Below are 223,350 nucleotides of genomic sequence, written 5' to 3' on the forward strand. Positions count from 1 at the left end.
CGAACTGTCGATATGCATCTGCGATCGTGCGTACTGTCAAAGCGGTGAACGTAGCTACAATGTCCTCTGCTTCTAGCCCACGCGCTCTCCCTTTTTCCAGCCATTCCAGAGCATAGTCCTCGCCGAACATTTCACGTCCAGTCGTTTTCATAGGAGGTTGATCATAGTAAGGATGAGTAAACAGTTCATCCAGCAGTTCATGGTTCAATTGGCCGCGTGATGCCCATTCTCCATTGCGATCATAGGTCAGAGCACCGCCGGACAATTGATAAATCGCTTGATCTATTAACATATTGCCTGGGCCTGTATCAAAAGCAGACACCGAGTCCCGATCTCCACCAGCCGGAAGAATCGTACAATTGCCTATGCCGCCAATGTTCTGTGCAATTCTGCCCACCTTCGAATCCCGCAGCAATAAATAGTCCGCGTAAGGAGTTAATGGTGCTCCTTGTCCGCCAATCGCCATATCCGCCGGTCGATAATCTCCGATGACGGGAATTCCCGTATGCTTGGCAATGACCGATATATCCCCAATTTGCAAAGTAGAAGGAACTGCACAGCGATCTGCCAAATCCACCACAGGCTGGTGCCATATCGTCTGGCCATGGGAGCTGATAAAATCGATATCCTCCATAGCAACTCCAGCACTGCTTGCCGCCTCCTGTGCCGCCAATGCGAACACTTCTCCCATATATGCATTCATGATGCATATTCCTTCTGTGCTCGTTCCTCCTCTTGTACACAGTTTCTTCAGCCGCTCTCGAAGTTCATCGTCATATTCCTTGCAATGGAAAGCAAGCATATTCGCCTTAGACGATAGGCCAGCTCCCTCAATATGAACGATTGCCGCATCTACTCCATCTAGCGATGTACCTGACATTAGGCCGATGATAATATGCTCCGATTTCACAGCTAATGATCGTGTGCGCAATATGTTTCCTCCTTAGAACCTTTGTGATATCTATCTTTCATGCCTTTCATGTAAACGCATTCAAATACAGCAAGGATGCAGGTATCTTTCTTACGACAGTATGTCCTTCTCACATTCTATTTTTTATTATACCCTTCTGAAATATTATTTCAATTTATGATATAATTAAATAATTATTATTTTCTATTTGATAGCTTAAAAGGAAAATGGAAGCTTATTTTAAAGAATGATGGCAGCACGACTTTTACTTCCTTTCATTTTCAAATTACGCGAACTGGCCCTCGTAACAAAATTGACACATTGTATTTCTTTATCTGACAGATTATAATCTATCCAAATCAATCCAGAGATTTCATTCCACTAAGGAGCTGATTGTATGAACTTCCCTTCTCTTCAGGACATTGAGTCCCTTGAGAGAGACGAACAAATTGAAACCATTAAGAAGCTTCGTCTTACAAATCGTATTCATGAGATGGCAGAGGGCTTCGGGTTCAAAAGCTCTTCGATGTATTACAATTGGTTGAAAAAACTGCAAATCTATGAGGACCTGTGCGGGAAAAAGAGTGTCTTTAATCCAGTTGTGCCGCGTCCATCCAGTGACATGATGCATGCAGGCTCAAGTTATGCACTTCGAGATGAAATGGGCAGCTTTCCACAGTCATCTCAACAAATCGTTCTATCCCAGGACGAGATGAAATTCAAATATGAATTAACTGCTTCAGGATCACAGACTGCTGCCTTGCTTCGTAAAATTGCGGCCTATATTGAAGATGAAGAAAGCGATTTCAAAATCTCGCTATGTATTGAAAAATAATGAGCTGTAATCCAAACCAAAAGGGCTGCACAAATTTGATTTGTGCAGCCCTTTGCCATTCAAGCCAAATATGATGGTTCTACGACAGCCCCAACTGCTCGAAGGAACGATGCATATCCTCAATGAGCAAATTAGGATCCTCAAGCCCAGCATACAGCCGTACAAGCACAAGACTTTCGTTCTTTGAACCCGCTTGGGGACGAACGACCTGTACTAGGCTTTCATAACCACCCCAGCTTACGCCGATACGGAACATTTGCAGTCGATCCGCCCAATCCAGCACCTGCTCAAGCGGCAGATCCGTTTCGAATGAGAACAAGCTGCCATACCCGCTCATTTGCTGCTTTGCCAGTTCATGCTGCGGATAAGAAGCAAGTCCCGGATGATTGACTCGAGTAATATATGGATGCTCGTCCAAATAAGCAGCAATGGCCAGACCATTCTGCTGCAGTCGTTCCATACGCAGCGGAAGTGTCCGCAGCCCGCGCATGGCCATACATGCCGTTTGCGGCGTCATAATTCCCCCATACAATAGGAATTCTTGGCGGCCGATTTCTTTTAGTCGCTCTTGTGAGCCGATAATCGCTCCTGCCATAATGTCGCTGTGTCCACCTACATATTTGGTTAAGGAGTGGACAACCAGGTCGATACCCAAAGCAAGCGGATTTTGAAATATCGGAGTTGCCCATGTATTATCAATAATCGTTGTGGCTCCAATCCGCTTGGCCAGTTCAGCGCAGGCGCGCAGATCCTGCAATCTGATCGTCATGCTTGTCGGGCTTTCCAGGTACAACAGCGATGTATTTGGCCGAACCGCAGCTTCTATACACTCTATTGATTGCCCATCTACGAATGTCGTCTCGATCCCGAAGCGATGCAGGTAATTCCCAAGCATCTCACGAGTTGGCCCGTATACATGCTCCACACATATGACGTGATCGCCGCTCTTAACGGCCGACATGATTGCTGCGGAAATAGCCGCCATTCCAGAAGCAAAGCAGCGAGCGGCCTCTCCGCCTTCCAGCATAGCCAACCGCCGCTCCAATTCATTCACGCTAGGATTGTTGCCTCGCGAATACAGATGGTGCTCAAGTGGGGAATCCAACGCCTCATAGAATTCCTTATGACAAGAAAATGTAAACAAACTATTCTGATACATGGGCATCGTAACTGCGCCAAAATGCCGTTCGTCGTGGCAATCATGCACGACTAATGTTTGCTTGTCCCACTTCTTGTCTGAAGCCGGGCTTTGTTTCTCGGTTGACATAATCCTATCGTTCCTTTCACAGCAGTAATCACTTCATTTATCATACACGAACTGTGGCCTGCAACCTCCATCTATCCTATGCCGGTGTATAATCGTTGAGGTTTATCTCATGCTCTCATTTCCGCCTTTAATCCCTTGGATTTGTAGATACAGCCGCTCGTCTGCGATAGATCTGATAGCCTTTGCGCAGCAGCTCTAGCAGCCACTCTGGAACTGGAACTCCCCACTTCAGACCAAGCGGCTTATACAGTAGCTTGTAGGCACGCTTGAAATCTTTCCACATTCGATCCGGCTGCGGGATAAGAAAGTCAGACACGTCCACAACATAGCCTCTGCTGCCATCGTACATGACATTTTTCCCATGAATGTCCCTTGGTGTCAACCCCCTCATGGATGCATACATCAGCGCCTCATCAATATCGTCTAATACAGACTGCGGTATTGAAATTCCTTGCCGAAAGCAATGATACAGCGTCACCCCAGGAAGACGTTTCATTACCAAATAGCCTCTTCCCACGCAGTAGCATTCAGAATAGGCAGGGTGCTTGCCAAGCCGCCGATATACTTCAGCTTCGTCCTCCAGCCCTTTTCGACCTGTCGCATATACTTTTACGGCTAGATTGGCATATTGCTTGTGGCTAAATACGACAGCATAATTTCCTGCACCAATCACATCCCAGCCGGCCGGGATGTTGGACACTTGAACGGGATTATCTCCATTCAAGCTCCGAATATCTGCTTCAGGCAGCAGGACAAGTTCAATCTGCTCACACAGCGATTGAAGCTGTTCTGGATTCGGCTTCAATAGACATTTCTCCTAACCCTCGTTACAACATGTATAACCGATTCGTAGCGTTCACTACTCCCTTAATATACCATAATCATCCCATATCAGCTGCAATCATCGCCTGCTCATTTATAAAAAAGAACACCTCTCCCTCTCGGAGAAGTGCTCTTATCATTCATCATTTTATTTACTTCGCAATACATTCATAGCGTTTCGAAGTATGGTCTTCATTCAATTCGCGCACGATACCGTTCTTCACAAAATATTTTAAGCTGCAATACACCGTAGAGAGCGAAATACGTCTTGTATTGGCACGCATCCCGATATAAATTTCAATCGCGGTAGCGGGGGATTCCGCTTGGTTCACGAACGATAAGACCGCTTCTCTCTGCTGTGTCAAATGTACGGATTCTCGCTTATTGTCAGGTTGTACGAATGAGTTCATCGAATGGCGATTCATATGGGTCCCTTCCCTTCTTATCGTTGTTTTTGTAATGTGAAATGCTTGTTATTGGTTCATATGCTGCATATGTGCACTTACATCAATTCCTAAACCTGCTGCAACCCGAGCACCATAGCCTGCGTCTGCCCGGAAGAAGTTGCACAATGCGCGCATTTGAACCTCCGGTCTCACCTGCTTTAGATCACTGACCAAATTCGCAATCAATCGTGTTTGCTCCTCTGGCGTCAGGCTGCGGTACTTATCGCCTGCTTGCCCGAAATCATTTGTCTTGCTAATCGTCCGTCTCATCGTCGTACCGTCAAGCAGCATTTCACTTTCTGCGTATTGTGCCCCAGCTTCAACATATGCACCTGGATGGCTGTTCGGTTCATAGTTAATCGGCGACGGATCCTGATTCACATTCATTGCACCGTCGCGCTGGTGATTGCGAACCTGAGCAAATGGACAGTTCACCGGAATTTGCAAGTAGTTCGCGCCCAGACGATAGCGCTGTGTATCCGGATAAGAGAACAAGCGTCCTTGCAGCAGCTTATCTTCGGATGGCTCGATGCCCGGCACCAATACACTAGGAGAAAATGCAGACTGCTCAACGCTGGCGAAGAAGTTCGCCGGATTCTCATTCAAGGTCATTCGACCTATCTTTATCATCGGCACAAGTTCTTCTGGCCATACCTTCGTAGGATCAAGCGGATCGAAATCAAAATCATCGCTTTGTGCTGGATCGATCATTTGTACATGTAAATCCCACTCAGGAAATTCGCCTGCCTCAATCGATTCATACAAATCACGGGTAGCATGGTTGAAGTCCTTCGCTTGAATTTGCTCGGCCTCTTCTGCAGTCAAGCTGCGCACGCCTTGAAGCGACTTCCATGTATATTTTACATAGATAAATTTGCCATCGGCGTTCACCCATTTGAAGGCGTGCACGCTGAATCCGTCCATTTCACGATAATTCGCTGGGATACCCAAATCGGAGAACAGCCATGTCAACATGTTCGTTGATTCAGGTGACAGCGACATGAAATCCCAATAATGATCTGGAGTTTGGATATTGGTGTGCGGCGCTGGCTTCAAAGCGTGCACCATATCCGGGAACTTAAACGCATCGCGGATAAAGAATATAGGGAGGTTGTTGCCTACCAGGTCATAATTGCCTTCTGTCGTATAGAACTTTACGGCAAATCCTCGCGGGTCGCGAAGCGTCTCAGGAGACGTTCCTCCGTGAATAACTGTGGAGAAGCGTACGAATACCTTCGTTTCCACAGAAGGATCCTGCAAAAAGGCTGCCTTCGTATATTTAGCCATACTTTGATAAGGACGAAACATACCAAATGCGCCTGCACCGCGCGCATGTACGACTCGTTCAGGAATACGTTCTCTATCGAAATGCGCCAGCTTTTCAATCAGATGGTAGTCCTCCAGCAGCACTGGACCGTTTTGCCCTGCTGTTTTCGAATTTTGATTATTGGCTACGGGGGCGCCTTGGTTCGTTGTCAGTCTCGTCGGCTTGCTCAATACTATCGCCTCCACAGTATTTATTTTATCTTTTACATGATAATTATTATTATTAAGCGTGTTATTAATTTAGCACACTGCGGAGTTATTATCAATAATAATTATAATTTAATATTTATTTTTAGTTAAAACATCAGACCAATCCTGTATCCATTATGAGTCAACCCATCATAGGGAATTCGAATTATAGGGCTCAGAAATGTAGAGAGGAAAAGCCCCTTATTCCCTGCGCAAATCAACTATCAGATTACAGGAGATAAGGAGCTTCTGGTATTGAGTGATATATGCAGATGGTGTTAGGCTCTTCGTTGATTGGAACGAGAATGATGAATCAGTTCGGCATAGTATCCGTCCTGTGCTAACAGCGATTCATGTGTCCCCTGCTCTGTCACGCGGCCATGCCGCATCACGATAATACGATCCGCATGCTGAATTGTAGATAAGCGATGAGCAATAACGAGCGTTGTCCGTCCCTCGGATACAACTTGCAGTGCTTGTTGAATAAGCTGCTCTGTATGAGAATCCAGGTGCGCCGTCGCCTCATCCAAAATAAGAATGCGAGGCTGAAACACAAGAATGCGCGCGAAGGAGATAAGCTGTCTCTCCCCTGCCGACAAACCACTTCCGCGTTCTGACAGCCTTGTATCATAACCCTTCTTCAAGCGTTTGATAAGACCGTGCGCGCCGACAGCCTTGCATGCCCAGACCACTTCTTCACGAGTTATCGTATTTTGAAATAATCGGACATTATCGAGGATTGAGCCGGAATAGAGAAACGGATCCTGCTGTACAAGTCCTACAATTTGATGCAGCGTATGTTGCGGCAGCTTGCGGATATCGACCCCGTCAATTTCCACGCTTCCCCGCTTGACATCATAAAATCGGGCTAGAAGGTTCACAAGTGAACTCTTGCCTGCCCCTGTAGTACCCACGATGCCTATAAATTCGCCTGGTCTAATATGCAGATCCAGATCGTGCAGCACGTCTCGGTCATCGACATAGGCGAAGCGAATATGGTTGAAGTCAATCTTCCCTTGGACATCAGAGGCTGCCACTTTATGGGTATCTTCCGGTTTTGGATCGGTCACTTCCGGCTGCACGCGGAAAATGCGCCATAAGCGATCCATAGATACGCTCGTCGACTGAAGCGTATTCCACTGCTGAGTAATATGGTTGATCGGCTGGAAAAATTGCCGAATGTAGTTGATAAAAGCATATAAAACACCGAATGCCAAAGAAGTATCCAATACCGCATAACCGCCAAGCCACACGATGAATGCAATGGATACGTTGCCCAATATATCGAAGGAGCGGTTGAACATGATGCTTGTTCGCACCTCGCGCAGGTTTTCACGCAAATACTTTCGATTCTGCTCAGTAAAGCGTTCCGTCTGCTCCTGTTCCTGATGAAATGTCTGAATCAGACTCATGCCTGACAGATTCTCCGCCAAGAAACCTATGAGTCTGGATAGTTCTCCGCGCGCGCGTTGATAGGCAGATCGCAAGGCCTTGCGAAAGGCGACCGCAATCGCAAAAATAATCGGAAATAAAATTAAGCTGTACAACGCAAGCTTCGCGTCAAGCGAGAACATAAAGGCCACAACCAATATAAGCGACAATCCATCCCTTACTGCACTTAGTAACACCTGGGTAAAGAACCGATTAATCGTTTCGGTGTCGCTCGACACGTTCGTCACAAGACTGCCCATCGAATGGCGATCGAAGAACGACATTGATTGCTTCGTAATATGCTCGAACAAGTCTTTCCGAAGCTGTCCGACAATCCCTTGCCCTACCTTCTGCAGCAGATTGGCCTGGATGTACGTAAACAATAAGCTGAGCAGCGCCAGCAGCAAATAACCGCCGCCAAGCATAAACAGCGTCTCCACTCCATGCTTGCCAGCTAGTACATGATCGTCAATTGCTATCTTTACAAGGTAAGGCTGCAGCAGATCCGCACCAATTGCGAAAAAGGTACATAAAAAAATCGCGAGAAACGTAAGGCGGTACGGCTTTGCATACGCAAGCATGGCGCGAAACGATTGCCTGCGATCGTCTGGAGATCTATCTGCAAGGCGTGGGCCGGAATTCTTAGGCTGGATCCGAGGGTTATTCCTACTGTTCTCATTCATTGTCGGCTCAGGCATTTCTCATCCCCTCCTCTTGAATCATATAGAGCGAGGCATAGTAGCCGCCTGTCCGGACAAGCTCTTCGTGCGTTCCGCGTTCCGCAATGCATCCATTTTCAAGCACAACTATTTCATCGGCGTGACGAACAGCACTAATGCGATGCGCAATAATGATATTGGTCTTGCCCTTCCTTACTGCTCGCAAGTTGTTCAATATCGTCGTCTCTGTCACAACATCGACTGCACTTACACTATCGTCCAATATGAGAATGGGGGCATTCTTAATAATCCCCCGCGCTAGGCTTGTGCGCTGGCGCTGGCCCCCGGACAAGGTAAGACCGCGTTCACCAAGCTTCGTACGGAATTGATCCGGGAATCCCATAATATTGTCCCATACATCCGCATGCTTTGCTGCATCCTCAACGGCTTCGTCTGCTGCATTCCGGTCGTAGAAAGCAATATTATCGCGAATCGTGGTACTGAACAGGAATCCATCCTGCGGTACATAGGCAATTTGCGTCCGTAAGCTCTCCAGCGTTCCTTGGCAAATGTCCTTGCCCCCAATCCATATCGTCCCTTCCGGTGGATCGTACACGCGTAGCAGAAGCTTCACCAGTGTCGACTTGCCGCTTCCCGTCTTGCCGACAATCCCCAGCGTCTTCCCGGTCGGAACATGAATACTCACGTCAGATAAGGATGCGCCGGTACCCTCAGGATAAGTAAATGATAAATGTTTGATTTCAATTGCCGCTTTCTCTGCCGAAATAGGCATCGCATCATCCAGTTCGCGGATGTCCGGTTCTTCAGTTAGCAGTCGGTTCAAGCGGTCAAGCGAGGCTCTGGAGCGCAGCATCACATTAATTACGTTGCCGATTTGCTGGAGGGGCGTCATAATCATGCGCAAATATAGGGTCAATGTAACGAAGCCGCCAAGAGACAACTGTCCCTGAATGGACAGAATGCCTCCGTACGTGATCGCAATAACGAGCGAAAGTGCGCCTGCGAACGGAATGAGCGCCTGAAACAAAGAAGTCATACGAACAAGCCCCAATTGATTGTCACGAATTTCATCGACTGTAGCTCCAAAGCGTTCCTCTGCCACATGCTCCACTGCGAACGTCTTCGTCACCTTCATGCCTCCGAATTGCTCTTCTGCAGATTCGGTCATTGCCGCCAGTGATTCCTGCACCGCTCGCGAGCGAGTTCGAATGCGCGGCCCGAAATAGATGACGATCAGCGGTATCGTTAGCAGTGGAAGCACACATACGAATACCAAGTACAACGGAATACCGCTTATGCCCATCATGATGATGACAGACAAGAGCAGGATCGTAGCATTCGTTGTCTGGTTCACACCGTTGGCGATCGTTTCTCGGACTGAGGTCACGTCATTCATGAAGTAGCTTAACAGCTTGCCTACACCATGATTCGAATAATAGTGCTCGCTCAGCTTGGTGAATTGGACGAACAGCTTCTGCCTCGTATTGAATTCGAACTCGCGTCCAAGGCGGTGATTCACGTATTGTCCGATACCGAACAAGAGACCGTAGCCTATTGCCACTCCCAGCAGCCATAAGCTGTAATGAATCACCGCTTCCTTCGTCAGCCCCTTCATCTGCAAATCATCTGTGAACCGCCCTAGCAAGGTCGGGAATAGAGAATAAATGATATTGGATAATGCCATGCAGCCCACAGCTATCACATACAGCGGCAGATGAGCCCGGACATGACTAAGCAGCAGCGTCTTTCCCTTCATGGATAGCACCACATCCTGTCTCTTATTCTTTTGTTATAGCCGCTGCTTCACCATACAGCATCGGCTGACTCGTTATCAGCCGCATGCGGGTGCAGCGTGTTCATTGCATTTTTTGAAAGTTATTTTGTCACTGCATTTTCTTTATCGCACTGTGTATATCTGTACATAAATAGTAATGGAAATGTCCACCACACACAAACCATATTTTTACATACAGACATACAAGCAGCCATACTTTACTTTACAAAATATTCATCCCTTCCTTCTTAAATATAAGGTGTTCACCCCATCCAAATAGGCCGTACGGTTCATGAGTAGGTATAGAAGAAATGAAGTCGGCAAAAGTATTGCGTTAGAGATAATGCGGACAACGTTATTGCACAGGGAAACAGAAAAGCCGCTTGCCTCGATCTGAGGCAGCGGCTTGAAACTGCAAATAACGTCATCTACGTGCGACTTATGAAATTGTTCGGAAACAAGCTACAAGCTAATTATGGGCAGCTAAAATCAATGCCGAGGCATCTGATGCATAAGGCGCCTTTTCAAAATTACTGTAAGCTTCGATATGATCAAATCCGCATTGTTCAAGCATCTGCACTAGCTGATTGTACGTAACCGGGATCAAGGGGATGGAGCTGCTCACCGACTGACCATTAGCCGTCAACGTCGTCGTAAACAGCACCTTATCATCAACAAGCTCGTAGCTTCTTTCAAAAGCAACATGCTCATTGCGAATGACCGGGAACGTAAAATTGCTTCCGGCAAGTACGTTATCATAGTTCACAACTTGAATGAGCAGTGTTCCGTGTGCCCGCAAACTCCCGTACGACTGCTGCAGAAATTGATGAATCTCCTTCCTGTCCTGAAGGTGTGCAAGCGTATTGCCCACACAGTATATGCCATCATAGTGATCGGTGAGCTGCTCCAACTCCAGCATAGAGGTTGAGATGGCCGTAAGCCGCCCGCATTGCTTCGCTTTCGCTCGGATGCGAGCACACATCGCCACCTCAGGTTCGGCCGCAGTAACGTTGTAGCCCGCTTCCGCAAGCGCGTAAGCAATATTGCCTGTGCCCGCTCCCATATCAAGCAGGGAGCTTCCTTCTGCATAATAGGATGAAATATATCGCAGCTGCTTTTCATTTGCCGGAAAGAGAACATCATAATACGGAGTTAAAGCGCGATAGAACGTCATGTGAAAGATCTCCTCTGTTAAGCCTTTATTAGCATATAATCGGATTTAACTATATCGTAAAAACTTGATGCAAAATGTGATCTCAATCAAATCATCCAGAGTCTTTCTTTGCTATCATAACCATGCATTGATAATGAATCTCAATTGCAAAGGAGAGCTTAAAATGAGTGAACTTATTAATAATCGCGAGAACCGTACCTTACATCATACAGAACGTCAACAGCTTCTTAAACAAATCATAAAGGATCTTCATAACGGACAATCAGAAGATGCTGTGCGCGAACGATTCAAGCAAGCGATCGGCAATGTTACCGTACAAGAAATATCGCAGTTGGAAGAAGCCTTGATGAGGGAGGATGGCATTCCTGTTCAAGAGGTGCAGCGTCTTTGCTCTGTGCACGCTTCCGTCTTCGAAGGATCGATTGAGGATATCCATCGTTCGGATCGCGCCGAAGATCAACCAGGACATCCCGTTCATACGTTCAAGCTGGAAAATAAAGCGATCGATCAGCTCGTCAATTTCAAAATGAAACTTCATAGCGAACAATATGCCAAAAATGATACAGAGCAGAATCGATACAAGCTCTTAAATGACCTGAACTTGTTGTTAGACGTCGATAAACATTACAGCCGTAAAGAAAATCTGCTATTCCCTTATCTTGAGAAATATGGAATTTTCGGTCCAACAAAGGTAATGTGGGGCGTTAATGATCAGATTCGGGCTTCCATTAAAGAGGCGAAGCGTCAATTAATGGAGCACACACCTAATCAGCAGAAAATCCTGAATCTGCTTCAGATCGTCATACATGAAGTGACTGCCATGATATCGAAGGAAGAGAATATTTTGTTCCCGATGGCATTGAACGCCTTAACGGAAGACGAATGGTTCAAAATCGCGCATGAGAGCGAAACGATCGGCTATTGCTTGGTAGAGCCTGCTGGAACGTGGAGCCCAGCGCGCCATCACATTAAAGACTTCCCCGAACAGAATGATTCGACTGATGAGGAATCACTTGACGGTTACGTTCGCTTTGAGACTGGAATCTTGTCCGTCAAGCAACTGGAAATGATCATGAACCATCTTCCCGTCGATCTTACCTTCATCGATCAAGATGACGTGGTTCGGTTCTTCTCTCATGGCAAGGATCGAATCTTCGCGCGCACGAAAGCCGTAATCGGACGGACGGTTCAGAACTGCCATCCGCCACAGAGCGTCCATGTCGTGAATGAGCTGTTGGCGGACTTTAAGGCAGGCAAGAAAGATGTCGAAGATTTTTGGATACCATTCAAGGATAAGTTTGTATATATACGCTATTTCGCGGTTCGGGATGAATCGGGGCAATATATGGGGACATTGGAATTTACGCAAAATGTAAGCGAGATACGAGCATTAGAGGGACAAAAGCGCATCATGTCCTAGATAACTCTGTTCTCCAACACTGGCTCACCGGTACCGTCTTTCTTACGCGAAATGTACCGTAGGCCGCACAATCAGCCCAACTGCTGCTTGCAAGCCGCTTTCCTTTTCATTCAAGGGAGCGGCTTGAAGCAATAAGCACTGTCTGCAACTAACGCTTAGCAACTTGCATCCGGCACCTTCATGCGTTCCAGTACCGCCCGCTTGCGATACAGCATCTGCGCCGTCTCCGCCATGTCATGAATCATGGAGCGGTTCATGAACGAACCGAACACCATTCCGATGACCGGCACGGATTGGAACAGCTTCTTCCAGCCAAAATTATCAGTAAAGGACACCATCGTTTCCCGCCAGCCCTGTACTTCAGACAGGGAGTCACGAAGCCTATTCGGGTTGTCATAGTCGCCAATGTCCTGCAGCACTGCCTGCTTGCCTACAATGTCCGACATCGTAAGCTGCATGCACTTTACAATAAAGAGCCTCTCTCTTGGATCATCCGGATCAAAGCCGTAGCATATCGCCGTCTCCTGAAGCACTTTCAAAGCAATCCCTAGAACCGCGGGGATATCAACCGCCAACGTAAATATGCCGCCAAATCCGGTCGTCGCTCCTTGCGCAAATGCTACTGTTTTATTGGATTCCTTTACCGAATCCGCAACAGCATTGCTCAGGGCCAGCGGCATCTGCCTCACACCTGACAAATCCAGAGGACTCCCCTGTGCAGTGAAGGCCGCGAACGAGTCAGGCTCTTCTTCTTTCCACTTGTTGCAGAGCTTCTGCAATATGCTTTTTTTCTGGACTAAATAGCTTCCGCCTGTATGGAGATAGCCCCCCAGCTCATCCAGCAATTCAGCCATTTTGTTTTGTATCCCTTTGGGAGTAAAGCGATCCAGCAGCGTGAACGGCAGCCGTCCTACTTTTTCAAAAATGGATAAATCCTTCTGCTCGCGTTCCCATACTTCAATCGCTTGCAGCATCTGTTCAAGTTCAAGTCTCGATTCTCCCATCGTTCTTTATCTCTCCGTCCCCGCATTAGAATAAACAATTATTTCTATACCATACGGAATGACTTCATGTAGGTTGCGTCTCCTTTTCTCCCAAATGCTCTGCAGTTCGCCAATACAATCGGAAACACAGCAGGGATATAGATGCCAGCGAAAAGTTGGAAGAGATTCATACCGAAGGGTCAGCAATTTTCTTGTCGTTTTGTCCAATCTTCCTCTATACTTGGTGGTAATTAAATAAATTTTTATATTTTCATATATTTATGTTCCTGCAACTTAATCTTTTATCTATCTTCATTGATGTCTTCATGTTCGTTCCATAGAAAGAAGGGATAACTATGCATTGGTATGAACCGTTCCAGTCTGAGATTGAACAAGTCTTTCATGAGGCCGAATGTATCATCGGAGCATTCCCAGCCCCTTTGAATGCGGCAGGATTACGTTATTTGGAGAAGTTCAACCCTGGCAATGATCGAAGCACGGACAATTATATATGTTATTGTCTGCCTTATTGGATGCAGGACATGACTGGACTCACGACAACGCATTGCCGCCGCTTGGCTCTGGCAGGAATATTCGTCATGCTCTATTACTTCATTCAGGATGATGTCATGGACAACGATTGCGGTAATCCAACCGAGCAGCTTGCCTTAGGAAATCTATGCTACATCGAGCTGCTTGACATCTATAGACAGCTATTCCCTCCCCAGTCCCCATTCTGGGACAGCTTCAGGCAGTACACATTAGAATGGGTCCATGGCGTCACAAGCGAGCGTATTCAGGATGTATTCATGACGAATCGCCTTAAGGTCGCTTATAAGGCTGCACCTGTCAAGCTGGCAAGCAGCGGAGCTCTATACTTAACAGACATGGAGGACAGGCTCCCGCAAGTATCCGAGGCCATTAATACTGCGCTTATCTGTTTGCAAATGAATGACGATTGGGCAGATTGGCAGACAGATCTGCAAGATGGAAGCTATAATTGCCTGCTGGCCTGGATTCGTTCTATAAATCAAATTCCGACAAATGAACCACTTACTGAGCAGTTCGTTCGACATGCCATTACCGTATCGGATGTCCTTTATTCCTTTGGTCAAGAAGCGTTGACACTGCAAGCCAAGCTGGATGCCATGCCGGAATCAGCCCCTCATATCATTGAATTCAGCCGCTCATTAGTAGAAAATCTGTTTGAAGAAGCCGACCGGATTCGACAACATCGGGAAGCTCTGATGATGGGCGGATTGTCATATTGGTTGTCGAATTCGGTAACAAAGTAGTAGTTTGCGGAATACGCAGAATGATACATTGGAAGCGCAAGATATCCCATTCTAAAGGAGGGGTACACATGGTTTCTGCGGATCAACTACTTAAAAACCAAATCATTCACAAAGCTTGGGAAGATCCCTCATTTAAGGAACGATTGCTGTCTAATCCGAAAGCAGCTATTAAAGAACTACTGGGCATTTCAATTCCTGACCATGTTGAATTGACGACTCAGGAAGAAACAAAAGATCACTTCATCCTCGTCATTCCTCCAAACCCGGCAGAAATACTTCCTACCGACAATGTTCGGCGTTTTTCTGGTAATCCATTTTTCCTTCCTCGAAAATGGGCTTCCCTATCATTCTCATGACTTGTGGGATGCCCTTTCTCTCTAATTAATCTATTTTATGCCCCACTATGTAACGATAGAGGCGGCTCCTCAAATGCTGCGGGGAAGCGCACAACTGCTTCCGTCCCCTTCCATTTTTCGCTATAAAAATGAATACTTCCTTTCATAACTTCTATAATTCGGAAGGTAACCATTAGACCTAACCCTGTCCCCTTTGTCTTGTTTGAGAAGTAAGGTTCACCTAATCTGGCAATCTCCTGATTATCCATACCAATGCCAGTGTCCTTGACGCAAATGATAATATTCCCCTCTGCTGCATACCCCTCAATTCGAATCGCTCCTCCATCCTGCAGTGCTTCGATGCTATTCTTGATCAGATTGATAAAGACTTGCTTGAACTTAGAAGAGTTTCCGTAAATAAACAGATCTAGTTCTACGTCCAGATCTATGACTCCACCCTGCATATTTGCAAGCGGAGTCAGTATCCCTTCTATTTGCCTGAGCTCATCCCCAACATCCAGAATCACAACATCCTCCAGCTCCGGCTTCGCGAAAGTTAGAAAATCAGTTATTATTCCTGAAGCCCGATCAAGCTCAGTTAAGGCTAGCTTCACATATTCCTTTTCCTTGTCATCGGAATGATTTCGCAGAAGTTGAAGGAATCCTCGGGTCACTTGGAGCGGATTACGTACTTCATGGGCTACAGAAGCCGCAAGTTCACTGATGATGTGCATCTTTTCGGAGTGCTGCAGCTTACCGTTGTACATTTCTAGCTCTTTGGAATACTCAATTACTTGTTCATGGTTGGCAACAATTCGTCTGCCCATAATCATAATAAAGGCAATAACAAAAGCCACAACGCCCCATTTCCAAATGGTAAGTTCATATTGACCAGATCGAACCAAAAACCAAACTAATTCTCCTAATGTCACTACAGCAAAAACAATAAAGCCAATCGCAAACAATATTGCATCCACATTTTTTCGAACAGCATATACAATCGATAGACCAACTAGCAAACACAACTGCAGGACAATAATAATGGCATACACAGTAACTGTAAGAAAATAAAAGACGCCGTAAAATTGATTGTTCATAGGGGATATGAAAATCACGCCCAAAAGCATAAGGATTCCATATCCTATTTGAAACTTTCGGATTTTAGAGGTTAGAGAATACGGTCCAGGACCGGTAATTTGTTCAAAATAATAGGTTAACGCAGGAAAGAGAAATTGCATGGCTATATCGAATAAGCGAACAGTATACCTTCCATATTCTCCGAAAAAAATATAAATAAATTTTGAATGCGTGATCATAATAATACCCGCACACAATATAACAATATTCAGAGACAACCAGCTCGGTAAGTCAATGTTGCGAAGACATAGGACACAGATGAACATCACGAGGGCGACAAATATCAAGGAGCTTCCTAGTAGGATATCAATAAGCCCTTGGCTCGCATAATCTTGTATAATGTCTTGATAATCGCCAATAATAACTGGTTTTTGAATCCCTATTCGTTCAACTGTTGAAAATGCGTGAATGTAGATGTGCTGCCCGCTTGAAGAGGGTTTTATCGGTACTAAGACCTGAAAAACATCAGATCCATAATCGCGTGCAGAATGGTATAGTCTTCTTCCTTCCTCCGAATATACATCTACACTAAATCCGTATAACATACTTATGTATAATCCGGGTTGCTCCCAATGGACAGAGGGAATTGATATTCGATACCAAGCAGATTGGTTTCCTTGGGGCTTCAACGGAATGTTAGTTTGAATATCAACAGGCTTCCATCCCTCTGCTCTGCTTTTAATGTCCTTCCATGCGCTTTGCCGCTGCTCCCATATTACATCCCATTGGGTAAGCGTGATTTTTGAGGGTTCTGGTTGTGTGGATAATAGAGAAGGGAATGTTATTGCTCCAATAACCAATAGAATGAGGCCAATGAAAATACCTCGCGTGATCCAGTTTCTAAATCCCATTTCACACCTCTGCATGTATTCAAGGATCATTCCATATCCGATAAGGGCAATACTTCAACAAAAATATGTAAAATCCTTCTTATAATCTGGAAATCGAACCAATTCTGATACGCGTCTCCAAAAAATATAATAAAGTACAGGGATCTTGTTGAAAATGCCCGCTCATGCCACTTATGTGTCGATCAATGTGAGGGAGAAGACATAGTGATAGTATATACGAAACAATTGCGAGATGACTGTCGAAAAAAGAATGTCGAATGGATTTTTTCATAATCGTATCCTTTGTTGGGTTCGTTCCTAACAGATGCATTGCAAGCAGGCAGATTTCCTTGTTACGATGAATACATAAATAGATGATATACATCGTACGTAATGTAATCTACAAAGGAGTAACCCTATGACAACTTATATAGAAGAACATTATAACGGCAACGATTTCAGCTATGTGAATTGGAGCGAGTCTGAGCTTCGCAACTGCACGTTTACCTCCTGCCGTTTTCGAGGCGCTCAACTGGCCGGAGCATTGACAACAGGCTGCCAATTTATTGACTGTGACTTCACTGGAGCTATACTTAATGGCTCTATCCATACGCGAAGCGCGTTTACGAATTGCCGATTTACAGGAGTTAATTTATTCGCAGCAAAATTTGAAGAATGTAAAATGGTAGGGACTGATTTCACCAATGTATTATGGGACGGCATTACGATCAACGGAGGAGATTGGTCGTATACAAATTTGCGCCATGCGAATTTTACGAGGCAGGATTTGCGCAGTGTTCGTTTCATGGAAGCGGATCTAACAGAAAGCAAGCTGGAGAAAGCTGACCTGCGGGATGCCGACTTAACCCGCACAAATCTTACCAAAACTAAGCTTACAGGTGCAGATCTGCGAGGGGCTGATATGAGCGGAGTGAATTTCAAAGCGCTGGATCTTGCTAAAGTCCGAATTGATATGTTCCAAGCCGTTGCATTTGCTAAGGCATATGGAGCCAAGGTAGATTAGTATATAGTAACAGCCGTAATCTGCTAATATAGCAAATTGCGGCTGTCATTCATCATGCTTTTTATTTGAAAATAAGCAGCGCATTGCTAATGCTGCGCCCAGGGTATGTCATATATCTTCCATTGTAATAAAGGCCACTGGATGCCCCGCCATCCAAATTCATAGCCTGATAAGCGCCAGCCTGCTTCATCACTCTAGCAAGCTCTGGAATCGTAGCACTAGATGTAGTCAAGATAATTAGCTTGTAATCCTTCGTTAGACCAACCGCACTGCGTATACTGCTGTGCTTCAATATTTTAGGGTCTTTAAATCCCTCGCCTTTCAGATTGACGGTGATCTTGCCATCTGTAAGAAGACGCGGCCCTACCTGCAGCGCTCCTTGCACATCTCCTTCATTAAATCGCTCCAAGAACGATTCTCCCGGGATCATCTCTACCTGATTCCCCTTCGTAAACACAAGCACACTCCGTTTATCACCAGAGCCATTATGTATCATTCTTCCATTTCTAACTACATAGCCATACGGGACTCTCACCTTAGTCTTGGAGTAGGCATCAAAATAGCCCCCATTTATCGCAGCTACGGCATAATTACGCTGTGCCATATGCTTGAGGTTATCGACCGAGCCCTCTCCTCCGTAACCAACTCCTACGCCGAGACGAATACGAGGATGCAGCAGATTTATGGTCAGCATCGAGGCATACACCCGCTTGCTTCCAACCTTGAATGCTCGCTTACTCTTCTCAATCGATGATGCTTGGCTGCTCCGCTGCTTCGAAACGACAGGCAGGCGAACATGACTGTCTCCACTCCAAAAATGGACAACCGATCCGTTCTTGTCCCATTCCATGTTCAGACTCATCGCTTCGCTGACGATTCGTACCGGAACATAAGTCGTCCCCCCTGATCGGAAGGGGGCTGCATCCAGCTCCGTATCAACCCCATTGACATATGCCTGCGTCGTACCTAATGTCATCTCCAGATAATTATCGTCGCTTACCACCTCTATGCGCTTGCTCACAGGCTCCCATGTCACTTGATAATGAAGTTTATCGCTCAAATAGCGTATTGGAACGTAAGTGCGGTACGCCTTCGTATCCATAAGCCCATATGAACTCGCATCTGCATTAGCTTGCCCCTGCGGTATAACAACTGTAAAAGTTAAGGCTAGCCCTAGAACTGCTGTGATTATTTTTTCAATTTTGGCACTCTCCCCAAGGTGTAAATCCAAATTCAGGAATATAGTATCATATCATCATTTTGATGACGGTGTCTTTTTTCGACAACAATATCAATTTGCCGACGTGATCTGAGGAATCTGACGATTGATGTCGTGGTCAATGAGAAGAGGAGCGCAACGTCAGCGCTCCCCAATATCCGGCACCATCTTATCCAGTAACTAACCTTCTCGATAAATAACTTCCGCATCGAACAGCGTACTGCCATCTGAAGCTTGTCCACGAATAAAGCAGCGGCTATCTTCTGCATGCAGCGTTTCAGCAGTAGATCGATATATATCTACCTGATCCCCGAGAATGATTTCCTTATGGTACGTAATTCGAAAGCGCGACACACCTCGCTCCAATTCCTCTTGCGTCATCGCATCCAAGCATATATCAGCAAATCTGGCATTGTTCAAATGGCCGTTCATATCAATGCTGCTCTGTCTAACGTATAGCGTGTACGACAATTCAAGATGAGTCTCATCCGGTATCACGACTTTCTCCGGCATGTCTCCTACAGAATCCTTATCATTCACCGGAACGTCATAAGGAAACGCTGAGGCTCGCAAGATGCGCCGCTTGTTCAGGTCGACAAGCGCCCATGTGGTGCGGGACTGTGCCACTAACTGCCGCTCTGCATCATACGCAACATAATCACGCAGCCATTGTACACCCTTGGCCCCCTTATGCCATGTATCCAATTGAAGCACATCACCGTACTTCGGCGTGCGCATCAGTTCAAGGTCAACTGTCAGCAACATCCATGCCATACCGCTGCTCACCAACTCATCCATCGATACTTGATGTGCTGCGAGGTGGGAATCCCCTGCCCGCTGCATCCATTCCATCAAGGTCGATAAGCGGCAATCCCGCTTATAATCACAGTTATCGGATGATACTTCATGCTGCTCACTCCAACGCCGAGTGTCCACTTGTACCCCCCACTCCTTCCGAACCAACGGCCGTCTACATCTGACTCGCCTATCGTTTTATTCCTTGTTTATCATAACCGATAATCACTTCGAATGGCGTTATTCATCTGACCAAACCTGTTATTTTTACCGACATTTCATCTCTTCATCAATCTCCGTATAATATGTTAGTATAAACATAATGTATGAATCAAGCTAAAAATCAAGCTGAGCTTGTACGAATTCAGCAAGTAATTCCGCTCTTTACAGAAATTCATGAACAAGATACTTTGAATGAAGTATATCAATTTTAAATAATCATGGATGCAATAAACGGCGAACGAAGCGTTTGTCTTGCATGGGTAAGGAGTAAACACATGATGAAGGAAATGAAAGCTGCCTCAACATGTACCGATGAGGCGGTTGCACAAGATGCGGGCGGACGCGTACTTATTGTGACCTCAGTAGCGCCCGAACGGGATGCTATATTGCGTGGTCTTCAACAGCATCCGCAATTTGACGTTATCATCGGCGGAGTAGGTGTCGCATCTGCCGCTGCTCGGACGGCACGGGCACTGACGCTCGCGAATTCATCGCATTATCGGCTCGTCATATGCGCAGGTATCGGCGGAGGATTTCCAGAGCAAGCTGAAATTGGCTCATTAGTCGTCGCAAGCGACATCATTGCTGCCGATCTTGGCGCAGAGACGCCGGAGGGCTTCATCAGTCTGGACGAGCTTGGATTCGGCTCCGCACGCATCCCTGTCGATGCTGAGCTTGTTGCTCGCGCAACGGCAGCACTGCAAGCAGCGAATCTGCCAGCACGCTCCGGCCCTGTGCTAACAGTTGCAACCGTCACAGGCTCGGCAGCAACAGCGGCACACATGGCAGTACGTATTCCCGGTGCTGCCGTTGAAGCGATGGAAGGCTATGGCGTAGCTACCGCAGCACATGAATTTGGCTTGCCGGTGCTGGAGCTTCGTTCCATATCGAACGCCGTCGGCCCGCGCGATCGTGCTGCTTGGCGTATTCAAGAAGCGCTGGAATCACTGGAAGCTGCCAGCGCTGTATTAACGGAGGTGCTGTAAACATGAAGATTGCCTATTCCCCTTGTCCAAATGATACATTTGTATTCCATGCCTGGGCGCATGGTCTTATACCGGGTGCCCCGGAATTAGAAGTCACGTATGCAGATATCGACATCACGAACCATCTCGCTGCTAGCGGCAATGGATTGGATGTACTCAAAATATCGTATGCTGCGCTGCCATGGGTGCTGTCCGAATATGCGCTTCTGCCTTGTGGCGGTGCGCTTGGCCGCGGCTGCGGGCCGCTTGTCCTAACGAAGGAAGGGACTTCGTCCCAAGCCAGCCCATCCAGCTTGTCCGGCCGCCGTGTAGCAGTTCCAAGTGAACGCTCCACAGCCTACTTGTTGTTCCGTCTATGGGCAGCGCAGAACGTGCCTGGCGGTGTTGGGGAAATTGTCGTGATGCCGTTCCATCAGATCATGCCTGCCGTTCGCGATGGCCACATTGATGCCGGACTCGTTATTCATGAAGCTCGGTTCACTTATCCATCCTACGGTCTTACCATGCTCGCCGACCTAGGCAACTGGTGGGAGGCTGATACAGGATTGCCGATTCCGCTCGGCGCCATAATCGCCCGCCGCACACTTGATGTGGATGCACTTGCTGGCTGGGCTCGCGCATCCGTCGAATATGCATGGGCACATCCGGAAGCATCGCGTGAATACGTGTTGGCTCATGCACAGGAGATGTCCCCAGAAGTAACAGATGCCCATATTAACCTGTACGTCAATGAATTTACGAGAGATTTAGGAGAAGACGGCTATGCCGCGGTCGAGGCTTTGCTTGGCCGCGCGGCGAAGGAAGGTCTTGTTCCTGCCTTCGATCTTGCAGCACTTCGCTTGTAGTCTGCCGTATGATTCGCGAACGCTAGAGGTGTACCAAAAATAGAGCGCCCGCGAGGAACGAGGGCGCTCTATTTTTTCGCAGTCTAGCTATCGTCATAGTGATGCCAGAGCCGACTCTCGAATTGGGTTGCAGCACACAAAATGAGTGATAACTGCTATAGAGAGTCATATGCACTGTCTCTATTGGGATCGCCCATTCTTACTAAGTTGCAGTCCATTCGACATTTCCCAGCATACGCTACAACGAGAAATAAGATGCAAATGCTGCCGACGTAAGCTTTTCATAGATGGGTCGTGTATAATAGTTTCGTGCTAAAGGAAGTAGGCAAATAGAAACGAGATTCTAGGAAAACACTCCGAAGGATTCGCTCTCTTGCTGAAAACAACTACAGGAGTGAAAGTCCAATGGAAACATGGAAGAAAAATTTATGGATTCTATGGTTTGGTACATTCATTGTTTCATCAAGCTTTTCCATGGTTGTCCCGTTCCTGCCGCTCTTTTTGATTCAGATTGGTGTAAAGGATCATATTGAGCTGTGGTCGGGTATCTTATTCAGCAGCGTATTTCTAGCTGGTGCCATCTCCTCTCCGTTCTGGGGGGCAATTGGTGATAAATACGGTCGCAAGCCGATGATCATCCGAGCCGGAATTGTGCTATTTGTGACGTACATCATGCTGGCCTTTGTTACAAATCAGCACCAGCTGCTGGTGATTCGCATCTTGCAAGGTCTACTGACAGGCTTTATCCCGGGATCAATTGCGCTCGTCGGTACGAGTACGCCGGAAAAGAAGGTCGGTTATGCCTTATCGATGATGGCGACCGCCACCGCGACCGGGACCATTATGGGCCCGCTCCTTGGCGGCATCCTATCGAAGCTATTCGACAGCCGACTGACATTCGCATGTGCAGGTGTCTTGTGCTTGATCGCAACACTGCTCGTAATTTTCTGGGTGAAAGAGGAGAACTTCGTTCCTACCAAGGATAGCGGCTCGATCGTCAATACCATTCGGATCGCATCTGTCAATCGTCCATTTATGATTGTACTTCTGCTGTCTCTGTTGACTCAATTCTCGGTCATGACGATTGAACCCGTTCTGCCTCTCTATATTGTAGAGATCGGACATTCGGCGAAGGACGCCTCCCTAGTTGCAGGATTTGTGTTCTCGCTTGTTGGTATTGCAAGTATTCTATTCGCAGCAAGATGGGGGAAGCTTGCCGACCGTATCGGCTTCCAGAAGGTTCTTCTGATCGGCCTGCTTGCGGGTGGTATCGGTACACTCGCTCAAATTCCGTTCCAAAATATATGGTGGTTCTCGATTATTCGCTTTACATATGGCATCTTCTTCTGTGCTGTGTTCCCAGCATTAAATGGACTCGTAGTGCGGACAACAGATAGTGATTTCCGCGGACGCGCTTTTAGTTTGAACCAGACCGCGAATCAATTTGGCGGAATGCTCGGCCCGCTCGTCGGGGGAGCAATTAGCGGTATCTTCTCGATTCATATGGTATTCTGGGTCACCGGTATACTGCTGCTCGCTACGATGGGTCTGGCCTTCTGGACGCAGCGCACCGCTCCCGTACCCGTAAGTGCTTCTGGTATCAACAAAAAGGGATAATGTTATAAAGCACTAATCACTGCAAAATTTTCATAGTAATCATAAGGGGCTATCGTCACTGCAACATGGGTTGCGAGTGATGAGCCCCTTTTCCATTCCCCAATAGAAGGTTGAGATTCTCCTTACCGAGTTGGTTCTTAATTTCTCCAATAGGTCGATAATATTGTCCGCCTATCGCCTACATACGCTTACTTCATCAGCGTTCACAATGTTCATTTCATATCCGTCCGCAAACATAATTGTGATTTGTCATCTCCATTTCATTAAAAAAGATGCTCCCTCAATGAAGGGAACATCTTTTTGTTCGTCTTAATCTGGTTCGTTTACACAAGACTACTTACCCGGGTCACTTTTATAAATACGATCCCATTCTGCGGTTAAAATGACGTCTTAGGCCCTCTCCCAATAGATTGAAGGTAAGCACCGTCAGCAGGATCGCGAGCGCTGGGTAAAAGACAAAGGTAAATTTGCTTACATAAATATCTCTGCGTGTCTCTGCCAGCAAAGACACCCAGTTCATGCTCGTATTCAGGAACTTCATAGTGAAGTAATTAACCTCCACCCAGTTATGCGTCAAGAAAATACTCAATACGCCTAATTGTCCAATAAGCAGCATAACCTTGCCTACATCAATACAGAAGTTTATGATGATTTCCGGAACGAGCGACGGCATATAATAATTGCGAACCATGCGCCATCTGCTTAATCCCAGCGACTCCCCTGCCTCCACGAACAGTTCATGCGAGATATGGTTCGCTTGCTGCTGCACGATATATGCTACCCGTCCAACTTCAAGCAGAGCCAAGATCGGAATAACCCACATGATGCGATTGCTCGAGTATTGAATGAAAGGCATACTAAGCAATAAAATAGCCGAGAAAATAACAGGCAAAAACGTAAAGATTTGATTGAAACTTGTCAGTATCCAATGGGCAATCCCCTTCTGCTTATAGGCAAACAGACCTAAAGGCACTGCTATCATATAGCGCAGCAGAGCGATGCAAAATACAATATAAATCGTTTCCTTCGTCCCCACGACAAGCTTGCTCAAGTTGTCGACTCCATTCTTATCGGAGCCGAGCCAATTCAAATCCGAAGGTTGGAACGGAGGCAGCATGAGCTTGCCCTGCTCTGACCATCTATGTTTTTCAGGCGACAGCGACTTGTCTATGAACGGCAATTCCGGACCGAGGAACATGACAAAGAGGATGACGGCCAGCATCGCCCCACCGATCCATAGGGTATAGTTTTTCAATGAGGACACTCCTTTATCTCGATCTCGGTGTAACGGAACGCTTCGCAATGAAGGAAATCCACTGGACGAGCACAATCATAATCATGAAGCAGCAGGCGATTCCAATGATAACGCCCGGCTCATAATTCTCACCAGATCCAAAGCTTGTATCATAATCAATCGCTTGGAACAAACGGTAGGCTGCACCCGGATAACTCATTAAATATTCGACCATTAGTAAATTAGACAGCAAGTATCCGAACAAGGAAGGCAAGTGGGACAATATCGTCCCCAAGCTGTTGCGGCCCACATGCTTGTACAAAATCATTCGCTCCGCCACGCCCTTCGCTTTCGCGACCTGAATATACATCTGGCCTTCTTGTCCTGCAATGGCGGCACTCGTAATTCTAGCAATATACATAGCCGGATATATGGAAACAAGTACAGATGGAATAAGAAAAGCATACCACTCTTTTTGCTCAAAAAAATGAATAAACGGCATATACCGAATTACAAACCATTGAATAAGCAGTACAACCATAAAGTCAGGCACGGACTGAAACAGCCACGTCGTTCCGTTCCCAATCGCATTCCATTTTGATTTGGATAGCTTATAGTCTGCAAGCCCCTTCATGACACCAAGTATCGAGCTTAGTAAAAAGCCGATCACGATAATCGTCAAGCTTTTCCCGATCGCTGTCTGTACTACAGCACCTATGGGCTCCTCATAACGCGTTACTCCTAAGGTATGATCTACAAAGACACCGTGCAGGAAGCCTGTAATGTTGTCGGCATACTGCGACCAACTGAAATGATAGCTTGCCGACATCTTATAACCTTGCAGGCCAATATCGAGCTTGCGTGGAAATAACACGATAAGCACAACTACAAGTAATGCAAAAATGCTTAGGCATAGTGATTTCAACATATGCAGTACTAGATTCATAATTTCCTCCTGCGCACCCTCTCCAGATCCTTATGATAGTGATACCATATCATTCCTGCATTGTGAAGACTATGAAATACTGATTTGGATATTTAATCCATAAGGTGGATAGTTATTCGTCCCCCTACGCAAAAAAGCCGTCCATTCCCAATCCAAATTGAAAATGCACAGCCGTCGCGATTTTCTTTTTCTATGCTCCCGGATTACCGAATCTACGAATCTGCATCGCCCTTCTGACATACATATACAAAGGCTGGGGGGACATTCAAGAGTACAAAGTGGATGTTTTGAATATCGAAATAACGGGATAACTGCGGCTTCATCTGCTGGGAATATTGAAAGGCGATGAATAATCCCCCTGGCTTAAGTGAAGCATGAATTTGCCCAATGAGGTGTTCTCTTAGCTGCTGTGGGAAGTTGTAGAAGGGAAGGCCACTCAGCACGCAATCCAGCTGCTTTATGTTTTCTCGATCCAATACTTTGTCAAGCTCGCCAGCATCGGGATAACAAGCGTAGTCTGGAAAACTGTTCGTCAATCGGGCAAGCAGTATTGGATCTTTTTCAAATAAAAGAACTTTTGCCGCATCCGGCTTCACCGCATCAATGAATGTGGTAATTGCTCCTGTGCCCGCACCTAATTCAGCTACATGTTGTATCTCTTGCCATGCTACAGAGCCCAACATGCGCTGTGCAAGGAACTTAGAGCTAGGTATAATGCTCCCAATCTGTCGAGGTGATCGAATGAATGTTTTCAAAAATAAAAACTTTTCCTGAATGGTGTTCGTACTCATATGACTTCTCCCCTTCGTACTTCTTCCTGGATGTTCTTATCATATCCAACATGTCTTGGGATCATAGGGGAATTGTTCTGAAGAAGTAATAAATGAGTTCGTAAAGATTTCTGAATGGAATGGACAACTTCCATATCTATGCTTAATAGTAACACGGTAATTCTAAAAAACGTATAGAGGATATAAAAAATCGGCCCGCATCGAGTTGATCCGGGCAATCAGTAAGTTAGAAATGTATTCTGTTCCTGAAGCTTCCTAGCGTATCATCATATAGATTGCGTATGTCTGCATTTCGGATAGGTTGAGCATCCCCAAAATGCTTGTCCTTGCTTACTTTTTCTTCTCACCATTGGGGAGCCGCAAGTACAAGTCTTTGACGCAGTTGCTGCACTTTCCTTACTACCTTTCTTCCACTCTGCTTTTGCAGTTTCTATTTCCTGACGGCTTTTCTTCGAAGTTCTTTTGCCGGGATTCCACTTCCCCCATGAACGAAGCTTTTGTTCAATTAGTGCACCATGCCAATAATCCACTTTGAATTGCTCAGCTTCTTTCTTAGCTGGCCCAGTCAAATCTGAAGTCGTAACCAATAAGGACAGAATACAATCATGATTTCGCTTAGCTCCAACGAGTTCACGAACTGTCTGCACAGGAACCTTATGGTGACTTGCATAGCATTTCGCTTGAACAGCAGTCTTCTCTCCTCGTCGATCCGTAATCACAAGGTCCACGCCTCCGTCGCTTCCGCCGACCCCGACCTCTGTGACCCCATAGCCTTGATCTCGGAAATAAAGGGCCAACAGACGCTCAAACTCAACCCCAGTCAAATCCTCTAACTTACTTGATAAAATTGCTTCATCTTCTCGACAACGTGTTGAGGCTCTATTTATAGTCCCTCTCTTTGTCCGATTTTGGGACGCTCTCCCGTTCTTCTTCGGTGACTTCTTACCTTGAAGCGCAGCCATGATCGAGATCCCAAGCAAAATTGCGATTACAACAACCGCGATCAACATCCATTCATTGTTTCCCATGATAAATCTCTCTCCTGTTGTTCGTATATCAACATTTTACAACTTGGAAACATTTTGATAAACCCTTGAAATGTCTGCCTCCTACAGTTCCCCTCAATCAAGCAGCGAATAAAAAAATAAGCAATCCTTAAACAAGCAGCCAAAGCCAAAGAAGCCCTTATCCACCTTGTACGGTTGGTAAGGGCTTTACTTCTTGCAATATTTGTAATGCTCGAACCAAAAAGAACTTTCCTCTCCTCGATCCTCTATTCGTTTCGATCGCCAATCCATCGTCCTATGTGCCGAAGCGTTTGCGATATCCGCATTTGCGGCACAGCTCTTCCACAGCTTCTCTGCGAGAGAATCCATAGAACAGGTTGTTGGCTCGCTCACTTTCGACGATCTCTGAGAACGAGTCCTGATTCACGTTACCGAGGTTAATGACACCTTCCCCATCCAGGCAGCAAGGCACGACTGTACCATCGACCAATATCGCAGCTTGTGTGCGAAGCGCATGACAGAAGCCTTTGCCTTCATCTTCAGGAGCATTCAAGCTCGGCCATTCAAATTCATGGTCTTGATTCAAATAGACACGATCCGCAATTTTGACACCGCTGCCCGGAACGATCTTCTCTTCAATTCGGAAGTCCAAATTGAATTCTTTTTCGATAATTTCAAGCGTCTCGCGGTTGCGATTCCGCTCCATGTTTGTTTTATTATCTTGCGTCAAATTCCACAGCCGGAACGAGAAAATGACCTTATGCTCTTCAGCCTCACGCACGAACTCCAAAATATCGGCAAGATATTTGTCACGGTTCTCCGAGCCAATATGGCCATCGAAGCTGTGGAGCGAGAAGTTCATCTGGCGCAGCGCTGGCTTGCCAAGCAGCTTATGCTTGTTCTTGCGTATGAGCGTCCCGTTTGTCGTAATATTGACCTTAAATCCCTTCTCATGGGCTGCGTCCAATATTTCATCAATCTTCGGATGGAGCAGGGGCTCCCCTTTGACATGCAAATAAATGTGCTTCGTATGCGGCTTAATCTCATCTAGAATATGATGGAATGCATCCAGCTTCATGAAGTTCGCCTTGCGCTCCGTCGGCGGGCAGAATGTACAAGCCAGGTTGCATACGCTGGTCAGCTCTATATATACTTTTTTGAACGTTTTCAAGATTGTTCCCCATTCTATTGTAGTAGTTCCGAACTTTCCTCATCCTCTACTATGCACGAAAACGCCCCTGCATTCAACTTATTCCAAGCGGAACATTCAGGCACTAACACGAAAGAGCATAATGCAGTCTACTGGAAATCCACGACTGGAAAATCAGAGGGGATACCGTCATTAGATTCGAACATCACATTCTTTTCCTTTTCCTTTTCCTGTACAGAAAAAAGACCCTTATCAGGAAGGGTCTCTCTGGATACCATTTCGCTTATAAACGTGAAAAACAGTCTCGTGCAAGAACAAGTTACGCATATACTTGCGTGCGATCATCAGAAAGTTCTTCAATCGTTATGTAATCAAAATGCGCCTCATATCCTTCGCCCTGCGGACTGCAGGCATAGATGCCCACTTGAATTGGTTTGGACTCCTGCTCGAACAAATGTGTCATGCGGAGCTGCTTCCAGGCAGAACCGTCAAGCGAGTAATCGACATAAAAATCATTGCTGATTCGTGAAATACGGAAATAAAGCGGAGCCTCGCCGTTATCGACTTCTTGGGTCGACCAATCCGAATAGCCGTGGTTAGTCACAACCGCGCCGAGCTTGTTGCTGGCATCCGGGATATACTCTACAGATGTTTTGAGCCAAGTGTCTGGCGAATAGCGAACCATTAATCCTGCCTGGTCATAACGGTGTACAGGATACGAGCAGACCTTCGTCGTCAATCTGAAGTTCCCTTCCAGCTCCCTATATAGAAAATGTCCATTATCGACCTGAAAGCCATAATGCGTCTTTTGCCAGTAGTCGGTTTCTTTGGCAGTACGAACAATGAGTCTTGCTGTTTCTTTATTGATTTCCCAATCCCGGGGCGGCGAGTACCACTTCAAACTGTTGTTCAATTGCCCATTGCTGAAATCTTCATTCAGCCGAATTGAATTGCTCATCTGAATTGCCTCCATGTCGTAGTCTCTCTTCATCATAGGAGGAATCAGCCGCATTGTACAGAGCAAAGCCCAAGGTTAAGGGAAACCATAATTTATGAAGTGACCTGTGGAGTATCCTGCTCCAAAATAATGTCATTCAATACAAGACGAACAGGCGCGCTGATCGTATCTCCTACCGGACAGGTGCGCTCAATGAACTGCACGAATTGTTCGACTTGCTCATAGGAAGCACTGGTCTTGACATGAATGTTGTAGCGAATTTCGGAGTAGCCTCGGCGGACGTCCGACTTGTTCATAAAGCCGTCCGTATCCAAATCCCCCTCGAGCTCAACAAAAAATTGCTCCAAATCAATATTGAACTTGCGGGCGTATGCTCTCGCCACAATGGACTGGCAAGCGCCTAATGCACACAGCACTACTTCTACCGGGTTCATTGCCGTGTCCGTACCGCCTAAAGATTTGGGCTCATCAATCGTTATCTCGAAATTTCTCGATCTGGCCTTTACAACCATACCCTTTTGCAAATGTGCAGTAGCAGTAAATGTCTCAAGTGGCATTCACACGACCTCGCCTTCCTAATTTTAACCAATATTATATCACGGTTATAAAATATGAATAGTATAATTTTGCATAACGCGATGAAAGGAAGAAAAGGAGACTGCAGCATTCTGCAATCTCCCCCCTGTTGATCGAGCTGTAAACCGGCAGCCCTTATTTCAACGACCACACCTGTGTAACCCAATCTGCATAAAAGTCAGGCTCATGAGATACCAGCAGCACTGAACCGTTGTAGCTGCGAAGCGCCTCAATGAGCGCCTCCTTCGCCCGCACATCCAAGTGATTCGTAGGTTCATCCAACACGAGCACATTGCTGTCCGTGAGCATCAATTCACATAACCGCACCTTAGCCTGTTCCCCGCCGCTTAGCGAGCTGAGCGGCTGCCGAATATGCTCCTCCGTTAGCCCAGTCATCGCAAGCAGCTTGCGAATTTGCTGCTGCGTCAGATCAGTACGGAACGCACATAGTTGATCGAGGGCTGTATCATCGGATACGAACACTTCTTGAGCAAAATAGGCAACCTTTACTCGTTCCCCTTGGTGCACGGTACCGTGTAATGGTGATAATTCTCCAAGCAAGGTTTTGAGCAAAGTCGTCTTGCCGACGCCATTATGACCGATAATCGCGATCTTCTCCCCTCGCTTCATGGACAGATTCAAAGGCCTGCACAACGGCTTGGCATAACCAACCTGCAATCGTTCTGCCTTGATAATTGTCCCCTCTGGCTCCATATTAACTTGGAATTCAAATCGCGGCTTCAAGCCTGATATCGGGCGGTCAATCCGTTCCATACGCTCCAGCATCTTCTCCCGGCTCTTAGCCTGCTTCGCCTTGCGAATCTTATTTTTCTGGACAAAATCTTCGAGTCTGGCGATTTCCTTCTGTTGTCTACTGTACGCTTCGTGCTGCTGGAGTTTATTAAGCTCGTATACGCTGCGGAATGCCTCATAGTTGCCGACATAACGCTTAATGTTCTGGTGTTCGACATGGAAGATCGATGTGGCAATCTCATTCAAGAAGGAATTATCATGAGAGATAACTAAGAAGGCTTGCTTATACCCCTTCAAATAGCCCTTCAGCCAATCAATGTGCACATCATCCAAATAGTTCGTCGGTTCATCCAGCAGGAGAACATGCGGCTCTTCCAGCAGCAATCTCCCTAGAAGCAGCTTTGTGCGCTGACCTCCGCTCAGCTTCTCGACGCCTCGATCCAGACCGATATCAAGCAGCCCTAAGCCTGCTGCGATCTGTTCCAGCTTCACTTCAATCTCATAAAATCCCGAATGCTCCAGTCGATGCTGAAGCTCTCCATACTTGGCAAGCCACACCTCCAGATTGTCAGCATCTTCGGACATCCTGTGTGCCAGCTCCATCAGGTTCTGTTCCATGGCATAGAGGTGCCCAAATGCCCCGCGCAAATAATCTAACACTGTCGTGCCGGGCTGTAGGTCAATATGCTGCTGCAGATAGCCTACCTTTACATGAGGAAGCCATTCGACAGTGCCCTTATCGGGCAATAGCTCCCCAGATAGGATCCGCAGCAAGGTTGATTTTCCAGCTCCATTGCTGCCAACAACTCCAGCATGCTCGCCTGGTAGCAGGCGGAAACTAATATCGAGAAAAATTCGCTTATCCCCATGGTAATGGGTTACTTGTTCTACGGATAACATACTCATTTCATTCTCTCCTTTAACGTGTGCATAATCATGCTCAACGCCAAGCGAGAGAACAGCCTAATAAAGAGTTATTCAAATCGGTATGCAAAATAGGGCAAGGCGAACAAACGCCTTGCCCTATACAAATATCCCTATATAGATTCATCCAAAAAGCTTCAGGTTACGCCGCACTGCAGCTGTTCTGCATAGTGATCGTGCGCCTAAGCTTCATAGAGACATACTTGTATATGAAAAAGGAATCGGTTCTTTATCTACTGTTCTTCGATTTGGCGTTAAGCTAAAAATGGGCAGACTTCTCCCGTCTTAAGCCAATTTCCGTTGAAGAACAGTTGACAATACCGCCATCCCCTTTCTAATCCTTATCCTCATAAAATGGTATTACGAGGAAAATGATACATGATCTATGCTAGTCCTGTCAAGAATATGCAAAAAACCGCTGAATCCGATGGATCCAGCGGTATGTATTCGTACGATGATTAAGCCGCGTTATCTACTACTTCCTTCGGCACCTTAATTTCGGCCACTTCATTGTGCTTAGAAATGGTGCTTGTCATTTTCATACTGATTGAAATCTTCTGTCCGTTCTCTTCCCCTTCGAGCACGAGTGTAAAGTCACTCTTCGTAGGGAAGAAATTATCCTTGTTCACACCATATGCCATCGTAAGCGTCTTGACGTTCATCTTGCCTAGCGCCTCTGCTGCTTCTGCGCCAGATGACTCGGACAACAACGTCTTCGCCAGCTCCTTGCCCTTATCGCCGGACACATCCGTAGTCATCATATACTCATTGCCTTCAAGAGTGATTTTCGCTTCCTTCTCCAGTGACTTGAATTTGTCCAAATTTTGCGTCAAGCTTGTTTGGCTTTTGATGTTCGCTTCCCATTGGCTCTTCAACTCATCTGGAACCTTGGCCCATTCGCCATTAACCTGAGAGTATACCCCTTCTTTGGCGAAATATTGTTTAATCGTTTGGTTTGTTTGGTCAGACACAATAGACGTATCTTGATAGAAGCCAAGCGGCTCCTTTGTGAAGTCGGTTTTGATTTTGATATCCGATTTTTGTTCCTGACTGCTATCGCCTTGAACTGCATTTACTTGCTCGACATGAACATCCAATGAATAGCTTTTCAATGTCTTATCTGCCTCAGTTGCCTTTTGAATCAACTCTTCCGCCGTAGGCGTTGATTTGCCGCAAGCGGTTAATCCTAGAACTACCACGATCCCAACTAGTACTGCCTTCCACTTTTTCAAAATCGTCTGCCTCCCAAAATAGAATCCTTTCTCATCTTAACGAATCTATGACAGCAGACAAAGTGAGCATAGCCCTAATCCGATACAGTAACTAGTAGGATAGGACTATTCATCAAATAAAAAACCGCCGAATCCATAGATTCGACGGTTTTGGATATGCACTTGCAATTATTTTACGCTGTCCAATACTTCTTTCGGCACCTTAATTTCGCCAATCTCATTATGCTTGGAGAACGTGCTGTTCATAACCATATGAATTTCAACTTTTTGGCCTTGCTCCTCTACGTCCATCGTCATATCAACATCAGATTTCGTAGGGAGATGCGTATCCTTGTTCACACCATATGTCATTTTAATGCTTTTAATATTCATTTGATCCAACATCGCTGCCATTTGCGGGTTGCTATTCGAACCAGATTGGCTCATTAACGACTTCGCCAGTTCCTTCATCCCGTCACCGGACAAATCTGCAGTCAAGATATAGTCATTTCCTGCTTCGGATACTTTCGTATCTTTCGCAATCGATTTGAATTGTTCCAAGGACTGCTCCGGGCTTGCCCCTTTTTCGGCACCTTCCAGTACTTGCGCCTTCATATCATCCGGCATCTTCGTCCATTGCCCGTTCATTTGCGAATAAACGCCATCCTTCGAAATATACTGAACAATCTTTTGCTCGCCTTGTCCCGTTACGGTCATTGTCATTTCTTGATACAGGTTGAACGGCTCTTTCGTTATGTCGCTTTTCAGCTTCATTTCTGTATTTTGCTCTTGCTTCTGCTCCCCTTGGCTAATCGTAAGATCCGTCTTAATTTGGGCTTCCATAGCGAAATTCTTGAGCGATTTGCTTGCATCAATTGATTTTTGAATAAGTTCATCGACAGATGGAAGCGAAGCTTCTTTTTTCTCCGTATCAGTTGTCGTCTGTGCTGTAGAAGAGCTGTTTGTTCCGGCAGCGTCTTTTTTATCTCCACAAGCCGTCATGCTTACTACTAATATTGCCCCCAATAATAGTGCAACCCATTTTTTCAAAATTTTTACCCCCTAAATGTTAGTACACTTACTCATATTAACCAATGCATACGTCTCTGCAACAGGGATTTTAGAACTAAAACATGTGTCAAAACCGTAGAGGAAACTAGATATTTAGACCTAGTTAACGTAAAATTTATTCATTTCTGGCTGTACAGTCTATAATCATCCTATACAGACATATACGTTCTTCGGAGGATTCATGCATTGAAAAATCTACTTGTCACCGGCTACCGAGCACATGAGCTTGGTATTTATAGCAACAAGCATCAAGGCATTCCTTATATACGCAAGGCTATTGAATCTCGGCTAATCCCCCTTCTGGAGGAAGGGCTGGAATGGGTCATTACTCCTGGACAATACGGAGTCGACTTATGGGCTTGCGAGACTGCCATTTCGCTGAAGAGTCAGTATCCTCAATTGAAGTGCTCAATCATAACGGCGTATGCCAACCCAGAAGCACAGTGGAGCGAGGAGAAGCAGGCCTATTTTGAAGAAATTATGCGCGGCATTGATTATTATGGAACGGTAAGCAATGCGCCCTATAGCGGCAAGTGGCAGTTCATTGCAAGGGATGACTTGCTCTTTCGCAAATCAGATGGCATTCTGCTCGTCTATGATGAGGATGCTGGGGAGGCAAGTCCGAAGTTCACGAAGGAGCGTGCCTTGAAGAAGCAGGAGGAAGAAGGCTATATCTATATCAGTATCGGAGCAGAAGAGATTCAGGCTATCGCCGATGAGGAAAGAAGCAATATGTTCTTCGAATGAGGAATATACGGAATGAAAGATCCTGAAAAAAGAACCTGCTTATGCGATTGACGGGCGGGTTCTTCTGCTTGCGCAAATTAGTTCAACCGATCCAGCATCTCGTACTTGTTGCCGCAAGGGTCTTTGAAATAAACCGCGTATTAGGTCGGACTGATCGGCATATTAGGATTGGGAAGTTTGCTCCCGAATTGCAGCCAATACGTCTTCCCAGTGCAGCTTCATCTGCTCACGCGTAACCGGGTGATCCAAATTTTCCTGGTGGAAACTGATCGTTGTTTTGTCTGGTTGATTGGACAGCAGCCGAATTTGCAGCGTGGACGGCTCCACCCACTCCTTCTTCGACCATCGTAAACGGAGCTGCTGGTACGGTTTGACGACCCGGAATTGGCCGGAAATGCCTTCTGCGGATCGAAAGGTCTCCCCCACGCTAAAGGACAGGGGCGATACGGTTCCAATCCATAGCTTCAAGCCTTCGGCAGAGGTTAGGTACGCCCATGCTCGTTCTGGCGAGATCAACTGCGTTCTTCGAACCCCTACCTGATAGCCCATCGAAGCCGTTAGACCGACAATCTTGTTCGATGTGGATCTTTTACTTATCATCGTATCCCTTCTCTCATTTTTATTGTCCGTACTTACAACGCACAAAACTATCAGGGACTCACCCCCCTAACGAACAACTCAATGCTCGACTCTATAAATGCCTGATAGGATACTTTCGTAATCGTCGTCGCCCCAAATAGCTGTGTCATAAATGCTCCGTAATTCATCCACATAAACGTGATTGCCTGCGTTTCTGCGTCTATCTGAATCATACGATTTCTACTCTGCATGTCGGTAAAATATTGCGTCAGCAGTTCCAGCAATTTGCGCGGATGCTTCTGAGCCTTCTCACGGATTTCGATCAATTCGTCGTCCCTTAAGACGATGAGGAACAATTTGCGATTACGGTCCATGATCTCATGATACATCTGGCTAATCCCAAGCAGATCCTTCCCCAGATCCCAAGTCACTGTCTCGTTAAAGATCCGGGTCATTTCAACCGAATAATGATAACGGTCAACCGCATTCTCCAGCAAATTGAGTTTGCTCCCGAAATTGCGGAACAAGGTCATCTCACTGACGCCCGCTGCTGATGCGATTTCCTTGGTCGATACACCCTTGTAGCCTTTCTCAGCCATTAAGTCGATGGCAGCGAGCATCAGCCTGCTTTTGCTGTCCAAGGTCTGCTTGTCTTTCACATGATCACCTTCCTGGTACTCTTCGAACGATACAATAGATAGTTAGTGCTCACTAACATTTAATATGTTAATATTATCCTTATCTATCCTGAGTGTCAATGACCTTTTTTGCGGTGTTGCATGCAAACAACCGATTGACGCTGTATAAATAAGAGCTGTGTATTTTCATGGGTTTTGTTCTACATGAGAAGAGTTCAGCTTTTTCAACAGTTTGATCGGTATTTGCGCTCTGCAGTATTTAAAATTTTTCTGCTCGTTAGCGTAACAATTATTCCTCGATAAATAACAACAGCAACAGGATACAAGAATTCTGTTGCTGTTAGCAGTTTTGTTCTGTTTTGTCGCTCCACCACATTATTTCCCGGAAAATGTTGCGCCCCAACATATTATCACTTGTTCCACTTAAACGAAACTAGATTCAAGTCTTATGCTTTTCCTAGTAATCTATCTATTGCCGGCTTCGTGAAGCATGCCAATTGATCGGGCAGCTCGTTCAGGGAGAACCATCGCATATCCCCGATTGCTCCGTCTGCCTCATTATTGCGCGCTTCGCCTCCCTGTACCGTCGTATCGAAGATAAGTGACACCCAGTGCTCTTCATTTTCGGGACGGATCGTTTCCGCTGTGCAAAGCAATTGGGTTACGGTAATGTCGAGGTTAACTTCCTCTTTCACCTCACGGATAACGCATGCCTCTAACGATTCGTACATATCCAACTTGCCTCCAGGAATGCTCCATGTCCCTTTTTCCGGATTCCGATTGCGCTTGACCAGCAGAATTTCGCCTTGGTGATTGCGAATTACCGCTCCTACACCTAATTTCGGAATTGCTGTTATCTGATTTGAAATCGTCATTATCAATCACCTCGTATCGAATATTCACTCATTAGACTGTTCAGATTCTGCTATGGTTTCATAAAAAAAGGAGTTGCACATTGAGCGCACTCCTCTATTGATATAGATATCCGGCTTACTTGAACCAGCCCTTCTCCTTAAAGCGCGTAATCGCCTCAATACGATTACCCACATTCAGCTTGTCGAGAATAACAGAAATATAGTTGCGCACGGTTCCTGTCGTGATATACAGCTCAGAGGCAATTTCCTTCGTGTTCTTGCCGTCTGCAATCAGGCTGAGCACTTCCTTCTCTCGTTCCGTCAGCGGATTTTCCTCTGCATAAGCCTCATCAACCAATTCCGAAGCATAGATGCGTCTGCCCGCCATAATATTGCGGATCGAGTCTGCCAGTTCCTCGCTCGGGCTGTCCTTGAGCAAATATCCATTCGCGCCAGCTTTTACAGCTCTCTCAAAATACCCCGGACGGGCAAAGGTTGTCAGAATGACGACCTTGCAATCGGAGCCCTTCAATTCCTCGGCCGCATCAAGCCCACTTTTTCCCGGCATCTCAATATCCATCAGGCAAATATCCGGATTGTGCTGATGAACGAGCTTCACAGCCTCATCTCCATTACTTGCTCGTCCGACAACACTCATATCCTCTTCCAAATCCAGCAGAGACGCTAGCGCTCCAAGCAGCATCCGCTGATCTTCCGCAATAACAATTCGTATCACGTCCCCACCTCCTTAAGCGGTTGTTTCGTTATGATCGGCACTCGAATAATAATGGTCGTCCCTTGATCACATACAATGTCCATACTTGCGTTAATAAACTCAAGCCTTTCCTTCATTCCCAGCAAGCCATTCCCTGTTGATTGAATGCTGCTGTCTATTCCGATCCCATTATCCTTTACCTTAACAGTATGCTCAGTCGGAGAGGTCTCAAGCTGAATCGAGCAGACCGTTGCATTGCTATGCTTCACGATGTTCGTTACGGCTTCCTTCAAGCACATACTGAGTACATTTTCATGCAAGAGAGAGATATTCGTAAACTTATCGCCTTCCAGCCTGAACTCAATTTGAGCTGCCTTCAAAATTTGCTGGATGCGGAACAGTTCATCCTCCAGACGCGTCCCCCGCATTTGCGTCACCAGTTCCCGCACTTCCTTCAATGCCGTTCTCGCGGTCTGCCGCACATCATTGATTTCCGCTTGTGCTCGCCCGGGATGTTTATGAATAAGCTTGCCTGCAAGGTCGCTCTTCAGCCCGATTAATGACAGCTTCTGACCGAGTGTATCATGCAAATCACGAGCAATGCGATGACGCTCCTGCAGCTTAACGAGCTCGGCAATCCGCTTGTTGGCATCCTCCAGCTCCCCCTGCAGCTTATCCCGCTTATTGCGGTTATAGGTTGTTACAGGCAGGAGGATGACTCCGATCATACTGACTAGGACAAACGGGAGCTGCGTAATGAGCACAGGGTTCTTCGTTACAAACCCATAATTAATTGTCACAATGGTACTTATAAGGTGAATCGTATACAGCGTAATAAACCCGATCTTATGTTGAATGTTCCCAATAAAAAACGCTAAGAACAGTGAAAAATAAACATACCCAAACAGCACGGTCATTGTAATCGAAATGATCACTTGGAAGGCAGTCCAAAAGTAAACCCACCAGCCTTTTGATACAAACGACAACACATAACAGCCGAAGAACGCTAGGATCATAACGATTCCGATAACAACTTCATACGGTGAAGAGGCCCGAAAAATAAAATAAAAAGGAAGGATATAAAAGACCACCCATACATACGGGCTCAATCCCGTACTCCTGTGAAATATATGGTACCATTTCTGCATGGTTGTCCCCTCCTTCCCTTACGCCATATTTAATTGTATCTTACCATAAATGATGCCAGGCAGTGCTTATTATTCCCCTTGCATGCCTGCTCTTGGAGCCGGCTTGATAGAACTTCTAATGCGGCCTGATTTCTGCAGCAGCAACTGCTTGTGTTCCTTGAAGCTAACGAATACCTTTCTCTCTTCATCCCATAGTCGGAATCGGAGCGATTTCAGGCTCGTACGCAAGGTGATCGTCGTTGCCTTCTGCAGCGGGATGGACGCATCATGCGCCTTCTCCAAATTGTAGTTCGGCACCTTCGGGCTCAGATGATGCACATGGTGGAAGCCGATGTTGCCGGTTATCCATTGAAGCAGCTTCGGCAGCTTGTAATAGGAGCTTCCTTCTACGGCCGCCTTCACATAGCTCCATTCATCCTCATGCTCGAAGTACGTCTCCTCGAACTGGTGCTGCACATAGAACAGCCAGATACCGAGCATGCCCGACAAGAAGAAGATTGGCCCTTGGATCATTAGAAATGCCTGCCAACCAATGGCCCAACACAGCAATGTATATAACACTACAATTGCAATATTCGTAATGTACGTATTCACTCGTTCCTTACGCTTCGCACCTTTACTATTGAAGCGATACGCAATAAGAAAGATGGCAATCGGCCCGATGCAGAGCATAACCAGCGGATTGCGGTATACACGATACACAAAACGCGTCCACCAGGAAGCCTCCTCGTACTCCTCAACCGTCAGCACCCACATGTCGCCAATTCCCCGTTTATCTAGGTTGCTACTTGTGGCATGATGGATAGAGTGACTGTGCTTCCATTGCTGGTACGGAACAAGGGTGATCACCCCTGTAATCGTCCCAAGTATATCGTTTGCCTTCCGGCTCTTAAAAAATGATTGATGACAGCAGTCATGAAATATAATGAATGTCCGAATGACAAAGCCGGACGCAATTACGACGAACACGAGCGATAACCAGTAAGATACCGCAAGGCTTGCATAGGCGGCATACCATAGAGCCAAAAGCGGCAAAATCGTATTGCATATTTGTCGAATGCTCGATCGCATATCGATCTGTTCATACGGCGCAACTTCCTTCTTCAAGCTAGTAAGCTTCGAATCGGCCATCGTGTCAGTTCCCCCTAAATTGTTAACGAACATAGGTGATATCGCGTAATTCCTTAACTTAATAACCTTAAGTATAAAGAATCCGACAAGCACGCAGTAGTCACAAACGTCAGTTGGAGGACATGATAAATGTCATATAGGACAGTGTGTCGCAGTTAGTCCAAATACTACTGTTTTCCAAAGCCAATGTTAGAACAAAACAGCCTGCTCTATGAGCAGACTGCTAGATCAATCTTATTTATGAAGCGCAAATCGAACCGCTCTACCAATCAAGCCGGGTAATACCGATAAATGTCCTTCACCGGGAAAAACGTGAAAATCAACGGATAAGCCGTTCTCCTCCAGCTTCTTCAAGCGCTGGTGCATCTCTTCCGCATTATGTAACATCCGGTTCGGATGCGAGGCCTCCTCTTCCCCGACGGTCATGAGCAGCCGCACAGGGGATGGATCAGACTCCACAGCACGGATCGACGTAAAGGTCTTCTCCGCCTCCAACACGCAGCGATTGCTCCACCAGATGGAGGGGCTGCCCGCAATATAAGTCTGGAACAGGTCAGGCTTCGTGAACATCGTATTCAGCGTGAACAAGCCCCCAAGCGAATGACCGAATAGCGCTTGCTTGGATCGATCTATCGGATAAGCCTCTTCTATTTTCGGCTTCAGTTCCTCCTCTATATAGCGAAGGAAGTTGTCGCCGCCGCCTGTAGGCGGCCATTCCTCCCCGCCCGGTCTTGGCGGCAAGGATGCGCGATCCGTTGGAGGCGTTAGTTCATAGAAGCGATCCGCAGGAAAGTCCCCTTCCGTCAAATAACCAATCCCCACAACAAGCAGCGGACCGAAGCCGCGAATGCCTCGTCCCTTCAACACGCGTGCCGACTCCGCGCAAAGAGGAAATAACGCGTTGCCATCGAGCACATACAGAACCGGGTATCCCTCCGAAGGAGCTTCGCCCTCGGGAACACTGACACTAATTCGGTAGTCTCGGTTCGTATGCGTAGACACCATATTATATACCGTAGAACGCGGCAGCGTAATCGGTTGTTCTGCTATTTTCATGCTGGTTCCTCCCCTATTGATGCGGAATGAATTCCGATGACTCTGTCGAGGCCAATATTATGCCTTTCTAGCATTGAGCTATTTCGGAGCTCGATACAGCAAATAAATAAAATACGGAACGCCGAGCAGCGCAACAACGATACCTGCCGGCAGTGAAATCGGCGCAAAAATCGTTCTGCCGATATAGTCCGAAACCACAACGATAACCATCCCGATAATCCCGCAAACGGGCAGCATACGATGATGGCTCACACCGACCAGCTTCCGCGCTATATGCGGTGCAATCAAGCCGACAAAGCCAATGCTGCCGGATACGGATACACAAGCACTGACAAGACCAATGCTGGCTATCAACAGCACATTCGTCTCCCGATTGACCGCCACGCCAAGACTCATCGCACTGTCGCGCTCGAATTGCAGCAAGTCTAACTTCCTTGACTTAAACCAGATGAAAGGGACGCAAATGATAAGCCATGGCAATGCGGCTACAACGTAATGCCAGTTTGCATTCCACACACTTCCTGACATCCACACCGTTGCCATCTCAAAGTCCTGCGGGTTCATCTTCAACGAAATGTACATGGACAAGGCGCCGAGACCTGATGCTACCGCAATACCGACAAGAATCAAGCGCTGCGGATCCAATCTGCCTCGATGCCATGAAAATGCAAAAATAAAGATGGCTGCCAGCAGTCCACCGATAAGTCCGAACAAAGGCATCGCCATCACAGCAAACCAATCTGTGCCGACGATTTTCCCTTGGAAGAAAAACATAAATAGTACGACTGCTGCACCGGCACCGGAGTTTATGCCCAAAATGCCTGGATCAGCAAGGCCGTTTCGCGTAATGCCTTGTATGACAGCGCCTGCTGTGCCCAAGCCGAGGCCCACTATAGCAGACAGCACAATGCGCGGCAATCTGAACTCGAAAATGACAAGATCATGATCCGGCTGCGGGTTAATACGCAGTAGCGTATCGACGACCTCTTTCACAGTCATGTCAAAGACACCGTTCGTCGTGCTAACATAGACAGCGGTTAAGAACATAGCAATTCCTACGCCAAATACAATCCACCAACGAAGCAATGAATCTCTATGCACGTTCTCCCCCTCCTTTTTTGCGAATGAGATAGAGGAAGAATGGAACACCGATTAAGGCTGTCACTACACCAACCGGAGTTTCGAATGGATAGTTGATGAATCTGCTGAGCACATCAGCGAGGCCAAGGAACAATGCCCCCAGCAAGCCTGCACAAGGTACCGTCCATCGGTAATCGAGTCCAACCAGCATGCGTGCAATATGGGGAACAATTAAGCCAACAAAGCCAATTTTACCTGCCAGCGCTACCGAAATACCGGTCAAAATGACGACTGAAGCGGTTGCAAGCAGCTTCACGAAAAATGTCTTCTGCCCTAAGCCAGCCGCAACATCCTCGCCGAGCGAAAGTGTCGTAATTGATCTGGTGACGGACATCGCTAAAATAAATCCAACAATGGCAAATGGAATAACAAGCTTAATTAATTGGGGATCCAATTGATGAAGCCTTGCATTATACCAGAAGCTGATGTTTTGTGAAATTTGAAAATAAACTGCAATCGCAGATGAAATGCTGCTGAGCAGCGTTCCAATAACCGTTCCGACAATCGCCATCTTCACCGGTGACAACCCTCCTGGAATCGTGGAGGCCAACCCCCACACGACGGCGACGCCAAACAATGAACCTAATAACGAAAAGAAAATCATTTCAATGGATGATGCAGAAGGAACCAAAATCGTGCACAACGTAATGACGAAGGCCGAACCATCAGATACCCCCATAATAGAAGGGGATGCAAGATAGTTTCTTGTCATCCCCTGCATCATGGCCCCTGATATGGCTAGAAACGCTCCGATCAAGAGCGCTCCTATTACCCTCGGCATGCGCGAGTGCATAATAATTTGATGATCTACATTGTCCGGATTGAAATGGAATACGGCATTCCATACGGTATTCGCATCAATGTTCTTAGCTCCATATAGCACGGATAATACGATGACCGCCACCATGGCAATTGGTGACAAGATCATAATTGCAATCGCCAATGCCTTCTTATTATGCATATCGTACCAACCTGTTGTTTATTATTTGAACAGCCGAATTATTGGGACAGCTTATCTACTGCTGCTTCAAGGAACAAGAATTTGCTAAGCGCCGTACCGCCTTGCGCAAGCGGATCTACAACATTGACGAACACTTTCCCATTCTTAACCGCATTAATGCTCTTCCAGATCGGATTGTTCTCCAATTCTTCCAGTGCTTTCGGTGTGTCCTTATTCTCATCTGGAGAAAACTGAACGAACAGATAGTCAGGATTGATTTCCGAGAATTTCTCAAGCGAAATCAATTCTTGCGCTTTCGCTGCTTTCACTTCTGCTGGAGCGGTAAAGCCCAAATCTTTATAAAGGGAAGCATTAAAGAATACGCCCTCAGGGTAAATCGCAAGATCTCCCTTACGTACGCGAACGGCCAAAACCTTCTTATCCTTCAGTTTATCGCCGAGCTTCGCCTTAGCCGCATCCAGATCGGCTTTATACTTGTTCAAAGCTTCTTCCGCTTCTTTTCCTTGCCTGTCAATTCCGCCAAAAGCTTTAAATTAGCTTCCCAATTCGTCGAAACGTGGGATACCGGAACTGTAGTCGTAATTTTTTGAACTTCTCGATAGCCTCTGGTTTGAATTTCGTAGAAGCAAGGATAATGTCAGGCTTCAGCTTTAAGATGCCTTCGTAGTCTGGCTCCATCTTCTCTCCAACCGATACCGCTTCCGTTGTCGCTTTCTTGAACAAGTCTGGGAACTGACCGCTCACACTGATTGCGCCAACTGGCTTCGCGTCAAGCACAACTGCATCTTCCATGGATTCCATAGAACCTGAAATCACAATGCGCAAATCCTTTTTAGCAGGAACTGTATATGTCTGATCCAAATATGTAATCGTTCTTGTTTCTCCGGACGGTGCAGCCTCTTTATCTTTATTTTCCGTGTTAGACGCTGGTGCAGTCGTTTCCGCAGCAGAGCCGCTCTTTGTGTCAGCTCCCTCTTGCGTTTTGCCGCCACCAGCACCGCACGCTGTCAAAGCTAGTGAAAGTGAAAGCAATAATAACCCCTTAGCCATCCATTTGTTCATTTATTTCTGAACTCCCTTCGAATTCTATCAATTGATAATGATTATCACTATTAAATGATAGAACGTTTGTCTCAAATCTCCAATGGATAATTTCCTGAATTGTTATGGACATTTTCCGGATAAAAGCTCGAGCATGGTTTCCATCATACGTTCCATTGCAATAGGTGAATACTCTACCCATGGATCCGTATGTATCATGTGCATGCGCTGATGGCGCACAGCCTCCAGCTGCTGCCATCGCCAGCTCTCTTGAAGCTGCTGCCACGAGGCCAATGTTTCACTCTCTTGGCAGACATTGACGAGCAGGCGATCCGGATTGATTTGGGCGAGCTGCTCCAATGACATTTCTACGTTATATATAGGCTCCTTCCATTGGAATGCGGGCTTCAACTGCAAGCTGCCGAACATGATCTCGGCAATTCCGCGATTGCAATATGCGAAAATTTGCTGCCTCAGAATTCTGACGAAGAGAAGCGACTCATTCCTCACACGCAACGGAAGCTGTTCCCTTATCCAATTCACTCTGCGGTCGTACCGTTTCAACCAATTTTCAGCATCACTGTCCTCCCCCAGCAGCTTCGCCGTATGCTTCAATTGATCGCGCCAATTCATTGCGCTAGGAATCGAGCAAATGTTGCCCATCTGCTCGAGCTGCTCCTGCTCTTCCCTAATCAGATCGTCCATTGTCACGATGATATCCGGCGACACTTCTTGAAGCTTTTCAATGTTGGCAGCCCAATGTTCGTTCACACGGTATGCACTGAGATGAACCGGAATGTCATAGCGATATCGATCATAATAGTATTTCGTCCATTTCGGGTGCAGCGGTGCGGCATACGGAATGATATTGAGTGCAAGGAGATAGCCTGCAACGCCCGTTCCGTACGCTGCAATTTTCCTTTTGCGGCTTCTCATATATACCGAAGGCGAGACTCCAACCACTTGCTTGAACTTGCGGCTGAAATAGAATTCATCCTGATAGCCGACCTGATGCGCAATATCGCGCAGCTTCACGCCGGATCGGTTGAGAAATTCCTTCGCCTTGTTCATCCGCAGCTCTGTCAAATAATCATGGGAGCTCATGCCATACGTCTTTTTGAACAGATCGACAAAGTATTTGGGACTTACACCTGCAATAGAACCGAGATGCTCGATCGACAGGCTATCGTTGTAATGAAGATCCATGTAAGCCTTCGCGCGTTCAATTGCTGGGCTGCTTTGCTCGCTCATCGCCAGCGGCGTATGGTTCAATAGCGTATACAGAAGCTCCTGAAAGGCGAATTGGGCGCGGAATCGCTCCTGCGCATGCACACTGCCATGCATGCGAACGACCGCATCACAATGCAGGGCAAGCTCCCCTACGGAGGATACTGCAATACTCTCGTGCTGCTCCAGCTCCTCCTCACGTCGAAGGGGCTGAAGCTGCGCTTCCCCCTCTACTTCTTTATACATATCAAAATAAAAGAGATAGGCCTCTATTCCATCTTCTGCGTCAGACCGCAGGCCAAATGTATGCTCGGGAACGAACCAATACGCACAATCGCGGGACAAGGAATACTCCCGGTTATCGAGCTGCAGGGTTCCATGCCCCTGAGTCGTAATGAAAAGCAGATGCGTGCTTGTCCATTGCTGGGCAGATTGATAGCCCTGGATCTGCTTGTAATATTCAGCCCCGCGAAGCCTGTATGTTGCTTCACTCCAGGTGATACGGCTGCCAGCCTGATTTACTTGCTTAATCGTTTTCATGCTGCCTCCTATTTATATAGAAGAAATCGGTGAGCTTGCACAGCTCTTCTAACCATCATAATGATAATGATTCTCATCGTCAATATTTGCTTTGCATGCCTGCAAATTAAATAGGCCCAACAGTTAAAACCGTTGGGCCTCATGGCAATCTTTATGCTAGTTCGTGTTCTAGCTATCGCTCTTGGTCAACTCCTCTTCTGACTTGTGCAAAAAGATGAGCATCTTTAGGCCATCCTGTACGCCCTTTGCATAAATCCATCCCATTTGCATGGAAGCAATCTCGTTCTGCACCTCTATCCACTCCTTGAGCAATCTTCGGCCATTGCGTTCCAGCTTGCGCTGTATCGCGCTTTCCAATTCATCTAGCTTATTCTGCAGCTGTATAATATCCGGCAGTCTATCGACTTGTGTTCTTAGAAGTTCCAATCGTTGATGTAAGGTATCCGTTACCCAATCCGACATGATTCTTCCTCCACCTCGATTACTAAACTAACTGCAATTATCCACTATCCATCTAAATTTCCATATACTAGTTCCATTATAGTATAACATTTATTTTATTGTTATGTTATAGTGATATCTCATTTTCTTCTGTGATTCACTAACCTCTAACTGAGGTGACCATCATGTCAGATTTGCTTAAGCTTGTTGGCGAACAGCTAAGGATGATTCGAATCGCAAAGGGATTAAGTCAGGAGCAAGTTGCCGAAAGAACCGGGAAAGAAGGCATGGGCAAGTCACGCATATCCGATATTGAATCCGGTAAAGTCAATGTAACTCTGAAGACATTGGAATCCCTTATGCACGCGCTGGATATTGTACCTAGTGAACTGTTTAACTTTCAGAAGCTCAACGTCGCGGACGGCATCGAGGATAAACGAATGCTTCTTGATCTACATAGAATTACGCTCATGGAAAGATCAATTGATGAGGTTAAGTATGTGGTTCGGACTACGAAGGATTTCCTCAACACGATAGATGCACACAGCTCGAAAGGAAATAAGCGTTCCTAAGCACAGCAACCGATAATCACGGCCAAAACATCAAAATACGAAAAGCCCGCCATCTTAATCCAGCGGGTTTTTCGTATTGCAAAATGGCGAACGTCCCTGGAATATGGTGTGGCTGAGACACTTGCTAGATCGTCATTGCTCATTACCTTTCATGCGTTTCATCCGAAATCGAGTGACCCCATTATCCGAAATTTCATAGTAATGGCTTATGAAAACGGTGTCAATATTTTTTCTAAGCCCTTTCACGCATAAAAAAGTGACCCGCAATGCAGCACTTTTCCAAGTGTACACTGCGAGCCACATTATCGATTATAGTTATTTTCCGCCCTTATAACGCTCATAAGCAGCTTCATAAATTTCCAAGTAACGCTTCACGTTCATTTGCTCCAACTGCTTCACGTACGCATCCCACTGATCGAAGCCTGCTGCTCCAGAGGCGAACTTGTCGCGCATCTCGTCGATATATGTCTGAATGTCCGTCTGGATCGTCGTCAATTCTTCCTGCTCCTCTGGCGTGAAGTTGAAGGATGGCCACACATCCTCCATTTTCACCGAGAATGGCTCTGCATCCTGCGCATTTTTTATAGAAGAAGGATAGCCCTCTGCACCCTTGAAGAACTTCCGCTTCACGATGCCCGGATAGTAGCCGCCCGGCCACGTTAGGTATTGGCTGATGGCTTGATCCAGATTCAAACCATCCTTGTTGTTCTTAATCGCATCTAAATATTCATAGTCACCCTTGTCGTTCGCCTGGTAAGTAACGCCTTCAAAGCCCATGAAGAACATCTTCGCGCCTTCATCGCCATAGAAATGATCAATCCAGCGTATTGCGGCTTCTGGATTCTTCGCTTTGTCCGTCAAGACGAACATGCCGAGGTTGCCGAGCGGCGAACCGATATTCGTCAGCAGCTTCTCCCCGTTCACCCCTTGAATGACCGGCATCCCCACATAGCCGTCCTGATTGTACACGGCCTTCGGATCAACACCGTCCAAGAATCCATATAAGCCGGCGCTCGCTTTCGACGTAATGTCCGTATCCTTCATCGTGAAGGTTTCCTTATCCAGCAGTCCATCCTTGTACAGCTTAGCGACATATTGCATCAATTGCTTATATTCATCAGTCGACTGAACAAAGCGAAGCTTGCCCGTCGCCGGATCGAGATCCACATTCGGGTTGGCTATCCCATTCTTGCTCAAGCCGAAGGGACCGCGCAAAACGTTGATCATAATGCTGACGCCCCGAGATCCCCACGGAATCTCATCCTGCTTGCCGTTCTTGTTCGGATCCTTTTCCTTAAACGCTTTCAACACCTGAACCAATTCATCCAGATTCGTTGGCGCCTTCATCCCTACGTTATCGAGCCATTCTTGTTTCACCCACGGGGTGCCATAAAACAGCGATTTGAACTCCGGATCGAATATCGTTGGGAAGCCGTAAATGCTGCCATCCGGCATTGTAATCCCCTTTTTCACAATCGGGTACTGCTCCATTATCCTCTTGAAGTTCGGCGCATATTGATCAATGAGGTCGTTCAGTCTTAGAAATGTTCCTTGGCTACCGTATTTGATTAAATCCGTCTTCGGCAGTGCAGAGGCGAAAAACATCTCCGGATAATCGCCGCCCGCCAGCTTAATGTTACGCTTCTCCTTCAGACTGTCGACCTGCACTGTCTCCCACTCGATATGGATGTTGCTCATTTTCTCGTATTCCTGCCAGAGCATCAGCTTGCTCCAGTCGGCAGAAGCGAAGAACTTTCCGGCAAAGGCCGTCATCGTCATTTTGTCCTTCGCGATCGGCATGCCTTCCTTGTTCATCAGCGCCACACGCTCATCGCGATTGCCTTCGTTCGCTGCACCACCGCCGCCTCCGCCGCACGCCGTTACGAGCAATGAAAAGCTTAGCACCACACTAAGCGTCAATGTGAACCATTTTCTTGAACGCATCACATGTCCCCCTTGATTATTCAATATTAGAATATCGATGGCAGCGCCAGTGCCGAGCTACCCCTTCAATGCGCCAATCATGATGCCCTTTACGAAGTATCGCTGCAAGAACGGATACAACATCAACATTGGCAAATTCGCTACGACGAGCACAGCGTATTTTAACCCTTCCACGCTCATCTTCATCCGTACCGCTGATTCAGAAGTCAGCTTCACGAACTCGCCGGAATCGCTTTGAATCAAAATTTCACGCAGGATAAGCTGCAAGGGGAATTTCTCCTTCGTCGTCAGATAAATCAAGGCATTGAAGTACGAGTTCCAATGACCTACTGCATAGAAAAGCACCATAACAGCAATAATCGGCATGGACAGCGGCAGTACGATACGAAGCAGCGTTTGAATGTGGGTGCATCCATCAATCATCGCGGATTCCTGAAGTTCACCGGGAATCGACTGCTGGAAGAACGTGCGCATAATGATGATATTCCACACGGATACGGCATTCGGGATAATCATGACCCACAGCGTATCGAGCATGTTCAAGTTTTTAATCAATAAATAAGTAGGAATCAATCCGCCCCCAAAGAACATCGTGAATACGATAAGCCCGGTTACCAGTCCCCGCCCCGCCAGATCACGGCGAGATAATGGATATGCGGCACATATGGTCATCACGACATTAAGCGCCGTTCCGATAACCGTATACAGAACGGTGTTGCTGTAGCCGAGCAGAATATCCTTGTTTTGAAAAATTTTCGCATAGGCATCAAGGTTGAAGCCCTTCGGAATGAGCCACATATCTCCGCGCAGCACGTGTTCCGGATTGCTGATAGAAGCACTCAATACGAATACGAGCGGGTATAGAACGATGAGAGTAAGCAAAGTAAGCAGCGTGTAATTGATTAGGTTAAATAGGCGGTCGCCAAACGAACGGTCAATCATCATCTGTCCCCCTTTACCATAGGCTCGTCTCGTTGACACGCCGCGCAATGTAGTTCACAAGAATCAAGAGCGCAAAATTGACAACGGAATTGAACAATCCAACGGCAGCAGAGAAGCTGTACTGCGCGTCCAGAATACCGGTGCGATACACATAGGTGGAGATGATATCTGAGCTGCTCATATTGAGTGAATTTTGCATGAGGAATATTTTCTCGAAGCCGACTGACATGATGCTGCCCAGATTCAAAATGAGCAGAATGATAATTGTCGGCGCTATCGTAGGCAGATTAATATGCCAGATGCGCTGTATACGCGTTGCACCATCAATGGTAGCTGCTTCATGCAGCTGGTGATCGACACCGGAAAGCGCAGCCAAGTAGATAATGGAGCTCCACCCCATCGTCTGCCATACATCGGACAGCACATACAGCGTTTTGAACCAGCCCGGTGAGGTCATAAAGGTGATCGGCTCGCCGCCCATCGCCACAATCAGATGATTGATAATGCCTGTGCTCGGATTCAGAAAAATAAACAGCATACCCACAACGACGACAACCGACAAGAAGTGTGGGGCGTATGTGATGGTCTGTACGATTTTCTTGAACCGCTCGGCCTTCACTTCGTTCAGCATCAGCGCAAGCAGGATCGGAATTGGGAAGCTTAGCGCTAAGGAATACAGACTGATGAGCACCGTGTTCGTCAGCAGACGTTCGAAGTAGAAGCTGTTGAAGAAGCGTTCGAAATGCTTGATGCCTACCCACGGGCTGTCCCATATCCCCTTATTCGCCATGAAGTCCTTGAAGGCAATCTGAATGCCATACATCGGCAAGTAGTGAAAGATGATATAGTACAGCACGACCGGAAGCAGGAGCAGATACAACTGCCAATTTTTCACCATTCCCTTGCGGATTCGCTCCATTCTGCTGTTGCGTCCAGGTGCAAGCTCACCGGAACGCTGCATTGCAAGATTTGTTGCCTTCATCGCCTCTTCCTCCTCGGTGCATCGTCCAAGTTCAAGCTATCCGGCTGCTTCATGGATTAGCCCTCCGATAGTATGGCGGCAGCGTCCAAATTCGGTACTGGCGAGACAGAGACAACACCGCCGCCTTGGCGAATGGATTGGGTTGCCGCACAACCTACAGCCACGCTCATGCGGCCCGAAAGAGGAGTTGCTATCGGCTCCTTGCCATCCAGAATCATATCGACGAAGTCCTTGCAAATATTTGGATCCGCTCCGCCATGCGATCCCTTCGCCTCCTTAATCTGATACACGCGGTCTGCAAGCTCGCGCTCTGTATTGGATTTGCGCGTCCATACGTATACTTTGTCTTCCATCTCGTTATTTTCCATCCGGCCTTCCGTGCCGATAAAGGTATAGTTCCGCTGATAATCAGGTGTGAAGTGGCATTGTAAGTAGGAGGCCTTAATCCCGCCTTCCAGCTCCATAATGACCATGTTATTGTCCTCTACATTCACCTCTTCACGGTATGCGCATTCGATCAGTCTCCCTGGACTCGCTTCCGTACACGTAGTCCGCTCGTCACAGGTTGGACAGGTTAAATCATTCGGCTTATCCCCGCCATAAAAGTCCAAGCTGCCAAATGCGCTCACTTTCGTCGCATAGCTCCCTGTAATCCAATGAATGATATCGATATCATGCGATCCCTTCTGGAGCAGCAATCCAGTACTGTTTTTGGAGTTCGCATGCCAATCGTGGAAATAGAAATACCCGCCCCAGCCTACAAAATGTCTTACCCATACGGCCTTGATCTCGCCAATTACACCAGAATCCACAGTTTCCTTCATCGTGCGGTACATATTCATGTAGCGCATATTGAAGCCGACCATCAGATGCTTGCCGGATTCCTTCCATGCGTTCAAAATGTTGTCGCAGCCTTCCACCGTAATCGCCAGCGGCTTCTCACAAAATACATGCTTGCCAGCCCTCAGCGCAGCTACCGCATGCTCCTCATGACAGAAATCAGGCGAGGTCACCGCGATCGCATCGATATCTTCGCGTGCAAGGAGTTCCCGATAGTCTGTCGTGACGAACGCTTCCGGGTTAACATCATCCTTGAATTCCTGAAGGCGCTCTGGATAAATATCAGCTGCCCCCACTACAATAGATCTCCCGTCCGGCTGATGCCAATATTTTGCGATAGTCCCTCTCCCTCGTGCACCAATCATGCCAATTCGAACTTGCTTCTCTGTCTTCATTTCCTCATTCTCCTCTCGATTACGCTTGCAAGCTTTGTCCATAAGCGGCCGCTTGCAGCAGCACATCGCCTTCTATAATAAAGCGCTTACAATGCGCGATGCCGAAACGAAACTCTTTCTTCACTGCTAACATAGACTCATATAAGGGAAACGAAATACAAGCAAATAAAGCACGAATCGAATCGTTATGCTTTCTGTCGGCTTGATTATGAATGAGGTGAATTTGTAAGACGCTATTCATGTCATACAGCAATAATTGATGGGCGGATGCTCTCTTGCTTATTTTTTAACCTGTTGTGGATTCTTGGGCTTGCGGAAATAGTAATGAGGTTTGCCCAAGGTGTATTGGAATTTGGGTGGTTGATCACTTTGCACAAATAACAAAGATATTTGGGGTGAAATTTGAAGTTTGGATAGGAATCAAAACTATATCCCAATTGGTAATTATTACACTTATAGACTTGTCGTCATTATATTATGCGCAACTTTATACCGTCAACAAGATTTTGGATAAAATTTCGAAAAGCCAAATTTAAATAAATTTGGGGCAAATTCAACGTTGCTCAACCATGCGCGTTAACGCGCGATTGTTTAGGATCTTTCTCGCTGCTGTTTACACTATAAGTAAAATTACCACCTGAAACAGTCATAACTCTCCACTAACACAAAGATGGTAAATACTATAAGATTTGTTTGAGAATACGAAGCACACAATTTCGAGGAGGGAAAACGATTTGAAGAAGACATTACTAGCTTTCTCTGTGATTGCCATGCTAAGCACATCATTCGTACTAACTTTCAACACGCCAACGGTTGGGGCCATCCCGGCAAAAGAATGCAAAGCATCTAACTTCGGCAAGGATACTGAACCTCGCAGACTGAAGGTGGACGACTGGGGTTCAACCATCTTCTATTGCGGCAATAGCCGCCATCCTGACGATCAGATTAATTTGGAGCGGGAGAATGGAGAAATCGATCATGAGTACGACACCTCCGTTGTTGATGATGTAAGTATCGATGGCTCTGTACTGGAATATAGAGCGGTCGGGCCAGGCACAACGAGGATTAGTGTATGGCTGCCTAAGGCGAAAAAATTTGCAAGTGTAAAGGTTACAGTTGAGGACGAATAACTCCTCCAACCATTGTCAGTTTTCTTTCTCAAAGTAAAATAGTAGATCACCTATGTAGTTTTACTAAATTGTACTACCTGTGAAACAAACGTTACCTTCAGTAAAGGTGGAGTTAGGGGGGTTATATTTGAACCCGAACTCGACCTTTTTTCTTCATTGTGCTGCAAATGTCTGCTTCCAAGTCCGTTGGAATATAAAGTAAATACATGTTATATTGAATGTACAAAGAAACTGATCTTTTCGTATTTGGTGGGTCGCACTTCCTTTTACTAAAGAACGGTTTCTTTTCTATATGACAAAAGAGGGAATACTCCAAGTCATTCTAGACTTCGAGCCCCCCTGTCACCTTATGAAACAATAAGGGAGGAGTTTGGCATGAGTAAAGTGTTGATTTTAGGCGGAACTCGCTTCTTCGGAAAAAAGCTTGTTCACTTGCTTATTCAAGAAGGAGCTGATGTGACCGTAGCTACACGAGGACATACGGTCGATTCATTTGGCGACCAAGTGAAGCGGCTTCAGCTTGACCGAACCGATCCGGAGCAATTGCGTGCAGCCGTTGCCGATACCGAGTGGGATGTCGTATACGATAATATCTGCTATCATCCGCAGGAGGCATTCCAAGCTTGCGAGATATTCGTAGGCAAGGTCAAGAGATATATTTTTACGTCTACCTTATCCGTCTATCCCTTCGGCCAAACTGAAAAATATACAGAAGGAGCATTTTCCCCTTATACATACGCAATTCCAGCGAATGTACCTAAAGACATTGCATATGGAGAAGGCAAAAGACTTGCCGAGGCTGTTCTGTTCCAGAACGCCTCCTTCCCCGTATGCGCCGTTCGATTTCCCATTGTGCTCGGTATGGATGACTATACGAAGCGGCTCCATTTCCATATCGAGCATATTCAGCGAGGTCAGCCGATTGGACTTCCGAATCCGCAGGCCAGCATAAGCTTCATCACCTCAGACGAAGCTGCCCGCTTCCTATTCTGGCTAAAGAACCAGCATTTCGAGGGGCCGGTCAATGCCTGCTCGGACGGTGCCTTGTCCATTAGCGAGATCATCAGGCTCATTGAAGAAAAAGTCGCCAAGCAGGCAGTTATCGTGGATACCTCTGATTCCGAGCAGGATGCAGCCCTTGATGATGCCCACCGTTCTCCCTTCGGTATACCAGACGATTGGGGAATGGACACAAGCAAGGCAGCCAAGCACGGATTCAAATTTGACTCGATTCACGATTGGTACCCTAAGCTTCTTGAACAAATCATCCATTCAAATGAGTGAGGTTGAGAAAGCAAGCGAAACCTCTCCACAACGGTAAGGAGCATTTCAAGCTAGGATGCTCCTTGACTATTCGTTGACTCGCGCACAACCAGTTCAAAGGGAAGCAGCATGCGAAACGGTGTTGGATAAGGAGCGGTAAGCCCATCCAACAGCGCCTTCGCTGCTGCGTACCCCATTTCATACTTCGGAATATGAATGGACGACAACGGCGGGGAGCTATATTTTGCAAATTCGATATCATCTACGCCGATAAATGCGATGTCGCTAGGAATAGACATGCCTTCCTCCGCCACTGCGCGCATCGCTGCAATCGCCATCATATCACTCGCACAGAACATTGCTGTGGGGCGATCCTCAAGCTTGACCAGTTGCTTCATTCCATCATAGCTGCGATCCGCATCCCATTCTGCATCGACGACCCAATTTGGATTCAGCTCACAGCCTGCTTCCTCCAGAGCAATTCGATACCCACGATACCTCTTCTCCCGCTCCAGTTGACCGAGAAGTCCCTTTCCGCCAATAAATCCTATTTTACGGTGGCCATTCTGAATAAGGTGACCAACCGCAACTCTCGCCGCATTCATTCGGTCATAGGAAATGACCGGTACGGTAGGATCCGCTACGTCGATACCTACAATATTGGGCACTCTTTCCTTTAGCCACTTATATAGCGCAGGTTTCATTCCTTCCACACAAATGATTCCGCTAAGCTGATAAGACTGGAGTAAAGATTCAAATAGTACGGGGCTTTTTAGTTCGGCCTGGGTATGCAAAAATGCAAGTGAAGCTCCTGCCTCGAGCAGCTTAGCCTCTATTCCTTGTATGATTGGAGAAAAGTAAGGATGATTGTACTTGTTGTCGGGAAGTGAAAGGATGCAGCCAATCGCATGAGTGGACACTGGAGTTGAGTGGTTCCGCGTGCGGGTACGCGCTTTGGAATTGGCTGTGGATGTCGCATGATAATTGAGTGATTTGGCGGCTTGCCATATTTTCTGCTTCGTCTCTTCACTGATTCTCCTGCTGTCATCGTGATTGATGACTCGTGATACGGTCGATATCGATACGCCGACCTTCTCTGCAATATCTTTCAGTCTGACCATGCTTCCTCCCTGGCAGTATGACATTATCTTCTCGACATCATGTAAGCAGCCTTGTTGTAAATCACAGCATACCACAGGGATCATACACTTGAAAGCATGAAGTAAGCATATTATTGTGCTGCTCTCCATCTGAATAATCCGTCTTTGTACTGTATATTTTTTGCAAGTAGGGACATTTTGTCCCTGACCAACGGCAATTGTTCTGCATTATATATACAAACATAAGATCATCCAATCCGCTATGTGTCGGAGCTTTGTGGAGGGACTTTCAGATGAATTATATTCTTGGCATTTTTTATGTCAACCGGCTCGATTTATTAGTTCAGGCACTTGCGAGCATTCAGCCTTGTTGGCCGCATACAGTCGTTATCGACAACTCCAGCAGCCGCGATCTCCGCCGGGAAACCTCCCTTTCTTCCATCGTGTCTATTTATGAGCCTCCTATCCCTTTTTCACATAGCCAATCCCAAAATATGCTGCAGAAATGGGGCGCAGAGAGGAACTGCGATGCCGTGCTGTATATGCATTCTGATGCAGAAGCACTTAAAGGGGTTCCAGAAGCATTATTATCGACAATTGCAGCTTGGCAGCAAGTAGGTTACAAATGGGGAATTGCCTTCACGAATCTGGATACACTCGCTGCTTTTCAGATGGAGGCGATAAAGACTGCCGGCCCGTGGGATACGCTGCTGCCGATGTACTTTTCCGATCAAGATTGGTATCGGAGAGTAGTATTGTCAGGCTACCCAATCATTCATACTGGGCTTCAAGTGACTCATCATAATACCGGGGCGTCAACGGTGAAGTCTGATCCGCTCCTATCCCACCTCCATCAAGTTACCTATCCCTTATATCAGCGATACTACGAAATCAAATGGGGCGGTTCATTGGGGCAAGAGACATACCAACTTCCTTTCAATCATTTTCCTCTTAATCCCGTAGATCACTATCTCCTGTAGCTTGATCCCGAATACGAACCGCAAGCATGGATTGACATTCTGCCTGCATAGGCAAGACAAAGGGGGTTCAGTCGATGAAAAAATGTATTGTATTCGGGAATTGCCACGTGTTTCCGATACGCAGGTATTTGATGTCTTCACACACATTCCGTTATAGTTATAAACTGCTTGAGATACTTCCTATTCAAGGTTGCAATCAAGAAATTGGCGTAGGCGATCATCTTCTGGGCGAATGCGATCTGTTCATTTACATGAGAACGAGCGACGCTTATGGTCCGTATTTGTCCAGCGAGTATTTGTTAAGCAAGCTCCCAGAGCGATGCGTAAAAATCAGCATAGGCAATGCCTACTTTAAGACCTATTACCCGCAATTTACTTTCGATAACAAGGATACCCTTTACGGATACGAGGATCAGAATGTTATCCGATTGTTAAAGAAAGGGGAAAGCAAAGAACGAATCGTCGCGCTGCTGTCTGATGAGCAATTTTATTCAGCCCAGCAATTGCACATAATCCATACTGACTTCATGAACAACCTCCGCCAACGGGAGATCGGCATCGATATTCCGCTTGCGAATTTCATCGAGCAGCATTATCAGAAGGAGCATCTGTTTTGCACGGTCTGCCATCCTCGATACCATATTATCCGTTACTTAGCGATGAACATTTTGCAGAGAATCGGAATTTCCCCGCTCGAAATTGCGAACGCCTTTTATGATGTCGATTTTATTGATTTGATTCATCCTATTTATCCAAGCGTCATCAAGCATTTGAACCTAAAATTTCTGCAGCCGGGTGCCCGTATCTATTCGCTGGGAGACGAGAAATTCTCCTTCCAGGAATATATTGCGCGGTACGTGGATATTCACAGCAAGGAGCTGCAACTGGTGTAGGGTTCGCATAATCTCGTCGGAAGTGACTCTGATCAGATGTAAAAAAATCAGAGAGCAACCAGCTCTCTGATTTATTCTGCTGAAAGAGCGCCTAAGGCCTCTTATTTCGCAACGATTTCTCTGTTTAGTACGAAGACCTTTCCTTTTTCATTTATAGCTGCCAAAATGCTTGGACTGCCCTCTTTCAAAAACGTATAGTTGTTATCCTCTACCTTTACTTGGTATCCTGTCACGTCGATGCCGAATATTTTCTTAATCATCGGATTCATTGTTTTTATGGCTTCCGCAGCAGTATACTTTGGCTTGGCGAACTTCTTCTTCAACTCTTCCCTGGAGCTATAAACTGGTCTTTCTGCCCCCAAAGAAATATTCTGTACCTTACTCGTTGCCGCCTCAACCCTTACGTTTATTGACTGCTCGTTATTTTGAGTGAATAAATAAAGGTCAGCCCCTTCCCCTACAAAGCGTTGGACGGAATCGAACGCTATCTTCTTTCCGCCGGTTAATGCTCCTGCTGCCTGTTGAGCAGCTTGGACAGCCCTCTGATCAACCTTAGACTTCGGCACATTATAAATTGCCATCTGCACTTTGCCGCTTTTCGCGTCGATGGCAAGATGGTAAGGACCTAACGTACTGATTTCGCCGCTTGCTCCATGAATGTTCAATTTTGTAATATCGTCATACGAGAGACTCTTCTCTGTTTCTGTGATGGCTGCCTTGATCTTTGTCCGGATGCCCTCGTCCAAGGAAGAGAGTTGAGGATCGAGTCTGATTTGATAGATTTCGCCGGTTTGTGCTTTGATCGTAACCTCGGCAGCAAATATTTTCTCCTCTCCCTTTACGGGATACGTTACGGTTCGATAGGCTTTCGAATAAAGAGTAGGCTCTTTTTTCCCATCGATTTTATACGAATACCGAACGCCCTCAAAATCGATTTCTCCATTTACGAACGGCTTCAAAGCTTCCTTCGCCTTCTCCACCAACTCCTTGTCCAAATCCTTAACGGTCTGTGTGAATCCCGGCTCGCCTTGTTGTTTGGAGTTGGCCGCTGCTGCCGCAGCGGATGTCGGTGCCGGAATAGAGGCCATAAACAGCGCCGCCGCGGTTACGGATAAAAGAAATACGTTCCATCGTTTCATGAATAAATCCTCCTATATCAACTTCCTAAATTAGTTTCACCCAAAATTTTATTCGGCGCTTTACCTTGAGCCTATATCCGGAGCTTTTCCGGCTTCCATTAGTTCCTCTTGCCATTCTCAGGTAACAGACTGATGCTGAAGCAATTCCCTTTCAAGTCCACTCTTGCTTCTATCGCAGGACTGCCTTTTTTCGTAAAGGAAAATTTATTTCCGTATTTCGACTCCTGCTTCACCCCGTACCCACTCAAGCTTATATTGAATAAAGACTTTGATTTGGCTTCTACCGCAGCTTTCACCTTCTTGATGTCTAAATCCGCATATGCTTTGTCTTTGTCAGGAACATCTATTTTCTTTAAGAGAACATCATAGATTTTGCCCGTAACAGCACCGATCTCCAGACCTACCCACTGCTCTTCATTGCCGCCGTCAATTCGCCATACGTAGGAATTCTCTTTCATTTACGGATCTTTGTTCACGAACTTGTGCAGTTGAGCTTTCGTTAATACTGGATTTCCGCCATTCGAAAACTTCTTCAAGGCTGCTTCTGCATTTTTCCGTATCGAAGCATCTATGTTCTTATAGGCGTAGTCAATATAAGCGGTATGATCCTGATCCGTCATGGACGCGGCAAAATCCTCACCCAGCATCGAAATACGGGTTTGACCCGAGGACTTATGTATATCTACCTGTTTCGGTGCATACTTCCGTTTATGATTCAATTCATTAAGCAAGCCCAACATCTTGTTTTGCTTGGTCTTATCTAATTGAGCGAAGGTGAGGCGCAGGTTCAAAAATATAATTTCCTTCGTGTTCTTGCTCATCATCATATTCCCTAAATTGTCTTTGAAAGTAATCGTCAAGTTCGATCCTTCCATGATCACATCGGCCTCAGCGATAGACAAGCCTAACAAATCACGAACCTCTTTTTTAATTTTCTCTTGGATTTCCTTATCCAAATCTTTTAGCTTTATCGTTTTTTGCTCACTTGCCTGTGTGACCTTCTTCGTCGCATAGGATTCCGTTTCCGGTAAGGCTGTCAGCACAAGCGCTGCTGCCGCCATGCACATCCATACTTTATTCCATGATTTCATTTGAAATTGCTCCCTTCGCATTGTCTGTTTGCGTTCAGCTATTTTGTGTACCTATTCCGTTACAGGGATTGTCATTTCCAAGTCCTTGATATAATCCACGAGTGGAATATCCTCCGTCACGAATGTCAGCTTCTGATCGGGCGATACTTGGTCAAATTCCGCGACAAAGCCATAATTCTCGGGATCGACCACCCGAATTTGCTTTTTGTTGAGCAAATGCCCTTGCTCGTCTTCCACATGTAAATAACGACCGTTACCAAACGGATTGTCGCCAACCTTGTTGTAATAGACAAATAATCTGTCGCCCTTCCATTTCATGCGCGTCACTTCCAAACTTCCGGCCGCTCCTTGGCTGAGAATCAGTGGCTTATCTTCGCTTGGCATCTCGGTAACCGTAGTTTTATTCTGAGACAATGGATTCTTGGAGATTCTTATGAAATATGGCTTTACCGTAATTGATTTCGGTGGATGTTGAAACGGTGCGAAATTGAAATCCAACGTGCTGTGCATAACCTCATTAATCAGCGTCCCCGTCCCTCCGCCTCCATTAACAAGTTCAAGCTCAATTCCACGATCATCTATAATGGCAACGTGAGACTCGATGTACATCAACGACTCCTCCTTCATGAAGTGTTGTGGATATGTATATTTCAATATCACTTGAGTTGAAGCTTCCGACATCACGATTTTGTCTACTTTCATCGTCGTCTCTCCGTACTTTCTAACCATGTCAGATGTGATGGTTCGCGAAGGGACTTTTTTCACAGGAAAGCTGAATTCAAATCGCTCCTGCTCCATTCCCTCCAAGAACACAAACAGCTTCAATTCAAACTCATCGGGCAGGTTCCAGTTAGGCCTAAAATTAATGACACTGTTTACCGTCTTGCCGTCTTCCGACAGGATGCGATCCCGTAAACTGTTCGCAAAATGATCGAGTTCTCCGTCAATCACCAGCTTTACTTGTTCAATTTTTCGCCCTGGCGCCGGCTGAACAAAGCCCACGGATAATCTCGTCCCATCGTAGATGACCTTGGATACTTTCAGCGTTTCTCCGTTAAGCGTCATGCTTTGATTGACATCTTCGACGAGCCCCTTTTCATCCGCTGCCTGCAATCCTAAATCTCCAGCAATCGTGAACACGGTATTCAGAAGTGGAATCTTCTTCAAGGTCTGCGCCATCACCGGCGACACGAACCCAGAGCCGATAATGCCCATGCCGATAAAAGACACCGCTGCCGTAATGATGGCGACTTGGCGCATGCGTCTCTTTTTTCGGCTTGCCGCATTCGATCGCAGTGCTTGAACGGACTGCTCTACACTCTGCTTTACAACATCAGGCACAGCGTCCTTCTTAGCTGCAAGCTCTCGAAGCTTCGCATAGGTAGCGTCGTATTGCTGCCGCACCACACCTGGAACCTCGCGAGGCTTATTGGCAGCCGCCTGCTTGAGCACATGCTCCATATCAACATGTTTCATAGTCGCCCTTCCTTTCAAAAGGATTGTCCATCACCTTCGCCAACGCTGCACGGGCCCGATGCAAGCGCGACTTAATCGTTCCTTCCGACGTATCAAGCAGCTCCGCTATATCTTTCACAGACATGTCCTCAAAATAATGCAGCGAAATAACGATACGATGATTATCCTCCAACCGATCAATCTCCGCGATCAGATCTAAATACTCGATATGCTCATCATCCGCAGCAGTTGCCGACTTCATTGGAAGATCAGCCATAACGACAACCCGCTTCTGCTTGTTGACTAATTGGTGACATTCATTCATCAAAATACGAAACATCCATGTCTGGAAGTAAGCAGGCTCTCGCAAGGTATGTATCGCGCGAAACGCCTTGAATATCGCCTCTTGAATCACGTCGGCGCAATCCTCATCCCGCTTCAAGATGGAACGTGCTACCCGATATAAACTGCGCTCCATCCCAGTAATAAGCCGAATAAATGCTTCGCAATCTCCCTGCTGTGCCAGCCTTACTTCGTCTACCGTTAGCACATTTATAATCCTCCTCTAGATTTGAATAAGCTTATTCTATTTCGTTAGATTGGCTATGAAGGAAGTTGGTTCCATCTACACGATATTTAATTTTGGAATCTCATATTTTTCTGAGTAATGGAAAATTCACCTGCCACATATATACTGAATATATAAATATCAATTGATATGTATCAGACGATATTTCATTGGATACCCACTGGGGAGGAACGAGCTATGCCGCCTAAGACTAAATTTTCGCGGGATACGATCATTGATGCCGCCTTCAACATTGCCATGCGAGAAGGAATTTACAGCATTACAATCCGCAAGGTCGCGGAATATCTGGGAAGCTCAATTGCGCCTATTTATGTCAACTTCACAGATGTCGGAGAGCTCATTCAAGAGGTCGTAAAGCGTATTTTTGCTTTCAGCGACGAATATCTTCTCAGTCAGGATACGGGACAGCCTTTCCACGACATTGGTGTTGCCACTCTCCGCTTCGCTCGCGAATACCCGCTGCTGTTCCGCGATATGGTCATGAGACCGAACCCCTATTTGCAGCATGAGCCTAACGAAATGAATGGATTTATCGACAGAATGAAAACCGATCCGGAGCTTACCGATTTCACAGATGAAGAGCTTATACCTATCCTGCTTAAAATGCGAATATTCACGTTAGGTCTGTCCGTCATGACCGCAAATGGCCTGCTGCCGGAAGGCTTCAACGACATTGAGGTCATGGACAGTACATCCGCCGATATCATCGCTGCCGCCCGCATGCGGCAGAAAGGGGAACGAAAATGAATCGTCAGGAAGCAATGAAACAAATTGAGCGGCAGTTTAGAGGCGTTATACAACGCAATCGCAAGCTTCACAATGCCTATTTCCTCGTGCATTGCGAGCCCTTGGGCATTCATTTGAACATTGCGGAAGGCAAGACACGAGACCAGTCAGCCCTTCCACAGCAACGCTATTATATTGCCAGCATAAGCAAGCTGTTTACCTCAGTACTTATCGCGATGCTCGCAGAAGAAGGCAAGCTCTCCTACGAAGACCCTATCCATCGTTACCTTCCCCCTGATCTGATGCACAAGCTGCATATTTACAAGGGAACTGATTACTCCAATCAAATCCAAATCAAGCATCTGCTCAGTCATACCTCCGGATTACATGATTACTTCGAGGATCGACCTAAGCAAGGCCCACGAATGCTCGATCTGTTCACCTCGGAGCCTTCGCGCCAATGGACGCCGCAAGAGGTCATCCAATGGTCCAAGGAGCATTTAAAGTCGCATTTCCCTCCCGGTCAGGGAATTCATTATTCGGACACCGGATACCACTTATTAGGCCTACTCATTGAAAGCATTACATCCACTCCGCTCCATGAGGCGTTTCGGCATTACCTCTTTGAACCGCTGCAGCTCCATCATACGCATATGGCTTTTTATTCAATGCCGGCTGAAGAAGATCCTTACCCCATAGCCGACTTATACGCCGATCAGACCGTTATCACCGATTACAAAAGCATCAGTATGGAGTACGCAGGCGGTGCCTTGATTTCGACCTCCGATAATTTGCTGACATTTATGAAGGCCCTTACGGGCGGAAAACTGATATCCGCGGACAGCTTCCAGCGGATGCAAGTATGGACGAAGTTCAGACCGGGTGTGGACTATGGCTACGGCATTGTCCGTTTTCGGACTGTCCCACTCTTTCTCCCTGCAAAGTATAATGTGTGGGGCGCATGGGGCTATTCCGGAACCTTTATGTTCTACCACCCTGCTCTTGATGCCTATCTGATTGGCAGCTTAAATCAACTGCGATCCACCGCCAAGGCAGTTCGCATCATGTTCAAAGCCATCGACGTCCTTCTGAGATGCAAATAACAAACGCAAAAACCCGCTGCCAGCGTTAAGGCCGACAGCGGGTTATCATCCATCATGTTTCATTGTTATCGAAGAAGACCTCTTCGTTACACCATAATTTTGCACATATCGTTCGTGAATTCTACCGGATCCTGCAGCGGCAAGCCTTCAATCAAGAGCGCTTGGCTGTACAGCAGGTTCGTATACAGACTCAGCTTCTCTTGATCGGATGCATGAGCGTTCTTCAGGGATTGGAATACCTCATGGTTGACGTTGATTTCGAGCACCTTGTCGGCTTTCACCGCTTGGTTGTTCGGCATTGCGTTCAACACTTTTTCCATCTCGATGGAGACTTCCCCTTCCGCAGACAGGCATACTGGATGGGACTTCAAGCGCTTGGAAGCTTTAACGCTCTTCACCTTGTCCTTCAAGATGTCCTTCATCGCCTCGAACAGTTCCTTGTTCTCGTCTTGTTCGTCAGCAGACTTGTCATCGCCATCGGACTCGATACCGAGATCGCCGCTCGATACGTTCTTGAATTCTTTCTCCTTGTACTTCATGAGCATCTTAATTGCGAACTCATCAATGTCGTCTGTGAAGTACAGAATCTCATAGCCCTTATCCAACACAAGCTCAGTTTGCGGCAGCTTCTCGATGCGTTCGATTGATTCGCCAACTGCGTAGTAAATGTATTTCTGATCTTCTGGCATTCTTGCTACGTACTCATCAAGCGATACCAGCTTCTTCTCCTTGGAGGAGTAGAACATGATCAGGTCTTGCAGCACATCCTTGTTCATGCCATACTCGCTGTACACACCATACTTTAACTGTCTGCCGAACGATTGGAAGAACTGTTCATACTTCTCTCTTTCGTCCTTCATCAAGGATTGCAACTGGCTCTTGATCTTGTTCTTGATGTTCTTCGCGATCAAGCTCAATTGACGATCATGCTGGAGCATTTCGCGCGAGATGTTCAAGGACAAATCTTCGGAGTCGACCATCCCTTTCACGAAGCTGAAATAGTCAGGAAGCAGCTCCGCACATTTGTTCATAATCAAGACACCGTTTGAGTATAGCTCCAGCCCTTTTTCATACTCCTTCGTGTAATAGTCGAATGGTGTATTTTCTGGAATGTACAAGATCGCGTTATATACAACGGCGCCGTCTGCGCTGATATGAATGTGCTTGAGCGGCTTGTCGAAGCCGTAGCGTTTCTCATTATAAAAATTCTCATAGTCCTCTGTCGTCAGTTCGTTCTTGTTTTTGCGCCAGATTGGAACCATGCTGTTGATCGTTTCTTCTTCCTGATACTCCTCAAGCTCCTTGTCATCGTCTTCCTTCGGACGATGCTTCTTCACGTCCATCTTAATCGGATAACGGATGAAGTCCGAATATTTCTTAATGATCGATCTCAGACGATATTCTTCCAAATATTCGTCGTACTGATCTTCCTCCGTGTTAGGCTTGATTTTCAAAATGATGACGGTACCCGGCTCATCCTTTTCGCTCGGCGTAATCGTGTATCCGTCCACGCCCTTCGATTCCCATTTAAACGCCTCATCGCTGCCGAACGCCTTACTAATAACGGTTACGACATCAGCAACCATGAATGCGGAATAGAAGCCTACACCGAATTGACCGATAATGTTATGGCCGTCCTTCGCTTCGTTCTCCGTCTTAAAGGCAAGGGAACCGCTCTTCGCGATGATACCAAGGTTGTTCTCCAGCTCTTCCTTCGTCATCCCGATCCCTGTATCGGCTATTGTCAACGTACGACTCTCTTTATCTACCGATACTTTGATGAAGTAATCTTCTTTATTGAATACCACACTGTCATCGGACAAGGCCTTATAGTACATTTTGTCGATCGCGTCGCTTGCGTTGGAGATAAGCTCTCTAAGGAAGATTTCGCGCTGCGTGTAGATCGAGTTAATCATCATTTCCAACAAACGCTTGGATTCTGCTTTGAATTGCTTCTTAGCCATGAATAAAAATCTCCTCTCGTATTTTCATTTCTTTGCATATTAGGCATTTGTCATAGTAGGTTATGAATTAGCACTCCACCACATAGAGTGCTAACAATATATTTAGTGTACCTAGTCTATTTTTTGCTGTCAACTATATTACGAACATAATTGGGAAATTCTGATTTCAACTTTCAATACCTATCTATTTCATTTACAAACTCTCAACTTTTTTCTTACATGTCCTTAACTCTTCCATTACATATCCTTAACAAGCGGTTGCTATAATCCAGGTGAATATGATAGGAACGCACATATTATAGATTCGCCTTATGGAGGGACATACAAATGAAAAACAAAGCAATAATTGCGCTAGCTGCAGCAGCGCTCATATTGACCACTAGCACAGGAATTTCCTCTGTCCATGCAGCTGACAGTGTAATGCCGGCCAATCATATTACATACACGAACAACGGCAAGATTGTAACTCCTGCCTCGCCTGCCGTCGAAGTCGACTCTCGCTTATATATGCCTCTACGTGCACTTGGTGAAGTCACTGGAAAATATGTAGATTGGGATGAATTCAGAGGCAGTGTTGCCTTGACGGACAAGCCTGAACTGACTGGAAAATATAAGCTCAATGCAGCGAACTTGGCTGAAGGCATTAAGATGGGCATTGGCTCTTCCTTGACGCATGTGCCCGGCGATCCTGACAATGTGTTCTACTCCACTGCCGACCGTGGACCGAACGGTCAAGTCGAAGCAGGCGGCAAAACTCGCCGGACGTTCCCGTTAGCAAGCTATACGCCGAGCTTATACAAGATTCAAATCGATCAAAGTGAAATTAAAATTTTGGGGCAAATCCCGCTCAAGGTGAATGGCAAAAATCCGACGACCGGAAATGCGCATGTTACAGGACTCCCCAATATTAAAGGTCGTGATGAAGCCCCATTCGATGCAAAAGGGGAAAAAGGCCTCGCTTATGATCCTTACGGACTCGATATCGAGGGACTCGCCTATAATGCCAAGGATGACACGTTCTGGATTTCAGATGAATACGGTCCATCGATCGTGCATGTAAAGCGTGACGGTACGATTATTGAGCGCATTGTCCCGAAGGGATGGGCGGCTCAAGTATCTGCGCCGCTCGTTCCAGCTAGAGAAGTGCTGCCTGCTGTGTACAATAAGCTTCGTCAAAATCGCGGTGCTGAAGGTGTTGGCATCACGCCAGACGGCAAATATATGTTCATGTCGATGCAGAGCCCGCTTCGCAATCCAGACAAGTCTGCAGACAACTCGCGTCAACTGCGCATCATCAAGCTAGACCTAGCTACGTTACAGCCTGTTGCTGAGTATGTATACATGACGGAGGATGCCAAGCAGTTCACTGGCCTAGAGCAAGCGGACATTGTAATCTCCGACTTGGTAGCTGTCAACGAGAATACACTGTTGATTGATGAGCGTGACAAAAATGCAGGCGATAAAGCTCAATTGAAGCGCATCTATGCCGTCGATCTCACTACGGCTACAAACATTCTGGGCAAGTATGACGACGAGAAGGCTGGCGAAACGCTGGAGCAAATGTCTCTTGCCGATTTGAAGTTAAGCAATATTTTACCGCTGGCCAAGCGTACCGTGCTGGATGCTGTTGAACATAGGTACCCTTATGAAAAAATAGAAGGCGTGTCCCTTGTCAATGGAAATACGCTGGTCATCGTCAACGACAATGACTTCGGTGTAGACAGCCCAACAGCCGATAATGGTACGGAGCTGTGGACGTTCAAGCTTCCTTATACCATTCGATAATATTTCCACCAATTGCAGCACCTCGGAACCGACACTTTCGTCGATCCGGGGTGTTAATGTATATTTCACACGATTCCAAGTAAGCTACCTCTTATATGCAAATGATCCAATACTAAACAGGTAACTCTAACATATACATATATGGGTCTGTACATATAAGGAGGTTATTCAAGCAATGAGAAAGCAAATCCTATCCGCCACGCTTGCTGCACTGCTCGCTGCATCATTCCCGCTCACCGTTATCGCACAAGAGAAAACCGCTGCTGCAACATGGTACACAGAAGGGATCCAATCCCTCATCTCCAAAGACATCCTTTCCGATCAGGCAAAGCCAACATCCACCGTCCCGGTTAAGGATTTCATACGCTACGCTGCACTATCGTTCACCTACCAGCATGGAATTGATCCGCTGAAGGCAGCTGAGAATGAAGGCTGGATCACAGCTGATGAGTTCACATCCCCCGATGCTCCGATTACACGCGGAGAGCTCGCCCGTATCCTCGTGCGCGCCTATGATTCCGAGGAACGGGAACACAGCGAAAAAACATTGGCCGAGTATACGCAGCGTGCGAAAGCTCTAGGCTTGCTTATCGGGTATCCGGATGGCAGCCTGCACGAAAATAAAAATGCAACGATTGGCGAGGCCGCCTCAGCACTAAGCAATCTGCGTAAGCTCCGGCTAGCTCAAATCGACAACAAGGGTGTGCCGCTCATTTCTGTTGAGGATTTCATGCGCAACCCAGGCAATTTCTCGTATCAGTTGTCCACAGACGGCAACCATATCTCCTACGCAGCGCCATGGGAGAGCCGGATGAATGTATTTGTGAAGAAGATGGATGGCTCCAGCGAGCCTACTCGTGTCACAAGCTCCAAAGACCGCGATATTGCCGGCTTCTTCTGGAAGGGCGATCACATTCTTTATTTGAAGGATAAGGGCGGAGATGAGAACTACCATTTATATTCGGCAGCCTTCAATGGCAATGCGGAAAAGGATCTGACACCATTCAATAAGGTTCGAGTCGGCATAGTCAACATACTTTCCAATGTGAAGGACGAAATTCTGATTACGATGAACAAGGATAATGCGAAAGCATTCGATGTATATAAGCTGAACGTGAAGACAGGGGCAACCAAGCTTGTAGCGAAAAACCCTGGCAACATTCAAGCCTGGATTGCCGATCATAATGGCGCCATCCGTATGGCGGTAGCTTCTGACGGACTTGAAGGAGCCATACTGTATCGCGATTCTGAGGATGCTGAATTTAAACCGTTTATCAAAATCGATTCAGGGGATACGGTCAATCCGCTTGGCTTCACGAAAGACAATAAACACATTTATGCGATTACGAATAAGGGGCGCGATAAAACTGCGCTCGTCCAATACGACCTGCAAGGCAAGGAACAGCTTATCTATTCCCATCCTGAGGTTGATCTGGATCGTGCGGTGTATGACGACAAGCAGGATAAGCTGCTCATGGCTTCTTATGTGACAGACAAGACGCATCTTAACTTCTTCGATGCCGGTTTCGAAGCTCTGCACCACAAGCTCCAAACCAAATTACATGCATCGGAAAGCGAAGTTCATATTACGGATTACAACGAGGACAGAACGAAATTTATCGTCGCTGTATCCACTGACAAGGTTCAAGGCAAATACTATTACTACAATTCGACAACCGATCAACTGACCTTGCTTACGACATTAAGCGACTGGCTGAAGCCTAAAAATCTGGCCGACATGTACCCAATCTCCTATAAGAGCAGAGATGGCTTAACCATTCATGGCTATTTGACATTGCCTAAAAATAAACGCCCTGAGAATCTGCCGCTGATCGTCAATCCACACGGAGGGCCTTGGGCACGTGACAAGTGGGGCTTCAATCCGGAAGTCCAACTGCTCGCGAACCGGGGCTATGCCGTGCTTCAGATGAATTTCCGTTCGTCCACCGGCTACGGGAAAGCATTTATCGACGCAGGTGATAAGCAATGGGGACGCGATATTCAAAATGACATTACAGACGGCGTCAAATGGGCAATCAAGCAAGGCATTGCAGATCCAAACCGCGTCGGCATTTACGGCGCGTCATTCGGCGGATACGCTACACTTGCCGGCATTACCTTCACGCCTAACCTCTATGCAGCAGCCGTCGATTATGTGGGGGTGTCCAACATCTTCACTCTACTGAATACGCTGCCCCCTTATTGGGAAGCGAACCGCAATATGTTCTATGCACGGATCGGGCATCCTGAAAAGGATAAGGAGCTGCTTAAGGCTGCATCTCCTGTATTCCATGCAGATAAGATCATTACACCGCTCTTCGTCGCACAAGGAGCAAATGATCCGCGCGTGAATAAAGCTGAATCCGATCAGATTGTAGACGCACTCAAGAAAAGAGGCATCGATGTGCAGTACATGGTGAAAGACAATGAAGGCCACGGCTTCCAGAATGAAGAGAACCGCATCGACTTTTACAATGCCATGATCAAGTTCTTGGATACCCATTTAAAAAATAGTCCCCATTCATAAAAGGGCTCTTTCCCATAAGAAAGGGCCTTTTTATGAATAAATGACGATGAATAAAAACAATATCTCCTTTCTAACTGTTATATTTTACATGAATCCTGCAATCCCAATATTTACGTATATATTTGGAGTAGTTTAAATTATGAACATATACAAAGGGGTTCAGGTCATTGAAAAAGAAATGGATTGCTGCCTCACTTGCAGCTGTGCTTGCTGCATCACTGCCGGCGTCTGTCATGGCGCAGAAGCCAACCGAAGCTACAATTTGGTACCAAAATGGGATTCATGCGCTTACGTCCAAAGGAATTTTGGATGAACATGCAAAGCTGACGTCTACGGTCTCCGTAGACGAATTTGTCCGCCTTGCCGTCTTGACGCTCACGTACCAACACGGCATCGAGCCGATGAAGGCTGCTAAAAATGCAGGTTTGGTAGCTGACGGGGATTTCACATCTCTTGATGCGCCGATTAAGCGCGGCGAGATTGCCCGCATTCTCGTTCGTGCGCTTGGCAAGGAGCAAGACGAGAAGAGCTTGACCGATTACGCGGAACGCGCCAAGACGCTGGGCTTACTCAAGGGATTCCCTGATGGGAAACTGCATGAGAATAACGCTGCAACGCTGCGCGAGGCTGCATCCGCACTTGAGAACGTTGTAAAGCTGAGCCGATCCGGTATCGACAATAAGGGGGTGCCGCAAATTTCCGTCGAGGATTTCATGCGCAACCCTGGAAGCTTTTCCTATCAGCTTTCTCCGGACGGCAATTATATTTCCTATGCAGCGGCGTGGGAAAATCGCGCGAATGTCTTCGTACAGAAGATGGACGGTTCCAGTGAAACGGTACGCGTAACGAGCTCCAAGGATCGCGATATTTCCGGCTTCTTCTGGAAAGGCGATCATATCCTCTACTTGAAGGATAAGGGCGGAGACGAGAACTTCCACCTGTACTCGGCGGCGTTCAACGGCAATGAAGAAAAGGATTTAACGCCATTCGATAAAGTTCGTGTCGGCGTAGTCAGCACACTGTCCGGCGTTAAGGACGAGATTCTCGTCTCTATGAACAAGGAAAACGCCAAGGCATTTGACGTGTACAACCTGAACATCAAGACAGGCGAAACGAAGCTTGTCGCGAAAAATCCGGGCGACATTCAAGAATGGATTGCCGACCATGACGGCAAAATTCGTCTTGCCGTTGCTTCAGACGGCATCGAAGGTGTCGTATTGTACCGGGCTACAGAGGAAGAAGAATTCAAGCCATTCATTACGACATCAGGCGGCGACACCGTTAGCCCGCTCGGCTTCACCAAGGACGACAAAACGATCTATGCCGTTTCGAATAAAGGACGCGACAAATCCGCGCTCGTCAAGTACGATCTTCAGGGCAACGAGCAGTTGATCTATTCCCATCCGGACGTCGATTTGGCAGGAGCGGTGTATGACCATAAGCAGGATAAACTGCTCATGACTGCCTATATAACGGATAAAGTACATGCGAAATTCTTTGATGAATCATTCGAGGCTTTGCATAAAAAGCTGCAGCACAAGCTGCAAGCAACAGAAAGCGAAATCGGCATCAACGACTACAATGAAGACAAAACAAAGCTCATCGTCAGCCTATCCAATGATAAGGTGCAGGGCAAATACTATTACTATGATTCTACAACGGATCAATTGACGCTGCTCGCCAACCTGAGTGACTGGCTCAATCCAGAACAGATGGCGGACATGCACCCGATCTCCTATAAGAGCAGAGACGGCTTGACGATTCATGGCTACTTAACATTGCCGAAGAATAAGACGCCGGAGAATCTCCCTCTGATCGTGAATCCGCATGGCGGTCCATGGACCCGCGACATGTGGGGCTTCAATACGGAGGCTCAGCTGCTGGCTAATCGCGGATATGCCGTTCTGCAAGTCAATTTCCGCTCCTCTACGGGTTACGGAAAAGCATTCATCGACGCCGGCAACAAGCAGTGGGGCCGCAACATTCAAAATGACATCACGGATGGCGTACAATGGGCAATCAAGCAAGGCATCGCCGATCCGAAGCGCGTCGGCATTTACGGTGCATCATTCGGCGGATATGCGACATTAGCCGGCATCACGTTTACGCCAGACATGTATGCAGCCGCCGTCGATTATGTCGGGGTATCCAACATCTTCACCCTGCTTGATACATTGCCGCCTTATTGGGAAGCGAACCGCAACATGTTCTATGAGCGCATCGGTCATCCGGAGAAGGACAAAGACATGCTGAAGGCCGCATCTCCTGTATTCCATGCGGACAAAATCGTGACACCGCTCTTTGTTGCGCAGGGCGCCAATGATCCGCGCGTGAACAAAGCAGAGTCCGATCAAATCGTCGAGGCCCTCAAGAAGAGAGGCGTAGACGTTGAATATATGGTGAAGGACAACGAAGGCCACGGCTTCAACAATGAGGAAAATCGCATCGAATTCTACAATGCCATGGTGAAGTTTTTGAATACACATCTGAAACCTTGATTCGTATCACCTGGACGTATTTGCCATCAATAATGTAAAAAAGATCGGGTTTCAGCAGTCAGATGTCTCTGATGCGCTGAACCCGATCTTTCTTATTTTCACTATCCATATCTCTCCATACGATGCAGCTATAGCTGCTCACTACTTACTAGGAGCTATCCCTCCCTATTTGCTGCTCATCCCATCTATCTACTGAGGGCAAGGGTTCACAATTTTTTCTATCATTTCACATGGCATCATACACACTCTGGGTCTGAGTTCATCTACGTATGCTGCCACACAGACAAAGCGTTCTTTTTGAAATGACTCGGTGTGACTCCTGTCTTGCGCTTAAAAACTCGGGAAAAATACGGAACGTCATTAAAACCCACTTGGAAACATATATCCGTTACCGACATATCGGTATCGAGCAGCATGGCGGCCGCCTTGTGAATCCGAAAATCGACCAAATAATCATTATATGTTTTGCCAGTGAAGCGCTTAAATAAATCACAGAAGTACGTCTTCGAAATATTAAATCTGCGGCATATCAGTTCCAAGCGAAGCTCCTCATTATAATGCTCATGAATATAATGAATCGCTGCCGTCATTAATTCCTTAAATTTGCCCAACCGGTCATCTGCATCATCGGAATGGCGCTGTCGATCCATCTCTCGTACTAGCAGTGTCATCAGCTTCAGCAAGTCCGCCTTGAGCACCAGTTCATAATAACGGTTGCCCTGTTGATACTCGTCCAGCATATCATGTAAAATCTTCGATACTTCCATATCGGTTGCGCCAGACAGCGCCACCTTCGGGGTCACATGCTCCTCATCCAGCATGAACTGCTCCAGATAGGAGTAGTCGAACTTGCCCCTGCTGCCATTGTGCGGCTGGTACTGCTCATCAATGAAATGCGGGAGGAACTCAAGACCGATAATATCAATTCCCTGACCAGGCACCAATGTCACACGATGAACAGCATAAGGAGGAATAACAAAAATATTGCCCTTCACCATTCGGTACGTACGATTATTAATCGTATGCATGAACTCGCCCTTCACCACATACCAAATTTGAAAATAGTCATGCGTATGATCACGTATGCTGCCGCCAGCTTGGTTCCATCGATAAATTTTAAAAGGCAGCGGTGTTCCGATCTCGCTCTCAGCACGATAAAATTGGACTTTCTGTGGCATGGGCTTCTGCATCAACTCACGACGCTCGAGCATCATCGGTTCCCCCTCCTTCCTCAGCCTCTGCTTCATGTCCTTCCCATCCAAGTCAGACTGGAAAAGAATACTCTCCTATCATATCATGATTGGCTGAACAGGAGATAACGTAAGTGGAATGCGAGGGGAAATAGCAGGAAAATCCCCTTTCTCAGATATGCAAAAAAAGGAGCTGCATCCCCTATGCAGCCCCTCATTTCCAGCCTTATTTCGCTATTCGCTGTGACGGGTGAATCGTATCAACGAATAATATACCGTCATATTGCTCACGAACGATCATCGTTTCTTCAAGCATGCCCCACGCCTTGGCAATACGAGGGGTGAACATCCATGATGTACGCGGGTCAAGCTTAACTTGCATGAGATCAAGGAACTGATAGGCATGACCTCCCGCCTTCAGCAGCTCTTCTATACTTCCTTCATTGTGAGGTTGTGAAATTCGCTCGGTTTCCTTGCTGTTCTTGCTGGAGCTTCCCTGATAAGCATACAGACCGATCACATAATTGTCCTTCCGCAGCGAGAACGGCAGCATCTCTCCCATCGTTGGATAAGGATTATTGTCGAAGCCGAAGCCATTATGCTCAGTCACCATCGTCGAGTTATGCTTCCGTACATGATAATTGTGTCCCCATACGATGATCTTCTTATCTGGATACAGTTGCTCCGCAAGCCATGCCGCATTGCTCGCCATCTGCTGATCCCGTATATAACTTGCTTCTTTCATTTGGCGCTCAGGTTCAATACCGGCGAACAGTTTCACCATTCGTCCACAGTACGTTTCCAGCATATCGATCCGGTTCTGCAACACACGTTCCGTGACTGTCACCAGCTCCGGATGCTCTGGATACACAGCCTGCAGCTTCACTTTGTTTTCCCTTAGAAACATCTGAAACAGGCGATACTTCGCAATCAGTTGAGGTTGTTCTCGATTGAAGCGATCCATGTCGTTATAAGTATGTACTTTCAAATACCAACGTTCCGTTTGCACAAACGATACCGCTTTACTCTTGTCTGCATGCGCGAACCATTTCTCCATGAAGGTAATAAACGGCTCTGTAGTACCTTGCACATCAATCCCCGTCAATATGAGCGGTCGTGTTGTCTTGCTTTGCTCTACGATATATTCAAAGAGCGGCAAGTTCTCCTCGACCTGCCATACGCCAAAAATGGAGTTCTTCATCATTTCAGCAGGTGTATGATTGCGGGCTTGTACAAATGCGGCAGTCGCCTCGCCCAGATTCGATTCAAAAGCGAGGACATCGTACCCAAGCTGCTCATGCAAAAATTGAACCAGCCGAACCTTCACCGAATTATATTCCGCTGCACCATGCGATGCTTCTCCTAAGCTGATCAGGCGTTTATGCTGCAATAGCGGCTTCAGAAATTGTAAATCCTTGAATCGTTCAGCAGCCTTCCGATCTTTATCAAAGTTTACAACGCCCCCTGCAATCGGCTTCACATGTTCCTTCACCCACTGCTTCCATTGTGCGATTACGATTGCACTTGCCTTTCCTGCTTCTTCCGTGTCCGCACTGCTGGCTGCTGCATTGCTGCTTATAGAGGCGCCAGCAATTATGCAAGCTGCTCCGATTGCGAACACTCGCTTCCATCCTATCATTCGCTCCACCTTCCGGTTAGGTCTAGTTGTTCTCACATGGACAGCATATCTCGGGAAGGTTAAATTCATGGATGGATCTCGTTTAATTCTTGTTTAAAGGAAGAAATGTTACGCTTCCTCCGCCATATTTGCTCGTGCTTCCTTCGTTCGCATCCGCAGCAGCCTATGGATTGGATAGCGTTTTTTCCAACTGGACATCACGGTAGCCAGCATATAGGCTCCATAGCCTTCAATCAGAATCATAGACGGCATAATAAAATACCGATATCGCTGCTGAACCTCAATCAGCAAATGAACTCCCATATAACCCAATATCAATATTATAAAGAACAAATATTTCTGATCCATATCCTGACGGGAGATGATAAGAAGATCGACTGAGATGAATAGGATCAACATGATTACAAAATATGCGATGTATGAATACGTATGAATCATACTGAACAGATGGCTAACACTGGCCGTATTTAAGCTCCAATACAGCGCATCGACTTCGCTCCACATGAGCCTGATCTTACTTAGAAATAGACCTGATAATTTTCCAAGATCGGATAGACGCTCCTGCACCATTTCCTTTTCAATTCGGGTTCGTTCTTCCCCAAGCGGATATTGGGTAACCTTCTTAAAGTCTTCCTCCGAGAAGGCTCCCTCTGTATCATGATTGAAGCCCAATACGAATTTCCACATCGGATCATGATTCACTAATGGAGCATGAGAGATGCCCGTGCTAACCGCCAGAAGGCTGACGAAATAGAATACCGCAAAATAGGTGGTGAAGAAAATAACGACGAACCCGATCCCTTTTTTGATGGATTGCTTCTTCAGGACGATCAAATAGATCACGACATACAGTAGGATTCTTAAAAGAAGTACTGCGCCCAGCGGTCTTATCAGATTGCCGAGTGAGACGAGTACCGCCGTACAAATACTCACCTTCCAGCCCGGAGTAAGATTTTTGAGCAAATAGTAAAACGCAAGATAAAACAGAAAAGTGGCCAAATGTTGATTGGTGAGCACCGAGCTCATCACAATGCTTGGCACGAAGAAGCAGTACGTAATACTGGCGAATTTAGCCGCGAATTCATTGAAGATCATTCGCCCGATTTTATATACAAGCACCGTGATGCCCGTGCACCAAAGTACGTTTAGGATTTTCAATGGCAGCAAGCTTGTGCCGAATAATTTAATCATAAGCGCCTGATACATGGTGAAGCCCAATTGATATGTCCATGCCTGAAAATAATCGCTGTCGTTATAAGAGAAATCCCCCACCGACATTTTCACCGCCGCATCATACATAATATGAAAGTCCGACACCGGATTCGTATCAACTAGTAACACCCACATAAACCGTATACCGAATGCTATACATGCGATAAAGAAGACAAATGCCTGTTCCTCTTGCAAATGCCGATAGGCAAAATAGGCGAGCATAAATACAAAACATGTGTAGCCTGCCATGATAAACGGTACCTGAATAAGCATATCGGGACTGTATCCCATGAAGATGCCAATCATAAAAAAGAGAATGATGCACAAAAAAGAAAGCAAAATAAAAAGCAACGGTTTCTTGCAAATCCGCGCTTTACGTAACGACATCTCCAAGGATATCCCACCTGTTTCATTCAAATTGACAAAATCCATTGTACCATCATTTTTTCAAAATGATAGACCATCCATAATGTGACAACCACCACAACCAGTGCCGTGGACAGTCACCCTATACATAACAAAGCTGCACCTTAAGAAACGTATGCTTCCATTGCGCAGCTATGTCCTATTTTATTTATATATATGGAGTCGTAGACCCTCAATATTCGCAGGTTGCCGTTAAATAAGGAGATACTTTACTCTGGGCATCGCAATTCGAGCGAGTCCTACAACAAGTAGTAATACGACACTCTATTTCAAATTTGCCAATTGTTCATTGCGAAGCTTAATTCCATTCGACAACTTGCGAATCATGTCACGCAGCTCATCTGCAGAATATACCGTATTGCGTTCACGTACGACTGACTGTACGCCAGCTTCCAGACGATCCGCCTGTTCCATGAGCTGCCCTTCCTCTAACACCATAGCGGGAACAGACATCGGGTCGCTATACTTTACCTGCTCCTCCAACTTGCGCATCAACTCTACAAGCCCATCGCGCTCAGCATCTTTCCAGCCTTCCAGCTCCAGGCGTGCTCCTTGCACGACAAGAAGTAGCCGCTTCATTGCCTGCACCCGATAGCTTTCCTCCCTCTGCAAGCGTCCGACAGATACTCGGGTAAGGCCAATTAAAAGGGCTAAAATAAACGCCGCTGCAAAGGTAATAATATGGATCCACATATACATCTTCTCCGGCACGTCCATCACAAGCCAAAAGAGTACGATATGAATCAGAACAGCGATATTATACATGAAAGCAATTGCCATTATGGATAAATTCAGCGGAACCTCATCCTTATGCTTCGAGAGATGGAATAATACATTCATGCAAAATAAGTAGCTGATCAAACCCGCCAGCATCAGTGAACCAAGAGATAGCCACCATGAGAAGCCTCGGGAATCCGCCTCGCTAAGTCCAAAAAACAGGCCGGCTGTAACTGCTGCTAGGATGAAAAAGATCGCAGTCGTTATCCACTTCAATTGTAATACCCGCTTCATGATGATCCCTCCTGCACCAGCTTATTGCCGCATTCTACGCAAAATTTTTGGCCAGGCCTAACCTCAGATCCGCACTCCTTGCAAGTAAGTGCTGTCTCCTCGCCACAGTGCGGACAGAACTTGACCTTGCTCGTCACAGGCTTGCCGCAATGGCGACAAGGAACAGGCAGCGCTTGTCCGCATTCGATACAAGCACCTTGATCCGGCGGATTGTCTGCACCGCATTCTGGGCAGGGATGATACGGATCCCCGCAGTTCGGGCAGAACTTGGTCGTACGCGGCATCTGCTCCCCGCACGCCGAGCACTTCACCAGGATTGGCTTCTCTGCTCCGCCTGATGCAGCAAGCGATGTACCGCAGCCTGTGCAGAAGGATGCATCATGCTGATTGCTCCGATGACATTTCGGGCATACCATGTCCTGCCCATCAACTCGAAGCTCGCCTGCCAGTTGAGTCATAACGCCACCCACAGCTCCGCCGACGCCATATCCCATGCCAAGCCCCATTCCAGCCCCCATCAGATCCGACTTGACGCTGCTATCATTCTTCGCCACTTGTCCAAGCGTATCGAAGGTGCGCTCCTGCTGATAGGTGAAGCCGATAATGTTCATTTCAGCGCGCTTCGCAAGTGCTTCGCGCAGCCGCAGCGTTGCTGGATCATCCTCCGGTGTATTGACGGAGTCCACATAGAAATTAAGCAGTCGAATGCCGTATTCCTCGAACACCGGTGCAACCAACTCTTGAATATGCTTGGAAATATCCGATATGTAAGCATTAATTTCTAAAATACTAATCTTGCGATGAACAAAATAGGAAGAGATCAACTGATGGATATTCATCATCAATACGCCGCGGAAATATTCGGATAACGTCTCTTGATTGAACACCGGCAGCGTGCCGACAAGCTTGCCCACAAACTTGCGCGCATCTTCGATTTGAATGCCGAACTGACCGAAGGAGCGCACCTTCACGAACAGCTGGTATTTCGGATCCTGCAGCTGAAGCGGCGTTCTTGTTCCCCATTTCACATTGAGAGAATGCACCTTATTCACATACCAGACTTCTGCCGTGAAGGGAGAATCTCCACCGAACGGTAAGTTTACAATATGATTCAAGATCGGAATATTTGCGGTACTAAGCGTATATCTGCCTGCTGTGAAGCTGTCTAGTACCTGACCGCCTTTAAACAGGATCGCTTCCTGCGATTCATTTACAATTAGCTGCGACCATGTCGCAAGCTCCTGATTTGGAAATTTCCATGCAAATACATCCGGTGAACCGTCATATTTAATAACATCAATAATTGCCATCCCGTTGTAGTACCTCCGTATATCAAGTATGGAATTCTGCCACTGCCTTTAATAATGGAGCTTATACGCCCCTCTATCCATAAACTATGAAATAAGCGCTACATTACGAGTACGAAAAAGCTCGCATAATGTATCGTTAATGAAGTCCCCATTCCTAATCTTTCTTCTATCTGCTCCCGTTTCTATTATATAAGCCAGCCGCGTGGGACACCATCCTAATGATGGAAATCCAAAAGGACCTTCCCCTGATTCATGCTTGTCGAAATTATAAAGTTCATACACCTTTCTCATTGTGCATATATTTATTTTCGTGTTAAAATGTTTAGTGTTAAAACGTTTATCTTGCTGATCGATCATTTCAATTTCCCTCAACTCAACCCAGTATTGATTACCATATTTCAAGCACAGCATTAAACGATAATTGCAAATTTGTTAAAGCGATTCGCTTTTATTCTGCCTCTCTCCTCATCTCATTCATACATGGATTCATAGGATACAACGCCTTCTTCGTTCACATGCTTCACCACACACAAAACTACTATGCCGTACCTAGTGTTTCTTCAATATATAGCCTATTTGAGCTTTACAACCCTGCCTAGCTTGTAATTTCGCATTCTGCGCCACATTGTGTCCATCTATCATTCTCAGAGGTATGAATGCGGTTACATAGATTTGTTAGTGAAAGGAGATGTTTCCCTATTCCTCAGGTTCGATGAACTAATCCAATATGAAGCGGAGTGTGATTGAAATTGAAAAGGGCCAAAAAAGTTTGTACAATCTTGCTTTTTGTCTTTATTATGGTATTCACAGCCGTACCCTTGACTTCTGCCTTCGGCGCTTCACCTTGGGCACCTAATACTGCCTATCAAGCAGGTGATCTCGTCACCTATGGAACCGATACCTACCAATGTGTACAAGGACATACCTCTATTGTTGGATGGGAACCGCCAAACGTTCCGGCACTGTGGATCAAACAAACAGCTTCTCCCGATACGGAGCCGCCATCTGTCCCAACAAATGTTACAGCCAGCAATATAACAACTGAATCCGTAACCCTTGGTTGGACGGCATCTACCGACAATGCCAGTGTTACAGGCTATGACGTCTATAATGGAACGACACTCGCGGGTTCGACTGCGACGACTACGTTCGCCGTTTCAGGCTTAACGCCAAATACAACCTATACCTTCACCGTTAAAGCAAAAGACGCTGCTGGCAACCTTTCCCCAGCCAGCTCGCCTGTAAGCGCAACAACATTGGCCGTTATTCCAGATACCCAACCTCCTACAGCACCTGCTAATGTAACCACTGCCAACGTGACCAGCAGCTCCGTTACATTAACTTGGACCGCTTCAACAGATAATGTGGGTGTTACAGGTTATGATGTATACAATGGTTCCACACTTGCCGGTTCTTCGAATACAACTTCCTACACCGTTACAGGCTTAACTGCGAACACCGCTTACACGTTTACGGCGAAAGCAAAAGATGCAGCGGGCAATGTGTCAGCCGCTAGTAATGCAATCACCGTTACTACAAATCCCCAACCTTCATCACAATACGAAATTATTGGCTACTTCCCAAGCTGGGCTGCATACGATACACCGTCCTTTACCCCTGCCAATATTGACCCGAAAAAAGTAACGGTCATCAACTATGCATTCCTTGATATTTGCTGGAACGGCAAACATGGCAATCCTTCCAAGAGCCCCGATAATCCCAATCCAAACACATGGACCTGTCAAAACGGCGATGGCACTCCAAATCAAGCACCGAACGGCTCTATCGTGATTGGAGATTCATTTACCGACGGTACAGCCGATGGCGGATACAACCAATTGGTTACGATCAGACAGCTTAAGAACACCAATCCGAATCTTAAATTATTCGCCTCTGTCGGAGGATGGACGTGGTCCAACCAGTTCTCCAACACCGCGAATGACCCTGTAACAAGAGGCAACTTCGCCACTTCCGCCGTCAATTTCTTGCGTCAATATCAATTCGATGGTATCGACATCGATTGGGAATATCCGAACAGCATTGGCGTACCTTGCGCATCAGGCCAAACCTGTCAGCGTACAGCCGACAAAGCAAACTACATCCTGCTTCTGCAAACACTTCGCCAAGCCCTTGATAAAGCCGGACAACAAGACGGCAAGCACTACTACATTACGATCGCTTCCAGCGCAAACTCCAGCTTTCTTGCCGATGCAGGCGGCACCAGCAACTGGTTGTCCAACGCAGCTCAGTATTTGGACTGGATCAACATCATGACCTACGACTACTACGCTCCATGGGATGCCACAAGCGGCATCGTATCGCCATTGTATAACGACCCAGCCAACACAAACGGCAGCAGTCAATTCAACATCAACTCCACCGTAACCAACTATTTGAATAAAGGCATTCCTGCCAATAAAATAACCATAGGCGAACCATTCTATGGATATGGTTGGAAAGGATGTAACGCAGGTCCAAATAACAACGGATTGTATCAAAGCTGTACCGGAGAAGCTGCTGGCGGTTCGAGCGGCTCGACGTATGACTTTGCCCACATGCAAAACACAGGCCTGCTGTCTGCTGATTCCACAGGTAAATATACAGTTGCCGGCCAAGGTTATACCCGCTACTGGAACAGTGCGACGCAAACTCCGTTCCTCTACAATCCGTCTACGAAAATCTTTATTTCGTATGATGACGAGCAGTCCATTCATTTGAAAAATGAGTTTATCAAAAACAAAGGATTACGCGGCGCGATGTTCTGGGAATTAAACGCGGACAGAAACCGCACCCTGCAATCCGTTGTATCCAATGACTTGCCGCATTAATCCGATCAAGATGATACTTTAGCGATGAGGATGTAAAAGGTAAGAAGTTTCACGCAATTCAAATTAGAGCTTCCCGAAAGCAGAATCTCTGCTTTTTGAGGAAACAACAATCGTAACCCTTATCCGACGGCATTACCGCTATCACGCGGTACACCCCGTAAAAGGAAAAAAGAAGCAGAGATCCTATGTAATAATCTAGGATCTCTGCTTTTTGTGCCATGATGAATATCTTATTGCTCGTTTATCACGCGGTACAAAACGATTGCCGCCTGCGCTCGAGTGAGTGTTCCCGCCGGATCAAATTTGTTATCGGTGGTTCCTTTGATAAGTCCTTTGCTCACCGCGTACACAACGGCTGTCTTTGCATCCTGTGAGATGAGTGCTTCATCCTTAAATCCAAGCGATGCGCTTGAATGGGACAGATCAGCTTTCAATGCCCGCGTAAGCATCACGACCATTTTTTCGCGAGTAATCGGTTTACGTGCCCCAGGCTCTGCAATCCGCTGTTCCCAAGTCTTGCCGTTATTCGTCAAGCGATCAAGCAAGGTAGCGAACTCCGCTTGGGTAATAGCGTCGTTCGGCTTGAATGTGTGTATGCTGTCTTTGCCGCGCAGCAGTCCGTGAGCTGCAATGACTTCAATTTCATCCTTTGCCCAATGTGCAGTAAGATCATTGAAGGATATTGCATGCTCTGCAATCGTGTAGGTGCCGAACTGCGTGACCTGGAAGGAAATATGCTTCTTATCAGATGCCTTCATTCCGGCCAGTTTATAGCTCCAGGCATTTGTTGTTACGCCTTGAGTTTGTGTGTACACGCCTGCCTTAAGAATATCTTTTGTAGCTCCCATCAGCTTCAAGGAGATTTCCAACAGGATATTCTTTGCTTCTTGCGGCCCACGGATCGTGATCATCGGAGACGTAAAGGTCGTCTCGCCATGATGATTGCTAAATCCTTTGTCCTTATGCTCTGCAAGAGACACCACAAGCTCGAGTGCGCTCGTTCCGATAAGTTCCACAATAGATTTATTCGGAATGGTAATATCGAATTCGGCTGCAGACAGAAGCAAATCTTTGCCTGATTCCTGCAGCAGCTTGGCGACCGATTTGTCCAGCGTAAAGGAGACTTTATTGTAATCCTTCATGCTTACATCGCTAATATCGGATTGAACCTGCTTGGCATTTTTGTCCTGCAACTGTTCTTTCACGGTATTCGCATTTATCTTGAACTCCGCATTCACTGCATGATCCTTCTTCGTCTCTGCCAGTAATCCTGCCTTCATCGTCTTACCGGCTGGAATTGCTTCTACAGAAGTCGAAGATGAAGAACTACTGGATCCTCTGGAGCCTCCAGATGAGGAAGACGAAATTGGCAGCTCTGGCTTCGGATTCGGAACAGACGGCTTGATGACTTCTACGGTAGACGAGTGAATGTAACCGATTCGGATCCGGTCATTATTTGCATTGAATAGATTCGTATTTGTAAGATTGAAGGTATATTTTCCTTCTTGGTCGCTCAAGAAAGTGATGGTTGCTATGTCGCCGTCTCCTTCATAGGCGCCTCCGTTGAGATTTACGGAGTAATTCAATTGCTTCTGGCCATCAGGTAAATCGGTTATGTTCTTTGTCGTGATAAGTGGGACACCCGGATAGTTCAACTCTTGATAGGTTGCCATCGTAACGCTTGGCTTTATATCTAAAAGAGTTAAGCGGCTGTCGTAAGTAAGACTGAATGAAGCTGAATATACTGCCTCCGACACGGAATATTCGACCTTTACATCTAATGGATCTCCTGTCAAAACCTTAGGTTTGCTGAGGCTAGGAGATACAACATCGGACTTTTTATCGTCGACGAAGTTCGGCGTGACGAAGTTCTGTGTGTAATATACATTTGATTTCCCCCCGAAGTACACACCAACCCCTAGATGAGAAAAGTCCCCAAAAATATTCGAACGATGTCCTTTCGAGTTCATCCAGTTCTCGTGAACGAAGATGGCACTCGACTGTCCAGCAGCAATGTTTTCCCCTGCCTTTTGGTATACGATTCCGTCCGCCTTCAGTCGATCGAACGGGGATTTGCCGTCCGGATTGTTATGATCGAAGAAGCTTCTCAGCCCCATATCGTCGCTATGCTTGCGAGCAGTTCCCGCAGCCTTTTCATTCCACTTCAATGGCTTCATGCCCTCGCGGACACGCACAGCATTAGCCAAATCGAGGATTTGTTGCTCAAAGCTTGTCTGCAATCGTTTGCTAGGCGTGCCAAAGTACCCCTTGAACGCCAGTTCAACATCCTGGGCAATAAACTGGACAGCCGTCACCGTATTCCGTTGATGGAGATCATAGAACACGGTTGCATACATGTCGCCGACCTTGTACAGGCTATATTGTCCGCTGTTGTCCATATTGTAAATCGTATTGCCTTTCCTAATTTGACTGAGGGAAGATCCGAAGGCTGCCTCTACCTCCTGCTTGGTTGAACCGAATCCAATGCTGCCATAAGAATCCTTCGCATTCGTATAGAGTGCAACGACCTTGTGGTCCTGAACACCAACTTGTAAGTAATGTTTATAATCCTGATTGTAAATATACCACTCGAAGCCATATTCACTTAGATCCTTGCGAACCGGCTGTCCGATTTTTTGGAATAGTTGAGCCTCGCTCATTCCTATGGTGATGCCTTGCAGTTGGTCTGCCCCTGCCTGCGGAGCATTGTTCGTTTTCGTGACAGCAATCTTGCTACCGACCAGCTTGTCCGCTGCATAAAGGGTCGGCTGATGGATAAGCATCCCGGCCAACAGCGCAGCGCTAGCTGTAATCGTCATGCGCCGCATTCTGCCTGCTTTAATGTGTTTATGCTGTTCTTGGTATATTGCGTTGTTGGTTTCTGTACAACGTGTCCGCATCATTACATCTCCTATTCTTTTACATTCTGTGATCAAATTAGATGGACACCAGGGACGCTTTACAATAGCACAAAAAAAGCGCCGCCCTAATGGCAGCGCAGCACTAAAAAAGACACACGTAATGTCGCAATTAGGGCAACCCGGCTGTCATCGCATCGTGAAATGCATTAGACCCGTGGCTTTGCGTCCCCTGCTTTCGCTAGGGTTTGCCATTATCCAAATGTTACACAGGTTATATGTCATCTATAGTAACATGTAAATGAACAGCTTGTATACAATTGTGCCTATAGGTACGTAAAATTCATCGAGTCCCCGTTCTATCAACCCAGTACGATATTTATGTTCGTCATGCACTTCTTCCATGAAGCTGCCCCATTTAAAAAAAGATCATGAAAGTGATCGATCTACTACTCTCTTATTCAGGCTACCAGCAATATCTATGCACGAAAAGACCTCGCAATGGGATTGTTCTGCTTGCTCGAATTCATATGTGATGTACGAGTTATCGACCACAGTACTACTTCCAAATAGAAGGATTGCATCTTGTCACAGATTCAGATCAGTCCGAAGGTAGAAGGGTTCCTGCAGAGCACAAAGAAGCTGTTCATCAATGGCGAATGGGTGGATTCCGTACATAGAAATGTCTTCTCCTGCAGAACAAGTCGCTGAGATTTATAAAAACCGCTGGCAGATCGAGCTTATCTGGTTAATCAACAGGCGTGCAGTAAAATATCTATTACAATAGTCTGTGATGGACAAGGGGTCGCTCATCCGAGACGATTCGGATTAGCAAGTCATTTGGGAGTATTGTTTAACATTCCAGCAATAGGATGCGGTAAAACAAGTTAATTGGAGATTCCGAAGAACCTAGTCAAAAGAGTGGGGAATATGCAACTCTATTTGATCAATCTGACAAAATTGATGTCGTATTAAGAACCCAGGATCATATAAATCCTATTTATGTCTCCGTAGGACACCGAATCTCATTACCTACGGTATGCCAACCAGCTCTTGTAGACCGCCAGAACTTGCTATATGACGCGCACTTGTATACACCTTACCCAGCAGCCACTTTCTATAAATAGGCATCCTTGGCTTTCTCGTGCTCGTATTGACTGATGAGTCCTTGCATGAACAAACCGGCCAGATATTTTAGCGGATGCAGCCCACCTTTTGCGCCTCCACCTCCAGCATGACTCGTCCCTGTACTGCGACAGCAGCACTTGCCAGTAGACTCGTACTCACAGCCGCTCCGACAAATCCGCCTAATGCTGCTCCCATTGCTACTCCTATTACTGCTCCAGCTACTGCTCCTATCATCGGAATAGCGCCTTGAAACAAGCGCCTCGTCACATCATTTGGCGTGCGTCCGCTCAGGCAAAAATACATCGTAGCTGCAAAGCTGTATATGTCAGACGTGACTCCCTGCCGTGATTTTTCGGAGTAAAATTCAAGCGGCGAATATCCCGTGCTCGTAAAAATTCGATGTCCCGTCTTCTCATAGTATACGGCAGAACCGAAATCGAGCAGCTTCGGCTGGCCATCCTCTCCAATGATAATGTTCGCCGGCTTGATATCACGATGAATGATGCCACGCCCGTGAACATATTCAAGTGCAGATGCGAGCGGCAGTATCGTGTCACGCAGAAAATCGGCCACGGAAACAAGCCTTCCTTCTTCAATGAAGCGTTCAAGCGAAATACCCTTGCAATACTCCATTATCATATAATGCGTTCCGTTTTCCTGGAAATGATCCACAAGGCTAACGATATTCGGATGGCTCAATTTCTGAAGTATCTGTGTTTCCGTCAGGAAAGCTTCCTGCAGCCCATCAGATTGCCGTTGAACGGAGGGCCCGCTGCACAGGAAAGTTCGCTTGTCGAGGTCGCGAAGAGCTACCTGCCTCGGGTAGAACTCTTTCACGATGACCGCTGTTTCATCTTCTAGTTTCTGTCCCGCATATACAATGTCCAGCTCGCTGCAAGCGATTACTTTCTTTACTTTATAGGATTGATGAAGCACAAAATTTCGTTTCAAACAAATATCAGCATAATCCGGTTTCACGGTCTCCTCCAGAGGATCTGGCCTGAACGGGGACGAGGAAAATGCAATGTCCGGCATCAGACGCGTACTATCTATTATTGTAACACGCAACCCAATATTTTCTATTCAGGATTTTTATGATATCAACATGCGATGAGACAACGATCAGAAGAGATCATGCTTTGACCTTCAATCTTTTTCCATGATATAATCTTGCCATTCTTTCCAATGAGGTGAAATGGATGACTTTCCGCAACGTTCGAGGTATGTAGGTTCCGGGCTGGATCAAAACGCGTACCAGCTATCAAGGGGATAGTCTGCCCTTTTGAGTCCAACGGAACCTAGGAGCCACGCAGCGTAATGGAGATAGATGCTCACATTTCATATACTTGGGAAGGTGGATATACAAGATGAAAGCTTTTGATTACAAACAATTTTACGATCGGGTTGGCAAGCAGAACGGTTGGGATTTCAGCCAAGTGAAATCTATTACAGAAGGATTGAATTGGGAGTTATTCACGGAGGTTCGCGGGCTGTGCACTAAATCTGACATGCTGCTCGACATCGGCACTGGCGGCGGTGAATCTGTTCTCCCTATTGCCGATAACGTCTTGCAGCTCATCGGTATCGATGCTTCTGCAAGCATGATCCGTACGGCACGAGCGAATCTGGAAGCAGCTCAGAAGCCCAATGTGCGCTTTATACAAATGAACGCAGAGCTGCTCAAGTTCCCTGATCGTCACTTCGACATCATCACTTGCCGACATTCCGAATTCAGTGCCGCGGAAGTAGCCCGGGTGTTGACGGACGATGGCGTGTTCCTCACCCAACAAATCAGTGAGGGAAACAAGCTTAACCTGAAGCAAGCATTCGGCAGAGGCCAAGCTTATGGCGTTGAATCTGGCACCCTGCTACGTCAATATATAGCTGAACTGCGTGAAGCTGGATTTACCCATATTCAATCTGTGCTGGTTCAACTAACCCAATACTATCAGACTTCAGATGATCTGCTGTTTATTCTTACGCACACGCCGACAATACCGGACTTTGGACAATACGAACATGATATGCGCAGCTTCAATCAATTCGTTGCCGACAATATGACGAACAAAGGCATTCGAACGAATGAAGAACGTTTTGCTATCCTTGCTAGAAAGCATTAGATTGCGCAAAAAATAAAACAGGCTGTACCTGTCAGCAGACGTTCTGACATGGTGCAGCCTGTTGTTCATGACATAGCATCATTTACATATAGGTTACGGTAGAGCCGCAATATTCACATTTGGTTGCAGAATTTGGAGAGACACTATTTTTTGCGCCGCAGCTGGAACAGGTAATCATTTTCGGAAGCTGTGGTGGAATAGAACTGACGGATGTTGCCACTTCGGCTTCAGCTACAGCATATCGAATCGGCTGTTCGGGTACCATTTCCACTCTCTCAACAGTCTCAATATTCAACGGCATATCACGAGGCAATGGTTCCTGTTCAAAATATTCGGGATACTTCATTCGAAAGCGTTCCTGCGACTTTTTTTCCAATGCGGATGCCGCCCACCATAGCAGTACCCCAGGCGTAAAGAAAAGGAGGGCAAAGAGAATTGCTAATATGAGCTTGTCTTTTTGAGTCGTCCAGTTCACGATCATACTAAAGCATACGACTGCGTATAAAAGGATTAAACATCCCCCAATAAACCGCATGAATGAATAGAGAACCATGCTTGGCGGATTAAGCCCTAGCTGCCGAAAATATTCGCGCTCCTTTGCTTTTTTCTTAATCTTACCCCCAAATCTGAACAGGATAAGACCAGGAATAAGAAATACAAAGAAACATACTCCAATAAAATCCACTCTGAACATAGACCTTTCCAACATGATTCCAATCATTCCAATTCCAAAGGCAAACAAGAATAGGCCGCCAAAAAAGCTTAAAATAGAGCCGAACCGTGCCCTCATCTCTCAACTCCCCCAATCTCTATCTATCAATCTCTATCTATCAATCTTTATCTACCAACCTTTAAGTGTCAATCCTTATGTATTCATCTTTACATACCAATCTTTATTCCAATTCTTATGTGCCAATGGGCCCGTATTATTATCGCCAGGAAGGCGACCAATTCATTACCAGAGTTAATCCCAATCCCGATGGATCCACGGCTAAAATCATGCACGATAAGAATGGCCTAGGATAATGAAATAAAAAAGGAAATTTTCGTGCGCTATAATACATATAACGCGAAGTGGAATATAATGCCATGAAAGGATGCGTGACAATTGAGAAAAACATCTTTGCTTCTTTTGACTGCATAAGCGCTTCCTTTATATTTAGTAATGTTGCTCCTGCTGCAGCCGCTAATCTCTCTAGTACAAACTCAACAACATTCTCACCATTGGTTAGGCAATCAAGTAATGTCGATGTAGAAAGCTCACAAATTGCTAGACTGAGTCGAGATGAATTTTATGCTCGTTACGCTGAACTTACTGAAAAAAGTATTAATCAAGTGAGAGCGGAGTTTTCCAAATCTGAGCAAAACACTCCTAAATTATTCGCAGGTGACCCGTACGAGACATTTGATGCAGAATATTCATCAAATGTTGATATTGGTGCAGGGGTTAAGGTTAAAGTTGGAGTACTTGTTCAAGTAGAGCAGTTTAGGTTTGGGAATTCCTATGGTCATCGTTTTAAAAAGGTATATGACGATACAGGGTATATAGCTCCTTATTCTGGAAGTTTTACTGTTGTTGAAAACTTTGCCAAAGGATCAATACAAGCGTCAGGTAGTCTTCAATTATCTTATAGTGGATATGCAGAAGCAAAGGTTGACACAACTACAAGTAAGTCAATGGAACTTGGTTTATCCCTTTATGAAAGGGTACAGGTAGGTTGGTCATCTAGTGAAACAAAAAGTGGTTCAGATTACTATAGAAAGCACTTCAACGGATCTAATACAGTAGCTAAGCCGTAATTAAGTGAGCCCAGAGCCCAGGAATTATTTCTGGGCTTTTTATTTTCCCTTTCAAAGTCATCCGGTTAAAATAAAAATCCCCGTGGTGTGCAGACAACAGAGATATTATATCTTTCAGCGTGTGAATCTTATTATAAATAACAATCAGAGAAGAAACCAACCTTAATAGGGGAAAATGAGTGTTCAACATTCAACACCATGCAAAAATAGACCTGCGCCAACCCTCAACGGCACAGGTCTTTCTAACAATCGTCGTTCAAATGATTCGAGCCAGGAAGCCGCTATGCGGCCCTCTATTCATTGCGATAGTTCCTCTCTTGCATCATTGGTCTGCAGCTTCATTCGATACTCCAGCGGTGTCATCTGATTCTGCTTCTTAAAGAAGCGAATGAAGGCAAGCGCAGAATTATATCCAAGTGCAGATGCGATCTCATTGACCTTCTTCGAGCCATTGAGCAGCCATTCCTTGGCCTGTAAGTTGCGATAATCGTTAATGTAATCTGAGATGCCAATACCGGTCATCTGCTTATATAATCGGGATAAATACGAGGGATTCAATCCCACCTCGTTCGCTATGGCGATCAGCGATATATCCCGCGTAAGATTATTTGCAATATACCGGTGTACTCTCTTGATCAGTTCTCCTGGAACCTGTTCGTCTCGCCCTTCTTGCCGCTCGAACAAATATTCAGCCAGTTCCCAGAAATGCTTCTTCATCTCAAGCCAAGAGAGCGTTTCCCGCTTCTGGTACAAGAAACCGAGGTCGAATTTCGCGCCGGCCTCCTGCTTCAACTTGTGACTATTCCCTAAGTAGGACAAGAACAAGGCCGACAAGGAATGGTACAATGCCATCTTGCGCGCATAGCTATTCTCGTCTTCACTGTTCCAATCCTTCGTAATATGCAGGAACAATTCATAAAATTCTTTCCGATGATTGTTCTCCATACATTTCTGCAGCAGTTGAATACGATTATGCTGGAAGTAGTCCTGTGTATCGGTTCCATCGTCGCACTCTTGCATACGTAAAATATCGGAATCCGTAAGAATGACCTCATTCGGAAGTTGATAACCAGATACGAAGCAATACTTCAGCATTTGGAAGCGTTCCGCCACATTCGGCCAATCCGCCCATGTGCTGCTTAGCGCAAAAGATACCGTTACTTGCAGAAGACGCTGGCAGGTTTGCTGAATCATACCTATGACTCCGCCCAAGCGTGCCTGTGACGACCTCCATACTTCCGATTCCGTAAGCGATTTTTCATAAGAATCGTACTCGGGATAGGGGTGTATATGATGCCCATTTTGCGTCATGCGCGGTTGAAGCAGCCATACTAGCTTGGAATGCTCGAACGTACAGGAGAAGCATTCCATATAGGGAGTGACATACTCCTCGACAATATTCTGAACACCGTATAACAGAAGTGATTTATCAAGTGAACTGAAGGAGTTTTTCCACGAATCCACCTTGCCAACAAGAAGGATTACAGGCTGATCCGCACGCAGAGGAATATCATATTCTTGAAAATTCCGTTCCAGCCCGCCTATCATCTCCTGCTTTCCCTCAAGAAGCTCCCATACGTACTCCTTCTGCAGCAGCGGCAGTGCCTGCCGCATTCGATAATGCGCTTGTTCCAGCCTGCGCATCTGCTCGCTTTCCTTGGCAAGCTGAGCAATAGCCCGTTCCACGGCGGCAATAATTTTATCATCGCTCTCAATTTTCAAAATATAATCGAACCCTCCAAGAACCATAGCACTCTGTACATATTGGAAGTCATTATATCCCGTTAAGAAGATCACTTTACAGTTCGGCCAATGGGACTTAATATTCTGCAACAATTCGATCCCTTCTAAGCCTGGCATCTTGATATCAGAGATTACAATATCGATCGGAAAGGCAGATCCGTGCATCATTTCGAGTGCTTCTTCACCGGAATACGCTTTCAAGATTTCGAGTTCTAGGTGCTCCATGCCCTGGAACAATTCCAGCAATCCATCTACAATAATGGGTAGATCGTCCACGATAAGCATTCGTCGCATGTCGCTCTCCTCCTTTATTCAAGCCCAAGATGTATACGTACCTTCAGTCCTCCAAGTTCAGAACGCGACAATTCCAATCCATATGCCTCTCCATAACGGAGCTGAATACGCCTGTGCACATTTATTAAGCCAGTTGTCTCATCAATATGATTAGCACAATAGACAAGGCGGCTGCAAAGCTCACTCAGCTTCCCATCGTCCAAGCTATCGCCATTGTCTTCTACACTGATGATAACGCCACCATCAACCTGTTCGCTGTGCACCCATAGTTCTCCTTCTCCGCGCATGTTGCCGAAGGCATACTTATATGCATTTTCGATAATCGGCTGCAGTACAAGACGTGGTACTCGAATAGGCAAACTCTCAATGTCAAGGTATACATGAATGCGATCCCCATAGCAAATAGATTGCATGTCTACATAGGTCGAGGAATGCTTCACTTCCATCTCTAGCGGAATTTCATCATCATCGTTCCGGGTAATGAAATGAAAATACTCGCCGATATACAAGCAGAATTGGTATGCCTTCTCTTTGTCTTCCGACTTAATTAGCCGGCACAGCACGAAAAAGCAATTGTATAGGAAATGCGGATTAATTTGCGATTGAAGCCGTTTCAACTCTGAGCGCTGTGTACGAATTTGCTGCTCATAATTTTGCTCAATAAGCGTTTTAAGCGACTGCACGGTATCATTAAAAGCTTGGTATAAATAGCCGAACTCGTCATGACCGCGATCAATTGGGACAGGAGCCAGATTCAGTTGCTTCACTCTTCTGAAGGCTTGAATCAGCTTCATTAGCGGACGATACATCAGCTTCATTAAAGAATAGGAGAAAAATAACGCCGCCGCTACGGCCAACCCGCATGCCCACCAGAACCACTGCCGATACTTCTGGATCGGCCCCAGAACGGTTGATTCCGGTATGCAAGTTACAGAGTATGAGCTCCATACAGGAGAATATTTGTACACCGTCAAATATCGCTCGCCATCATACTGCACAATATCATAGCCTTCATATTGTTCTTTCTTCCACTTCTCCTGAATAAACGCTTTCATTGACTCTTGCAGCGTCGACTGCTCATTGCTTCGAATATCCCATCCATACTCCACATTCAGCAGCATCGTTTCTCCATTCAAGGAGCCTGCGATCTGATCGAGCGATTCCTTAATCTTGCTCGTAGACAGCTCCACACCTACCATATAGACAGGGTCTTTGAATGTATTTGTAGGATATTGCAGCGTTATGAACAAGCGATTGTTCCAGTATATGAACGGCTTGCTGTAAAAAGGACTGCCATGCTGCATCGCAGCAAATTCCTCTCGATTCAGGAATGTATTGAATTGCTGGCTTAACAGCGTACGATCAATTTTCGGTACATATGCCCTTGCTTCACGAATGAAGGAACTTGTATTTTTCATCAGTTCAAGACGCTTTTGAATCATCGTTATGTTGTTAGCCCGTTCATAATCGGTTAAGTCGGTTCCCAGCGCAGCCAATTCTAACAAATCATTGTCTGTTACATAGTTGGGCAAATACCGATTGATTCGTTCCACTTCCTTATCGAGTGAATCTAAATAGAAGCTGGTCGTATTCAAGGTGGAACGCGATATTTCCCGCTGAATGCTATTAGCTCCCCGCTCATTGATGAATAACGTAATCATCATGAGGGGGAGCAGCACGATTAGAAATACAGCCATGATCTTCATGAAGATGGAAGAGTCTTTTAAGCGGAATAATAGTCTCATCGTATGTTCTCCCTACATTTGGAGGATTCGGCTACTATCTATTCTTTGACACTCCCCATCACAATTCCTTTAATGAAGAATCGCTGTAAAAATGGATATATAATTAAGATTGGGAATGCTGCAACAAAGATTTGCGCAGCCTTACTCGTGCGGTCCGACAGCTTCTGCATAAGTTCAATTTCCTCTGGCTTCAGGTAACGCAAATCCATCTTAATGATGATGGACTGCAAGAACGTTTGCAGCGGATATTTCTCGGGATGGCTCATTAGCAGCATGCCGTCGAACCAGCTATTCCAATGCCAGACAACCGTAAAGAGTCCTGTCGTTGCCAGTGCCGGAATAGATAAGGGCGCATATATTTTCCACAAGGTTGTGAAATGTCCCGCTCCGTCAATCTTCGAAGATTCCTCCAATTCCTTCGGCAAGTTGCGATAGAAGTTAAGCAGCAAAATAATATTGAATACTTGAACTGCATTCGGCAGTATCAAGGCCCAAATCGTGTCCACAATCCCGACCGCTTTCACAGTCATGTACCATGGAATCAAGCCGCCATTGAATAGAATCGTGAATACGAATATCCATACATATACGGTTCGCATACGGAACTGCGATGTCTCTTTCGATAACGGGTATGCGGTCATGATCGTCAAAAACATGCTGAAGGCTGTACCCAGTACGGAGCGCTCAATTGTAACCCAGAAGGCGCGCAAGTATTCTGGCTTGCCGAATACGTTCTGATACGCTGCAGTCGTGAATTCCACCGGCCAGAGCATGACCTTGCCTGCAGAAGCCGCTGACCCTGAACTGAAGGACACGGCTAATATATGAACAAGCGGCAGCAGACATAATACCGAAATGAAAGTTAGAAATACATAGTTGCAGCCTAAGAAGATTCGTCGGCCTAACGACTTTTTCATAACAATTCGTCCTCCTTGACTAGAATATGCGGTAATTGGCAAAGCGATAGGCCATCACATACGATACAGATATTAAGATGAAGGATACGGCTGACTTCAGCAGTCCAACGGCTGTAGCGAAGCCATATTGCGACTCTACGACACCCATTCGATATACGAATGTATCAATAATATCTCCGCTCTCGTATACTTGCGGGTTGTACAGGTTGAAGATCTGATCGAATCCGGCATTCAGCACGTTCCCGATGCTGAGCGTAAGCATCAGCAAGATAATCGGCAGCATGCCCGGCAAGGTTACATTCAGAGTTTGCTTCCAGCGTCCGGCCCCGTCAATTTCCGCAGCTTCATACAGCACTGGATTAATGCCTGTAAGCGCCGCCAAATAAATGATTGTGCCGAAGCCGAATTCCTTCCATACGTCCGTAGCGACCATGACATATGGGAACCAACTGTTGTCTCCGAGGAAGAAGATAGGCTTCACCCCGAATAAGCCGAGAAAATGATTCACAATTCCTGTTGAAGGAGAGAGCACATCAATAACGATGCCGCTGAGCAGAACCCAAGATAAAAAGTGCGGCAAGTAAACCAACGTTTGGAATGTACGCTTTACCCACTCTTTTCGCAATTCGTTCAATAGAATCGCAATCGTAATCGGCACGACCAATCCGGCAAGAATCTTCATGACCGCGATGTAAACCGTATTGAAGAAGATACGGCCGATATCCGGGTAATCCAGCAGGAACTTAAAGTTCTTCCAGCCCACGAACGGAGATCCCAGCAGTCCCTTCGTCGGGATATACTTCTGGAACGCCATTAGGATGCCTACCATCGGAATATAGCTGAATACAATAATGAAAATCAGTGCGGGAACGAGCATTACATGCAGCGGCCATTCGCGCTTCCACATCCGAGACAATCGATTCATTTCTGCTCCACCTACTTGTAGTAAATTTAAAAAGAAGGGCATGCCCTATATATGAATAAAGAACTACTTTCATTGTAGATATAGATCTAACACCATTCCATATACTGGTCTTTACTTCTATATACAACTGTTGAGCTTCGAATCTCTTTCCTTTGCGGATTAACGAAAAAAAGGAGACCGGAACAAGTCCCGATCCCCTGATCATCATTTATTCGCTGCGTACCACTCGTTTACTTCCTTCGTCATATCATCTCCGCCAAGCTTCTTCCAATCTTCCACAAATTTGTCGAATTCGTCGATAGGTGCTTGGTTCATAATGATCTTCATAAAGACTTCGTCACGCTTGCGCAGCAAGAGCTCTTGCCTTTCGACCATCGTAGGCGTTGGAGCGCCGTAGAATTTGTTCCGATGGAACAAGTTATGCTCTTTTAAATATGGCACGTTAGATACTGCTCCATTTGGACCGGAAATCAGCATTTCCCACCACATCGAAATATCTTCGCCTTTCACATATTTCATTGCGCGGGCATAGCGCGTTTTTTGATCTTTTGTCTTCAGCAGACTCTCATCCTTCGTCTCAATTGCTTTAGGCAATACAGAGCCGTTGTCGTTCGCTTGATTGAAGGCCATAACCGGGCTGAGCTGCCAATAGTTATTGCCGCTCTCTTTCATGCTCTTGCCGTATTCATATACCTTCTGCTCTTCCGTTGGATGGTTATCAACTGCGATCCATTGGTTCAACAGCTTAATCATTGCCTCCGGATGCTTCGCTTTCTTCGAGACAACGTTATATTTTTCTGTACCCAGCTCAATTTGCGTGGACGCTTCTGTACCGTCAATGGAAGGAAGACGATATACTTTCCAGTCCTGAACAATCTTGCCGTCCTTGATCGCACCTTGAGCCAAATGAGCCGGAGTCCATTCTGCACCATAGAGTACGCCAATTTGGTTATTGAAGATCATTTCAGAAGCCTTCATCATATCCTTAACTGCAAATTCTGGATCGATCAGACCCTTCTTGAACATATCCTGCAGTGAGCGAAGTGCTTCCTTCATTTCCGGCTGGATATCACTGTACATTAAACCGCCTTTGCCGTCATCAATCCATTGCTTCAAGTAGGCATGGTATCCATTCAGGAAGCCGATGAGACCAAGAGCGCCATCATCAAATTTCTTATTTAATGCAAGGCCATAGGATTTGCCGGTACCGCCGGGATCCTTTTCTGCAAACGTTTCCATAATTTTAATCAGGTCTTGCATCGTTTTCGGCTCAGGCAGGTTCAGCTTCTTCAGCCAGTCCGCACGCACCCATACGAATTGCGGAACAAAAGCACTTCCCGACTCTGGAATCCCCATCAGCTTGCCATCGAATGTTCCGGACTTCATCTGAAGACCGCCATCGCGCATCAAAAATTCTTTTGTTTCATCTGTTGCGTATTTATCATACACTTCAGTCAAATCTTGAATCATATCTGCCTCTATGAGTTGCTGCAGTTGGGCTGGTGTAGCTGGGAAGAAGTCAGGCAGATCGTCAGTCGCAATCGCCATCTTGAGCTTCTCTTGGAACTGCGGGCCGCTTACGACTCCGTCAACAACCCATTTATTCGTAATTTTAACGCCAACATCTTTCTCATATGCATCGTATACAGCATTCTTATCGTACGTTTCCCCTGCGTCAAACTTCAAATAGGGATCCTTTGCACGAACAGTGGATGCTTCAATAACTGTATGTTCTGGTGATTCCGCTGATTTCTCTGCTGTTGTGTTCTCTGCTGGCTTATCTGATGTAGGTTGTGGTGTTTCTGCGGGCTTGCTTGTGCAAGCCGTTGCGACGAGACTCAAGATGAGCGTAAGTACCAATAACATATTCCGCACTCTTTTCACGTCTGACCCTCCTAATATGTGTAATAAAGACCCATTTCTAATTGTAGATATCGTTCAAAAGGCATTCTATATACTGGTCTTTACTTCTATATACACCTGTTGTGGTGAATCCCCATGGTCACGTGCTGTTAGTGCTGTGCTTACATTTCCTGCGCAGGGCTCTCCAGTCTGATTTCCAATAAGGGCAGTTGTCGGCCCGGGAATACTGTAGACGCGATTTCGCCAATTCTTCTTGCCCCCATCCGCATATAAAAAAGCTCCGCATTCGGATCGCTATGTACAAGCAGCGTCTGTATCCCAAGCTTCTGTGCCGCAGCGATCATGTGGTGCCACAGTGCTTGTCCATACCCTTGGCCTATTGCATTCGGATGAATGAACAAGTCGGTTACCAAGCCCTTGTCCTGTTGAAGCGCATTCTGTTCCAAGCCAATGAATCCTTGAATATGCCCCGCTTCCTCAATGACGAAAAAATGAGCGGAAGCAAGCTGCTCCTCTGTAATCGTCAAATCTTCTCGACAAGCTTCCATGAACGCTTCGCTATAGCCCCAATATGCCTTTGATTCATAGGCTAGCTCGCTTAGTTGATGTACTTCCTGCACCACGGCTGGACGTATATTCATGATCAATCCTCCCCCTTAGATGGTAAACGCTGCTAATTCCATAATTCACTTATTGTACCTGACAGGATCAATAGGCGGAAGCACGAATCTCCTAGTAACGGTTATTTACTTCTTGACTCTCTGCGACCGTTGCCGCCTAATCAAAATCCCCAGACGGCTGAAGCGCTGGGGACAGGTATACGCATTATTTCTTGTTCACGAGTTGTTCGACAAAGGCGAGCTGCTCATCCACATGTTTTGTTTTGTTGAAGGTTGAAGGTACCACATAATCAGGGATAAGTGCTGCTCCTTTGGAAGAATCCGGTCTCTCGAGTTGTTTACTTGACAAGTACATTGAATATTTACTGTTTGGCAGATCGAATTTTACGGAAGCAACGTATGCATTCGCATTTCCTCCAGGCATTTCTCCAATCACTTGTCCAATCTTATTGTCTTGCAAAATCGCCGTCATCAATGATGCTCCGCCATTTGTATATTTAGAAGTAAGTACATATAGTTTCCCTTCAAATACTAGCTCATTATGAGCATTATTGTTCTTTGTTGTTGAACGTATTCTTTCTGCCATTCCTTCTTTTTCCCCTCTACTGACCGCCTCTTTCGAGTTACGCGTTTCTGCAAAGGATTGATAGTGCCGCACATTCATATATTGGAGCAGTTTCTCGACGATAGCACTCACATTCTCACCACCGAAATTATAACGGAGGTCTAGCACGACATTGTCAATTTGATTGTGCTTAGCCGAAGAGAAGAACTTTTTTAATTCAGCGTCATACACATCATCTGACTTCAACACATTCATTTTAAATAGAGCTATGTTTTTGTCCTTATCTATGTGTTGGGAATAATTTGAGGGATATCCCACTGATATAGGCTTCACCTGTAACTTAACCGTCTGCTGCAGCTTTTCCCCATCTCTCACAATGGTATATACAACATAATCTTTATTTTCAATTAAACCTAACTTCTCCAAATACACTTCTTCAGCCAATATGCTTGACATCTCCAGCTTAGCGAGCAAAAACATCTTATTATCACTAGAGATATATTTGCTAAGGTCTTGAGCCAACTCTTCGATTGTCCTGTTGCCAATAGCAATAATCTCATCTCCAGCCTTCAAATCTCCCTCATTACTATAGTATATATACACCCCATTCTCATACCATTTATATAAAATGGGAATCTTTCGCTTTCGAAAGCTTGAACTGACTGCAAGACCTGAATTTGCATCATGCAGATGAGCAATAACGGATTGCCCCCAGAAGTAAATATCTCTGCGATATATCTGATCTTTCTTTTCTTTAATTTCCTTCAATACTTGTTCGTACTGGGCCTTCAGTTCCTCAGATACTCCATTCACGGCGGCAGGATGGGTGTCCGCAATTTTGTTATACAAAAATTCGATATCTTTTATCGCTGTTTGCTGTTCCTTCGTTAGAACCGCAGATTCGTGAAGTTGCTTCTTACTAATCGCTTTTTCAGTAACTCTATCATTCCACGTTAGTGCCGTAACAATGACAATCCCGATAATGAAAATAAATAACAGAAACCCTACTAATCGAATTTTCATTTGATATCGTTCCCCTTGCATTCGTCTATTAACGAGTTATTCATTATATGCAGTTGCTTGTCCGCACCCACTCTTTATCTGGTTATATAAGGAAAACACAATAACAACAATATAGCATACAAGCGGATTTTTTATTTGTATTATTTGGGATTTATCTGAAATACAAGCCATCGTAACGACAAAAATAGCCCAAGCATACGCTTGAGCCGTGAACTTGATACAGCCATACTGTCATTTCTAATTATTCAATTTCGCATTTTTTATTTCACGTATGCCCTCGAATCCCTCGACAAGAACCGCTCTACACAACTCCAACCTCTTCTGCAGATTCCTTATTATAATGTGGAGACCTGCTAGAAACCTCTTTCGAATCGAACCCGTTGGACAAAATTCTCGTAAGCAAGGCTTTCTATTACGCAAGGTTAAAACGGCTGCATGCCCGCTGTATCCAGCTTCTCGCCATCAATATTCGCTCCCATGCGTGTCGTCAAGTCACGGTAATGCGCTACACGGCGGCGTACCGGGTCGGCCGTTTCCGGCAAATTCGCTTCTTGACCGCCGTTGATCACCATAATGGTCGCACCAAAGCCCGGAACGAGACCCTTCGCCAGCTGTTCTGCCGTAGGCGTCCACTGCCCCGTCATAATGTCATGATTGGAAGGCTTCGGATCCTGTGGTGTCATCCAGAAGAGCAGTGCTGTGATAAAGCCCAGCTTCCCGTCAGCCGTAATTTTGTCCGGATCGTTCAATAGAACACTAGGATCACGGTATACGATGCTACTAATTAATCCATAGTTATAGTTCCAACTGAGCTGAATCGGGCCGCGTCCATGATAGGATTTGCCCGGAACCGGCTTCCAGAACAGATTGTTCTCATCTACATAGCCGATCTTATCCGTATTCACGAAGCCCAGCTCTTCATTGAAAAACAGTGCCCAGCGCAGCTCGCCGCCCGGTGCCGTAGCCCATCCTCCGCCTGTCTCATGAGCAATATTCGCTAAGAACCCGGCAAGCTCACGCTTGCGATTATTGTCGCTTCCTTCATTCAGGAAACTGCCGAAATCAACGATCCGCGTCAGCTTCGGTAAGCTGGCATGGCTTGTATCATTGAAATCAGGAGCTTGAAAGAGCAGCGTTTCCGTCTTGGCCTGCTTGTCCAAGCGATAAATTTGCTTCACATTCGGATAGCCCTCGCGCATGACTTCCTTGTATTTGATATTGGCAATCTCGCGTACAGCGGATAGGAGATTATCATAGGAATAATAGTCGGTTTGATTTGGCTTATAGTAGTGGTTTCCTTTTGCTTTGGCATCCCATTCCGGCGTACCGTAGCGCAGCGGGAACGTGGACTCATACTCCGCCTTAGGAAGTGCTGCTTGAACTGAAGCTGCAGCCGCATCCGGCAGAAAGGACGGAATTATGCCATTCCACAACTGATTGATCTGGGCATCGGTCAGCACTCGACTTTCTCCTACACCAATATCAATGGCTGGGCCGCCCTTCGTTGCTGCGCTTATCGCAGAACTGTCTGTATAGTTGCCCGATGTATCCACGACGCGTATGACGTATTGATAGCCTGTATCCGCTTCCAATTCATAGTCTGAAAATATTTTAGCGATTGTGCTGCCAACTTTAACGCCATTGCGGAGAACATCATAATGGGAAATGCCTGCATTGTCAGTTGAAGCTGTCCAAGTAATTGTAATAAAGGTGGAGGATTGCTCAGTTGATTCGAGATTCGTTGGAGCAGTTGGAGGTGTAGTATCTTCGGTGTTGTCTTTGAATAATTTCCATGGCGTATCCCATTCATTCGTCGCTTTCGCATCAGGTCTGTTATTGTAGGACCACCACTTTGCTTCATAAATCTTGCCCTGATAAGATACAATATCTCTGGCAGAGTAGGCCTTGTTGGTCTGCCATGCTTGTGCCTGAGAGGAATTCGTGTTGTTTGCCGCATGAACTGTAGACAAGGTACCCATTGGCACAGACGCAACAATGGCTGCACCAAGAACAACGCTTAAACTTTTAAGCAAAAGCTTGTGCGAGAACGGAAAGTTGCGATTCATTATACGCCTCCTATTCAGTTACTGGTAACGATTCTAGTATAGGAAATTGCATCTCCCGCGCTCAATAGGTACAGCGAACCAATCCTATGTCGAATCTTGATACTATTGCACGCCTATAGCGCTATCCCCCTAACGAATACTCGATCTGCCATGCTGGAAATGATACGATAAAAGCAATGAAGAACTCTTCATGGAGGAACTAACCATATGGATGAGATTAATATTCAGGAGATCATAGATGCAACGCAGCACACCTTCGGATTAGAGGATTACCAATTACATACTCACGAGTTTTATCGGGAAGTCAATCTATTCTATGAGACGGTTTACAGCCTCAGCATGGAATGGTATCCGCCGCTACAGATGAGGGAGTCCGTAGAAGAAGGATTGAATCCCGAGGGTACGGCCGTCATTCAATACGACCTTGCTTCCCGGCAGTATACGAGCGTCATCTTCGTACAAGGGAAATCCTATGCGAACAGCCCGACTTACCCGAACATCGGCTTGGACGAGGTCATTAAGTGGATCGAACGGGATACCGGACTTGTGTACGACAAGCAGTTCCGGCTCACTCAGGAACAGAATAACCAATATCGATTTCACGAGTGCGTGAACGGGGTTCCGGTATCCCCCTCCGGGCAAATCGAGATTCACTTTGATGAAGACGGAAGGCTCGTGCAGTATTCGAGGTACGGACTATACGCCTCCAAGTCAACCATTCAGAAAGAGGCTTTCACATTATCCCTCGAACAAGTCGATCCCCTAGCCAAACAGCAACTGAAGCTGCTCGAATATCCAGTGTATGAAGAACAGCGGCTTATTCCGCTCTACGGGATCGAAGAGATCTATATGACGAACGACGGAGCCACTATCATTCCGTTTGAATTCATTATCCATCCGGGTTCGAAGCTGAATATGGATAAGGTTATCGAGTGGGAACAAACAAGCACGCATCATTATGAAAAAGCGGACATCGAGTGGCAGGAGACGGTCACTCTTGAACAAGCGATTGCGCGTGAACCGCATCCCGATTCTTTTCCAATTACGGAAGATGAACAAGAGAAATCGATCGCGGCGGTTATTGCAGGAATGAGCCAATTATACCCGAACGACTCCGGCCAATGGGTGCTTAAGACGCTGCATCGCCACAGGGGATATATTCAAGCGGTATTGCGGGTTAAGAAACCGAATAAGTGCGTGTTCCAGCGCAAGCTGGTTCTGTTCATTGATGCGCAGCGTTATGTAGTTGTAAATGCAGTGGACAATCTGCCTTTTCTCCACATGTTCGACGAGTTCCAGGGGGCTGGTAAGGTCATCATCAGTCGAGATGAGGTCTATGAAATGCTGAAGGAAAAGAGCCTCATCGAATTAACGCCGGTATATGTGTATCATCCTGAACAGAAGAAATATATATTATGCGGAAAATTAGACTGTGCTTACGCTGTGAATGCTGCAAATGGTGAGATTATGGAGTTAAACAGCATATAATCAGCGAACACTCCGCCCGAATCGTGCCGTATCCTTTTGATTGAAACCGTTAAATTTTCCCAGTATAATGAAATTGATTTCAAAATATTGGATATATGTGAAGGCTTTCAAGCTGTACCTTTGAATGAAAATTTTTCAATGAATAACGGGGGTGTTGGAATGGCGCGATTCGCAGAGCCTTTTAAAATCAAAATGGTGGAGCCGTTGAGCATGATCTCACGGGAAGAACGGGAAAAGGCGCTTGAACGGGCGGGTTATAATCCATTTCTGCTGCGCGGGGATGAAGTGTACATCGATCTGTTGACCGACAGCGGTACAAGCGCGATGAGCGACAACCAATGGGCGGGCCTGATGCTGGGCGACGAGTCGTACGCGGGCAGCCGCAACTATTATCATCTGTGCGATGCAGTGCAACAGATTACAGGCTATCAGCATGTCATTCCCATGCATCAGGGGCGGGGCGCCGAGAAGGTGCTGTTTCCTCTGCTTATTCAAAAAGGGCAGTATGTCCTGAGCAATTGGCATTTCGATACAACGCGTGCGCATGTCGATCTGGCCGGGGGGATTGCAGTTGATCTTGTTACCGAACAAGCCTATGATACGACAACGCCTTACCCGTTCAAAGGAAACTTCGATGTGGATAAGCTGCGCCATACGCTCGTCGAAAAAGGAACAGAAAATATTGCATTTATTCTTATTACCGTGACGAACAACAGTGCCGGCGGCCAGCCCGTATCCATGGAAAATATCCGTGAGGTATCCGCCATTGCAAAGCAGAACGGGATTCGCGTTTTTTTGATGCCGCGCGCTATGCCGAAAATGCATACTTTATCAAGAAGCGCGAGCAAGGCTATGAAGATAAAGATATTATTGATATCGTCCGTGAAATGTTCTCTTATGGCGAAGGGTTCACGATGAGCGCTAAGAAGGATGGGCTTGTCAATATCGGCGGCTTGCTGGCCTTTAAAGAGGATGAGACGTTATTTACGCAAGCGCGTTCGATGGCGGTGCCGATGGAGGGCTTTCCGACCTACGGCGGCTTGACAGGCCGTGATATGGAAGCTCTTGCCCGCGGGCTGCGCGAAGGCATAGACGAGCAGTATCTTGCTTATCGCATCGGCCAAATCGAATATCTCGGCAGTCGTCTTGAGGAAGGCGGAATCCCGTACCAGACGCCAACGGGTGGCCATGCCGTCTTCGTAGATGCGAAGAAGATGCTGCCGCATATTCCTGCGGCGCAATTCCCGGCCCAGGTGCTGGCGAATGAGCTATACCTTGAAGCAGGAATACGGGGGGTCGAGATCGGTTCTTTTCTGCTGGGACGTGACGCTGCGACCGGTGAGCAGTTGGAGAGCAAGCTTGAATTGCTGCGCTTGACGATTCCGCGCCGTGTCTATACGAATAACCATATGGATGTCATTGCGGATGCCTTGATTGCAATCAAGGATCGGGCAAGAACACTGACAGGGCTAGAATTTACATACGAACCGCCGATATTGCGGCATTTCACTGCGCGCCTTCGACCAGTCAAGATCGGTGCTCCGTCCCGCTGACATATGTTGTCCATCCTGAACCGCGACGGTGACATCGAAATGCCACCATCTGTTAAACGGGTCGCCGTCTGCCTTACGTCAGTACGCTGATGCAGGATGAGGAGCGCGAGCCCTCTCGTCCGGAGGGTTCAGCAGCTATTCTACATGGATATCGGTAATGAAGTAGGGGATGTCCCAAAAGTCTAAAAAGACTTGGGACACCCCCTTGTTTTCAAATATGAAAAAGCTCATTTTATTGATTCAGGTTACTGCGTTTGCGTGAATACATAAAGTATACGATTGTGCCGAAGCCAATCCATATCGCAAAGGAGATCCATGTCATGTACGGCAAGCTGACTGCAAGGTAAAGGCAAAGCATCGCACTAATGACTGGAAGCACGGGCACAAACGGAACGCGGAATGAAGCCTGTAATTCAGGAAACTTCTTGCGCAAGACGATGATTGCGACGGAGATTAACGTAAACGCAGCCAATGTCCCCATATTCACTAAATGTGCGAGCGTGGTTAGATCAATAAAGCCTGCAATGCCTGCGGCAACAAATCCGGTTAACCATGTGTTGCCGATTGGAGTTTTGGTCTTGGCATTCACTTGCGAGAACATTTTCGGCAACAAGCCGTCACGGCTCATGGCGTACGATAAGCGGACTTGTGCATAAATCATGGCGAGGATTACGGTCGTAATGCCAAATACCGCCCCGATTGATATAATCCCCGCTATCGAGTTCTGCCCTACGGATTCCAATGCTAATGCAACCGGCGCACCGACATTAAGCTTGGTAAATGGAATCATCCCGGTCAACACCCCGGATACCGTAATATATAAAATCGTACAAATGAGCAGAGATGCGATGATCCCGATTGGCAACGCTCTTTTGGGTTTTTCACTTCTTCCGATGCCGTAGCAATGATATCGAACCCAATATAGGCGAAAAACACGGTAGCCGCCCCCGTCATCACACCACTAAATCCAAAAGGCATGAACGGCGTCCAGTTATCAGGCTTTACATACCATATCCCGACAAAGATAAACAGCAAAATAATAGCTAATTTCACGAACACCATGACCGTGTTGAACTTAATGCTTTCCTTAACGCCTTTACTGACAAGCGCCGTGATCGCCAAAATGATGAGAACCGCCGGCAAATCAATAAGGCCTCCTTTTCCCATACTCGGAGCAGAGGATATAATGTCTGGAATCGGCAGGTTAAAGCCCGCAAGCAGAGATTGAAAGTATGCAGACCATCCCGTAGCGACTGCGGAAACCGCAATTACATATTCGAGCATGAGATCCCAACCAATAAGGAAAGCTAGCAATTCTCCCAATGTTGCATACGTAAATGTATATACGCTTCCCGAGACTGGCACTGCCGAGGAGAACTCCGCATAGCAAAATGCTGCAAGCGCGCAAGCAATACCTGCGATAACAAATGACAGCATGATCGCCGGTCCCGAAGATTCTGCCGCTACGACGCCCGTAACGACGAAAATCCCCGTCCCAATCACGCAGCCTACGCCAAGAAAAATCAAATCGATCAAAGACATCGCCCGTGCCAACTCTTTTTTCTCGCTCTGCGCAAGCATGAGGCTCAATGACTTCTTTCGGAAAAGCTTATTCAATATTATTCCCCCTATGCTTTGGTACGCAAAAGCAAACGCAATCAGCCCGCAATTGATAACATTTACATCCCATACCAATTTCTATGCTATCTTTGTTTAGGTTAAGAACGATTTTAACACGTCTATCGAACACCAAGGTATAGGTAATTTTTGCTAACTTAGCCAATAAATCTTCCTTGAAAAACAACGATTCGATTTTGTACTGCAGGAGAGGAAACCAAGCCTTCATGTATTCCCTAGCAGAACAAACTTGTTAATCAATATCCAATATTATCAATTTTTATGCATTCATTACCTTTGATACCTATTACATTGTGATATAATTTCATTTAGTTCTTAAGACCTATATAGTATTTTGGAATGGGCGGGGATTTTGTGGAGCCCCCTACACAATGTCTCGCAACAACAAAATATGCCGTAGGCTGAGTGGGTGAATATTTGAAGGAAGAACAGAAGGAAACCCCCTTACATCACACGGCATGTTTCTGGTAACCACAAATATTTTAAGGGTTCGAGTGCTGAGACTCGAACCCTTTTGTTTAGTAACGATATTCAATTGTACGAAGAACATTACCTGAAGCTGTATCCAATATTATCGTGGACATAGCCACTCACAAGCTCTGACCAATGAAATATTTTCCCATCCGTGCTCATGGAGTCGAAGCCTTCAAATTTCACAATCGCAGAACTATTATATTGAGTCATGCTCACCCAGCTTCCGGACGTCGTCACAAGGGAAGCGTCCAAAAATTTTGCGTTATATGCATACGAGCCATTGTTCTTGTATTGATCGGGGTGATGAGCAGTCGTTACCATATTGAATTGCCGATTGAATCTTGCTCCCTTGGTTTCGGCTCCGTCTTTAAATCCCTGCTCGATCGGGATGACGGCCTGGGCCAACAAGCTGTTCGAGGCATTATAGATATCAACCTGCACGCCCGCTCCTGCATTAGCGCCATACAGTGTCACGAAATTGACGTCCAAGCGGATCGTTTGGCCAGGCTGATAGCTTAGCACAGTCGGACTATGACCGTATGTAGTGCTAGCGCAAGGACTGCCGATCGGGCAAGAATTCGAGCCATATGAGCTTGACCAAGTATTGAAGGCTGTGCCAGATCGTGCTACGCCGCCTTGGGAAGCTCCCCCGAAGTATTGAAATCTCCATCCTCCGTTCGCATATTGCAATCCGAAATCCAAGTTATAATAAGTGCCATTCGGTGCGACCGTATCGAATGTCCAAAATACCGACGGGTAGGTATCTGGTGCAACATACATGGAATCTGGCATCTTAAACCACGTTTGTGCGGCTTTATAGCCGGCACTGTTCGTAATTCTCTCCACCATCGCACCTGATGCGAATGCCGTAAACGGAACAGCGGCGAACACCAAAAACGCGAGAAATACCGTGAACATTTTCTTTTTCATACCCAATCCCTCCATTACATGAATGTTTTTCATGAAAACAAAATGGAGTTTATCAAGCTCTCTTATGTTAGTTTTATCCATTTCTAATGAAATCATAGATCAAACCTAAAACTTTGTAAATTACTTATTTTCAATAAAATTGTAAATTATTGGTGTTCACTCTTCTTTTAACAAACCGTATATCTCTAAATCTACTATTCCTTTTCCCGACCAGAGCGATGCTTGCCGCAGCGTCCCTTCCTTGATGAACCCATTTTTAAGCAGCACCCGCTTCGAACGTTCATTTGCAGGCATGACCTCGGCTTGAATTCGGTTTACACCCACTTCTACGAGCAAGAATTTCACAACGATGCGCGTCGCTTCCGCAGCAATGCCTTGTCCCCACTCCGATTCCGCTAAAAAGTACCCGATCGTCACCATATTCACCTTCTGATTGAAATCGAACGCTTCCATGATGCCTACCAATCGTTCGCTGTCCTCATTGGGGAAAATCCCCCATTTGATTCGCGACCTCTTCTTGAAGTCTCTCTCAAAGTGCCCGATCATGCTTTTGACGGTCGCTCGGTTATGCTTCGGGATAATGCCGCAATATGCAAAGACGGTATCATTGCTGTAAATCTCATAGACCCCATCCAGATGATTCTCTTCAATCTTCTTCAAGATAAGCATATCTGACTTCAGCATCGGAAATTGCCCAAACACTGTGTCCAGGTTCATCGTATCACCGCTCCATATTCTCAGCTTAAGCGTATTAGCCGCATGATCGCAACATCGCTGCTTTGACCGCCCTGTTCCAATCTTTTCAGCCTTTTAGATTGTTACCCCATGCAGATGTGGATTGCTTGTCAGCAACCGCCGCACCCTCTCTAGGGTATCAGCCCCCATTGGAACGCCCCCATTGCGATACAGCAGCATCCATCTTAGGCAAGCCAGCGCTTGAAATACCTCAAGTTCTTCTCGTTGAATTTCATTCATTGCTACATAAGTATCACGGAACACTTCTGCAAAATGCTCTGGAATATAGAACTGCTGCAGCGTGAGCGACCATGCGAAATCATATCTCGGATCCCCTAGCTGCACATTGGTCCAGTCAATGACCGTTAATCGACCCTGCTGCTCTACGATATTTCCAAGATGAAAATCACCGTGGATGATCCTTTTATGCGTAGGCGAGGCCAGCTCTACCAATTGCTCTAGTAGAGGATACAGGTCTGGGTACTCATGCATACCTGGGAAAAAATAATCGCGAAAATTGTATCGTGGAAGCCGTGTATGCCTATCTATTTCTTCTGGAGAAATGCGATGTATGTGGTCTAATAAATTCGCAATCTCCCTCATGGTATGAGCGTTGCCATCTCGCAGCGGATCGCCGTCAAAGGTAGTCAAGAGCACACTGTGGCCACTTGCGTTGATCCCCCATCCAATCGGCTTCGATACGGAGATACCTCGTTCATGAAGCATGTTCATCACCTGATACTGCAATCGTATATCCGGTTTGGAATCTCTGCTCCATATTTTCAACACATAGCGGTCTGCATCGGTTGCAACTTTAACAGCCTCTGCTTCCATGCCTTGCATCAAGGGAGTTATCGCAATCGTACCCGCCTGTTGCAAAATGCGTTCAAGAAGCTCATGCTTGTCCTGCCACGCTATTGCTGTAATATCGTGCTCGTATAGCTTGTTTTTCATCATACCGCTCCTTCCGCATATGCCGCCTCTTCCCTTTTTCGAATCGGGATATGCAAATCTACTCTACACTTGCCTTCCTCATCCTGCTTAGGATCGTTCAAGCAAAATTCAAGACAAGGCCGGTCATCGGCCTCATAACCGCTGCTTGGCAGCCAGAGTCGGAACATCGTTTCGTAAGCGAGAACGAAATTAGCAACGGTATCGTAGTACGGATAGACTGCATACATGCCTCCAGGCAGGGCCCCATATAAGATGTCTTTATGTTCCTGCTTGGCGAATCCCAGTGGCAGCGTCACGCATGCATCATAACGGCAGGCGTACTCCTCGACTTCATTTCCATCGTCTAACGATACACCAATGGACGAGAATTCGCTTGCGACAAGCCCCTGTTCTTGTACCCAACTGCCTAGCTTGTCCCATGCACCGCGAGTATCCACATAACTCCCGACATGCCGTACATACGCCACTTCAACGTCTGGGAGCTCCTTGATCGCAATCATGTTATCCCACGCTTTCCGCAGTAATGGATGTCTGCGCTTTCTATTGTAGTCAAAGGTAGTAGATAACTCTTCACGCTTCTTGCTATGTTCTGCCGATAAATTGCGATTTTCCCGGATTGGTTGCTGAAGCGTATCTCGCAGTTGGCTCCTAACCGCGCTCGGCGCGCTTCCATAGTACTTTTTGAAGACAGCATTGAAGGTGGATATCGACTCGAAGCCGCACAGGTTAGATATGTCCAGTACCGTGTGATCTGTTTCAGCCAATAAGTGTGCCGCCTTACGCAAGCGCTCCTGATTCACAAATGCCATAGGCGTTATGCCGACATGTGCCGCAAAGATTCTCGCAAAATGATATTTGGAAAAGCTCGCAACCCCAGCAAGCTGATCGAGACTGAGCTTCTGGTGGCTGTTTTCTTGGATGTAGGAAATGACGTTCTCGATTCTAGTTTGATAGTCATTGTGCATGGGAATGGGTTCCTTTATCTAAAAAGTAGTTTTGCTTACTAATAGGACATCTATTTTCAGTAGATTTTTTACCGGTAAATCATATAGAAGGCTAACTTGATTGTCCCCTGAGAATGAAGAAGAATTTTATCTTAGATTGAATTATAACGCCTAATTTCTATGACTCCAACGACTCCTCTTACATGTCGCAACTTTTTCAAAATTCGACAAAAAAGTATCTTAATTCAACCGGATGTCAATTCGCTATTTTCCTCATCTTCGCCTATACTAAAAACAACAAGAAATGTAAATTTTCTGTCAATTCAGGAAGGATTTCGGATTGTTGTGCTGAATTACTATATAAGGAGGACACGACATGACAAATAATCTTCATGTAGCTCCGATGGAACTCCGCCACAGGTTACAAGATGAATTGAACATAAGGGGGTGGAAACAGAAGGAGTTAGCAGAGGCATCCGGCATAGACAGCTCAACCATCAGTTATATTTTCAACAACAAGCAGTCTCTTATGCTGCCTCAGCTCCATGCCATCAATCAAGCATTTGGTTTACCGGCACATGCCTACTATGAAGAATTCATAGGAGAATGCTGCAACGAACTGGGCCGATTGCGGCCAGATAAGACAAGCGATTTTATCCTCCATTGTATTGAAGTTGAAAAGTATGACCTAGTCAAACAACTGGTACAACTCCTCTATGAAGAAACCAATCGTTCCAAACTGATCGACGTCGCCTTCAAAATCGCCGAACGCATTTTCCAGTCACCCAAACGCAACTACTCACTCCCTTTCTACGACATCATCGTCCGCAATGGATACAGCCGCAGCGAGTAAATAGCCATCTCCTACTACAGAAGATTTCTCATTTTGAGAGACTTGGATCCGAGCGGAGCAGGCAACGAAGCCTTATGCCAACTGATTGAATACTTGCCTATTCTGCCTGATTCCCTGAGGCTCGATGCCTATTATCGCATTCTTACTTACTACAATGTCATGGAAAATTGGGCAAAGCTGCTCCAGTATGCCAAGGAACTGCGTGCGATTGCGTTTGAGGAAGGACAAGATGATTACATTGCCGAGAGCTGGTTGTACGAGTCTGTCGCATTAATGGGAATGAAAAACTTTGAAGGCGCACTGCAAGTCACTCAGCAATATGCCGTTTATGGTGATCATTACGCGTGGCTCTCCAAGCTGAATGAGCGTTATATATACATTGAAATGAAGCAAACCGAGCCAATTGAAGAGCTCATGAGCCTCTTAAAGGATCACCAGTTTCTGATTGTTTTGCCTGTTGCACTAGAAAGCTATGTCAGTAACAGCCTGTTCCAAGACGCAGCCCGATTCCTCGAGAAATACAACAATCACGTCGACGATTTATTATCCAGAAAAGACCCTTTCCACGTGAAGCACAAATTACGCCTTTCACAAGTGCTGGCACAATACTATTTCAAAACATCGCAGCACGAATTCGGGTTTGACTACAATGCCCTAACATTGGAATTAGCCCTTAGACTCAAAAATATGTCGTATGTCGGGATGGCTGTACTCACCTTTCAAGAGCATGAGAAGGATGCATCAATGGAGCAGAGGGATCGATTTACCAACATCCTATTAAATGAGGTGGATTCAAATGAAAAAAGTATTAATCACGATGTCTATGGCTCTTTTCTTGTTCGGTTCTACCGTTCCGTCTTTGGCAACGAGTTCGGATAATGCCGACTCAGGTTGGCAGATCAGCAACATTGGCACGGGGTGGTCCAAAACAAGCAATGATGCGGAAGCCGACTATCTGTTGAGCAATATCGGAACAGGCTGGTCACCGAAGAGCAATATTGGCACAGGGTGGCAAGTGAGCAACATCGGTACGGGATGGAGCCCATCAAGCAGCGATGTAGAAGTATAGTAAAGGTGTATAGATTCAAGGCAATACAGGAAAGCGACTCTTGAGTTCAAGGGTCGCTTTTTTTCATCCTTCTCTTAATAGAGTTCTCTATTTCTATAAAAATCTAATTAGAATCTAAACATTAAGAGGATCTTTTATTTTATTAGGATGCTCATATTTAACTATTTGTGTTGGCTCTACAGTACCGTAAACCCTAGACCCACAATTATTTGCAACCCTCATATTAATACAAGCCAGTATTCCATCAAGATAGGTAGAGGGAGTACTTTCAAGAGGCAAATCGCCAAAATTGAACACTTTTTTCACAAGTACACCTCCACTATAGGAATTTTAAGTATGAATTGCTTTTTTAGATTTTTTAAATGCATGACTTGTTCTACTCTGCCATCCTTACAACCCCAGAAACTCTATCGCAAACATCGTCCAAAATTCACTTGCGAATTTTAGACGATGTTTGCGGATTATGGGATTCTGAAAACGATACCATACTTGCTACAATGGAGACACAACGCAATGAACATTGCTTAAGGGGGAATAAACAAATGAAAAGGCTTTCTTTGATGCTAGCGGCTTGCATGCTGTTTGTCGGAGTGCTTAGCGGTTGTGGAGGTAGCGAATCGGATTCGGGTTCATCCAATAAATTGGTCATTTACAGTCCGAACAGCGAAGAAATCATCAAGACGATCATTCCCATGTTCGAAAAGAAAACAGGCATTACCGTTGAGCTTGTAACGGCTGGCACAGGCGAAATCGTTAAGCGCTTACAGTCTGAAAAGAAAAATCCGTACGCAGACGTTATGTTCGGCGGCTCCATGGCGGGCTACCGCGAGCATGCCGACCTGTATGAGCCTTACGTATCTCCAGAAGATGCGAACCTGATTGAAGGCCATCGCAATAAGACAGGCTTCGCAACTCCGTTTGTTTCTGACGGCAGCGTGCTGCTCGTGAACAAGAACTTGATCGGCGATATCAAAATTGAGGGCTATGAAGATTTGCTCAATCCGAAGCTGAAGGGCAAAATCGCATCCGCTGACCCGGCAAGCTCCAGCTCCGCCTTTGCTCAGCTTACGAACATGCTGAAAGCAATGGGCGGCGACTATGAAAATCAAAAGGGCTGGGATTATGTCGGCAAGCTGATTGAGAACCTCGACGGCAAAATTGCAAGCGGTTCCGGTGCAGTTCATAAGAGTGTCGCGGACGGCGAGTATATTGTTGGCTTAACCTACGAAGATCCTTCTAGCACGTATGTGAGAAACGGTGCACCAGTAGAAGTCGTGTATCCGAAGGAAGGCGCAGTATTCTTGGATGCGGCATCCGCCATTATTAAAGACGCACCGCATATGGAAAATGCGAAGAAATTCATCGACTTCATCCTGTCCAAGGAAGCACAAGACGCATTCGGCACACAATTGACGAACCGTCCGCTTCGCAAGGATACGCAGCTCGGCGATTACATGACGCCACTCGACAAGATCAACATGATCGACGAAGATACAGACTACGTAAGTGCGCATAAATCCGAAATCGTAGAGCGCTACATCTCTGTATTCACAAGCAAATAATCGGTTTTCAAAATCAAAATATGCGTGTCAAAAAGTCCGGTTTTCAGCACCACTTTTGATTAATCGGACTTTTTGACTACCTATAAAAAGGTTAGGTGACAACAACAATGAGCGTGACAATAAAAATCAAAGACCTAGTCAAAAATACGGCGACACAACCGTCATTCCAGAGTTGTCCCTGGAGATCAAGAAAGGTGAATTTTTTACTCTTCTTGGACCTTCCGGGTGCGGCAAAACGACACTTCTGCGCATGATTGCCGGCTTCAACAGCATTGAAGGCGGAACAATCAACTTCAATGAGCGCGTTATTAATCAGGTTGAACCAGGCAAGCGAAACATCGGGATGGTGTTCCAAAGCTATGCGATCTTCCCTCACCTTACTGTTAAAGGAAATATCGCGTTCGGGCTGGAGAACCGGAAGCTGTCCAAAACCGAAATCAACGACAAAGTCGAAGAAATCCTCAAGGTCGTGCAAATTGAGCAATATAAAGATCGCATGCCGAAGAACCTGTCCGGCGGCCAGCAGCAGCGTGTCGCACTTGCCCGGGCAATCGTCATCCGTCCGGATGTTCTGCTCATGGACGAACCACTGTCCAACCTCGATGCGAAGCTGCGCGTCGATATGCGGAACGCAATTAAGGACATTCAACGCGAAGTCGGCATTACAACGGTGTATGTAACACACGATCAGGAAGAGGCCATGGCCGTATCCGATCGCATCGCGGTTATGAAATCAGGCGTCATTCAGCATTTGGGAACGCCGCAGGAAATCTATCAACGCCCAGCCAACGTGTTCGTTGCTACGTTCATCGGACGCACGAACATTATCGAAGGCAGCTTAACGCGTCAAGGCGGCAGCTATAAAGTGAATTTCGGTTCCGGCTATGCAGAGGAGCTTCCTAACATTCAGCTTCCAGCTTCAACACAGCAAAATGAGCTGAACGTCAAAATCTCGGTTCGCCCAGAGGAATTCGTCATGACTGAGGATCAAACTGGCATGAAGGCGACCATCGTGCACAGCGTCTTTTTGGGACAGAACACGCATTACTTCGTCGATTTGGAATCCGGTCAGCGCGTGGAAATTACGCAGGAATCAAAGACAACACAGATTCTCGATCCTGGCCAAGTCATTCATTTGAAGGTGAAAAAGGACAAAATCAACGTGTACGATGCTGCAGGTGAATTGAACTATACAAGGGGCGGTCAGCTATGAGGGGGACGCGCAAACGATTTGACGTCTGGACTAACATTTCGTTCCTGATATTTGCTTTCTACATGCTGTTTCTGGCATTGCCTTTGTTTACGATGCTGTTCAAAAGCTTTTTCAACGGTACAACAGGCGACTTCTCACTCGCCTACTTCGTAAAGTTTTTCAGCAAGCCGTATTACACCAATGCACTATTCAACAGTATTAAAGTTACTGTCTGCGTAACCGCCCTTGCGGCGCTCATCGCAACACCACTAGCTTATATTATGGCTACCGTGAAAATTAAAGGGAACTCGACTATTCGGATTTTGATCCTGCTTTCGTCCATGTCGGCCCCGTTCATCGGTGCTTACTCTTGGATTCTTCTACTCGGAAGAAACGGCGTCATTACCAAATTCGTCAGCAATACATTTGGCTTCCAAATGCCTGACATATATGGATTTACCGGCATTTTAGTTGTTTTGACCCTGCAAATGGTGCCTCTCATCTTCATGTACGTGTCCGGGGCACTCAAAAATGTTGACCAATCGCTTATGGAAGCGGCAGAGAGCATGGGCTATAAGGGCATCAACAAGATGCGCAAGGTACTGCTCCCGCTTATCACACCTACATTGCTCGCAGGCGGGCTGCTCGTATTCATGCGCGCACTGGCCGACTTCGGTACGCCGATGCTGATCGGTGAAGGCTTCAAGACCGTTCCTGTCCTGATCTTTACCGAGTTCATCAGTGAGGTCGGCGGCGACGACGGCTTTGCTGCCGCAATCAGTGTAATCGTTGTATTGTTCGCAACGGCAGTCTTCCTTTTGCAAAAGTTCATCGCCAATCGCAAGTCCTTTACGATGAGTGCTTTGCACCCAATTGAAGCGAAGCAGAAAAAAGGCATTGGCAATATCGCGGCACATGCTGTCATCTATCTGTATACGTTAATCGCGCTGCTGCCGCAATTGTACGTTATCTATACGTCATTCCTGAAATCGAACGGCCGCGTCTTCGTTGACGGCTTCTCGCTGCAAAGCTATCAGAATGCCTTCAACAATATCGGCAGTGTCATTACGAACACGTTCATCCTAGCTATCGTGTCGCTCGTCGTTATTATCCTGCTTGCGATTCTGATTGCTTACGTAACGGTTCGCAGAAAGAATGCATTAACGAACACGCTCGATATTTTCACGATGTTCCCATACATCGTTCCAGGCTCCATCTTAGGTATCGCTTTGCTGATTACGTTCAACGACAAGCCGCTGGCACTAAGCGGAACCGCATTCATTATGATTATCTCGTTCGTCATCCGGCGTTTGCCTTATACGATTCGCTCCAGTGCAGCCATTTTGCATCAAATTAACGGCGGTATTGAAGAAGCCGCAATCAGCTTGGGCGCTTCCCAGATGAAGACATTCTTCAAAATTACGCTGCCGATGATGCTCACGGGCGTCGTCTCCGGTGCAATTCTAAGCTGGATTACAATCATTACTGAATTAAGTACCTCGATCATCTTGTATACAGGCAAAACGAAAACCGTTACGGTTGCCATTTATACCGAGGTTATTCGCGGCAACTATGGCGTGGCGGCAGCACTATCTACGATTCTGACGGTCATTACAGTCATCTCGCTGCTCGTCTTCCTGAAGCTATCTGGACAAAAAGAAGTCTCCCTATAAGAGAGAAAGTTCAAAAAGTCCGTCTTTGATCACGAAGTAACACAGGAAGGAACTCGGCATCGAATCTTGGGTTCACTCTCGAACAGCGTTTGCTTTCGAAGCATGTTTCCTGCGGAAACATTGTAGCTGCTCATGCAGCCTCATCTACATTCCGCTGCTCCTTACAAGTTTTGCGACGCAAAATTCGCTACGAAAGTATAAGCTTCGAGTTCCCGCAACCTTCTCGGTGCTGAAAACCGAAATTTTTGAACAACATATTTGAGTTCATCATCCACACCAAGTCGGTACCTCGCAGAGGGCCGACTTGGTTTTATTTGGATGATCTGCTCTTGGGTTCCGACCAGTATAATAAGGAATGAAAGGCCTATCATTGGTGGAGGGAGACATGGAACAGAAAAAGATTCGCAATTTCAAGGAGTCAACCCGTCACTTATTTCGGCTGTATGCAGTGATTCCGTTTTCGATTATGATCGTGCTGTTTTTCATCTTTACGATCATTAATGGAAGGATGAATTTAACTCAAAAAACGACGGAGGCTGCCGAGTCTATCAGCAAGTCTATGATGGAGGTTTTTCAACAGTACCACGACGAAATCAATCGCATGGCTGTCTCACCTGCCGTATTGAATTATGTGACTACACGCTTAGGCAGCGATAAAGTGTACTCCGAATTTTATGATTTCAACAATCGGCAAAAGGTGAAGAGCATCTTCCATATCGTCGATAAAGACGGCATCTTCCGAGCCAGCTCCGATTCGCCGGATGCACTGTATAACAACTTTGCCTTCGGCAATCTCATCAACCGAATCGAGCACAAATCTGGCGGAATGCTTACCGAAATGAACAGCTTCCGCTATTCCCATGATCGCGACACAAGCTATACGTTCGGCAAAGCAATCGTCAAGGACAAGCAGACGATCGGCTATATCGTCTACCAGCTCTACGAATCCGACATGCAAAAGCTTATTTTTGAACAAAACAATGAAATCGCGATGATCACGGACGAACATAACTCGATCATTGCCACCACCAGCAATGTGACCAAGGGCGTACTGAATAAATTCAGCCCCAAGCTGGATAAGCAAGGACATGTTCAGTTGAACGACGGCACCTACTACATGTATACCAAGCGCATACCAGGCACACCCATTCAAGTAATCACGCTCAATTCCTATATGTCAGAGCAGTACACCTACTATACGGTGTCTATCTTTATTCTCGCTGCCAGCCTGCTGCTGTGGGTCATCATTCATTTCCTATCGAATAAAATGTCTGCCCGCAATTCCGAATCGATTGATAAATTAATTCTGGCCCTAGCCCAACTGCGTGAAGGAAACTTCAATGGCTATGTGGATATTCAGACGAATGACGAGTTCGAAATTCTCGGCGCTGAATACAATGCGATGCTGGATCGGTTAAAGGAATTGATGGCGAAAAATAAAGAGCTGTCCGAGCTCCGCACCATTATCGAGGTCAAGCAGCTGCAATCGCAATTCCATCCGCATTTCATTTTCAACGTATTGGAAACGCTGCGTTACGCCATTAAGATGGACGCCAATCAAGCGCAGCAAATCGTCATACTGCTGTCGCGACTGCTGCGTTACAGCATCGGCAACGATCGGAGCGTCCAACTGAAAGATGACATGAATTACGTGCGGGATTATTTGAAGCTGCAGCAAATCCGATTCAATGAGCGGCTGGAGTACCGCATTACCGTCGTGGAGGAGACCAATCATGTGTATGTTCCAAAGCTGTTGCTGCAGCCGCTAATTGAAAACGCTATCAAGTATGGCTATTTAAATCAATCCAATGTACTCATCGAAATCCGGATCTACCCTTCTGACGGGAAGTTAATGCTGGAGGTTTGTGACAACGGACAAGGCATGAATGCAGAAACGCTGCAGAAGGTAAACCAAATCCTGCAAAGCCAAAATAACACCACGCAGCATATCGGGCTGTACAACGTTCATCGCCGTTTGGTGCTGCTCTACGGCGAGGACTCCGGCATCCATATCGACAGTAATCAAGGAAAAGGCACCTGTGTGACACTAACAATTCCTTACGAATGGAGTGATAACGATGTTCAAGGTTCTGCTGGTTGAGGACGAAGATATGATTCGCAGAGGCATACGCTTCAGCATTGATTGGCTGCAATATGATTGCATCGTCGTGGAAGAAGGGCTGAACGGACAGGACGGCTATGAGAAAATTTGCGAGCTTAAGCCGGATATTGTCATTACGGATATCAATATGCCCATTATGGACGGTATCTCCATGATTCGCGAGGGACTGCAGCAGCATACGTTCAGCAGCATTATCATTTCCGGCTATAATGAGTTCCATCTTGCTAAGCAGGCGCTGCAATTGGGTGTAACCGAGTTCCTCGTGAAGCCGCTGGAGGATGATCAATTGATTGCTGCTCTGGAATCTGCCAAGAAGAATGTCGATTTACAGCGCAAATATGAGGTCATTTCGAATCATCCGCAAGAGACCGAAGAGATTTTGAACAGTAAATTTATGGAGAAAGAAACGAAAACTTCGAAGTATGTATCGCAAATGATCACCTATGTGCAGGAAAATTACGCAAAGAAAATTAGCATCCACGATCTCGTAGATCAGCTCGACTTGAGCGCCTATTACTTGAACCAAAAATTCAAAGCCGAGACGAGCTATACGTTCAACGAGTTCCTGAATCGCTATCGCATCCAAAAGTCGATCGACCTGCTGAAATCAGGCGACAACAAAGTCTACAACATTGCTCACGATATCGGCTTCAGCGACTACAAGTACTTCATCAGCATTTTCAAAAAGTACGCCCATGTCACGCCCAGCCAATATCAAGAATATTTCGCGGACAAGAATGCCTAGCATTACCGTTGCAAAAATGTTCAAAAACACCTCTTCCAGCCAACTCGGATTCCACGAACCGTTATAGGCAAAGGAGGTGTTTTTTCGTTTCTTTATTTTATACTGTGATCCTACTTTGGAAAATGTTACGTATCCTTCTGGCCAACTTATATTTCGGATTTCACGCCTTTATCCTTTATGATTGCTGTTGCTCTTTGCGCCATCCGACTTTACGTTATTCGCTTTTTTAGTACCTTTGCTTGTATAAGGTTTGCTTTTCGCTCTCTTTGCACTAGCTTGCCATCTATTCCAACCTTTTTTGTCCGTTCCTCTGCCTGTTCCGCCTTTGCCTTTAGCTTTGCTCATATAATCACTCCATGATTGTTTGTATATAGAGTTCCCGATCCTTGGTTGGATTCAATCCGCAACATCCTTAATCTGCGGCTAAGAGCTTACTATATCAAAGCTAAGCACTAGAATCAAAGGCCTACCCTCTCCATAATATCTGGAAAGCGTACAAGATCATAACCTGTTTAGCTAGGAAAGGGGAATTTTGAATGAGCTTGGACAGTAACTCCCTTACTTCAATACAATGAAGTCAAGCTAGGGAAACGAGATGTGAAGTTACGGTAAAAATCCAAATGTTATTTCATTTCCTGCCAACTGTCGTAATCGTGAATGGCAAAGCTGGCATAGCTCATATAGCGCGTCAATTTGTTATGAGCGGCTTGAAGTTCCTTTTCCATTGCTTCATTGCCCATGGAATAGAAGGATGTGTGCGGGCCTTCCGAACTTTCTGCCGTCTCTACAGCCACAACGACTTGCTTCTTCAGTGTAGAGGCTTCTCTCATTATGGCCTGTGCGTTTTCTATAATTCCGCTTTTCCCTAACGCATAATTGCGGTAATCCATGATAACGAGGCGATCGAACTTCTCCAGCAGCCATGCGCTCATACTGTAATCCGTTCCCGGTACCTTGATCGTATTCAGCCAATATGGAACGTCCAGCGTAATGTTGATCCCGCTTCCTTTAGTTTCTTTTTCGATCCATCTCAAGTTATCCATCCAGCTTGTCACTATTGCTCTATTGTTCGTCTTCCATCCGCTCAGCCGATAGGGTTCGATATCAAAATGAAGTCCTGCAAAGCTTGCTTCCTCGCCAACAGAGGAATTGTAGGTTGTAACCCATGTAATAAACTTTGCAATTTCATTCCGCTTCTCTTTATACGCCCATTCAGGCCGTCCGCCTAATGCCTCGACTTGAATGCCATGAGCCTTAGCGCTGCGTATAAAGCTTTCATATTTCGCCGGAGCCATATCGGTATCGATTTGCAAGTAAAGCGCCGTCACATTGTGTTCTTTGGCAAAGCTGAAGACCTGATCGGCTTCCTTTACAATCATTTGGCTATCCCATATCCAGGTTCCCTTCGGAACATTGCTGACAGCAGTCATGATGCTGACCTGACTCTGCTTCGGCTGCCATTCCACTTGAGCACGAAAGGCCTCGCTAATGAAGCGCAGGGGAACCATCGTTCGCCCATTTTTAACTAGAGCGCCTCCACCGAATGTTACATTCTTCCCATTTACTATGGCATGATTATCCCCAATCCCCAATGCAATCGTATCCTTCTTATAGGAAAATACGATCTGGTTCAACGCTCTGTTCCACTTTACAGTTGCGCCAAGCTTTTCGGACACAAATTTGGCAGGAACCATCGTAAGGTTGGTAGCAGCGTCCACATATGGCAGCTCGTCCGGGAAGGTCACTCCCCTCCCATCCACCTCGACTTGTACCTGGGAAGCATAGACGTTAGGAATATAGCAGCCAACACTTATACATATAGCTAACATGCACCAAAGCAATCTTTTCATATCGCGCTACCTCGGATTTCCCTTTTTTGTTCATACATACAAAGAGATTATAAAGTGTGAGATATTTGGTAACAAGACCCATTTCTATGGGAGACACATCACCTTAAGTCCTAGGATTGAAGTTGAATTTGTGCTTGAGATACAATGAGGGCAGCATCCATTACCTTGCTAGGGGTCCGTTGAGCAAATCAGACTAGCAGGTGCGCGAATTCTCCGCGAGCCCAGCGATGCCTTCTAAGGCGGAAGAACGAATTACTCTGCTGACCCGGAGAACAACTATTGGGAGGTTGCTTGGAACCCCGATTCCGTGTTTGACGAACGAGGAGCAAGGCTGTCATTTCACAAGAAGCAAGGAGTTCATCATTGGATGAACTCCTTGTTCCTATACCGGAGAGGATCGTGTCCGTTGTCATCAGAATGGAGTACCGTCTTATTCGTAATATCCTTCTGTTGACTTGCGAAACCCCTTAAACTGATTGGCATCATGCCCAAACCATACCTGAGACTTCGTTCGCTCCGCAAGCGTACGGATTCGCTCGACCGTATTCCGGTAGCCAAGCGAGTCATACAGATTGCCTGGCGGTCTCACCGGCGGACCGAAGCTATCAGCCGTATAAATGGTATCAGAAGCGAGAATAATTCCGCCCGTTTCTGGCATAACGACATGCAATCCCAGCATGCCCCAAGCATGCCCGCTTCCGAAGTTCAGCAGCGTAATGCCTTCAGCCAGCTCCAATTGATCCTCTGTCCGCTTTATCGTTTTCCACTGCAAGTTATTTTTGATCCAGGCATCAATGTCTGCCCAAATGTAGCCTCCTTCTTTTTCGTTGCGGGCATAAGATTGCAAAGCGCCGTTCAGTTCGTCCTCGTGAACGATAATGGTTGCGTTCGTGAACAGTTCCAGACATCCCGCATGATCCAAGTGCAAATGAGAGGCCACGACATACTTGATATCCTTCGGAGATACGTTCAACTGCTCCAGTCGATTATGCAGATAGCATTCCTCACCCGCTGCCCATGGAAAAAGAAGCTGTACCGTTTCGGACCATCGTCCCTCCTTTCCCATTCCGTTCGGGTTACAGGCCGTATCGAACAAAATCTTGCCTTCTGGATGATCAATCAACACCGTATAGACGGGAAATTCCACAAATTCGGTCGCTGCATTCGGATTCAGAACCGTTGCCGGATTATGCATGGCAATCAGCCAGTTCTTATCCATGCACATGCGGCCATTGTCCATCACATACAGCTTCGGACGTGCCTTCATCACATTCGTCATCTTCATTTCCTCCCATTGAACAGCATGGTTACTAGATGAAGATATGACAAAAGAGCAAGCATAATGACGCTCCACATCCTCGGAATGTCATTGCACTTGCTCTTTGTTAGCTGCCTTTACACTTTTTCAGCAGACATTTACGGAATCCTTTTAAGCAGTTGCTCTCGTTCCGTTTTTATAACTCTGTGTCCTTAATGAAAATAATCTTAACTCCCATGATCTGATTTTGCCCGTTGACGGCATAGTACGCTGCATAGGCTCCATCTCCAAATCCGGTACGAGAAACGACGCCGCCATCCAGCACACCAGCATCTTCATTGCTTTCTGTAATGTCGCAGCAGGCGAAATACCAGTCACTGTCCGCATTGTCGGACTCATTACCTTCTGCATCGGCATCCGGAATTCGAAACTTGCTCACATCAAAGATTCCAGCCTGTCCGCTATCCACGCCTACAATGAAATTCCCTTTCACCCATTCTATAGCTTCCAACTTATCGGCAACCGAGCTATGGCAGGCAATAAGCTTGGCGCAGGCTTCTCCCCAATCTTGAACCTCCGTCTTGCTTACATAGGCGTCCCATGTCCCATTCAACGCATTGTCCAGCACGCCCATAATGATTGTATTTTCATTTAAGTCGTAGCATGGATCGGATACAACCAGTTTCCCAGTGGTAACTTCAAATTGACCTAATGAAATGAATATAGCAAACACTCCCTTCGTTGTTACTTTCCATACTTATTTCTTCTTTTTCCGCAATCTTGGTCTCCACTTATGACCACATCTCATACATGAATTAATCAGCTCGCCATTTCCTGAAAACCCCAATATCAAACCAAATAGCATAAAAAACATTGTAATTGTAGGGCCGCCAATCGCTTGACCAAGCAATGTACCTAGCAACGTAAAAAAACACCGCCTAAAAAGGCAAGCCCCGCACTAAATCCTCTTTGCCCGCCTACAATTTGTACTGAACCACATTTCTCACACCTGACTGCATCATGATGCTCATTTATCAGGTTATTCGTGTTGCTGCTAGAACCTATTATCTTGCCTGTCTGATTACCCGTTCTCATCTGGCTGCTGGAAGACCTCGATTGTGTCGTAGCGACAGGCTTTCTCGCTCTATTGCTTGTTATCGTTCTAGTAGTTGGCTGCACGCTATTAACTCCTCTCGAACCTATAACGATGTAGGAATAAAGTCGTATACATACTTAGAAGAAATCTAAATCTGTACACTGCTCCTATACTCCTATGTCGTGGATATTTTTAACTTTAAACAAAAGACCGTATTCTTTCCATCAAATATTTTCCATGATAGACATTTAAAGATTATATCCAAGGAGAAAATGCAGCGAACCCGAGTGAGGCACCTTTTAACGTGTCCACCACTCGGGTTCAGAGGCTTGCAGCTATCCTTTTCTGAAATACTATTGGAACGTCGTAATAATGAGCCAGATATTCAGAACAGTTAAGACAATGGAAGTAATCCAGGCTAGAATCACAACCCATAATTTGTTTTTAAATTCACCCATTAATTTCTCATCACTCGTAAAGATCGTCAGAGGAATGATGGAAAATGGCAACGCAACACTTAAAAACACTTGTGAATAAATCAATAATTTCTCGACGACAGATTCCGTACTCCCGAACACCAGGATGCATACAATGACCGGAATAATAGCCACTCCGCGAGTAATCATCCGTCTAGCCCACATCGGCATTTTCATGCGGATAAAGCCTTCCATGATGATTTGCCCGGATAGCGTTCCAGTTATCGTTGAATTTTGGCCCGATGCAAGCAAGGCAACTGCAAATAATACACTCAATACCGGACTGGCAATCGCACCTACAATCGAGCTGTCATTCAGTGCGCGGTATAATTGCCCAAGTGTCTCCAAAGAACCACTGTAGCCAAAGAACAAGGAAGCACCCAAAATAAGCAGTAAGCAATTTACCACAAACGCAACGGTTAACTGAATATTGGAATCGATAGTTGCAAATTTGATCGCTTCTTTAAGCGATTTGCGATTTCCACGATCATATTGGCGCGCCTGCACAATCGATGAATGCAAATATAAGTTGTGCGGCATTACCGTAGCGCCGACAATTCCTAGAGCGATGAACAAAGCTCCTTCATTAAATACAATCTCCGACCTTGGAATAAACCCGCCAAGCATGTGAGCCACATTAGGTTGCGCAATAATCACTTCATATAGGAAAACAACAAGAATCGTTGCAATCAACGTAACGACGATGGCTTCAATTTTCCGAAATCCAAACCGCGCCAAAATCAATAGTAAAAATACATCAAGTACGGTAATGAATACTCCGACGAGTAGAGGAATATTAAACAATAAATTAAGCGCAACCGCACTGCCGATAACCTCAGCTATATCTGTAGCCATTATGGCAAATTCGGTAATAATCCATAGGGCAAAGCCCCATTTTTTCCCCGTTTTCAATCGGGTCACTTGCGCCAGATCCATTCCGGTCACAATCCCTAGTTTCGCAGACATGCTCTGCAGCAGCATCGCAATTAGACTAGAAATAAGAATAACCGACAATAGCAAATAACCAAACTGCGATCCGCCTGCAATGGAGGTAACCCAGTTGCCAGGATCCATGTATCCAACTGCAACAAGCGCCCCTGGCCCTGAATATGCCCACAGCTTTCGCCAGAAACCCGCGTTGCTCGGTATAGGTACTGTGTTATTAATCTCCTCTAAACTTGAACCATTTTGAGTTTTGTGCAAGAATTTTCCTGATCCCATAATCAACCCACCTTTTTTCCATGCACAACAAAGTTTCACTACATCAACTTTCAATTATTTTATACCTTTTTCTGAAAAGATCAAGTGCTAGACAGGCTTTCCCCTACTTTTAAAAGGAAAGAGGCGACCTCCCCCTTTTCGCTCTTGGGAAACGACCGCCTCTTTATTATTCTTATTACCTTGAATATCATTACCTATTTTTCTAACCTATTCTCAATCTATACGAGCATCCCCGCAATCGCGGCACTCATCAGATTCGCCAGTGTTGCAGCAATAATCGCGCGGAAGCCCAGCTCAGCGAGATCCTGTCTGCGGGAAGGGGCAATGCCGCCCAGTCCCCCTATGAGCAGCGCAATAGCTGCCAGATTGGCAAAGCCGCACAGTGCAAAGCTGATGATGACTACGCTCTTCGGAGACAGATTTACAATTTCAGGCGCGAACGAAGTGTACGCGACGAATTCGTTCAAAACGAACTTTTGCCCGATGAAGGAACCCGCTTGCAGCGCCTCGCTCCATGGAACGCCGATCAAGAAGGCAACCGGTGCGAACAGGTAGCCAAGAATTTGCTCCAGCGTCAGCGCTTCAATCCCGAACACGCCGCCAACCCAGCCGATGATCATGTTTACTAAGAAAATAAGCGAGATGAACGCCAGCAGCATGGCTCCTACGCCGGCAGCGATCTTAAGACCGTCCGCGGCCCCGCGAGCCGCTGCGTCGATAACGTTACGGGACTCTGTATCCTTCACGATCTGAACCCGTTCCACTCGAAGATGATGATCGGTTTCCGGCATCATGATTTTGGCCATCAGCAAGCCGCCCGGTGCGCCCATGAATGCTGCTGCAAGCAAGTACTCGATCGGCACGCCAAGCATCGCATATCCGCCCAGTACGGAGCCGGAGACGCACGCCAGTCCGCCGACCATTATTGCGAACAGCTCTGACTTGGTCATTTTCTCGATATAAGGCTTAACAACAAGCGGCGCTTCGGTTGGGCCAAGGAAAATATTCGCTGCCGCCGACATCGATTCTGTTTCGCTCGTTTTGAGCACCTTTGCCAGAAATCCGCCGATAATTTTCGTTGCCCACTGCATAATGCCGAGGTAATACAGAACCGCGATTAACGAACAGAAGAAAATAATGATTGGCAGCACTTGCAGCGCGAACGTAAAGCCAGCTTTCTCTGCACCCAGTATCCCGCCGAACAAGAATTGAATCCCTGCATTCGTAGAATCAATGATGCTCTGAACAACTTTGGACAAGTAGTTCAGCATCGTCTTGCCGAATTCCCACTTCAGAACGATTAAGGCAAAAATGAATTGAATCGCGAATGCGCCAATGACCGTTCTTGGATTAATCGACTTGCGATTTTTAGATAACGCCAGTGCTATAACGAAAATACCTAAAATTCCTAGAAGCCCCCAAATGTATTGCATATACAGATCCTTTCTTCATCGAGTCTGTGACCAAGATTGTCATAGCGAAAGGGTCAGATAGACCACTTCAATTTCATTGGCCGTGAATTAGATTATATTATGTTAGTTAATGGATTTTAATACATCTACTAGCATTCCCTTAAATGCATCACGATTGATCGCTTCACAGACGCGAACATTGCGCGTGCGTTCCAAGCGATTGTTGATATCGACCAAGCTATAGCCTCTTGTCAGCTCGCCAACGGTTTCTACATCAACATGATACAGATGAGACTTCGTCATAATCGACTCATCCGCTGCAACTGCTGCCAGCAGGGTGTCTGGATGCGTGGTGCCATTTAGACGGTGAACCCTTTTGTTGAAGCGCATTACAACCTTGTTGACATCCTTGAAGAACTCTGCGCCCTTCGATCCAAGCTGCTCGATTTCCGCATGGTCGCTGTCGTCCATGATGGAATATTGCGTGCACATTTCCCAGCCAACCATCGTAATTGGAATGCCAGAGTGAAGCACAATCTTAGCGGCTTCCGGGTCAACGTAGAAGTTGTACTCTGCCGTCGGTGTTATGTTGCCGAGTGCATTGTTCGTGCCGCCCATAATGTACAAATGCGGAATTAACGGTACAATCGTCGGATCCTTCTTGATGGCCATCGCAATATTCGTCAGCGGTGCAATCGCCAGCAGATGAATTTCTCCTGGATTTTGGTGTACCGTTTCGATTAGGAAATCAACCGCATGTCCGGTTTCGGGAAATTGGATCGCCTTTTCGAAAAAGGAATCGCCCATTCCATCCTTGCCGTGCACATCCTCTACAGTACGATGCTCCTTGTGGCCAAGTCCCATAATCGGACCTTCATACCCTTTGTATACCGGAACCTTGCCGCTATGTCCTGCGACTTGGATCGTATAAAGTGCGTTTTCCACCTGCTGATCGAACTGAACATTACCGCCTGTAATCATAACGCCTTCCACTTGAAAATAATGAAGGGCTGTCAATATGGCGATTGTATCGTCTCCGGCTGTATCGGTATCAATAATGACGCGCTTTTTCTCTGACATTATGATTCCCTCTTCTCTGTTGCCTTTTTCGCCAGGTCTGTCATGTAATCGAAGAATGCATCGCGGTCTACGTCGTATACGACCTGTACCGGACGACCGTCAGCCGTTTCTACCGTACGTCCTTGGCTGGCGCCTTCGGTAATGACTTTGCTGTTCACCGTTTGCACCTTCACAAGCTCGCTCTTGCCAACGAATGCAGTCGTTAATACATCCCACAGATAGTACGTCGAGTTCGTGGAAAAATGAACGAGCGGCGGCACCATAGCGTAGCATTGGCCGAGGAAATCAACCCCGATATGCTTGCGCTCAGCAGCCCAGCGTTCACGAACGTCCAGCGTAAGCGGCACTTGGTTCGTGCTTTCGAGTGCAACCAAGTCAATCTCGATTCCGCTCTCCCATACGCGAGCAGCAGCATCCGGATCCCAGAATACGTTCCATTCTGCCGTTCCGTCATGCTCAGGCTCATGCACGTTGCCCGCTTCGCGGAATGTACCGCCCATCCATACGAGGCGTTCTACTTTTTCTTCAATTGTTGGATCCATATCTAAAGCGCGAGCAAGGTCAGTAAGCGGACCCGTGAACAACAGGGTCGTCTTGCCTTCCGTTGCACGCAGCGTATCTATAATATGTTCATGTGCCGGCTTGTCCGCAACTGGAGTTACGACCTTGCCAGATTCATTCAAGAGCGGCAGTGCATCCACATAGAATGCATGCATGCGCCAGTCTTTCGGGAAAGGATTTTTCCCGCGCGAATTGGATGCAGCTACATCCAGCCCGCCTGTACCGAAGCGATCAATGATTTTGCGGCTTGCGAACATAGCCGGTTCTAAATAACAATCCGCTGGAATGACCGATACACCTGTCAACTCAACGTTGTCCATTTGCAATAACAAAAACAAAGAAATCAAATCATCAACGCCGCCATCGTGGTTAAAATAAATCTTTTTCTTCATCTTGTCTCCATTCCATACATCAACACTTCTTATGAAGGAAATGTATTCTGTGTTGTGTTTATACAAAGTGCTGTAAAACCGAACAAATAAATACATTTTAAACTCATTATTCGGATTCCGTTATCGATCATACTAAATTTTCGCTAAAAAATATATAGTTTGAATAAAAATTATTTGATTTGAAATGAATTATGAGAGAGAAATACATATTAGAAATGGTTAATCGCGTGGTCTTGCCAAAGTTTCTTCCTTATTATGCCGAATAAGTAGTATATACTTATTTTATATTCATTTCTCTTTGTTAGAAAGGAGAACCTATCGTGCAGCAGCGCACAACCCCAAGAACAAGGGTGCATTCAACGAACAACTCAGCTGTATCCCCTCGCAATCGTCGGGAACAGCCCAAGCCAAACCGCCCTGCTCCTGCTTCAAATCAACGGACAGCAGGTAGTCAAGTGAAAAATACACGACCGAAGGAGACATCGGCTAGCAAGCCTGTCGCTAGTCAAACGCCTCCTGCTCCGAAGACTGCCGTAAATAGACAGGGACAAGCTGTCGCTTCCCTTCTATTTGGCTCACTTGGTATTCTGACTTTTCTATACATATTGAGTAATTTGAGCACAGCACTCAAGTTTAATACGTTGTTCTCTTCCGAACAGAAGCAGGTTATGATAACTTCTTTTATTTTGAACCTAATCGGATTTATATTAGGAATCAGCGGCAAACGATCTTCGCGAGGCAGCGGCATAGCAGTCGTGGGCATGACGCTCTCTTCCATCCCCCTAGGGATCTGCCTGGTGATCTTGATTGTATGGGTGATGATGAAGCTTTCCATACAGATTTGAGTGTCTGGTCTACAAATGTAAAAAGGCAGAGAGATTCATGACTACCTCTCTGCCTGCGTTTTATACGTTATTTTCAAAGTTATTTTCAAATGATATGAGACCATTTGCATGTCTTCCTGTGCGATGCCTCAAGAACCTACAACTGTTAACAGCATAATCGAAGTTTGGAATCGACCGCTTTCGGGAACGATGCACAGCACCTGCTGCCCTTCGGCGAGATGCCCTTCATACATGAGTTCCTCCAGCATAATGAAAATCGAAGCCGAGGCTGTATTTCCCTTTGTGTATAAGTTCGTGAACCACTTTTCCTCTGGAATGATGACCCCGCCCTGCTCCAACAACCGGAATATCTCATCTCTGAAAAAATGCGATGAGTAGTGGCAAACCATCCAATCGATGGTCTCCGGTTCAATCCGGCCTTCCTGCACCAGCTCCAAAAATCGACGAACGCCTACCTTCGTGATTTCGTTAACCAGTCTGACATCCTGCTTTAGATTCAGCGCACCTTGATCCGCCGCTTCATGAATAGATGCATAATCCAGCCACGAAGAAATTCCACTCTCCTTGTCCATGCCCGAATACATGCACACGTCATACTCATTTGCATATGACTTGTTATCGACCCATTCAATGCGCAGCGATAACCCCTTTGCGGAGGGTTTGTCCTGCATTATCGCCGCGCCTGCGCCATCCGACAGCATAAACCGCAAAAAGTCCGTGTCGAACGGCACACGTCCATTGCTATGTACAGACTGCGCCTCAAACTTCGTATGCTTAAACTCACGGCTCAGGAACTCACTAGCACAAGCAATTGCCGCCTCATGCTCCCCCGATTTAATTTGCAAATAGGCGTACTTAAACGCCTGCATTCCGCTTGCACATAAGCCGTTGTGCGAGGATATCTCCATTACTGGCAAGCCCGCCTCAGCATGCACCATGCTCGCAAAGCCAGGAAGAAGCAAATCGGCTCTCGTCGACCCTGTCGCCAGGAAGCCAATATCCTTCTCTTCTATATTTCCATTACGTTCTAATGCATTTCGTATAGCTAGCGCAGCCATTTCTGCGTTCGTATATAAGCTCTTTTGCTCTTTATTCATTGCATAGTAGCGATATTTTATCTGATTCTTTTCAAGGATGATCCGCTTGGTCTTTGAAGTCTTCCCACTAATTTTACCAAGATAATCTTCAATTTCATCATTACTAACCGGAGAGCCAGGAAGAAACTTACCTATACTCGTAATATAGACGTGATTCATAAAGCACCTCCACAAAATATGACATATTTCTTCATTATCATAGAATTTAATTAAATTGTAAAGTATTGGATATAAAAAGAACGCCCAGATACCTATATCCGAGCGCTCTTTTTCCTTTTCTATGTTGATGTCTATTCTATCAATCCTTATACGGATCGAACTCGTCCGCTCCGGCCATACATACTCCGATCGGCTTTAATGTGTGCATCACCTCGATCGTTTCTGCATGTGCATCCAATACCTCCTGCAGCTTCCGATACACAAACGGACTCTCGTCCGTACCCGCTCCGCGCAGCTCAACGCCGAATGTGCGCACGGCCTCCATCATTTGCTCTGTCGTAATCTTGCCGCCGCTTCGAGTACGGGTTTTCCAATTCATTTTGCCTGCCGCTTGCGTTCGGCTCATGATCCGTCCCGCCCCATGAACGGTGCTGTAATAGGCTTCCCGATTCTCTGCACTATCCTTGCCTTTTACAATTACCGATATGTCGCCCATACTGCCGCCGATAAATCCGACCTGCCCCGGTGCGGAAGGAGTCGCCCCTTTGCGGACAACTACGACTTCCTTGCCGTTATGCGTTTCTTTCCAAGCGTAGTTATGGTGATTGTGCACCTCAAGATCAGCGTCAGTACCCAGAATCGCCAGCACTTGCTCAATGACGTAATCACGTCCCGCATAGGCATACCGCCCGGCCAGCTTCATGGCACGATAATACATATCTCCAATCTCGCTGCTCAGATCAAGAAGGATGGGCGGCTGATCCATCTTCTCTCCTGGAGCACTGGCTAGGAACTCCCGCCCGACAGCCAGATTCATGAATCCGCTCGCCGTCTTATGCCCAAATCCCCTGCTCCCAAAATGATTCGCGACCCACAGACGTCCTGTCCCTACCTCCTCGAACAAGTCTACAAAATGGTTGCCGCTTCCGACAGTACCTAGCTGATTGCGAGCCAGTGCTTTCAGCTTGTCATGCTCCTGCTTGCCAATCGCTTGATAGACGCTCCAATCCGGATCATCAAAGAGATCGTGATCCACTTTCTCATTATTGACTCTCCCCATCCCGAAGGAGATTTTGCGAGCAATTTCGTCCATGATTTTCGATAATCTGGGCTTGATATCATCTGCTGACAAATGAGTACGAACTGCTTTATTCCCGCAGGCAATGTCATACCCGACGCCGGAAGGCGAGATTTGCCCGTCATAGACCACAACCCCGCCAATCGGCTGACTGTACCCCTTATGATGATCCGCCATCAACAGGGCCTGAACTACATTGCCAGTCTTAGCGCACATTTTCGCTTGCGCGACAGCACTCTCCTCCGGGCTGCCCCAGACTCGTACGCCGTCTATTTGTTGATAAGCCATGTCCTTCTTCAACTCCAGTAACGTATAATTTCTATTCGAATATTCAAATGCCTTTTGCTTCTCGCAGCGCCAGAATTCGTTCCTTTACCGCTTCTTCAGTCTCTATTTCCGACAAATGAATGACCGCCCCAATGAGCTGCTCGCTCCACAAAGCAGCGTCCCAGCCCTCCAATGCCCACAGCGCCATATTCCGATTGCAAACGACAGGGCTGTTCAAGCCGACAATAACGAGTCTTTCTCCGATTCCATTAAATCGATCTAAACTTTGCAAAATGCTATCCAGACATTGATGTGCAATATACGCTTTCCCAAGCCCCATCTCATCACCAGGGCCCGTCGCGATATGCTGCAGCGGCAGGTGCTCCTCCGCAAACTGAACTAGCTTCTGAATTCTGCTCGAGTCTTCTGATTTCATGAGCTGCAGATAATTGGAATTCTGAAGCGGATCCTCCGCAAGCTGCTGATAAAGAATTTCCCATATATCTATCCCAATCTTCTCTGCACATGCAATGCCATAATAGTGATTCGTTGTATCACCGGATTCAATCACATCCATTACGATACGATTCCATCTCGGCTGAGCGATAACCGCTTGAACTGCTACCAACGTATTGATCCGAAGCTGCTCCGTCCACCCTGCGGCCATCCGCTCACTCCATCTTTCCTCATCCTGGGTCAAAAAATCTTGCAGCTTGAACATGACTGACAGGTGCTTGACCGTGAAGCACATCTCGTGTGCCGCTCTTATGTAATTGGACAGCACTTGCGGCGCATGCTCATAATCATCAATATCTTCTGCCGGGCCTCCATTTAACAAGGCCTCGATTATATCGGTCGCTCCATCAAGCAGTTCGCGATCTACCTGCCCAGCAGAAAGCGCCTCCTGCAAGCCTCCATTTCTCGCACAGATGCAAGCCAAATATTCATTCATAACATGGTTCTGACAACCATGCCGCAGCAGCCAATCTCGAATCTCCTGAGTCCATGGCTCCAATCTCTCCACAAGATGGATCTTCCCCCAACCATGAACCTGCTTGGCTAATGTAAACAGCACCTCATTGCTGTTTTCCATCCCATTCTGAATCGCAACTGCCGTGTACAGTGTGAACTCATCATGTTTGCCAAGGGTTAGAAGCAGTTCCTTAACATGTTCATTATGGAACAGGCCAAGCAGCGCGATACCGAACTTGACGACATTGCGATGTGCCCCATGCTCCGCAAACCATACCGCTTCCTGAAATACAGGTTCCGGTCGTATGCCGGGATAAATGCGTACCTGCTCCAATATATTATCAATCATGCTGCTTATTTCAGCCGTAACGAGCTTCATGTACAACGCCTTCCGCGTGGCATGCTTCGGCTTCCTCGATTGCTGCCCCAAGAGCTGGACGATCTCATCCACCTCTCCCTTTCGATCACTGCCCGCACCATGGTGACTGCATACTCCGTCTAGGCCGCCTGCTACCCACCGGATCTTACTGTCGGCCCAGAATTCTTCATCATCCGGCAAAGAGCCGTCTATTAATTCTCCTTGATCTCGTATGTATGCATAAATGGAAGTTCTCCCCTTCCAAGGCGCCGCTTGGTCAAAAGAAATAATCATCGTGCTGCTCCCCTTCCCCGATACTTTCTTCTGCCTCTATCCTCGCTTATTTTCAATACAATGAACATGGTAAAAGTATTACGAAACATCTATACTCCTGTTTTTTATACGATCCAAACCTGCGACCAACGCAATGTTTACAAAGTTCTCTTTCTCAATTCGTGGTAAAATTTATCTATTATCGCGTAAGTGAGGTGACTAGGCATGAACATTCGTGCTGTGAGAGCGTCCGATTATACCAGCGTGATTTCTGTTCTTAACGATTGGTGGGGCGGCAGAAATATGTCTGATATGCTGCCGAAATTGTTTTTTGTCCATTTTCAACAAACGAGCTTTATTGCAGAACAAGACGGGGAAATGATCGCCTTCTTAATTGGGTTCGTGTCGCAAACCAATCCGAACGAGGCGTATATCCATTTTATCGGTGTTCACCCGAATTATCGAAAGTCCGGGATCGCGAAAAGGCTGTACAAAACGTTCTTCGAAACCGTACGGCAATACGATTGCGACACCGTCCGCTGTGTGACTTCGCCGGTTAATGCGACTTCGATCGCTTTCCATAGCCGAATAGGCTTCCGGATCGAAGAAGGCGACAGCGAGGTAAATGGGATTCCCGTACATACGAACTATGACGGAAGAGGCGGAAGCAGAGTGCTATTTGTTACCTCTATCAAGTAGAAGACTTCGGATAAAAGAAGCAGCCGTTTCCCGGCAAAATAGCGAGAAACGGTCGCCTACTTTTGGCATCTTGTACGCTTACTTCTTACTCCTCCGAAGTCCCATACCTCGGCGGTGCCGGAATCCCCTGTTCAGCCGCTCTGCTCACCGATTCCCACGCCTCCCAAGTCGCAATGCGCTCCTTATAAGTGTTTCTGGCTATATCAAAAATTGCGCTGCCCAAAATAAGCCGCAAAGGCGGGTTCTCGCTATCCACCAGCTTCATAAGCGCTTCGGCGGCCAATGCAGGATCGCTATCTATCGAACCTTCCGCATACTGCTTGGCCAGTTCCTCGCGCAAGGAATCGTAGGCCTCTAATGGCTGGCTATAGCGCATAGTTGCATACAAATCCGTCCAGTACCCGCCCGGCTCTACGAGTGTCAGCTTCACTCCAAAATGGGCTGCTTCTTGTGCTAACGCTTCGCTTAACCCTTCTAACGCGAATTTGCTTGCACTATACATGCCTGTCATCGGCCCTGAGATTACTCCTCCTATGCTGGAGATTTGAATCAAATGTCCTGCCCGCTGCTCACGCAAGTAAGGGAATACCGCCTGAGAAACCCATAGAGCCCCGAAAAAATTCGTTTCCATGAGATCTCTTGCGTCGTCCTCGCTCAGTTCCTCGACCATGCCTAACGTCATTGTGCCTGCGTTATTCACGACAATATCAAGACGCCCGAAATGCTCAATCGCCGCCTTTACGGTTGCAAATACAGATTCCCGCTCCCGGATATCAAGCCGTAAAAATAACAGCGTATCTTGGTATTGTTCTTTCAGTGTTTCTAACTTCCCGACGGTTCTGGCGACGGCTACAACCTGATCCCCTGCCTCTAGCGCGGCATTGGCAAATGCATATCCAAGCCCCTTGCTGGCGCCCGTAATCAACCACACGCGTCTCTTCTTCATATTTCGTTCTCCAGACTTAAACAGCTCTTGCGTTGTCATAGGAAACCCTCCTATCCAAAATAAAAAACACAGACAAATGCTCTGCCTGTGCCAACCATAATCGGATAGGAATATCCCTGTATGAGTCCATGTTCGAACAGAACAGCGCCAAAGAAGCCCTCGATCAAATAACGTAAGCAGATCCTTACGACACTTTCCAAGACATGAACTAGACGGCATATGGACAGACTTATCCCGATTACTCTGCTGACAGGCAGAGAAACAAAGAACCAATGAATGCAAATGGCATAGTTGGCTTATCGGGAACAATCTATCACACATAACCCTCCGTTCCTGTTAGATACCAATACTGTAACAATGCCGCCCTGTAATTTCAACCAAAATTTAATGACATCAAAATTGCCTTTATCTTGATATCGTTTTGAATGTTGAGGTATTCGCGGGCAAATGCGTCCGCTTCATCTGACAACTCTTTCGAGCTCAATACGCCGCCCCAGTTTTGGCGGTAGAATTCAGCGCCTGTCATTTCATCTCGTTTGACAAGCTCAATATCCCGAGCATCCTCTTTGCGACTGTGCCTGCTCACCAGATCATTCTTGATCAGCCACGCAACGAACATGCCCGTCGGGACGTAGGCTTGAGCGGTACTTAGTTTCTGCGGAAACTCGCCTTCATAATGCCATTTGGCTTTATCGAATATGTAGATTTCTTTCTCTGGAATTTGAAACAGGACATCTCTAGGGGCGGCTTCCATGTAACCTTTATTAGTCAGTTCATCGGCCAACTCCTTCATCCGATCGATAGCTTCCTGCTTCGTAGAATATGGCTCGTATGATGGATTCGCCGTCTTCTTATCGGGATATAACCGCCCTTTAATGACATTCAGAATACATACCTCCGCAGCCTCCGTAATCATCAAATGCCGATAATCGGTAAACGTTTTGCGCTGATTGGTTAATACGATCTCTAGTGTAAGAGATGCAAACAACAGCGCAAATGAAAAAACCGGCTCCTTTTATTAAAAAGGAGTCGGTTTCGTCCAGCTCAAACGCAACTGATTTCATTCATATTGTAGTAAGGTCTCTAAGTCTTACCTTTTCCCAGGATCGTATGTTTCCCCAAGTGCGCTTGGCCCGCTTGTACGTCCAACTGCAAAAAGCAGCACCAGCAGGGTTAACAGATATGGAAGCATGTAAAAGACTTCGGTCGGGATACTTTTAGCCCAATCATAAATAACAACCTGATCCTTGAGCGCTTGCGCAAATCCGAAGAAAATCGCCGCGCCAAACGCACCTACCGGGTTCCATTTCCCGAAGATTACCGCAGCAAGGGCAATAAAGCCTTGACCGGAAATCGTGTTTTGCGCGAAGCTGCTGTTCGCTGTTAAAGCCACCGTAGCGCCACCTAAGGAAGCGATCGATCCCCCAACCAGAATGGACAGCGTACGAAGGCGATTAACCTTCACGCCTGCCGTATCAGCAGCCCCTGGGTGTTCTCCAACCGCACGCATCCGCAAACCAAGCGGCGTCTTATACATGACGAACCATACTACAAATACGCAAATATAAGCGATATAGGTCGTAGGATATGCCGTAAAGAATGCATTTCCGAGGAATGGAATGTCACTCAAAAATGGAATCGACCATTTAAAAAACACGTGATCGATAATCGGCGTCTCCGCAGATCCTTCGAACAAGAGCTTTACCATGAAGAATGTGGAGCTTGCCGCCAGCAAGTTGACGACAATACCGCTGATTACTTGATTTGCTTTAAATTTAATCGAAGCGATTGCATGAATGCCAGAGAAAATCAAAGTGAAAATCATTGCACCGAGGAGGCCTAACCAAGGCGATGCACCGCCAAGCCCCGCATTCTCCGCATAATGCGTCGTAATCGCAGCAGCAAAGGCTCCCGATACCATAAACCCTTCTAGTCCCAGGTTAATGACACCGGTTCGTTCGACGATCACCCCGCCGAGTGCGGCAAAGATCAATGCCGTGGCAAACACGAATGTTCCATTCAATAAATTCGCTAGAATATCCATGGTTTACCCCTCCTCCCGCTTCGATTTGCGTTTGAACATCTTGATGAACATGCGGATGGCTCCCGGAGCTGCCGCGAAGAAGATGATGATACTGATAACCATCTTAATAACTTCTGGAGGCACATCAGCACCGAAGCTCATCCCTTGAGCACCGTAATACAATCCGCCGATTAAGGCGGCAGATAAGGTTACCCCGACTGCTGTGTTCATGCCGAGCAGGGCTACCGCGATCCCATCGAACCCGATCCCTGACGTATTCGGTGCAATCGCCATGTATTTGAATACACCGAGTACTTCGAAAGTACCAATCAAACCGCCAAGCGCGCCGGAAATAAAGAATGTGCGAATCGCAATTCTTGACACTTTCATCCCTGCATACTCCGCAGCATGCTTATTGTGTCCTACTGCACGAAGCTCATAGCCCTGCTGTGTGCGATTCATATAGTAGTAATAACCGATAAGAATGAAGATGACGATGAAGAATCCCCAGTGAATGCGAGCGCCGCTGAGCAGATCCGATAACCACTGAATCTGGATGTCCGCAGATTCATGAATCATTTGCGAGCGGGACGTGCCTGCTTCAGCCATGTACGATTTGATCGTAATATGACTAAGATACAAGGCAATCCAGTTCAGCATGATGCACGAGATTACCTCATTCAATCCTCGTTTTACTTTGAATATGGCAACTAATGACCCCCATACCCCGCCGAACAAGGTTCCAACGAGTATCGCTACGATCCCATGGATGATTGGCGGCAATTCCAGCAGATTTCCGACCATCAGGGCCCCGAGAGCGCCCATCACGATCTGCCCTTCAACGCCGATATTGAACATTCCGCCACGGAAGGCAATCGCAACCGCGAGACCTGATAGAATCAATGGTACAATGGAACGCAGGGTCTCACCGATATCATAGACACTTCCGAAAATTTTATCGATCAACGAAGAGTAAGCAAGCAATGGATCATATCCGCCAACCAACATGACAATCGCGCCGATGACAATCCCGATGACAATCGAGATGACCGGAATCCAAATCGATTCTTGACGCAGAAGCTTTTTCACCGTGTTCAATTCGAGTCGCCTCCTTGTCGTCTGCCTGCCATCATCAATCCAAGCTCTTGATCATTCGTCTCTTCCGGATAAGCTTCACCTACGATTTGACCATTGAAGAGCACGATAATCCGATCAGCCACATTCATGATTTCTTCCAATTCGAAGGATACGAGAAGTATGCCTTTGCCATTGTCTCGTTCTGCAATGAGCTCCTTATGCACAAACTCAATCGCCCCGACATCCAACCCGCGTGTCGGTTGTGCAGCAATCAGCAGCTTAGGATGCCGATCGATTTCGCGCGCAATAATCAATTTCTGTTGATTTCCTCCGGACATCGCGCGTACCGGCACATCATATCCGGGAATGCGAATATCGAATGATTTCACGTATTTCTCGGCGAGCGTTAAAGCTGCCTTATGATCCATTAGACCGCCTTTCTTCAATTCAGGCTTATAGTAGGTCTGCAAGATTGCATTTTCCGGCACCGTAAAGTCCAACACCAGACCATGCTTATGGCGATCCTGCGGAATATGCGACATTCCAGCTTGGCCAACCTCGCGCGGTGTCTTGTTCAAGACATCGACACCATCCAAATGAATCTCGCCCGACTCAACACGCCGCATTCCTGTTAACGCTTCGATTAACTCGGTTTGGCCATTCCCGTCAACTCCCGCGATGCCGACAATTTCACCCGCGCGAACCTGGAAGGAGAGACTGTCCACCGCAAGCTGCCCATTATCCCCTCGAACCTTTAGGTTATTTACGTTCAGAACTGGCTGCATCGGATTGGCTTCCGCCTTCTCCGTCTTGAACCGCACTTCACGGCCCACCATCTTCTCAGCCAGTTCCTGAGGACTGGAATCCTTGACAACGACAGAGTCGATCACGCGGCCCCGGCGAATAATGGTGCAAGTATCCGCAACCTCCATGATCTCCTTCAGCTTGTGCGTAATAATAATAATGGACTTTCCTTCACTCGCAAGGCGTTTCATAATGGCAAGCAAATCCGTAATCTCTTGAGGTGTCAGCACAGCTGTAGGCTCGTCCAGGATAACGATATCCGCGCCACGGTACAGCGTTTTCAAGATTTCCACCCGCTGCTGCATTCCTACTGAAATATTCTCAATCTTTGCAGAAGGATCCACATTGAGGCCATACTGCTCCGATAATTGCCGTATTTTAGCTGAAGCACTTTTCAAATCGGTTCTCAGACCGGATTTCGGTTCCATGCCGAGAATAATATTTTCGGTTACGGTAAAAGGCTGTACGAGCTTAAAATGTTGATGCACCATCCCGATCCCCAGCTCAATCGCCCGGTTCGGGGTATCCATGATCACTTCTTGTCCATTGACCCAGATAGAACCTTCTGTTGGTTGATACAATCCGAATACGATATTCATTAATGTCGATTTTCCGGCACCATTCTCACCAAGTAATGCATGAATTTCGCCCTTTTTCAAAGCAAAGCTAATCTCTTCATTCGCGACGACTTCACCAAAACGCTTTGTGATTCCCTTTAGCTCCAATACCGTTTCAGTATCCACCATGAAACGTCTCTCCTTCCTCCTCCAGAAACAACCCCCCGCTGATTAAGCGAGGGGAGCTTTTTGGTTCCAATCGGTTCTAATTGGTTCTAGTTCTCTACTTTTCTGGTACGACGATTTCACCGTCAACAATTTTTTTGCGGTACTCTTCTACTTTCGCCAATACATCTGCAGGGACATTTTTTGGAGGATGTTGACGCAATGTCTACACCGTTTTCTTTTAGACCCATGTTCGTTACTTTACCGCCAGGGAAATTGCCTTCTGCCAATTGCTTCGTAATTTCATAGACAGCGATATCAACTTTTTTGATCATGGACGTCAATGTTACTTCATCGCCGAACGTTAAGGATTGATCTTTATCAACCCCGATAACCCATACTTTTTGCCCTTTGGAAACGCGCTCTTTGGCCTCGTTGAATACACCGTTGCCTGTCAATCCAGAAGCATGGAAAATGATATCTGCCCCGTCATTGTACATGGTCGCAGCTGCGGATTTACCCATATCAACGCGCGTAAATTGCCCTGTATAGTTCACAATCAATTGTGCTTTTGGATTTACAGCCTTGATCCCTTCACGGAAACCGGCTGCAAAGCGTTGAATTGGAGGAATTTCCATCCCGCCGACAAAACCGATTTTATTCGATTTGGTCATCAATCCAGCGATTACCCCAACTAAGTAGGCCCCTTCTTGCTCTTTGAAGGATACAGCCGCAACGTTCGGCACAACAATGGAGGAATCAATGATGCCAAGCTTTGCTTCCGGGTTTTCTTTGGCAATTTGTGTGATGGCACTATCCAATGTATAAGCTGTCGCCCATGTGAGGTCATAACCGCCTTTTACGAATTGGTTCAAGCTAGGAATGACATCAGAGTCTTGTTTTGGTTCCGCGTATTTTACATCATAGCCAAAATCAGCTTTCAGCTTTTGTAGACCTTCCCAAGCATTCTGGTTAAAGGATTTGTCATTTACGCTGCCCAAGTCGGTAACCATACCGATTTTCAATTTTTTGTCGCCAGATTCTCCTGCTGCTCCAGCCCCGTTTTTGGATTCATTTTTCCCGCCGCATGCGGTTAACACCATGGAAACCATCAATACGAATACAAGCAAAAGATTCATCTTTTTCTTCATCTGTAAGACCCTCCGATATATTTTGTAAACTAATTTTCTTCCTTAGATTCACGTCTTAAGACGGTAAATCACATATATGACTTGTACTGCAGCCTCGGACGGAAAGCGGATGGTGAATCCGCTTACATTAAATCCCCCGAACCAACACTAGCGGTGTTCGAAAGCTGGGGACATCTCGATTATAGTTGGAGCTTAGAAGAACTTCAGTTAAGCGCTGCACTGTTTTTTTGTAATCTACTTCACAGAAAAGCGATAGCTTGCATTACTGAATTTATGCGTATACGTATGATAGGGTAATAGAGTAAAACGTTTTCATAAGTCAAGCGCTTGAAAATTAACCAAGGGGGTACGTTCCATTGAGTGTACATTTAGAAGCTAAAAAAGGTGAAATCGCACCAGTATCCTTAATGCCTGGAGATCCGCTGCGTGCGAAATATATTGCTGAGACATTCTTGGAAAATGCGAAATGCCACAACCAAGTTCGCGGGATGCTTGGATTCACAGGAACATACAAAGGCAAGCCTGTTTCTGTACAGGGTTCCGGGATGGGTGTTCCTTCTTTCGCGATTTACGCGACAGAATTGATTCAGGATTATGATGTTAAAACGATAATTCGAATCGGAACATGCGGCGCCATTCAGCATGAGGTGAAGCTTCGTGATGTTCTTATCGCGCAAGCAGTATGTACGGATTCTTCCATTAATACGAACCGTTTCCCTGGTTATTCATTCGCGCCGATCGGAAACTTCGATTTGATCAAAACAGCTTATGATATCGGCATGGAAAAGAATTTGAACCTGCGTGTAGGAAACATTTTGTGCTCGGACATCTTCTATACAGAAGACAATAGCAAGGAAACGATGATGAGGCTCGGCGCATACGGCGTGCTGGCTGTAGAAATGGAGACTGCCGCCTTGTATACGCTGGCTGCGAAGCATCAAATCAACGGACTAGCCATGTTCACGGTAAGTGATCATATCCTGACAGGTGAAGCTACAACAGCGGAAGAACGCCAATTGACGTTCAACGATATGATTGAAGTGGCATTGGAGACAGCAATCCGTCAGGGATAAGTATTGTTCATAGTAACAGTAACAAGCCCGAATATAGGCGCTCGGCAGAAATATACGCCATGCGTCATATTCGGGTTTCGACAATAAACCCCACAACGATTCACCCTCTCCAATCGTCCTTTCTACTCAGTTTACCATATTTAGACAAAATATTACACAATTTCTTTTACTGTCCCAATAGAAAATAGATCAAGAACAATACCGCGATCCCATACATTGCGGCCGTAATTTCAGAACGTCGTCCTGTGACGATTTTGACAATCGGGTAAGCAATGAAGCCGAATGCAATTCCATTCACGATGCTGAAAGATAACGGCATCATAAGCATCATCAGAAATGCTGGAAAAGCCTCCGTCAAGTCATCCCACTGAATATCTTTAACACCTTGTATCATGAAACAGCCCACGATGATCAGCACAGGCGCAATCGCAGCATTCGGGATCATTTTCAAAATCGGAACAACGAATAATGCCGGAATAAACAATAGTCCTGCAATAAATGGCGTTAAGCCGGATCTTCCCCCTGCCGCGATGCCTGTTGCGGACTCAGCAACCGTTGTCGTCGGACTGCACCCCAGCATAGATGCCGCTACAATGGATAGCGCGTTAGCTTGAAACGAACGCCGGAACTTCGAATTGTCCGGCAGCATGCCTAACTGTGCCCCCATATTGGAAAAGAGAATGACCATCAATAAGGAAAACACCGCGATCCAGAAATGAAAGCTGCTAAATTGGCTAAAATCAAAAGCAAACAGCAGGCTGTCATACCCTGCCATGGAGAACGTAAAGTTGTCCATATTTGAGAAATCGACGATTCCAAGACATCCCCCAATGAGCGTTCCTGCAATGATTCCAATCAGGAAGTTCCCCTTCACCCTGCGCAAGAACAGCGGCACGACAATGGCAAGTGTCAAAATGGTCGTTAACGCATGCGGATCACGCAAGCTCGCTAATTGGACGAATGTACTCTCGCTCGGTACGATCACACCGCCATTTTTCAACCCTAAAAATCCAATAAACAACCCGATTCCTGCCGTCAGGGCTCGTATCATCGATACAGGTATCGTCTGCGACAAATAGGTAACGCCCTTCGTCAACGAAATGCAGAAGAACATAACTCCTGCGATACATGCGGCTGCCAATGCCTGCTGCCACGTAAGACCGAAGGAAGCCACCAACGTAAATACAAAAAACGCGTTATCCCCCATGCCGGGCGCCAGAATGAGCGGTGATTTCGCCCAGAATGCCATCAGCATGCATCCGACTATCGAAGAGAGTACGGTTGCAATCGTTGCGGCTTCATACGGCATGCCCGCAATGCTGAGAATAGCTCCGTTGACAGCAATAATATAGGCGATCGTAATAAATGAGGTCAGACCTGCCAGCATTTCCGTACGTATTGTAGTCTCGTTGTCTCGAATCTGAAACAAATCCTTTACTCGTTCATTCAATCCCTTTGCCTCCATCCAATTATTCCTCATTATTACTCGCAGCAAAACCATGGTACAATAGTGCTGATCTCACTATGAAAGGATATGGAAGTATGATAGATATTACTCAAATCCCACTTTTCTCTGAGATTCCAGCAGGTGATTTAGCTAGCCGCGTCGCGCCGATGCTTAAAGAACGTCATTATAAAAAAATCATGTATTTATGTTCGAAAATGACCAAAGCGATGAGATTTTCATTCTTCGGACAGGAAAAGTCAAAATATATCGTATTCAAGATGGGAAAGAAGTTGTGCTCAGCATTCAACTCCCAGGTGAAATTTTCGGCGAAGCTGAGGCCATTTCTGGCGACAACCATCGGATTTGTACCATTGAGGCACTGGAATCGCTTATCGCATGGCAGATCAGTAAGCAAGATTTTTTGCAAATCATTGAAGAGTACCCATCTGTTCTCCACAAAGCATACGGTATAATGTTCCAAAGAGTTCGTGTTTTAAACCGCATGATTCGTTATATGACGTTCTGTGATGTGCGAGCGAAGGTCGCAAATCAAATTATGGATCTCTATTATAATTTTGGTCAAGAACATGGAACCGCTTACAAAGTTGATATGAAAATCAATCATGCCCTGCTCGGCAATATGGTTGGCATTACACGCGAATCCATTTCCAAAACCCTTAGTGACTTTCAGAGTGAAGGGCTGATTGATATTCGTCAGAAATATATCTATATCCTAAATTTAAAGAAACTGGAACAGATGTGCGAAAGAACGGAAGAGGTTCCTGCACTTCGGAAATGGTAGATTCCTCGTCAGCTAACAGCCTAACTATATCAAAAGAACGAAGCCGTATCAGTTACGCCAGTAACGTTTATTTTGTGAACTGGATCATACTATTGATATCGTAGTCCATTCATGAAAAGACGCCTAGATCCTTGGATCTAAGCGTCTTTCTAGCACAATTTGGCCTTCATCATGTAATTGGATCAACCTGTCAGACGATTTCATTGATGGCTGCCTTCAGCGGCCATGGCAATTTCTTTGGTTTGATGAACGGTGCCAAATGGATGCTTGGGAGGGCCATAGATCGTATACAGCTTAAGCGGTTTATATCCTGTGTTGATTACATTGTGCCATGTACCCGCCGGGATCATAATCGCATAATTATCATCGACCCGCTGCTCGATATCTAATTTATCCTTACTCTCTCCCATCCTTACAAGCCCATGCCCTTCTTCAATGCGTATGAACTGATCGGTTGTTGGATGCACCTCCAAGCCAATATCACTTCCAACCGGAATGCTCATCAGCGTCACTTGCAAATGATCTCCAGTCCATAAGGCCGTACGGTACATTTGGTTTTGCTCGGCTGCCTGCTCAATATTGACAACAAACGGCTGGCCCCCATAATCCTTCAATGCAATATGATTTCTCCTTGAAAAAAGCCCCTCGGGATTATACCAGCTGTAATCATATGGATTCCAACTATAGCACCGATTCACGCCGCTCGGGGGATAATGAACGGGATAATGCCATGGTTGGTAATAGTACGGATACATATTCATTCTCCTCGCACAGATATTATTCACCACCGTATAGACTATGCAGATGCCTATATAAAGGTTAGCAGATCCTGTTTGAATCATTACTCATTCGAATTCCACCCTCACCAAACCACGTCTCTGAAGGATAATTACAGACAAAACATTTCAAATGGTGTGACCTTTTTGATTGCTGTGAATTCCGAATTGTTGCTACCATAGTTCAACGTAGCGGTAAATAATAGCCAATGAAATGGTAGAGGAGTTACTCATGATGAAAAGAATTGTCACACTGAGCACACGCAAACTGATGGACACTGCAAAACATGGCGGATGCGGCGCATGCCAGACATCTTGCCAGTCTGCTTGCAAAACTTCCTGCGGCGTTGCCAATCAGCGTTGTGAGAACGCAATGAACAAATAACAAATAGGCAATGAAACTTACCGCCGTCCTACCAAGGACGGCGAAGTTGTTTCTATGGATACCACCTGCAATTTGTAGACAAAAGGAGCTTGATTCGCAGTATGATTCATCAATATCAACTGAACGGATACAACATCGTGATCGACACCTATAGTGGCTCAGTGCATGTTGTTGATGACCTGGCGTATGAGATCATTGCGCTTTATGAACAGGAAACACCCGAACGAATCCTGGCATTAATGAAGGAAAAACAATATACAGAAGAAAGCATTCGAGGGACAATCTCAGAGGTCGAGGAACTTATAAAGAATGAGCAGCTTTTTACAGAGGATGCTTATGAGGAACTGTCTATTCATTTAAAAGCACGAAAAACGTATGTGAAGGCGCTCTGTCTCAATGTCGCGCATACTTGCAATCTGTCATGCGAGTATTGCTTCGCCAGCCAAGGGAAATACAATGGCGATCGCGCAATTATGAGCGTGGAGGTTGGACAAAGAGCTATTGATTACTTACTCGAAAATTCGGGCCATCACCGAAACCTTGACATCGACTTCTTCGGCGGGGAACCGCTTATGGCTTGGAAAGTCGTCAAAGAGATTGTAAAGTACGCCCGAAGCAAAGAGAAGGAATGGAAGAAAAAATTCCGCTTTACCTTTACAACGAACGGGATGCTGTTAAACGATGAGGTCACCGAGTTTTTAAATCAGGAAATGTACAATGTCGTCTTAAGTCTGGATGGACGAAAAGAGGTTCATGATCGGCTGCGCACAACCGTTACGGGCAAAGGCAGCTATGATTCTATCGTGCCGAAGTTCCAGGAATTCGTCCAAAAGCGCGGAGACCAGGAATACTATGTACGAGGAACGTATACGCGAAACAATGTCGATTTCACCAATGACATCTTCCATATCGCAGATCTTGGCTTTGATAAAATCTCGATGGAGCCTGTCATCTGTGATCCAAGGGAACCCTATGCCCTTACCGAGAAGGATCTCCCGGAGATCTACAATCAGTACGAAATTCTCGCCAAGGAAATGATTAAGCGCAGCGAACAAGGCAAAGGATTTACATTCTATCATTACATGCTCGATCTCTCAGAAGGCCCTTGCATCCAGAAAAGAATCACGGGCTGTGGATCAGGCACCGAATATCTTGCTGTCACGCCATGGGGCGAACTGTTCCCTTGCCACCAGTTTGTCGGGGATGAAGCGTATAGCATGGGCAACATCTGGGAAGGCATCACGCGGCCTGAGCTGCAATGCCAATTCAAAGAGAGCAACTGCTATACGAAGCCGGAATGCCAGGATTGCTGGGCTAAGCTCTACTGCAGCGGCGGCTGTCCCGCCAATGCCTTGCATGCGACAGGCTCCATCAACGGAACCTACGAGTTTAGTTGTGACGTGTTCCGCAAACGGATCGAATGCTCCATGATGGCCAAGGTCGCCGAGTCGATTAGAGAGATGGAAGAAAATTTAGTGTAGATAGATGAAAGAGGGGCACCGGCCCCTCTTTGCTATTTTCGTCCGTACTTGTCTGCCATATGTATCTGAATCATTTTGCGAAACATACGCATGTAGAAAGATTTGTATTGCTTTCATAATACGAAAAAGTGATCTATTGCCTAAGATTTTCATGAATACGCTTGCAAAATTCTAAAAATGAAGGTGCAACAACTACTGCATCATCGGGGTTGTAGCTTTCTTCGTAATCCATATATTTAATTTCCCCGGTTTGGATATCAATCCAAAAATCATTATCCGCATGATTGTCGGCAAAAGGGATATGAAATAGAATGAAATTCTCAAAATCCTCAGAATAATCTGCCCTTCTATCTTTCGCTCTTTCAATGGACATTGTGTAATAAGAATCCTCTTCATCTTCGTTTAACGGAATATGAATTCAGAAATCTATTATTGTTCCCTTTAGAATGGTTGTTCATGTAAGTTCCACATCCTACTTTTCTATTTAATTTACATTCCAAAAGCGAGATGTTTGCAAATCCTGAAAGCTGATTTCTTTATATGCGGAGATCGCTTCCTATAACTACGTCTTTATTATAGTTCATACCATACCAGGTGCACATAAAAAAAGAACGAATCCCTATAGTGTGGAATTCGTTCTTTCATGCTTGAATTTATTTAACGTCAACGGGTTGCAAAGTCTCACTTGGCTCTTTCTTTAGAGTCAACATGACGATAAGGGAAATGCAGTATAAGGCAGCTAAGTAGATCATTGCGACCGTCATATCATAACTTTGAAGAATATAGCCGACAAAGATTGGTGAAAATCCTCCAATTGCTCTACCGAAGTTAAAAATTGTGTTTGTCGCTGTGCTTCGAATCTGCACAGGATAGAAGCTGCTAATTAAAGCTCCATACCCGGCAAACATGCCATTCGAGAAGAAGCCGACAATCGCGCCACCGATTAAAATAGCGACACTTCCAGCAGCATAGGAGTATAAAAACACAGCACATGAAGAGGCAAGCAAGAAGATGCCGAAAGCACGCTTTGCGCCAAACCGATCCATAAACAGGCCGAACGTTAGCATCCCAACAATCATGCCAACCGCTGTACTAATCGTCCAAAGAGCAGAGCTTGAAACGGATAAGCCTTGCGATTTCTGCAGCATTGATGGCAGCCAAATCATTAAGCCATTGTAGCCGGCAATTTGCACCGTGGCCATAATAATCAAGGAAATTGTCGTCATCGTTGTTCTAGGCGTTTCAAATAGTTGAGCCAGCTTGCCTTTTTCACGTTGCTTGTTAATTTCTTTATTCTTCTGGGCAGCCAGCCATTCTGGAGATTCCTCAAGGTTTTTTCGCACAATAAAGGCGAAAATGACAGGTAACACGCCAACAAAGAATAAAGCTCTCCATCCGAAAAGCGGAAGAATAACAGCACTTAGTAACGCTGCTAAAATAACGCCGTACTGTGCACCCACACTCACATATGAGGATGCCCTTCCTTGTTTGTTCTTCGGCCAAGCCTCGGCAACGAGAGCCATGCCAATTCCATATTCTCCACCTGCGCCAAGACCTGCGATAAATCTGAACACATAAACTTCTTCAATATTCGTTGCTAGTCCAGTTAAAGCCGTCCCAATTGCAAACAACAAGACGGTATTCGTAAATACTTTTACCCGCCCATACTTATCAGCTAAAACCCCAAAAATAATGCCGCCTAGCAGCATGCCAATATTCGTTATAGAAGAAATCAGTCCACCCGTTGCGAAATCAATGTTAAATTCCGAAATAATCATTGTCATCGCAAAGGAAATAAACATAATGTCCATTCCTTCCAACGTTAATCCAGCTACTGAAGCTGCCACTGTTTTCTTACGATAATCCATTCTAACGATCCTCCAGTTTCTTGTTGATCTTTCTGCGTGTTTGAGGGAATGGATTACACAAGACTTTTCCATTCTCTTTTGAAGCCTCACAGGACTCCCTTTAAAAGAGGTACTAAAAATGCCCTTCTGCACAAAGGGCAAAAAGGGCATGCGAAAACATAGATATTATTAGCCTTACAATATCACGTCGCCCTTTTCAGCCTCTCTGGACTGCATTAAAGGAAATTTATTTCGTGATACATACTAGCAAAATAGAGCAGATACTGTCAACATCCATTTCATGCTATAAGAGTGAATTAATATTTATATGGTACATATTAACAAAAACTTCTATTTTCAATATTATAAAGGCATTATCCCAGCGATAGGGTGAATTTTGCACATGAAGAAGATTTTCAAAACTTTTGGAGTGGTTCTTCTTGGTTTGCTTACAGTGTTCTTCATTGGCAGATTTTTTATAATGATTTTGCTTTTATTGGGAGCTTTCCGTCAAAACTGAAATCTATTGATGGAGACTCTTAGGGCTTTTCACTATTTGCTCAATAGGGACTAATTAAGCCGCTTTAACCCTCTCTAGTGAGAAGGGATTGAGGTTGCTGAATTTATCTTGTATCAAACTTGAGAAAAGGCTTTTATAATTAAAGTCGCTCCTCCCATATCCAAATCGGCTGCTGAAGAACGATGGATGTAAGATTACGGTTGATTCTTTTGGAATTCACCGTCATCTCATTGCTAAGAACGATCACTGTTAATTCCTCGTCAATTAGCCGTGTAACATAATGACGGAAACCACTTGGTATCCTTCTGGATGCCCAACTGCTTTTTTTCCCATGACATCTTGCGTATACCATCCATATCCATAATCACCTTGCAATAACCAGATCCAAACACAACATTTTTCAAAAAGAAATCCAATTCTCCAAAATCATTCATCGTCGTTCCGTCTTCATCCAATCTATAAACAATCCCATCAAATCTGTTCATGATTAAGGGTTCATAAAGAATCTGGCCTATTGATAACCATGATTCTTTGTCGTCTTGCATATCTGAAAGAACATATTGATTACGCTCTAATTCACTGTAACTCCATAAATCAATGTCACCGCACCGCGCTCCATTTGTTACTTTTAATAAGTTCGTAATATTTTCCTAGCTTTAGAGAATCAGCTTCTTCATGAATCCCCGTGATCCCGTCATTTAATTTTCCAAAAACAATCGTTGAAGGATCTTCTTTTAAAGCTCCTTTTAGGCAATCAATCATTTTTGTAATGTCTTCGTTCATTTAAAATCAACCTCGCTACACTTTTTAGGACATGCATGTAATAATTACTTTTAGGAATATTGCCAATAACTTTGTATGGGGTTCTCAATCGAACCTTCTACCATTTGTGCATATAAATAGATAGCACCGAACGCAAAGGGATAGCTTTTCCTCGGCTTTATGAGTGTATCTGGATACCCATCCTCATCGATCTGAAATAGAAAATCAAAACCGTCATCATGCAACTCCTTATAGTAATACTCTTCTCCCTGAATATGCCTTGGAGTTCCCCCGAATTTGATAAGAAAACGTTCTTCTAATGACGCTTTATCACTTACCATATTGGCTTCCGAAATAAAGTGCTTTACTAAATCAGGATCGGTAAAAGTATCAAATTTACTCTCTTCTGTCTTAGGATGTTTCATTGTTAATAAAGAACAATTTGGATATCTATTTTTAGAAATACGATCTTCAAAATGTTTAGGAGCAAAAATGGAGATCATCTCAGTTTCATCAAAAGGGTTAACGATAGACAAATAAAAATACCTCTCCATATCCTTATTTACCATGCCTTCTCGTTCATCAAAATAAGCCGGTGCGTTCCCTCCGATCCATCCATTACGGCTATCCTTTTCACTCGTTTGAAAAAGCACACACTCTTTTCGTTCTTTAAGAATTTTTAAATCTTTCATTGTTTTCTCCCTTCTCTATTTACATTGCGAGTAACACCGTCCTGCTCATCTTCTCACCATACTTCGACATTTATCGAGTTAAACCCTACCAAAACAGAGTTCATAATAGTCATGAAAAAAAGGAGTTCTGCGAACCTGAATGATACATGCACCAAATACCTTCAACTACGAGAGAAAACAAAATGGCTTCTCAAATATCAAGCATTTAAGAAACATATGATTATCGATAACGTCTATATATACAGAACGATACGAACTTGGAAGAGGTGAAATTATGAAGAAATTAGACGGCCTCTAGCTTCCCACAAGGAGGGGAATTAGAGCCAAATGAGCAATAGTATGAAAAAATCACCCGTATGGACAGACCACCAAACACCCGGTACCTGCTGGAGCAAACGGCAGGCAAGCAAAGCTGTACGCCGCTTTACAGGGGATGTTCAAAACGGAAAATGGTACAGAAAGCTGTTCTGTTCCTGGAATATTTGCGACTACCGCTTTTACAAAACAAAGCAACAAGCGATACATGAATGGGAGACATCCCAATGTCTGAGGGAACGACAATTGACTCAAGCAGAAGTTATAAAGGGTTGGGAAAAGTTCTATAGAAGAAAATAAGCTCAAGCGTCGGTCTGGGAAGCCCGGCGCCTGAGCTTTTACTTATAAGGGATTATTGCGGCTACTCTTTCAATCTAATTTGAAACGTCAATTCCCATTAAACTGAACCTGATACGATATTGCCTCTGAACATCGTAGCGACACGGTCCGAACTTCTTGCGATAGCTTCCGCCGAACAAGAAGCTTCGACTAGCACCATATTTGCATCGTCTCCAACTTCGGGCCACACTCTTTCGCCATTATCATGTAATGGTGTCTTGCCGTCAGTAATAAATTGCAGCGTCCGAGCCAATGACTGCTCATCGGACCATCCGTACATTTCCGCCAAACGACCGGCGCGTTTCAAAATATCCCCATCTCCAAAAGGCGACCACACGTCAAAAATATTATCGCATCCGACGGCAACCGTGACACCTTTCCGGTGTAATAAACCGACTGGCGGAAACTTGCGGTTTATCGGTACACTGGTAATGATGGAGATCCCTGCATCGGCCAGAAGCTCTCCCATGACTTCCACTTGAGCTTGGGAAATGTCCCCCAGCCCAAAGGCATGGCTTACGGCAACCTTGCCTTGCAATCCTGCTTCTTTCGTTAGCTGGGCCAATCGTTTCATTGTAAAAACGCCAAGATGATCGGCGTCATGCAAGTGCAGGTCAATGCCCGCATTTCCTTCTACGGCTAGCTCCACCATCTCCTGCAAGGAAGCTTCGAGATCCCCATCCACCGTGGCTGGATCGACCCCGCCGACGAAGCTTGCTCCTTGGCGAAGGGCTTCCCTGACCAACTGTTTCGACTTGGAACGCAATAAACCGTGCTGTGGAAAAGCAACGATTTCGTAGGTCAGCTTCCCATCAAATGTTTGCAATGCTCGCTTAACTTGTTCCAAATTCTCCAATCCAACCTCAGGATAAACATCGACATGCGTGCGCACATGCGTTACACCAGACTTCACATACATATCAAGCAGTTGTTCCGCACGTTCTTGCGTCGTTGTTTGCAAAGAAGGAAGTACTTGCTTCTCGATGTCAAACCGTTCAAAAATATTGCTTGCAGGTGTTACCGCACGCCATCGATCACCAAGCAATGTTTTATCCAAATGACAATGTTTTTCGGTAAATGAAGGCAGCACCAGACGCCGCTTTGCATCTTTCTTAGGGAGTTCATCCTGAACGGGCTCAACCGCTGGGACGATCTTCGCCACTTTCCCGTCCTCAATTAAGAGATGATAGCATTCCGTTTTGGTACCCGTAATCACACCGTTATCTTCCTGAAATCCCGTTTCCAACAGGACATTGGTTAACCAATAAGCAGTATTCAATGAAGCTCATCCTTTCAACGTTCTATGATTAAAGTTCTCCTGCTGCCAGATTCCCCTGGAAAACAACTGCGACCCTTCTTGCTCTTCGTGCAACCGCTTCGGCTGAACAACTTGCATCAACGAGAACGAGGTCGGCAGCATCTCCGACATTAGGCCAGATGCGTTGTCCATCCACATTTAGAGGTGTTACGCCGCCTGTAATATACCCCAGTGTTTGTCCAAGGGAACGTTCGTCCTTCAGGCCGAATCGTTCCGCTAATGTACCTGCTTTTTCAAGACTATCTCCTTTGCCAAAAGGAGACCAGTGATCCGTGATGCTGTCATCACCGAGGGAGATTTGCACACCCTTTTCGCTTAAGAGCGGTATCGGAAGTGTCCTTCCAAGCGGAACGGTGGATGTAATCGTAATCCGCTGCTCAGCTAACAAGTCTGCCACTTGACTTGCCTCTTCTAGAGAAATGTCAGCCAATGCCAGAGCATGGCTGATGTTGACTCTTCCTTGCCACCCGGCTTCCGCTGTTAACGCGGCCAATCGTTGAAAGGTAAAAATGCCGAGATGGCCTGGATCATGGATATGAAGATCAATATCCGCATCCGCTTCCACCGCAAGCTCTATTACCGTTTGCAGCGACTTCTCAATATTGCCGTCGATGGTTGCAGGGTCAACGCCGCCAACGAGAGCAGCACCGCTTCTCAATGCTTCTCTTACGAGAGAAACAGATTCACTGCGCAATAATCCATGCTGCGGGAACGCCACAATTTCAACCGAAGCTTTTCCTTTGTAAGCTTCTACGGCTTGAAGCGTAGCTTCCAAATTCCGCAGTCCTATATATGGATCGACGTTACAATGGGTCCGAATATGGGTCGAACCGGCATGGGTCAGCAATCCCAGCAAGTTTTCTGCTCTTTCCTTGGCTACAGGCAACAAACGCGGGAGTAATTCCTGTTCTTCCTCCAGCCTAGTCAAAAGTTCTTTACGTGGAATCGTTGGCGCCTTCCATGGGCCACTGTAGTATGTCTTATCAAGATGGATATGCATATCGCGGAAAGAGGGTAGCATGAGATATCGATTTGCATCCCGTTTCGGCATATTCGTTTCTAAAGGTTGATCTGCGGGAACGATTTCACTGATTTCCCCATCTGAAATCTGTACATGAAAAAGCATGGTTTCTGTCCCCGTTACGGTACCATTCTCAACCTGATAGCCGGTCTCCAACCGAACATTCGTTAACCAGTAAGCATTGTCCGCCACTTCATTCTCCTCCTTCGCTGCAACTGTTCACGCTTATTTATGGTTTAATTCGCTCCAGCGCTCATATACCTTAATCGCATCTTCGTCTTTATGCTGAACCATAGGCAGCCTGCGTTGCTCCATCGGTTTGGAGTATTCATCATAGAACGTTTCCAATTCAAAATACTTGCGATTATCTTTATAAAATGGAGCATAATCTTCTCGTGTTGTAATATAAACCACTTTTTTAGGACTGCAATAATAAACAGCCCCCAAACACATTGGACACGGACTCGCAAGAATATAAATTTCACAATCAGTCAAATGCTCGGTTTGCAGTTTTCTACATGCTTCTCTGATGGCAAGCACCTCTGCATGAGCTGTCGGATCATTGGTTTGCGCCACTAGATTCGGACTCTCCGCAATGATTTCTCCATCTCTAACGATCACAGTAGCAAAGGGTCTGCCGCCTTCTTCAACATTTGTAAGAGCCAATTGTATGGTACGTTTTACAAAATCCATGATAATCACCTCATGTTTTATCGTTCATTTCCAAACCCTCTTTAAGCACGATAAAGCATAAGAGGGTTACGCCCCCGCTTCGATTAATAGGTCAGCAATTTCTTGGAATCCTTTTTGCTGTGCATGCATTAAGGGGGTGATCCCATTTCCATCCCCAATATTCACATCGGCGCCATGGTTAACTAACAGTTGTACGATTTTTCGATGCTTCTCTCCGCCGTCGCCTAGAATGACCGCTTCCAACAATGCCGTCCAGTGCAAGTTATTGATGTGGTTGACGTCGATGCCTGAACGACTAAGCAGTTCTTGAACAACCTCGACATGTCCGCGTTCCGAAGCAGGAATCAGTGCTGTTCCCCCGAACCGGTTCGTAAGTTTCGGATCGGCACCGGCATCAAGCGCGAGTTTGACGATTTCGAGAAGTCCTTCTGCTCCAGCATATAGGAGGACATTATTTAAGTTGGCGTCGCGAATGTTAATGTCCGCACCCTTTTGAATAAGCGCCTTTACCGTATCTGCTTTATTGTTATAAGTTGCTGCCACGACAGCCGTTCTTCCGCGTCCATCCGTTGCATTGATGTCTGCTCCGTCTTGAAGTAGCTTCAGAACGTTATCGGTATCCCCTTCCTCTGCTGAAAAAATCAATTTCTGGTTCATCCATTCCACCTTCTTTTCATCAGAATTTGATTCCTTTGATAAACGCTTTGAAGGGCCGAAATCGGTTTGACACCCAGCCAGTAAGACAACCATTACAATCAGCAAGAGACGGGACATCGTTCGGCCTCCTTTATCGTTCTTTGCCAATATGCTAACATGAAGGGGATCAAACGAAAAATATATAATAAATAAGTTATATATATGTTTTTCATATATGAGAAAGGAGTCTTTGCAACGATGGATATCAGACAGCTTCGCTATTTTATTGCGATTGTGGAGGAAAGAAGCATATCAGCCGCAGCGAGAAGACTCCATATTTCTCAACCGCCTTTAAGCCAACAATTGAGGGCAATGGAAGAGGAGCTTGGCGCGATATTGTTGGAAAGAAACGGGAAATACATGGAAGTAACGGATGCAGGAAGAACCTTATATTCCTATGCCTTGCAAATGGATCAATTAATGCAAGAGGCTAAAATGGAAGTGACTGAGGTCGAAAATGGGGTAAACGGCAAATTGACGATGGGTGTAAATACGTTTTCGGTTGCTGATTTGCCTGAAATCCTACATCAATTTCAAAAGCACTATCCAAAGGTAACGTACAAAATCCAACAAAATGAGTCCGCTCATCTTTGTCAGTTAGTCCGAGATCGGGCTATCGAATTGGCATTCATACGATTGCCGCTTGAATTGGACGATTTCTCAGTTCTTCATCTGTATACCGAACCGTTTTATTTGATTACATCCCAGAAACAGAAACGGTTTGAACATGAAGTAACGCTCGCGGACATAACTAACGAGCGGCTCCTATTGCCAAGCACACAGGGATTAGGTGTACACTATTTAATTTTGGAGGCATACTCAAGGCTTAATATGCATCCCCCCGTTGTCGGCGAATGTTCCGACATAGCGCTTTTGATGGAGTTGGTTTCCACTGACTTTTGTTCGTCGATCGTTCCGGAAACATTGCTTCATCGGCATAAAGGGGTTCCGATTCATGCGCACAAAATTTCTTCTACCGTTGGGATGTCTTCTCCGCTTGGGTTAATATGGCTGAAAAATCACCGCTTATCCAACACGGCCCGGAATTTTATCGATTTATTCAAAAAAGAAGGAAGGTATCTGCAGCATCATGCGCATAAGGAAATGGATTGATTGATTCAAGCCCTATTATGGAGTCCAATTTTTTGTGGAATGCGGAAATCAAAAAAAAGACCCTCGGATCCTAAGGGACTGACCCCATAACGTGAGACAAATCAAAACACCTTTAAGAGAAATATCCTTATATCGTAAGATAAGGGAGACAATCTTGGAGGTGTTTTTGCGTTGGCAACTAGAGTGAGTTACCCGGCGGAAGTGAAATTGAAAGCAATCGAAATGAGATTAGCTGGTATTCCTGTGAAAGAAGTAATGAACGAGCTAAACATCAAAAATGAGACTCAGTTAAAAGTCTGGATGAAATGGTATCGGGAAGGTGAACTCTATCGCCTGGAGCAGCCAGTAGGTAAGCAATACAGCTACGGCAAAGGCCCAGAATATCTATCAGAGCTTGAAAAAGTGAAAGCAGAGAATCATTTTCTTAAGCAGCAGTTAGAGGTTCTAAAAAAGTACAAGGATTTGGAAAGGAGGTGTCACCTGAAGTAGTTATCGCTTGGATGGAGTCCATTCGAGGAGAAATAAGTATTACTCAAGCCTGTGCATGGTTAGGGATTCCTCGATCTAATTATTATCGTTGGAAATCATCTTGCAGAGCTAAGCGTGTAGATAATGCCGTAGGGAAAATTCGAGAGCTCTGTACGGAACATAAATTCCGTTATGGGTACCGAAAGATCACGTCACTCCTTCGAATGGAACAACAAATTAATCACAAACGTGTACAGCGAATTATGCAACGTGAAGGACTACAATGCCGAGTTAAAGTGAAGAAACGCAAACCTACTGGACAGCCAGCACATGTCGCGGAACACCTGTTAAAGCGTCAATTTCAAGCAATTGCTCCGATGCAAAAACTCGTGACTGATATTACGTATTTGCCTTACGGCGGAAAAACACTATACTTATCAAGTATTTTAGACTTGTATAACGGAGAGATCGTGGCTTACAGTATAGCAGACAAGCAAGACACTTCTTTTGTTCTTGATACGCTGAATCAGCTTCCGCTACGTTCAGATATGATGCTTCACAGCGATCAAGGAAGTGTATATACGTCTCAGGTTTATCAAGAAGCAATAAAAGCAAAAGGCATTACCATGAGCATGTCCCGCAAGGGAACGCCCGCTGATAATGCCCCCATCGAATCGTTTCATTCCACACTAAAGTCTGAAACGTTCTATCTCGAAAAAATTACCTGTACAACGACCGCCATCGTTGAGCAGATCGTTCGAGATTACATTACTTACTATAACTCAATTCGCATTCAAACGAAACTAAATAACCAGTCGCCGATTAATTTTCGACGACTGGCTGCTTAAACTTGTAAGGTGTTTTGATCCCTGTCTCACAAACGGGGGTCAGTCCCCTAACGATCCGGGATCTTTTTGATCATTTTCAAACGAATGAATTCACTTCATTGAGGCAAATCGTACTGCATCATTTAAAAAGTAAATGCAGGGTTAAAATCTCCTTTATATGGCTCATGTTCAACGAATACGGTTATATCTTTGCCGTCTTTGTCTTTACCTGTTCTTTTATACGTAAATTTATTATTGTTAAGCTCGGTAATTTCAACAGCGATACCATACTTGTTCTTTCCAATAGAAACATGGGCTCTGACTTTATTGTCATGCAAAATATCAAAGTAGCCATAATCGCCACGACTTTCACCCGTATTCACATTAAAGAACTCATATTTATTCGTCTTATCGTCAAATTTAGCTAGGCTGATAAAGTTGGAGTTGTATTCTGTGATCTCATTTCCCTCTTCGTCCAGAACCTTTGTTCCATGCCAAAGTGTGCTGCCCAAAATTTGATCTCCATCAACGTTTTTAACAATATCGCCAGTCGTTGTATTCCATGATTTGTCCGGCTCTGTGAAAGCAAGTTTTTTTCCTTTATACGGAACATGCTCGACGAATACTTCTACGTCGTTACCTTGAGCATCTTTACCCATTCTTTTATATGTGAAGACATTCTTATTCAGTTCTGTCATATCGACAACTGCTTGATAATTCATCGATTCCGAGATCAGGATTCTCTTCTCTCCATCGTTAGTAAGGAAGAAGGTTCCTCTATCACCGCGGCTTGCACCGGTTTTTGCATCGAAGAATTCATATCTTCCGGTTTTTGCTTCATATTTGGCCAGGCCAATGAAGTTGGCATTTTCCTTAGTCAGGTCATGATGATCTTTATCATATACTCTTGTACCCTGCCAGTCCGTGCCGCTCAGAATGTCAGCCATTTCCTGACCTTTGGTAAGCTTGGCGTTTGGTGCGAGAACTGCTTTATGCGCTTTGTTCAACAGATATGCGACTTCACCACGCTTTGCTTTGCCGCCTTCATAACCTTGCATGACACGAAGATTGGAAAGTTCGATCATAGCCTGTTGGATTTCTTCTGTAGAGAGTTTCACAGAAGCAGCATCTGCTTGCAACACGCCAAATGGAAGAGCTGTTACTCCCAACGACGCCGCCAGCATCAGAGAAGCCAGCTTTGTAGAATATTTATTCATAATTTTTTCCTCCTTTACCTTTCTTGATCAATATGCTATCACCAAGAAAACCAAATGGAAAATATATTATTAATTAGTTTTCTATATGTTTTCCATATAGGATAAAGGAGTTTATATAGCAATGGATCGTAGACAGCTTTTCTCTTTTATTGCGATTGTGGAGGAAAGGAGCACATCAGCCGTGTTGAGAAGACTTTATATTTCTCAATCGACTCCCCGTGAAGATACTGCTCACGAGCAGTACGAGTCCGCCAAACAGATAGGGCAATTTGAAGTGGACTTCAAACAAAATACCTGCCAACATCGGTCCAAATATCGTACCGAGACTCGTATACGCATTATTCATCCCGGCCACAAACCCTTGCTCATTCCAAGCCACTCTCGACAGCAGCGTATTGATCGTAGGGCGCAAAATATTATTGAACGTAAAGAATAACATCGTGAATGCCATGACATAGAAGAAATGACCAGAGAATAATAAGAATACAAGGGATACCGCTGATAATAGCAACATGGCAACAATAACCTGCTTTTCCCCAAAACGTCGTGTAATCCGGTCGGTCAACAACAGTTGATTCAACGTACCGATGAGCGAACATACGGTTAGTAGAATAGCGATTTGACGCGTCGTGAATCCGTACACCTGTACGACAAAGAGCGGGAAAATCGCTTCAAAATGCGTCAGACCGAAGGTCATCGTGAAAACAATGAGTAGCATGACAAAATAGCGAGACCGAACCGAAAGCACGATTTGACGGAACACATTGTCCCTCTTTTCCTCCACTTGACGATGCATCTGGCGAATGTTCGCCGACACCGATTCAGGCAATCCCCAGAGGCTGCAAACCATTGCCAGCACTCCTACACATGCGGATACATAGAACGGCATCTTGATTCCCCATTCCGCAAGCAATCCACCGACACCCGGTCCGATAATAAACCCAGATGTCATCGACGCGCCCAACCATGACATCGCCTTGCTGCGCTGATCATCTGCTGTAATGTCAGCAATATAAGCAATAATGGACGGGATTAAGGCAGCTGAGCCTATTCCGCCAATCAATCGCGATGCGAATAATAAAGTTAGGTCACTTGCAAATGCTGCAAGCAGGTTGGAGAGTGCGAACAAGACCAAACCTATGAGAATCATTGGTTTACGGCCGTATCGATCTGACAAATTGCCTGCAATGGGTGAGAATAGAAACTGGGTCAGGCCGAAGCAGGAGACCAAATATCCTGCGGCCTGTCCACTTGCCGAAAACTCCTCAAGAAGTTCCGGCACAATCGGAATGACAAGACCCATACTTAGATTAGCGAGAAACATGTTCAACAGCAGTAGTGGAAACGCTGACTTCGTTAACATTGATGACCACCTATATTGAGTTGATAAAAATTACGAGTCGGGACTGAATACCAGTCCCTCTCTATCTGCATTTGTATATGTTAGCATGTGGCTATCTTCAATAAAAATATGAAAAACATATGGGGGCTTAATATTTTTGATATATATGGAGGATGCTTCTGTATGATTCTTACGGCGACCGGCATATCAAGTTCGAGAAATCGGCTTTGATGAAAAGACTCAATATGGAAAAGAGAACGCCCCACTAAACACTCTCTTAAACATTCTAATTTTCATTTAAAAATCATGCATTTAATCATTTTTATCATTCAATATTTTGTTTCTAATGTATTTTTCTGCACTAGAAAATAATATATACTTCACTAATATTCAACACTTCTACGTATTGATTCGACATATTCCTACCACGCACTCCACATCATGTGAGGTTGCGCAAAATAAACAGCTTCCGATGTAGCAGTATTCGCTATAATATTATTGATTTTTAAGATTCTTCCGAATTAATCAAGTTGACGACTCTGGATACATATCGATAAAATAGAACATATGTTTCCTAGTATTTTTGCGTAAAGTGTCGAATAATAATAAGGTTCCTGAAAGGAGTTTGAATTCATGCTAGATAATAAATTTACCGTTGCATCTTTGTTCTGTGGGGCAGGCGGATTAGATTTAGGTTTTGAAGTCGCAGGCTTTAAAACAATATGGGCTAATGATATTAATAAAGATGCTTGCGAGACTCATAAACAATGGTCTGATGCCGAGGTAATAAGCAAAGATATAAAAGACATTAGTTTTAGTGATGTACCAAGTGTCGAGGTAATTCTTGGTGGATTTCCCTGCCAAGGTTTTAGCCTTGCAGGTCCAAGGAAAATTGATGATAAGCGAAATTCATTATACAGCTTCTTTGCAAAACTAGTTGGAGAAAAACAACCACTAGCCTTCGTTGCAGAGAATGTAAAAGGAATCCTAACACTTGGAGAGGGGTTGATTTTAGAAGCAATCATAGCAGACTTCTCGGAAAAGGGTTACAATGTTGTGCCATACACGGTAAATGCTTCTGACTATGGCGTCCCTCAAGATCGAGATCGTGTTATTTTTATTGGGATAAGAAAAGATTTAAATCACAGTTTTGTATTGCCTAGCCCTTTTAATAAAAAGGTAACTCTACGGGAAGCACTAGAACATCTTCCAGCTCCTAAAGATGAAGATATTTGCGATGCTCCATTCTCTTCAAGATTCATGAGTAGAAACCGTAGACGCGATTGGGAAGATGTCTCCTATACAATTCCTGCTATGGCTAAACAAGTTCCACTTCACCCCTCTTCCCCTATGATGATAAAGATTCATAAGGATTTATGGAGTTTTGGAGAGGGCAAAACAAGACGTTTTTCATGGCAAGAAGCCGCTGCAATACAAACTTTTCCGCAGGGAATGGAATTTGCAGGGGATTTAATCTCTAAATATAAGCAAATCGGAAATGCTGTTCCTGTCAAACTTGCAGAAGTAATTGCAGTTGCGTTGCGCCAATGCCTTACTAATGAATTAGAAAAAAGACATAATACTTACTAGCTGAAAGCAGGTGCATAATAAGTGGCACAAGTATTAAACGGAAAAGGATTTGAATATGCATGTTTGCAGTCTATGCAAAATCAGCTTTCCGATATTCAGCAAATCGATATACTGACAACCCCGACTTACCTAAGCGCTCAGTTATCGTTTCAAAGTTCAGAACCTTTGGTACAACAAAAATTTAATCTTGCCGCGGATGCCGCAATAAGAGTGTTAAGGCGGCTTGAACCTCAGTTAGAAAATCATCAAAATAATCAACCTCTAATACTTTCAATTCAACAAGATGCTAGAGGGCAGCAAGGTGATGTCAGAGATGTACTGGCTATTCGTAGACAAAATCAATGGGAAATAGGTCTATCAGCTAAACATAACCATTCCGCAGTGAAACATTCAAGGCTTTCACAAACAATAGATTTCGGTAAAGAGTGGCTTAATATCCCTTCATCCGCAACATACTTTAATGAAATTAGACCTATATTTAATGAACTTGAAGATTTGCGGAGCAGGGGTGTTCTATGGAGACACCTTGATGATAAGGCAGACCGATTCTATGTTCCAGTTTTGAATGCATTTATGCGAGAGTTGCAACGGCTTAACCAAGCTAATACCGACATTCCTTCTCGCTTGCTAAGTTATCTTCTTGGACGTAATGATTTTTATAAAGTTATTGCACATGATGGAAACCGAACAACCGAAATACAGGGTTATTCAATGTATGGTACTTTGAATAGACCATCCGGTAACGTTAGCCCTCAAATCCGTTTACCGAGGTTACGATTACCGTCAAGATTCTATGACATAGATTTTAAGCCAAATTCAAATACAACGATTTTTATAGTTTGCGACGAAGGTTGGAACATATCTGCACGGATTCATAGTGCAAGCACTGCTGTCGAGCCAAGCTTAAAGTTCGATATTCAACTACAAGGCGTTCCGCCTACCCTTTATCGACATTTTGAACCTTGGTAATATAAACAGCCATTCCCGTAATGTTACCGGAATGGCTGTTTTCGTTTTGAAAGGTTAAGACTTTCGATAATTTGATTTACTACAGAATGAACATCATCATTTACTTCATGTTCCCAAAACCGTAATACCGTCCAACCGAGTTCTTTGTAGTGGTGATTTATTTTTTTGTCGCGTTCAGTATTACGATTTAGTTTTTTTGTCCAATATTCAAGATTGCTTTTCGGCATATGACCATGAATAGGGCAAAAGTGCCAAAAACATGAATCAATAAAAACGACAAGCTTGGCTTTTTTAATTGCTATATCAGGCTTCCCAAGTAGCGACTTTACGTTCTTCCTATACCTGATTCCTTTTTTCCAAAGCAACTTCCTTACTTTTAACTCGATTTTTGTTTCTGAGGATTTTACTGCTTTCATCATTTTGCTTCTGGTTTCTCGGGATACCTTATCAGCCAAACTCATCACCTAAATGGAGTATAGCCCTAAAGTTATCACATTAAACTCTTCACCATTGAGGCAGCGATAATTCCAGAAAATTTATTACGGGCAAAATAGGGTGTAGTAGGGATTGGGAAAGTTTTTTTCATTGATTTGGCACTGGAGGGAGGTTGGATTAATACGATCACCTTGTACGGAAGCAAATGCCCGTGCTACTAGTGCAGCATCTTTGTTAGATAGGGGCTTATGAGAATCAAGCCAGTTCGCTTTTTTACGTGTCTCAAATCTCTCAATGTCTTTCCTCAAAGATGCAATTTCCTTTAAGGCAGCTTTCTTCTTAACCTCAGCTCCTCCCTTTCGCATTTCCTTGGTTATTGCATCATTATCTACATGGTCACCTATCGAAGATCTAACTTCACTTAAGATGAGATCTACAAGACTTTGCTCATAGATTGAGTGGCGGAATATATTTTTTACCCCTCAACTTATACTTACCACACATGTAATACTTTTTTCCGTAAGAACGTTTAACACAATGCATTCCCACCCCACAATCAGTGCAATAGAGTAATTGAGTAATTGAGTAAAGAGGTTATACATCGACTCTTTTTCGAGAGTATGACGATAGTTTAAAGTGTCCTCCGATTCGAAAATAAGTTGAAACAATCGAGGTTCTAGTTTCACTTTCAACTGATAATCCGGATCAAGTTGCCTCAATCTGAGTGGTTCGATTACAGGCTCCTTCACAACAATCAAACATTGGTTTGATCCATTCTGAAAAAAGCTGTAGTGGCAACATAAAGTCCCCTCCCAAAGTAAAAGTTCGTTGATCTTACCGTAGAAGGGGATAGTTATCAATATCTAGTATTTATCTAAACAATTTCATGAACTATTTATTACTCCCTGACCTTCCAAGAGTAATATTCTTGAGGAATAGATCGGCTACTGTTAAAAACTCATTGCTGTGCTTGAAGCTAAAGACGGTATTTGCGAATTGCTAAAAATTAAAGAATCATTAAATCTCTTGAAAGAAATGGTTGCCGACGATCTTTAACAATTACAGATTTCTGAAGACCAGGAAATATGCAGGCATGTAGGTGTGTAGGGCGACCATATAGCGATTCAGAAAGCGGACTGGGAAAAAGGGAGTTAACAAACAATAACCAAAAGAATACCTACTACTTCGATGTAGAAGTATGAAAAAGTGTCCGTTTAAAGAAGGATGCTACACCGAAGTCCTACTCGATGAGTATTAAATCTGGCGAACACGCGGAACAAATGTCGTTCCAAGAAAGCGAGTACTTCAAAGCGAAGTCTAGAGAACACTACAGGATTGAAGCGAAGAACAGTGAACTCAAACACAGGGCACGGGTATGACGTAGCGTCATCTTCGGGTCTTGCTGGCATGCAATTACAAGGAGCGATGGCGATCTTTACTGTAAACTTGAAGAAAATATTGAAGCTAATGAAGTAAGAAACAAGACATAAAGACCTGAATATATAACAAAAAAGCGACCCTTATCCCCTATTACTGGAAAATAGATGTCGCCTTTTGCTTCATGTTTTTTAACTGCACCGTAAAACTACGAGTTTTTCAGTGGCCTCGTACAGTATAGGAATCATCTTTTTCAGCTTCATAAATTTTTCAAAGTGCCCTTAACAAAGGGGATAATTCATGTCAGGGTTATTGAATTGCTGATTCTTTTTTCTGCCGCGATTGCATTTCTACAATGTATGTATCAAGTTGTTGGCTGATTTGTATCACTTCTTCGTCTGCGAAGCTACCTTTAATCTGAACAATCTCCTTGAGTTTCTTTCTAAACTCATTAATTTTCTCTTCTAAAGAATCCATAACAGATCACCTCACGTACACTATCTCAATCGATTATAATGTACGTTTCAGTAAAATCTGTATAAATACACCATAACAACATTTGTATGAAAATGAATTTAAGAACACCCGAAGGTGTTCTTATCATTAGATTTGATTCTTATTCACTTCCGGTGCTTCATGCCTCTTATTGTAGCCACAATCCAAACTATAGCTAAAATGTATGCAATAATATCTGTGACCAAGTAGTTCATTTTAAGCAAAACAAAGAAAGTGACAATAAACAATATGGGGAGAAGGATAGCTATGGCAGTGACTAGCCTTTTATAATTTTTGTCTTCCAAACTCTCTTACCACATTAAATCTTCTTTTTTTTGCCGATGATCTTATCTATAATGAACATAAATACACAGAACAAAAGGGACATAATCAACATGTCTAGTATAGTTACACCCGAGTCACTTTTTATGACAAAGAACATAATAATCTGTAAAATCAAAGATATCACAAAAAGTGATATGTATCTAATGCTATTCATGCAACACCATTCCCTTCGATGAGTAACTTTACTGTCCTATGCAACGGACACTAAACCAAGCCAAACTAGCAGCAAGTCCTACAACTCCGCCTTTAATTGCATTTTTTTCGATGATTTTGATGATTTCAACGGCTAACTTATCCCACAATTTCTTTTCGATCATTTCTGTCATTGCGCCAGTTAAAAGACCGATTCCTGTAAAGTCAATAATTTGGTTGGCAACACAAGATCCCCATGAAGCCGTGGAAAATCCCCCATCTTCTGGATGAGGCACTCCCTTTAGGTTATTTGCTGTTAGTTGCTCACCGTTTGCAAGCTTAACAAATGCCGAGATGGTTGCAACATTATCAGATCCGAACTTCTGAGCAATTTCCCCCTCATTCAATACATACTTGCCGTCTTTTTTCACAGATGCCTCTTCAAAAATGAATTTTAGGTCAGATGCTATTTGAGCTGATTCCAAATACTCAGCCGGAACGATATCACGTACATCAGCATCTTTCACAGTAGTGCCCATCATGCTAAACTTGTCTTCGCCAATTTCGATCATGTGACCTTGATTTTGTGACCCCGCTTGCCGTTTTGATTCTGATTACTCTCTATACATGGAAGGACTCTGTATCACGATAAACTACATACGCAACTGTATGTAATGATACATCATCTATTTCTAAGGTGATTTAAAGAGTACCCTCACGTAGCGAGTATATAATATGTTGCATATATTCCATATTTTAGTGACTTGAGAAACAAAAAGTAAAAGTAAGCAGCTTTTTGGGTGCTTACGCTATGCTTATACTATATCACCAAGGGAAAACTCCCTTTTAAGTGATTACGAGCCGATAATCCACGGCGCGCCGCCTCCAAATTGTGCTACAGTAACACCTGTGATAGCCAGTGAAACAATAATACGAGCAGCCTTATAAAAAATAATTTTTTTCATGTTGTCTATCTCCTTTTCTGAATTATTTGCTCAACATATTCAGGGCTGTTCTTAACTTTTGAATCACTACATTAGTTGTTTCAACATCACCATTAGCAGCATCTGTCATCAACCCTAATACCTCATAAGCTTTCCTATCTAATGAAATTTTCTTATATTCTAATGCGCTTTGAATATAGCTGTCGAAAGCTTCTTCAATGTTTTCTTTTTGTAGCAAATCCCCTTTAAGCTTATAGTAATGAGCAAGTTTTGAACGTTTGTCAGGAGTAGTACGATAATCTTCAATGGATCTTGTCATTTCGTTTTCATAGGTAATCAATTTTTCCGCTGCGGTGTTATTTTGTTTGAAAAGATATATAAGCATAGTCAATGAATAGATGAGATTATATTCGGAGTGATTTTGCAAGTAATTTTCAAGTTGTAAAATGCCAAAATCGATATTTCCTGTTTTTGCACGTAAACATCCATTCATCAAATCAATGTTGTCTTTAATATAAGGGAAAGAATAATAGGGCATCCTTTTATTCTGTATCAGGTTTAAAAATTACATACAGCACATAAACAATAAGTGTAGCGATACCCAATTCAAACAGCAACCTCAAATAGTTCAATTCGTAAGCTTCAAAGAATTCACCGACTTTTTGTTCGCTTTGCAACTCCCACAGAGGAACATACTCCTTGAATTCATACTTCATTTCTCTGCCCCAAACTACTGTCACTGGAACTTTTAATACACCTAAAATTGTAATTACAATCAAATAGATGCTTAGAAAAATTCTCTTGATAAGCAAATACGGAACCTCCTAAAAATAGTTTAATGTCAATAATCGACATTTTGATTATTAAATCCTAAAAAATATTTTAAATACCATCAATATTCGACAGACAGGCATTTGGGCATATGGTAAATTAAGATCAACATTTAGGATTTTCCTAAATGTATCAAATTATAGGAGGAATTAGAAGATGAAAAAAGTATCTATTGCATCTGAGATGATCAAAAAAAGAGCAACAATCTTGTTTATGGTCGGAATTTTGTCTATCACAGCAGTGTTTTCGGTTGTCGGTTTTCCAAAATCAGCTTTTGCTAGTAGTGCATTGCAGGTTTGCTTGAATGAATTGCCACCATTTATGGGACCACCTGCACCTAATGTTTGTCCGTCAGAAACCGCTAAAGCTCCGACTGGTGTCAATGGCGAACTGGTTAAATTCAAAAAAGGAAATTACAAAGAGGATATGGCAACTGCTGCAATAGCCGCCGCCGCTTTATCCACTCTGTTGAAGGTTCCATATTCAACAATTCTAGCAGCCTTTAGTGCTGCTGCCGGATTCAATGCTAGTGATGTATACTATACCAAAGCGGATTACCGTGTTTGGGGTTATGGTACGTTTTCAGTTATAAGAATTTACTCCAACTCCACATATTCTAAAGTTCTTTCTATTTCCGAGCCTGCATGGACAGATTTGTAATTTAATTGCATAGAGAAAAGAAGCGGAACATCCGTCTGGTTGACGATATTTCGCTTCTTTTGTGACTTATATGATGAGGCATACTGGGATAATGTGGGCTATAAGGAAAAGATAACAGACAAAATTAAGAATGTAGCGAAGTTGATGGCATTATTTCTGTTTTTAAGATCAAGTAATCTGACGAAGAAAATGAGTGAGATTAAAAGGAAAAACCAAGAGAATTGTAGGCTATTATTTCCTGTAACAGAGACGACAGTAAATACAATCGCACCTAAAGTTACGATTAATTCCAAAGAAAGATAAAGTTTGTTCCGGTTCTTATACGGATTAATAAACACTACATAATCCTCCTTCATAAAAATGTACTCTTTAGCCATTATGCCTTTGGTGTACATTTCTAATCAGCTTTTCATGCTCTACTAAACTTAAATTCCCTCGGTTAGCACGATAGAAATGATACAGATAATCGATTGCCTCTGATTCGTTTGATAATTTGAGTTCTTTTTTTACGAATACGAGTTGTTCTTTTACATGCCGATGCATTTTCGTCGTTGCGCGTTTATCCTGCATGTGATTTCCTCCAAAATATTCTTGTCTACATAATATACCATTTTGTCTACAAAGTAAAGGAACATTTAGGTAAATTCTAAATGTTCATCTTAAAATAGTTGACGGGCATAAGGATGGAAAATCCAAATTTATTTCCCTTATTCTGAATAAGGTTTTTTTATTAAAAGGGTAACTTTGTGTTATTTTTTGTGAGACAAAGTTACCCTTTTGCTAACTTAAATACACATATGTTTTCTGTGCCAGCAATGCTCTAACGTTCGTAATTAAAGTGAATATTGGGAGGTTCTATGAAGATGTTTGTTCGGAAATTGCTAGTTACAAGTGTTAATTTCTTGATCGTCTCTTCTTCTGCATTTCTAGTATTAATCTATCTAGTTCTTGACTAATTTGAACCACTTCTTCGTCTGCAAATCCTCCCTTGTTCTCAACAATCTCGATTAACTTACTCCTTAGTTCAACAATTCTATTTTCTAAAGAATCAATGACGGCTCACCTCACGCACATTATCTCTCTTGAGTATAATGCACGTTCCAGTAAGAAATGATAAAAAATACCACTTCATCACATTGTCGAAAAATGAAAAGGAGCATCAAAGGATGCTCCTAACACCATTTACCACGGGAATACGCTCCCTGATTCACCAGAGAGTGCCGCTACTGTTGTCACAAAGACCACTGTGTAAAGAAGGGACTTGGAATACAGGCTTTTGATTAAGTTTTTCATGCTTAACCCTCCATTTCTTTAGCGCTTTGAATAAAATATTTACTCAACTTTTCAAATGTAGTTTGTGGGGAGACGCGGTGCTCTAAATTGATTCGCATAATCACATTAAGGCATTCTTTCTCTTTCTTAGTGTCGTTGACTTTGGAATACCATGAGGCACTTTCCACCATCAGTTCTATGCATTGTGCATAATCACCTAGTGTTAAATAGCACTCCCCTTTGATTTTCAGTAAGTCTCCGTACATTGAACAGATAAAAGGATTATTAGAATTAGCAATAGGGACGATCTCTTTGCATTTGTCCAACGTATCCTTTATTCCTGTTTGGTTGTTTTGTTGTAAGTACAATTGAAGAAGTTGCCTGTATGCAGAAACTATGTGGGTATCGCTGCAAGTCTCAAGGAAGGGCAAAAGTATCTCTATTGCTTTTTCAGCGTCGCCTTTCTTGACGGCAAATTGTGCATCCATAAGGACAACATGCTCTTTAGTGTGCGGATAATTTAGATAATTGAATTGTTTATACTGTATAGCGTACATCTCAGCCTCTTTATAATCCTCTATACAAAAGTTCGCGTCTCTAAGTATTCCAAGTGCATATATTTTGTATGGACTTAGCCCATCCTCCTCCCCGAGTACTTTTTTACAGTGGTCAATGCTCTCCGTGTAAATTCTCAGATTAAAGGCATGGATACCTAGCTTATAGTATAGCTCAATCCGATCATTTTTTGGTAAGAACTCAATGTAGTGAAGAATATATTTTCCACTGTAGTAAGTTTCCTTTAATTTGCTGAAATCGTTTCGTTCAATAAGATACAGTTGGTACAAACCTTTTGCAATATAGGGCATGATTCCATGTGAACGTGAGTAGTCGATGATGAGGTTATACAGTGATAGTTTGATGGAGGTGTCTTCAATGGAGCCGATGTGTTGATATAGCTTTTCGGTTAAATCTAAGCTATCTTCATTTGGCGCTTCGAGGTATTTTGTTGCTACCTTCTTAACAAGTTCAGCACTACTTCCTTCTGCAATCGCTGTTTGGAGCATACTCAGTAACATCTCAGCCCTTTTCTCAATCACAGCATAATAATCAACCAATGTTTCAAAGGGGATATTCAATGCAGAAGTCAACGAATGTACACACGAAAACTCTGGGCGCTTTACTTCGTCATTTTCGATTCTTGATATCGTCCCTCTAGGAACGCCTGATAATTCTGACAATTGAGTGATCGTCATATTTAATGAGCGCCTTGTATCTTGGATTAGTTCACCGATTGTTGTAATGATCGATGCGTCCAATACCATCCCTCCTTCTAAAAATACACCACCTATATTTTACCGTATTGTGAAGGACATGTAAATTGAGAATGATATTATGAGGTGAAAATAACTTAAAAGGAGTGCGAAAATAAACTGGTACCCATTGACTGGACACTTTAGAAAGAAAGATGTTCAGGCTGTGGATATCTTTCGTATTCTCACATCCCAATGGGCAGCCTTTTCACCATGAAATGGCCACGCTCTCCGATCTGCTGATAAAATTTGAATCGTTGTTTACATCTAATTTAGTACAAGGACATTAAAGAAGACGCCTAGGATATTCCTGGCGTCTTCTGATTACTTGGGCTGATCTCCGATCAATTTTCACATCAAATTTACATCAATTATGTTCCTCGATTTCTGTACTACTTCTAATATTTAATTTCTGTTTCAAGCAATCGACTCCACATGCGTCGAATGTTCAGTGAGAGCAACCCTGACACCACATATTTATTATTATAACGTACTTCGCCGTAGTTCATAAAAATATTGCACAATGGGATGCTTTACCTTCATCTTCTCAGCCATGTTTAAAATCCGCTTTTTTCCAACTCGTCTATCCACCAAAGCCAGAATATTCAATAAGATATCATCGCTCTCTATGCTTTCCTCTATAGAAATGGATAAAAACTTACTTGCTGTAACGACAAAATTTGATTTACTTAATGATGACTGTGCTGACAAAAGCTCTTTTGCATATCCGGACATTTTTCTACTTCTAGCAATTACGATTAGACGATCCTCGGGAGCGCCCTTGGTATCCTTTCTGACCGCTTCAATTTCTTCATTGCTGATCGGAATTTGGATATCTGAATCATTCTTAATTTCCTGCTCCGTTTGATACCATTTGATTAAGCTCGTTTTATCACTCATATTGAATACATTCTTTTTATCTACCGAAATATAACAAATACCTGCTTTATCAGGTGAATAACGGTAACCTGTTGCTCGGTATTCAACCCTTCCATGTAACGCAGGACAGAGAAAGCTCTCCAGTTGTTGCTTCAATTTGCTCCAGGACATGTAATCCCCCTATATTCTACTAGAATTCCTTCCCCCATATTATCACATCTTTATTCGATTTTTAGTACGTGTATATTGCGAATGTCAGAAAAGGCTGGACGCCAAAAAGCCGCCTCCCTTATCGGAGAGGCAGCTCGTTCTATTACAACCCGTACTCAACCCATTCCATATTCCTTTATTTCAAACACCCCGGTCTCTTTCCATCCGAGATCAACTGATTGATCGCTTCGATTAATTGCGGAAGCTCACGCATCGTATCAATTGCAAAATCTGCACCATATTGCATAAAGTTTTGCTTTGTCTTCGAGATCATCTCGGCTTTTTCCGCCTCGGATAGGCCTTCGAATTGCGCTTGGTTGAGTCCCATCTCGGAGCTGCCGACAGCAACACCAACCGACCACACTCCAGCATCGACTCCCTCTTTCACATCCGATGCCGTGTCGCCCACTTTGACCACTTTCCAGCATGCGGAGAGCTTAAGCTCCTCCATATTGCGATGGATCATGTAAGGGTATGGTCTGCCATAAGAATCCGTTTCACTAGGTGTGACCAGATGATCGGGACTGTACCCCTTTTCCTTCGCGATAGGTACGATCACATCCATCATGGTGCGGGTATAGCCCGTTGAAGATCCAAACTTCAATCCTTGCGCTCGTAAGGTTTCTACGGTATCCACTACACCTGGAATCGGATCTGTGTATTCAGCTAGCGAGGACATTAACGCAGGCTCAAATGCCGCATAGAGCTGCTCTACATCCTGTTCTGTAAATGGCTTGCCATACTGGTCTTCCCATAATGCTGAAACTCTGGGCATCGACAGCATCGCCCGGATATGATCGATTTTCAGCATCCCCATAGGTGCTCTAGCCTCATCCATTTTTACCTCGATACCTGCCTGCTTGAAGATATCGATGAATACATTCACAGGTGCAAAACATCCGAAATCGATGGTCGTACCCGCCCAATCCAATATGATTCCTTCTACTTTATTCATGGTTGCAATGCTCCTTCATATATTGCTCAATAATACGGCATAACTGATCAATGTCTTCCTCATAGATTTCCCCGATGTTCCCAATACGGAACGTATCCAAATTCGTCAACTTCCCTGGATAAATAACATAGCCTCTTGCTTTCACATATTGATAGAATTCGGCGAATTGAAATTGTTCGTTTGGAAACAGAAAGGTCGTAATAATTGGCGACTGGAAGTCCGCTCTAATGTAAGCTGTCATGCCAACCTTCGCAAGTCTCTCCCTGAGCAGCAGGTTATTATGCTGATAGCGAGCTTGTCTTGCTGCGACTCCACCTTCTTCTTGCAGTTCATCCAACGCCTTGGAGAATGCAGCAACGACATGGGTCGGCGAGGTAAAACGCCATTTTCCGTCCTTGTCCATACAATTCCATTGATCATACAAATCAAGAGCCAAGCTGCGCGCAATCCCTTGACATTGCTGCAATTGATCAAGCTTAGCAATAACAAAACCAAAGCCAGGAACACCTTGAATGCATTTGTTCGCACTGCTGATTACATAATCAATATGAAGACCAGCAACATCGATCTCAATACCGCCAAAGCTGCTCATCGCATCCACAATGAACGTTTTTCCATAAGCTTTTGCCAGCTTCGAGACCCTATCAATCGGATTCAGGATCCCTGTAGTTGTCTCGCAGTGAACCATTGCAATATGCGTAATCTCTGGATCAGCTTCAAGCATGACCCCCAGTTCCGTCATATCCGGATACTTATCATAGTCTGCCTTATGCTCGACATACGACAGCCCTATCACTTGTGCCATCTGTATCATGCGTTCCCCATAAGCGCCGTTGGAGATGATTAGAACCTTATGTTCTGGGGCAATCACGGATGTCAACACCGATTCCACGGCAAAGGTTCCGCTGCCCTGCATCAATACAACTGTATACTGTTCCGAATCCACTCCTGCAATCATCAATAACTGGGATCTTATTTTCTGCGTAATCGATTTATAATCATCATCCCACGTGCAGCGATCAAGCAACATTTCATGCTTAACGGATCGGGTCGTTGTTAACGGCCCTGGGGTCAATAATTTGTAGTTATTCATCATATCTCACTCCCCGTTGTTATGAATTATTTAGCATCTTTAAAAAACTGCTGATGTTCCTTCAATAACTCCACGGTTAATGGCTGATCGAACTTCATCGGTTTCGCTGGCTTATTGACCGCGTCTGTGGATTCCCCTTTGTACAAGGCAACAGGATAGTTCGTAATCAAATCTTTTCTCGCATCCTTACTAATCGTCTCGGCCATTTTCATTGCAAGATCCGTCACTTCGTTGTTCTTATTGATTACTGCAATGGACTCTGTCAACGAATAATTCCCTTCGATAGGATCAATATAATCAATCGGAGCTCCTTTTTCGTGTGCACGCACCACCTGATGACGAAGTCCAAATCCAGCAGCTACTTCTCCCGCTTCCACTTTCTTAATCGGGCCTGAACCAGATTTTTCTATATGCTGGCCTGCATTGGCAATGAGATCATGGAGTACAATCTTCCCTTCCTCTGGTCCATAAGCACTGATGATAGCCTGTATAAGCAGCCAAGCTGTAGAGGAATCGAATACATTTGGAATCGACACCAAATTCTTATATTCAGGCTTCGTCAAATCTTTGATCGATTGGGGAGCCTGCAGCCCTTTTTGCTTCAATACTTCTGTATTTACAAATATAGATCCTGTATTTGCTAAAATCGGCGTGTAGTAGGATGGATACGAATCCATAGCTCCTGTTTCAAATGCTAAGTCTTTATACATCTTGTATTGGCTCTGTGAACTGTCTAGGAAATACGAGCTCATCGTCACAAGATCAGCCTCAATCTTATCCCCCTCAGCCATCAGCTTGCCGCCTAGTTCTGACGTCCCCATCGATTGGAGTTGATACTGCCCTTCATAGCCTGCGGCTTTCAGTGCAGCCTCCATTGCTGCTACTGCTTCTTCATCTGCGTTGGTGTTGATGATCACTTGCTTCGATTCCTTTGCACTGCCAGCACCACAGCCTGCCATTACCACCACCATGCTTATTGCCAGTAATGATAAGAGAACCATCTTGAACCTTTTTGACATTCCAACCATCGTAATCCCTCGCTTTTACTATTATTTAGGCTATCATAGATAAGCATTAAGCCTGTTTAACGATGAATCGAAAATTTCTTTTGCCCATAATCACATAGCAGTTTCACAATCAGATTGGTGAAGAAGATCAGCATCGACAATACGAAAATTTCATTGAATTTGGCAAAATGCTGAAGCTCCTTGATTTTACTAGCAACGACAGCGGTTTGGGTGGATACGAGAAATATAATGCCGCTGATCGTAACCATCGCATTGAGAAAATAATAACCCAGCATCTCGATCACCGTCGCAGCCGAATTAGGCAAGACTACCCGATAGACCGTCTTGAACCAGCTATCTCCGAGCAGTTCTCCCGTCGTTTCCCAGGAAGGATTCATCTTGGAGAGCGAATTCTTCGCCATCAAATACGGTGTTGTAAAGAAATGCACGATATTACACAGCACGATGATCGTCACGGTCCCTTTCAAGCTGCTTCCATTAAACAAGAGCAAGTAAGAGATACCAAGAACCATGCCAGGTACCGTATTCGTGATCATGGAAGCCGTATCGGTGAGTGATCTTGCCCGTAATGAAGTCCGTACATTGAGAAGTGCAGCACAATAAGCAACCAATGTACCCAATACAGAAGTTAATACCGCAATCCAGATCGAGTTCCGATATACCTTCGTTAAATCATTGGATTGAAGCACACTTAGGACATGTTTTGATGTAAAAGTAAGATCATAAGGATATCGGCTCAACCACGGCGCGATAAACATGATGGCGAATATCGACAGCATCATAAAGACGATGACAGAAGACACGGTCACGAAGCTAATATCGCGCAGTCGATGTGTGGGCAGCTCGATTTCTCCAAGTTGATCATAGTGAAAGTTGAGCTTCTCTAAAGACTGCAGCAGCCATATTGCGAATATTGCTGGCACAAGCATGAGCACCGCGATGACAGCCCCCTGATTCAGATCAGGAATGGAGCCCAGCATGACTTGATATAACTGGCTAGCCACCACCGAATAGGTTCCTCCCACCGACGCCGGTATCCCAAAGTCCGTAAAGCTTAGGATAAAGGAAAGCACAAATGCCCCACCCAATGCCCCTGCCAACGGCCGAACAATCGTATTCGCAAAGCTTCTTAACGGTCTGTCGCCCATCAGATGAGACACAATAATAAACTTTTTATCCATGTATTTAAATGCGTTATGAATCAATAAAAAGGCTGGCGGAAGTGTATAAATGACGTAACCGATCAGCAATCCATTAAAGCCATAGATATCGAACAAATTTTGTCCTGCAAGCTTGGTCAGCAATCCCTGATTGCCAAGTGAATACATCATGGCAAATCCATACGTAATTGTCGGAAGCAGCATGGGAAGAACGATTGTCGTCTTCAGCATGCCTTTGAAGGTCCGATGAGCACGTGTACAGTGAATCGTGTACGCCGGGATGAATGCCAATATCGTTGTTAGGATTGCAGTCACCGTTGATATCTTTATACTGTTCAAGACAGCTATCATCATCTCATCATTCATCCAAATCGAGCTGTAATTGGCAAATGAAAAGCCTTGCTCTGTCTCGAAGGATCGAATCAATAGGACAAGCAGCGGCAAGAACAAAATAACGGCGAACAAAAAGAATATGGCGATGAGTAGAATCCGCATTTCCGGCTTTACTTTATGCATATCGCTCACCAAACAGATTGAATATATTCTGCCGCTTAATCTGCAGCTGCTTGATAATAAACTGTTTTACAAACTCATTACTCGGCTGCCCAATAATCTCTCTCGGCGTACCATATTGCGAGATTGTGCCTTGATTGATAATCAAAATTTTATCGGAGAGGGTTAATGCTTCCTCAGGGTCATGGGTAACAATGATCGTCGTGAGCTTGAACTCCCTGGCAATCGATTGGATCCGTTGTTTGATCGATTCTTTAATGACTCCATCCAACGCGCTGAGCGGTTCGTCTAGCAGCAGGATCTTCGGCTTCGTAACCAAAGTTCTAGCTAAAGCCACTCTCTGCTTCTGCCCGCCTGATAATTCACTGATTCGCTTGCTTAGATGCGGCTTCAGTTCCAAAAAATCAATATAGTCTTGAACCTCCCGCTCGCTCACGCTTCCTTTCTTATTGCGCAAGCCATAGATGATATTCTCATAAGCATTCAGATTCGGAAATAACGCATAATCCTGAAATACGATATTAAAGCCACGCTTTTTCATGGATACATGTGTCATGTCCAAGCCGTTATACATAATGCTGCCATGATCCAGCTTCGTTAGGCCAAGAATAATATTAAGCAGTGTCGTTTTCCCGCTCCCGCTTGGGCCGAGAAGCGATACAATCTCGCCAGATCCTATCTCTAAGCTGATATCTTGGAGCACCATTTTGCCGTCAAATTGTTTGCTGATATGTTGCAGCTTAAGCAATCGGCTCACCTCCCTTAGTCACACCCCCATTATATAAATCAATGATCAAAGCAAATGCAGTTTTATGTAAATGTTGCGTAAATGATGCATATATATTTCATATCTTTTGCATATATTGTGCGCCATGTTTAATGTTCAGTTAAATATATAGTCCATTTATTGAATGTGAACGGTGCAGTCGGTACACTGTAGGTACAATATCAATCGATAATAGGTGAACTTATGCTGCCACTTGAAAGACAACAAAGAATTATAGAATTGCTTGCCATCAAAAAGGTGCTTAAACTGCCAGAGCTGGCAGCCGAATTAGCGATCTCCGTGGATACACTGCGACGAGATCTGAATCTATTGACCAAGCAAGGGAAGATCGAAAAGATATATGGCGGTATTAAAATCGTGGAGTCGAAGTATGGAGAATCCTCCATGGATGAGCGGATGGTTAGCTTATTTGAGGCAAAAGAAAACATCGGTAAAATATGCAGCGAGATGATCGACGATGGGGATTGCATCTATATTGACAGCGGCTCCACCACCTATCACATCGCCAAGTTTATTAAAGGCAAGCACAATCTCACGGTGGTCACCAACTCCATCCCCGTAATCAATGAACTCATGAATACCGATGTTGAACTGATTATTATCGGAGGAAAAATCCGCAAAGAAGAACATTCCGTAGTCGCGTACGATTATATTTTTAATTTTCATGAATTAAATATTCGAAAAGCGTTTATCTGCTGCAGCGGCATTACGGTGGAACGAGGAATCTCGGATTACAATTTGGAGGAAGCGATTACACGCAAGAAGATGATCGAACTGTCCAAAGAAGTGTATATCGCGGCAGACAGCACCAAATTCGGGAAAGACGTTAAGATTGCCATTACACCACTAGATAACGTGAACGCCATTATTACCGATGCGAATATCGATCCCCGTTACCCGCCGCAATTTAAGTCAATACGAACGGAACTAATCCTTGCAGATTAACAGGCTTGCGGACGGATAAAAACATACTACCCGTGCACTGAACTAACTGGCTTATTTACCATCAGGAGAAAGATGGGTCATGGAAACTGCATGCTTATGTCTTGAATCAGATAATCATGAAAAAGAGGGGTCATCGCCCCTCTTTACTATTTGTACCAATACATACTTGTTTAATTGTCCTTTCGCACCATCACTACCACCGACTCCACATGCGTCGTCTCGGGAACATGCTATTGGGGTAGAAGAAAAAACTTACGTGCCGATGGTTTCTAGTACAGTCGGCTTCTCCTTGTATAGTAATTCGGAGCAATTCAAAGAAAACGGAAGACTGAAAAAGTAGGAATTTATCTGTTTTTTTGTGATGTTCCACGGAAGAAAAATCACCGCTCAAGGCTTAATTTGCCCGAATACAGCGATCGAGGGGCTAAACTGTTTCACAAAATTCTAGGGTTTGGTGCATATGTCAAAGGGATCTAAATTTTTTCACTACCGGTATCCAGGATTATGAAAATAAGTCGAGTTTTAGCGATAAGCTAGTTAGTATTGCGGTGGGGTTAATAGCCTTACGCAGTGCGTGGAAAGCAGCGCGAAACAAGGAAAACCACCGGGATTAGGTTGGTCGCCTTGCAATCCGATGGTTTTTCGATCATTTGATTAAAACGCCGTAGTCGCTTCACAGGCTTTTGTTAAGAGTCACGATGCTGGATACATCGTGCTTTTTTTATTTTACGCTTCTTAAAAAATCGTTGACGTGTACATGGTATGAGGATTTGCATTCTTTTCCTTACACATTATTAAATCTTACCTAAGGAATGTAGTACATTTAAATAATGCTCATAATAATCGTTACCTAAAGCACAATCCTCAGGGCGAATACCTTTAAGAATAATGAGTTCCCATAATATTTTTTCACATATACCCTGCATGGTAAACCCTGAAATAGTTTTTTGGTCGGCGCTCTCCAGTATGATATGAATCCGCTTTCCTTCTTTGATTTCTTTCCAAATTTCCTCTGATTTTGTACGAGATAATCCTTCCGGATGAACATAAGTAGAATTTACATGCGACATTTCTATGTGAATTTCTTTTTCATATTGAGTATATAGAGTGGATAAAAAATCGACATCGTTTATTACAAAATATTTAACAATTTGATCAAAGTTAACACAATGGTCCTTCTTCAAGTCGTCAAAGAATGTTTTATCATCCATCTCAACTGCTTTATAATTCGTCATCAATATTTCTTGAACTGCGGATATACTGTATGATGTTGGTAAATTAGACTCTTTAAATTTATGATCAAGTTCGTTTAGCATACAAGCTCCTTAATTTAAAAGAATGAATGTCCACCTGTTCTATCATGCGTATGATAGTGTGCATAATAGAAGAATCCAGGAAGTTGGTCGCAAGTTAGCTCAGGACCTTTCGATTCTTTACCTCCTCCAGCTGTTCGAGCAACTAAATCTGCATAAGCGGATGATTTAGACCACACATTCTGCTCGGCTTTAACAAGCATAGGATTTACCAATCTAAATGCCGCTGCCTCCAAAGACATACCATCACCAACCCAAACTTTCCCCCCTATTATTTTTGCCATGAAATGATTAGCAGTTTTATCTTCTCGTAATTTGGATAAAACACCTGCTTCATTAAGAGCAACATAAGTTACTCCTGCAATCAACATTGCCGTTCCAGCAGCAAGCAATTGACCTAAAAGCCATTCGCCGATGATAACACCGATTGGAACAAACCACACCAAAGTAGGTACAAATTTATCCTGATTAATATCATATGTTTTATTTGTCTCTACATCAATAAATGTGGCATTAATTTCGCCGTCTTCTTTAATGTCATTAATAACAACGCTATAAGTTCTTCCTGTTTCATTCGTTAGTTCAGATTTTTCATTGGTCGTTAAAACGATTTTACCTGTTTTCTTATCAACTTTCATATTTCCAGTAACTTTTTCGTTTTCATTAAAATACGAGCTGTAAGAACTATTCACTGGTTCACGGAGACTAGTTTCAATTACCAGTTCCTGATCATTGTCTGAAATCACTTGATAATTCGAAGCGAAAGAATCTGTTTGATGGCTTTCTGCGTATACTTGGGGTTGGACTGAGAAACATAAAAACATAACTGTTGCAAGAATACTAGCTACTAAAGTTCTCATGATAGATTTCGAAATTCTCAAAAACGACACCACCTATTTTCTGGGATTTTTGTTCAAATTTAATATATCATGAATGTATATTCTTGGGAAGTTTTATTTTTTATGGTATTATAGGCGCTTTTTATTCTATCATTAAATATCTCCATGTATCTTATAAAGAGCGTAAAATATCTTGTGTAAATAGATATATAGCAAAAAGGAAGACCTTTTTTTCTAGATTGAGCTACCACACTACAATCCAAAGAGAAGAGATGTTAGACATTTTATTGGTGAAAGTAAGAATGGGCAGAGACTTCAGAATACATCTGAGTTTCTATCCATTTCTTTGTTCATTTACAATTACATTGTGAAGTTGTAAAAGGTATTAGTTATTATTAGTGATTAAGCTATCGTTCTCCGTTAGTTTAATGACAAATATATGCTGGTTTTACCTCGTTTTAAAGCGAGATAGTTGCTGGCTGCGCTGTTCAGTTGGCTAGTGCAGGGTTGTCTGCTGATTCCGCTTCTTCGAAATAACTCCTGCCGGTTCGAGGGCCGAATGTATAAGTTCGTGTTTCTCTATCCTGCTTGCGACATAAGCCCTATCCCATGAATCGTATCTAACTGCATAATTGATTGCCCATGTTCGAGATTGATACCTGTATACAACCGACATTGTTAGAACGATACATCATAAGAAAGTCGATACTTCTTTTTAATTTCATAATAACCCCAATTATGTAAATGTGCCATATCTTCTTTAACGAATAATGGCATTAGCGCCAAATCGATATAATACCGGAACAAAGGCTGTTGATTGTCCTTTTTGCTGAAAGGCTTGATGGTTTCTTCGCGCGTGCCCACCTGAAGCCGCGAACATGTATGCTGGCAGCATCATTGGAGATGCACGTTACGTTCTAATCTGAACAAGGGTGAATCTCCTGAGTGCCTCTTCGAGGAAGGGGTAGAGCCTGATGAAATGATCCGGCCTATCCTCGAAAATTTGAGAGTTAAAACAGACCCGCAATGGGCAGCCTTTTCACCACGAACGACCTTACCTTTGGTTTAGACAGTTCATTAAAAAATGGGTTTAGATATATCCGGTTTCATGACTTAAGGCATACATCTGCTACAATTCTGATTAACCAGGGAGTGCACGCCAAAATTATCTCGGAGTGGAGCGTCTTGGTCATGGCTGCATTACAACAACAATGAATCTCTATGGACACGCTCTCCGATCTGCCGATAAAGCATTTACGGATAAATTTCTGTATTTGAGTCGTTGTTTACATCTAATTCAGTACAAGAACATTAAAGAAGACGCCTGGGATTTTCCTAGCGTCTTCTGATTACTTGGGCTAAACCCCGATCAATTTTTGCATCAAATTTACATCAATTAGGGTCTTCGATTTCTCTATTACTGATATTTAATTACTGTTTCACGTCAAGAAATCAAATAAACATAAGGGATTCACTGCGCTGTTCAATCCCTCACCAACAAAGCTACCGATTCCACATGTGTCGTCTGCGGGAACATGTCCACCGGCTGTACCTCAACGATGCGGTAGCCACCGCCCGCCAATACTTGCAAATCGCGAGCAAGCGTCGACGGATTGCAGGACACATACACGATGCGCTCAGGGCACATGGCAAGCATTGTTTCGAGCAGCGCAGGATCGCAGCCCTTGCGCGGCGGGTCGACGACGATGACGTCAGGCGTTACGCCCTGCTCCTTCCAGCGCGGGATAACGTCTTCTGCTGCGCCGACGGCGAATTCCGCATTCGTCACCCCATTCAACTCGGCATTGCGGCGTGCATCGGCGATCGCTTCCTCGACGATCTCAACACCGAGTACGCGCTTCGCGCGCTGCGCAAGGAACAACGAGATTGTCCCGATGCCACAGTACGCATCAATAACGGTCTCGTTCCCTGTCAGACCCGCATACTCGACAGCCTTCTCATACAGCACTTCCGTTTGGACCGGATTTACTTGGTAGAAGGAGCGAGCAGAGATTTTGAACGCAATATCTCCGATATAATCCGTAATATATTCTGAGCCCCATAATACACGGGTTTTATCTCCCATAATAACATTCGTGCGCTTTGTATTAATGCTCTGGCAAACGCTCTTCAACTGCGGCAAGGCCTCAGCAAGCTCGGCTACGATCTTCTCCTGATGCGGCAGCTTGTCCCCATTCGTCACGAAGGTGATCATCAGCTCATTCGTGCGGAACCCGACACGCATCATCACATGACGAAGTAGGCCTGTATGCTGCTCCTCATTGTACGGCTCAATGCCATACTTCCGTACAACTTGCTTCACCGCGCGCATCGCGTCGTCATTCATTTCATGCTGGATCAGGCTCGTATCCGTATCGATGATCCGATGGCTCGCCTTCGCGAAGTAACCGCCGATCAGTTCGCCTGTACGTTCATTTTTACCGATCGGCATTTGGCTCTTATTCCGATAGCGCCAAGGCTGCTCCATTCCAATCGTCGGCCATACCTTGATCGGCTGTTCTTGAACCACAGCTGTGACACTTAGGCCGCTCAGGCTCTGTTCTTCGCTAGCCTTATCCGCCGCCACCGCATTCCCTTGTTCAATATCAGGCTCAGAAGCGTGGGAGGCATCACCAGAAGCGACACCAATTTCATCTCCGGTCTCACCTGTGCCTATCTGCTCCACTTGAAACTTCCCAATGCGCTCCAGCACGTCGACGACATGCTGCCGCTTCCAGACCAGTTGCTCACTGTACGCCATATGCTGCAACTGACAGCCGCCATATACATTCGCCGGATGCTCCAACTCCACACGATGTGGGCTGTCTACAAGGCGCTCCAGCACCTTCGCATATCCGTACTGCTTTTTCACCTTCAGCACAAGCGCACGCACCTGTTCACCCGGCAATGCCCCTTGTACGAACAGCGTGAAGCCGTCAGCACGGCCCACTCCGTCACCGTCATGCGTCAATCCGATAATATCCAGTATAACCTCATCGTTTTTCTGTACCGGAGCACTGTGCACGCGTGCATGTGCCGCGCGTCCACCCACCGCTTCCTGTGAACGCGTCGCAGATGCAGACTGTCCTCCATTTCGGCGCATTGGCCGCTTGCCTTGCTTGTTTCCTTTCACCCTAGTTGCCCTCCTGTTATGTGCTCACAAAACCCATCTATTTTGAATGCTATTCGCATTGCTTGCTGTCATCATATGTTCATGCTCTTTCTTCTGTCGGTAAATCACAACCTAACTACATCTTCCACAACGAACGAAAGCAGTTCAAAACGAATCAGAACGAGCAAATCCGCTCCCTACACAGCCTCGATAATGCCAGTCATATTGTACCCTGCTTGCTCCGTATATAGATCATGGCACCATCATACCATAATCCACCCGCCAACAAGAAGTGCTCCAGCATTGTCCTGGCTGCATCATCCGTTTCCACACCAAAAAAGATAACCGCAAAGCGCGCTCTCCCCGCACAATTGCCATCGCCTCTTGCTTCAACAACAAAACGGCTTGACCCGTGCCCCTTACGGCAGCAAGTCAAGCCGAACATTCCATGCGATAGAGAAATGACATTCTCAAACCAACACCTTTATCCCTAAGCACAGGTACATGAAAGTAACCGTTATTTACCGAACGTACCTTATGCCTTATGACACAATCACTTCACTTCCATGCTTACGAACTCCTACGCATAAGTTGCATCTGGGTTATCTGCAAAAATGCGCAAATGCCCTGGCAGCACCTTGAACGTCGCTGGCAGCAATCCGCCGAATTCACCGTCCAAATTGAGCTGCACTGCATCCGGCGATGTAACCGTAACCCGATTCGTTTGCTTGTGAATGACAAGCGGATCATGAATATGCTCTCCCCGAAGAGCCATACTAGCTACACGAACGAACTCCACAAGATTGCAGCGCTTCAGCATAATGACATCGAAAAGACCATCATCAATCTTCGCCTCGGGCGCCAGCTTCTCGAAGCCGCCAACCGAGTTCGTATTCGTAATCAAGAACAGCATAAACTCCTCATGATAGACGCCGTGACCCTCCAGCTCTATGCGCAGCTCAGTCGGGCGCAGACGGGTCATCTTCTCCAGCCCTTTCATATAGTAGGCAAGCTGTCCGATAACCGTCTTCAGCTTGCTGGGCACTTCGTACGTCAGCTCCGTCAAGGAGCCCCCGCCCGCAATATTGATGAAATACTTCTCGTTCGATTGCCCAAGGTCTATTACGCGAGTCGCCTGACGTGTAATAATTGAGCAGGCATACTCCCAATTGCGCGGAATGCCGAGCGCACGCGCGAAATCATTCGTCGTTCCGAGCGGAATAATGCCAAGCGGCGGCCGCTCCGGCTTGTCCGCCATTCCGTTGATAACCTCATTGAGCGTACCATCCCCGCCCGCTGCGATAATCATATCGTACCCGTTATCGATCGCCTCTGCCGCACTTGCTGTTGCGTCCCCTTCGCCTTCCGTCGCATGCGTCGTTGTCTCGATGCCCGCTGCATCCAGCATCTGCAATATATCCGCCAACCGCTTTCGGCCTTCCTCTCGGCCAGATGTCGGATTATAAATAAGTCTTGCTCTCTTTACCATGAATACTTCACCCATTTACAATCTATTCACGTTCAATCGATTTCACAACCTGCCACCAAAGGCTCAAGTGCAACCCGCCGGCCGTCATTCGATCCGTTTCTTTCCGTTCAGCATACCTATATCCAAGCAACCTAATATTAAGATTCATACTACCATATCCAGTTCTATTACTTCCATAGCACGACCAACTCACAATTAAAATGCTGCTAAGATGTACGTGCTTCCATCAGTCTCAGTAGACGAACAGCCTCCTGCTGCAGCCACTTGCTTAAGGCCGGATGAGGCAGCAGCGCCTCCCCATCGTACAGAACCGATACATCTTTAAACCGCTCTGGAATAACGTGAGAGGTGAAATAGCCCCGACTGAGAAATACCGGAACGACTGCTACACGGCGCTCCATGATCCGTTCCTCGAGCGCATCCGCCCCAATACGAAGAGTATCCCTGCCACCAACGAAATCCAGCGGAACGGCAAGCTGCTCGGCTCTGCCGCCCCATCCCATTTCATTTTGGCTGCTCGTCAATACATGCGATAAGCGCTGTACCGCATCTGCAATATCCTCACAGCAGAGCAGCGCATGCGAAGCACCTGCACAAGCCCCCCGCTGTACAAGACGGCGCGCCAGCCGCCTCAAACTGGAATGCCAGCGTGAAGTAAAAGGTTCATATCGGCTGCCGTGCGCCACTAGCAATACTGCATCTGCATGGGGACGTACGCCAAGCCCGCGCAGCCGTGCCTCAATCATGTCTAGAAGGAGTTCCTCCTGACCTTCCGATCGTACAAACAAGCCGCTATCGTCACTCAACTGCTCTTCATTCATTTTACGATATGGGGAACTAGCTGTTACTTCTCTCGATGGTTCCGCACAATCCACACAAACAACGCCACTATTTATACGATCAATCGAGGCCTCTGCCAACGGAACAACATCCCCACCGTCAAGCGGACGGCCATAATAGACGCAAGCCTGAACTTGGAAAGGCTCCAAATCTGTCTCACAGAGCGGAGCAGGCTTCACGCCTAATGCATATGCTATCTCATCCGCATGCGTACTACCCGCAGACACGAACAAGGGGATGACCCCAATGTGGTTCACCCCTTGCGCTTCCAATGTATCAATGCCATATTGTATATCTCGTCCTGGCACACATTCCAAGTAGGAAGATGCGACGGCAACCCCTTGAGGCCATTGTGCCTGTGCGATTGCTTCTTCCACCAGTGTAACCCAGGATTCATCTCTTGAACCGTGGCTGATAATAAGCAGTCCCGGCTTCATCAGATTATTTACCTAAGCGTTCCAATGCCATTTTATAACCATCATTGCCGTAATTCAAACAGCGCTTCACACGCGATATTGTAGCTGTACTTGCTCCGGTCTCCGCTTCAATCTGATTGTACGTACAGCCTTTGCCCAACATGCGAGCAACTTCCAACCGCTGGGATAAGGATTGAATTTCATTTACCGTGCACAGATCATCAAAGAAAATATAACACTCTTCCACTGATTTCAGCGTCATAACCGCCTCAAACAGCTGGTCGATCGACTTATCGTTCAATTTTTTCAATTGCAACCTTATCCACCCCTACATCAATGCTTGTTACCATCATTGTACTTCCTTTGTCAGACCTTTTCAAGCGTTACAGTTGTCCTGCGTTAGTGAATTACTGTAAAAATATAGCGCTTCCATAAAAGATTGGGCGTCCGCCTACGGGCGATCGTCCAATCGAGTTGTTCGCCTATCACATACATTATATTATCCCATATGAATGCAGAAAGCACTAAACAATATTGATTGAAGCATGTCTATGAATAAGCACACCTGCCATACTTATAAGAAAAAGGTCGTGATGATATGAATAACCCTCGCCACCACGAGAGGGCTCCCTTACCATCGCAGTTGATGAACGTGCCGACACTGCCGACGCGGCAAGGAGACAAGGCACATATTCGTAGCTTTAGCCCCGATCCGACTTCATACTCCCCTTCATTCGCACCGCCATCTCCTATAGAGACTACCGCCATCGTTCCATTTAGTCAGGCAGCAGAATCTCCAATTACCACAGTCGTAACCGAGGCTGCAGAGGCCAAAAAAAGCGGCTTCTCCATTGGTGACATCAAGCAGGTCATTGATCGAATGGGCGGAATCGATGGCATCGTAGAAACGATGGGCAAGGTACAAAAAGTCATGAACAGTGTATCTCAGATTGCTCCTGTCGCGAAGCTGCTAATGGGCACACTCCTCCCAGGCAAAAAGAAGGACGAAGAAGAAGAGGAAGAAATTGAATATACGCCCAAGCGCAGGCGCCGCCGCAGACGGACGACAGGCAATAACCGAACACCATCCTTCGGTAAGCAGCGCCAACGCACCAACAGGCCACCACGCCGTCGATAATCGAACCAAAGCAAAGAGCCGGCTCTCCATTGAGCCGGCTCTTTGTGCCTCAATATTAAAAGAACAAATCGACTATTTTGAATACAATCATCGCAAGTGCCGCACATATCGGAATCGTAATGAACCAAGTCACTACAATTCGTCCTGCAACGCCCCACTTCACCGCCGAGAAACGCTTGGCGGAGCCTACCCCCAAGATCGCGGAGGTAATAGCATGCGTAGTGCTAATAGGCAAATGCGTCAGCGTTGCCGACATAATAACCGAGGCTGCAGACAAGTCTGCGGCAAAACCGTTAATCGGTTCGATTTTGAAAATCTTCGTTCCCATTGTCTTAATGATCTTCCAGCCGCCTATCGAAGTACCGAGAGCCATTGCAGTTGCAGCGGCAAGCTTAACCCAGAGCTGCACTTCCATTTCGGTCTGTAATTGTGCAGTGACAAGCGCGAACGTAATAATCCCCATTGCCTTCTGCGCGTCATTCGTACCATGTGTGAATGATTGCAGAGCTGCCGTAATAATTTGACAGGTTCGGAACCCTTTATTTACGGTATGTGGACTGTGATTGCCGAAAATCCACTTTAGCAGCGTCATAACAATATAACCGACAGCGAACGCAATAATTGGCGAAATAATAAGACCGAGGACGATATTTTTAAATCCGCCCAAGTTCAAATAGTCGGAGCCGGCACCGATGAACACTGCCCCTGCCAATGCGCCAATAAGCGCATGCGAGGAAGATGACGGAATACCGAACCACCAAGTAACCAAGTTCCATATTATGGCTGAAATAAGCGTCGCCATAACGATTTCAAGTCCATTCTCCAGCTTTGCTGGATCGGCAATGCTGCCGCCTATCGTCTTGGCAACCCCTGTAAAGGTCAGCGCCCCGGCAAAGTTCATCACAGCGGCCATCAAAATGGCAACACGCGGCGGAAGCGCCCTCGTTGACACCGACGTGGCGATCGCATTCGCCGTATCGTGGAAGCCGTTAATAAAGTCAAAGGCAAGCGCCAAGAAAATAACGACGCCCACGATAATCATCGTAATATCCATATTCATTATCTATGTGATTGCACAGCACTACCCATCGTCCGTCCGCGCAATCCCTACCTCCTTCGTACACTAAAGCTAGCTTATTATACGTGATACGACAGTTACTAGGAATTCCGCATAACGATCGATTCAAGCTGCTTCGCAACATCTTCACAGCTGTCCGTCGTTTCCTCAAGACGCTCGTATACGTCCTTGCGTTTGATCAATTCGATTGGATCCTTTACATCAGCGAACAAGGCACGGACACCACGGCGGTAAATATCGTCCGCGGAGTTCTCCAATTCATTGACGCGCACGTTATGCTCGCGGATAGCAAGCAATTTCTTCTGCGACAACAAACGAATTGCCTTCTGTATTTCATAAGTACTGCGCTTGATGACATCAGCGAACAGTACGACAATTTCATCACGTTCAATCATTTGGTACATGTCGAAACGCGAAGCACTGGCCTCCATCCCATCAAGAACATCGTCAAGCGCTGTCGTAAGCGCCATAATGTCCTCGCGCTCAATCGGCGTAATAAATGTTTTATTGAGCTCTGTCAAGATCGTATGTACATAGACGTCACATTTACTTTCCAGATCCTTCATTTCTTTCGTAAACGCCAAGACATCCGTCAAATCTTCTACACCTTGTGCGAACGTTTCTGCCGCTTGAACGAGCGTATCCGCCATGTTTTGCAGCGTTTCGAAAAACACGTCCTTTTTCTTGAACATTCCCGAGATCTCCTTTGCAACAAAAATTGCATGTGATGTAATCTTCTAAACCTTACATATCTTATCATAGGATACCGTGGTTTTGTAAAGAAATCGTAAACCAAACGTGAGCAAATGTCGAAACTTTAGCCCTATTCATCGCCAGAATTTCTCTCTTATTCGACAATTTTCGTCGTTTTTCATAAAAAGTACGGCAAAATACCGTTCTCACGCCGTTTTTCGCTCACTATTCAATTTTTCCCATAAAGGAATGTTAGATATGGCATAGACAGGAATGAAACAACATGCTATACCTGACATACGGTATAGTTTCCGCCTTTTTTTGAAAAGACATACATAAAAACCACATGCAATTCTCCCTGTCTAAAAATAAAAAGACGAAGCGATATAGCCTTCCGGCTGCTGCTTTCGTCTCAGTTCCTTTACGTTCCGTTTTAATCCGCCGCTCACTTATATGCTCCAATTCGCCCATTCTTCCTGACGCTTCTCCCAGCGCTTCAGCCACTGGAGCGTGCAGGTGAACAGCTTTTCCCGATGCTTGCCATCCGAGTACGTATGGTCGGCTTGAAACACAATTTCCTTATCGCATTGTCCGTCACTGCGCAGCCAGAATACCTTCTGGTACAGGAAGCTGTAATCGGCCGGAATCACGTCATCACTCGTACCGTGCACGAGCAGCACATCGCCGTTGAACTTGCGTGCTTCTTGGAGCGGTTGATGGACGCCAAGCGCATTAAAATAGGCAGGTGCAAAGGAATACCCCAAATAATCCGCCGAGCCTTGCGTCATTGCTATGTCATATTGCTCACGTCCTACGATACGCACAATATCGTTGAATGGGTAAGCAACAGGCGACCAGAGGACAAGCCGCTTAATGCGCTGATCGCGCACCGCCGTCAATATCGCCACAGCCCCGCCTAAGCTGTGACCAATGAGCGTTACCCGCTGTGGATCAACATCTCCGCATCCAAGCGCATAGTCCAGAATAGATTGCGTTTGGCTGATCATGTCATCCAATCCAGTGTGTCCGTAATCGCCCGTGCTCTCTCCACAGCCCGCGAAGTCGAAGCGCACGACGATATGACCTTCGCCTGCAAGCCTGCGCGCCGCATTGACGAATAACCGGTCAACCCCAATCCGGCTGCCCACGAAGCCATGACAAATGATTGTCACAGGAGCGCGCCGCTTCACACCGCGCTCATATGGTGCCCGCTCCTCAGGATAATGAATCGTCGCGGCTAACCGCTCTTCTTGCCATCGTATATCGATATGTCGCTCCATCAATAATCCCCTGCCTTCCGCCGCTCTCAGGTACGGGCAACGCACCTGGATTCATTTATTTCATATAATTCCGATTAATATACTGTGTTTTATCAAAGTGTACTCCCTCTGTTCCCACTCTGTCAAGAGAATAAGACAAGAAAAAACCGCAATACCGATGTTCCGGCATTACGGTTTTCAACTGCAAGCGCTCCTTATTATCCATTTCCAAGGAGCTGCCCACTTCTTCATCCAATTAACAGCATGTAAGCTTACCTGCAATCCGTTCCAGAACTGGAAAAGCTCATCCCAGTCATTTTCTCCGCATCAATCATACAGGCCGTACAAACGCTGCATCATCTGATGCGTTTCAAGCGTTCCTTCTGTCATCCCCGCATGCATGTGTCCTGCGGCAAGACCATAATCGTCTGTGTCTTCGGATTCATCCGGCGAGGATGCGCGATTAGCGGTATATGCTTGTTTAATTGCAGATGCTTCCTCAGGACCTCGCGATTGTTCTTGATTCAAATAAAGCTTCGTAAGTCCTTGTTCCGATCCGCGATTCTCTTCCATCCTTGTCACCCTCCTGCCGTATGTAATGATTGGAGCATACGACATTATTATGGGGCGCAAGGTTAATTTTATTCGCGATCCGATGGACGATCAGACATGATCCCATAGCACAGCATTGTCGTAATTTGGTCAGACAGTGTGCGAACGTTCATCCGCTTATCCAAATTGCCTGGCTGGAGAAAGAACTGCTTCATCGACACAATGTAACGAACAACCAAATGCGGGGACAGCTCCTTGCGAATATCTCCCCGTTGCTGTCCTCGAAATATCGCCGCTTCGAACTCAGGAATGACATGCGCCTCCTGATAGGCCATCATTTTCGCAAACAGATTTGGATAGTACTGTGTTAAATCGTTAATAAACGTCAGGGATATACGATCGAAGGGCTGATACTTCAGTAGAAGATCGAATAGTTCGTATATGTTCCCCGCCTCTTCCATGACCCGCAGCAAATATTGATGGCTTTCATGAGCCATTCGGTCTGTAATCGCCTCAAGCAGCCCTTCTTTGCTCTGAAAATATTTATATATCGTCATTTTCGCAACAGGAACCGCCTCCGCGATCTGCTCCATGCTCGTATCCTGAATCCCCCGTTCGAAAAACAGCCGCTGTCCTGCATCCATAATCGCGATCGCTTTACTGTTCAACTGGCGAATCGTCCCCTTTCCGTACGGACATAACTCGGGGGCTATGCCGTTAGCAGGGACATCACCTTCCCTTTACAGATCCCGCTTCGACAGCACAAGCCAACCGAAGAACAGTCCGCCTGCATATATCCCTATCGTAATAAATATGCCCTGCCAAGGCAAGCTGCCTGAGTCGAATAAATCCTTGCCATTGAACACCGTGAACAAGCTGACATCAGACAGCCAGGCAAGCGATTGCTGCATACCCGACAGGAGATGGAAGAGGAATGATAAGATGACGATTCCAATACTTAGTGACATGCCTGCTCGCTCGGAAGTTACAAATACGGTCATCACATACCCGATTCCAGCAAAAGCTAGTGCCGCCAGCAAGCCCGCAGCCGTAAACACGAGCAGCAAACCTGCATCTGCTACCGTACTGAACATATTGCCCAACCATAATGTCACCCCATAGCTGACAGCCGCAATCAGGAGAAAAGCAACAAGATGCGCGCTGGCCTTGCCTAGAAACAGCTTGCCGCGTGATACAGGCAATGTGAACATAAAATCAACCGTGCCCCGATCCCTTTCCCGAGCTACGGTGGACGAAGCCCACATCGCAGCGAAAATGCCCAGCAGCATCATGTAGAACACCAACGGTTCCCCTGCCATCCAGCCCTCAAAGCTGCCGAACATCTCTACATGCATGCCGAATCCCTCCAGCAAGGCTGGCGGAAACTGCTTCAACGCCTCAAGTAAAGAGGTATTGGTCATGTAGACATCGCCCAGACCAGCGAACATCATTTGGAACACAAGAATAATACTTGCCCATATAAAAAAGCTGCGTCGATTCGTCCTCCATTCATAGCAGAACACCTGCCACATTACGCCTCTCCCCCTTTGCGCTCATCAGAACGCTCACGTGAATGCCCAATTTGCGGTGATTGCTCTTCTGTTTCCTCCTGTTGATGCTTTGCCTGCGATAGCTGCTCTTCCGTACGCTCCGAGGAATGCTTCGCCTGCGATAGCTGCTTCACTTGACCTTGCGCAGGAATTCCTCCATTCCCTCTCACATCGTACTCTGCCATGAACAGCTCCTCCAAGGAAGGCTGCTCGATTCGTACATCCTTCAATTCATATGCGGCAATTCGCTGCAAAGCCAGATGAAGATCGCCCTGCAATAGCAAACGGTGCTCGATTCCATCGTATACAGCATCCGGATCAATATCCCGTAGCTGGTAAGCCTCGATGCAGTCGCCTTGCCGCTTGAATTGAACATGGGCAATCCGTTGATCCTTGCCTGGTATAGCGTCCACCTCGCATACCCGCAGCAATTTCCCTTCACGAATGAAGGCGACACGGCTGCACAGCTTCTCTACCTCGCTCAAGATATGTGTGGAGAAGAAGATCGTAGCTCCACGATCATGATATTCCTTTAGAATCTGGAAAAAGGTGTGCTGCATGAGCGGATCAAGTCCTGATGTCGGTTCATCCAGAACGATTAAATCAGGTTGATGAAGCAGGCACTGCACGATCCCAAGCTTCTTGCGATTGCCGAGCGAATACGATTTTACACGCTTGCTGACATCCAGCTTTAGCCGTTCAGCTAAGTTCATCGCATGGGTATCCTGCAGTGACAAGCCATTCATGCGAGCAGCAAAATCGAGCACTTCCTTGCCCGTTACATCTTCGTTGTAATGCACCTCCGATGGCAGATACCCAATTTTTCTCCGCACATCAGGACGCTCCCTACGCATGACTTCTCCGAACAACTCCACCGTACCGGTCGTTGGACGAAGCAACTGCATCATCGTTCGAAGCGTAGTAGACTTTCCTGCTCCATTTGGTCCAATAAATCCGAAAATTTCTCCCTGCTTCACTTCCAGATTGACATCATCGATACCGCGCTGTACTCCGTACCTTTTCGTTAGATTGCTCAGCTTGATCACGTTCATGCGACACCCCCCAATCTATACTTTAAACCGTTTGTTAGTACATCATATTCCGTTCATGGCGAAATTTACAATGTTGTTTTATACTCAATACTAATAAAAAGTATATCCCTTTCACTCAAAAGCTCTTTCCTGCTCATCATTTCATTTTGGTTGATTTTTATACGCACTGCATAAAAAAAGAGGAGCATCGCTCCTCTTCCCCATCTGTCCTATTTTGAATGTTCAACCAACCGTTCTGACTTCGCACTGATATCATTCCGATATTGCATGCCATTAAATTGGATGAGGCGGACAGCCTCATATGCCTTCGCTTTAGCTGCCGCTACATGATCGCCTATGCCGACAACGCCCAGCACACGGCCTCCAGCCGTTCGCCAAGTACCATCCTCATCACGCGATGTACCTGCGTGGAACAGCAGCGCATTAACGGATGCTGCATCCAATCCCGTAATGACATCCCCCTTGCTCACCTCACCAGGGTAGCCGGCTGCTGCTACGATCACGCATACAGCAGCATGGTCATGCCATTCCAGCGCGATGTCGTGCAGCTTACCTTCCGAGACTGCCCATAGCACCTCGAACAGATCAGTCTTCATTCTTGGCAGCACCGACTGCGTCTCCGGATCGCCAAAACGCGCATTGAACTCAATCACCTTCGGCTCCCCCTCCGGTGTAATCATCAAGCCTGCAAACAACAAGCCATGGAAGGAACGTCCTTCCGACACCATTGCCTTTGCTGTCGGTTCAATAATTGTCCTGCGTACCTTCTCGATAACAGATGACGAGAATTGCGGCAATGGGCTGTAAGTGCCCATACCGCCAGTGTTCGGTCCGCAATCGCCATCGAAAATCGGCTTATGATCCTGTGCAGGCTCACATAGTCGCACCGTTTCACCGTCGACGAAGGCAAGGATCGACATTTCCTCGCCCTGCATGAACTCCTCAATGACAACCTTGCTGCCGGAAGCGCCGAATTTGCTATCTACCATGACCTCCTGCAGCACGTGAGCTGCTTCCTCATGGGTCTGAGCAATGACCACACCCTTGCCTGCTGCAAGCCCGTCAGCCTTAATCACAACCGGCAATGTATGCTTCTCAATATACGCCAGCGCTTCATTGAAATCATCAAACGCAGCGTATGCCGCAGTCGGAATGCCGTACTTGCAGAGCAGGTGCTTCATGAACACCTTACTCCCCTCAATCTCTGCCGCCTTCCGGTCGGGACCGAATACCCGCAAGCCATGAGCCTTCAATACGTCGACAATACCGCCTGCTAATGGATCGTCAGGACCGATGACAACGAGATCAATCGCCTGTTCAGCGGCATATTTGGCGATGCCTTCGTAATCGTTCACAGCCAATGGTACGCATTCGGCCAGTTCAGCAATGCCTGCGTTGCCCGGCGCGCACAGCACCTGTCCCACCTGCGGACTGTTGCAAAGCGCCCATACAAGCGCATGCTCACGACCGCCGCTGCCGACGACCAACACTTTTTTCCCAATGTGCTCCATGTACATGAACGCCTCCTTAATGCTTAAAGTGACGTACGCCTGTCATTACCATGGCGATGCCATGCTCATTTGCTACTTGGATGGAATCATTGTCACGAACAGATCCCCCCGGCTGGATAACAGCTGTAATCCCAGCTTCAGCAGCCAAGGCCAACGTATCTCCCATTGGGAAGAATGCATCGGACGCAAGCACCGCACCGCGCGCCTTCTCGCCCGCTTGTTCGATTGCGATGCGAGCTGCACCTACACGGTTCATTTGTCCCGCACCTACACCTACTGTCATGCCATCCTTTACAAGTACAATCGCATTCGATTTTACATGCTTCACAACGTTCCAGCCGAACAAGAGCTGCTCTAATTCTTCCGGAGACGGCTCGCGCTCAGTTGCGACCTGAACACTGTCTGCATTCAAGGAATGCAAGTCGATGTCCTGTACAAGGACGCCGCCGTCAACAGTCGTCAATTGACGGGATGGAACACGCTGCTCAGGGGACGGGACCGCTCCGATTTTCAACAGACGAATGTTCTTTTTCTGCGTAAGCACCTCAAGCGCTTCCTCCGTGTAGCTAGGCGCAATTACGATTTCAAGGAAAATTTCATGCAAAAGGCGTGCTGTTTCTCCGTCAATCTCCCGATTGGAAGCAACGATTCCGCCGAATATGGACGTCGGATCGGACTCATACGCCTTTTGGTACGCCTCCAACACCGTATCGCCAATCCCTACACCGCACGGATTCATATGCTTCACAGCCACTACCGCTGGAGCTCGAAACTCACTGACAATCGCAAGCGCGGCGTTAGCATCATTAATATTATTGTAGGACAACTCCTTGCCGTGCAGTTGCTCCGCAGTCGTAATGCTGCCCGCGCCAGCCAATGGGCGACGATAGAAAGCTGCATTTTGGTGCGGATTCTCCCCATAGCGAAGCGGCTGCTCCAGCTCATAAGTTACAGTCAACCGCTCTGGCCATTGTTCTCCGACCTGAGCCGTCAAATATTCAGCAATAAGGGAATCATATGCGGACGTATGGCGGAATACCTTGGCCGCAAGACGGCGGCGCGTTTCGATTGTGGTATCTCCGTTTGCACGAACTTCCTCGAGTATAGTGCCATAATCCGCAGCGTCAACGACAACCGTGACATCAGCATGATTTTTGGCAGCAGAACGCAGCATCGTCGGTCCGCCGATATCTATATTTTCAATTGCATCCTCATAGGATACGCCTGATTTCGCAATCGTCTGCTGGAATGGATACAGGTTAACTACGACCAGATCAATCGTAGACAAGCCGAGCTCGTCCAACTGCTGCATATGAGCCGGATTGCTGCGCATCGCCAGCAGACCGCTGTGTACAGCTGGATGAAGCGTCTTAACCCGACCGTCCAAAATTTCTGGAAACCCTGTAACATCAGAAATCCCAGTCACCGGAACTTGCTCCTGCTCAAGCAATGATTTCGTACCGCCTGTCGAAATAATCTGCACACCCGCTTCAGCCAGGCTGCGCGCAAATGCTACAACGCCCGTTTTATCGGATACACTGATAAGCGCTCTTCGAATCGCCATGTTGTCCTCTCCCCTGCTAAACTTTGGCATTTTAGTTAAAAATCATTGAAATGCGTTACCGGATAGAAGTCTATATCATGACTCCCTATCAGCATGTCTTCACACCACTTCACATCGTAGAACACCACATCACAAACATCGCATCATACAGCATCTCATGACATACGTTTCAGCATATAAATCGCATAAATATCGCACCACATTGCAGAACATCACACATATCACATAAATATCACATCAACATCAGCTCGTATCCAATCCAATAATCCCATCAACGTCCTTCACCAGTGGAAAAACTGATGATTTGTCTTTCAAATAGTGGACACAATTTTGCAAAGACGATAATTTCTTTACATCTAAAACAACACAGCATATAGTTAATCAAGTTGTAAAACATCTATATTTAGACATTTGTTCATTTAAAGCAAGATATCCCTGTTTGTCTACCTTTGTGTGGACATTTTCATCGTTTGTCCTCAAGAGGACTACAAAAACAGAGTATCTAGTAACGCTACTCGCTGGATAATGACGAGAGCACTTTGAATCGCTATCCACTGGATATTGAAGAGAGTATTTAGTAACGCTATCATACTGGATATTGACGAGAGTATTTAGTATCGCTATTCTTCCACTGGACATTGACGAGAGTATTTAGTATCGCTATTCTTCCACTGGACATTGACGAGTGCATTTGTAATGCTGCTCACATTGACGGTAAATGTTTCGTGACGCTATTCGTTTTTCGCTGAATACTTCCATGGGTGTATTTATGATCCCGCCACAACGGCTATACGCTGGCAGATTTCACAAGGCTCCGAGCTATCATTTGCTGCACCACTTGCGGGTACAGTGCATGCTCAGCTTGTTGGATACGCGCAGACAAGGTGTCTTCCGTATCATCAGGCATAACGGCAACAACCTGCTGAGCCAGGATCGGCCCCGTATCCATACCTTCATCAACAAGATGCACCGTAACCCCCGTTACCTTCACGCCGTACTGCAGCGCTTGGCGTACTGCATGCATGCCCGGAAATGACGGCAAAAGCGAGGGGTGAATGTTGACCATTCGCCCTTCATAGGCACGCAGCAATACCGGCGTAACAAGGCGCATATATCCTGCCAGTACAACGAAATCGATTTGATGCTTGCGCAGCAGTCGAAGTACATCCTGCTCGTATTCCTCACGAGAAGCATACTTTTTCGGTTCGAATAAGGCTGCTTTCACCCCCGCCAGCTTCGCCCGCTCAATGACACGCGCCTGCAGCTTATCGCATACTAGCAAGGCGATGTCTCCACCCAGCAGCTGCTCTCTGGCTGCATCAATCAGCGCTTGAAAGTTGGAGCCGGAACCAGAAGCAAATACAGCGATTCGAGGTACTCGTTGCCCATGAGATTCCGCTGTCTTCATGTCTCCTGCCATGTATCCCGGTGTAACTTCACCCGTATTTACTACCATGTCTTCTGCCATACTTTTTGTCATTTTCCCTGCCATGCCTTCTGTCATTTCCTCTGCTACGCCTTCTGTTACATCTTCTGTTACGTCTTCTGTTACGTCTTCTGTTACGTCTTCTATTACGTCTTCTATTACGTCTTCTATTACGTCTTCTGTTATATCTTCTGTTACGCCTTCTGCTACGTCTTCTGCTACGTCTTCTGTTACGCCTTCTGCTACGTCTTCTGTTACGCCTTCTGCTACGTTTTCAGCTATATCTTCTAATACACCTTCCGCCATATCTTCTTGCCTTCCGGATTCCCGCATTACAGGCCTACCCCCGGGATGCGAACTTGGCGACTGCCTTCCGTTACCTTGCCAATGCGATATACAGCCTCTCCCTGTTCCTCAAGGCTGCGGATCGCCGTTTCCGCCTCCTCTTCCCCAACGACAATGACCATGCCAATTCCCATATTGAACGTAGTGAACAGCTCTGAAGCGGTAAGCTTGCCAATTTCACTGCACCAGGTGAAAACAGGATGAATCGGCCATGAGCCATAATCGATCTCAACAGCCGTACCTTCTGGGAGCACGCGAGGAATATTTTCTAAAAAGCCTCCGCCAGTAATATGAGCGGCACCCTTTACATTTACTTGCTTCATCAGTTCGAGCATGGATCGCACATAAATTCGCGTTGGAGTCAGCAACACCTCGCCAAGCGCACCGCTGCCATCTGGCGCAACGTCAGTCAAGCCCAGCCCGCCTTGCTCCAGCAGCAGCTTGCGCACAAGGGAGAAGCCGTTGCTGTGCAAGCCGCTAGAAGCAAGCCCCAACACAACATCGCCAGGACAGATCGATTCGCCCGTAATTACCCGACTCTTATCTACCACGCCAACGCTGAATCCGGCGATGTCATACTCCTCCAGTGCATACATACCCGGCATCTCGGCTGTTTCTCCGCCAATCAGAGCACAGCCTGACTGTGCGCAACCTTCGGCAATGCCGCTTACGATCGCCTCGATACGCTCTGGCACAACCTTGCCGCAAGCCAAATAATCAAGGAAGAAGAGCGGCTTTGCGCCTTGAACGACAATATCATTTACACACATGGCTACTGCGTCAATGCCGATCGTATCGTGCTTATCAAGCGCGAACGCAAGCTTCAGCTTCGTACCCACTCCATCCGTACCAGATACGAGAATCGGCTCCTTGTAACGCTGAATGTCGAGCTGGAACATGGCTCCAAACCCACCCAAATCGGTAAGCACTCCTGGCGTAAACGTGCGGCGAACATGTTTCTTCATTCGTTCGACTGCTTCATTACCTGCTGCGATATCGACACCCGCTTGTTTGTAGGCTTCTGACATAATCGTGCGTCTCCTCTCTCCCTGTAAGCAGGACAGGAATGCAGCTTGCATCCCCGTCCATCATCGCTAATGTGAATTCACCAATTATTAAAAAGCAAGTGCTATTAGCAGCCACAGCCTGTTCGCTCGTTGCCTGCTCCGGCTGCAGCATCTGTATATAAATTCGTCGGATACTCCTGATCGAAGCAAGCTAGGCAAAGTCCGCCCTTGGACTCCTCCGCGAACGCACCCCCGATAGCCTCAATCATGCCGTCTTGGCTTAAAAAAGCGAGTGAGTCTGCCCCGACCAGCTCGCACATCTCTTCAACCGTGTGCGATGACGCAATCAAATCCTCGCTGCGCGGTGTATCGATCCCGTAGAAGCACGGATGCTTGAACGGCGGCGAAGCGATGCGCAGGTGAACCTCCAGCGCCCCCGCTTCGCGCAGCATACGCACAATCCGGCGCGATGTCGTGCCGCGGACAACCGAGTCGTCAATCAGAACGACTCGCTTGCCCTCTACGACACTGCGCACAGCGCTTAGCTTCATCTTCACGCCCTGCTCACGCAGCGCTTGGCTTGGCTGAATGAATGTCCGGCCTGTATATTTGCTCTTAATCAAGCCCATCTCATATGGAATACCTGTTAGCTCCGCATAGCCGATGGCTGCCGATATACTGGAATCCGGCACACCGCTCACAATATCAGCTTCTACAAACGCCTCCCTTGCAAGCTGCATGCCCATCCGCTTGCGTGCTGTATGCAAATTGACATCATGAAGCTGGCTGTCCGGTCTGGAAAAGTAAATGAACTCCATCGCGCACAGCGCGCGCCGCTGCAGCGGTGTGAAGCGTTCGGAACGATGGCCGAGCGCATCGACAATAAGCAATTCCCCTGGCTCCAAGGCGCGAACCATTTCCGCTCCGACCGCTTCAAGCGCACACGACTCAGAGGCGAACACATAGCTGTCACCTAGTCTGCCGAGGACAAGCGGCCGCAAGCCGTTCGGGTCGGATGCTGCAAGCAGCTTGTCGTTCGTCATAATGAGAAACGCGAAGCCGCCTACCAGCTCGCTCAGCGCTTCCTTCGCCGCGCGAACGAGATCGTGCTCTGAACGGGCAATAAGATGAGCAATTACTTCCGTATCGCTGGTCGTTTGGAAAATGGAGCCCTTCTTCTCCAGCTCATGCCGAATCTTAGGCGCATTGACGATATTCCCGTTCGTTGCGACCGCCAGATCTCCATCTCGCGTCTTGAACACAAGCGGCTGCGCATTCGCAAGCCGGCTGTCGCCCGAGGTCGAGTAACGCACATGGCCAATCGCCCGGTCGCCGCGCATCTCCTGCAGGCGATTCGCGTCGAACACTTCCTTCACAAGTCCCATTTCGCGATGGTAGTGGAACGACTGGCCGTCGGACGTGCACATGCCCGCACTCTCTTCGCCGCGATGCTGGAGCGTATGCAAGCCGTAGTACACCATTGAGGCGGCCTCTTCATAGCCAAATACCCCGAATACGCCGCATTCTTCCTTCAAGCGGTCGAACGGTCCGTCTTTGCCGCTGCCTTCGTTATAGTAGGCTCCTGTCACTTCATGAGACATGGAATCGCATCCTTCCATCCCTGTTCTGCTTGCTTCCAAGGCATATCCAAAGCATCCATTCCATTTACCCGAACTTGGATTCGTTCACCCCCGACCGTACCAATGCCCTCAACCGGAACACCGGCTGCCTCGCAGCGGGCCTTTACCTCCTCAAGCTGCTCCGCGCTCACTGACAGCAAAATGCGAGATTGGCTTTCACTAAACAATGCGATGTCTGTTCTTAGCTCCACAGTATTCAACTCAAGCGCTGCGCCAACTTGGCCGCCAATACAGCATTCCGCAAGAGCAGCCGCAATGCCGCCATCCGATACATCATGAGCGGATTGCACAAGCCCTGCTTGAATAAGCTGCAAAACCGTTGCCAGCAAGCGCGATTCCGCATCCAAATCCAACTGAGGCGGACGGCCTTCAACCTTGCCATGCAGGACGGCTTGGAATTCACTGCCGCCGAGCTCCGCCTTCGTGCGGCCAAGAAGCAGAACTGCATCTCCCTCCCGCTTGAATGCTTGCGTCGTAATATGCTGCGTATCATGAACGAGCCCGACCATACCAACGACCGGCGTCGGATAGATAGCTCCCTTTGCATTTTCGTTATATAAACTGACGTTTCCGCCGATTACCGGCGTATTCAACACGCGGCAGGCCTCAGCCATACCGTCGACCGCCTGTTCCATCTGCCAGAAGTTCTCTGGTTTCTCTGGATTGCCGAAGTTCAAATTATCCGTGATCGCAAGCGGCTCACCGCCTGAGCATACAATGTTGCGCGCTGCCTCGCAGACTGCAATTCGGCCGCCCATGTATGGATCAAGCATCACGTAGCGGCCATTGCAATCCGTCGTCATCGCAAGTGCCTTGTTCGTTCCGCGAACGAGCACGACTGCCGCATCCGAGCCCGGCGCTACTGCTGTACTTGTGCGAACCATCGTATCGTACTGACGATATACCCATTCCTTGCTTGCCACGGATGGCGAGCCAAGCACCTTCAACAGCGCTTCGTTCAACGCGTCAACACCGCTTACTTCCGGGTAAGCCGTTGTGTCCACAGAAGCATTGGCCTCATAATAAGCAGGCACTTGAGAAGGCTTATGGTATATCGGACATTCATCCACAAGTCCGTTTACTGGCATATCGCCAACAACCTCGCCGCCATACAGCAGGCGCAGGCGCCCATCATCCGTAACGCGGCCAACTTTGCGGCAAATAACGCCCCAGCGCTCGAAGATTTCCATCGCAATAGGCTCATTATGCTCTTCAATGACGAACAGCATCCGCTCCTGCGATTCGGACAGCATCATTTCATAAGGTGTCATGCCAAACTCACACTGCGGCACCTCGTTCAAATTCAGCTCAAGCCCATTGCCCGCCTTGCTCGCCATTTCCGCGCTCGAGCAAGTCAGACCGGCTGCGCCCATATCCTGAATCCCGATCACGATGCCGGAAGCTATCAGCTCCAGACAGGACTCCATGACCAGCTTTTCCATGAACGGGTCGCCCACCTGTACCGCCGGACGTTTCGCTTCCGACTGCTCTGTCAGCTCCTCCGACGCGAATGTCGCGCCATGAATGCCATCGCGGCCTGTCGGCGGCCCCACATAATACACCGGATTGCCGATACCGCTTGCTACGCCCTTCTGAATATCCTTGTGGTCAATCAGCCCGACGCACATCGCGTTGACGAGCGGATTTCCTGCATAGCTGTCATCGAAAACGACCTCGCCGCCTACCGTTGGAATGCCGATACAGTTGCCATAGCCGGCAATGCCTGCAACGACATGTTCAAACAAATATTTCACCCGCTCATCCTGCAAGCTGCCAAAGCGCAGCGAATTCAACAGGGCAACCGGACGCGCTCCCATCGAGAAAATATCACGGATAATCCCGCCTACTCCTGTTGCCGCACCTTGGAACGGCTCGATTGCAGAAGGATGGTTATGGCTCTCAATTTTAAAAACGACCGCTTGCTCATCGCCGATGTCCACGATGCCTGCGCCTTCTCCCGGACCAACCAATACGCGTTCGCCAGTCGTCGGGAATCGCTTTAGCAGCGGCTTTGAATTTTTATAAGCACAGTGCTCAGACCACATCACACTGAATACGCCAATTTCGGTATAGTTCGGCTTCCGGCCGAGCAGCTCGCATATATGCGCATACTCGTCTTCCGTCACACCCATTGTCCGGTACAGCTTCTGCTCTTCTATCTGCTCAGCAGTCGGTTCCTGGCCCATATGGCGCAAGCCCTCCGCTATGGATTCTTCCTTCTGTCGAGCAAGGCGCGCTGCCGCCTGTTCTTGTGCCGTCGTATTAGTGAGCGTTGACTGCATGTTGCTCCCTCCAAGCATGTAAAATGGATGTAAACAAGCGAATGCCATCTGCTGAACCAAGCAGCTCGCTAACCGCGCGTTCTGGATGCGGCATCATGCCGAGCACATTGCCCGCTTCATTGCAAATGCCTGCAATATTCTCAAGCGAACCGTTCGGATTCTGCTCATACGTAAAAATGATTTGGTTCTGCTGCTTCAGCTTCGCCAGCGTCTCTTCATCACAGTAATAATTGCCCTCGCCATGTGCGATTGGAATATTCAAAATATCGCCCTCGTTATAGTCCATCGTGAACGGCGTATCTGCACGCGTTACACGAATAGGCGCTGCATGACAGCGGAACTTCAATCCTTCGTTCCTCCGCAGCGTCCCTGGAAGCAAGCCCGCTTCCGTCAAAATTTGAAATCCATTGCAAATGCCAAGCACATAAGCGCCTGCCTCAGCCGCCTTCGCAACAGCATTCATGACAGGGGCGAATCTTGCGATTGCTCCACTGCGCAAATAGTCGCCATACGAGAAGCCGCCTGGAATAACAATAAGATCATATCCGTTCAAGTCCGACTCCGTATGCCATACCCGCTCTACAACCACATTCAGCGTATCTTGCACGGCATGGACACAGTCTAAGTCACAATTCGATCCGGGAAATACGAGCACCGCTGCCTTCATCGCCTATTCCTCCAACTCGTACCGATAGTCTTCAACGACTGGATTCGCCAGCAGCTTCTCGCACATTTGCTCCACTTGCGCCGCAGCCTGCTCACGATTATCCGCGATAATGTTGAACTCCATATATTTGCCTATGCGCACCTGCTCCACACTGCTGTACCCCATCGTGTGCACCGCTTGCTCCACAGCAGCTCCCTGCGGATCCAACACGCCTGCCTTAGTCGTTACGAATACCTTCACCTTCATCCCTATTTCCCCCTCATTCGTCCATACTGGTCTGTAATCAGAATCAAATGTTTATGCTTCGATCCATTGTTGCTCCGTAATGCGCTCAAACAGTTCGACATAGCGGCTGCGCGTCGCCTCCACAACCTCTGACGGAAGCACTGGCGGCGTTCCGCATTTATCCCACCCGCTCGCAGCCAAATAACGGCGTACGGGTTCTTTGTCCAAACTGTCGATATCGCGATCCAGCACGTACTGATCCGCTGACCAGAACCGTGAGGAGTCTGGCGTGAACAGCTCATCTATAATTACGAGCTCTCCGTCGATCATTCCGAATTCAAATTTGCAATCGGCGAGCAAAATGCCCTTGGATGCGCACAGTTCTGCCGCATACATGTACAGCTCGATGCTGATCCGGCGCAGCTTCTGCGCGAGATCTGTGCCGAGATCCTCGCACATGACCGCGAACGGCACATCTTCGTCGTGTCCCTCATCATGCTTGCGGGACGGTGTAAATATCGGCTCCGGCAGCTTCTCATTCATGCGAAGGCCTGCAGGCAGCTCAATTCCGTTGACAGCTTGATGGGCAGTATACTGCCGCCAGCCGCCGCCGGTAATATAGCCTCTAACGACGCATTCAAAGTCAATGCGCTTTGCTCGGCGAGCAATGGTCATTCGATCTTGTAGGGAACGTAAAATTGCGGATAAATCCTGAGGTTCGAGATACATATCTCGGCTATCGCAGCAAGCTTGCCGCTCTTCTGCCAAATCCTGAACTTCGCCTTGGCGCAGCGCATGTTCGCAATGTAAATCCGGGTGTGGGTCTTGGTGTGAGCTCTGGTGCATAGCCTGTAGCGATTCAGTGCCACTGTGCACAACATCGGGATAAAGCGCTCCGGATTGGCACTGCTCCAAATGCTTCGCCTGAACAGACTGCAAACCTAACTCATCAAGCGATACAACATGATTCGCGATCAGGTGCTTCGTCTGCTCGAACCAAAATTGGCTCAGCTTGTTCAGTACCTTTCCTTTGCCGGGCACCTCCGGCTTCAACACGGCATCGAATGCAGAAATCCGATCCGATACAACAATCAGCAAATGGTCTGGGTCCAGCTCATACAGTTCGCGCACTTTTCCACGATGGAGAAGTGGCAGCGGAACGATGTCTGCTGCAGTCGCATATTGAATGTTTGAAGACATCTCCTGTGCTCCTTTCGGCATAACGCCCATGTAGTCAAAAGCGCGTGTCCAAATCAATCCGCTCGCCTTAAACAGCAGATACATTGAACAACCTCTAAAGGAACCCTCCCATATTTTCGCACCCGCTGCAGCGGTCTCTTCCGATCGTGGGTGGAGGGAAGGAAGAGACCGCCCGCATGCGGCTGTCAGAGGGACAGCCTACGGGAGCATCCTATGCATCATCTCAGGGGGATGCATAGGGTTATGCAATAACCTTAATCAAGCAAGCCGACTTGGCGGAAAATCGTATCCACATTTTTCAAATGCCATGCAGGGTTGAACGCATCCGCGATCTCCTCTGCACTCAGTACGGCCGTAATTTCCGGCGTGTTCTCGATAATGTCGCGGAAGCTGCGCTGCTCTTCCCATGCCTGCATCGCACGAGGCTGCACCGTGTCATAAGCCTGTTCACGCGCCCAGCCCTTGTCGATCAGCTTCGTCATCACGCGGCCGGAGAACGGAACGTCGAAGGTGCGCTGCATATTGCGCTTCATATTCTCTGGGAACACCGTCAAATTTTTCACAATGTTCATGAAGCGGTTCAGCATATAGTTCATCAGCATCGTCGCATCCGGTAAAATGATGCGTTCTACCGAGCTGTGTGAAATATCGCGCTCATGCCAGAGCGGCACATCCTCATAAGCGGTCAGCATGTACCCGCGCATTACGCGGGACAAGCCGGAAATATTTTCGCAGCCGATCGGATTGCGCTTATGCGGCATCGCCGACGAGCCCTTTTGGCCTTTTGCGAAGGCTTCCTCAACCTCGCGGAACTCACTCTTTTGCAGGGCGCGAATTTCGGTAGCAAACTTATCAAGCGATGTCGCGATAAGCGCAAGCGATGCCATGTACTCGGCATGACGGTCACGCTGCAGCGTTTGCGTCGAAATCGGCGCTGGCTTCGTACCGAGCTTCGCGCATACGAATTTCTCTACGGATGGATCGATATTCGCATACGTTCCAACCGCACCGGACATTTTGCCGAACTCAACGCCGTCCGCCGCGTGACGGAACCGCTCCAGGTTGCGGAGCATTTCCGCATACCAGAGGGCCATCTTCAGGCCGAACGTTGTCGGCTCGGCATGCACGCCGTGCGTACGTCCCATCATTGGCGTATCTTTATATTCAAGTGCTTTATTTTTCAAAATCTCAATGAAATTCAGCAAGTCGCGTTCAATAATCTCATTCGCCTGCTTCATCAAATACCCGAGCGCGGTATCCACGACATCTGTCGACGTTAAGCCGTAGTGAACCCATTTGCGTTCCTCGCCGAGCGTTTCAGATACCGCGCGAGTAAAGGCAATAACGTCATGGCGCGTTTCTGCTTCAATTTCATAAATCCGTTCGATATCGAAGCTTGCATGCTCGCGGAGCTTCTTTACGTCTTCGTGCGGGATGACACCAAGATCAGCCCATGCCTCACACGCGCACAGTTCCACCTCAAGCCAAGCCTTAAATTTATTCTCTTCCGTCCAAATCGCCCGCATCTCCGGGCGCGAATACCGTTCAATCATCGTTCGCATTCCTCCACAAGTCCGTTAAATTCATCCATTCGAGCGCAGCAGCGATGTCCGGCCCTAGTATGTTAATATGCCCCATCTTGCGCTTCGCCTTCGCTTCCGACTTGCCGTACCAGTGCAGCTTCGGCGTCACGCCAAGGCGGCTGGCTGCCGGATCGTCGGCACGGAACCATTGTATCATGTCCACAGCGTCTTCGCCGAGCAAGTTGACCATAATAACAGGGGTGTGGAGCTCTGTGCTGCCAAGGGGCAGATTGCATATGGCCCGAAGATGCTGCTCGAACTGCGAAGTGCGGCAGGCATCCATCGTATAGTGGCCCGAATTGTGTGGTCGCGGAGCAAGCTCATTGACGAGCAAACGCCCGTCGGCGGTCAGGAACATCTCCACAGCGATAAGCCCGACGACATCGATCGATTCCGCAATGCGGCGTGCAAGCCGCTCTGCCTCTTCCTGTACGTGCTGCGGAATGCGAGCCGGTACGATGGACATGTGCAAAATGTGATGCCGATGAATGTTCTCCGCTACCGGGAAGACGGCGATCTCGCCGCGCGGGCTGCGCGCCGCGATGACGGACAGCTCCAGCTCGAACGGGATGAACTCCTCCAGAACGAGCTCTGGCGTAAGTGCGGACAGCGCTTGATACGCCTCCTTCGCCTCATCCGGGTGACGAATGATGCGCTGACCCTTGCCGTCATAACCGCCGGTCGCGGTCTTCAGCACGCCTGCGCCGCCGAACGCTTCCAGCCTCTCCTGAATTTCGGCTGCCGATCCGATGGCTGCATACGGCGCCACCGGCACATTCGCTGCCGCGAGCGCTTCTTTCTCCCGCAAGCGGTGCTGTGTAATCCGCAGCAAATGACTGCCCTGCGGCACATACGCTTCCCGCTCCAAGCGTTCCACAATTTCAGCCGATACATTTTCGAACTCGTACGTAATGACATCCGAACGCTTGCCTAGCTCATGCGCGGCAGCCGCATCGTCGTAAGCAGCCGTTATCATATCGGCGGCGGCTCCGCACGGCGCGTCCTGCGCCGGATCAAGCGCTGTGAAGCGGTAGCCTAGGCGCACGCCCTCAAGCGCCAGCATACGGCCCAATTGGCCGCCGCCCAGCACGCCGATCGTCGCACCGGGGACAAGCACCGGTGCGTCCGCACGGCTCGGGCGCTCCTGCGGCAGCGTGCGGCCGTTCACAGGCGCGCTCATTCGAGCGCCCCCGTGTCCTGCACCTGCTGCCGAATCGCTTCCCTGCGCGCCGCAACGCGCGCGCGCAATGCCTCATCGTGCATGCCAAGCATCTGCACGGCCAGCAGCCCGGCGTTCGACGCACCCGCCGGTCCAATGGCGACGGTCGCCACGGGTACGCCCGCCGGCATCTGTACGATGGACAAAAGCGAGTCCATCCCATTCAGATGCGACGACTTCACCGGCACACCGATAACCGGCAGCACCGTCTTCGCCGCTACCATGCCCGGCAGGTGCGCCGCGCCTCCCGCTCCGGCAATGATGACGCGGACTCCTCTCGCCTCTGCCGTCTCAGCATAGCGGAACATCTCGTCTGGCGTGCGATGCGCGGACACCACCTTTTTCTCATAGGCAACGCCCATCTCCTCCAATATCTCGCACGCCTTCTTCATCGTATCCCAATCGGACTTGCTTCCCATAATGACGCCTACTACCGGCACACAGCCCTGCCCCTGGCTCACTGCGTTCGCCATCGCAATCACCCGCTTTCGACAATGTCCAACCAATCTGTCTTGATGCGCCGCTATAGCGGCATGAACATAAAAAAACGTTCAGGCTTCTCCCCCGAACGCATCATCGACATGCTATGAGAAATGAGCAAACAAGCGGATCACTCCCGCTTCGGCAGGAATCGAATGTTCACCACCACAACCGTCACCTTCCGGTGGCGTGCGGCAGCGAGAACAGTCTTCTGCCTGTTCGTCATTCTCGTAGTCCAAAAATTTACGGTTCTTGGGTAGAAACTTCCGGCCATATTCCCGGAATTATACGAGCAACAATATTCGGTTTATCCTTCTTGTGCCTCCAGTTTAACAAGGCTTAACATGGCGTGTCAACAATTAAATGCGAATATTTTAATATATTATTTAAAAAACGTTCGTATTTAGACGAAGGTTTTATTGTTAACCACGTTAAATATTCGGATTTGGCGAACATTTCGCCCTCTTTCCCCTCACATACAAATAAGCCAACAACAGGCCATCCCTGCTGTTGGCTTATCCCTTTACGTTCTCATAATGATTTGCTTATCGTAAGCCACAATTTCTTCTCTATCGCAACGATTACGGTCAACCATAACGATCAGCATCGCATTATAACTATCCATTATTATTTAATTACCAGTACAGGCACCTTGGCGTGCTGCACGACATGATGGCTCACGCTGCCAAGCACAAACTCCTTCAACCCGCTAAGACCGCGGCTGCCGATAATGACGAGATCCGCATTGAACTCATCCGCCTCGTCGATGATCGCTTGGCCTGGAGGGCCTTGCTGCAGAATAACCCCGGCTCGGTCGCCAAGCGACGCAACCTTGCCCTCTGCTTCCTTCTGCAATCGCTCCGCATATTCGTACAGTTCTTCATTCGTTTCTGCTGAAGCCGTTGCATAGGCCGAACCCACAAAGTATTGCGGGAACTGAAATACATGCACGACACGTACTTGAGACTCCTCATTCGCCTCTGCAAGCCCAATCGCGTGCTGCAATGCCTTGCGAGCCGGCTCCGATCCATCATATGCAACAAGAATGCGTTGAAATTTCATAAATCCCACCACGCTTCCCCATAATGTACTAATGCTGTGCTTATTATTTAACCAAATCGAACCAAAATAAAACCGAAAACAAAAATATTTACCAGCAAAATAAACGGTACGCCTGCCGTAAAGGTAACATGCTGCGTCTTATGGCGCTTGTTGTACATGGCGGTCAACACCCCTAACGCACCGCCGAGCCAAGCCGCTAGGAACAGCTTGCGCTCTGGAATGCGGCGTCGATGCTTCTGTGCCCGCTGCTTATCCACAACCATCATTTGATATCCGATCACATTTATAATAAGCAAGTAAATGAATACGATCCAAGTCCAGTCCTTCATCCTATGTTACTGCCTCCCTCCTGTCCCTATTATACAATGGGGGCAATCCAAAAGTCCGCTGCCAATCATCTGTATGACGCAACATATCAAATAGGCACTTCGTCTGTATGTACGAAAGGAGTGAGTCAGCCGTATGCGCAAATGCATCATTCTATTTACAATTGCCTGCAGTATCTTTTTCGTTACCGCCTGTCAGACTGTGCAGCAGCATACATCCAAAATGCCTCCTGACACTCCAATGGAAGCCTCTTCTATGAGTTGGCCGTACAGCCGTATGATTTTTTTCAATCATCTCATTTATGTAGGCAGCGACGAGAAAGTCGACAAGGTGGATGAATTGCTTGGAGAAATCGAACATTCCTCGGATAAAGAGGAGGCAGTGAAAGGAAATAGCTTCTCGAATTACTACCCAGTAGGTACCAAGCTGTACAAAATGAAAGGCACGAGCGAGAATGAAGCCATTGCAGTAGAAACCGAAAAAGATGAATTCAAGAAGGCCTACCGTAAAAAATATAGCCATTCGGACAATGGCCGCATCTCCAGCGCCTTAGTTCATTTTTTTCAACAGTTCATCCTTACTGATGAGTACCTTGCTTTTTTGATTTTGATAGACAGCAGGCACGTTTTCGTTGCCCTCCTGCAAATTCTGCACTGAAACTTTCAGGAAAATAGAAGTATTCTCATTTACAACACGATACGTTCCATCCGTATTTATTTTCAAAAATAGGATCGACTCATCACCGTATTGCAAAGGAGTTGTATCATCGGAAACAACAATGGCTTCCCCGTCGCTTCCGCCCATTTGGGTTACATGAATGAACGTGTTTTTGATAGCGGCGTCCCCTTTTAATACATTCGATACTTGAACGACTGATACCGTTCGATACGTTTCTGGTGCGCTATTTGCAGCTTTCTTCACGTCATTCGCTTGAACAATTTGCCCCTCGACAATCAGATCCGCATCGCTGGCTAATGCTTCGTAACTTTTATACCCATAGGCCCAGCTCACGTCGAAATGAACAACAGGAATGAAAGGATTGGCTTGGGACAATGCTTTCATCTCCCCATACTTCTTTTTAATCGTTTCTTTATCGGCAGAGGTCGGCGATGTATTCGTTCTCGCAAGCGAACCGTCAGACCAGAAGGTATTGGATCTCATTACAGAGGACTCATTATCATTATGTGCCAGCCCTAATGCATGACCTAATTCATGCGTCGCAATCCCCTCAACGATCGATGACGTGTATCGAGTTTGGCTCGTGTAATACTCATTCACCCAAGCGCGCGTTTTTGTGGCAATTCCATTGGCGTATGTCGTATAGCAAATGCCGTCCCAATCATTGTCTTTCGTTGGCGAAACCTTTTTATTCCCTGTCCGAAAATCAAATTTCGTTCCTTTTCCCATCGATACGCTTCCCGTCCCATTCCATCGACTGGCGCCCGTGTTCCAGATCCCCTCGTAAAAAGAATTCGATCCATCGTTGTAATACTGAATATGATTTGAATTAAACTTCCATGGGTTTTCCGGCGTTGCTGCATGTACAGTTCCAGCAAATGCAAAAATGAGGGTTAAAGAAAAAGCTGCCTTTGCAAATCTCTTTTTCATTTCCAATCCTCCCGCATCTGATTTAGAAAGCAATTCACTTTCTAAGCTGCAAATCATTTTCATGCAATCCGATTAATATATATATGCCTTTACCGATCAATATTTCATTTCATCCTATATTTTTCGTGCAGCAAAAAAGACACACCGACCGCAACCCTACTAAGCTTGATCCTGTGTGTCTCTTTCTTATGTTCGGTTATTTCTTATTCGTGTGATCTACGATTCCAATTGGAGACTTCAGCGCTGCTTGACGCTCTGCCTCTGTCATCCAGCCGAGATCCGTCATGCGCTTCAATACAACATACTGCCGCTGGAGAGCCAGCTTCATATTCTTCGCTGGGGAATAGCGCTCCGGTGCCTTGAGTAATCCAACGAGAATGGCTGCTTCTGCCTTGTTAATCGTAGGGAGGTCACCATTCACTCGGGTTGTTTTGCCGAAATAATAACGTGCTGCATTCTCGATCCCGTATTGTCCATGTCCGAAATATACTTTATTCAAGTACATTTCTAGAATCTCTTGCTTGCTATAATTCAACTCCAGATTGGCTGCTATCGTCATCTCCTTCATTTTGCGGGAAAATGTCTTATCATGCGTTAAGAACAGGTTGCGCGCCAACTGCATCGAAATCGTGCTGCCTCCCTGTGCCTTCTGCTGCTTCGTCACATTAATCCAGACCGACCGTGCCAGTCCGATCGGATCGATGCCAGGATGCAGCTTGAAGCGATGATCCTCAATGGCCATTAGCTCTTGTGGAATAAAGGGGGCCATATGGTCGAGCTGAACCATGCGCTGTCCATTGGCCGTTGTTGCTTCCAATGCAATTTGCTCACGGAACGTGGTGAGCTTGCCTTGATCGATCCATACTGTGCCTGTTGCCGCCATTCCAACCCATCCGATAATCGGAGTAAGAATTGCAACGAGCAAGCTATATATGACCCAACGCTTCCACTTCATTCCCTGTGGCGTATGGGCAGGTTGTGCGATTGTCTCAGATTGTTCATGCAGCATAGTGGATTCTTTCTTATTAGGAAAATGAATACGAGGCTTATCTTGCATCACATTCGGTATCTTGCGATGTGCAGTTGTCTCCTGAACAGGAAGAGGCATAAATACCGATGCGTGAACCAGATGTCCTTTTCTTTGTTTTTTCATTCGTAACCGCCTCCCCTTCTTATATGTAAGAGCTATTTTCAGATTTGAAACACAACCCTTACGTATAGTGTATACGTTGACCGCATGCCATGACATCGAATTGACTTGCAGCCAGCTTACAATGATGAAAGAAAAGAGTGAAAGTAAAACAGAAAACGCCTTATCTATGAAATAGAAGACGAACGAGTTACGAGAAATGTTGTTGGTATATTTTTCTTGTTGCAAAATGATATGAATGTATGCTAAATTAAGGTTCTGTTGAGCAAATAATATGGCGGTCGTGGCGAAGTGGTTAACGCATCGGATTGTGGCTCCGACACTCGAGGGTTCGATTCCCTTCGATCGCCCCATATCATTTGCCGATGTGGTGGAATTGGCAGACACGCCGCACTCAAAATGCGGTGCCGAGAGGCTTGCCGGTTCGAGTCCGGCCATCGGTATACGACAAAAAAGAGTTATCAAATTGCGTTAAGCGATTTGATAACTCTTTTTTATACACATTCACTTCATTTTTCTATTAGCATTCTCAACCCGGAAAACATGTACACTACGTTTTTATCGTCATCCAATGCAACTGACATTTTTGTCTCTTTATTTTGAACGAAACGGAAATCACGTGCTGATTTATCCCATTTCACTTCAAGTCCCTGAATGTCCATATGGAACAATTTTTTGGCAATCGGCGCAGCTATTTCTTTCACTTCTTTTTCTGTTACTGCCTTGTCTGCTTGTTTTCGCGCAACGTCATATACATACTCTATCTTTCCTGTTTTTGCTTCAACAGCCAGAGTAATATGATCACCTTTGAGCTTCCACGTATCACTTTTGGTGACTTTGATGCCACCATAATAACCAAGCTCGGCTTTCTTTACCTCAAATTCCTGATCTAAAGCTGTTTTCACTGCATCCGCTGCCGTTTTAAGTAATTTCGGTTCTAGCTCGTTCTTGTCTACCTGGATAACGGCTGCACCAATATAATTTTTATTCTTTGATTGCTCCTGTGGATATTTTATCCAAGAAATCACGAAGTCTTTTCCCTCTAGCAAATAAAGGGTACTGTAAACCTTCCCCTTGTCATAGCTCTGAGTGATTTGAACCTCTTTATGAAATGCATAGGCTTTCTTGGCGTACATCCCTTTCAACTTGTTCAGCAATTCCTTTTGATCATCCTTGCTCACTTTATCAAGAGATTGAATCCCCTTAATATTGATCAGTTCCCCTGTACCTGGTTTAAAATTTACTTCGTATAATTCGTCTGCCGAAGGAACCGTCGCCAGATCAAATAGATGTTTAAAGGCATTCTCGAACTTCAACTTTATTTCTTTCCCTGCAAATTGATTCACGGCCTTTTGCAGATTGGCAGCAACCTTTTTATCAATTTGAACACTGTTGCTTGATGCTTGTTCTTGCTTCTTTCCTCCTGCTGCTTCGGCTCCTGCAAAGGCCGGACCCGCAAGTGTAACGAACATACTGGATACGATCATAGATGCTAGAATTGCTTTTTTATATTCATTTTATTTCCTCCTATGTATGATTGTATGGATATTTCCTTCTATACTAACACGTAAATCCCAATATTTTACTTAACTTTCTATGAATATAATTTAAGAAAAAAATCAAAAACTAAATGCGAATATCCAAATTTAAAAGAGTTATCAAATTGCGCTATGCAATTCAACAACTCTTTCATATTCAAACCTGCCCTATTCAGAACCCACTTAATGCTCTGACACCTGATGTTAAGAACACTATGTTCTTATTAGCGTCAAGTGCTACTCTCAATACGGGTTGTTTGTCTTTAATGAAGTAGTAATTTTTAAAGGTGCTGTCCCACTTTACTTCTAAATCCGAAATGTCCATATTGAATAATTCCTTGGCAAGCGGAGCAACCGATTCTTTTGCATCCTTTTCCGTAATACCCTTGTTAGTCGTTACCGCTTTACGTGTTTTATGAAATACGTTAGTGACCTTTCCCTCCTCCATTTCAAGCGATACGTCCTTATCTTCAAGTGTCCATGTAAAGCGTCTTAGATTAGCGGATGTAACTTCCAAATCATGATTGAATACCGTTTTTATTGATCCGATTGCCGTTTCCAACAACTTCGGATCGAGCTCTTCCTTGGTGAACTTTATTGTAAATGCACTAACTTCATTTTTTGGCATTTTAGGAGTATTCTCTTTGAAGAAATATACCTCGAAGTCTTTCCCTGTCAACTGATACGACAAAGGCACACCTAGCTTTTCTTTTTTACCATCATAGTCTCGCATCATGATCACTTCTTTATTGAAAACATAATTTTTATTTGCATATGCTTTTTTTAACACTTTCAAGATCTTCTCCTGATCCTCTTTACTGATTGTATCGATTGTGACCTTTTCATCAACCTGCCATATACCACCACTTTCAACATTAAAGCGAACAGCATATTTTCCGTCTACGGATTCAACCTTTGCACTCATAGATAATTCTATCTTCTCGCCGAAATTTTTCAGCTTGATCTCTTTCCCCGCATATACTTTGATAGCTTTTTGCAGCTTGGCGGCCAGCTTCTGATCGATTTGAACCTTCTTGTTATCCGTTTGCTTCTGTTCTTGCGCAGCCTCAGCCCCTGCTGGAATCGGGCCTGCCACGGCAACCAACATACTGGATACGATCATAGACGCTAGAAATGCTTTTTTTAGATTCATTTTATATCCTCCCACTTATTAATATATGAGTACTCTCTTCATGCTTACATTGACAATTAGATTCAACTTAATTCGCTTATTGCCCCTACTTGGTTTCCCGCAATCGCTCTAACATTTCTTGCCCCTTGATCTGAAGCTCGGCAACTGCATCGTCCAGCGTTTTCTCTTTATCAATTAATGATTTCAGCGCATTCGACAATAACGAATCGAATTCAGCTTGGAAACCCGGTGGAATGCTTTTTATCTGACACACTGCTAGCTTGCATTGGCTTCAGGAGGTAAAAAGCATCCGTTTCCCGCCCTCTAAAATCCTTGAAGTTGTCTGATCGCGTAGGCAGCTTAGCGTATACTGCCTTCCCAGCAACCTGCGCCATTTCCGGTCCATTCACGAATTTGACGAATTCCCAAGCTGCCCGCTTGTTCGGAGAATCCGCAGATATGGCATAGATCTCCGACAATTTCACGTAAGCCGATTCATCAGGCTTTGCAGGATTAACCGGTGCGGCTGCGATGCCCCAGTCGATCTCCGGTGTCTTCGAGTAATATGTAATATCCCGCAAGAAGAAAGCAAACCACGGCGCCTGAATCGTCATTGCCGCTTGGCCCATGTAGAACAATTCGTTCGATCGGCTATACTGTTTCAAATCTCCGGTATATTCGTATCCTTCGAGTTGCTCGCCCTCCTCCAACGGGGGAGGAGCATAGGCCGCTTTATTGCGGACGGAATTCGTCGCCATCTTTATTGCTTCCTTCCAACCATCTGAATCTATCAACAGCTTGCCTGATTTCGCATCAACCAGTTTAAGTGCCGATGCTGCGGCGATATCGTACATCAAACTTGCTGCCCCTCTCGTCTGATACAATCCGTACACTTGCTTTTTTCCCGAATCGACGCTCGAAAATCTCTCTGCTAAATCAAGGAGCTCCTTCCATGTCATTTTCCCGTTTGGCGGCTCGATTTGATGCTTCTTGAACAAGTTGCTATTATAATAGATGACATTCGTTTCGAAGGAAGGAGTAAGCTCGTACAGCTTCCCATTCCCTTTTGCCCGCAGCCTGTCGATAAGACCAGGCATAAATCCGTCCAACTTGTATTGATCCTGGTTGATGGCCGGCTCTATGTCATACAACCTTCCTTCTTGAGCAAAGGCTTCGAACATGCTTTCATTCAAAAACAGCACATCCGGCTTAACTTTATCGAGCAGCTTTTTCTTTTCATCAATCAAATTGAATGCCTCGTTTTTTCGGCTTCGTCGAACAATTCTGCTTCACTGATAACCTCAATATCGATGTCGGGATTCATCATCTTAAAGAAGTTCCCGTAGTCACTATAAAATCGATCTTCATCTTGATAGACGACCCTGATCTTCCCCTTGCCATCCTTTAATGGCGCAAGCTCTGACCGTTCTCCGAAGCAGCCGCTTAAGAGAGACATGATCGTCAGCAGCATAATGACGGTCTTCCCATTCTTCAACACGTACTACACTCTCCCTATTTTCCCTCATCCTTGTTTGCAGATTCTCGCGCTTTCAAGAGCAGTTCCTGCGCTTTTACCTCCAACGCGGCAGTTGCTTCATCAACTGATTTCTCGTTCGCGACGACGGCTAACAGCTCCTCACGAAGCGGTTTATAAAATAACCTGAAGAACTCGAATGGAAGACTTTCATAAAGGCTGCTCTCCTGCCTGATCTTCGGCATATAAAATGCATCCGTACTTCTGCCCTTGATATCCTTCATATAACCGTTACGTGAAGGAAGCTTGCCTTCCAGTGTTCGCGAACGGGCCTGCGCCATCTCCGCGCCATTCACGAATTTGACGAATTCCCAGGCTGCCCGCTTGTTGGCTGAGTCGGCCGCAATTGCATAGATGGGAGCAAAACTAATGGATGAAGAATCCATCGCAGGATCTACCGGAGCCGTAACTACATCCCAATCTTGCTTGGTTAATACAAGCTCCCGAGTTTTGTAAGCGCTACCTATCGTCATAGCAGTTTGATCTCTAAGTTTTTGAGAGTAAATTTGGCCTTCAGGATGCAAAAATACAGATTTGCTGCGTACAGCATCCGTTACCTGCTTGATTGCTTTTTTCCAGCCATCTGAGTTCAGAAGCACCTTCTCTCCCTTCGGGTCGAGCAGCTTCAATCCGGAGGAATCGGCAATTTTGTACAAAATGGCTCCTATATTCCCATACCATTCATAGAACCCGTACACCTTATTGTCTCCGCTTCCGATATTGGCAAATCTCGCTGACAAATCAAACATTTCCTGCCAGGTCATATTGTTCTTCGGCGGTTCGATTTGATGCTCCTTGAACAACGCTGCGTTATAGTACAAAACTTCCCTATCCACATAAGGAGCAAGCCCATATAGCTTGCCGTTGCCTAAGCTTTTGATTCTGTCGATCAGCCCTGGCAAATAGCCCTTCATATCATAGTCGTCCTGCCGGATCATTTCTTCCAACTCGTATAATCTGCCAGCTTCAGCAAATGATTGAAACGTTCTCGCATCACCCAGCTTTATTACGTCCGCGCCGGAGTTCTCCAACAGCTTCTTTATTTCCGCATCCCAATCCTCTGCACGAATCGTTTTCCCGAGATTTAGAAGCACCTGACTCTCGGGGATAACCTCGACCTCAATCTGCGGATATTTCATATGGAAATACTTTCCGTAGTCGTGGTAAAAGGCTTCCTCATCCTGATAGATCACCTTGATTTTGCTTGGCTGCAAAGGCTCCAGCACTTCCTTCTTGCCAAAGCAGCCGCTCATTAAGGAAACGATCATTAGCAGCAAAATCACAATTTTCCATCTGTTATGCATATTTCTAGCTCCCTCTTTGTTCAAGCTCAGTTTGCAATGACCCCTGTAATTCTTTTAGTTGAAAACTCAAGGATAAAAAGCTTACGAAGCATCTTTTATGGCTTTTTCTCAGATCTCCGTAAGCTTTTATGAGTACCTCTTGCCCCTGTATCTCCTGCGCGGCTACCGCTTCGTTCACTGACTTCTAGTTATCGATAACGGCTCGCAGTTCTTCCAGCAGCGGCTTTCATTGGAGCACATGTTTTTAGTCTAATAACGTCTAATTTCCAACTATTAACCTTGAGCCGCTCGATATGATGTACACTGGTTTCTTATCAACATCCAACGCTGCTTTCAATATCGTTTTTTATCTTTAACAAAGTAATAATCTTTAAACAGGTTGTCCCACTTCACTTCATATCCCGAAATATCGATATTAAATAATTCCTTGGCAAGCGGACCGATCACTTCCTTTGCATCTTTTTCCGTAACCTCTTGGTCGGTCGTTACCTTTTTCCTTGTATTATGATACACATTCAGGATCTTTCCGTTTTTTTGTCTATCTCAAGCGATACATCGTTATCCTTAAGTAATAACATTTGAACCTTGTCCCCAATAGAATGAAGTTGGGCATCTGTTATTTCAAAATCATGATCAAATGCCGTTTTTATCGCTTTTGCTGCCATTTCCAACGATTTCGAATCAATATCCTCCTTGGCAAGCTTTATTACAACTCTACTCACAAATTCCGCCTTACCCCATACTTCCCAATTTGCTTCAAAGTCCTTCCCTGTCAACTGGTACGAAAAATAATCATCTTTTAGTTTTTCATTTTTACCATCGTAAAGGCGACGCAGAACTACTTCTTTATCAAGAACGTATGTTTTCTTCGCGTATGCTCCTTTCAGCGCTTTCAGGATCTTCTCCTGAGCCGCTTTACTGATTTTATCGAGTGGAATCGTTCCGTTTACCCCCGATACTGCACCTTTTTTATAATCGAAGCGAACGACATACTTTCCATCAAGCGATTTAACCTGTGCCTCTGTATTAAATGTAGACTCGGCAGCGTCCTGCAACTTTACCTCTTTCCCCGCAAATTGCTTTACCGCTTTTTGCAGCTTGGCGGCCATCGTTTTATCGATCAGAATCTTCTTATTATCCGTTTGCTTCTGCTCTTGCGCAGCCTCAGCTCCTGCAGGAATTGGGCCTGCCACGGCAACTAACACACTGGATACGATCATAGTTGCTAGAATTGCTTTTTTCATATTCATTTTATTTTCTCCTATGTATTCATTTAATAATAAAATCAAAAACGAAATGCCAATATCCAAAAGTAAAGAGTTATCCAATTTCGTCATGAATTTAATAACTCTATTATATTCAAACCTGTCTTATTCAGAATCCGTATAATGCTCCGACACCTGCTATTATGGACACTACGTTCTTATCGGCGTCCAGTGCTGCCCTCAGAACCGGTTTTTTGTCTTTAATGAAGTAGTAATTTTCAAATGAGCTGCCCCACTTCACTTCTAATCCGGTAATGTCCATATTGAATAATTCCTTGGCAAGCGGAGCAACCACGTCTTTAGCCTCTTTTTCCGTCATTTTTTTGTTAGTCGTTACCGCTTTGCGCGTTTTATGAAATACGTTTGTGAGCTCTCCCCTCTCAATTTCAATCAATGCATCCTTATCCTCAAGTATCCATCTAAAACCATTTATTAGTTTAGCGTCTGTAACTTCAAAATCATGATTGAATGCCGTTTTTGTCGCTTTTGCTGCCGTTTCCAGGAGTTTCGGATCAAGCTCTTCCTTGGTAAACTGTATCTTAAAACCACCAACAGTACCTGTTAGCTCTTTAGTGGAATTTTCCTTTAAAAAGGAAACATCAAAGTCTTTCCCTGTCAACGTATACGATAAATTCACACCTAATTTTTCTTTTTCACCATCATATCCTCGATGCATGATCACTTCTTTATTAAAGGCATATGATTTATTTTCATATGCTTTTTTTAACACTTTCAAGATTCCCCCCTGATCCTCTTTACTGATTTTTTCGATTGTAACCTTTTCATCAATCCCCCATATTTTACCGCCTTCAATGTTAAAACGGATAGCGTATTTTCCGTCTACGGATTCAACCTTTGCACTCGGAGATAATTCTATCTTCTCGCCGACTTTCTTCAGCTTGATCTCTTCCCCTGTATATACTTTGATTGCTTTTTGCAGCTTGGCGGCCAGCTTCTGGTCGATTTGAACCTTCTTATTGTCCGTTTGCTTCTGCTCTTGCGCAGCTTCGGCTCCTGCAGGAATCGGGCCTGCCACGGCAACTAACACACTGGATACGATCATAGACGCTAGAATTGCTTTTTTCATGTTCATTTTATTTCCTCCTATGTATGAATATTTGGGTTCTATATTTATGCTAACATTGAATAAATAAGATTCAACTTAACATGATCTGAATATAATTTAAGAATAAAATCAGAAATGAAATGCGAACGACCAACTCAGTTATGCCAGAATGCAAGTTGGGAACTGATATTTGTTGTTATATATTCCTTCTCTACCCGCACACAAAAAAAGTTATCGAATTGTATAACGCAATTCGATAACTCTTTTTATTTCATCCATAACTATGAATGTTTAAGTATTTTCCCTCATCCGTTCTGCATTCAATTTCTCTTGGAATTCCTTCTGCAAAAGCGAGTGCTTCATTTGTAATCGAAATATGTGTAAGGGAATACGCTTACAAACAACTTCATTTCCATAAGCAAATATAAACATCAATATTAGGATTTCATAACTTTTAATGGATGAATATGAACAAGTGAGGAACAGAATTATGACTTGGAGTGTATAAGTTGTAGATGGTTTTTAGCTTGCCTATATTGTATGAGGCACTGAATCTCAATGAATAAATGCTATACGATTCAATTATCTTTGCTACTTATCAACGCTGTGGATAAGTAAATCCTTGCTGCACTGTGAATAACTTCGTTATTTTGCGAATTATCAAATTATATCTCAGACTTATCCTATGTTATGAACACGTTTTCAACAGAAAATGTGGATGGAAGGGCTTATTTATAAGAAATTATACACTTTAAAAAGTTATCCCTCTGTGCATATCTCTGCAACATTATACCTATTCATTGTTGTGGATAAGCTGTGGACAACAAATAACCCACCAACTAAAATAGTTAGTGGGTTATTCTTATTGCTTGGCGACGTCCTACTCTCCCGGGACCCTGCGGTCCAAGTACCATCGGCGCTGGAGGGCTTAACGGTCGTGTTCGGGATGGGTACGTGTGGAACCCCTCCGCCATCGCCACCAAACAGCATTGGCTTAGTGCCAATATAAAGTTCAAGGTCATACCTTGAAAACTGAATGCGAAAGTTCGTGTTAAGATTTTCATCCGGGGCTCCCCGAAAAGTAATCGGTGTTGCTGCAAAACTTCACGTCACTTTTTGGGGTATATCTTTTAGGATAAGCCCTCGACCGATTAGTATTGGTCAGCTCCACACATTGCTGTGCTTCCACCTCCAACCTATCTACCTCGTCGTCTTCAAGGGGTCTTACTAAATTGGGAAATCTCATCTTGAGGGGGGCTTCACGCTTAGATGCTTTCAGCGCTTATCCCTTCCGCACATAGCTACCCAGCTATGCTCCTGGCGGAACAACTGGTACACCAGCGGTGCGTCCATCCCGGTCCTCTCGTACTAAGGACAGCTCCTCTCAAATTTCCTACGCCCGCGACAGATAGGGACCGAACTGTCTCACGACGTTCTGAACCCAGCTCGCGTACCGCTTTAATGGGCGAACAGCCCAACCCTTGGGACCTACTTCAGCCCCAGGATGCGATGAGCCGACATCGAGGTGCCAAACCTCCCCGTCGATGTGGACTCTTGGGGGAGATAAGCCTGTTATCCCCAGGGTAGCTTTTATCCGTTGAGCGATGGCCCTTCCATGCGGAACCACCGGATCACTAAGCCCGACTTTCGTCCCTGCTCGACTTGTAGGTCTCGCAGTCAAGCTCCCTTATGCCTTTGCACTCTTCGAATGATTTCCAACCATTCTGAGGGAACCTTGGGGCGCCTCCGTTACTCTTTAGGAGGCGACCGCCCCAGTCAAACTACCCACCTGACACTGTCCCCGAACCGGATCACGGTCCTAGGTTAGAACTCCGATACGAACAGGGTGGTATCCCAACGGCGCCTCCACCTAAGCTGGCGCTCAGGCTTCTCAGGCTCCCACCTATCCTGTACAGTCCGTACCAAAGTCCAATATCAAGCTGTAGTAAAGCTCCATGGGGTCTTTCCGTCTTGTCGCGGGTAACCTGCATCTTCACAGGTATTAAAATTTCACCGGATCTCTCGTTGAGACAGCGCCCAAGTCGTTACGCCATTCGTGCGGGTCAGAATTTACCTGACAAGGAATTTCGCTACCTTAGGACCGTTATAGTTACGGCCGCCGTTTACTGGGGCTTCGGTTCATAGCTTCGCCTTGCGGCTAACCACTCCCCTTAACCTTCCAGCACCGGGCAGGCGTCAGCCCGTATACTTCGCCTTGCGGCTTCGCACAGACCTGTGTTTTTGCTAAACAGTCGCTTGGGCCTTTTCACTGCGGCCCCCTCGGGCTATTCACCCTACCGAGGCACCCCTTCTCCCGAAGTTACGGGGTCATTTTGCCGAGTTCCTTAACGAGAGTTCTTCCGCGCGCCTTAGAATTCTCTTCTCACCTACCTGTGTCGGTTTGCGGTACGGGCACCTTCACCTGGCTAGAGGCTTTTCTTGGCAGCATGAAATCAAGACCTTCGGTAC

Annotated in this window: 191 protein-coding genes, 2 tRNA genes, 2 rRNA genes, 9 pseudogenes and 2 riboswitches (2 of these 206 running past the window's edge); of the genes and pseudogenes, 53 read left to right on the forward strand and 151 right to left on the reverse strand. The window is 45.9% G+C overall.

Features of this window, described 5'->3' with window-relative positions; translation table 11 throughout:
* Positions 1 to 931, reverse strand: partial view of an anhydro-N-acetylmuramic acid kinase gene (locus tag PAV_RS00970; protein WP_005542838.1) — the 5' portion only. Its footprint begins 260 nt before the window's first position; the window shows 931 of its 1,191 coding nt (coding positions 1–931); it begins with the start codon at positions 929 to 931; its stop codon lies beyond the left edge, outside the window.
* Between the two features lie 376 nt (positions 932 to 1,307).
* On the opposite strand from PAV_RS00970, the gene PAV_RS00975 reads away from it, so the two are divergent.
* Complete coding sequence (locus PAV_RS00975; RefSeq protein ID WP_005542840.1) at positions 1,308 to 1,745, forward strand: hypothetical protein; 438 nt, start codon at positions 1,308 to 1,310, stop codon at positions 1,743 to 1,745.
* A gap of 79 nt (positions 1,746 to 1,824) precedes the next feature.
* Here the strand turns inward: PAV_RS00975 and PAV_RS00980 are convergent, their stop codons facing one another.
* From PAV_RS00980 to PAV_RS01010, 7 genes are all read right to left on the reverse strand, one after another.
* Entirely contained in the window at positions 1,825 to 3,012 is a 1,188-nt protein-coding gene (locus PAV_RS00980) for a trans-sulfuration enzyme family protein (protein ID WP_005542842.1), read from the reverse strand.
* A 127-nt stretch (positions 3,013 to 3,139) separates the two neighbouring features.
* Positions 3,140 to 3,817 carry a serine/threonine protein kinase gene (locus tag PAV_RS00985; RefSeq protein ID WP_005542844.1) on the reverse strand — a complete coding sequence of 226 codons (678 nt, stop codon included), beginning with the start codon at positions 3,815 to 3,817 and terminating at the stop codon, positions 3,140 to 3,142.
* Between the two features lie 169 nt (positions 3,818 to 3,986).
* Positions 3,987 to 4,259, reverse strand: coding sequence for a transcriptional repressor (locus PAV_RS00990; protein ID WP_005542846.1), 273 nt, complete (start codon positions 4,257 to 4,259; stop codon positions 3,987 to 3,989).
* A 48-nt stretch (positions 4,260 to 4,307) separates the two neighbouring features.
* Positions 4,308 to 5,777: a catalase gene (locus PAV_RS00995; RefSeq protein WP_005542848.1), complete on the reverse strand. Its 1,470-nt coding sequence runs from the start codon at positions 5,775 to 5,777 to the stop codon at positions 4,308 to 4,310.
* Between the two features lie 296 nt (positions 5,778 to 6,073).
* Entirely contained in the window at positions 6,074 to 7,924 is a 1,851-nt protein-coding gene (locus PAV_RS01000) for an ABC transporter ATP-binding protein (RefSeq protein ID WP_005542850.1), read from the reverse strand.
* On the reverse strand, positions 7,917 to 9,662 hold the full coding sequence (locus PAV_RS01005) for an ABC transporter ATP-binding protein (protein ID WP_005542851.1): 1,746 nt from the start codon (positions 9,660 to 9,662) through the stop codon (positions 7,917 to 7,919). The genes PAV_RS01000 and PAV_RS01005 overlap by 8 nt, the downstream gene beginning before the upstream one ends.
* 487 nt (positions 9,663 to 10,149) lie before the next feature.
* Entirely contained in the window at positions 10,150 to 10,854 is a 705-nt protein-coding gene (locus PAV_RS01010) for a class I SAM-dependent methyltransferase (protein WP_005542852.1), read from the reverse strand.
* 163 nt (positions 10,855 to 11,017) lie between these two features.
* On the opposite strand from PAV_RS01010, the gene PAV_RS01015 reads away from it, so the two are divergent.
* Positions 11,018 to 12,274: a DUF438 domain-containing protein gene (locus PAV_RS01015; protein ID WP_005542854.1), complete on the forward strand. Its 1,257-nt coding sequence runs from the start codon at positions 11,018 to 11,020 to the stop codon at positions 12,272 to 12,274.
* A 155-nt stretch (positions 12,275 to 12,429) separates the two neighbouring features.
* Here PAV_RS01015 and PAV_RS01020 read toward each other — a convergent pair whose 3' ends face one another.
* Positions 12,430 to 13,278, reverse strand: coding sequence for an EcsC family protein (locus PAV_RS01020; RefSeq protein ID WP_005542856.1), 849 nt, complete (start codon positions 13,276 to 13,278; stop codon positions 12,430 to 12,432).
* A 335-nt stretch (positions 13,279 to 13,613) separates the two neighbouring features.
* Between PAV_RS01020 and PAV_RS01025 the strand changes: the two genes are divergently transcribed.
* Positions 13,614 to 14,552, forward strand: coding sequence for a hypothetical protein (locus PAV_RS01025; protein ID WP_005542857.1), 939 nt, complete (start codon positions 13,614 to 13,616; stop codon positions 14,550 to 14,552).
* Between the two features lie 68 nt (positions 14,553 to 14,620).
* Complete coding sequence (locus PAV_RS01030) at positions 14,621 to 14,908, forward strand: NHLP leader peptide family RiPP precursor (protein ID WP_005542859.1); 288 nt, start codon at positions 14,621 to 14,623, stop codon at positions 14,906 to 14,908.
* Between the two features lie 35 nt (positions 14,909 to 14,943).
* On the opposite strand, the gene PAV_RS35750 is transcribed toward PAV_RS01030, so the two are convergent.
* Entirely contained in the window at positions 14,944 to 15,984 is a 1,041-nt protein-coding gene (locus PAV_RS35750) for a sensor histidine kinase (RefSeq protein WP_238555725.1), read from the reverse strand.
* A gap of 1,288 nt (positions 15,985 to 17,272) precedes the next feature.
* Here PAV_RS35750 and PAV_RS01040 point away from each other — a divergent pair.
* The gene (locus PAV_RS01040) at positions 17,273 to 17,878 is read left to right on the forward strand and encodes a pentapeptide repeat-containing protein (RefSeq protein ID WP_005542863.1); all 606 of its coding nucleotides are present in this window, start codon (positions 17,273 to 17,275) and stop codon (positions 17,876 to 17,878) included.
* A 61-nt stretch (positions 17,879 to 17,939) separates the two neighbouring features.
* Here PAV_RS01040 and PAV_RS01045 read toward each other — a convergent pair whose 3' ends face one another.
* Positions 17,940 to 18,980, reverse strand: coding sequence for a phosphodiester glycosidase family protein (locus PAV_RS01045; protein WP_238555726.1), 1,041 nt, complete (start codon positions 18,978 to 18,980; stop codon positions 17,940 to 17,942).
* 297 nt (positions 18,981 to 19,277) lie between these two features.
* Positions 19,278 to 20,033 (reverse strand): acyl-[acyl-carrier-protein] thioesterase, encoded by a 756-nt coding sequence (locus PAV_RS01050; protein WP_005542867.1) that lies wholly within the window; start codon positions 20,031 to 20,033, stop codon positions 19,278 to 19,280.
* Between the two features lie 356 nt (positions 20,034 to 20,389).
* On the opposite strand from PAV_RS01050, the gene PAV_RS01055 reads away from it, so the two are divergent.
* The 3 genes from PAV_RS01055 (at position 20,390) to PAV_RS01065 (ending at position 23,562) form a co-directional block, all read left to right on the forward strand.
* Positions 20,390 to 21,100 carry a futalosine hydrolase gene (locus PAV_RS01055; protein WP_005542869.1) on the forward strand — a complete coding sequence of 237 codons (711 nt, stop codon included), beginning with the start codon at positions 20,390 to 20,392 and terminating at the stop codon, positions 21,098 to 21,100.
* 2 nt (positions 21,101 to 21,102) lie between these two features.
* Complete coding sequence (locus PAV_RS01060) at positions 21,103 to 21,945, forward strand: 1,4-dihydroxy-6-naphtoate synthase (RefSeq protein ID WP_005542870.1); 843 nt, start codon at positions 21,103 to 21,105, stop codon at positions 21,943 to 21,945.
* A gap of 405 nt (positions 21,946 to 22,350) precedes the next feature.
* Complete coding sequence (locus tag PAV_RS01065) at positions 22,351 to 23,562, forward strand: MFS transporter (RefSeq protein WP_005542872.1); 1,212 nt, start codon at positions 22,351 to 22,353, stop codon at positions 23,560 to 23,562.
* Between the two features lie 352 nt (positions 23,563 to 23,914).
* Here the strand turns inward: PAV_RS01065 and PAV_RS01070 are convergent, their stop codons facing one another.
* The 10 genes from PAV_RS01070 to PAV_RS01115 form a co-directional block, all read right to left on the reverse strand.
* Positions 23,915 to 24,817 carry an ABC transporter permease gene (locus PAV_RS01070; RefSeq protein WP_005542874.1) on the reverse strand — a complete coding sequence of 301 codons (903 nt, stop codon included), beginning with the start codon at positions 24,815 to 24,817 and terminating at the stop codon, positions 23,915 to 23,917.
* Positions 24,818 to 24,830: 13 nt separating this feature from the next.
* On the reverse strand, positions 24,831 to 25,742 hold the full coding sequence (locus tag PAV_RS01075) for an ABC transporter permease subunit (RefSeq protein ID WP_005542876.1): 912 nt from the start codon (positions 25,740 to 25,742) through the stop codon (positions 24,831 to 24,833).
* Between the two features lie 212 nt (positions 25,743 to 25,954).
* Positions 25,955 to 26,533, reverse strand: a complete 579-nt coding sequence (locus tag PAV_RS01080) for a class I SAM-dependent methyltransferase (protein ID WP_005542878.1) — start codon at positions 26,531 to 26,533, stop codon at positions 25,955 to 25,957.
* 266 nt (positions 26,534 to 26,799) lie between these two features.
* Positions 26,800 to 27,561: a restriction endonuclease gene (locus PAV_RS01085; RefSeq protein ID WP_005542879.1), complete on the reverse strand. Its 762-nt coding sequence runs from the start codon at positions 27,559 to 27,561 to the stop codon at positions 26,800 to 26,802.
* 274 nt (positions 27,562 to 27,835) lie between these two features.
* Positions 27,836 to 28,711, reverse strand: a complete 876-nt coding sequence (locus PAV_RS01090; protein WP_005542881.1) for a radical SAM/SPASM domain-containing protein — start codon at positions 28,709 to 28,711, stop codon at positions 27,836 to 27,838.
* 298 nt (positions 28,712 to 29,009) lie between these two features.
* Positions 29,010 to 29,648, reverse strand: a complete 639-nt coding sequence (locus tag PAV_RS01095) for a DUF1349 domain-containing protein (RefSeq protein ID WP_005542883.1) — start codon at positions 29,646 to 29,648, stop codon at positions 29,010 to 29,012.
* A 92-nt stretch (positions 29,649 to 29,740) separates the two neighbouring features.
* On the reverse strand, positions 29,741 to 30,205 hold the full coding sequence (locus PAV_RS01100; RefSeq protein ID WP_005542885.1) for an OsmC family protein: 465 nt from the start codon (positions 30,203 to 30,205) through the stop codon (positions 29,741 to 29,743).
* A 154-nt stretch (positions 30,206 to 30,359) separates the two neighbouring features.
* Complete coding sequence (locus PAV_RS01105) at positions 30,360 to 31,883, reverse strand: ABC-F family ATP-binding cassette domain-containing protein (RefSeq protein WP_005542887.1); 1,524 nt, start codon at positions 31,881 to 31,883, stop codon at positions 30,360 to 30,362.
* Positions 31,884 to 32,359: 476 nt separating this feature from the next.
* The gene (locus PAV_RS01110) at positions 32,360 to 33,133 is read right to left on the reverse strand and encodes a DUF6612 family protein (RefSeq protein WP_005542889.1); all 774 of its coding nucleotides are present in this window, start codon (positions 33,131 to 33,133) and stop codon (positions 32,360 to 32,362) included.
* A gap of 168 nt (positions 33,134 to 33,301) precedes the next feature.
* The gene (locus PAV_RS01115; protein ID WP_005542890.1) at positions 33,302 to 34,162 is read right to left on the reverse strand and encodes a DUF6612 family protein; all 861 of its coding nucleotides are present in this window, start codon (positions 34,160 to 34,162) and stop codon (positions 33,302 to 33,304) included.
* Positions 34,163 to 34,369: 207 nt separating this feature from the next.
* Between PAV_RS01115 and PAV_RS01120 the strand changes: the two genes are divergently transcribed.
* On the forward strand, positions 34,370 to 34,930 hold the full coding sequence (locus PAV_RS01120) for an SLOG family protein (protein ID WP_005542891.1): 561 nt from the start codon (positions 34,370 to 34,372) through the stop codon (positions 34,928 to 34,930).
* A 162-nt stretch (positions 34,931 to 35,092) separates the two neighbouring features.
* Here the strand turns inward: PAV_RS01120 and PAV_RS01125 are convergent, their stop codons facing one another.
* The 12 genes and pseudogenes from PAV_RS01125 to PAV_RS01180 all read right to left on the reverse strand — a co-directional run bounded on the left by PAV_RS01125 (position 35,093) and on the right by PAV_RS01180 (position 46,422).
* The gene (locus PAV_RS01125; RefSeq protein WP_005542892.1) at positions 35,093 to 35,530 is read right to left on the reverse strand and encodes an SRPBCC family protein; all 438 of its coding nucleotides are present in this window, start codon (positions 35,528 to 35,530) and stop codon (positions 35,093 to 35,095) included.
* 50 nt (positions 35,531 to 35,580) lie between these two features.
* A complete protein-coding gene (locus tag PAV_RS01130) occupies positions 35,581 to 36,168 on the reverse strand; it encodes a TetR/AcrR family transcriptional regulator (protein ID WP_005542894.1) in 588 nt (195 codons plus the stop codon).
* A gap of 425 nt (positions 36,169 to 36,593) precedes the next feature.
* On the reverse strand, positions 36,594 to 37,022 hold the full coding sequence (locus PAV_RS01135) for an NUDIX domain-containing protein (RefSeq protein ID WP_005542895.1): 429 nt from the start codon (positions 37,020 to 37,022) through the stop codon (positions 36,594 to 36,596).
* A gap of 115 nt (positions 37,023 to 37,137) precedes the next feature.
* Positions 37,138 to 37,737, reverse strand: coding sequence for a response regulator transcription factor (locus PAV_RS01140; protein WP_005542897.1), 600 nt, complete (start codon positions 37,735 to 37,737; stop codon positions 37,138 to 37,140).
* Positions 37,734 to 38,864, reverse strand: coding sequence for a sensor histidine kinase (locus PAV_RS01145; protein ID WP_005542898.1), 1,131 nt, complete (start codon positions 38,862 to 38,864; stop codon positions 37,734 to 37,736). Before PAV_RS01145 ends, PAV_RS01140 begins: the two co-directional genes overlap by 4 nt.
* 69 nt (positions 38,865 to 38,933) lie before the next feature.
* A complete protein-coding gene (gene desA / locus PAV_RS01150; RefSeq protein ID WP_005542900.1) occupies positions 38,934 to 39,995 on the reverse strand; it encodes a Delta(5) desaturase DesA in 1,062 nt (353 codons plus the stop codon).
* 234 nt (positions 39,996 to 40,229) lie between these two features.
* On the reverse strand, positions 40,230 to 41,051 hold the full coding sequence (locus PAV_RS01155) for an alpha/beta hydrolase (RefSeq protein WP_005542902.1): 822 nt from the start codon (positions 41,049 to 41,051) through the stop codon (positions 40,230 to 40,232).
* Positions 41,052 to 41,129: 78 nt separating this feature from the next.
* The gene (locus PAV_RS01160) at positions 41,130 to 42,098 is read right to left on the reverse strand and encodes a FecCD family ABC transporter permease (RefSeq protein WP_157266613.1); all 969 of its coding nucleotides are present in this window, start codon (positions 42,096 to 42,098) and stop codon (positions 41,130 to 41,132) included.
* Between the two features lie 46 nt (positions 42,099 to 42,144).
* Positions 42,145 to 43,152 (reverse strand): FecCD family ABC transporter permease, encoded by a 1,008-nt coding sequence (locus tag PAV_RS01165; protein WP_005542905.1) that lies wholly within the window; start codon positions 43,150 to 43,152, stop codon positions 42,145 to 42,147.
* Positions 43,153 to 43,190: 38 nt separating this feature from the next.
* Positions 43,191 to 44,202, reverse strand: a pseudogene (locus PAV_RS01170) (ABC transporter substrate-binding protein).
* Between the two features lie 114 nt (positions 44,203 to 44,316).
* A complete protein-coding gene (locus tag PAV_RS01175) occupies positions 44,317 to 45,960 on the reverse strand; it encodes an AraC family transcriptional regulator (protein ID WP_005542907.1) in 1,644 nt (547 codons plus the stop codon).
* Positions 45,961 to 46,128: 168 nt separating this feature from the next.
* On the reverse strand, positions 46,129 to 46,422 hold the full coding sequence (locus PAV_RS01180) for a hypothetical protein (RefSeq protein ID WP_005542909.1): 294 nt from the start codon (positions 46,420 to 46,422) through the stop codon (positions 46,129 to 46,131).
* 164 nt (positions 46,423 to 46,586) lie between these two features.
* Here PAV_RS01180 and PAV_RS01185 point away from each other — a divergent pair, with 164 nt between their 5' ends.
* Positions 46,587 to 46,973 carry a helix-turn-helix domain-containing protein gene (locus PAV_RS01185; RefSeq protein WP_005542911.1) on the forward strand — a complete coding sequence of 129 codons (387 nt, stop codon included), beginning with the start codon at positions 46,587 to 46,589 and terminating at the stop codon, positions 46,971 to 46,973.
* Positions 46,974 to 47,288: 315 nt separating this feature from the next.
* Here the strand turns inward: PAV_RS01185 and PAV_RS01190 are convergent, their stop codons facing one another.
* From PAV_RS01190 to PAV_RS01205, 4 genes are all read right to left on the reverse strand, one after another.
* Positions 47,289 to 48,917: a type 2 periplasmic-binding domain-containing protein gene (locus PAV_RS01190; RefSeq protein WP_005542912.1), complete on the reverse strand. Its 1,629-nt coding sequence runs from the start codon at positions 48,915 to 48,917 to the stop codon at positions 47,289 to 47,291.
* 57 nt (positions 48,918 to 48,974) lie between these two features.
* Positions 48,975 to 49,859, reverse strand: a complete 885-nt coding sequence (locus PAV_RS01195; RefSeq protein WP_005542914.1) for a carbohydrate ABC transporter permease — start codon at positions 49,857 to 49,859, stop codon at positions 48,975 to 48,977.
* Between the two features lie 13 nt (positions 49,860 to 49,872).
* Positions 49,873 to 50,778, reverse strand: coding sequence for an ABC transporter permease (locus PAV_RS01200; protein WP_238555754.1), 906 nt, complete (start codon positions 50,776 to 50,778; stop codon positions 49,873 to 49,875).
* Positions 50,779 to 50,897: 119 nt separating this feature from the next.
* Positions 50,898 to 52,076 carry a Gfo/Idh/MocA family protein gene (locus tag PAV_RS01205; RefSeq protein ID WP_005542918.1) on the reverse strand — a complete coding sequence of 393 codons (1,179 nt, stop codon included), beginning with the start codon at positions 52,074 to 52,076 and terminating at the stop codon, positions 50,898 to 50,900.
* A 734-nt stretch (positions 52,077 to 52,810) separates the two neighbouring features.
* On the opposite strand from PAV_RS01205, the gene PAV_RS01215 reads away from it, so the two are divergent.
* Both PAV_RS01215 and PAV_RS01220 read left to right on the forward strand, forming a co-directional pair.
* Positions 52,811 to 53,206, forward strand: a complete 396-nt coding sequence (locus PAV_RS01215) for a hypothetical protein (protein ID WP_005542919.1) — start codon at positions 52,811 to 52,813, stop codon at positions 53,204 to 53,206.
* Positions 53,207 to 53,581: 375 nt separating this feature from the next.
* Positions 53,582 to 54,490, forward strand: a complete 909-nt coding sequence (locus tag PAV_RS01220) for an NAD-dependent epimerase/dehydratase family protein (protein WP_005542921.1) — start codon at positions 53,582 to 53,584, stop codon at positions 54,488 to 54,490.
* 50 nt (positions 54,491 to 54,540) lie between these two features.
* On the opposite strand, the gene PAV_RS01225 is transcribed toward PAV_RS01220, so the two are convergent.
* Positions 54,541 to 55,590 (reverse strand): LacI family DNA-binding transcriptional regulator, encoded by a 1,050-nt coding sequence (locus PAV_RS01225; RefSeq protein WP_005542922.1) that lies wholly within the window; start codon positions 55,588 to 55,590, stop codon positions 54,541 to 54,543.
* Between the two features lie 272 nt (positions 55,591 to 55,862).
* Between PAV_RS01225 and PAV_RS01230 the strand changes: the two genes are divergently transcribed.
* Both PAV_RS01230 and PAV_RS01235 read left to right on the forward strand, forming a co-directional pair.
* The gene (locus tag PAV_RS01230) at positions 55,863 to 56,549 is read left to right on the forward strand and encodes a glycosyltransferase family 2 protein (protein ID WP_005542925.1); all 687 of its coding nucleotides are present in this window, start codon (positions 55,863 to 55,865) and stop codon (positions 56,547 to 56,549) included.
* A 74-nt stretch (positions 56,550 to 56,623) separates the two neighbouring features.
* Positions 56,624 to 57,442, forward strand: coding sequence for a WcbI family polysaccharide biosynthesis putative acetyltransferase (locus tag PAV_RS01235; RefSeq protein WP_005542926.1), 819 nt, complete (start codon positions 56,624 to 56,626; stop codon positions 57,440 to 57,442).
* Between the two features lie 101 nt (positions 57,443 to 57,543).
* Here PAV_RS01235 and PAV_RS01240 read toward each other — a convergent pair whose 3' ends face one another.
* The 5 genes from PAV_RS01240 to PAV_RS01260 form a co-directional block, all read right to left on the reverse strand.
* Positions 57,544 to 58,581 carry a hypothetical protein gene (locus tag PAV_RS01240; RefSeq protein WP_005542928.1) on the reverse strand — a complete coding sequence of 346 codons (1,038 nt, stop codon included), beginning with the start codon at positions 58,579 to 58,581 and terminating at the stop codon, positions 57,544 to 57,546.
* Between the two features lie 98 nt (positions 58,582 to 58,679).
* Positions 58,680 to 59,039: a hypothetical protein gene (locus PAV_RS01245; RefSeq protein WP_005542930.1), complete on the reverse strand. Its 360-nt coding sequence runs from the start codon at positions 59,037 to 59,039 to the stop codon at positions 58,680 to 58,682.
* Positions 59,040 to 59,672 (reverse strand): hypothetical protein, encoded by a 633-nt coding sequence (locus PAV_RS01250; RefSeq protein WP_005542932.1) that lies wholly within the window; start codon positions 59,670 to 59,672, stop codon positions 59,040 to 59,042.
* Between the two features lie 51 nt (positions 59,673 to 59,723).
* Positions 59,724 to 61,148 carry a DUF4179 domain-containing protein gene (locus PAV_RS01255; protein ID WP_005542934.1) on the reverse strand — a complete coding sequence of 475 codons (1,425 nt, stop codon included), beginning with the start codon at positions 61,146 to 61,148 and terminating at the stop codon, positions 59,724 to 59,726.
* The gene (locus PAV_RS01260) at positions 61,135 to 61,677 is read right to left on the reverse strand and encodes a sigma-70 family RNA polymerase sigma factor (protein WP_005542936.1); all 543 of its coding nucleotides are present in this window, start codon (positions 61,675 to 61,677) and stop codon (positions 61,135 to 61,137) included. The genes PAV_RS01255 and PAV_RS01260 overlap by 14 nt, the downstream gene beginning before the upstream one ends.
* A 216-nt stretch (positions 61,678 to 61,893) precedes the next feature.
* Here PAV_RS01260 and PAV_RS01265 point away from each other — a divergent pair, with 216 nt between their 5' ends.
* Entirely contained in the window at positions 61,894 to 62,463 is a 570-nt protein-coding gene (locus PAV_RS01265; protein ID WP_005542937.1) for a TetR/AcrR family transcriptional regulator, read from the forward strand.
* Entirely contained in the window at positions 62,460 to 63,545 is a 1,086-nt protein-coding gene (locus PAV_RS01270) for a serine hydrolase domain-containing protein (RefSeq protein ID WP_005542939.1), read from the forward strand. The genes PAV_RS01265 and PAV_RS01270 overlap by 4 nt, the downstream gene beginning before the upstream one ends.
* Positions 63,546 to 63,631: 86 nt before the next feature.
* Here the strand turns inward: PAV_RS01270 and htpG are convergent, their stop codons facing one another.
* Positions 63,632 to 65,509, reverse strand: a complete 1,878-nt coding sequence (gene htpG / locus PAV_RS01275; protein ID WP_005542941.1) for a molecular chaperone HtpG — start codon at positions 65,507 to 65,509, stop codon at positions 63,632 to 63,634.
* A 327-nt stretch (positions 65,510 to 65,836) separates the two neighbouring features.
* Between htpG and PAV_RS01280 the strand changes: the two genes are divergently transcribed.
* From PAV_RS01280 to PAV_RS01290, 3 genes are all read left to right on the forward strand, one after another.
* Positions 65,837 to 67,294: an esterase-like activity of phytase family protein gene (locus PAV_RS01280; protein ID WP_005542942.1), complete on the forward strand. Its 1,458-nt coding sequence runs from the start codon at positions 65,837 to 65,839 to the stop codon at positions 67,292 to 67,294.
* 175 nt (positions 67,295 to 67,469) lie between these two features.
* On the forward strand, positions 67,470 to 69,821 hold the full coding sequence (locus PAV_RS01285) for a S9 family peptidase (RefSeq protein WP_005542944.1): 2,352 nt from the start codon (positions 67,470 to 67,472) through the stop codon (positions 69,819 to 69,821).
* A gap of 167 nt (positions 69,822 to 69,988) precedes the next feature.
* The gene (locus PAV_RS01290) at positions 69,989 to 72,319 is read left to right on the forward strand and encodes a S9 family peptidase (protein WP_005542945.1); all 2,331 of its coding nucleotides are present in this window, start codon (positions 69,989 to 69,991) and stop codon (positions 72,317 to 72,319) included.
* A 263-nt stretch (positions 72,320 to 72,582) separates the two neighbouring features.
* On the opposite strand, the gene PAV_RS01295 is transcribed toward PAV_RS01290, so the two are convergent.
* The 5 genes from PAV_RS01295 to PAV_RS01315 form a co-directional block, all read right to left on the reverse strand.
* The gene (locus PAV_RS01295) at positions 72,583 to 73,533 is read right to left on the reverse strand and encodes a helix-turn-helix domain-containing protein (protein ID WP_005542947.1); all 951 of its coding nucleotides are present in this window, start codon (positions 73,531 to 73,533) and stop codon (positions 72,583 to 72,585) included.
* 202 nt (positions 73,534 to 73,735) lie between these two features.
* Positions 73,736 to 75,148 (reverse strand): erythromycin esterase family protein, encoded by a 1,413-nt coding sequence (locus tag PAV_RS01300; protein ID WP_005542949.1) that lies wholly within the window; start codon positions 75,146 to 75,148, stop codon positions 73,736 to 73,738.
* A 108-nt stretch (positions 75,149 to 75,256) separates the two neighbouring features.
* A complete protein-coding gene (locus PAV_RS01305; RefSeq protein ID WP_238555755.1) occupies positions 75,257 to 76,747 on the reverse strand; it encodes a glycosyltransferase family 39 protein in 1,491 nt (496 codons plus the stop codon).
* A gap of 303 nt (positions 76,748 to 77,050) precedes the next feature.
* On the reverse strand, positions 77,051 to 77,797 hold the full coding sequence (locus tag PAV_RS01310) for an APC family permease (protein ID WP_005542952.1): 747 nt from the start codon (positions 77,795 to 77,797) through the stop codon (positions 77,051 to 77,053).
* Positions 77,794 to 79,107, reverse strand: coding sequence for an SPFH domain-containing protein (locus PAV_RS01315; RefSeq protein WP_005542953.1), 1,314 nt, complete (start codon positions 79,105 to 79,107; stop codon positions 77,794 to 77,796). The genes PAV_RS01310 and PAV_RS01315 overlap by 4 nt, the downstream gene beginning before the upstream one ends.
* Positions 79,108 to 79,850: 743 nt before the next feature.
* Here PAV_RS01315 and PAV_RS01325 point away from each other — a divergent pair.
* Positions 79,851 to 81,935: a glycosyl hydrolase family 18 protein gene (locus PAV_RS01325; protein WP_005542955.1), complete on the forward strand. Its 2,085-nt coding sequence runs from the start codon at positions 79,851 to 79,853 to the stop codon at positions 81,933 to 81,935.
* Between the two features lie 230 nt (positions 81,936 to 82,165).
* On the opposite strand, the gene PAV_RS33050 is transcribed toward PAV_RS01325, so the two are convergent.
* On the reverse strand, positions 82,166 to 84,838 hold the full coding sequence (locus tag PAV_RS33050; protein ID WP_157266533.1) for a CAP-associated domain-containing protein: 2,673 nt from the start codon (positions 84,836 to 84,838) through the stop codon (positions 82,166 to 82,168).
* A gap of 128 nt (positions 84,839 to 84,966) precedes the next feature.
* Positions 84,967 to 85,056: riboswitch (cyclic di-GMP riboswitch) on the reverse strand.
* 322 nt (positions 85,057 to 85,378) lie between these two features.
* On the opposite strand from PAV_RS33050, the gene PAV_RS36775 reads away from it, so the two are divergent.
* Together PAV_RS36775 and PAV_RS35755 are read left to right on the forward strand one after the other, a co-directional pair.
* Entirely contained in the window at positions 85,379 to 85,504 is a 126-nt protein-coding gene (locus PAV_RS36775) for a hypothetical protein (RefSeq protein WP_262866354.1), read from the forward strand.
* Between the two features lie 72 nt (positions 85,505 to 85,576).
* Positions 85,577 to 85,836 (forward strand): annotated as a pseudogene (locus tag PAV_RS35755) (endonuclease V); the annotation flags it as partial.
* A 151-nt stretch (positions 85,837 to 85,987) separates the two neighbouring features.
* Here PAV_RS35755 and PAV_RS01340 read toward each other — a convergent pair.
* Entirely contained in the window at positions 85,988 to 86,899 is a 912-nt protein-coding gene (locus tag PAV_RS01340) for a serine/threonine protein kinase (protein WP_005542958.1), read from the reverse strand.
* Positions 86,900 to 87,288: 389 nt separating this feature from the next.
* Between PAV_RS01340 and PAV_RS01345 the strand changes: the two genes are divergently transcribed.
* Positions 87,289 to 88,041, forward strand: coding sequence for a class I SAM-dependent methyltransferase (locus PAV_RS01345; RefSeq protein ID WP_005542960.1), 753 nt, complete (start codon positions 87,289 to 87,291; stop codon positions 88,039 to 88,041).
* Between the two features lie 82 nt (positions 88,042 to 88,123).
* Here the strand turns inward: PAV_RS01345 and PAV_RS01350 are convergent, their stop codons facing one another.
* The gene (locus PAV_RS01350; RefSeq protein ID WP_005542961.1) at positions 88,124 to 88,831 is read right to left on the reverse strand and encodes a hypothetical protein; all 708 of its coding nucleotides are present in this window, start codon (positions 88,829 to 88,831) and stop codon (positions 88,124 to 88,126) included.
* 311 nt (positions 88,832 to 89,142) lie between these two features.
* Here PAV_RS01350 and PAV_RS01355 point away from each other — a divergent pair, with 311 nt between their 5' ends.
* On the forward strand, positions 89,143 to 89,841 hold the full coding sequence (locus PAV_RS01355) for a hypothetical protein (protein ID WP_238555727.1): 699 nt from the start codon (positions 89,143 to 89,145) through the stop codon (positions 89,839 to 89,841).
* Between the two features lie 297 nt (positions 89,842 to 90,138).
* On the opposite strand, the gene PAV_RS01360 is transcribed toward PAV_RS01355, so the two are convergent.
* The 8 genes from PAV_RS01360 to PAV_RS01395 form a co-directional block, all read right to left on the reverse strand.
* Positions 90,139 to 91,878, reverse strand: coding sequence for a response regulator transcription factor (locus PAV_RS01360; RefSeq protein WP_005542965.1), 1,740 nt, complete (start codon positions 91,876 to 91,878; stop codon positions 90,139 to 90,141).
* Positions 91,879 to 91,892: 14 nt separating this feature from the next.
* Entirely contained in the window at positions 91,893 to 93,623 is a 1,731-nt protein-coding gene (locus PAV_RS01365) for a sensor histidine kinase (protein WP_005542967.1), read from the reverse strand.
* A gap of 38 nt (positions 93,624 to 93,661) precedes the next feature.
* Complete coding sequence (locus PAV_RS01370) at positions 93,662 to 94,540, reverse strand: carbohydrate ABC transporter permease (protein ID WP_005542969.1); 879 nt, start codon at positions 94,538 to 94,540, stop codon at positions 93,662 to 93,664.
* 19 nt (positions 94,541 to 94,559) lie between these two features.
* On the reverse strand, positions 94,560 to 95,465 hold the full coding sequence (locus tag PAV_RS01375) for an ABC transporter permease (protein ID WP_005542970.1): 906 nt from the start codon (positions 95,463 to 95,465) through the stop codon (positions 94,560 to 94,562).
* Positions 95,466 to 95,669: 204 nt separating this feature from the next.
* A complete protein-coding gene (locus PAV_RS01380; protein ID WP_005542972.1) occupies positions 95,670 to 97,349 on the reverse strand; it encodes an extracellular solute-binding protein in 1,680 nt (559 codons plus the stop codon).
* Between the two features lie 140 nt (positions 97,350 to 97,489).
* Positions 97,490 to 97,969: a GNAT family N-acetyltransferase gene (locus tag PAV_RS01385; protein WP_005542974.1), complete on the reverse strand. Its 480-nt coding sequence runs from the start codon at positions 97,967 to 97,969 to the stop codon at positions 97,490 to 97,492.
* Between the two features lie 184 nt (positions 97,970 to 98,153).
* A complete protein-coding gene (locus PAV_RS01390) occupies positions 98,154 to 99,536 on the reverse strand; it encodes a S41 family peptidase (RefSeq protein ID WP_005542975.1) in 1,383 nt (460 codons plus the stop codon).
* 422 nt (positions 99,537 to 99,958) lie between these two features.
* Positions 99,959 to 101,602, reverse strand: a complete 1,644-nt coding sequence (locus tag PAV_RS01395) for a glycoside hydrolase family 19 protein (protein WP_005542976.1) — start codon at positions 101,600 to 101,602, stop codon at positions 99,959 to 99,961.
* A 207-nt stretch (positions 101,603 to 101,809) separates the two neighbouring features.
* Between PAV_RS01395 and PAV_RS01400 the strand changes: the two genes are divergently transcribed.
* Together PAV_RS01400 and PAV_RS01405 are read left to right on the forward strand one after the other, a co-directional pair.
* Positions 101,810 to 103,090: a hypothetical protein gene (locus PAV_RS01400; RefSeq protein ID WP_005542977.1), complete on the forward strand. Its 1,281-nt coding sequence runs from the start codon at positions 101,810 to 101,812 to the stop codon at positions 103,088 to 103,090.
* A gap of 210 nt (positions 103,091 to 103,300) precedes the next feature.
* Positions 103,301 to 104,643, forward strand: a pseudogene (locus PAV_RS01405) (tryptophanase).
* A gap of 232 nt (positions 104,644 to 104,875) precedes the next feature.
* Here the strand turns inward: PAV_RS01405 and PAV_RS01410 are convergent.
* The 5 genes and pseudogenes from PAV_RS01410 to PAV_RS01435 form a co-directional block, all read right to left on the reverse strand.
* Positions 104,876 to 106,260: pseudogene (locus PAV_RS01410) on the reverse strand (amino acid permease).
* 570 nt (positions 106,261 to 106,830) lie between these two features.
* Complete coding sequence (locus tag PAV_RS01420; RefSeq protein WP_040734846.1) at positions 106,831 to 107,685, reverse strand: hypothetical protein; 855 nt, start codon at positions 107,683 to 107,685, stop codon at positions 106,831 to 106,833.
* Positions 107,686 to 107,841: 156 nt separating this feature from the next.
* Positions 107,842 to 108,402, reverse strand: a complete 561-nt coding sequence (locus tag PAV_RS01425) for a GNAT family N-acetyltransferase (protein ID WP_005542980.1) — start codon at positions 108,400 to 108,402, stop codon at positions 107,842 to 107,844.
* 93 nt (positions 108,403 to 108,495) lie between these two features.
* Positions 108,496 to 109,374: a phosphotransferase family protein gene (locus tag PAV_RS01430; RefSeq protein ID WP_005542981.1), complete on the reverse strand. Its 879-nt coding sequence runs from the start codon at positions 109,372 to 109,374 to the stop codon at positions 108,496 to 108,498.
* Positions 109,374 to 110,339, reverse strand: a complete 966-nt coding sequence (locus tag PAV_RS01435; protein WP_005542982.1) for an AraC family transcriptional regulator — start codon at positions 110,337 to 110,339, stop codon at positions 109,374 to 109,376. The genes PAV_RS01430 and PAV_RS01435 overlap by 1 nt, the downstream gene beginning before the upstream one ends.
* Before the next feature lie 355 nt (positions 110,340 to 110,694).
* Here PAV_RS01435 and PAV_RS32055 point away from each other — a divergent pair, with 355 nt between their 5' ends.
* From PAV_RS32055 to PAV_RS34375, 3 genes are read left to right on the forward strand one after another with little or no spacing between them, the layout of a single operon-like run.
* Positions 110,695 to 111,171: a helix-turn-helix domain-containing protein gene (locus PAV_RS32055; RefSeq protein WP_005542983.1), complete on the forward strand. Its 477-nt coding sequence runs from the start codon at positions 110,695 to 110,697 to the stop codon at positions 111,169 to 111,171.
* Positions 111,172 to 111,204: 33 nt separating this feature from the next.
* Complete coding sequence (locus PAV_RS32060; RefSeq protein WP_005542984.1) at positions 111,205 to 112,050, forward strand: hypothetical protein; 846 nt, start codon at positions 111,205 to 111,207, stop codon at positions 112,048 to 112,050.
* Positions 111,968 to 112,240, forward strand: coding sequence for a hypothetical protein (locus PAV_RS34375; RefSeq protein WP_157266537.1), 273 nt, complete (start codon positions 111,968 to 111,970; stop codon positions 112,238 to 112,240). The genes PAV_RS32060 and PAV_RS34375 overlap by 83 nt, the downstream gene beginning before the upstream one ends.
* 114 nt (positions 112,241 to 112,354) lie before the next feature.
* On the opposite strand, the gene PAV_RS01450 is transcribed toward PAV_RS34375, so the two are convergent.
* Positions 112,355 to 112,546: a hypothetical protein gene (locus tag PAV_RS01450; RefSeq protein WP_005542985.1), complete on the reverse strand. Its 192-nt coding sequence runs from the start codon at positions 112,544 to 112,546 to the stop codon at positions 112,355 to 112,357.
* A 236-nt stretch (positions 112,547 to 112,782) separates the two neighbouring features.
* Between PAV_RS01450 and PAV_RS01455 the strand changes: the two genes are divergently transcribed.
* The 5 genes and pseudogenes from PAV_RS01455 to PAV_RS01475 all read left to right on the forward strand — a co-directional run bounded on the left by PAV_RS01455 (position 112,783) and on the right by PAV_RS01475 (position 119,534).
* Positions 112,783 to 113,802: an ABC transporter substrate-binding protein gene (locus PAV_RS01455; RefSeq protein ID WP_005542986.1), complete on the forward strand. Its 1,020-nt coding sequence runs from the start codon at positions 112,783 to 112,785 to the stop codon at positions 113,800 to 113,802.
* A 107-nt stretch (positions 113,803 to 113,909) separates the two neighbouring features.
* Positions 113,910 to 115,015 (forward strand): annotated as a pseudogene (locus PAV_RS01460) (ABC transporter ATP-binding protein).
* Positions 115,012 to 116,667, forward strand: coding sequence for an ABC transporter permease (locus PAV_RS01465; protein ID WP_005542989.1), 1,656 nt, complete (start codon positions 115,012 to 115,014; stop codon positions 116,665 to 116,667). The pseudogene PAV_RS01460 and the gene PAV_RS01465 overlap by 4 nt, the downstream one beginning before the upstream one ends.
* A 385-nt stretch (positions 116,668 to 117,052) precedes the next feature.
* On the forward strand, positions 117,053 to 118,768 hold the full coding sequence (locus PAV_RS01470) for a sensor histidine kinase (protein WP_005542991.1): 1,716 nt from the start codon (positions 117,053 to 117,055) through the stop codon (positions 118,766 to 118,768).
* Positions 118,746 to 119,534: a response regulator transcription factor gene (locus tag PAV_RS01475; RefSeq protein WP_005542993.1), complete on the forward strand. Its 789-nt coding sequence runs from the start codon at positions 118,746 to 118,748 to the stop codon at positions 119,532 to 119,534. Before PAV_RS01470 ends, PAV_RS01475 begins: the two co-directional genes overlap by 23 nt.
* Positions 119,535 to 119,702: 168 nt before the next feature.
* Here the strand turns inward: PAV_RS01475 and PAV_RS33060 are convergent, their stop codons facing one another.
* From PAV_RS33060 to PAV_RS01510, 8 genes are all read right to left on the reverse strand, one after another.
* Positions 119,703 to 119,879, reverse strand: coding sequence for a DUF3934 family protein (locus PAV_RS33060; protein ID WP_005542995.1), 177 nt, complete (start codon positions 119,877 to 119,879; stop codon positions 119,703 to 119,705).
* Between the two features lie 278 nt (positions 119,880 to 120,157).
* Entirely contained in the window at positions 120,158 to 121,384 is a 1,227-nt protein-coding gene (locus PAV_RS01480) for a copper amine oxidase N-terminal domain-containing protein (protein WP_005542997.1), read from the reverse strand.
* A 430-nt stretch (positions 121,385 to 121,814) separates the two neighbouring features.
* Entirely contained in the window at positions 121,815 to 122,663 is an 849-nt protein-coding gene (ahlS, locus tag PAV_RS01485) for an AhlS family quorum-quenching N-acyl homoserine lactonase (protein WP_005542999.1), read from the reverse strand.
* A gap of 175 nt (positions 122,664 to 122,838) precedes the next feature.
* Positions 122,839 to 123,366, reverse strand: a complete 528-nt coding sequence (locus PAV_RS01490; RefSeq protein WP_040735149.1) for a DUF4241 domain-containing protein — start codon at positions 123,364 to 123,366, stop codon at positions 122,839 to 122,841.
* A 725-nt stretch (positions 123,367 to 124,091) separates the two neighbouring features.
* Positions 124,092 to 125,435, reverse strand: a complete 1,344-nt coding sequence (locus PAV_RS01495; protein WP_005543004.1) for an Nramp family divalent metal transporter — start codon at positions 125,433 to 125,435, stop codon at positions 124,092 to 124,094.
* Positions 125,436 to 125,653: 218 nt separating this feature from the next.
* Positions 125,654 to 126,868, reverse strand: a complete 1,215-nt coding sequence (locus PAV_RS01500) for a NupC/NupG family nucleoside CNT transporter (RefSeq protein ID WP_005543006.1) — start codon at positions 126,866 to 126,868, stop codon at positions 125,654 to 125,656.
* A 102-nt stretch (positions 126,869 to 126,970) separates the two neighbouring features.
* Positions 126,971 to 127,927 (reverse strand): nucleoside hydrolase, encoded by a 957-nt coding sequence (locus tag PAV_RS01505; RefSeq protein WP_005543008.1) that lies wholly within the window; start codon positions 127,925 to 127,927, stop codon positions 126,971 to 126,973.
* A complete protein-coding gene (locus PAV_RS01510; protein ID WP_040735151.1) occupies positions 127,927 to 128,880 on the reverse strand; it encodes a nucleoside hydrolase in 954 nt (317 codons plus the stop codon). Before PAV_RS01510 ends, PAV_RS01505 begins: the two co-directional genes overlap by 1 nt.
* 320 nt (positions 128,881 to 129,200) lie before the next feature.
* Between PAV_RS01510 and PAV_RS32065 the strand changes: the two genes are divergently transcribed.
* On the forward strand, positions 129,201 to 129,725 hold the full coding sequence (locus tag PAV_RS32065) for a hypothetical protein (RefSeq protein ID WP_005543012.1): 525 nt from the start codon (positions 129,201 to 129,203) through the stop codon (positions 129,723 to 129,725).
* A 128-nt stretch (positions 129,726 to 129,853) separates the two neighbouring features.
* On the opposite strand, the gene PAV_RS01520 is transcribed toward PAV_RS32065, so the two are convergent.
* The 3 genes from PAV_RS01520 to PAV_RS01530 form a co-directional block, all read right to left on the reverse strand.
* Positions 129,854 to 130,981, reverse strand: a complete 1,128-nt coding sequence (locus PAV_RS01520; protein WP_005543013.1) for a beta-ketoacyl-ACP synthase III — start codon at positions 130,979 to 130,981, stop codon at positions 129,854 to 129,856.
* 139 nt (positions 130,982 to 131,120) lie between these two features.
* A complete protein-coding gene (locus tag PAV_RS01525; protein WP_005543015.1) occupies positions 131,121 to 132,347 on the reverse strand; it encodes an RtcB family protein in 1,227 nt (408 codons plus the stop codon).
* A gap of 43 nt (positions 132,348 to 132,390) precedes the next feature.
* On the reverse strand, positions 132,391 to 133,950 hold the full coding sequence (locus PAV_RS01530; RefSeq protein ID WP_005543016.1) for a hypothetical protein: 1,560 nt from the start codon (positions 133,948 to 133,950) through the stop codon (positions 132,391 to 132,393).
* Between the two features lie 204 nt (positions 133,951 to 134,154).
* Between PAV_RS01530 and PAV_RS01535 the strand changes: the two genes are divergently transcribed.
* On the forward strand, positions 134,155 to 134,628 hold the full coding sequence (locus tag PAV_RS01535; protein WP_005543017.1) for a GNAT family N-acetyltransferase: 474 nt from the start codon (positions 134,155 to 134,157) through the stop codon (positions 134,626 to 134,628).
* Between the two features lie 85 nt (positions 134,629 to 134,713).
* Here the strand turns inward: PAV_RS01535 and PAV_RS01540 are convergent, their stop codons facing one another.
* The 6 genes and pseudogenes from PAV_RS01540 to PAV_RS01565 all read right to left on the reverse strand — a co-directional run bounded on the left by PAV_RS01540 (position 134,714) and on the right by PAV_RS01565 (position 141,351).
* The gene (locus tag PAV_RS01540) at positions 134,714 to 135,613 is read right to left on the reverse strand and encodes an SDR family oxidoreductase (RefSeq protein ID WP_005543018.1); all 900 of its coding nucleotides are present in this window, start codon (positions 135,611 to 135,613) and stop codon (positions 134,714 to 134,716) included.
* Positions 135,614 to 135,947: 334 nt separating this feature from the next.
* Positions 135,948 to 136,562 (reverse strand): DUF7832 domain-containing protein, encoded by a 615-nt coding sequence (locus tag PAV_RS01545; protein WP_005543019.1) that lies wholly within the window; start codon positions 136,560 to 136,562, stop codon positions 135,948 to 135,950.
* Positions 136,563 to 136,664: 102 nt separating this feature from the next.
* Positions 136,665 to 137,618, reverse strand: coding sequence for an ABC transporter permease (locus PAV_RS01550; RefSeq protein ID WP_005543020.1), 954 nt, complete (start codon positions 137,616 to 137,618; stop codon positions 136,665 to 136,667).
* A 3-nt stretch (positions 137,619 to 137,621) separates the two neighbouring features.
* Positions 137,622 to 138,695, reverse strand: coding sequence for an ABC transporter permease (locus tag PAV_RS01555; RefSeq protein WP_005543021.1), 1,074 nt, complete (start codon positions 138,693 to 138,695; stop codon positions 137,622 to 137,624).
* Positions 138,692 to 140,224: an ABC transporter ATP-binding protein gene (locus tag PAV_RS01560; protein WP_005543022.1), complete on the reverse strand. Its 1,533-nt coding sequence runs from the start codon at positions 140,222 to 140,224 to the stop codon at positions 138,692 to 138,694. Before PAV_RS01560 ends, PAV_RS01555 begins: the two co-directional genes overlap by 4 nt.
* Before the next feature lie 94 nt (positions 140,225 to 140,318).
* Positions 140,319 to 141,351: pseudogene (locus PAV_RS01565) on the reverse strand (BMP family lipoprotein).
* Between the two features lie 356 nt (positions 141,352 to 141,707).
* Here PAV_RS01565 and deoD point away from each other — a divergent pair.
* Positions 141,708 to 142,424: a purine-nucleoside phosphorylase gene (gene deoD, locus PAV_RS01570; RefSeq protein WP_005543024.1), complete on the forward strand. Its 717-nt coding sequence runs from the start codon at positions 141,708 to 141,710 to the stop codon at positions 142,422 to 142,424.
* Between the two features lie 166 nt (positions 142,425 to 142,590).
* On the opposite strand, the gene PAV_RS01575 is transcribed toward deoD, so the two are convergent.
* Positions 142,591 to 143,889: an NCS2 family permease gene (locus tag PAV_RS01575; RefSeq protein WP_005543026.1), complete on the reverse strand. Its 1,299-nt coding sequence runs from the start codon at positions 143,887 to 143,889 to the stop codon at positions 142,591 to 142,593.
* Between the two features lie 187 nt (positions 143,890 to 144,076).
* Between PAV_RS01575 and PAV_RS01580 the strand changes: the two genes are divergently transcribed.
* Positions 144,077 to 144,673, forward strand: a complete 597-nt coding sequence (locus PAV_RS01580; RefSeq protein ID WP_005543028.1) for a Crp/Fnr family transcriptional regulator — start codon at positions 144,077 to 144,079, stop codon at positions 144,671 to 144,673.
* Between the two features lie 200 nt (positions 144,674 to 144,873).
* Here PAV_RS01580 and PAV_RS01585 read toward each other — a convergent pair whose 3' ends face one another.
* Complete coding sequence (locus PAV_RS01585; protein ID WP_005543029.1) at positions 144,874 to 145,428, reverse strand: cupin domain-containing protein; 555 nt, start codon at positions 145,426 to 145,428, stop codon at positions 144,874 to 144,876.
* Positions 145,429 to 145,684: 256 nt separating this feature from the next.
* On the opposite strand from PAV_RS01585, the gene scfA reads away from it, so the two are divergent.
* Both scfA and scfB read left to right on the forward strand, forming a co-directional pair.
* A complete protein-coding gene (scfA, locus tag PAV_RS33070) occupies positions 145,685 to 145,834 on the forward strand; it encodes a six-cysteine ranthipeptide SCIFF (RefSeq protein WP_076321126.1) in 150 nt (49 codons plus the stop codon).
* Between the two features lie 101 nt (positions 145,835 to 145,935).
* Positions 145,936 to 147,315, forward strand: coding sequence for a thioether cross-link-forming SCIFF peptide maturase (gene scfB / locus PAV_RS01590; RefSeq protein WP_005543031.1), 1,380 nt, complete (start codon positions 145,936 to 145,938; stop codon positions 147,313 to 147,315).
* A gap of 133 nt (positions 147,316 to 147,448) precedes the next feature.
* Here the strand turns inward: scfB and PAV_RS01595 are convergent, their stop codons facing one another.
* The 5 genes from PAV_RS01595 to PAV_RS01615 all read right to left on the reverse strand — a co-directional run bounded on the left by PAV_RS01595 (position 147,449) and on the right by PAV_RS01615 (position 151,136).
* Positions 147,449 to 147,688 carry a hypothetical protein gene (locus tag PAV_RS01595; RefSeq protein WP_005543032.1) on the reverse strand — a complete coding sequence of 80 codons (240 nt, stop codon included), beginning with the start codon at positions 147,686 to 147,688 and terminating at the stop codon, positions 147,449 to 147,451.
* Between the two features lie 280 nt (positions 147,689 to 147,968).
* Positions 147,969 to 149,183, reverse strand: a complete 1,215-nt coding sequence (locus PAV_RS01600; protein WP_005543033.1) for an MFS transporter — start codon at positions 149,181 to 149,183, stop codon at positions 147,969 to 147,971.
* A gap of 759 nt (positions 149,184 to 149,942) precedes the next feature.
* Positions 149,943 to 150,167 (reverse strand): hypothetical protein, encoded by a 225-nt coding sequence (locus tag PAV_RS34380; RefSeq protein ID WP_040734848.1) that lies wholly within the window; start codon positions 150,165 to 150,167, stop codon positions 149,943 to 149,945.
* Positions 150,168 to 150,282: 115 nt separating this feature from the next.
* Positions 150,283 to 150,465: a hypothetical protein gene (locus PAV_RS01610; protein ID WP_005543035.1), complete on the reverse strand. Its 183-nt coding sequence runs from the start codon at positions 150,463 to 150,465 to the stop codon at positions 150,283 to 150,285.
* A 50-nt stretch (positions 150,466 to 150,515) separates the two neighbouring features.
* Complete coding sequence (locus tag PAV_RS01615) at positions 150,516 to 151,136, reverse strand: hypothetical protein (RefSeq protein WP_005543036.1); 621 nt, start codon at positions 151,134 to 151,136, stop codon at positions 150,516 to 150,518.
* Between the two features lie 327 nt (positions 151,137 to 151,463).
* Between PAV_RS01615 and PAV_RS01620 the strand changes: the two genes are divergently transcribed.
* Positions 151,464 to 151,751 carry a hypothetical protein gene (locus tag PAV_RS01620; RefSeq protein WP_040734850.1) on the forward strand — a complete coding sequence of 96 codons (288 nt, stop codon included), beginning with the start codon at positions 151,464 to 151,466 and terminating at the stop codon, positions 151,749 to 151,751.
* Between the two features lie 97 nt (positions 151,752 to 151,848).
* Here PAV_RS01620 and PAV_RS01625 read toward each other — a convergent pair whose 3' ends face one another.
* The 4 genes from PAV_RS01625 to PAV_RS01640 form a co-directional block, all read right to left on the reverse strand.
* Positions 151,849 to 153,069 (reverse strand): amidohydrolase, encoded by a 1,221-nt coding sequence (locus PAV_RS01625; RefSeq protein ID WP_005543037.1) that lies wholly within the window; start codon positions 153,067 to 153,069, stop codon positions 151,849 to 151,851.
* 28 nt (positions 153,070 to 153,097) lie between these two features.
* Complete coding sequence (locus PAV_RS01630; RefSeq protein ID WP_005543038.1) at positions 153,098 to 154,321, reverse strand: amidohydrolase; 1,224 nt, start codon at positions 154,319 to 154,321, stop codon at positions 153,098 to 153,100.
* A gap of 33 nt (positions 154,322 to 154,354) precedes the next feature.
* A complete protein-coding gene (locus PAV_RS01635) occupies positions 154,355 to 154,822 on the reverse strand; it encodes a nucleoside deaminase (protein WP_005543039.1) in 468 nt (155 codons plus the stop codon).
* 66 nt (positions 154,823 to 154,888) lie between these two features.
* Entirely contained in the window at positions 154,889 to 155,479 is a 591-nt protein-coding gene (locus PAV_RS01640) for an ankyrin repeat domain-containing protein (RefSeq protein ID WP_040735160.1), read from the reverse strand.
* 237 nt (positions 155,480 to 155,716) lie between these two features.
* Here PAV_RS01640 and PAV_RS01645 point away from each other — a divergent pair, with 237 nt between their 5' ends.
* Together PAV_RS01645 and PAV_RS01655 are read left to right on the forward strand one after the other, a co-directional pair.
* Entirely contained in the window at positions 155,717 to 156,631 is a 915-nt protein-coding gene (locus tag PAV_RS01645; protein WP_005543041.1) for a LysR family transcriptional regulator, read from the forward strand.
* A gap of 171 nt (positions 156,632 to 156,802) precedes the next feature.
* Positions 156,803 to 157,947, forward strand: a protein-coding gene (locus tag PAV_RS01655; RefSeq protein ID WP_085981350.1) for an IS3 family transposase whose coding sequence is annotated in 2 segments (ribosomal slippage) — positions 156,803 to 157,076 and positions 157,076 to 157,947 — 1,146 coding nt in all. Because the reading frame shifts where the segments join, the coding sequence is not laid out codon by codon here.
* A 122-nt stretch (positions 157,948 to 158,069) separates the two neighbouring features.
* On the opposite strand, the pseudogene PAV_RS01660 reads toward PAV_RS01655, so the two are convergent.
* Positions 158,070 to 158,894: pseudogene (locus PAV_RS01660) on the reverse strand (DUF4822 domain-containing protein); the annotation flags it as partial.
* Positions 158,895 to 159,318: 424 nt separating this feature from the next.
* Entirely contained in the window at positions 159,319 to 160,506 is a 1,188-nt protein-coding gene (locus tag PAV_RS01665; protein WP_005543051.1) for an MFS transporter, read from the reverse strand.
* 612 nt (positions 160,507 to 161,118) lie between these two features.
* Here PAV_RS01665 and PAV_RS01670 point away from each other — a divergent pair.
* Positions 161,119 to 162,075 carry a DNA cytosine methyltransferase gene (locus tag PAV_RS01670; RefSeq protein ID WP_005543053.1) on the forward strand — a complete coding sequence of 319 codons (957 nt, stop codon included), beginning with the start codon at positions 161,119 to 161,121 and terminating at the stop codon, positions 162,073 to 162,075.
* Positions 162,076 to 162,096: 21 nt separating this feature from the next.
* On the forward strand, positions 162,097 to 163,044 hold the full coding sequence (locus PAV_RS01675) for a HaeIII family restriction endonuclease (protein ID WP_005543055.1): 948 nt from the start codon (positions 162,097 to 162,099) through the stop codon (positions 163,042 to 163,044).
* A gap of 23 nt (positions 163,045 to 163,067) precedes the next feature.
* Here the strand turns inward: PAV_RS01675 and PAV_RS01680 are convergent, their stop codons facing one another.
* On the reverse strand, positions 163,068 to 163,505 hold the full coding sequence (locus tag PAV_RS01680) for a very short patch repair endonuclease (RefSeq protein ID WP_081505652.1): 438 nt from the start codon (positions 163,503 to 163,505) through the stop codon (positions 163,068 to 163,070).
* Positions 163,506 to 163,926: 421 nt separating this feature from the next.
* Entirely contained in the window at positions 163,927 to 164,061 is a 135-nt protein-coding gene (locus PAV_RS37465) for a recombinase zinc ribbon domain-containing protein (protein WP_372515338.1), read from the reverse strand.
* A gap of 544 nt (positions 164,062 to 164,605) precedes the next feature.
* Here PAV_RS37465 and PAV_RS35760 point away from each other — a divergent pair.
* Positions 164,606 to 164,955, forward strand: a pseudogene (locus tag PAV_RS35760) (transposase); the annotation flags it as partial.
* Positions 164,956 to 165,165: 210 nt separating this feature from the next.
* On the opposite strand, the gene PAV_RS33080 reads toward PAV_RS35760, so the two are convergent.
* The 4 genes from PAV_RS33080 to PAV_RS01715 form a co-directional block, all read right to left on the reverse strand.
* Positions 165,166 to 165,333, reverse strand: coding sequence for an aspartyl-phosphate phosphatase Spo0E family protein (locus tag PAV_RS33080; protein WP_005543062.1), 168 nt, complete (start codon positions 165,331 to 165,333; stop codon positions 165,166 to 165,168).
* Positions 165,334 to 165,878: 545 nt separating this feature from the next.
* On the reverse strand, positions 165,879 to 166,400 hold the full coding sequence (locus PAV_RS01705; RefSeq protein ID WP_005543065.1) for a hypothetical protein: 522 nt from the start codon (positions 166,398 to 166,400) through the stop codon (positions 165,879 to 165,881).
* A gap of 415 nt (positions 166,401 to 166,815) precedes the next feature.
* Complete coding sequence (locus PAV_RS01710; RefSeq protein WP_005543068.1) at positions 166,816 to 167,310, reverse strand: hypothetical protein; 495 nt, start codon at positions 167,308 to 167,310, stop codon at positions 166,816 to 166,818.
* Between the two features lie 4 nt (positions 167,311 to 167,314).
* Positions 167,315 to 167,584: a hypothetical protein gene (locus PAV_RS01715; protein WP_005543070.1), complete on the reverse strand. Its 270-nt coding sequence runs from the start codon at positions 167,582 to 167,584 to the stop codon at positions 167,315 to 167,317.
* Between the two features lie 175 nt (positions 167,585 to 167,759).
* On the opposite strand from PAV_RS01715, the gene PAV_RS01720 reads away from it, so the two are divergent.
* Entirely contained in the window at positions 167,760 to 168,263 is a 504-nt protein-coding gene (locus PAV_RS01720; protein WP_005543072.1) for a hypothetical protein, read from the forward strand.
* A 369-nt stretch (positions 168,264 to 168,632) separates the two neighbouring features.
* On the opposite strand, the gene PAV_RS01730 is transcribed toward PAV_RS01720, so the two are convergent.
* From PAV_RS01730 to PAV_RS01765, 9 genes are all read right to left on the reverse strand, one after another.
* Entirely contained in the window at positions 168,633 to 168,833 is a 201-nt protein-coding gene (locus PAV_RS01730) for a hypothetical protein (protein WP_005543074.1), read from the reverse strand.
* A gap of 324 nt (positions 168,834 to 169,157) precedes the next feature.
* Entirely contained in the window at positions 169,158 to 169,316 is a 159-nt protein-coding gene (locus tag PAV_RS33085) for an aspartyl-phosphate phosphatase Spo0E family protein (protein WP_081505685.1), read from the reverse strand.
* A 242-nt stretch (positions 169,317 to 169,558) separates the two neighbouring features.
* Entirely contained in the window at positions 169,559 to 170,851 is a 1,293-nt protein-coding gene (locus PAV_RS01735; RefSeq protein ID WP_005543076.1) for a helix-turn-helix domain-containing protein, read from the reverse strand.
* A gap of 477 nt (positions 170,852 to 171,328) precedes the next feature.
* Positions 171,329 to 171,895 (reverse strand): SF0329 family protein, encoded by a 567-nt coding sequence (locus tag PAV_RS01740; protein WP_005543077.1) that lies wholly within the window; start codon positions 171,893 to 171,895, stop codon positions 171,329 to 171,331.
* 175 nt (positions 171,896 to 172,070) lie between these two features.
* Positions 172,071 to 172,889 carry a phosphonoacetaldehyde hydrolase gene (gene phnX / locus PAV_RS01745; RefSeq protein WP_005543078.1) on the reverse strand — a complete coding sequence of 273 codons (819 nt, stop codon included), beginning with the start codon at positions 172,887 to 172,889 and terminating at the stop codon, positions 172,071 to 172,073.
* Positions 172,882 to 173,982 carry a 2-aminoethylphosphonate--pyruvate transaminase gene (phnW, locus tag PAV_RS01750; RefSeq protein ID WP_040734863.1) on the reverse strand — a complete coding sequence of 367 codons (1,101 nt, stop codon included), beginning with the start codon at positions 173,980 to 173,982 and terminating at the stop codon, positions 172,882 to 172,884. The genes phnX and phnW overlap by 8 nt, the downstream gene beginning before the upstream one ends.
* 26 nt (positions 173,983 to 174,008) lie before the next feature.
* Positions 174,009 to 175,010, reverse strand: coding sequence for an extracellular solute-binding protein (locus tag PAV_RS01755; protein WP_005543080.1), 1,002 nt, complete (start codon positions 175,008 to 175,010; stop codon positions 174,009 to 174,011).
* A 56-nt stretch (positions 175,011 to 175,066) separates the two neighbouring features.
* Positions 175,067 to 176,686, reverse strand: a complete 1,620-nt coding sequence (locus PAV_RS01760) for an ABC transporter permease subunit (protein WP_005543082.1) — start codon at positions 176,684 to 176,686, stop codon at positions 175,067 to 175,069.
* Positions 176,679 to 177,431, reverse strand: a complete 753-nt coding sequence (locus PAV_RS01765) for an ABC transporter ATP-binding protein (RefSeq protein ID WP_005543084.1) — start codon at positions 177,429 to 177,431, stop codon at positions 176,679 to 176,681. Before PAV_RS01765 ends, PAV_RS01760 begins: the two co-directional genes overlap by 8 nt.
* A gap of 222 nt (positions 177,432 to 177,653) precedes the next feature.
* Between PAV_RS01765 and PAV_RS01770 the strand changes: the two genes are divergently transcribed.
* On the forward strand, positions 177,654 to 178,415 hold the full coding sequence (locus PAV_RS01770) for a DeoR/GlpR family DNA-binding transcription regulator (RefSeq protein WP_005543086.1): 762 nt from the start codon (positions 177,654 to 177,656) through the stop codon (positions 178,413 to 178,415).
* A gap of 794 nt (positions 178,416 to 179,209) precedes the next feature.
* On the opposite strand, the gene PAV_RS01775 is transcribed toward PAV_RS01770, so the two are convergent.
* Together PAV_RS01775 and PAV_RS01780 are read right to left on the reverse strand one after the other, a co-directional pair.
* Positions 179,210 to 179,731, reverse strand: coding sequence for a hypothetical protein (locus tag PAV_RS01775; RefSeq protein ID WP_005543089.1), 522 nt, complete (start codon positions 179,729 to 179,731; stop codon positions 179,210 to 179,212).
* Between the two features lie 14 nt (positions 179,732 to 179,745).
* Positions 179,746 to 180,609, reverse strand: coding sequence for an SAR2788 family putative toxin (locus PAV_RS01780; RefSeq protein WP_005543091.1), 864 nt, complete (start codon positions 180,607 to 180,609; stop codon positions 179,746 to 179,748).
* A gap of 983 nt (positions 180,610 to 181,592) precedes the next feature.
* On the opposite strand from PAV_RS01780, the pseudogene PAV_RS37850 reads away from it, so the two are divergent.
* Positions 181,593 to 181,916: pseudogene (locus PAV_RS37850) on the forward strand (tyrosine-type recombinase/integrase); the annotation flags it as partial.
* Between the two features lie 134 nt (positions 181,917 to 182,050).
* Here the strand turns inward: PAV_RS37850 and rlmD are convergent.
* The 4 genes from rlmD to PAV_RS01810 all read right to left on the reverse strand — a co-directional run bounded on the left by rlmD (position 182,051) and on the right by PAV_RS01810 (position 186,740).
* On the reverse strand, positions 182,051 to 183,700 hold the full coding sequence (gene rlmD, locus PAV_RS01790) for a 23S rRNA (uracil(1939)-C(5))-methyltransferase RlmD (protein ID WP_005543093.1): 1,650 nt from the start codon (positions 183,698 to 183,700) through the stop codon (positions 182,051 to 182,053).
* 559 nt (positions 183,701 to 184,259) lie between these two features.
* Complete coding sequence (locus tag PAV_RS01800) at positions 184,260 to 185,168, reverse strand: diacylglycerol kinase (RefSeq protein ID WP_040734869.1); 909 nt, start codon at positions 185,166 to 185,168, stop codon at positions 184,260 to 184,262.
* Positions 185,169 to 185,374: 206 nt separating this feature from the next.
* Positions 185,375 to 186,445, reverse strand: a complete 1,071-nt coding sequence (locus tag PAV_RS32070) for a sirohydrochlorin chelatase (RefSeq protein WP_005543097.1) — start codon at positions 186,443 to 186,445, stop codon at positions 185,375 to 185,377.
* Between the two features lie 4 nt (positions 186,446 to 186,449).
* Positions 186,450 to 186,740 carry a YerC/YecD family TrpR-related protein gene (locus PAV_RS01810; protein WP_005543099.1) on the reverse strand — a complete coding sequence of 97 codons (291 nt, stop codon included), beginning with the start codon at positions 186,738 to 186,740 and terminating at the stop codon, positions 186,450 to 186,452.
* 282 nt (positions 186,741 to 187,022) lie between these two features.
* Between PAV_RS01810 and PAV_RS01815 the strand changes: the two genes are divergently transcribed.
* Complete coding sequence (locus PAV_RS01815) at positions 187,023 to 187,562, forward strand: hypothetical protein (RefSeq protein ID WP_005543101.1); 540 nt, start codon at positions 187,023 to 187,025, stop codon at positions 187,560 to 187,562.
* A gap of 55 nt (positions 187,563 to 187,617) precedes the next feature.
* Here the strand turns inward: PAV_RS01815 and PAV_RS01820 are convergent, their stop codons facing one another.
* From PAV_RS01820 to PAV_RS01920, 21 genes are all read right to left on the reverse strand, one after another.
* Positions 187,618 to 188,616 (reverse strand): inorganic phosphate transporter, encoded by a 999-nt coding sequence (locus tag PAV_RS01820; RefSeq protein ID WP_040735182.1) that lies wholly within the window; start codon positions 188,614 to 188,616, stop codon positions 187,618 to 187,620.
* Between the two features lie 104 nt (positions 188,617 to 188,720).
* Positions 188,721 to 189,332, reverse strand: coding sequence for a DUF47 domain-containing protein (locus tag PAV_RS01825; RefSeq protein ID WP_005543105.1), 612 nt, complete (start codon positions 189,330 to 189,332; stop codon positions 188,721 to 188,723).
* 450 nt (positions 189,333 to 189,782) lie between these two features.
* Positions 189,783 to 190,613 carry an alpha/beta hydrolase family protein gene (locus tag PAV_RS01830; protein WP_005543106.1) on the reverse strand — a complete coding sequence of 277 codons (831 nt, stop codon included), beginning with the start codon at positions 190,611 to 190,613 and terminating at the stop codon, positions 189,783 to 189,785.
* 306 nt (positions 190,614 to 190,919) lie between these two features.
* Positions 190,920 to 191,165: a hypothetical protein gene (locus PAV_RS01835; RefSeq protein ID WP_005543109.1), complete on the reverse strand. Its 246-nt coding sequence runs from the start codon at positions 191,163 to 191,165 to the stop codon at positions 190,920 to 190,922.
* 68 nt (positions 191,166 to 191,233) lie between these two features.
* On the reverse strand, positions 191,234 to 191,812 hold the full coding sequence (locus tag PAV_RS01840) for a TetR/AcrR family transcriptional regulator (protein ID WP_005543111.1): 579 nt from the start codon (positions 191,810 to 191,812) through the stop codon (positions 191,234 to 191,236).
* A gap of 72 nt (positions 191,813 to 191,884) precedes the next feature.
* Positions 191,885 to 192,676, reverse strand: coding sequence for an ABC transporter permease subunit (locus PAV_RS01845; protein WP_005543113.1), 792 nt, complete (start codon positions 192,674 to 192,676; stop codon positions 191,885 to 191,887).
* On the reverse strand, positions 192,676 to 193,746 hold the full coding sequence (locus PAV_RS01850) for an ABC transporter ATP-binding protein (RefSeq protein WP_005543114.1): 1,071 nt from the start codon (positions 193,744 to 193,746) through the stop codon (positions 192,676 to 192,678). The genes PAV_RS01845 and PAV_RS01850 overlap by 1 nt, the downstream gene beginning before the upstream one ends.
* Positions 193,747 to 193,955: 209 nt before the next feature.
* Complete coding sequence (purD, locus tag PAV_RS01855) at positions 193,956 to 195,263, reverse strand: phosphoribosylamine--glycine ligase (RefSeq protein ID WP_005543115.1); 1,308 nt, start codon at positions 195,261 to 195,263, stop codon at positions 193,956 to 193,958.
* 10 nt (positions 195,264 to 195,273) lie between these two features.
* Positions 195,274 to 196,821 carry a bifunctional phosphoribosylaminoimidazolecarboxamide formyltransferase/IMP cyclohydrolase gene (gene purH / locus PAV_RS01860; RefSeq protein ID WP_005543116.1) on the reverse strand — a complete coding sequence of 516 codons (1,548 nt, stop codon included), beginning with the start codon at positions 196,819 to 196,821 and terminating at the stop codon, positions 195,274 to 195,276.
* A 787-nt stretch (positions 196,822 to 197,608) separates the two neighbouring features.
* Positions 197,609 to 198,229, reverse strand: coding sequence for a phosphoribosylglycinamide formyltransferase (purN, locus tag PAV_RS01865; RefSeq protein ID WP_040735189.1), 621 nt, complete (start codon positions 198,227 to 198,229; stop codon positions 197,609 to 197,611).
* Between the two features lie 350 nt (positions 198,230 to 198,579).
* Positions 198,580 to 199,620, reverse strand: a complete 1,041-nt coding sequence (purM, locus tag PAV_RS01870; RefSeq protein ID WP_005543118.1) for a phosphoribosylformylglycinamidine cyclo-ligase — start codon at positions 199,618 to 199,620, stop codon at positions 198,580 to 198,582.
* Between the two features lie 104 nt (positions 199,621 to 199,724).
* Entirely contained in the window at positions 199,725 to 201,200 is a 1,476-nt protein-coding gene (gene purF / locus PAV_RS01875; RefSeq protein ID WP_005543119.1) for an amidophosphoribosyltransferase, read from the reverse strand.
* Positions 201,185 to 203,425, reverse strand: coding sequence for a phosphoribosylformylglycinamidine synthase subunit PurL (purL, locus tag PAV_RS01880; protein ID WP_040735194.1), 2,241 nt, complete (start codon positions 203,423 to 203,425; stop codon positions 201,185 to 201,187). Before purL ends, purF begins: the two co-directional genes overlap by 16 nt.
* A gap of 76 nt (positions 203,426 to 203,501) precedes the next feature.
* Positions 203,502 to 204,188 carry a phosphoribosylformylglycinamidine synthase subunit PurQ gene (gene purQ / locus PAV_RS01885; RefSeq protein ID WP_005543121.1) on the reverse strand — a complete coding sequence of 229 codons (687 nt, stop codon included), beginning with the start codon at positions 204,186 to 204,188 and terminating at the stop codon, positions 203,502 to 203,504.
* Between the two features lie 3 nt (positions 204,189 to 204,191).
* Positions 204,192 to 204,434, reverse strand: coding sequence for a phosphoribosylformylglycinamidine synthase subunit PurS (gene purS / locus PAV_RS01890; protein WP_005543122.1), 243 nt, complete (start codon positions 204,432 to 204,434; stop codon positions 204,192 to 204,194).
* Between the two features lie 51 nt (positions 204,435 to 204,485).
* A complete protein-coding gene (locus tag PAV_RS34390; protein WP_051135064.1) occupies positions 204,486 to 205,613 on the reverse strand; it encodes a phosphoribosylaminoimidazolesuccinocarboxamide synthase in 1,128 nt (375 codons plus the stop codon).
* 254 nt (positions 205,614 to 205,867) lie between these two features.
* Positions 205,868 to 207,166, reverse strand: a complete 1,299-nt coding sequence (purB, locus tag PAV_RS01900; RefSeq protein WP_005543124.1) for an adenylosuccinate lyase — start codon at positions 207,164 to 207,166, stop codon at positions 205,868 to 205,870.
* Complete coding sequence (gene purK / locus PAV_RS01905) at positions 207,159 to 208,376, reverse strand: 5-(carboxyamino)imidazole ribonucleotide synthase (RefSeq protein ID WP_005543127.1); 1,218 nt, start codon at positions 208,374 to 208,376, stop codon at positions 207,159 to 207,161. The genes purB and purK overlap by 8 nt, the downstream gene beginning before the upstream one ends.
* Positions 208,373 to 208,888, reverse strand: a complete 516-nt coding sequence (gene purE, locus PAV_RS01910) for a 5-(carboxyamino)imidazole ribonucleotide mutase (RefSeq protein WP_051135045.1) — start codon at positions 208,886 to 208,888, stop codon at positions 208,373 to 208,375. The genes purK and purE overlap by 4 nt, the downstream gene beginning before the upstream one ends.
* Before the next feature lie 218 nt (positions 208,889 to 209,106).
* A riboswitch (purine riboswitch) is annotated at positions 209,107 to 209,207 on the reverse strand.
* Positions 209,208 to 209,522: 315 nt separating this feature from the next.
* Complete coding sequence (locus PAV_RS01915) at positions 209,523 to 209,957, reverse strand: universal stress protein (protein WP_005543131.1); 435 nt, start codon at positions 209,955 to 209,957, stop codon at positions 209,523 to 209,525.
* A gap of 47 nt (positions 209,958 to 210,004) precedes the next feature.
* Positions 210,005 to 210,286 (reverse strand): DUF1294 domain-containing protein, encoded by a 282-nt coding sequence (locus PAV_RS01920; RefSeq protein ID WP_005543132.1) that lies wholly within the window; start codon positions 210,284 to 210,286, stop codon positions 210,005 to 210,007.
* A gap of 133 nt (positions 210,287 to 210,419) precedes the next feature.
* Here PAV_RS01920 and PAV_RS34400 point away from each other — a divergent pair, with 133 nt between their 5' ends.
* Entirely contained in the window at positions 210,420 to 210,941 is a 522-nt protein-coding gene (locus PAV_RS34400) for a hypothetical protein (protein WP_005543134.1), read from the forward strand.
* Here the strand turns inward: PAV_RS34400 and PAV_RS01930 are convergent.
* Both PAV_RS01930 and PAV_RS01935 read right to left on the reverse strand, forming a co-directional pair.
* Complete coding sequence (locus tag PAV_RS01930; protein ID WP_005543136.1) at positions 210,834 to 211,892, reverse strand: matrixin family metalloprotease; 1,059 nt, start codon at positions 211,890 to 211,892, stop codon at positions 210,834 to 210,836. The genes PAV_RS34400 and PAV_RS01930 overlap by 108 nt on opposite strands.
* A 196-nt stretch (positions 211,893 to 212,088) precedes the next feature.
* On the reverse strand, positions 212,089 to 213,045 hold the full coding sequence (locus PAV_RS01935) for a transglycosylase domain-containing protein (protein WP_005543138.1): 957 nt from the start codon (positions 213,043 to 213,045) through the stop codon (positions 212,089 to 212,091).
* 274 nt (positions 213,046 to 213,319) lie between these two features.
* Between PAV_RS01935 and PAV_RS01940 the strand changes: the two genes are divergently transcribed.
* Positions 213,320 to 213,395: transfer RNA gene (locus PAV_RS01940), tRNA-His, on the forward strand.
* Positions 213,396 to 213,403: 8 nt separating this feature from the next.
* Positions 213,404 to 213,485: transfer RNA gene (locus PAV_RS01945), tRNA-Leu, on the forward strand.
* 66 nt (positions 213,486 to 213,551) lie between these two features.
* Here PAV_RS01945 and PAV_RS01950 read toward each other — a convergent pair.
* From PAV_RS01950 to PAV_RS01985, 10 genes are all read right to left on the reverse strand, one after another.
* A complete protein-coding gene (locus PAV_RS01950; RefSeq protein ID WP_238555728.1) occupies positions 213,552 to 214,514 on the reverse strand; it encodes a hypothetical protein in 963 nt (320 codons plus the stop codon).
* Positions 214,515 to 214,752: 238 nt separating this feature from the next.
* Positions 214,753 to 215,733: a hypothetical protein gene (locus PAV_RS01955; protein ID WP_005543141.1), complete on the reverse strand. Its 981-nt coding sequence runs from the start codon at positions 215,731 to 215,733 to the stop codon at positions 214,753 to 214,755.
* A gap of 212 nt (positions 215,734 to 215,945) precedes the next feature.
* Complete coding sequence (locus tag PAV_RS01960; RefSeq protein WP_005543143.1) at positions 215,946 to 216,959, reverse strand: ABC transporter substrate-binding protein; 1,014 nt, start codon at positions 216,957 to 216,959, stop codon at positions 215,946 to 215,948.
* A complete protein-coding gene (locus tag PAV_RS33095; protein WP_005543144.1) occupies positions 216,956 to 217,210 on the reverse strand; it encodes a hypothetical protein in 255 nt (84 codons plus the stop codon). The genes PAV_RS01960 and PAV_RS33095 overlap by 4 nt, the downstream gene beginning before the upstream one ends.
* Before the next feature lie 14 nt (positions 217,211 to 217,224).
* Positions 217,225 to 218,550, reverse strand: coding sequence for an ABC transporter substrate-binding protein (locus PAV_RS01965; RefSeq protein WP_005543146.1), 1,326 nt, complete (start codon positions 218,548 to 218,550; stop codon positions 217,225 to 217,227).
* Positions 218,551 to 218,883: 333 nt separating this feature from the next.
* A complete protein-coding gene (locus tag PAV_RS37115) occupies positions 218,884 to 219,063 on the reverse strand; it encodes a hypothetical protein (protein ID WP_005543148.1) in 180 nt (59 codons plus the stop codon).
* Between the two features lie 2 nt (positions 219,064 to 219,065).
* Positions 219,066 to 219,800, reverse strand: a complete 735-nt coding sequence (locus tag PAV_RS01970; RefSeq protein WP_338010887.1) for a hypothetical protein — start codon at positions 219,798 to 219,800, stop codon at positions 219,066 to 219,068.
* 124 nt (positions 219,801 to 219,924) lie between these two features.
* Positions 219,925 to 220,908: a hypothetical protein gene (locus PAV_RS01975; protein WP_005543153.1), complete on the reverse strand. Its 984-nt coding sequence runs from the start codon at positions 220,906 to 220,908 to the stop codon at positions 219,925 to 219,927.
* Positions 220,909 to 221,748: 840 nt separating this feature from the next.
* A 5S ribosomal RNA gene (gene rrf, locus PAV_RS01980) occupies positions 221,749 to 221,865 on the reverse strand.
* 147 nt (positions 221,866 to 222,012) lie between these two features.
* A 23S ribosomal RNA gene (locus PAV_RS01985) occupies positions 222,013 to 223,350 on the reverse strand (it continues 1,590 nt past the right edge of the window).

This window comes from Paenibacillus alvei DSM 29 (assembly GCF_000293805.1).
In the GTDB taxonomy this organism is placed as follows: Bacteria; Bacillota; Bacilli; order Paenibacillales; family Paenibacillaceae; genus Paenibacillus_B; species Paenibacillus_B alvei.

Excerpts from the sequence above, each read along its gene's own strand:
- PAV_RS00975 (WP_005542840.1), top strand. The coding sequence starts at position 1,308 with ATGAACTTCCCTTCTCTTCAGGACATTGAGTCCCTTGAGAGAGACGAA.
- PAV_RS00980 (WP_005542842.1), bottom strand. The coding sequence starts at position 3,012 with ATGTCAACCGAGAAACAAAGCCCGGCTTCAGACAAGAAGTGGGACAAG.
- PAV_RS00990 (WP_005542846.1), bottom strand. The coding sequence starts at position 4,259 with ATGAATCGCCATTCGATGAACTCATTCGTACAACCTGACAATAAGCGA.
- PAV_RS01000 (WP_005542850.1), bottom strand. The coding sequence starts at position 7,924 with ATGCCTGAGCCGACAATGAATGAGAACAGTAGGAATAACCCTCGGATC.
- PAV_RS01005 (WP_005542851.1), bottom strand. The coding sequence starts at position 9,662 with ATGAAGGGAAAGACGCTGCTGCTTAGTCATGTCCGGGCTCATCTGCCG.
- PAV_RS01010 (WP_005542852.1), bottom strand. The coding sequence starts at position 10,854 with ATGACGTTCTATCGCGCTTTAACTCCGTATTATGATGTTCTCTTTCCG.
- PAV_RS01015 (WP_005542854.1), top strand. The coding sequence starts at position 11,018 with ATGAGTGAACTTATTAATAATCGCGAGAACCGTACCTTACATCATACA.
- PAV_RS01020 (WP_005542856.1), bottom strand. The coding sequence starts at position 13,278 with ATGGGAGAATCGAGACTTGAACTTGAACAGATGCTGCAAGCGATTGAA.
- PAV_RS01025 (WP_005542857.1), top strand. The coding sequence starts at position 13,614 with ATGCATTGGTATGAACCGTTCCAGTCTGAGATTGAACAAGTCTTTCAT.
- PAV_RS01030 (WP_005542859.1), top strand. The coding sequence starts at position 14,621 with ATGGTTTCTGCGGATCAACTACTTAAAAACCAAATCATTCACAAAGCT.
- PAV_RS35750 (WP_238555725.1), bottom strand. The coding sequence starts at position 15,984 with ATGAACAATCAATTTTACGGCGTCTTTTATTTTCTTACAGTTACTGTG.
- PAV_RS01040 (WP_005542863.1), top strand. The coding sequence starts at position 17,273 with ATGACAACTTATATAGAAGAACATTATAACGGCAACGATTTCAGCTAT.
- PAV_RS01045 (WP_238555726.1), bottom strand. The coding sequence starts at position 18,980 with ATGGATACGAAGGCGTACCGCACTTACGTTCCAATACGCTATTTGAGC.
- PAV_RS01055 (WP_005542869.1), top strand. The coding sequence starts at position 20,390 with ATGATGAAGGAAATGAAAGCTGCCTCAACATGTACCGATGAGGCGGTT.
- PAV_RS01060 (WP_005542870.1), top strand. The coding sequence starts at position 21,103 with ATGAAGATTGCCTATTCCCCTTGTCCAAATGATACATTTGTATTCCAT.
- PAV_RS01065 (WP_005542872.1), top strand. The coding sequence starts at position 22,351 with ATGGAAACATGGAAGAAAAATTTATGGATTCTATGGTTTGGTACATTC.
- PAV_RS01075 (WP_005542876.1), bottom strand. The coding sequence starts at position 25,742 with ATGAATCTAGTACTGCATATGTTGAAATCACTATGCCTAAGCATTTTT.
- PAV_RS01080 (WP_005542878.1), bottom strand. The coding sequence starts at position 26,533 with ATGAGTACGAACACCATTCAGGAAAAGTTTTTATTTTTGAAAACATTC.
- PAV_RS01085 (WP_005542879.1), bottom strand. The coding sequence starts at position 27,561 with ATGGGAAACAATGAATGGATGTTGATCGCGGTTGTTGTAATCGCAATT.
- PAV_RS01095 (WP_005542883.1), bottom strand. The coding sequence starts at position 29,648 with ATGAGCAATTCAATTCGGCTGAATGAAGATTTCAGCAATGGGCAATTG.
- PAV_RS01100 (WP_005542885.1), bottom strand. The coding sequence starts at position 30,205 with ATGCCACTTGAGACATTTACTGCTACTGCACATTTGCAAAAGGGTATG.
- PAV_RS01105 (WP_005542887.1), bottom strand. The coding sequence starts at position 31,883 with ATGAGTATGTTATCCGTAGAACAAGTAACCCATTACCATGGGGATAAG.
- PAV_RS01125 (WP_005542892.1), bottom strand. The coding sequence starts at position 35,530 with ATGATAAGTAAAAGATCCACATCGAACAAGATTGTCGGTCTAACGGCT.
- PAV_RS01135 (WP_005542895.1), bottom strand. The coding sequence starts at position 37,022 with ATGACGATTTCAAATCAGATAACAGCAATTCCGAAATTAGGTGTAGGA.
- PAV_RS01145 (WP_005542898.1), bottom strand. The coding sequence starts at position 38,864 with ATGCAGAAATGGTACCATATATTTCACAGGAGTACGGGATTGAGCCCG.
- desA (WP_005542900.1), bottom strand. The coding sequence starts at position 39,995 with ATGGCCGATTCGAAGCTTACTAGCTTGAAGAAGGAAGTTGCGCCGTAT.
- PAV_RS01155 (WP_005542902.1), bottom strand. The coding sequence starts at position 41,051 with ATGAAAATAGCAGAACAACCGATTACGCTGCCGCGTTCTACGGTATAT.
- PAV_RS01160 (WP_157266613.1), bottom strand. The coding sequence starts at position 42,098 with ATGTTCTTAACCGCTGTCTATGTTAGCACGACGAACGGTGTCTTTGAC.
- PAV_RS01165 (WP_005542905.1), bottom strand. The coding sequence starts at position 43,152 with ATGCATAATAAGAAGGCATTGGCGATTGCAATTATGATCTTGTCACCA.
- PAV_RS01175 (WP_005542907.1), bottom strand. The coding sequence starts at position 45,960 with ATGAAAACGATTAAGCAAGTAAATCAGGCTGGCAGCCGTATCACCTGG.
- PAV_RS01180 (WP_005542909.1), bottom strand. The coding sequence starts at position 46,422 with ATGTCGGATTGGGTAACGGATACCTTACATCAACGATTGGAACTTCTA.
- PAV_RS01185 (WP_005542911.1), top strand. The coding sequence starts at position 46,587 with ATGTCAGATTTGCTTAAGCTTGTTGGCGAACAGCTAAGGATGATTCGA.
- PAV_RS01190 (WP_005542912.1), bottom strand. The coding sequence starts at position 48,917 with ATGCGTTCAAGAAAATGGTTCACATTGACGCTTAGTGTGGTGCTAAGC.
- PAV_RS01195 (WP_005542914.1), bottom strand. The coding sequence starts at position 49,859 with ATGATTGACCGTTCGTTTGGCGACCGCCTATTTAACCTAATCAATTAC.
- PAV_RS01200 (WP_238555754.1), bottom strand. The coding sequence starts at position 50,778 with ATGGAGCGAATCCGCAAGGGAATGGTGAAAAATTGGCAGTTGTATCTG.
- PAV_RS01205 (WP_005542918.1), bottom strand. The coding sequence starts at position 52,076 with ATGAAGACAGAGAAGCAAGTTCGAATTGGCATGATTGGTGCACGAGGG.
- PAV_RS01220 (WP_005542921.1), top strand. The coding sequence starts at position 53,582 with ATGAGTAAAGTGTTGATTTTAGGCGGAACTCGCTTCTTCGGAAAAAAG.
- PAV_RS01225 (WP_005542922.1), bottom strand. The coding sequence starts at position 55,590 with ATGGTCAGACTGAAAGATATTGCAGAGAAGGTCGGCGTATCGATATCG.
- PAV_RS01230 (WP_005542925.1), top strand. The coding sequence starts at position 55,863 with ATGAATTATATTCTTGGCATTTTTTATGTCAACCGGCTCGATTTATTA.
- PAV_RS01235 (WP_005542926.1), top strand. The coding sequence starts at position 56,624 with ATGAAAAAATGTATTGTATTCGGGAATTGCCACGTGTTTCCGATACGC.
- PAV_RS01240 (WP_005542928.1), bottom strand. The coding sequence starts at position 58,581 with ATGAAACGATGGAACGTATTTCTTTTATCCGTAACCGCGGCGGCGCTG.
- PAV_RS01245 (WP_005542930.1), bottom strand. The coding sequence starts at position 59,039 with ATGAAAGAGAATTCCTACGTATGGCGAATTGACGGCGGCAATGAAGAG.
- PAV_RS01250 (WP_005542932.1), bottom strand. The coding sequence starts at position 59,672 with ATGAAATCATGGAATAAAGTATGGATGTGCATGGCGGCAGCAGCGCTT.
- PAV_RS01255 (WP_005542934.1), bottom strand. The coding sequence starts at position 61,148 with ATGAAACATGTTGATATGGAGCATGTGCTCAAGCAGGCGGCTGCCAAT.
- PAV_RS01265 (WP_005542937.1), top strand. The coding sequence starts at position 61,894 with ATGCCGCCTAAGACTAAATTTTCGCGGGATACGATCATTGATGCCGCC.
- PAV_RS01270 (WP_005542939.1), top strand. The coding sequence starts at position 62,460 with ATGAATCGTCAGGAAGCAATGAAACAAATTGAGCGGCAGTTTAGAGGC.
- htpG (WP_005542941.1), bottom strand. The coding sequence starts at position 65,509 with ATGGCTAAGAAGCAATTCAAAGCAGAATCCAAGCGTTTGTTGGAAATG.
- PAV_RS01280 (WP_005542942.1), top strand. The coding sequence starts at position 65,837 with ATGAAAAACAAAGCAATAATTGCGCTAGCTGCAGCAGCGCTCATATTG.
- PAV_RS01285 (WP_005542944.1), top strand. The coding sequence starts at position 67,470 with ATGAGAAAGCAAATCCTATCCGCCACGCTTGCTGCACTGCTCGCTGCA.
- PAV_RS01295 (WP_005542947.1), bottom strand. The coding sequence starts at position 73,533 with ATGATGCTCGAGCGTCGTGAGTTGATGCAGAAGCCCATGCCACAGAAA.
- PAV_RS01300 (WP_005542949.1), bottom strand. The coding sequence starts at position 75,148 with ATGATAGGATGGAAGCGAGTGTTCGCAATCGGAGCAGCTTGCATAATT.
- PAV_RS01305 (WP_238555755.1), bottom strand. The coding sequence starts at position 76,747 with ATGTCGTTACGTAAAGCGCGGATTTGCAAGAAACCGTTGCTTTTTATT.
- PAV_RS01310 (WP_005542952.1), bottom strand. The coding sequence starts at position 77,797 with ATGAAGCGGGTATTACAATTGAAGTGGATAACGACTGCGATCTTTTTC.
- PAV_RS01315 (WP_005542953.1), bottom strand. The coding sequence starts at position 79,107 with ATGGCAATTATTGATGTTATTAAATATGACGGTTCACCGGATGTATTT.
- PAV_RS33050 (WP_157266533.1), bottom strand. The coding sequence starts at position 84,838 with ATGATGCGGACACGTTGTACAGAAACCAACAACGCAATATACCAAGAA.
- PAV_RS01345 (WP_005542960.1), top strand. The coding sequence starts at position 87,289 with ATGAAAGCTTTTGATTACAAACAATTTTACGATCGGGTTGGCAAGCAG.
- PAV_RS01350 (WP_005542961.1), bottom strand. The coding sequence starts at position 88,831 with ATGAGGGCACGGTTCGGCTCTATTTTAAGCTTTTTTGGCGGCCTATTC.
- PAV_RS01360 (WP_005542965.1), bottom strand. The coding sequence starts at position 91,878 with ATGCGACGAATGCTTATCGTGGACGATCTACCCATTATTGTAGATGGA.
- PAV_RS01365 (WP_005542967.1), bottom strand. The coding sequence starts at position 93,623 with ATGAGACTATTATTCCGCTTAAAAGACTCTTCCATCTTCATGAAGATC.
- PAV_RS01370 (WP_005542969.1), bottom strand. The coding sequence starts at position 94,540 with ATGAAAAAGTCGTTAGGCCGACGAATCTTCTTAGGCTGCAACTATGTA.
- PAV_RS01375 (WP_005542970.1), bottom strand. The coding sequence starts at position 95,465 with ATGAATCGATTGTCTCGGATGTGGAAGCGCGAATGGCCGCTGCATGTA.
- PAV_RS01385 (WP_005542974.1), bottom strand. The coding sequence starts at position 97,969 with ATGAATATACGTCCAGCCGTGGTGCAGGAAGTACATCAACTAAGCGAG.
- PAV_RS01390 (WP_005542975.1), bottom strand. The coding sequence starts at position 99,536 with ATGAAAATTCGATTAGTAGGGTTTCTGTTATTTATTTTCATTATCGGG.
- PAV_RS01395 (WP_005542976.1), bottom strand. The coding sequence starts at position 101,602 with ATGAATCGCAACTTTCCGTTCTCGCACAAGCTTTTGCTTAAAAGTTTA.
- PAV_RS01400 (WP_005542977.1), top strand. The coding sequence starts at position 101,810 with ATGGATGAGATTAATATTCAGGAGATCATAGATGCAACGCAGCACACC.
- PAV_RS01420 (WP_040734846.1), bottom strand. The coding sequence starts at position 107,685 with ATGAAAAAGAAAATGTTCACGGTATTTCTCGCGTTTTTGGTGTTCGCC.
- PAV_RS01425 (WP_005542980.1), bottom strand. The coding sequence starts at position 108,402 with ATGAACCTGGACACAGTGTTTGGGCAATTTCCGATGCTGAAGTCAGAT.
- PAV_RS01430 (WP_005542981.1), bottom strand. The coding sequence starts at position 109,374 with ATGAAAAACAAGCTATACGAGCACGATATTACAGCAATAGCGTGGCAG.
- PAV_RS01435 (WP_005542982.1), bottom strand. The coding sequence starts at position 110,339 with ATGCACAATGACTATCAAACTAGAATCGAGAACGTCATTTCCTACATC.
- PAV_RS32055 (WP_005542983.1), top strand. The coding sequence starts at position 110,695 with ATGACAAATAATCTTCATGTAGCTCCGATGGAACTCCGCCACAGGTTA.
- PAV_RS34375 (WP_157266537.1), top strand. The coding sequence starts at position 111,968 with ATGAAAAAAGTATTAATCACGATGTCTATGGCTCTTTTCTTGTTCGGT.
- PAV_RS01455 (WP_005542986.1), top strand. The coding sequence starts at position 112,783 with ATGAAAAGGCTTTCTTTGATGCTAGCGGCTTGCATGCTGTTTGTCGGA.
- PAV_RS01465 (WP_005542989.1), top strand. The coding sequence starts at position 115,012 with ATGAGGGGGACGCGCAAACGATTTGACGTCTGGACTAACATTTCGTTC.
- PAV_RS01470 (WP_005542991.1), top strand. The coding sequence starts at position 117,053 with ATGGAACAGAAAAAGATTCGCAATTTCAAGGAGTCAACCCGTCACTTA.
- PAV_RS01475 (WP_005542993.1), top strand. The coding sequence starts at position 118,746 with ATGTTCAAGGTTCTGCTGGTTGAGGACGAAGATATGATTCGCAGAGGC.
- PAV_RS33060 (WP_005542995.1), bottom strand. The coding sequence starts at position 119,879 with ATGAGCAAAGCTAAAGGCAAAGGCGGAACAGGCAGAGGAACGGACAAA.
- PAV_RS01480 (WP_005542997.1), bottom strand. The coding sequence starts at position 121,384 with ATGAAAAGATTGCTTTGGTGCATGTTAGCTATATGTATAAGTGTTGGC.
- ahlS (WP_005542999.1), bottom strand. The coding sequence starts at position 122,663 with ATGACGAATGTGATGAAGGCACGTCCGAAGCTGTATGTGATGGACAAT.
- PAV_RS01495 (WP_005543004.1), bottom strand. The coding sequence starts at position 125,435 with ATGGGATCAGGAAAATTCTTGCACAAAACTCAAAATGGTTCAAGTTTA.
- PAV_RS01500 (WP_005543006.1), bottom strand. The coding sequence starts at position 126,868 with ATGCAATACATTTGGGGGCTTCTAGGAATTTTAGGTATTTTCGTTATA.
- PAV_RS01505 (WP_005543008.1), bottom strand. The coding sequence starts at position 127,927 with ATGTCAGAGAAAAAGCGCGTCATTATTGATACCGATACAGCCGGAGAC.
- PAV_RS01510 (WP_040735151.1), bottom strand. The coding sequence starts at position 128,880 with ATGAAGAAAAAGATTTATTTTAACCACGATGGCGGCGTTGATGATTTG.
- PAV_RS01520 (WP_005543013.1), bottom strand. The coding sequence starts at position 130,981 with ATGAATCACGTCTATATTACGAGTATAGGTAAGTTTCTTCCTGGCTCT.
- PAV_RS01525 (WP_005543015.1), bottom strand. The coding sequence starts at position 132,347 with ATGGCTTATCAACAAATAGACGGCGTACGAGTCTGGGGCAGCCCGGAG.
- PAV_RS01530 (WP_005543016.1), bottom strand. The coding sequence starts at position 133,950 with ATGATTATTTCTTTTGACCAAGCGGCGCCTTGGAAGGGGAGAACTTCC.
- PAV_RS01535 (WP_005543017.1), top strand. The coding sequence starts at position 134,155 with ATGAACATTCGTGCTGTGAGAGCGTCCGATTATACCAGCGTGATTTCT.
- PAV_RS01540 (WP_005543018.1), bottom strand. The coding sequence starts at position 135,613 with ATGACAACGCAAGAGCTGTTTAAGTCTGGAGAACGAAATATGAAGAAG.
- PAV_RS01550 (WP_005543020.1), bottom strand. The coding sequence starts at position 137,618 with ATGGATATTCTAGCGAATTTATTGAATGGAACATTCGTGTTTGCCACG.
- PAV_RS01560 (WP_005543022.1), bottom strand. The coding sequence starts at position 140,224 with ATGGTGGATACTGAAACGGTATTGGAGCTAAAGGGAATCACAAAGCGT.
- PAV_RS01575 (WP_005543026.1), bottom strand. The coding sequence starts at position 143,889 with ATGGAGGCAAAGGGATTGAATGAACGAGTAAAGGATTTGTTTCAGATT.
- PAV_RS01580 (WP_005543028.1), top strand. The coding sequence starts at position 144,077 with ATGTTCGAAAATGACCAAAGCGATGAGATTTTCATTCTTCGGACAGGA.
- PAV_RS01585 (WP_005543029.1), bottom strand. The coding sequence starts at position 145,428 with ATGTATCCGTACTATTACCAACCATGGCATTATCCCGTTCATTATCCC.
- scfA (WP_076321126.1), top strand. The coding sequence starts at position 145,685 with ATGAAAAGAATTGTCACACTGAGCACACGCAAACTGATGGACACTGCA.
- scfB (WP_005543031.1), top strand. The coding sequence starts at position 145,936 with ATGATTCATCAATATCAACTGAACGGATACAACATCGTGATCGACACC.
- PAV_RS01595 (WP_005543032.1), bottom strand. The coding sequence starts at position 147,688 with ATGTCCATTGAAAGAGCGAAAGATAGAAGGGCAGATTATTCTGAGGAT.
- PAV_RS01600 (WP_005543033.1), bottom strand. The coding sequence starts at position 149,183 with ATGGATTATCGTAAGAAAACAGTGGCAGCTTCAGTAGCTGGATTAACG.
- PAV_RS34380 (WP_040734848.1), bottom strand. The coding sequence starts at position 150,167 with ATGAACAGATTTGATGGGATTGTTTATAGATTGGATGAAGACGGAACG.
- PAV_RS01610 (WP_005543035.1), bottom strand. The coding sequence starts at position 150,465 with ATGAACGAAGACATTACAAAAATGATTGATTGCCTAAAAGGAGCTTTA.
- PAV_RS01615 (WP_005543036.1), bottom strand. The coding sequence starts at position 151,136 with ATGAAAGATTTAAAAATTCTTAAAGAACGAAAAGAGTGTGTGCTTTTT.
- PAV_RS01620 (WP_040734850.1), top strand. The coding sequence starts at position 151,464 with ATGAGCAATAGTATGAAAAAATCACCCGTATGGACAGACCACCAAACA.
- PAV_RS01635 (WP_005543039.1), bottom strand. The coding sequence starts at position 154,822 with ATGGATTTTGTAAAACGTACCATACAATTGGCTCTTACAAATGTTGAA.
- PAV_RS01640 (WP_040735160.1), bottom strand. The coding sequence starts at position 155,479 with ATGAACCAGAAATTGATTTTTTCAGCAGAGGAAGGGGATACCGATAAC.
- PAV_RS01645 (WP_005543041.1), top strand. The coding sequence starts at position 155,717 with ATGGATATCAGACAGCTTCGCTATTTTATTGCGATTGTGGAGGAAAGA.
- PAV_RS01665 (WP_005543051.1), bottom strand. The coding sequence starts at position 160,506 with ATGTTAACGAAGTCAGCGTTTCCACTACTGCTGTTGAACATGTTTCTC.
- PAV_RS01670 (WP_005543053.1), top strand. The coding sequence starts at position 161,119 with ATGCTAGATAATAAATTTACCGTTGCATCTTTGTTCTGTGGGGCAGGC.
- PAV_RS01680 (WP_081505652.1), bottom strand. The coding sequence starts at position 163,505 with ATGAGTTTGGCTGATAAGGTATCCCGAGAAACCAGAAGCAAAATGATG.
- PAV_RS33080 (WP_005543062.1), bottom strand. The coding sequence starts at position 165,333 with ATGGATTCTTTAGAAGAGAAAATTAATGAGTTTAGAAAGAAACTCAAG.
- PAV_RS01705 (WP_005543065.1), bottom strand. The coding sequence starts at position 166,400 with ATGATCGAAATTGGCGAAGACAAGTTTAGCATGATGGGCACTACTGTG.
- PAV_RS01710 (WP_005543068.1), bottom strand. The coding sequence starts at position 167,310 with ATGCCCTATTATTCTTTCCCTTATATTAAAGACAACATTGATTTGATG.
- PAV_RS01720 (WP_005543072.1), top strand. The coding sequence starts at position 167,760 with ATGAAAAAAGTATCTATTGCATCTGAGATGATCAAAAAAAGAGCAACA.
- PAV_RS01730 (WP_005543074.1), bottom strand. The coding sequence starts at position 168,833 with ATGCAGGATAAACGCGCAACGACGAAAATGCATCGGCATGTAAAAGAA.
- PAV_RS01740 (WP_005543077.1), bottom strand. The coding sequence starts at position 171,895 with ATGTCCTGGAGCAAATTGAAGCAACAACTGGAGAGCTTTCTCTGTCCT.
- phnX (WP_005543078.1), bottom strand. The coding sequence starts at position 172,889 with ATGAATAAAGTAGAAGGAATCATATTGGATTGGGCGGGTACGACCATC.
- phnW (WP_040734863.1), bottom strand. The coding sequence starts at position 173,982 with ATGAATAACTACAAATTATTGACCCCAGGGCCGTTAACAACGACCCGA.
- PAV_RS01755 (WP_005543080.1), bottom strand. The coding sequence starts at position 175,010 with ATGGTTGGAATGTCAAAAAGGTTCAAGATGGTTCTCTTATCATTACTG.
- PAV_RS01760 (WP_005543082.1), bottom strand. The coding sequence starts at position 176,686 with ATGCATAAAGTAAAGCCGGAAATGCGGATTCTACTCATCGCCATATTC.
- PAV_RS01770 (WP_005543086.1), top strand. The coding sequence starts at position 177,654 with ATGCTGCCACTTGAAAGACAACAAAGAATTATAGAATTGCTTGCCATC.
- PAV_RS01775 (WP_005543089.1), bottom strand. The coding sequence starts at position 179,731 with ATGCTAAACGAACTTGATCATAAATTTAAAGAGTCTAATTTACCAACA.
- PAV_RS01800 (WP_040734869.1), bottom strand. The coding sequence starts at position 185,168 with ATGGTAAAGAGAGCAAGACTTATTTATAATCCGACATCTGGCCGAGAG.
- PAV_RS32070 (WP_005543097.1), bottom strand. The coding sequence starts at position 186,445 with ATGAAGCCGGGACTGCTTATTATCAGCCACGGTTCAAGAGATGAATCC.
- PAV_RS01815 (WP_005543101.1), top strand. The coding sequence starts at position 187,023 with ATGAATAACCCTCGCCACCACGAGAGGGCTCCCTTACCATCGCAGTTG.
- PAV_RS01820 (WP_040735182.1), bottom strand. The coding sequence starts at position 188,616 with ATGGATATTACGATGATTATCGTGGGCGTCGTTATTTTCTTGGCGCTT.
- PAV_RS01825 (WP_005543105.1), bottom strand. The coding sequence starts at position 189,332 with ATGTTCAAGAAAAAGGACGTGTTTTTCGAAACGCTGCAAAACATGGCG.
- PAV_RS01830 (WP_005543106.1), bottom strand. The coding sequence starts at position 190,613 with ATGGAGCGACATATCGATATACGATGGCAAGAAGAGCGGTTAGCCGCG.
- PAV_RS01835 (WP_005543109.1), bottom strand. The coding sequence starts at position 191,165 with ATGGAAGAGAATCGCGGATCGGAACAAGGACTTACGAAGCTTTATTTG.
- PAV_RS01845 (WP_005543113.1), bottom strand. The coding sequence starts at position 192,676 with ATGTGGCAGGTGTTCTGCTATGAATGGAGGACGAATCGACGCAGCTTT.
- PAV_RS01850 (WP_005543114.1), bottom strand. The coding sequence starts at position 193,746 with ATGAACGTGATCAAGCTGAGCAATCTAACGAAAAGGTACGGAGTACAG.
- purD (WP_005543115.1), bottom strand. The coding sequence starts at position 195,263 with ATGTACATGGAGCACATTGGGAAAAAAGTGTTGGTCGTCGGCAGCGGC.
- purH (WP_005543116.1), bottom strand. The coding sequence starts at position 196,821 with ATGGCGATTCGAAGAGCGCTTATCAGTGTATCCGATAAAACGGGCGTT.
- purN (WP_040735189.1), bottom strand. The coding sequence starts at position 198,229 with ATGAAGACAGCGGAATCTCATGGGCAACGAGTACCTCGAATCGCTGTA.
- purM (WP_005543118.1), bottom strand. The coding sequence starts at position 199,620 with ATGTCAGAAGCCTACAAACAAGCGGGTGTCGATATCGCAGCAGGTAAT.
- purF (WP_005543119.1), bottom strand. The coding sequence starts at position 201,200 with ATGTCTCATGAAGTGACAGGAGCCTACTATAACGAAGGCAGCGGCAAA.
- purL (WP_040735194.1), bottom strand. The coding sequence starts at position 203,425 with ATGGGCCAGGAACCGACTGCTGAGCAGATAGAAGAGCAGAAGCTGTAC.
- purQ (WP_005543121.1), bottom strand. The coding sequence starts at position 204,188 with ATGAAGGCAGCGGTGCTCGTATTTCCCGGATCGAATTGTGACTTAGAC.
- purS (WP_005543122.1), bottom strand. The coding sequence starts at position 204,434 with ATGAAGGTGAAGGTATTCGTAACGACTAAGGCAGGCGTGTTGGATCCG.
- PAV_RS34390 (WP_051135064.1), bottom strand. The coding sequence starts at position 205,613 with ATGTCTTCAAACATTCAATATGCGACTGCAGCAGACATCGTTCCGCTG.
- purB (WP_005543124.1), bottom strand. The coding sequence starts at position 207,166 with ATGATTGAACGGTATTCGCGCCCGGAGATGCGGGCGATTTGGACGGAA.
- purK (WP_005543127.1), bottom strand. The coding sequence starts at position 208,376 with ATGAGCGCGCCTGTGAACGGCCGCACGCTGCCGCAGGAGCGCCCGAGC.
- purE (WP_051135045.1), bottom strand. The coding sequence starts at position 208,888 with ATGGCGAACGCAGTGAGCCAGGGGCAGGGCTGTGTGCCGGTAGTAGGC.
- PAV_RS01915 (WP_005543131.1), bottom strand. The coding sequence starts at position 209,957 with ATGAAATTTCAACGCATTCTTGTTGCATATGATGGATCGGAGCCGGCT.
- PAV_RS01920 (WP_005543132.1), bottom strand. The coding sequence starts at position 210,286 with ATGAAGGACTGGACTTGGATCGTATTCATTTACTTGCTTATTATAAAT.
- PAV_RS34400 (WP_005543134.1), top strand. The coding sequence starts at position 210,420 with ATGCGCAAATGCATCATTCTATTTACAATTGCCTGCAGTATCTTTTTC.
- PAV_RS01930 (WP_005543136.1), bottom strand. The coding sequence starts at position 211,892 with ATGAAAAAGAGATTTGCAAAGGCAGCTTTTTCTTTAACCCTCATTTTT.
- PAV_RS01935 (WP_005543138.1), bottom strand. The coding sequence starts at position 213,045 with ATGAAAAAACAAAGAAAAGGACATCTGGTTCACGCATCGGTATTTATG.
- PAV_RS01950 (WP_238555728.1), bottom strand. The coding sequence starts at position 214,514 with ATGTTCGTTACACTTGCGGGTCCGGCCTTTGCAGGAGCCGAAGCAGCA.
- PAV_RS01955 (WP_005543141.1), bottom strand. The coding sequence starts at position 215,733 with ATGAATCTAAAAAAAGCATTTCTAGCGTCTATGATCGTATCCAGTATG.
- PAV_RS01965 (WP_005543146.1), bottom strand. The coding sequence starts at position 218,550 with ATGCATAACAGATGGAAAATTGTGATTTTGCTGCTAATGATCGTTTCC.
- PAV_RS01970 (WP_338010887.1), bottom strand. The coding sequence starts at position 219,800 with ATGAATATGAAAAAAGCAATTCTAGCAACTATGATCGTATCCAGTGTG.
- PAV_RS01975 (WP_005543153.1), bottom strand. The coding sequence starts at position 220,908 with ATGAACATGAAAAAAGCAATTCTAGCGTCTATGATCGTATCCAGTGTG.